A 230,686-nucleotide genomic window follows, 5' to 3' on the forward strand; every position below is an offset into this window, starting at 1 on the left:
CACTGCGTTTTCTTCCACTTGCTTTTGATCGTGCTGCTTTTATAGGTCATGGCGAAAGAGCCCCACCTCTCTTTTTTGCTAGCATATGAAAAGCTACGGAAGCTAGTCACTGCTTATACCCATGAGAGGGGGGCCCTTCTTAAATGTGATATGAATTAACTACGTGAAGAGAACAACTTTTTATCGAAAAACAAAATAATGATAAATAAAGTTACGGCTACGAGTAAAATACATGCCGGAATAATGAAGGAGAGCAGTGTCGCTGTACTTTCCATTTTGTAATACAGTAGCATACCGAATGGCATGAGTCCGCCGCCGATGAGACTCGTCCAGACATGTAACTTGGCGGTTTTTTTCATACTAATATCTTTAAATACATAGTAGAACATACCGTATGCAAATAAAGTGAGCCAGCCAACAACGAGGATATGAGCGTGTGCAGGTGTTAGTGAATAATCTTGTCGTCCGGCCATATCCGCACCAATCAGAGCTCCGATCAGTGAATAGATGGCGGCAATGCGAATTAACCATTTGCTATAATGGATCATTTTCCACCTTTCCCCTCCAAAAATATATTTGAAAGGGTTCATTTTACATGAGAAATGTGAATGGAATATGAACAGCATGTGACAAATTCAATCTCTAAAGCTATATAAAAATATACAATAGATGTACTGATTATTTAGAAGAGTTAGTATATATTGGTTAAAGTAACAGAACTCATAAAAAAAGAAGGTATCTCTATCGTGAAATTATTTGTACGTGAGAAGCAGTTTTACAAGAGTTTCTTCTGGCTGACCTTAATCATCGGACTGCAGAACATTATTTCTCTCGGTGTGAACTTATCGGACAATGTCATGCTAGGGGGCTATAGTGAACCTGCGCTTTCGGGCGTTGCTCTCGCTAATCAGATTCAGTTTTTGCTCCATATGCTCGTGATGGGCGCTGGTGAAGGACTTGTGATTATGGCTTCGAGATATTGGGGTGCGAAGGACATATTGTCCATTCGAAGGGTTGCAAGTATTGGAATGCGTATGGCTGTAGTGTTAAGTGCGGTACTGTGGGCGATTGTATTCTTCTTTCCCCATGGAGTTCTCTCTATTTTTACAAGCGGACAAAGTGTCATTGACGAGGGTGTTAAGTATTTGCAGATCATCTGCTTCTCGTACGTCTTTTTCGCTGTAACGAATATTCTTCTGGCCTCGCTGCGCAGTGTGGAAACGGTGAAGATCGGATTTATCGTGTCTTTGTCTACACTCATCATTAACGTGGCGCTGAACTATGTGCTCATTTATGGGCATTTAGGTTTTCCGGAGTTAGGCGTAAGAGGTTCCGCTATCGCAACACTACTAGCCAGGATGATTGAAACGGTCATCGTTATTAGCTACATCAAGCGTTATGATCGCAAAATATTACTGAAACTAAAGGATTTCTTCCAGCTCGATCTGAGCTTGTTCAAACAGTATATTAAGGTTGGTTCACCGATTTTATTGTCCAATACCATCTGGGGGCTCGCTATGGGAGCGCAGACAGCTATTCTTGGGCATATGGGGGAAGCAGCTATTGCGGCTAACAGCATAGCCACGACGATATTCCAGCTCGTCACAGTTGTAATTTATGCGTCAGCAAGTGCAACGGCGGTTCTTATCGGGAAGACAATCGGGGAAGGATTCTCAGATAAGATCAAAGCATATGCCAAGACACTGCAGATCCTTTATCTCCTTCTTGGATTAGGTACGGGGCTTATCCTATTTATTCTTAAAGACTATGTGCTTGGTTTCTACACCATATCGGGTGAAGCGAAGGCACTTGCGCTGCAATTTATGACAATCCTTTCGATTACGGTGGTGGGTACGGCTTATCAGATGCCAGCTCTCACAGGGATTGTACGCAGTGGTGGAGATACGAAGTTTGTACTGTATAACGACTTTATCTTTATGTGGCTTATCGTTCTTCCCTCTTCATTCCTATGTGCGTTCGTGTTCGATTTATCTCCAATCGTAACGTTCATATGCCTAAAGTCAGATCAGATTCTAAAATGCTTTGTAGCCATCGTGAAGGTCAACCGATATCGGTGGATACGTTCATTCGAATCTTAAGTATAGAAAAATGAGTCGTAAGAAGCACCGAAAGGTGCTTTTCTTTTTGCCTGTTTAACAAGTTGAATCTTTGGAAATCTAGTAAATCACGAACATTAAGTTATTTTTATAGCGGTAATGTACTGCGAAAAATAGAAAAATGCTTATTTTTATGTCATAAAATGTCATAAAACGACACGATTCGCTAAAATTACTTTGACATATTTCATTTTATCTAATAGGATAATAGTATCACTAGCAAGACAAGCACATTTGAGGGGGATAAGAGCACGATATGAAAAAGACATGGTCAATTTTACTAACGATGGTGCTGTTCGTTGGATTGTTAGCAGGTTGCGGAAGCGATGAAGGTAAATCCGGGAGCGATGCATCAGCTAAGGGCGATTCTAAAGAGAAAAAACGTATCGCGCTTGTTATTCCTGAGAAAATCGGAGTTAACCCTTTCTTCGCATTGATGGATGAGGGATTGAAGAAAGCGGGAGAAGAGCTCGGCGTAGAAGTGAAGACGATCGAATCCATGGACCCAGCTTCCATCGAGCAAAACTTACGTACCGCGGTTGCAGAGAAATATGATCTGATTATTACAGCAACTTTCCAAATGGAAGATGCACTGAATAAAGTGGCAGCTGAGAATCCAGACGTGCCATTCGCTATTGTAGATACGGTAGTTGATTTGCCTAATGTTCGTAGTGTTGTATTCCGTGAGCATGAAGCGGCTTACTTGCTTGGAGCAGCAGCGGGCTTGTCCACGAAAACAGGTAAGGTTGGTAATGTTGTAGCTGCTGATATTCCAATTATGCACAAATATACAACAGGCTTTGCAGAAGGCGCGAAATCGGTTCGTTCTGATGTTGAAATCTTCGTTAACTATGTTGGTAGCTTCGAAGATCCAGCGAAAGCGAAAGAATTCGCACTTTTGCAAAACTCAAAGGGTGCTGACTTTATCGCAGGCTTGTCTGCGGTAGGAGACCTTGGTGTTTTTGAAGCAGCGAAAGAAAAAGGCTTCTACACATCAGGACAAGATACGGATAACACAGGTGTTGATCCAGAGCACGTTGTTCTCGCTCAACTAAAACGTACGGACACCGTTACTTATGAAACAGTTAAAGACTTTGTTGAAGGCAAATATTCTTATGAGGTTCTTGACTATGGTCTGAAGGAAGGTGGCGTAGGTCTTACTTATGTCACTCATGAGAGCGAAACTCCGCTAAATGACTTCATTGGACAAGAGAATGTAGACAAGTTAAAAAAGATTGCTGACGATATTATTGCAGGTAAGATTAAGGTTACGAATGCTCTAGAACAATAACTAGTTCTCACTTCGACCGGCTGTCTATGGCAGTCGGTCTTTCATTAAACTCGTGAAAGGACGACAGAACATAAATGCTACTCCAAATGGACCGTATTACCAAGAAGTATGGTGAATTTAGCGCAAACCGGGGCATTGATTTTTCACTGGAAGCAGGAGAGGTTCACGCGATTGTTGGGGAGAATGGTGCCGGAAAAACAACGCTCATGCGGATACTGTACGGAATGGAACAACCAACATCCGGTACGATAAAGCTGAACGGCAAGGAAGTATCCTTTTCCAGCCCATTAGACGCGATTCATAACGGTATCGGTATGGTACACCAACACTTTATGCTCTTTCCTTCTTTTACGATTGCTGAGAATATTGTGATCGGTAACGAACCTGGCTCTGCTATAAAGTTTGATCGTAAACAGGCTGCTCGAATCGTGGAGGATCTCTGCAATCAGTACGGAATGAAGGTTGATCCCCACGCGATTACAGGGACAAGTGCTCCAGGTGTTCAGCAGCGCGTTGAAATTTTGAAAGTATTGTACCAAGGGGCACAGGTCATTATTCTAGATGAACCTACGGGTGTGCTTACACCGATAGAAGTGCAGGAGTTATTGCAGGCTATTAAGCTGCTCGCGAAGCAAGGCAAGAGCTTTATCCTCATTAGTCATAAGCTTAATGAAGTACTTGATGTTGCTGATCGTATTACAGTGCTTCGAGATGGAGAAGTGTCCGGGACGGTGATGAAGGGGGAGACAGATGCGAATGAATTGTCTCGTCTAATGGTTGGCCGTGAGCTTGCCGAGCTGAAGAAGAATCCTTCGATCCCGGGGGATAACGTACTTGAAGTATCTGATGTCACTGTAAAAGGTACGAAGGGCAAGCACGTATTAGATGGAATTAATCTGAAGGTGAAAGCCGGTGAGGTTGTCGGTGTTGCTGGTATTTCCGGTAATGGCCAATCCGAGCTGCTCCAAGTCATTTCGGGTCTGGCTCAGCCAGATGAGGGTCGAATTGCTGTCTCAGGAAACGATGTAACAGGCATGTCTACCCACAAGATCCGTGAGCAAGGGCTTGCGCATATCCCGGAGGATCGCTATGTATGGGGGGCTAACCGTGAAGCTACGGTCATGGATACAGGGCTTATGGGGCATCAGCGTCGTTTTCAGAAGGGCGGTTTCCTTAAACTTAAAGAGATTCGTGAACTCGTATCTGGCTGGGTAAATAAGTTCTCGATTAAGACAGGATCGCTCGAAACGACCACGCAGTATTTATCCGGAGGCAACTTGCAGAAGCTGATTGTTGCAAGAGAGCTCGAGCATGGGACACCGTTCCTGATCGCTGCAGAGCCAACACGAGGTGTGGATATCGGAGCGATGGAAACCATCCACACCGAACTGCTGAAGAGACGTGATGCAGGTACGGGAATCCTGCTTGTATCGTCAGAGCTAACGGAAATATTGAAATTATCAGATCGAATTATTGTGATGTATGAAGGACGGATTGCCGGCGAACTTACGGCGCAGGAAGCGACGGAAGAAAAGCTTGGTCTGCTTATGGCAGGAGGAACAGTGTAATGAACAAAACGATGAAATATATACTTCCGCTCATCCAGCCACTGGTTGCCGTATTGGTTGGACTCCTTGCAGGTGCGATTGCGATTCTTATCGCAGGGGGAGACATTCTGGAGACGTATGTGGAGATGTGGAATGGCGCATTTGGCGGCATGTACTTCTTTACGAATACACTATCGCGCGCGACCCCGATTATTCTGGTCGGCTTAGGTGCTGCCTTTGCATTTCGTGCCGGATTCTTTAACCTCGGCTCACCAGGACAGATGATATTCGGGGCTTTAGCTGCTGCACTTGTTGGACTATATTTACCAGGACCAGGATGGCTCGTCTGCATCTGTGCTTTGCTTGCAGGTACGATTGCCGGTGGCTTCTGGTCGGTCATGGCCGGATATTTTGATACAAAATTTGCTGTGAACTTGCTGATCTCAACGTTACTTCTGAACTATGTAGCTGATTTATTCGCTGGTTATTTGGTTGCTTATCCACTTAAGGATACATCGGGTTCAGCAGCAATGGCACAATCAGCCATGATTGATAAGGGAGTATGGCTACCTAAGTTGATCAGTGGAATGCCACTTCATTTAGGGTTTGTGCTTGCGGTCATTTCGGCGGTTGTGATGTATGTCATGCTGAAGAGATCGGTTGTCGGTTATGAGATTCGTATGCTTGGAGGTAATCCGCTATTTGCTTTATATGGCGGTATCAAGCGAGGATCCATGATGATTGGTGCGATGTTTGTTAGTGGTGGACTGGCTGGTCTTGGCGGTGCTGTTGAAATTCTGGGGTCTCAGTATCGATATATCGATGGCGCTTTAACGACCGCCGACTATGCTTGGACAGGGATTATGGCTGCACTGCTAGCTGGATCTAATCCGATTGGGACATTCGTGGCGGCACTATTCTTGGCAGCACTGCAGACGGGTGGAATGGGTGTTGAACGTAATACAGAGGTTCCACTTGAGGTGGGAGCTATTATCCAAGCTGTGTTAATCCTGTTTATATCCGCGAAGTTCACATACAGCTTCCTGAAGCGTAGAAAGGGGAACAAGTAAGTGGAACAGCTGTTTGATCTTGCTCTACTAAATACAGCCCTTCGAGTGCTTACTCCGATTTTACTTGCAGCGCTCGGGGGAGCCTTGTGCGCGCGGGTTGGATTGTTCAATGTAGGTCTAGAGGGATTTATGTTGCTCGGTGCTTTTGCATCGGTTGTTGGTAACTACTATTTCGGCAATGTGTTGTATGCGATCCTGTTTGCGATCGTTATTGTATCTATATTCTCCCTTATATTCGCATATCTAACGATTAACCTAAGGGCGAATGTGATTGTTGTTGGTATTGCGATGAATGCGTTGGCGGCGGGGTTAACGACTTTTTGTTTAAGAGCGATTTTTAATGTAAAGGGTGCGTTTTACGATAATACCATGGTCGGTCTACCGAAGTGGGAAATTCCACTGATTAAGGATATACCTGTACTAGGTCCGATCTTCTCTGGTCATACACCTCTGGTATACTTATCTTTCGTCATTGCAGGACTCATGTGGTATTATTTCTACCGAACGAAGAATGGTTTCCGGTTTCTGGCTGCGGGTGAGAATCCACTTGCGGCAAGTAGTATTGGAATTCGGGTACCCCGGTATCAATATGGTGCCGTGTTAGTCAGCGGGGTATTGTGTGCATTAGCAGGTGCTCAGATTTCGTTAGGACAGTTAACCATGTTTACAGAAGGCATGACAGCGGGGCGTGGATTTATTGCGCTCGTGGCCACGATGCTTGGACAATCTGGACCACTGGGCGTAACGGCAGCTAGCTTGTTGTTTGGATTCATGGAGGCTGTGAGCATTCGTTTTCAAGGCTTGGCACTCCCTTCGCATTTCACGGCTATGCTTCCGTATGTTGTAACGATTGTGGCTATGTTCTTCTTCAAAGATAAGAGCTTCCTTAAGGATGCCCAGAAGCAAGGTACAAGCTCCAGATAACACAACAAGAAGGAGATGAGCTCGGTGCATAAAAAAGCAGAACGGTTAAAAAAAATGAAGCCGATGCCTGTTTCGAATCTTACGGATGAGCAGCAAGCCAAGCTGCCGCCAGGACAAGCATTAACGGAGAAATTCCCTATTCTTCATGAAGGTGAAGTTCCTCATTACGACATGTCAGCTTGGACACTTGAGGTGTTTGGTGAGGTAGAAGAAAGACGTGTATTCACCTATGAAGAGTTAATGGCTCTACCGACCGTAACGGTCGATTGTGATATCCACTGTGTGACACGCTGGTCGAAGTTTGATACACACTGGGAAGGGATTCTGTTTCGGGATTTCCTGAAGTTGTTAAAGGTAAAGCCGGAGGCGAAGTATGTTATGTTCCATGCTGATCCGGATTATGACACAAATGTGCCGATCGAGGATCTTCTCAAGGATGATGTATTGATGGCATATCGTTTTAATGGTGAGCCACTTACAGAGAAGCATGGATGGCCACTGCGGACGGTTGTGCCGCATCGTTATTTCTGGAAGAGTGCCAAATGGCTGCGTAAGATTGAATTTATGAAAGAAGACCGTCCGGGCTTCTGGGAGCGCAATGGTTTTCATAACGAGGCAGATCCTTTTGAAGAACAGCGGTTTAGTGGTGAAGCACTTCCGATACCGGAAGATGAATGGACACGTAAGGAGTATGATTAATATGTTAATGCCAATATTGCAAGTGAACTCGGAAGATATACCTGAATTTGTAGTGGTCTGCGGTGACCCGAATCGTGCAGAGATCATCTCACGCAAGCTGGAAGGCGCACGTGAGCTGGCTTTCAGCCGCGAATATCGCACATTCGTTGGAACGTATGAAGGCGTTGAGCTAGCCGTAACAAGTCATGGCGTAGGTTCACCAGGAGCAGCGGTCTGCTTCGAGGAACTCATTCGCGCAGGTGCGAAGACGCTGATTCGGGTTGGAACAGCAGGTTCATATCATGCTGATATCCCTGCAGGCAGTCTAGTCGTAAGTACAGCGGCGGTAAGAACCGATGGCCTGACGAAGCAGCTCGTACCGGATGGTTTCCCTGCGGTGGCTGACAGCGAGGTTGCTGAAGCGTTGTATGATTCCGCCCTCTCCTTGGGTGAAGGTGTCGTGCGCAAGGGAATTACCGTGACACTGGATGTATTCTTTAATGGTGTGGAAGAATTCCCGCATCAGAAGTATAAAGCAGCGGGTGCTCTCGGCGTGGAGATGGAGATTTCCGCACTTTACGTTGTTGCGGCTCTTCGCGGCGTTCGTGCAGGTGCTATTGTTGCGATGGATGGTTTCGCGGATGCCGACCTCGCAGCAGAATATGATCCGAATACGAATGTGGTTGCAGATGCTGTCGAACGTGAGATTAACGCTGCCTTAAAGGCCGTTGTAGCACTGGCAGATTAGAATGAATTTATATGGAATAGCGATTCTCTATCGGTGATTTGCCGATGGGGGTCGCTTTTTTTATGTAGAGGATATCCAACGAGCGAGAGAATGCGCTTAAAAGAATGAAAAACAGGATGGAGCTGATTTTAGCCAGCAACTTTCTATGCTTGGAATCACAATTCGTGATGAAAATCAGAGTAATATTGGAGTATTCATGAGCAGCGGCCATAGGAGCTGTTCTATTATTTTCCCTAAAAGTCTTTGAGCACGTAGCAGCGGAGCGGACGAATCGATTCTGTAAAAGCGATAGCGTTCGCCTTTGTCTCTGAATTTTAACCGCATAGCAATCATTCAGGAAATTCAGAGACAACAGCGATTGAAAGAACGATACGTACGTGTAGCGGTTTTCAAAGAACATCCCCAAACATATTGACATTAAAAAATAGAACGTGTTAAATAAAAGAAGTGTTGGCACTCTCGACAGGGGAGTGCTAAAAGTAAATTAATGTTTGAAGGGAGATTCATCCATGGCTAAAAAAGAGTTTAAAGCAGAATCGAAACGATTGCTTGAAATGATGATCAACTCCATTTATACGCAGCGAGAGATTTTTCTCAGAGAGCTGATTTCTAACGCAAGTGACGCGATCGACAAAATTTATTACAGAGCACTTACAGACGATAATCTCGTATTTAATAAAGAAGACTATTACATCAAGGTGACCGCTGACAAGGCGAACCGTACACTGACGATCACTGATTCCGGGATCGGGATGACGCAGGAAGATCTGGAGAACAATCTAGGGGTAATTGCGAAGAGTGGCTCCCTTGCCTTCAAGAGTGAGAATGAAGCGAAGGACGGGCACAACATTATTGGTCAGTTCGGTGTCGGCTTCTATTCTGCCTTTATGGTAGCGGATGTCGTAACCGTAACAAGTAAAGCGCTGGGCAGCGACCAAGCGTTCAAGTGGGAGTCCACGGGAACGGAAGGCTACACGATCGAGCCGTGTGAGAAGGATTCGGTAGGTACGGAAATCGTGCTGAAGATTAAAGAGAATACCGAAGACGATCAGTATGATGAATACCTTGAGGAGTACCGCCTCAAATCGATCATTAAGAAATATTCAGATTTTATTCGTTACCCTATTAAGATGGATATCAAGGGTCAGCGTCCTAAAGAAGGTACGGAGAATGAATTTGAGGAATATGTGGAAGAACAAACGGTTAACAGTATGGTTCCAATCTGGCGCAAAAATAAGGACGAGCTGACAGATGAGGATTACAACAATTTCTATACGGAGAAACGCTACGGATTTGATAAACCGCTGAAACATATCCACATCAAAGCGGATGGCGCAGTGGTATACAATGCGATCTTGTTCATTCCAGAGAATACGCCGTTTGACTATTACACGAAGGAATTTGAAAAAGGTCTTGAACTGTACTCTAATGGTGTACTCATCATGGACAAATGCGGAGACCTTCTTCCGGACTACTTCAGCTTCGTGAAGGGTATGGTAGATTCCGAGGATCTGTCACTGAACATTTCCCGTGAGATGCTGCAGCATGACCGTCAGCTCACGATGATTGCGAAGAACATTAAGAGCAAGATTAAGAGCGCGCTCCAAAGCTTGTTGAAAGATGAAAGAGAGAAGTATGAGCAGTTCTACAATGCGTTTGGTAGACAGCTTAAGTTCGGTGTATACAACGATTACGGAACACACAAGGACGTTCTGCAAGACCTGCTGATGTTCTATTCTTCCACCGAGAAGAAGTTGGTTACGCTGGATGAGTATGTATCGAGAATGCCTGAAGATCAGAAGTATATCTACTATGCGGCTGGTGAATCGATCGATCGCATTGAGAAGCTTCCACAGACAGAGATGGTAGCGGATAAAGGATATGAAATTCTATACTTCACGGATGACGTGGATGAGTTCGCAATCAAAATGCTGATGACTTATAAAGAAAAAGAGTTTAAGTCTGTATCTAGCGGCGACCTTGGCATTGAGCCAGATGCAGAGGATAAGCCATCGGAAGCAGAAGAAGGCGAGAACAAGGAATTGTTCGAGTCGATGAGCGGAATTTTGGGTGGAAAAGTGAAGAGTGTTCGCGCATCGAAGCGTCTGAAATCCCATCCGGTATGCCTCACAGCTGAAGGTGATTTAACGATTGAGATGGAGAAAATTTTGAAAGCTATGCCGAATGGTCAGGATGTTAAAGCAGACAAGGTGCTGGAGATCAACATCAACCATGAAGTATTTAAGTCTCTGAAAGATGCTCATAAGGGCGACCAAGAGAAGTTAGCGCTTTACACGAACCTTCTGTATAATCAAGCATTGTTGATTGAAGGCCTGACAATCTCTGATCCCGTAGAGTTTACGAACGATATTTGCAAGATTATGGTGTAGTTAAGAGCCAGAATGAATCCTGACTCACATCACTAACAATAACCCGCAGCTTTGGAATTTGATCCATTGCTGCGGGTTATTTGTTATTTATTCAAGCCATATCCGCTGACAGCGTCATAAGTGGTCCATCCTCTGTTGCGACGCTTTGGAGGGAATATACCGAGATGGGAAACATCGGGAACCCCACGTATCCGGGAGTAATCGCATACAGTGGATAAAAGATAACCAGCGACTTGTCAGCCAGATAAAAGTCTTGGTTAGGCTGTACAGTTACGCTTCCTTCGAGCGTAGGAATATTGCGTTCTTTAATCTGCCGATTCACCTCGGCACTTAGAACAGCTAAGTAATTGGAACCTGGACGGAACAGATCTGAAAGACGATAGGATTGCCCCGTTTGTGTTGAGAAGGTCAGGCCTTTAGCTACGGTATAACCGTGAGCCATGGGGACCGAGTATGTGTAATTACTAAGCATCAGACTTAACAGACCACGTTCGTTTGTTTTGATCTCAAAATGCCCGATGGTTTCCGGATTCCTTCCGGTCTGTACCCCTTGCTGGATACGCTGCATTTCTTGAATTTGCGCAGTAATCGCTCTGTTGATCTTCGCTTCGGCTTGCTGGTTAGCCAGCCCAGTTACTTGCGGGTATTGAATAACAATACCGGGAGCCTTGTAGGTCTGTGTCCGGATTTCAACCGGCGCATAATAGGCCATGTATCTTCGCCCCATTTCACATCAGATACAATAGCCTATTCAGGTACCTTAGATTCGGTTCGACGATTTAGCGGAAGTGAGAACGATAAGTTAGTTTCAAAATCTCCGACAGGAATTAACGGAAACACAGAGAAGTTAATCATAACAACTAAAGTCATGAAAAGAGGGATTGGATTGAAACAACAAGAAAGACCGAATCTGCTGCTGATTACGGTTGACCAAATGCGTGCAGATTGCTTAAGTGCAGCAGGGCATCCCATTGTGGAGACACCGAACCTGGACAGATTAGCGAACAGTGGAGTCTATTTCAAAAATGCTTATTCCGCTACCCCAAGCTGTTTACCAGCACGGGCTTCTATCTTTACGGGAATGAGCCAGCAATCCCATGGACGCGTGGGGTACATGGATCAGGTGCCTTGGAAATACCCTCATACACTTCCTGGGGAACTCGCGGCAGCGGGATACCATACCCAATGCATAGGTAAAATGCATGTATATCCTACCCGCAATTTATGCGGATTTCATAACGTAGTGCTGCATGATGGCTACATGCATTACAACCGTGACAAGAGTCGTGTGAAGGCATCGGAACACTTCGATCAATGTGACGACTACTTGCACTGGCTGCGAAGCCAAGCTGGAGCGGATCAGGATCTGATCGATCACGGATTGGACTGTAATGCATCTACCGTCGCAAGACCATGGCATATGGAGGAGAAATATCATCCGACCAATTGGGCCGTAAGTGAGTCGATCGATTTTCTACGTCGTCGTGATCCATCCAAGCCGTTTTTCCTATGGTCTTCTTTCGTTAGGCCGCATCCGCCCTTTGATCCACCACAAGTATACTTTGATATGTATAAGGATCTGGATATACCACTTCCTCCTGTCGGAGATTGGGTAGATGAAGTGGCTGCAATGAATGGGGACACGAGCCCCGAGACTGCCTTCGGCAAGTTAAAAGGTAGACGTCTACAGCGAGCATTGGCTGCTTATTATGCATTAATTACACATCTCGATGATCAGATTGGAAGGCTCATGAATGCTCTATTCGAGCAAGGTGTGCTGAACAATACCATTATTCTGTTTACCTCAGATCACGGGGAGATGATGGGGGATCATCATTTATTCCGAAAATCGCTGCCGTATGAAGGAAGTGCTAAGGTTCCATTCATGGTCTACGATCCCGGAAACCATCTATCTTTGAAACGAGGCAAGCAAGTGGATCAAGTCGTGGAAATGCGAGATATTATGCCGACCCTTCTTGAGGCTGCTGGTGTACCCATTCCGGATTCTGTAGATGGCTCTAGCGTATTACCTTTGTGTAGGGGGGAAGAGACGCAGTGGAGAGAATATCTCCATGGCGAACATTCTTTAGGAAATCTCTCTAATCAATACATCACGGACGGACAAATGAAGTACATATGGTTCACACAGTCCGGCCGCGAACAATTGTTTAATCTGACGGATGATCCGCAGGAATTGACGGATTTGGCACCATCTCCATCGATGGCCACAGAACTTGCGAAGTGGAGAGATATTCTCGTTCAGGAGCTGAATGGAAGAGAAGAAGGATACTCAGATGGGACAGCATTAATAACGGGGCGAAAGCCACTAGCCTGCCTGAGTCATCTCTTGAATCAGTCGTAAAAGAAATGGACGTTATGGTATGATAGCCGAAAGCGGATAATCCGTAACATTTCCAACTTGAGGAGTGGATTTACATATGACCAAAAGTGGGAAGCTGTTAGCGAGTGCCCGGCTTATGGAACAGAATGAATCGTTGTTTAGATGTCCGGTATGTCATGGTGAAATCAAGATAGACGATGGGAAAAGCCTGCTCTGCACGAACGCCCATCGATTTGATCTAGCGAAGCAGGGCTATGTTAATATGCTGACGACGCCATCCAAGACCAAATACGATAAACGAATGTTTGATGGCCGAAAAATGATGAATGAGGCTGCTTTTTTTGAACCCATGCTAGCCCGGTTAAGTGAGATCATAGGGCGGTCGCTAAAGCCTGCAGAGGATAAGAGAATATTCCTTCTGGACGCCGGAAGTGGAGAAGGCTCACATCTAATGACCTTACGAGAGATGGTAAGCCGCCAGATTCAAATGGATGTACTGGGAGTCGGGATCGATATTTCCAAAGAAGGCGTCTTAATGGCCGCAAAGAATGATAGTTCTAATCTGTGGTGTGTTGCCGATCTGGCGAAGTGTCCGTTTGCAGACAAGTCTTTTAACGTAATTCTGAATATACTCTCGCCTTCTAATTATTCGGAATTTGATAGACTTCTAGCAGATGACGGTGTATTAATAAAGGTTATTCCAGATAGTGAATATTTAAAAGAATTACGTTCGGTATTCTATGAACAGGATGACCGCCGTGAGTATTCAAATGAACAGACGATCCAATTGTTTGATCGTAGTTTTGAATTGCTGGATCAAGAGCGGATTCGCTATTCCGTTCCATTGAATCCAGTCGAGCTTGAACACCTGGTGTATATGACTCCGTTATCTTGGAGTGCAGCGGAAGAGCAGGTTCAGCAGGTTCTGGATCATAATCTTCATGAAATCACCTGTGACTTTACGATCTTGGTTGGACGGAAGAAGAACAAATAAGTTTTCGTAGATTCCTCGTAATACGTATGATTTAGCAAAATAAAAAGAAATCGCCCTTGTTCGATGGTTGTGCCAATCACATCCATGTTACTTTAAGGGCGATTTCTTTATTTGGATTAGACGAGTGGGATTTGGCCTTACGATTATGATTCATTCATATTTGGCCATAATCTTAGATAACATGTCTTTCATACGGTGAATCAGTTCCGGCGGTTCTTCAACCGTTACCTCTGTCCCCAGTCCAATGAAGAATTTCGCGAAGTATTGAATCTCTGTGCTCGGAATGTTGTGTTCAATTCTTCCTGTGCCATCTGGGCGCAATTGTATCTTAGGTACCGGGCACAGTTCATTCTCACAGCGCTGTACACCTTCCCGTCCAAGCTCTACAACGAGGGGAATATACGTGGGTCTTTCCTTCGTTAATGACTCCCAATTGCCAAGGTCAATATGCCGATGATCCAGTGGTGTTATGCCGCTTGTGTCATATTCTGCGGACTGAATTCGGTCACAGCGGAACAGACGAAAGTCCTCTCGTATGAAGCAGTAAGCGGGACAGTACCAGAAGCCGTTGCTGGCATAAATGCCGACAGGCTGGATTTTTCGCTCGGAGTAACCTTGTTTGGATTCATACTGAATCGTAAGGATTCGCTGTTCTACGGCTGCTTCTAGCAGTATGGTTAAATAGAGCGCTTTTTGCTGACGGATAGGTATGGATATATCTACACGATTCTTAATCTGATCGATCCGATCGCGAACATCGCCAGGCATATAATAGTAAAATTTGCTCAGGGCTGAAGAAGATTCCTCATCAAATGGCATGAATAGGTAGTGGCGCAGGGCATGACTGGCAAAAAACATCGCAACTGCCTCATCCTCGCTGAATGCGATCGGAGGGAGGATGCGTTCATTTAGCACCTGGTAGCCGCCATGCGGCCCGACTTCTGAATAGAGAGGAACCCCTAGCTCACTTAGTTCTTGTAGATCTCTTAGTATGGTTCTCGGGGATACCTCGAATTGGTTAGCAAGTTCCTTGACCGTAAACTTCCGCATCCGATTGACGGTCATCATCAGTTCCATAAGTCTTTTGGATTTAGACATGCCCGTTCACCCCTAGAATCAATTATTTTCTTGCTCTTCACTTTGATTTTCATAATGATGACAATAGTTGTCACTATTATAGACTAGAATAAGGAATAAGCCCAGAAAAAGGGATAACAAATTGAAAATAATGGAGTGAATGGTATGAGCGCTGTTAATGAAGTAAAGCATTTGTTGTTTGAGGAATTAGAGCATATTGTAAGAACTTCATCGAACCTAATCCGCAAAATATCTCCAGAACACTTTGAGTACAAGCCTGCGGAGAACATGAGGACACTAAAAGAACTTGTCCAGCATCTCGTCTCTGTACCGAGTGTGGATCTACTCATTCTACAGGAGAAGGGTGAGCCGGACATCCGCACGCTTGAAGGGGAAATCAACGCAGATACAGACCATGAAGCACTCGTCCGCTGGATGACATCGGGTATGGAAGATGTAAAGCGTTACATGGAAGAACTCCCAGAAGAGCAATTTTTACATAAGGCGACCAAGCCCTTTTATCTAGAACACGGTTCAGTTCAAGCCAAGTGGTTGATTGAAATCGTGACCCATGCTCAGCATCACCGAGCACAAATGTTCACGTACATGAAGATGCTGGGCTATGAAATAAATATGTTCGATCTGTACTAGAGAGGTGTTGAATTTTGACGGGTTACTCTCGCATTGAACCGACAGGCATAACTTTTGATTACCCAAATGTTGATTTAGACAGTAAATTAGTTACAGCAAGAGTGCTATTCCAAGATGAATTAATAATGGAAGTTGTTATTGATGTTAAGCATGACACAGTACAACAAAGGGGAAGTCTTGAAGAAATAGCACATATAACAACATACAATGGAATCAACAGAATGACAGAAGATATGTATATTAATAGTCTAAAGCGTACGGCTAAGTTCTTCGTAGATAATAAGATTTCAAATCCAAAATCATATTATGATGAGTTGGAGAATCAATAAAATTCATTTAGCTAGTTAGAGATAAATAGTGTCCCAAGGATGAATAGTTGGAGTAGATCAAAGACGTTTTAACAAAAAGACGAAGCCAATTTAAAGTGTACCCTTTGTAAAGGACATTTTAAATTATGGCTCCGTCTTTTGTAAGTTGGCATACTTTTTAATTCTAGATAATAAGGTCCTTTTTACAGATGAACTATTGTACCGAAAATACAGTCTCTAGCTCAGGGATATATTCCTTGTCTATATTTTTTACTTCTACTAGTCCTGTAGCCCCAGCTGGGGTTTCACCCGGAGATACAATTAAGTACGGTTTGATGGTTACGGTACGCGGTAGAGTCTTGAAGGGTTCATAGAGAATATTATAGGATTCACTTACGGGATGACCTTCCACAGGCTTCAGTTGAACGCCATTTTCATCCTCAATATCAAACCCAAGAGCGATGACGCCCCCGTTAGCACCCTTGTATTTCGATGGGATAGAAGCGAGCATTTCTTCTACGCTCTGGCCCGGTTTGGTTTTGTATTCAACGGATAACTGCGTTGTGATTGGGCTGATTACCAGCTTACTGATCTGCAGGTTAATGTTATCGTGATGCTTGGTCTCCTCTGAAGTTAGTGCGGTAATAGGAGTTGATCTTGTAACAGGCACAACGAATTGGAATGGTTCATCATAACCCTTTAACGTTACATTTACAGTCAATTCAAAATGCTCAGGGAATTGGATAGTCTGGTCTATGCTAATTCTGCTGTTCACATTAACGATCATGCTCGAAGCAGTCTCTCCATCCATGTATTCGTAACCCGAGCTCAGATTTTGACCTTCATAGAGAACCTCTAACGTATCCACCGCCCCTTTATTGGCATCGGAAGGCGGCGAGTTGGGCTCCGAAGCCAGACGGTTTCCAGGAGTGGTTATGTTCATAAGAATTCGGTTGCCGTCAAATAACAACGTTGGAATATTCATCGTCACATTGCCATGGGTCACGCTTTGGTTTACGTTTGTGATGAATTCCTCGGATTGTTGAACACCGGGATCTAAGTTCTTTTCGCCCCATAATGAATAGATTTGTCCCAGAACCGGAATTTGTTTGAGTGCATCAGCCATTACGGGAGATACAAACCCGGAAGCAATGATGGTGACTCCAAGGATGGCAGCGGCTACAGTGGAAACCCACCATTTATTAATAGTTCTCGTCTTCTTTATTTTTCTCTGAATGGGGGAAATGGAATTATCGGTTTCTCTGATGATGTGGTAAGTCTCATTCAGCTTGGAGCGTGTAATATCCGATAACTGATCGGGAAGTAAGCTTTGGCAGTTCTTTAATTGTTCTTCTAACTTCGTATTCACCATGTCGTAACTCCTTTTTCATGATTGATTTGAGTGGAATGTTTTAGCTTTTTGCGGGCGCGATGCAGCCGGGTCTTCACGGCTACTGTAGAAATTTCGAGAATGTCGGATATTTGACGGATCGGCATGTCATGTAAATAATGAAGGAGAATGACAATCCGTAGGTTCTCCTCAAGTTGTTGAACGGCATCCCATAACTCGATTTTTTCATAATCCTTGGAAGTGGAAGGGACGTCCGGAAGATCTCCATAAGGGAGGGCTCGTGAGTTTTTTTTGACCATTGTATTGCATTCATTAATCAGAATCCGGAAGATCCACGTTTTGAAAAATGCGGGCTCTTTGAGTGTATGAATGGACTTAAAAGCTTTAAGCATCGTCTCCTGCAGGGCATCTGCACAATCTTCGTCTTTATTGACGATGGACTTTGCGGTTCTATATAAAGGTAACTCTATCTCTTGGATCAACTGGATGAATGCTTCAGGGTCCCCAGCTTTGGCTTTGATGATATTAGGATCTATATGCAATGCTTCACCTGCTTTCTTGACTAGAAGTTTTATATTGTTCGTAACGTTACATATATTAGATCGCGTAGGTAGCTAGAAGGTTACATGGACAACCAATGTATTCAAGAACTGCCCCCTGTTAATAGAAAATCTTGTACAAACAAAAATGAGAAGAGGTTGATCATTGATGGCTACGCATGAACAGATTTATCAAAATCAAACGGATACATATGAATTCATGGTTAGTAAACAACCCGATCTATCTGGGGTTATTAATGAGATACGTCCATTTAAGGATTTGAATATCCTTGATCTAGGGGCAGGGTCTGGTAGATTATCAAGTGTTCTTGCAAAAGATGCAATGTCACTGATATGTACAGATATTTCTTCTTCGATGCTGGAATTATTAGAAAACAAGTTAACAAAACAAGAAGTGTCTCAAAATTGGACTACTGTTGTGGCAGATCACAAAAGCCTCCCTGTTGCCGATCAATCAATTGACTTGGTGGTTTCTGGTTGGAGCATAAGTTATATAGCCAATACAGGGAATGAGAAATGGGATGAAAATCTGAAACTTGTTATGTCAGAACTTAATCGTGTTTTAAAGCCAAATGGTACGATAATCATTTTTGAGACTATGGGTACAGGAACGGAAACCCCAAATCCGCCTGAATTTTTAACGAAGTATTATAAGTCTCTTGAAGAGGATTATGGCTTCCATCACAAATGGATCCGCATGGATTATAAATTTAAAAATGTAGAAGAAGCAAGAAAATGCACAGAGTTTTTCTTTGGAGAAGAGTTAGTAGAGAAGATTATTGATAATCAATGGTCAACTATACCAGAATGTGCAGGGATTTGGTGGAGGAATTTATAAGGTGCTAGGAACGAGGAGGCAGATGTTTCATGGGAGGAACGAATGTATGGGATGCGGAGTGGGAGGTTAACGAAGAGCAAGCGCGGACGCTGATTGGTAGACAATTCCCTCAGCTGTCATCGAAGCAAGTGAAGCGATTGGGCTGGGGCTGGGACAATACGGTTTTTCTCATCGGTGACGAGTACGCGTTCCGGTTTCCAAGAAGAACGATTGCAGTTGGCTCGATTCGTATGGAAGGGAAGCTGCTACCGAAGCTGGAGGCATATATGACCATCCCCTATCCGAAACCGTTGTTTTATGGCGAAGCAAGTAACGAATACCCGGCACCATTTCTTGGCTATGCCTACGTACCAGGAAATTTCCCCATTGGTTTGACGGAAGAACGCCGGGCTTTATCGGCAGAGACACTGGCGAAATTTTTGCGGAGATTGCATGAGTTTCCGGTGCAGGCGGCGCTGAAGTGCGGAGTTCAGCAAGATCATCGAAGCTTGACGGAGATAGCATCGCGCAAAGTGAAATTGGAGGGCTTTCTATCGAAGGTGGTTGAACACTTGTCGCCGGAGGAGTCCTGTGTGATCGAAACGTATATTAGCAGGCTGCAAACGGACCGTGTAGAGGCGGTGAATGCACTGCTACATGGCGATCTTCATTTCAAAAATATGCTTGTGAATGAGAATGGGATCGTTTCTGGCATCATTGATTGGGGCGATCTGAGCGTAGGCCATCCGGCTTGCGATTTGAGCGTTGCTTACAGCTTTTTACCACCTTACGCTCGCGGCGTGTTTTTCGAAACTTACGGAGGAGCGGACGAGGAAACGAAGCTGCTGGCGCGGCTGATCGCGGTATACATCCCCGTACTGATCTTGATGCAAGCGGTCGATGACGGGAATGAAGCGATTGCGGCAGAGGCGAAATCCAACATCATGCGTGCACTGTCAGATTAGGCTCATTATTTCGTTGCAGCTATGCGGCTGTGGCTATCGGCACCATTTTGTCGTTTAAAGGTCGCCGATAAGGTATGATTCGCCTTCTCTGATGCCGCTTTATGTTGAGGAACACGAAAATTGATGTTGAAGGAACAAAAGCTTTTTACCATGCATACCATCAAATTACCCAAGGCTGTGACTGTATCTACTGCAAAAATTATGTAATAGCTACTGAACTGCTACCTAATGCAGTTAAAGTTTTTTATCAAAGTCTAGGCATAGACCCAACTAAAGAAGGCGAAGTCTCGGAATATTGTAAAAATGAGGACGGTTCACATTTATATGGCGGTTTTTATCATGTAAAGGGACGGATAATCAGTGGTCCTGATTGTTGGATTAAAACAAGCGAAAAAGTAAGTCATCTAGAAACGAATAACTTAGTCGAGATTAGTGGGATTAAATTCGGATTTACGCACGGAGTCAGCTTACTTCTCGATGGCTTCCCTAATCCTGCAGTGCAATTAGAGTTTGAAGGTAATATTCCTTGGGTTCTTGAAGAAAAGGCATAAGATATGTTCTACGATTAAGCTAAAAAAATAAGAAGGCAGCCGATCATTGTGATCGGCTGCCTTTGTTCAACTAAAGGGCAGGATAGTTTGAAAGTTTTCGCGAATACCCTACATATGGAATTGTTTTCAAGAATTATGAATAAGAGGCTTCGTCAAATTACCTTAAACCTATTTTGTGAGGGGGCTTATTGATGATTTACATTAAGGAATTAGGACTAGAGGAATCAGAAGATATCTATTATATGATTCAAGAAATTGGTGTAGGGCAAAATGGATTTGTTAACAGTTTATTCTCTAATGATTTGAATGAGTTTAATGATAAATTAACAAGATATCATGAAATGTCAAAGGGAATTGGTTTATCTGAAGGTTTAGTACCACAAACGATATATTGGTTTTATGATGAGAATCGTCTAATTGGCTACGGTAAGCTTAGACATTATCTAAATGAGAAATTATTAGAACATGGTGGTCACATCGGATATATTATTCGTCCTACAGAAAGAAGAAAAAGCTATGGAAAGATGGTATTAAGAGAATTATTAATAAAAGCGAATCAAAAAGACATAGATAAAATATTACTTACTTGTAATGAAGATAATATGGCTTCACGGAAAGTTATTGAGTCAAATAACGGAATATTAAGTGAGACGAATGATGGGATCTGTAAATACTGGATAAAGTCATCAAGTTTTTCAAGAACGAGTTAGAAGCGCATAAACAACGGATCTACGCGCTTAGTCCTTTGCGTTTGATGCGCGGGGCAGCGTAGTTTCCGCTAGTGGTGCAGTTATGTAAAACAGTGAAATGGAGTCCTTGGGTATGTCTTTTAAAAAAGTAACACTCTATTGATTTTTTTTGGTGTAATACCAGTAGTCTTTGCTTATCCATATAGCGCAGGTCCCAATTCAGGTCCATCAAACCTTTGGGAACTAATTCTTCTGATTTCTTACGAGGGTTGGTTATTGTTTTTAATTATGGGACTTGTTTTGTTAGTACTCTCGGTTATTAAACTGCGAATGAAAAAGGAAAAGAATGTTCACTAGAATAAGGTACAACATTAAGCTAACTTGATACGTAATAAGATTTCTCGTTGCTGTACTTGAATTTCTAGACAAAATGAAGCATTTCTAGACAAGAAGATATTTAACGGTTCTTTTACACTGTAGGAGAAAGGAGATGAGAGATCCTGGAGATGCTTAAGCTGCTTCGCCAATCCATTGATTATGTGGAACAACATCTGCTCCAGCCGATTGAGATTGAGGACATTGCTAGGTCAGCGATGAGTTCAAAATATCATTTTCAGCGAATGTTTCATGCTGTAACCGGTGTTACCGTGACTCAGTACGTGAGGAATAGGCGGTTAACGCTTGCGGCGCAGGAGTTAGCGGGAACGGATTGTAAAGTCATTGATGTCGCTCTTAAGTACGGTTACGACAGCCCGGCGGCATTTACGAAAGCTTTTCAGCGGATGCATGGGGTAACACCTCTAGCGGCTAAGAAAATGAATGTGAAACTTAAAGCATTTCCTCGAATCTCCTTTCAAATTCAGATTAAAGGGGAAACCGAGATGAATTATCGAATCGTGGAGGAAATGGAATCAACAGTAATTGGTAAGAGCGTTATTATCCATAAGGATGCTTACAAAGAGATACCCGTGTTCGTGGAGAAAATTTGGAGGAATGGTATTCATGATCAGATTAACGAGTTGGTAGGGAGACCCGTTGGATCACTGCTGTACGGTTATCATTTCGACTTTGACGAGGATGGGTCAAAACGCTATTTGTTGGGAGCCGAACTGCCGGAAGGAAAACAAGTTCCAGATGAATTTACTGTCCTTTATGTTCCTACTCAAACTTATGCAGTATTCGATAGTCGCGAGACGATTCCGGATGATGTAGAAATCGGATTGGGTATTCTAAATATCTGGAAACGTATTTACACGGAATGGTTCCCCTCGGTGAGTTTTGAACAAGTAGAAGGGCCATGCATAGAGAAGTATTACTGGGTTGATGATAAGCATAAAGATTCAATCTGTGAGGTATGGATTCCGGTTAGTAAAAAGTAGTGATGGCTTAGGGGTTATAAGGCGACACTAGATAGACAATCAATAGTGTACTGTTGAGCTAGGGAGACCATGACAAAACCACCTTTTAGAAGGTGGTTTTGTCATGGTCAAATATCATTATTAAAGTTTAACATATCCTGGACTTTAAATATTGCACCCACATCGCGTGTAGCTCAGCTTCCGATACCTGAAATGCGCCTTGAAAATCAGTGGCATCGCGTATGAATTTGTTAAGCTCATCTGAACTGTAAGAATGGAGGAGAAATTCAACGATCAAATATGAGAATCCATATCCCCCTATCTTCTCGAATTCCCACGTATCGTTAGTTAGTGCTTGAAAGCTAGGGACGGCCTCATTTTGAATCGATTCGGAGGTGCTGTGTTTGATATATTCTTGCGACATTTGTTTGGCTTCATGTCCGCCAAGCCCATGTGTAAGCCATTTCGGTGCCGACGGATTAATATCAGTCACTAACCACATCGTAAACAAACTTATCGTGTGTCGTAGTATCGATTGGTACGTATGTTCAGGGCCTGGGTTCAGTGGGGATACGATTCTTATTTTGTTGTGTTCGTAGGTACCCATGAACCAGTCAGGCGCATCCGGTTCGCCTACTGCTTGGTGAAAAGTCGACAGATCCGGATAGATTTCGATAGTAATTTTCTGAGATGGTCGATGACGATAGGTTGCTAAAATTCGCTCTACATTAGATTTTAATTCCTCAAATAAGTCGTGGTATACCTTATTCATACCATCATTCTTGGTGGAAGACTCGTTCTTATCCACAATCGATATCAATTCTTTGATAGACATGATTGTAATGTCACCCCATTCTTTTAATGCAATTTTTAGTTTTTTCAATGCGCGGTAAAGTCTATTCTTAACAGCGCTTTCAGGCATCCCTATGATTTTGGATATGTCCAATAGAGTGCAGTCGACGAAAAACCGCAATGATATGATTTGCTGATCTAACTCATTCAATTGGGCTAATGCAGCACTAATATCAAGGCGAATATCAACATCTTTAACGATATCGAGGGAAATCGATTGGGACTGAAAATCGATAACTTCGTGCACTATTTCTTTATTTCGTGACGTCTTGCGATACTCATTTTTCACGATATTCTGCGCAATTTTGAATAGCCAAGTAAATATACTGGAGTTATGCTTAAACAAATGAAAGTTTTCCATTGCTTTTAAAAAAGCTTGTTGAGTTAAGTCATCAGCAACTGCTGAATTTGTTTTTACTGCAATATATTTTCGAATTCTCTCCTGATATTGATTATAAATTTCTTCGAAATGCTGAATGTTTTCCTGCTCCTCCGGAAGAACAGGAATTTTCGTTTTGTCTTGAGCTCGTGACACTAGTGATACCTCCTCCAGAACTTACAATTCATTAGACACCGAAGGGAGGTAAAAAGCCACATCATTTTTAAAAATAAATAACTTTTCATGATGCCATCCTTCATCAAACGGATAAATGATAACAAGACCAGTGACAAAACGAAAACAATGAAAAGGTAACAGGAGTTAATCATGAAATTTGAAGAACATGATTAGGGAGTGAATGCACTAACGGAGATACTTTAGCTAAGTTATGATACAGCGGTAGAAGGCTAACGGTTGCAGTTTTATCAACTAACGGGCAGGATTGAGTGGTGACAACAGTGTGCTGATGTAAAACTTATGGTCAGGAAAACCTGGAAATCCGAATGGTGTGTTATGATTAACTTCTTTGCAGGTAGTATTAATAAATTCAAGATGATTGAGGGTACAACATTATGAGACAATTACAAAAAGTAAAAATAGAGGCTCCGTACTACAAACTTTTGAACTATGACCCTCTTTATGTATTGGGTAAACTAATACAAGCCAAAATTGTATTGATTTTTCTAGAAGCTTATTATGAAGAAGATATTGATGACTTTCTAAAAAATAATCGGTTTACAATAATGGACGAAATAATTCAAATCAAAAAACCGAATAATGTAATCTCGTATTACCCTTATATTAGGTCCGAAATTCAACTTAAAAATGTGCTTCAAAATGAAGACTGGGGATTTTCTTGTGTGGCACTGACTCCAAACTTACAACACTTATTTGACATAAGGGGAATTGAAGAAGAAGGTGAAATGGGTATCAAGATTAAGGAAATACAAGATGGATTATACGATAGATTCATTAATTTACATTAAAAGTTTGAATTCACTTTTGTCCAAAATGAATGAAGCGTTAGTTATCATTCAGCTAACGGGACACGATAGCTCAATAAAAGACAAGAAGCCATCCGGTCAAAGGTGATCGGATGGCTTTATTTCAATTAAAGGGCAGGATAGTCTAATGTAAAATAAAAAAGCAACACGTAGTAGTATGCACTCGTGTTGCTTCCAGTGTTCTAAGATCTAAGTTTTTTTAACGATAGGGATCCAAATTTCAGTTTCATACATGTTGTTTCCTCTATCGTAAACCATTTCAAACTCGGGGGCATTTACGAGCTCGTAATTACAGGTTGGAAACCATTCCTCCCAAATACGTTTCCATAATTCAAGAATGCCGCTTTGTCCGTCTGGGTTGATGCCAGTTGTGAAGATTGCGTAGGTTTGAGGTGCGATATGAAGTTTTTCAAACCCACTCGGGAGTCCGCTCTGGGGTATAAAATAACCGATCATGTAGGAATAATTCTTGCCTTTGTTGTAATTTACTCCATGAATTTGGTCATTTTCATTTAAGTTCGCAGCAGCACGGATTCTATCAACGGTTCCATCAGAGACACACTTATTCCAAAAAGCAGGTATTTCAACAAACCCGTCTGTACTGATTACTTTGGATACACCAAACACTTCAAAAGCTTCTTTTTCTTCGATTCTGTAATTCATTTCCACATCTCCTCGTATCGAAATATGAAAGGATAACCGAGGATAGGCTTTTAGTGTGATGCCTTTCTCACGCGCTGATTTGGGCATCACACCGTGCATTTTTTTAAACGCTCTAGAAAATGCCTCTGGAGATTCGTAACCATAATTCAAAGCGATATCGATAACCTTTACATCACTGTTTTGTAGTTCGAATGCGGCAAGAGTAAGGCGTCTACGCCTAATATACTCTGAAAGTGGCACACTTGCTATGAACGAAAACATCCGCTGGAAATGGTAGGTTGAACAACAGGCAATTCTAGCTATTTGGTCGTAATCGATTGTTTCAGACAGGTGTGTTTCTAGATATTCCATTGCGCTATTCATGCGATCCAACCAGTCCATACAACTCATCCTTTCAAGAACAATTATAGGAAATAAAGAAACTTGAAACCTTGCAATCCATGCACCGAAAGATCATGTTCGAGAGTGTATTAGTAAATCCTCTATTTTGGATTATCAACTGAAATCTACTTAGATACTGAACTAAGGGAGTGCAATTTTAAATATCCTCACTTCCTAAAAAGGAAGAAAAAAGGATCAACTCGTAAGTTCCTACTGTCAATTCCATAATAGATATAAGAAGATTCTTTATAGAACGAACGCATAACAAAAGGCCCATGTTGGGTTTTGTCCAACACGAGCCTTTTGTTATGCAAAAAATGAATAGAGCAAAACTCTGCCTATAAAGGGTGCAAGTGTTCACTATATACTGACGCTAGGAAGAAGAATTGAACATCACTGATGTACGTTGATTGAGAGTATCGAAAGTGGAGGAGTTGCGTAATGGACAGCACTAAGCATGAAGTAAATAAGTTAAAAGTTGCCGTTAAACTGTGCGATGTGGAGGAGAAGTTTATTATCAATAATATTTATCCTCTTTATCTGCATGATTTGTCTGAGGTGTGGGAACACCAGATCAATCGCTATGGGGTGTTTGAGAATGATGACACACGAACCTTGGCTGAACAGAATCGTGTATTTGATATCTGGTGGGAACACCCGAACGTGCTATTCCCGTTTCTGATCACAGTGAATGATATACCTGCAGGTCTTGCTTTTGTGGCGACAGCCCCATTCGTAACATGTCCTGATTATATCGATTATTACATGAATGAGTTCTTCCTATTACGCAGTTATCGAGGAAAGGGCGTTGGAGAAGAAGCCGTGCGGCAGATTATTAATAAGATGCCAGGTCAATGGGAAGTGCAAACTAATCCTACTGAACGTAATGAACGTGCGAAACGTTTCTGGCGCAGGACACTTAACGCATGCACGAACGGGAATTACTCCGAAGAGCTTGGTTATCATTCTGAAGATGGAGAGAAGCTAGTTTTTCGATTCATCACTAGCCCTACAGCAATCACTTCACTTGATTTGAATTAGAATCATATCAATCTACCTTTGGAGTGTGATCTAAGAATAATATGGATAAGAAAATTAAACAGCTATTCAATAAAGATATATTGAGACAAGCAGCGGAACATTACGGGATACGCGAAGATTCAATGATTGAATTGAATGGGTTTCAAAACTTCGTTTATTCTGGGGTGGTCGGAGATCATGAAGTTATTTTAAGAATTGCTCATATCACACATCGGGATGAATCGTTAACGAAGGGGGAATTAGACTTTATCATGTTTTTGGCAGAGTCCTGTGTTAAAGTAGCCAAACCGATTCAGTCTTTATCAGGTGATTTTCTCCATATAATTGATGGTGCTTTCATTGTGACTGCCTTTGAGAAGGTCTCAGGCAGAAATGCAAAAATTGCAGAAGAGAGCAATATTTTTTATGAGAATATAGGTCGATTTGTTGGGAAGATTCACAAATCTTCATATCACTATACTCCAAAAAACTTACGTTATGAATGGAGTGATAATGCCTTACTAGCATCATTTAAAAAATATTGTCCTTCAGAATTACATAACAGTTTTGACCGTATTATCGGGGAGGTTAACTCTCTTACTAAGGATAAAGATACATACGGACTTATTCATGGGGATATTAGCTGTGGCAATTATCTAAACGATGGAGAGAAAGCTCATATTATCGATTTTGACGAGGCGGAATATAGCTGGTTTGTATCTGATATAGCTACACCATTATTTTACGAAATACCGATCCCTTGGGTTGTGGATGGAGAGGCAAGGAAGGAGATTACAAAACGATTTTTCTCCAACTTCTTGAACGGCTATTGTAAAGAAAATAAGATTAGTCCAGTATGCTTGAAGAATATACCTTTATTTATAGATTTAAGACAAGCCAGAGTTTTATCAGCGTTATATAGAAGCAGAGATTTTAATGCTCCTGATTGGAGTGAATGGGATGAACAAGCTCGACGCTTCTATTATTCCAACTTACTAAATAACACACCATATATAGATGTGGATTTTTCACGACTGTAGAATTTTTAAAGCAGCTTGTTAATGTTGTTGCTATAGAACAGGGGGGACAAAATGTACAAATATCAGAAAGCTGAGAGTCTGTTGCACGACATATTAACCGATTTTTTTGAAAATGGACCTTTTCCGGCATTAGCCGTTGGTATAGTGAAGGATAACAATATAATCTTCAATGGTGAATATGGAAAAGCCAATCTATCGACTGGTGATCCGGTTGATCGTAGTACGTTGTTTCACCAAGCCTCCGTCTCAAAAACATTTGTTGTTACTGCCATAATGCAATTAGTTGAGAATGGAAAGGTAGATTTGGATTCACCTGTCACGAAATACCTTCCGTACTTTAAGTTGGAGGATGAGCGGTATCTACTTATTACGATAAGGCAGCTTTTGAACCATACATCGGGCATACCAGATGAAGATGATTATGCCTGGGATCGACCCGAATATGATGAACTAAGTCTCGAAAGATATGTCAAAAGTAACAGTCACCACAAACTTTTGAGCGAGCCTGGTTTTAAGTTTGCATATAGTAATATAGCTTACGAGATATTGGGAGACATCATAGCCAAAGTTAGCGGAATGAGCTTCGAGCAGTATATGAAAAAGAATATTCTGGAACCGGCAGGCATGCAGTCAAGTTCCTTTTTGAAACAAGAGGTGGAAGCTCATCTTTCTGCACCTCATGTTCTCAAAACTTCCAATGGATATGGCGGCTATATCAGCGATGTTTTTCCGTATCACAGAGCTCATGGACCTAGTTCTACTTTATATACCAATGTTAAAGACATGAGCCAATATATGCTGATGCATCTTAACCAGGGAATTGCAAAGAATGGATATAATACCTTGCAGTCCGGGAGCTATGATGAGATGTGGAAGCCTCATGCAGCTACTGGATATGGACAAGAAAATGCACAGATCGGTCTAGGCTGGTTTTTGGGAGAATATAAAGGGTCCAAGATCGTCTCACATTCCGGATGGGATACTGGATTTCTGAGTGATCTCATTCTGATTCCCGAGGAAAAAATCGCGATTTCTGTGATGACCAATTGTGACTACGTCTGGCTGGGTAGTGTAACCTATCCAATACTTGATCTATTGCTCGGCTCGAACATTCACCGAATCAAGAAATCCATGGCACACATAGTTGCAGATTTAGCTGTATCTATTGGAGTTGAGAAGGCGATAGAAGAGTACCACCGTATCAATAGAATGGAACAAGACGAGTATTATCTAGTGGATTTTGAATTTATGCGCATTACGGAAGCATTAACGTGGAATGGTCACAAAGAGGAAGCTTTCCGCATTCTGACCTGTGCAGCTGCAATATACCCTGACAACAAATCAATTTCTAGCAGGTTACAGGAGCTCCAGGTGAAAGAGTAGGTTCTTTAAATTAAGCTAAACGGGGGGCGTTTGTTGAAGTGACGGGCAGGTTAAATCAGTGTTCTTATAGAATTTACTACGAAGATCGATTCAATAGGAGCAGGAGTGTTGGGTTTTGAAAACTTTAAACTCGCAATGGAAATCACCAAGATTGATCATAGAGGATTTAATGTATGAAGAAATTGAGGTAGTCCAGGAACTCTATGAAACCAGTTTGCATTCAATCGCTTGGGAAGGGCGTGATCCTGACCCGGATTTTATTAATCATTGCTATTCTAATGGGGACTTGCCACCAGAAGGCAAAAAAGAAAATTATAGAATACAAACCGTTAAAGCGAATAGTGGGCAAGAATTGATCGGGGTATTAGGGACATACCATGGATATCCAAGTGATAATGTTATATATATTTCCTCTATATGTATTGGAGACCAATTTAAGAAACAAGGATATGGACAAGAAATCATTAATCAATTGATAATAGAATCAAGGGAATTTGAACAAATTCGAATAAATGTGGCTTTAAAGAATTGGTCTGCCTTGAGATTCTGGATTAGGATGGGTTTCGAAAACATTAGTGGAATATACGGGGATAAAGAGTATTCAGAAAACAGTTATGGGCAAATTGAATTATCTAGATTTTTATAAGTACATCTTACCCATTCTTAAGAAAAAACGGGTAACGAGCACAGCGGTGGATCCGATCCATCGCTTGTTTGCATAATTGGAAATCTGCTCATTAACGGGCAGGATAGTTCCAATATCTACAGAATTATTATTTATAATTAGAGTAGAATTTCTGGGGGGAGACTGGTTAGTGGAATTTAGAGAAATAACTTGGGACAACTTTATTGAATGTATTGAGCTGCAAGTTACAGAGGAACAAAAACGCTTTATTTCCTCTAATCAACATGCTCTCGCAGAAGCTTATATTGCTTCAAAAGAGGGACAGGTCATTATTACTTTTGCGATTTATAAAAACGAGAAGATGATCGGCTTTATAAGTATGTATTATGACGATGGAAATGGAAATTTTGCTTACAGCAGTTATGGAGTTTTTAAAATCATGATTGATGAGCGATATCAGGGTAAAGGGTATGGCAAAGAAGCGATGTTAAAAGCTATAGAATTTTCTAAGGCATCTCCTTTTGGAGAAGCGAGGGTCGTTGAACTTACATATAATCCAGAAAACCTAGTTGCGAAAAATTTATATTCATCACTAGGTTTTGTTGAACCTGGGAATACCCATCCTTCTGGTGAAGTATATGCTGAGTTTGTCCTATAGCGTATTGAACTAACGGGACACGATATTTCAATAAAGACAAGAAGGCAATAGGTCAGTATAATCGGTTGTCTTTACTCAACTAGAGTTCAGGAAGTACAAAGAGGGATTGGAATGAATTTCTTTGTTACATAAGGAGGTCGTAATATGCCATTTCCAACGCACATCGTAGCTGCAGGTGGATTTGTGGAAGATATGAAAGGAAATATCCTTTTAGTAAAGACTCGTGACGGTGGTTGGGTTTACCCTGGTGGACAAGTGGAAGTTGGGGAAAATCTAATGGATGCTTTGGTTCGTGAAATTAAAGAAGAAAGCGGAATAGACACCACAGTTAGCTATTTAGTTGGTGTCTATTCGAATACAGGGATATTTAAATGGTATGATGGCGTGACGGATGTTCCTACGCAAATTGTGTTTGATTTTGTATGTAAACCTATTGGTGGGGAATTAGCTGTTTCAGAAGAAACAACGGATAGTCGCTGGGTGGAAAAAGATAGAGTTCTTGGTTTTATTACACATCCAGCTATTCGTACTCGCTATCAGGCTTATTTGGAGTTTAACGGAGTTGTAAACTACATGGAGTATGTAACGAACCCCGAGTTCTTAATCAAACACCAAACAAGCATATCGAAATAAATTATTTCTCGTTGTTGAACTAACGGGACACTATAGTAGACAAAGCACAGATTCCTGGAGGTTACGATGAAAACTAATAAAGCAATGGCCGAGTTGCTATTGAGGACCAGTCCTTCAGGGACAATTGTAGACGATGAGTACACTCACTTTGTTGAATGGAATGACTCCATTTTAATCAGCAGTTTTGTTCGTAATCTTCCCATGAGTTTGGATAAGACATATTATTCTGATAGGACTGAATGTGAAGCATCAATAAATCACTTGCACTTGAAAAATCTCTCGATTGCACTTGATATTATCTACGAGTGGAAAAAATCATTGATCAATAAATATCCAGAGAAATCATTTATCATTGTAGTGAGTTGTGATGTTGATGGTTCGGAAGCTGTAGTTCGTTTTTATCAATTAAGAACAGATGAGCCTTTGTGGCTTAATGAAAACAACCCTGATAACTATAAACATGAAGCAGTACTCTTTCTAAAGGTGTCCCAAGAGCATTAAAGTACCAGGCAGGATACTGAATAAGAAGGGGACTTTAATAGACTATCGAATTGGTGTAAGTGTAATAAAGAGTTTTGAACGGGGGCTTTTTATATTGAAACAAGATAAGAAAATTGGGTTAGGTTCGATTTCATTATTTCTTTTTATATTCGGAATATTATTTTCTATTTCATTCGGTAATCGAGTGTCCTTCGGAGATAGTATTTTAAGATATTTAGGGTTGAATCCTTGGTCAAACGGTGACACAGGTTTGCATTATACAATAATTTATTCACTTATATTCTATATATTAGCATTGATTTTAGGTTATAAATTCAAAAATGACTTGGGCGCAAAATTAGGGAGAACCTTAGCATTGGTTACGATTATATTGTTAATAACGATGTTGTTTGCATTTACTTCGTTTAGTGGCACCGACTCAGGAAGGTAACGTCAGTGAAATTACAGTACCGACAACGAAGGTTCTTCTTAATAATTGATTGCACTAACGGGACATGAAAGCACTATGACAAAAGGCAGCCGAGGTCATCGGCTGCCTTTTCAGCTAACGGGCAGAATAACGAAACTTTATATAAGTATAGACGTCTTGTTATGAAGGAGTTGAAATGAGGATGAATATGAGAAAGAAAATTAACACCTACTCCATTTTTTTCTCAATGTTATGTTGGGGTGGTTTTTATCTAACGGGATTTACCTCCGTTTTACCTGTTAATGCTCATATAATTATACTTTTCATGGCTACGTTTTCCTTATTGATGAGCATCTTCGGACTTGGTGGCATTAATAATTGGAAATCTGTTTCAAAATCCCTTATCTCGATTCTCATAAGTGGATTATTGGTAGTTGTTGAAATACTTCTGTGGGCAGGTTCAAAGTTTTTATCATTAAGCTAACGGGCAGTTTAGTTTAGGTTTAAAAATGCTATAATAGTCGTGAATTATGGGAAAGTTGGTGTTTTAATGAGTGATACAAGAGTGTTACCTCAATCTCATAAATATGCTGTTTGTGCACCCGAAGATACGCCTATAAAGGATTTTTACAAGGGAATATATGATGAAGTATTTGTTTTTTTTCATCCATTCATTAAACCAATATCAATTGGCTATGATTTATTTGAGCCAGGAACGTATCCAGGTAAAAATGACATTATAAAAAAGTGCGAAATGATTACATGGAAACAGTTTTTATCAATATCAGAAACCGAAAGTTACAACCAGTTAGACATTGGATTAAGAACCCGAATCATGGGATTGAGAAAACAATATGCAAACGAAGAGATCTCTAAAAGAATTCAAAATGCTTGTGAGCAGTTTCAGTTAATTGCACCAATGGAAGGTTTTTTTCCAGAGTTTCTAATGAATAAGGTGCTTTTGTCAATAAAACAAGAAGGACATGACTGGGTATGGTCTGGAGATGAATTTTGCACAGAGCGAAAGTTAGAATATATTGATGATTTAATCAAAGATAACACAGCTTTTAGAAATCAACGCTTGAATCTATTTACCCACAATAATGAAATTTTACTTACAACCCATTGGGATAGCCACTTTTCATTACTTTGTTCAGACAAAAATACAATCAATAAAATTGTTGACTTTGCTGATTTGGAAGGGTTTTTCTGTAACGACGAAACTAAAATCTATTGGAGTTTACAAAACACATCATTGAACTAACGGGACACGATAGCTCAATCAAAATAAGAAGACAGCTGATCATTAATCGGCTGGTTTTGTTCAGCTAATGTGCAGGATATTTAATCCTTGTTTACCTTGCAAGGCTAGAGCTATTATTAACATAATACTGATAAATTGGGGAGGGAGATAAGAATGTTCAATCTGGTTTTGAATCAATCCTACCATCATAAGAAGCGTTAACACATTCCTATAACTTGGGATGGGTTAACGCTTTTCGCGCTAGCCATCCTGTGAGATACAACGCGCAGGACTAAGTGTCCAGCGCGTTTTTTTTGTTTAGGCAATTGATTTTCCATTTTTCTAAGGGTGATGAGAGCACACCAACTATAAAAGAGAACCGAGGAGGGTATTCCATGATTGCAGATAAACTGAATTATGGTGATGAAATCAGAGTAATTGCACCTTCAAGAAGCCTAAGTATTATTCGGCAAGAGGTGTATGATAATGCTCTAGAATTTCTCACGAATCAGGGGTTTGAAATTTCGTTTTCAAAAAATTGTCGTGAGCTCGATGAATCTGATTCTTCGAGTATTGAATCTCGTATTGAAGACTTACATGACGCGTTTCTTGATAAAAATGTTAAAGCGATACTAACTTGTATCGGCGGATTTAATGTGAACCAGATTTTAGAATATATAGACTATTCATTAATACAAAGGAATCCCAAAATATTATGTGGTTTCTCTGATATTACTGCTTTGCTGAATTCGATCTACGCTAAGACAGGATTAATTACTTATCATGGACCACATTTCTCGTCCTTTGGATTTAACAAAGAAATGGAGTATACCAATACATATTTTGAAAAATGCCTTTTACAGAATGAAACTTATCTAATTGAACCATCTAAACTGGCACACGAATACTTTGTAATCCAAGAAGGCTTCGCTCAGGGAGAAATTGTTGGAGGTAATCTTTGTACTTTAAATCTTTTGCAAGGAACAGAATTCATGCCAGACCTCAGGAATAAGATATTATTCCTTGAGGATGACAACCTTGTAGGCGACTATTTCAGATATGAATTCGAAAGGAATCTCCAGTCACTCATTCAAACATCAGGCTTTGAAGGTGTAAAGGGTATTGTACTAGGGCGCTTTGAGGATTGTTGCAAAATGAACATAGATGTCATTAGAAGAATGGTTTCAACGAAAAGTCAGTTGAAGAACATTCCAATCATTTCGAATGTAGATTTCGGTCATGAGTTTCCGTTTGCCACTTTTCCTATTGGTGGAGTTGTAAACATTAAAGCCAATGCATCCAGAGTAGCCCTAGAAGTGATAGAACATTGAGCTAGGTGGTTGTCGATGAATAATGCAATTCTGAATCTTGAAAATGAAATGAAATCTTTTAAGAAATGGGCAGATGGAGTATCTGATACTTATGGAGAATGGGAAACTGATTATCTTCACTGGGATAAGATTTACAGTGCTGTATACGAAGTCTTAAAACATGAACGTATTGATGAATGGGATGCTGATGTTTATGAGTTGATACTCTACATATTGGCAAGAGATAACGAGTGTGAAAATGTAATGCAGACACTTATTGAACATCCAAGAGTATTAAAATGCCTAGCCCCTAAAGCCTTGGTGAATGAAGATTATGAAGCATGATGGCAGGTAGCCTACGCTCTTGGAGAAATTGCTGATTCAGATACTAATTTAGATGGGATTTTAAGAATGTTTTTACAAGACAAGCACGAATATGCTCGAAGGAGAGCTTCGTTGGCGTTAGAGAAAAGAATACTTATGGACTTATAAACGGTTTCCTATTTTCAACTGGATGGATATGATAGCGTATTGTCGGCTATTGGCTTCACCTTAGGGATACGATTTCTTTGGAGGATAATATGAAATGTAATGAATGTGGATATGTATATAATTTAAACGCTGAGAATTGGGTGTACCACGGAGATGCATGTTATGAAATCAAGTCCCATATAATTAATGGACACATGCTTAACGAAATAGCAGTACATGCGTTATCTATAGACTCCCAGCTTGAAGAAATTAATATAGATACTTGGCTAATTGATTGCCTTCCTTGCAGTTCGTGCTCTCTTCTAAATATAAGAAACCAAATTAACAGGTTAGAGCTTGGCCAAAAATATGATAACAGAGTATTAGATTTTTATTATTATTTTTAAAAGGATCTAGTTATTCTAACGGGGAATTAAATGTTGTGATGAATCCGTTATATTGAGGAGTGATAATTTGAGGCAAGCAAGATTTGTTTTGTTCATGCTAGTAATAATCTCCTTAGTGTCGGCATGCAGCAGTGGCAACACAGATAAGACCATAAGGTCCGAAGCGCCCGTGAAAGTCCTTGAAAAAGTCCAAGTGAATAAATCTTCTAATCATGATATAAACACGAGTCCTGTTGAGGAATACGTTGAAAAGTTCTCTTATCTTAAACAGCTATCTTTAGAGAAGCAGGAGGCTTTTACTCGCTTTAAATCGGATAGGAACTTACAAGACCTATACAACTTCACCCCTGAGGACATGGTGCTGGTTTATCTTTACTGTCTTTCAATAGGCGATCCAGACTTGATATATAAGATTACCTATAATGGCGGTCAACTTCCTGACCAAGATAAATTTCGGAAAGATTATTTCGAGAATACAATGAATGATGATTCCGAAACGGCATTACATTACAGATATTATGATTCTTTAAAAGTGGATGAGAGTACGGCTGAGGAGAATAAGGTGACTGTACTTATTACGATTAGTTTAGAAACAATGACTCATTCCATGGCTTTAGGTCTACAGAAAGAAGATCAAGTATGGAAATTGGATATCTACTAATGAATGATTAAATTTGGATAAGTTATGACAGGGGGAAGCCGTATGGAGAATGGAAGGATTTTAGGAATAGCGTATAATGTTATTCCAGTTAAAAATGTTAAAAAATCTGCAGAATGGTTTGTGAGACACTTTGGTTTTAACACCAGGAACGATAGAGGGAATTATATAAGTTTATTCAGGGATAACCGTCCAATAATAGATTTGATTGAATCTGATAATGACACAAGAGCCGTTTTTGAAGTAAACGGACGCTCAAGGTGGGTTATAACATTTTTCACAGATGATATTGAATCATTACATATGAGACTATCATCTGATGGAGTTACTACTAGACAAATCAGTAATGAAGGGATTTACGGTAAGTTTTTCGTTTTTGAGGATCTGGATGGAAACTTATTTGATGTATGGGAGCATAAAGATTGTGAGTTACTCTTTTAAGAATAGGGACAAGCCCCTCTCGATCAATTCGGGAGGGGCTTGTCCCTATTCAGGCGGCTACTTAAAATATCCTCTTCTATACTTCTATCGCAAGGGAGCTGAGATTATTTCTTTCAAGTTGTCTTCCTGTTCCTGGTCCATGCCAGAGAAAACAGCGGTATAATAAACATCATCTTGCTTCCATAAATAGATAGGCCATTTTCTTTTTTTATCGGGTATTACGTAGATATGTTTCTGGTCTTCATAAGCCGAAATTTCGACGCCATCTATCTCTAGCTTCCGTGTGAACGATAGCTTGGAGGCATCGAAAAGGGGTTCCTTACTCTGATAAAGCGATAAATAATTGCTTACACCATACATTGAGGAATCACGCGTTGGGCTGTAAACTGTCAACATCGTGTCCTTTACTTGTCTGAATCCATAGTCAGTATTCTGATCGTCAGCTTTAAGTAGAATGGAATAATCCAGATTAAGTTTAGACAATTTAGTTGGGATTCTTACCTTTAGGCCAAGAATATTCTTGGCTGCAAGCAGATCCTTTTCATTATAAAGAACAAATGAATTTCCATCTCCGTCGTAGCGGATATGCTTCACTTGCTGTGGAAAAACAAAGGATTGGACCATTTTGGTGAGATCTTCTTGGGATAAATGCTCGTTGAAATAATTGATTGCGTACCATACACTGTCATCCTGCCAGTAAAAGCTTTTGCTTGTTTCTGGTTTTTTCTTTAGGGTTCTCTTATCCGTGAATAGAGTGCCTTCGGTATTGCCAATCATTACGGCTTTCTGTCGGTATTTCGGGGTCTCCTTAGCATTGTGGTAGGGATAGTTAGCCCCCCATAGTTGATTGTGCTCCAATAAATTACCCTGGCCCTTGGAAGCGATCATTTCTATTGTTTGTTCACGATCCGTGCCAAAATTAGCTACAAAACGAATGGTTGCTACATCAATAAGATCAGTCCGGTCGGCATTGGAGAAATTTATAGAATAAGTTATATTCTCAAGCTGATAACCTTCAGGAAGATAGTCAGGTACTTTAAAGTCATACTTCGGAAAATCGAGTGCCCGATCAAGGCTACTAAACCAGCTAAACGTATTGTCGTACGCAGGGGACAGCTCCCTATTAGGGCTGGCAGCTTGGTCAGTCGTGCCCAGCTCGGCACTCTTTCCGTCATCAGATGCCATGCTGAGAAAGATGGCACCCAAGGCAACAATCAAGAGAACTGCAGCGGCAGATAGCTTGTACGAACTTTTCTTAAACGTATGGATCATCATGGTTCTCCGTTTCACTTCATATTTGTTGTCTCTATACTCACCATTATACAAACAAACGCAACCATTTATAAACATAATCGTATCATATTGTAAATAAAATGCGTTGAGGTGAAATATGAAAACCTTTGATTATTTAAGGAGAGCCTACTATAGGCTTAGTTATTATTATCAGAAATTTCAATTCATTGTGATGTCTTGTGTCGTTGCTGGAATCGTTGATTACTTCTTCATTTATGAGATTTTCGTTTCATTATCAGCATTCGTTCCTATGTTTATGTTAGAATTTGCTCCAATCCTAATTATCATTTTATCTATAATTATAATTCGAGGAATTGTTAAGTTAATAAAGAAGATGAGAGAAAACAAACATTTACTATTTTTATTCTAACAAGAAAGTTTCTTATAACAACGATTAAAAAAGAGGGGGCGGTGCAGAATGGAATTCAGTTTTGGGAACGCTGCTATTGTTCTACCGCCTTTACATATTACGATAATTGGGATTATTATCATTTTCTTATTAGTAAGGTGGAGCAAGCAATTAGAAACGAGACGTTTTACCGTTTTTATTTACTTTTTGATCTGTACAACGATTATGCCCGTTTTTTCCTACGCTACAACGGAAGGTATCTTTCAGTTATTTATTCCCATAGGATTTATGGCGGTTTTTCCTTATTTGTATCGCAGCGAAAGTTATCATTCTTCTAAAATGAAAGCGAGTATTTTAGGATTTCTTATAGCATTGTATCAGCTGTTTCATCAATATATGGGGTAGTTTGATATGTCACGAGATAGTGTAGTAGGGTTACGATTAATTATGGAAGGAAGGATGTATGGGAATGCGTGGATATTATGTAGCGATGAATGACAATCTGGTGAAGCAGATTGAAGCAGGAGAAGTTGCACTTAAGAGTCTAACCATAGGCGATTACCCGGGACTGAACATTGATCGTACCTGGGAGGCGATTCATTATTTGCTTTGTGGAATGATTTCCGATGGAGAGCCCCCTCTTGGCCATGTGGTTCCACTAAAGTCAGACAAAGGCATCGATTTTGGCTCGTTTGGGGCGTTCGCTTTACACGCCGAGCAAGTTGCAGCAGCATCTCAAGCTATGTCTGAGCTAGATGAGGCGCAGCTACGCTCGCGGTATGATTTCACGGCCATGGTCAGGGAGGAAGTATATCCTCTTGATCCGGATACGGTTTCAGACGAGGATGCGGATGCATTCTTTTCCTATATGCTGGAGTACTTTCATGAAATAAGGCGTTTCTACAGCCAAACTGCAGCACAGAGCCAAGGTCTCATCTTTTATATTGCTTAGGAGGAAGCCGATATGGGTGAAAGACGATGGGGCATTGTGAAATGGTATAAAGAAGACAAAGGTTATGGGCGGATCATGCTAGATGGTCAGGATGGTAACCATGTATTTGTTCACTTTAGCGAGATTTTACCAGACCCGATTCGATTGTCGGACGGGTTTCGTCTTCTTGTTGAGGGGCAAAAAGTTGAATTCGATTTAATCGAAAATCCGAGCCTAGACGATTCCCAGCGTAGAACAGCTAAGAATGTACAGATTATAGAGGACTAACAGTACCGTGGCGCAGAGGAGGAAGATTAACGTTGTTCATGATACTGCGAGTATTATTTTCTACAGTCACCATAGCAGTAGCGTTTTATGGGCTTATAACGGATAATTTTGAGTACCAACCCGTTATGATGCTATCTATGGGTTTAACTATATTTGTGATGGGATTAGATGAATTTAAGCAAAATAAGAAGTACAAAGGCTGGTTATTGATGACCTTATCTGCATTCACACTATTCGTATCTATCCAAGGTTTTATATTGTAGTTAAGCATTTTAGCTAATGGAATACATATAGCACCTAATAGTCTGTAATATACAAAGGATGCCGGAGATTCATTCCGGCATCCTTTATATCGTTACACGACCCTGTCCACATGAAAGTCAGACTTTACCGAAGGGAAGGAGAGGGTGACCTCGGTCCCTCTACCTTGCTCACTTCGTAGGCTTAATCCATAGGGATCGCCGTATTTCACATGAATTCGGTGATGGACATTAGCCACACCAATATGTTCTTTCAGTACCTTGTCTTTATCTCCAGAATCCAGCATGTTGTGCAGCTCCTCCAGACGAGCTGGGGCTATGCCACTGCCGTTATCCGATATGGTGACGGTGAGCACACCTTGGTCGTCCTGCTGTACATGAATGCTCACGATTCCGCCTGTCGCTAACGTCTCAAGTCCATGCGTCAGCGCATTTTCAACAACGGGCTGAATGATCATCTTCGGAATACGAAGCTGCATAAGTTCTTCCGGACAATGTTGTTTATACGTAAACCGATCAGAGAACCTTAACTGATGAATTCGGATGTAGGCCTCGACAATCTGCAGCTCGTCGCCAAGACTCACCTCGTCTCCTCCCTTAATGCTGTATCTAAGCATTCGGCTTAAAGCCCCAGCCATTTCATAGGTTTCCTTACTCCCCTGCGCAATGGCGATTCCCTTGATGGTATCCAGCGTGTTACTTAGAAAATGAGGGTTAATCTGACTCTGTAGAAATGCATATTGCAGACGCTGCTTCTCAAGCTCTGATTGATATAGCTCTGTATCCGATTGTATCAATTGATTCGTTAAATTATTGATCCGCTGGAGCATGGTATTGAACTCACTTGAGATCATCTCAATCTCCGCGTAGCCTTCCAATCGGACCTTGGATTGCAGGATATTGAGACTGCCGGTCTTCAATTGCTTCATGAAGGTCATGAGCTTGGAAAGCGGTTTTAATATGTTCATCATTAAGATGCTGTATGGGATGGAGATGAGTAGCAGCATAATTAAGACTAAGGCAAAGCTTTTCGTTTTTAAAGGCTGGAGTCCTTTCATTAAGATACTGATCGGCGTTGCCGTTACAATCTTTCCCTCAATCTCGGGCAGCACATGGGATTGAAGAATATATCGTTTCCCTGCGCTTGTCTTAATAACGGACTGATCTTGGTCTTTCTCAATGTGCAGACTGTTAATCTGCTCAATAAGATCCTTATCCTGACTGCTGTTCGAGAACACGAGATGATTATTCTCAAATAGATAGAAATTCGTCCCAGCTAGTCTTGGGTATTTCTCAATCTCCTTATTAATGGAATGCGAATCCAGACTAATCATCAAATAGCCGGCATTCTCTCCGTATGTAGCTTTATTGCCCAGTGAAAAAATATTCATGTTGAATAGGAACTTGTCCCGATCGTTGTAATGACTAGCGGTTCGAAAGCCCGCATAATGAACGGCCCCACCTTGCTCAGGTCTGCTCGCTAGATTATAGATATCAGGGATACTTCCCTTTAATGATATGAGCTTTCCTGCATTGTTTACGATGGAGATGTCCAATATATCAGGATTCGTATTCTTAAAAACATCCATGAGACTATCTATTTTTTTGGATATTTCATAGATTTTTAGATTGTCGCTTTCCGCAAGAAAATTCTGAACGGTTGCGTCATAACCAAGGTTCACCATGAGCTTGGAAACTTCTGCGTAGTTCGAAGAGACGCGCTCTTTCATAATCTCTATAAGCTCTTTGTTATATTGAGTATTCTGATCAATGATCAACTCGCTCATCTGTTTATATACATTCCATACAATAATAGGCACCATGGCGATGATGATGAGCCCGATAATCATCACCTGGATGCGGATCGATAATTTTTTGAACCACTTCATTTCGTATGCTCTCGGTACTGGGTAGGGGTCTGCCCTTGGATTCGCTTGAAGATTCTTGTGAAATAGAAGTAATCATGGATGCCACATTTCTCACCGATTTGCTTAATAGGCAGATCCGTCTCCGTCAGTAGTTTGCAAGCGTATTGAATCCGAAGTCGAGATATATATTCGATAAAATTATCTCCCACTTCTTTTTTGAACAAATGACATAGATAGTTGGGGCTCAGATAAAATTTCTCCGATAAAGATTGGATCGAAATTTCGGTTGTAAAATGATCATGGATAAACTCTAATATCTTCTTGATTGTTTTATGGGAAACCTCTGTCACCATAGAGGGGGGTTCCTCGGATAGGTATTCCAGTGTATGCTCTACCAAATAGTCGATCATTCTGTCCGCGTCTCCATAGTGATAGGAGAGCTGTTCATAACCCTCGAATACTTTGGCAGAACTCGTTGCTCCCTCTCGGTAGAATAAAGTCATGAGTGCGGTGAATATCAGATAGGCATCTTTGATGCTAAATTGTCCGTTATGAAATTGACTTCTAGCTGTGTTCATACAAGTCATAAACTGAATTCTGTCTTTCTTGACCAAAGACTCCGAGAGATTCCGCAGCATTTCTTCAATCAGCGGATTCAGATGCGGGGGAGCATGGAATACGCCAGATTTGCCTGTTGTGAACATGCCGTAAGATGCAAGAGAGGCAGCCTCTAGGGATGAGCTAAGCTCAGTAAGGTCAGAGAGGGGATGGCCTATTCCGATACTATATACGGATGCATCATAGCGAGATAATATATCTGCTATAAAAGCCTTCGATGCATCCTCATATACTAGGCAGCCTAATCGCCTAGCGCTCATCTGAAAGCTTAAATGCTGTATTTCCCCAGAAATCACAGGCAATTTATTGCTTTGAATGACAATAGGTTGCAAGTTCACTTGACCATTCGGTTCCATTCCATGTGTCCGTAGAATCTTTCTGACCATCTCCGTTTCGTTAGCACAGATCGATTCGTACAGCTCAGGAGAAGAACTAGGGTGTATAGTTGAGTGCTGGCGGTCTGCTAATGTGGCTGACAGTTTCTTCAGCGTGCTGTGGATTTCTTCAATCTCAAACGGCTTGAGACAATAACCAAACGTACCATAGTTTAACGCTTTCTGAGCATATGCGAATTCAGCGTGTGCGCTGAGAACAACAAATAATGTATCTGGGGACATCTCTCGTCCCATCTTAATCAATTCAAGTCCATTCATGAGAGGCATCTTAATATCGGTTAAGACGACATCTGGATGAAGCTCTTGAATCAGTTTCAAGGCCTCTTGCCCATTCTCCGCACTGCCGACAACCTCAAAACCGAATTGCTCCCAATCTACTCCTACTTTAATGCCCTCTACGATCCATTTCTCGTCATCCACTACTATAGCTTTGTACATATGGACCTCCTATGCCGCACTGAAAGCGTATTCACTTTATATGGAAAGAATACAACACTTTTTGGTTTCGGTAAACGGTAGAAGTGTGGTTTGAATATGTACAATTTTACGATGTTTATATACAAAACTATGATATGGCGCGAAAAGTAACAATCTTAATTAATTCCAAATAGAACCCGAATTATGTCTATATGCGTCAGAACAGAAGCTTTATATAATGACTACATGAACTCGACATGAGCCGTTAGGATATTCCGAGGAATGTAAACGCATTCAGCGAGGCGGCACACGATCTTGAAAATACAAAAGTAAGGCGGCGAGAGTGGATGAAAACAGAGAGAAGATCGGAGGGGCGCAGCTCTAAAGGCGCTTTATGGAGTACGGTTCGTCAATATAAGTATCACTATTTAATGTTGCTTCCTGTCGTTATATGGTACTTGGTATTTAGTTATTTACCGATGTATGGGGTCACGCTGGCGTTGAAAACATTCGATTTCAGCAAAGGGATTCTTGGAAGCCCTTGGATCGGATTTGATCATTTCAAGACGCTAGTGGATGATATGGAATTTTGGAATGCATTTCAAAATACAGTCATCATCAGCTTGGCTAAGCTTGTTATTCATTTTCCGCTTCCTATCATTTTGGCCATTGTGATGAATGAGTTTTCCCGGAACAAGGCGAGAAAGTTCTTTCAGACGTTGTTTACGTTTCCGCACTTTATCTCATGGGTTGTTCTCGCAGGAATTTTAACCAATATCCTCAGTAATGATGGGGTATACAATCAGATTCTCTCACTGTTCGGCATGGATTCATCCTCTCCGCTGGTCAATGAGAACGAATTCCGGCCTATGCTTTACATAAGCCATGTGTGGAAAGAGATTGGATGGGACTCCATCATATATATGGCAGCGCTTGCGGGGATCAATCCAGATCTGTATGAAGCTGCTGAGATTGATGGGGCAAGTCGTTTCCAGCGCTTAAGATTCATCGCTTGGCCAGGTATAAAGAGCACGGTAGCTATTCTGTTCGTACTGACCGTTGGAGGACTGATGAGTCTTGGCGGTAGCTTTGATCAAATCTTCAACTTGTATAGTTCACCGGTATATTCCGTAGCGGATACCATCGATACCTATATTTATCGAACGACATTTACAGTCGGTGCAGATTTTGGTTATATGACCGCGGTCGGGCTTCTGAAGTCAGTGATCAACCTCGTGCTTCTGGTAATCGCGAACATCACAGTGAAGAAGATGGGAGAACAAGGATTGTATTAACCTGAGAGGAGCTGACAAGCGACATGGAACAGACCGTTACGAAGAAGAAAATGAGTACCTTCGATGTAGTAACCTATATCGTTCTCGGGATACTCGCAATCATTACTTTTTACCCTTTTTATAATGTTCTTATAATATCGATTGCTAAGTTTGATGTGATAAGTAAGAGCGACTTGTACTGGCTGCCACTATCTTTTGACCTTACAGCTTATAAGGTAGTTCTAGCGGATTCGAAATTCTGGAATGCATTCGTAGTTTCAATTCTAGTGACCGTAGGCGGAGTGATCTTTAGTATGATTATCTCTGTGGCAGGTGCGTATGCTCTCTCCAAAAAAGGAATGCCAGGTAGAAATCTTGCCTTAACGCTCATCCTCTTCACGATGTTCTTTAACGGAGGATTGATTCCATTCTATCTGATCGTTAAGGAAGTGGGACTGATCAATAACATTCTCGTTATGATCATTCCAGCAGGTATTAATACGATGTACCTGATTATTATGAAGAACTATTTCAGTACGATTCCAGATGGACTTGAAGAGTCCGCTAAGCTGGACGGTGCGAATGATATGTATATTTTGCTCAAAATCATTATTCCGATCTCCATGCCGTTCATGGCAACCTTTGGACTGTTCTACGCCGTTGAACGTTGGAATGAATGGTGGCATGCCCTGATCTTTATCAGTGATTCGGACAAGGCACCACTACAGATTTACCTCAGGAATGTTCTGATTACGGCTAGCTCATCACTCAATAGTATGGCGATGACGATGGCAGAGCAGAAAAATCTGTCCAAGGTATACACGCCGAGTCTGCAGATGGCAAGTATCGTAATCTCCTGTCTACCAATCATGCTTGTGTATCCATTCTTGCAGAAGCACTTCGCCAAGGGCATCCTTGTCGGATCCATGAAAGAATAACACTTTCACATACAGACATCTGCTATACAAAAAAAGGGAGGGTTTTATATGCAAAAGCTACGCAAATTCAGCATGCTCACCATCGTCCTTGTGATGATGGCCAGCTTGTTCGCTGGATGCGGTACAAAGGAAGCAGTAAATGAAGGCAACAATAGCGATGGGGGAACGAGCACAACGACTTCTAGCGATGATCCATTTAAGGATCACCTTGAAATATCGCTAGCCTATTGGGATATCGATAATGTTGCCGCTAAGTTTGAACATGATAAAATTTTTCAGGATCTGATGAAGAAATTCAACGTCACACTGAAGCCTGTAAACGTGACATGGGATGACTATGTACAGAAATATCAAATGTGGGCTGCTTCTGGTCAGCTTCCAGATATCTTTGCGACAGACGCAATTGGAACGCAGTACTATAGAAACTGGGTAAACCAGGGGATAGTTAAAGCTCTTCCAGAAGATATGACCGCTTACCCGAACTTGGCTAAGTATTTTGAAACGCCTGATATTAAAGGACTTAGTGAAGACGGTAAGTTCTATAACGTACCTAGACGTATGTTCCCTACGGTTCAATGGAGTGTACTTGACCGTCCTGTATTGTACAGATGGGACCTTGCTCAACAAGCGGGTATTACGAAAGAGCCTGAAACATGGGATGAGTTTAAAGCCATGCTGCAAGCTATCGTAGACAAAGACCCAGAAGGCAAGAAAGTAACGGGTCTGACTTCTTCAACGACTAAAATGCTAGGTGGATTCTTCTGGTTGTATGGAAACGCAGCAGCGACAAGCGATGGCAGCGGCAGCGATTTCAAATGGGTTAAAGAAGATGGTCAATTCGTTCCAGCTGTATTCAGCAAGAACTCATTACCTGCTCTTCAAAATATGAGAGAAATGTTTGATAACAAGCTGGTAGACCCGGATATCGCTTTGACGAAGCCAGACACAGCTTATGATAAATTTGTATCTGGTAAATCAGCAGCACTTTTGATGGGTGGCGGATTCACAGGTATTGATCAGAACGTCTATGAGAAACGTTGGAAGACAGCGTATCCAGATGTAGACTTCACTGAGAATGTAAAAGTACTAAAACCATTAAAAGGTCTAGATGGTGAGCGTTATCACCCTGTATTTAAGACATATTGGTCAGAAAGCTACTTTAATGCGAAGCTGGACGACAAGAAGATGGATCGTATCATGAGAATTTATGATTATGTTCTTTCCCAAGAAGGTCTTGATTTGCTCACATACGGTATCGAAGGTGAAGATTATAAGGTAGAAGGAGATAAGAAGGTTCCTCTTCACGAAGAGAATCTTAACGAGAAATATCCAGCGAAGAGCCTCTTGCTAAATCTGGTTACTTATAATACTTCTGCTGCTTATGATATGGATAGCCCAACGATCGCGAACAAAAAGATTAGACAAGAAGCGGTTGATTTTATTAACTGGAGTATGGAAAACTCAAAAGTGGCAGATTATGATATTCGTTTGACTTACATGTCTACACCAAGTAAGGACAAGTTCAGTGTTCTTGATCATGATGATCTCTTAAAAGTGATGCTAAGCAAAGAGCCAGTTGATCAAGTATGGAATGATATTGTGAATAATTACAAATCCAAAGGGCTCGATAAAATGATCGAAGAAGTTAATACCAAGGCAAAAGAGTCCGGAATTGAATAGAACGTAAACATGAGAAATTAGGTTTCACCGTAATAGCGTCTCTTCCGATTAACAGGAAATGTTCAGGTGTTAGGTTAAGAACAGATTCTATTAAGTAGAGGCGCTTTTGCGTATTAAAATATATAGGAGGCAGATGCATGAATCGAAAAGGAGTTAGGAAGGTCATGATGTTGGTGGTGGTCATGTTATGTATGGTCATGGTAGGAGCATTCTCGGAAAAGGCTTCAAGTGTGCTTGCAAATGATAGCGCTTACTATATAGACTCGGTAAGCGGGAATGATGCAAATGATGGTTTAAGTCCAACCACCGCTTGGAAGACCCTAACGAAGGTGAACAGCACTACGTTTATGCCGGGAGATAGCATTCTATTTAAAGCAGGTGGCGTGTGGAGCGGAGAACTCTGGCCAAAGGGATCAGGAGCAAGCGGCAAACCGATCAAGATTGATATGTATGGCACGGGGAACAAGCCGGCGTTTACAGGCAGTGCTACTTCCAAGCAAACCTTACATCTGTTTAATCAGGAATACTGGGAGATTAGTAACCTCGATATCTCGGCGAACTATACAGATTCTTTTACAAGAAGAGGGATCTACGTTCATGCGGAAGATTACGGAACAGTGAATCACCTTTATTTCCGGAACTTGGTCATTCATGATGTATGGCCTAATATCCCGCATACGAACAATAACACGGCGAAAGATACGGGCGGCATGTTCTTTCAAATTACGGGGAGCAGCACGATCACCAAATTTAATGATATTCTCATTGAGAACTCAACGATACGCGATCTTGACCGAGAAGGCATTACGCTGACGTGGACGTCTTGGTCTAACCGGACGGGGGAGACTGGGGGAGCGGGTCCATGGACTGGAAGCACCAATGTTGTCATCCGCAACAACTATTTTAGTAACATCGGCGGTGATGGTATTGTAGCGCAAGGGGTACAGTCCCCATTAATTGAATACAACACAATAGACGGGTTCAACCTCAGAAACAACAATATTAGTTACAATGCAGGAATGTGGGCATATTCGGCGGATGATGCTGTCTTCCAATATAACGAGGCGTTTAACGGCAAGGATACAAGAGACGGTATGGCATGGGATGCGGATGCCCGGACGAACCGGACGATCTTTCAATACAACTACAGCCATGACAACGAAGGGGGAGCTATGCTCTTTATCAGTTATGGTACGGAATACTCTAGAGACGCTATTTACCGATACAACATAAGTCAGAACGATAAGAACTACCTAATCACAGCAACGAATCCAATTAATGCGAGTGTATACAACAATGTGTTCTATACTCGGAGTGGTCTGAAAGCTAACGTATTTAATACGAATAGCGGAACGGCATCCTTTAAGAATAATATTTTCTACAACCAAGGAACGACATCTACGAGCGGCTGGGGAGCGAATTACACTTACAATAATAATATTTTCTACGGTAATTATGCTTCTACGCCAAATGACCCGAACAAGATTACGGCGGACCCTCAGTTCGTGAATCCGGGAACGGGACAGATTGGAAGAAACACATTGGCTGGGTATCAGTTGAAGAACACATCCCCGGCGCTCAATAGTGGTGTCAGCATTCCAAATAATGGTGGCAAGGATTTCTGGGGCAATTCCCTTTATTATGGAAATCCGGATCGTGGCGTGTACGAACATCAGGCCAATGTTAGTGTTCCATCGAACTTAGCGCTTGGCAAATCCGTTACTTCGGGTAGCTTCGTGAATAATTCGGCTTATGTAACAGATGGTTCCGTCAACAATAAGGAGCTGTATGCAGGACTGGATTCCGGTTTACAGTGGATGAAAATAGACCTTGGCACTTCCTATCTCGTGGATCGGATAAAGTTGTGGCATTACTTCGATGGCAGACAATATAAAGATGTTATTGTTCAATTGTCTAATACCGCTGATTTCTCAACCGGTGTAACTACGGTATTTAATAACGACACTAATAACAGCGCCGGTCAGGGAGTAGGTACGAATGCAGAGTATGCCGAGACAGCAGCGGGGAAAGAGATAACCTTTACTCCTGTACAAGCCAGATACGTTAGATTCTGGTCTGCTGGAAGCAACGTGAACATCTGGAACCACTATGTGGAGGCTGAAGTATATGGGACAAACTCACCGTAAGGGGAGGGTTACGAAAGGATGCTTCTTAAACATAAATACATGTTGACTGTAATTATTGGATTCGTTAGCCTTTGTTTCGCCGCTGGGGGTTACTGGATCATGAAAAGCGATCTAAATGCTGACCAGTATGTGTTAAAGATTAATGGTGCTGATGTATCCGTTCGGGAATTTGAAGCGGCCATGTCATTTGAAAGAGTGGGCGTCATTCATGAATTCCAAAACAAATATGAAGTAGAATATGATCAAGAATTTTGGGACAAGAGTTTCGATGGAGGCACTCCAATGGAGCTGCTTCGGGAGAGAGCCTTGGAGCGGTGTATTTCGATCAAATTGCAGCAAGTAGCTGCGGTTGAAACGGGAGTCATAGCTGAATCCGATATTTCATACGAAGGATTTCTTCAACTGCTGAAGAAGGAGAACGAGCGTAGGAAGCAGGCAGTGGAACATGGCGAAGTGATTTATGGTCCGCAAAGTTATGGCGAAGAAGAGTTTTTTCAATATTCATTTAATAACATGGTCATACGACTCAAGGAGAATTTGGCGAAGAGCGAGCTCGACCTTTCTCCGCATCAAGTGTTTACATTCTATAGTGAACATAAGAATTCACTGTACAAAAAACCACTCTATATCCGAACAAAAAAGCTGGTGGTAAACAATACAACAGAGATTAAAGAGAAGGCTTGGAACATTGCAAAACAAGTCAAGCTTGAGGCCGAACGTTCACACTCGTTAGATCAAGCCGCCGACCATAATAAAGAGATGGTCGAACTTTCAGAACAGGTATTTGACGAAACGACGGAACGGGGAGATCATAAATATGCGACTGAATTGTTAGAAGCGGCTAGAGAACTATCCCCTGGAGAGATTAGCAATGTCATAACGATTGAAGGTGGATTCGCTGTGTTGCAAGGATTAGAACGCAGAGATGAAGGTTTCTATCCGGTAGCTGAGGTACAAGAGGATATTATGAATCGGTTACTTGATAATCAGTATAAGATCTGGTTGAAGAAACAGAGAGAGTCAGCAGAGGTTGAAATAAACCATAAGCAATACAACAAGACTCGTGTGGATCAAAGTGTGTAATTTTGTAGGGGAAAACAAACAGAGCTATTCCGCAAAGATCTTAGATCTTTTGGGACAGCTCTGTTTTTCTTTAATTTGAAAAACTAACACCTGTTTTATAATTTTGTTATTGAAAACACAATATTATTATGATAATTTTATTGAGTCGTTATTATTTTGTTAGTGTTCTATTTATTGTTTATTGGCAATAGATTTCTCAGAGTTGTCTTCGTGAATGATAGATATTCATCGTCAGGATAAATGAAAAGGCTTTCCTGGAGGGTGTATATTCTCTTGATCTGGTACAGCTCTAATAAACCTCAAGGAGACGAATATGAAACCACAACTTTTAGGTAACTGGACATTTAAAGCTTGTGATGAACAAGAATGGCTACCTGCTAAAGTACCTGGATGTGTACATACGGATTTACTTCGAAACGGTATTATTGCTGATCCATTCTATGGAACGAATGAGCACGATCTGCAGTGGATTGATAAGAAGGATTGGGAGTATGAAGCGAGCTTTGACATTTCAGAGGAGCAGTTAGCAGCATCTCATCTGGAGCTTGTATTTGATGGACTTGATACATATGCCGATGTATACGTTAATGGAAAGGTCGTTCTGTCCGCAGACAATATGTTTCGCTCTTGGCGGGTTGATATTAAGGATCGGGTTACTGAAGGTAAGAATCAGATCCGGGTTCTGTTCCGTTCTCCAATTCAGGAAGATCTGCCGAAGCTAGAGAAACTCGGGTATGCACTTCCGGCATCGAATGATCAATCCGAAGTAGGTGGCATGGGAGATAAGCGAGTGAGTATTTTTGCACGTAAAGCTCCTTACCATTATGGCTGGGACTGGGGCCCGCGTTTTGTAACGAGTGGCATCTGGCGTGAATGCCGGATTGAGGCTTGGTCGGAAGTGGAAATTCGCAATCTGTTTATTCGTCAGGACGAAGTGAATGAATCTGTTGCACGAGTTACAGCTGTTGTGACCGTTGAAGCAGATGATGAACTGAATGGTAACCTCATCGTTACGGCGGCAGGGCAAGAGTGGAAGTCGGAGCTTAAGCTGGATAGCGGAACTAATATAGCTCAGCTTGAAATGGAAATACAAAATCCGAAGTTATGGTGGAGTAGAGGACTTGGAGACCCGAATTTATATGATTTTCGTGCAGAGATTCGAAGTGGAGATCGCGTTATAGCGGATGCTGAGGTCCGCACGGGTCTACGGAGTGTAAAGCTTATTCAGAAGGCAGATCAAGCGGGAACTTCATTCTACATCGAACTCAACGGAACGCCTGTATTCGCTAAGGGTGCGAATCATATTCCTAATGATAGTTTCCTGACGGAAGTAACCGAAGAGCGTTATCGCCACGAGATAGCATCCGCGGCCGAATCCAACATGAACATGCTTCGTGTATGGGGTGGCGGTATTTACGAAGAGAAAATATTTTATGATCTGTGTGATGAATACGGGTTGATGGTGTGGCAGGACTTTATGTTTGCTTGCAGCATGTATCCAGGCGATGAGGCTTTCCTTGAGAGCGTTCGTCTGGAAGCGGAGGAGAACATCACTCGTCTGCGAAACCACCCAAGTATTGTTCTCTGGTGCGGGAACAATGAGATCGACTCTGCATGGGCCCATTATGACGAAAAAGCAGGCTGGGGATGGAAGAAAGATTATAGCCACGAGATTCGTGAAAAGATATGGGCTGATTATGAGGCTATTTTCCACCGAGTTTTGCCGGAAGCCGTTAGTCTTTGTGCACCTGGAGCAGAGTACTGGCCATCTTCTCCGATCGTCTCTCTCAGCAGAGATAAGAATCAACATTCGAATCCTAGCACAACGAGTGGAGATATTCACTACTGGGGAGTATGGCATAATACCGAACCGTTTGATAACTATAACGTCTATGTTGGTCGCTTCATGAGTGAATATGGGTTCCAGTCGTTCCCTGAACCGAGAACGGTAAGAACGTATGCTGAGGAGACCGATATGGAATTGGAATCCAAAGTCATGCTGGCGCATCAGAAGAATGGAGCGGGCAACCGTCTGATTAAGAATTATATGGACCAGTATATGAATGAGCCGAAGGACTTCCCATCGTTCCTCTATATGAGCCAAATGCTGCAGGCCGAAGCGATGAAGACTGCAATAGAGGCTCATCGTCGTAACAAGCCTTATTGTATGGGAACGCTGTATTGGCAGATGAATGATTGCTGGCCTGTTGCTTCTTGGGCAGGAATGGACTACTTGGGTCGCTGGAAGGCAATGCAGTATGTTGCCAAGCGGAGTCTTCGAGATGTATGTCTTGCGATCGAACAAAAGGATGACACGTTGTCAGTTCACTTGATATCCGATATATCTGAGTCGGTGACAGGGGAGTTACACTTAGCGCTTTATAACTTCGATGGAGAAGAACTTCAGGGTCTTTCCCTACCTGTGCATGCTGATCCACAAGCAGCACTCGTTGTGTACCAAGTACAAGTGGATGAGCTGCTAGGTACGCACGATCCGTCTTCGGTTGTGTTATGCGCTGAATTGAAGCTTGGAGCAGAACTCGTGGATCATAAAGAACATTATTTTGTAAACGATAAGGAACTACAGTTGCAACAAGCAGATATTAAGGTAACAGAAGTGGCAGGAAGCGGTGGAACATCCTTTAAGGTAGAGAGTAGTCGATTTGCTCGTTATGTGTGGCTGTCGGCAGAAGTTGAGGGAATATTCAGTGACAACTTCTTCGATCTCATTCCAGGTAAAGCGAAGATCGTAACTTTTAGTGCTCGTCATGCTGGTGGTGACACAGCATTTATTCCAGCGTCTCCAGGCGATGTGTCGGTATTCTCGATGGCAGATTGCATTACTGCCGAATCTGTAGCCGTACAGTAAATGTATGGAATTGGTTTCAGGCATCGCTAAGTAGACACGTCAATGTACATTTGATAGAACGAGCCCTCCATGGATGATCCTTTGGAGGGCTCATTTGTGCATCTATATAAAGACTTTCATGAAATTCTGTCAGAATTCGAATCAACTATAACAATTCCTACTGGATAAGTATGATATAATCGGATACATTAGCATATTGCGTAATTTGATTTTATCACTCTATGGATTTATGCAAAATGCTTACATTCACACATTAAAAATTCATGAGAAGAGGGATTGTAATGCCGGTAGAAACTTTTAGAGCGACAGCACATCTACAACAGGGAATGGTTGTTAAAGCGAAATCAAGAAGTTTTGAGATTACAATTGATGAGCCAACATCTTTAGGCGGGACAGACGAAGGAATGAATCCGGTGGAGTTGGTGTTGTGTGCTCTAGGAGCCTGTCAGTCCATTGTAGCACGCGTCTATTCTCGGAAATTTGATGTCAATCTGGAAGACTTCTGGGTTGAAGTTGAGGGAGAACTCGATACGGATGGATTTATGAATAAATCGGATGTTCGTCGTGGATATTCCGATATCAGATATAATATACATATAAAGACGGATGCGCCAAAAGAACGAGTTGAAGAGTTTGTGGCATTCATCGAACGTACCTGCCCGGTAGGAGATACGATTGAAAATCCTGTGAAGCTGAAGTTGAATGAAATTATTATCGAATCTTAAAATAGCGGACACTTCGTTCATGAAGATGTCTTATATATAGAGAAGAGGCCTCGTACAGTTCATGGACTGTACGAGGCCTCTTTTAATAGCTAATTATTATTTAGAAGCTTGATATTTAGTCAAGTATTCTTTCACTTTTGCTGGGTCTGCCTGTAGTTCGTTACCGGTCTTAACCAGTGGGCTAACAGTGGAGAAGGCTTTAATCTTATTGCCGCCATAGAAAGCGAGAATCTCGTCCTGATTGATGGAGTACAGAACTGCTTTTCTCAAGTCTTCGCTCTTCGTCACATCGCGGTTCTTGGTATTGAAGAGTAGGTATGAAACGGCGTTGCTCTCGATCGATTGCAGCTTCAGCTTGCTGTCGCCTTTAACGACATCATACTTGGTTTCTGGAACGCCGTAGTATAGATGAATCTCGTTACTACGCAAAGCAGACAGCGTGCTGTCAGCATCTTTAATGAAGCGAACTTTCACTTGATTGATCTTAGGCTCATTCTCAGTGCCCTTCATGTAACCAGGGTTCTTGTAGAAAATAGCTTCATAGTCGTTCTTGTAAGACAGAATGTACGGACCGCTTGCAAACAATGTGTTGTTGTATTTGTCGCCTTCAGTTACCGTATTCTGGTCTCCGTAAGGAACGTCTTTGTTTACATCAAATTTAGCTACATCATAAGTGTTAATGCTCTCAACCTGTTTCTTGGATACAATACCAGCAGACTGATGAGCTAGATAATTCAGTACTTGTGGGAAAGGCTCTGTTGTTGTCAATTTGATGACCTGATATTTTCCGTCTTTCGAGCTAGCTTGGTTTTTGTCTGTTACGAGGGCAGAAATTTTGCTGTCCAGACCTTTTTCCAGCGATTGTCTTACGGTTTCATCGCTTCCAGCTACCTTAACGCCATCTAATGCGCTCAGATCTTTAACAACTTCAACGTCTTTGATGTGCTCGTGCAAAGTATAAGTCCGGTGATCTGGAACGGAGTCTTTATCTTTAGCACGGTTCAAAGAGAATACAACGTCATCTGCACCAACGCGCTCACCGGAATCCACGGCAAGTTTGTCTTTAATTTGAGCGAAATTGATGTCATCTCTGAGAATGAAGTAATACTCGGAGTTCCCTTCAGCAATGCTGTGGTTGTATGACAGGGAACCTTCGGAAGTGATTTTGTCATCATCCGTTAGATTAATCAGACGAACATTCATGTTCGTGTTAATGATATTGATCGATCCATCGTTACCTTTGATCGGATCAAGGGATGTCAGCGTAGAAGACGATTGAGCTAGAATCAATGGATCTTTATCACGCTTCGATTGGTCTACGAAATCAACAGCTTCCCAAGGAAGAGAGCGCGATTTAGACAAGCGAACGGAGTTCTCATCCAAAATATCTTTGTTGATGGCTTGGCTTTTCAGTGAAATGTACAGTGGCGCAATATAAGCCTTATCGGTTACTAGACGCTGTTCAAGCTGTTTGTAAGTTTCTTTGGCGTCCTCAGGCGATTGTGTAGCAGCCTTGTCGATCAATTTATCAACTTCCTCATCGGAAAGTTTGCTGTAGTCTCCACCCGTCTTGAACACGGAACGAACCGCGTAGTCGGGGTTACCCGTTACAGTTGTCCAGCCCGAGAGGGAAATATCATAGTTTCCAGCATCTTCTTGAGCTTTGAAGCTACCGTAGTCAGGCTGCAAGTTGAGCTTCACATTGAAGCCGTTTTTGGTAAGTTGGTCACGGATGATGTTCACATCCGATTCATTGGAACTCATACCGAGAAGTTCGATAGTTACAGCTGATGGATTTGCTGGTTGTTCACCAGCGGTGTCAGTCGGTTTTGAAGCAGCCTCGTCTTTGGTTTTGACGGTGCAACCGCTAATTACCATAACCAGCGTAAGCAGCAGTAGCAAGATCGATCTTTTTTTCATGATGCGTGTTCCCCCTGATCATTTTATGTTGTGAAAATGTAGTACACATAATGACGACTAATCCATCTTGGGATCAAGTGCATCCCGTAATCCATCCCCTAGGAAGTTGAAGGACAGTACCAGCGCAATAATGGCAAGTCCCGGATAAATCGCAAGGTATGAGTTCGTTTCGAGATAGGTACTTCCAATTTTCAGAATATTTCCCCACTCTGGAATATGAGGCTCAACCCCAAGCCCCAGATAGCTCAAGCTGCTGGTGGAAATAACGGCTCCGCCAATAGTTAAGGTAGATTTGACGATCATCGGAGCAAGTGAGTTAGGAACAATATGTTTAAAAATAATGGATAAGTTACTGGATCCGAATGCTCTTGCAGCATCCACATATTCAAAGGTAGATACGAGCAGTACATTGGCTCTCATCGTTCTAGCATAGGTTGGAATTGCTCCAACGCTCAGCGCTAGGATCAGGTTTACTGTATTCGCTCCGAATGCAGCGATAATAGCGATTGCGAGGAGAATACCTGGAATAGCATATAGCACATCTAATAGACGCATGATGATATTGTCGGTATGACGACCATAGTATCCCGAAATCGCGCCGAGTATTCCTCCAATGACGAGTGGAATAACGGTCGACATGAAGCCAACGATAAGGGAGATACGAGCACCGAACACAATTCTAGAGAATAAATCTCTACCGAAATTATCCGTCCCAAGCGGATACTCAAGACTTGGTGGCTGTAAAATGGCCGAGTAATTGTTGTCTACGGCAAATCCATAATCAAACGTAAGAAGACTGCACACGGATACAGAGAACAAGAAAATAATGAAGAAGAGTCCTAGCATCGCTGTTGTGTTACTCGTAATACGCACCCATACATCTGACCATCGGGTAACCGAGGGGTTCCCGTGCTTTCGAATTTTGGATAGGAGATTGATACCGAGCACCAAGGCAAATACATTCCCCGTAGCCACGGTAAGGATGAGTGGCAATGCCAGCCAGATCAGCTTTGGATGTGCGGTATGTCGATCAACGTATTTAGCAACAAGTAGCAGTGCACTGAGTTGAAAGATAGCGACAACGATCAGAATCACCATTCCAATCAGGAATGTATCTGCCACATAAGGCTTAAACATGTTAATCGCAGAGAGCACAATGACGAACAACTGTGTTAAAAGCATATATACAGCAATCGTATATTCCGGATTCTTCTGCTTCTTAATGAGGTTGAACGCAAAGGTTACGATAAATATGTTTCCGGTGAGAATACTAAAGAGTTGTACATAGCCGAGAGCTCGGGTAGAGTTCCGAATATGTCCGTGTCGTAGAAGATCCTTCCGAATCAAGATGGTAATGACAACTTGTAATATTGAAAATAAAGCATAAGCGGCAAAAGCGGCAAAAATATACGGCTTAATCGTCTTTTCAGCGAAATCATAACTGTTCAGTAGCAAGATCACGGTTAAAGTCAGGGAGACAACGCCTGTGAAGCTAGCCTGGCTATACTCTTGCGATGATTTCAGATGGTGCTGCGTTTGGTGCTTATTAAGTAGATTCTTGATCATGAGTACACCTGCTTTAGTATTGTTTCATCTTGGATCGTATTCTAGGATCAAAGAATGCGTATAAAATATCAATGATGACGTTCACGAGCGAGATGGTGATTGCCGTATAGACGACACCGCCCATAATGGCTGGAATATCGGGAATGAACTGTTTATCAACGATATAACTCCCGATACCACTGATATTGAATACCTTCTCGGTTACCGCAGATCCGCCGAGCATGCCGCCGAATTGAAGACCAATGACTGTTATGATCGGAATAAGAGCATTACGAACCGCGTGTTTGTGCAGAATTTGACGCTTGTTCAGACCCTTCGCTCTGGCTGTAATAATATAATCTTCATTAATAACCTCTAATGTTGAGGAACGAGTCATTCTTGCTACAGCAGCTGTCAGCCCTGTACCTAGAACGATGACCGGCATAATAATCGAAAGCCAGTTCTCCGGATTGAATGTAGCAGGTAGCCATTGCAGTTTAATTGAGAAATTAAGTATAAATATAAGTCCTTGCCAAAAGTTCGGAATCGACAAGCCGAGCAGGGCAATAAACATAAATGTATAGTCAAAGAATGAGTTTCGCTTCGTAGCCGAGATGATACCAATCGGAATAGCGATCATGAGTGCAAAAATAAGTGAGATGACCGTTAAGGTCAGTGTAATCGGGAACTTTCTTGCAATTGAGGATGTGATTTCTTCATTTCCGGCAAAAGATTTACCGAGATCGAAGGTCGCAATTCCCTTGATATTGTTCCACAATTGGGTCAAATATGGCTGGTCCAGCCCATGCATGTGATTGAAGGCTGCAATCTGCTCTTTCGTAGCCGTTTCTCCCAGAATGTTCGCAGCTGGGTTAAATGGAGATAAGTGCAGAATGGTGAAGACCAGAACCGCTACACCGAAAATGACAAATACACTCATCACAATACGTTCTACTATATATTTCAGATAAGGTCTACTATATAAAAAGATTAGGATATACATCAGTAATCCGGGTATTACGGATATAGCTAAGAAAATCGGGTTCTGAATGAGAGCGGCGAATGTGTCGGCATAGGTGAGCCGGTTTCGACCTTCAAGAAGAAGTTCTCTTCGGGTCTGTTCGTCGACAGCACTTTGGAACTGTGCCTTTGTCATCGCTTCAGCTTCTCGCCTCAGCTTATCCTCGCTTACATTCTGCTTAAAGAACGTATGCTTTCGAAGCAGCTGCTCTTTATTGTCTGCGAGCAATTGATCTCGGTAACCTGACGCAAGCAGGCGATCTTCAATCTTTGTCCGGAGCGTAGAGTAAGCATCCTTCTTACTCTGAACCATATAAATAAGGAACACCACCAGATTCACAGGCGCCCCTAATAATAGAAGAAAATATTTATATGAAGGATTCAGAAGGATCTTTCTGTAAGTCGTGCTAATTGTGTTAGCTAACCGGTTCGTGCCGGCTGCTTCTGTCCCCCCCATAAGATGTCGTGCCTCCTTCTTTTGAAATTGCATTATTCCGAGTGATATAGTATATTTTATTTTAGCATATTTTAAAAGTCAATAGATTAAGAGGTTAACTCCATTAATGATATTTTATATATAGGATAAGGCAGGCGAAGTTAAATGGAACCGATACTACAAGTGAAAAACCTGAGCGTATCCTTTCAATCCCGCGATTCGGAATTTCATGCAGTTCGTGGAGTCAGCTTTGAACTGAATAAAGGAGAAACACTAGGAATTGTAGGTGAATCCGGTAGCGGTAAGAGTGTTACAGCACGTTCAATTATGAAGCTGCTTCCTTCACCACCTTCTTTTATGAAGGAAGGAGAGATTACTTTCCTAGGAGAGAATCTCGCGGATAAGACCGAGAAGGAAATGGAAAGTATCCGTGGACGTGACATGGGAATGATCTTTCAAGATCCAATGACCTCTCTAAACCCGACAATTAAAATCGGAGAACAAATATCCGAAAGTCTCATTAAGCACCAGAAGCTTTCACAGAAGGAAGCTAAGCAGCAGGCTATAGAGATGCTGAAGCTTGTTGGAATTCCGAACAGTGAAGCTCGTTACAATCAATATCCACATGAGTTCTCAGGTGGTATGCGTCAACGGGTCATGATCGGGATCGCTCTCGCCTGCAGGCCTTCCTTGCTTATTGCGGACGAGCCTACAACGGCGCTTGATGTCACCATTCAGGCTCAAATCCTGAACCTCATGAAGAACATGCAAGAGCGTTTCGGTACATCCATCATCCTGATTACGCATGATTTAGGCGTTGTTGCAGGTATGTGTGATCGCGTTGCCGTAATGAAGGATGGAGTTATCGTAGAGACAGGGACGACCGAGGAGATATTCGAGAACCCTCAGCATCCTTACACGCTTAAGCTTCTTAACGCATTGCCTCGTCTGGATGAGAAGAAGAAGCCCAAACAAGCACCGCTTATTTTAACAGGAGCAGACTTGGAGCGCCCTCTGCTCGAAGTGAAATCTCTAAAGCAATATTTTGATATGGGTAAAGGCAAAGTCTTAAAGGCTGTTAATGATATTAGCTTTCATATAAATGCTGGTGAAACACTAGGTGTTGTCGGCGAGTCGGGCTGTGGTAAATCGACAACGGGAAGAGCCATCCTCAGACTTCATCAACCAACAGGTGGCGATGTGTTGTATCAAGGCATGGCCGTGAATCGTCTCACCACCTCTGAGATGAAGACAATGAGACGCTACATGCAAATGATCTTCCAGGATCCCTATGCTTCATTAAATCCTCGTCTAAAAGTGCTTGATATTATCGGTGAAGCGCTTGATGTGCATAAGTTGTCAGGAAGTAAACAGGAACGCCGGAAGCGGGTGGAAGAGCTGCTGGACATGGTTGGACTGGATCCTGCCTTTGCACTACGGTACCCACATGAATTCTCCGGTGGACAGCGTCAGCGTATTGGTATTGCTCGAGCGCTTGCAGTCGAACCGAAGTTCATCGTCTGTGACGAACCATTATCCGCGCTGGATGTCTCGATACAATCACAGATCGTGAAGCTCTTGGAAGAGCTTCAGCATCGCCTGGGTCTGACATATCTATTCATTGCGCATGATCTTTCCATGGTGAAACACATTAGTGATCGTGTAGCTGTTATGTATATGGGAAAAATCGTTGAGCTGGCGGAGAGTGAAGAACTGTACTCTAACCCGCAGCATGATTATACGAAATCATTACTATCTGCCATTCCGGTTCCCGATCCGAAGGTGGAATCGAAGAAGAAGAGAGTCTTGATGGAAGAACGCACCGGTGAAGACAAGTATAACTTAGAGCATTCGGAGCTGGTCGAAGTGTCGAAAGGACACTGGGTTGCTCAGCCTATCAGCACTTCTGCATAAATTCATCTTATTATAAAAGAAGTTTTTCTACTAGATCCAATTAAACTGGTGTCTGGTAGTGAGGCTTCTTTTTTATATGGTGATTAACATAGAAATATAAAGTGAGAATCACTCGTATTTGATTATGTGTGTGATTCCAAAGAAAATATTGACAAATATTTTCGTGGTGATTACATAGTTAATGATGAGGAACCCATTAAGAGTATTCTTAGGAGGATATGAAATGAATCGATTGCGTAAAGATGATATTGTGCTATTTCAAGGAGACAGCATTACTGACGCGGGAAGAGATCGCAGCAATCCGAATGATCTGGGTACAGGGTATCCATTGATGACAGCAGGACTCATCGGTATGAGTCATCCTGAGATGAATATCAAATTTGTGAACCGGGGCATCAGTGGTCATCGCGTGAAAGATTTGCAGGAGAGATGGCAGGAAGATTGTCTCGATCTGAAGCCAACTTGGGTATCCGTCTATATTGGAATTAATGATTGCTGGCGACGTTATGATGCTCAGGATCCGACAAGTGTGGAGCAATTTAAGGCAGGCTATCGAGAGTTACTGAAACAGACGAAGGAAACCCTTGATGCCAATCTGATCCTACTTGAACCATTTGTACTGCCTTATCCGGAGGACCGTAAAGCTTGGCGTGAGGATCTGGACCCGAAGATTCATGCTGTTAGAGAGCTTGCTGCGGAGTTTAATGCTTTGCTCGTTCCACTAGATGGTCTATTTGCTGCTGCGGCTACGCGCCGTGAGCCTGCTTACTGGGCACCTGACGGTGTGCACCCTTCACCTGCTGGTCATGCGCTTATCGCACGTGCATGGATGGAGACGATGGGACTTGGCTTGAAATAATTTATTCAATTTTAAAAATATATGCTGACATATCGTCAACATGTTGTAATATGAAATGAAATGGAAATACCAGTAATTCTACAGAACTCTTCATTTTTCAGCAAGAAATGTATTGACTACCCTAATTAAATCCGATAGGATTACTTGTAATATAACGACATACATATTTTAGGGGGAAGAGAAATGAAGGGGAGTAAATCGTGGTACAAGCTAACTAGCTTGCTGTTATCTGTTGTTATTTTGACAGCGGGATGTGCACAGTCTGGTAAAGATAGCGGAAGTGCACCGAAGCCGGATAACTTGCCGGCTGGAATTGCTGAGAAGAACGAAATTAAATTGATGGCTATCCGTAAAATCGGAGGCGATGATCATACAGCACAATTTTTAGCGGGAGCGAAGCAAGAAGGTGAAGCCTTAGGATTCAAAGTGGATACTTTCTCTGCTAATAATGATACTGCTAAATTCCATGATGCTATCGCTCAAGCTACAAATAACGGGTATGACGGTATTATTCTGTCGCACGGAGATGATCCGGCTACAGTAGAAGACGTGAAGAAGCTGACAGAGAAAGGGATTCCGGTTGTTGCTTACGACTCTGTTCCTGAGCTTGCAGACATTAAAGGTGTAACCCTTACTTCTCAAGATGACGAGGCGTTAGCGAAGTTTGCTCTCGACAAGTTAATTGAGGAGCAAGGCGCGGAGGCGAATATCGTATACCTATGGGTAGATGGTTTCCCGCCGATGATTCGTCGTAACAAAGTGTATCAAGAGACATTGAAGAACAACCCAGGCATTAAAGAGATTGAGCGTTTCGGCGTAGCTAGCGCAGACACTTCCGTAGAAACGCAGAATGCAGTAGCTGCTATGTTGACGAAGCATCCAAAGGGAGAAATCGATGCCATCTATGCAAGCTGGGATGCTTTTGCTATCGGTGCAGCAAGAGCCTTGATCGAAGCGGGCCGGACTGAGATCAAAATTTATGGTATCGATGTATCAAATTCTGACCTTGAAATTATGCAGAAGGATGGAAGTCCTTGGGTTGCTACTGCTGCTGTAGATCCGAAGATGATTGGTGCAGTAAACGTTAGACTTTTGGCGAAGAAAATCGCAGGTGAGGAAACGCCTGATACACACAATCTGGAAGCGACACTTATTGATCGCGCAAGCCTTGAGAAATCCAGCGAAGCAGTGAATATGGTCAATCTCAGCAATATTATTCCGGGCTGGGGCACCAGTGCTGACTTTGAAGAGGATTGGATGAAAGCCTTGAAGCAAGCGAACGGTAAATAATATGCCGCAGGCGCTCTTATCGTCCTAAGATAAGGGCGTCCTATTTTTTTTTGAAAGGGAAGGTGGTCTTCACTTGGAACATTCAAATTCAGCTTTTACATCTGTGACGGCAGACCACGCCGCTCCATTGCTATGTATGAACCAGATTTCGATCGCTTTCCCAGGTGTGAGGGCTTTAACTGACGTTGATTTTGAACTGAAGAAGGGTAGCGCTCATGCATTGATCGGTGCGAATGGAGCAGGGAAGTCAACGCTAATGAAGATCCTTGCAGGTACATATGACCATTACGAGGGTCAGATATGGCTTGAAGGTGAGATGGTTAAGATCGCTTCACCTAAGGATGCTAAAGATCTTGGTATTCAAGTGGTGTATCAAGAAGTGGACACAGCACTCATTCACAATTTGACGGTAGCTGAGAACATTATGCTAGATCTCATGGTTCATAATATGGGCAAGCGTCATGTGATTCAGTGGAAGGCGCTTCATCAGGAGGCGCAAGCTATACTGGATCGAATGAACATTCGCATCTCTACACGTAAGCTCGTTCAAGAGTTAACACTGGCAGAGAAGCAGATGGTACTTATCGCTAGATCAATCTCGAAGCAGTGCCGCATCCTTGTGTTGGACGAGCCGACAGCACCTCTAAGCCACAGTGAAACAGAGCAGCTGTTCACTATTGTACGAAAGCTGAAGTCTGATGGCGTCGGGGTAATATTCATATCTCACCGGCTTCCAGAACTGTACGAGATTTGTGATGAAATTACGATCCTTCGTGATGGTAAGCGGGTCGCTAGCGATAGCATTATCCATATCAACCAGACTCAGGTTGTAGAACATATGTTGGATGCTAAGATGGAGCAGCAGTTCCCTTTTAAGAAAAGTAAGATTGGGGAGACCTTGTTCGAAGCGCGTAGCATCCATGACCGAGGCAAGGTTCACGATGTGAATTTACATATTCGACAAGGTGAAATTGTTGGCCTTGCAGGTCTAGTTGGCGCAGGGAAGACGGAACTGTGCCGCGCCTTATTCGGTGCCTCGAAGACCTCTTCAGGGGATCTGAGCTTTCGAGGGAAGAAACTTCGGATTACGTCTCCGCATGATGCTGTCCGTGAAGGAATAGCGCTCGTTCCAGAAGAACGGCGCCGTGAAGGTATATTTGTTGAAGAATCGGTTGCAGTTAATTTGACGGCAGCCATGTTGTCTCGTTTCTGTAGATGGGGATGGTGGCTCAGTCCAACGAAAGAGAAGAATACCTCTGCTATGATCATCGATAACTTGGGTATCAAAACTCCTGATGAGCGGACGAAGGTAAGCAGCTTGTCGGGAGGGAATCAGCAGAAGATTGCTATTGGTAAATGGCTGCTGGTTGATGCAGATGTATATATTTTTGATGAGCCAACGAAGGGCGTGGACGTCGGAGCTAAGCGAGATATTTTCGAACTGGTGGAGGATCTGGCGCAGCGGGGGAAGTGCGTGTTATATGCGTCGAGCGAATTGTCCGAAATTGTGGGTATTTCCGATCGCGTTTATGTCATGTATGACGGCAGCATCATTAAGGAATTACAGACACGGGACAGTAATGAAGAGGAGATACTGTTGTACTGCACAGGAGGCGGATTGACATGAACACAGCAAGAGCGATGCAGGAGAAGACGACGCGTAGTGCGTTTGATTTTCTATATAAATACGGCACGATCATTACGGTCGTGGTGTTGATTGCGGTATTCGGTATCTTAAATGATAATTTCTTGAGTAGTAATAATATTATTAATATTTTACGTTCGATCTCCATCGTAACGATCATTGCGGTCGGTCTTACCGTATCGCTGGCCGTTGGCGGGTTCGATCTATCCGTTGGTTCCACAGCCTCACTTGCTAATGCCCTGGTGATCTCGATGTTCGTCTGGCATGGACATAATATTGGTGTTGGCTTGATGATTACGCTCGTGTTCTGTCTAGCTGTGGGACTTGTGAATGCATTTCTGGTCATCAATTTCAAAATTCAGGATATGCTTATGACGCTGGCGACGATGTTTGTTTTCCAGGGCGTTGCCCTTACGTATACACGGGGTGCGACTGTCTCTCAGAACATGATTATGCCGAGTGGTGAGTTCGCAGAAGGTAAAATCCCGGCGGTATTTGAGAAGCTTGGACAGGTTCCTTGGATTATTATTATCATGTTGGTTGTGGTAATCCTTGTTCACTTGTTCCTTACATATACGAAGCATGGGCGCTATATGTATATGATTGGCGGGAATCGTGAAGCAGCTGAATTATCAGGTATTGCAGTTAGCAAGTACCGACTTGCGGCATACGTGATTTCAGCACTTTTTGCAGCAGTAGGTGGTATTATTCTGGGAGCGCGCGTTATGAATGCTGAGGTGAATGCAGGCGGTCCTTACCTGATGGATGCTGTGGCGGCAGCCTTTATCGGATACTCGGTGCTTGGTGCTGGGAAGCCGAATGCGCTTGGAACCTTTGTTGGAGCGGTATTGATCGGGATTTTGCAGAATGGCCTTATCATGTTGTCCGTTCCGTACTATGCAATGGATATTGTAAAAGGCTCTGTCCTTGCGCTGGCCCTGGCGATTACTTATTATAAGAAAAAGTTTTAAATTCCATCCAAGTAGCAGATGAAAGTCCTCTAAGACTTTGTCTGCTTTTTTTTATACTCAAATTGTTAATGAAATACATATTCCAGAAGGAAAATGAGGATACCTATCGAATCATAGGAAATAGAAGGAATGGGTCGATTTATGGCGAGGAATAGCGAATCCGCAATTCATGTCGTTGTTGACGAGAAGAACTTATATTCTTTATTCTTGTAGGAGTGCTTTACACACCGCGAAAGGGGATTCACCATGAAAAAGGAAACTTTTATACAACCAGATCCTCAGAGTTGGTTGGATTCATTCCATTTCTCCATTCCGATCAAAATTCGCTATTGTGAGACGGATATGCTGGGTCATGTGAATAATGTAAGTTATTTTATGTATTTCGAACAAGGACGTATTGAATACTTCGAGAATCTGGGCTTAACGGATGAGCTTTTTAGTGAGAAACAGGTTTCTGTAGTCGCAGATTTAGAGTGTCAGTATTTGGCGCAGATGTATTTAAAGGATCCGCTTGTTCTGCATGTGAAGGTAGCTAGGATTGGCCGATCTTCGATGGATGTGCAATACGCCATCGTGGTGAACAATCAGTTGAAGGCTGCGGGGCGCGGGACTATCGTGCTCATGGATACGAAGAGCGGGAAGAGCACGCCGATTCCGGATGAAGCACGTAAGAAGATTTCATCTTTTGAAGGCTGGGAATAATCCAGACGGCGAGGCGCCTGCATATTACAGGAAGGAAGGCGAAGAAATCATGAAAGTACGCTTTGGAATTATCGGTACCAATTGGATTACAGAACGTTTCATACAGGCGGCCATGGAGACTGAGCAATTCGTTCTAACGGCGGTTTATTCTCGTTCTGAAGAGAAGGGAACAGCGTTTGCTTCGAAATATGATGATCCACCAATTGTATTTACTGATCTGCAGCAAATGGCATCATGTGATGAGGTGGACGCCGTTTACATTGCAAGTCCGAACTCATTCCATGCAGAACAAGCCATTCTGTGTATGAATCATGGGAAGCACGTTTTGTGTGAAAAACCGATTGCATCGAATGTCGTTGAAGTGAAAAGAATGATCTCTGCTGCACGAGAGAATGATGTCTTACTTATGGAAGCACTTAAATCAACGCTGATGCCGAACTTCAAAGCGATCAAAGACAACCTGTATAAGCTAGGCTTAGTACGTCGATATTTTGCAAGTTATTGTCAGTATTCATCACGTTATGACGCTTATAAACAGGGCACGATTCTCAACGCCTTTAATCCTGAATTCTCTAACGGATCACTTATGGATCTAGGGGTCTATTGTATTTACCCGATGGTGACATTGTTCGGTAAGCCGGATTCAGTTCAAGCTGTTGGGGTGATGCTATCCTCCGGGGTGGATGGAGAAGGAAGCATGCTGCTTAAATATCCGATGATGGATGCCGTGATCAGTCACTCGAAGATCAGTCATTCCTACGTCCCTGCTGAAATTCAAGGCGAGAATGGCACAATGGTTATTGATAAGATCAATCAACCTTATGATGTGAAGATTTATTATAGGGATGGAACAATTGAGGATATCACTCAAACGCAAACCCATGAATCGATGTATTATGAAGTTCAGGAGTTTATCGAGCTGCTACAGACGGGTAAGAGAGATAGTGCAATTAATTCATTAGAGAATTCCATCATTACGGCAGAGATTGCTGAAGAAGCAAGGCGGCAGATCGGTCTTCGTTATCCTGCGGATGATAAAATATGATCTCCCTCAGGTACATATTCATAACCGATAACAACGACTATGGTACAACTCAAGCTGCAGGAAGCTTGGGTTTTTCTTTTTGTTATATAGGATAAAATACAAGGTTTTCCTTCATCGCTATATGACATTTGTCATACTCTGTACTTGACGTTTATGACTACTTCGTATGACATCATGGACTTATAATGAAGTTAGATTCGTGCCTATTAGGCATCAACGCATATTCATGTGTCATATCGAGGAGGAAACCTGCAATGGCCCAGTCCAACAACCTGTCCAGCTTGAAGAAAAATGTTGCCCCTTATGAGAAAATTGAGACAAAATCGAGTATCCGGCAGCTGTTGAATACGTTAATACCGCTTGCATTGCTGTGGTATGCTGCGTATTTAAGCTTATCGGTATCTTATTGGTTGACGATTCCTATTGCGATTGTTACATCCGGATTTGTGATTCGGACATTTATTATATTTCATGATTGTTGTCATCAGTCGTTCTTTAAGAGTCGCAGGGCGAATGCGATTATTGGTCACATTACGGGTGTAATTACACTTGTACCTTATCAAAAATGGAAAATCAGTCATTCGATCCACCACGCGACGAGTAGCAATCTGGATAAACGTGGAACAGGTGATATGTGGATTCTCACGGTCGAAGAATATCAAGCCGCTTCAATCTGGACGCGATTGGCATATCGATTCTATAGAAACCCGCTTGTAACGTTTGGTCTGGGTCCGATTTTTATATTTCTAATCAATTATCGTTTTAATCGGAGAGGCGCGAAGCGCAAAGAGAAAATCAGTACCTATATCACGAACGTGTCTCTGGTGGCATTGTACGCGCTACTGAGCTGGGCGATTGGTTGGCAGGCTTTTGTTCTGGTTCAGGCTCCAATTTTCTTCTTCTCTGGTGTGATGGGGATTTGGTTGTTCTATGTACAGCATCAGTTTGAAGATACGTATTTTGAACATGATGAAGAGTGGTCTTATATCAATGCCGCTGTAGATGGAAGTTCGTATTATAAGCTCCCTAAGTTATTGCAATGGATTACGGGTAACATCGGTTTTCATCATGTACATCACTTGAGTCCGAAAGTTCCGAATTATAATCTTGAGAAAGCCCATAATGCAACACCACCGCTTCAAAAGGCCACAACGATCACGATTCGTACCAGCCTGAAGGCGTTGAACTTTCGTTTATGGGATGAAGCGAATAAGTCGTTTATCAGCTTTAAAGATATGAAACGTCTGAAGCATATGAAACAAAAACCGGATTCAGCGACACCTGTTGCGGAGGCTATGCATATACCTAAACCGGGCCTTCAAGGAAAGTAACGATTAGTTAGGAACGTTTATGATAGAATACAGGTAACAAAGATGAACAGAGGTGGACGGCCCATGCAGAAATGGCATCAGATTTTTCAGAGGAATACGGGATTAAATCCGTATGTATGGGTCGTCTTTTATATTCTTCCGTTCTACTTTATCTTTCGTTCCTCATCGACTTATCAGGTCGTTATAGGAATCATTATGATTCTGGTCTTCTTCGTATGTTATGTGCTCTCCTTCGTATCGAAGGGATGGCTGGTTTATTTCTGGACGAGTGTTCAAATATTAATATCAATTATGATGTCTTTAGTATTTGGATATGTATATTTCTCGCTTTTCCTAGCGTTTTTTATCGGGAATATTAAAAGCCGAGTTGGATTTTTTACATTGTACTCCATTCATTTAATAACGACGGTCATTACGATTAATTACGGTTTCATATCCAAGACACCGTGGTTTATTACTCAGCTTCCTTTCGTGATGCTCAGTGTGGTCGCTGTGATCCTGCTGCCCGTAACGACATACAACCGAAATAAGAATGATAAACTTCAGGTACAGCTTGAGGATGCGAATAAAAAAATATCAGAGCTGGTGAAGTTAGAGGAACGGCAACGTATTGCTCGTGATCTTCATGATACATTGGGACAGAAGTTGTCCCTCATCGGCTTGAAGAGTGATCTCGCGAGCAAGCTGATTACGAGTAATCCTGCTAAAGCTCAAGCTGAGATCGATGATGTAAGGCAGACGGCCAGAACTGCACTGAAAGAAGTGCGGGAGATGGTCACTCAAATGCGAGGTACACGATTAGAGGATGAAATATTCCGGATTACTCAGATTTTAAAGGCTGCTCAGATTGAATTTACACTAGAAGGAAACCCTGAGCTTAGCAATGTTTCTCTAATGAACGAGAATGTACTAAGTATGTGCCTGAAGGAAGCGGTCAATAACATTGTGAAGCATAGCAGTGCGACCTCCTGCTCCATCACCATTGAACCTAGCCGAAGCGGTCTTATTGTTACGGTCAAAGACAACGGAGTAGGTATACCGACTGAATCAGCGTACACCCGTGGTAACGGTCTTAGAGGAATGTGGGAACGACTTGATTTCGTGAATGGAAGCATGGAACTGAGGTCAGATCAGGGAACGATTCTAGTGATAAAAGTGCCGAATGTACTTAAGCAACTGGAGGAGGAGACAGGGGTATGATATCAGTAGTCATAGCGGAAGATCAACGAATGCTGCTTGGAGCACTGGCCTCCCTGCTCGATCTAGAGGAAGACATGCAGGTGGTGGGTACGGCGAACAATGGTGAGGACGCTGTAAAGCTTGTGCATTCCCACAAACCGGACGTATGCATTATGGATATTGAAATGCCGATCAAGAGTGGATTGGAAGCCGCAGAGGAGCTCAGGGGGCTCGGCTGCAAGATCATGATTCTTACAACATTTGCGCGGCCAGGGTATTTTGAAAGGGCTTTGAAGGCGGGTGCACATGGTTACTTGTTGAAAGATAGTCCGAGTGAAGAACTGGCCACTTCCATTCGTAGTGTGATGGCTGGACGCCGAATTTATGCGCCAGAGCTTGTGGATGAGGCATATGGTGAGGAGAATCCCTTAACCGAACGGGAAAAGGCGGTCCTAAACCTCATCGCTGATGGTAAGAATACGAAGGAAATTGCGAGTGAGCTTTTTATAACCACAGGAACGGTTCGAAATTACATATCTGTGATTCTAGATAAGCTTGGGGTTAGTAACCGAATTGAGGCAATTACGAGGTTCAAGGAAAAAGGATGGTTTCGGTAGCCGATTGATCATATCTGCATTAAAGCACCTGGGTTGGAAAACTTAAGGTGTTTTTTTATGCATAAAATGAATAATTATACATAAAATTGTATGTGGGAGAGAGGTCAGTCTTAGGAGAGTAACAATAAAGGTGTTTGGACAACCTATTATGTAAATTGTTAAATATAAGAAAAATAAAGGTTTTTTGAAGATGATTTATTTTATTTATAATAATTTTAAATAAATAATTGCTGATTGCTCTGTATTTGTATGCATTTATGCATTTTTTATGTATAATATATATTGATTGCCTAAAAGTCATCAAAAGGAGGAGGACGAACGTTGTATGGACCATATGATATTTGAAGTTGGTACGGCCCTCATGTTAATTGCCCTTGCTTCTGTTCTAGCAGGTAAGTTGAAATTCTCAATTATTCCATTTCTTATTGTTCTTGGAATGTTGGTGGGCCCCCATGCCCCGACGATTGGAATCTTTGACTTTAAGTTTATTGAAAGTCAAAGTATTATCGATTTTCTAGGAAGAATCGGGGTGTTGTTCTTACTATTCTATCTGGGACTTGAGTTCTCAGTTCAGAAGTTAATCAAGTCAGGTAAGAACATTGTATTCGGCGGTACAGTTTATGTCGTACTTAATTTCGCTCTTGGAGTAGGGTACGGATTCTTATTCGGCCTACCGTTATATGAAACTTTAATCATCGCGGGGATGTTATCCGTTTCATCGAGTGCGATTGTGGCAAAAGTTTTGGTTGATCTCAGACGTACGGGTAACTCAGAAACCGAGCTTATTCTAGGTATGATTTTATTTGATGATATTTTTCTAGCCGTGTTCTTGTCCGTGATGTCGGGACTACTGCTCGGAGGAGCCACTTCCGTAGGTGCAACGATTGTATCTGTATCTATTTCCATTGGATACATGCTATTGTTCTTCTTAATTGCAAGAAAAGGTACGCCGATTTTGAATAAGCTTCTTAATATTGCGTCTAGTGAAATTTTCATCATTGTTGTATTTGCTTCCTTATTCTTCATTGCTGGGTTCTCTGAGACGCTGCATGTTGCAGAAGCTATTGGTGCATTATTGTTCGGACTTGCTCTTTCAGAGACGGAACATAGCAAAAAAATCGAGCATCTCGTTGTACCTTTTCGTGATTTCTTCGGTGCCATATTCTTCTTCAGCTTCGGGCTGAGTATAGATCCGTTGGCACTCGGAGATGCATTGTGGATGGCACTTGGAGCAATAGCCTTGACGATCATCTGTAACTTTGTAGCAGGAATGATAGCGGGTCGAAATGCCGGATTATCTCATAAAGCTTCAGCTAATATTGGATTGACTATTATGGCTAGAGGGGAATTTACGATTATCGTAGCAAATTTAGGGATCGCAGGGGGCTTGGCTCCTATTCTGAAGCCGTTCTCTGCCCTGTATGTTTTGGTTCTGGCTATACTAGGTCCGTTACTAACTAAGGAATCAAAGCACATATACAAAGTGATGAACAAAGTGTTTAAATGGAGCGAACCTAAAATTAAAGTTAAAGAAAAGGCTAATAAGTGATACGATGCTACTAAAGTATGTTATCTTCATGTTAGGAGTTTAGATGAAGGCACAGAATATGCTGTTGAACGGGAGGATTCAAAGAATGAGTATGATCAGAGAATCCGATCTGCCTGGGATCGGGAAAAAGTTTCAAGTGAATACGAGATCCGGTGACAAGCTGGTGATTGTTATACATGATGATGGTCGTAGAGAATTGTATCATTTTGAAGATGATGATCCAGATGAAAGCATCTCCATGGTTTCTTTGGAAGATGATGAGGCACGTCAGATCGCAGGAATTATTGGTGGAATGACTTATAAGCCGAAGGCGCTTGAGACGATTGAGGTGTCCCTCGATGATCTGATCATCGAATGGTTCCGAATCGAGCCACATTACCCAACTGTCGATAAGACGATTGAAGAGTTGCAGATTCGTCAGCGTACGGGAGCTAATGTGCTAGCGATTGTGAAGAAGAATGATCAGAAGATCAATCCTGGACCGGATGCACGTTTAACTGCGGGCTCCACACTGGTCATCGCTGGTGAGCGTAAGCAGATCAAGCAGTTGAAAGAGCTGTTGGAACAAGGTTAATGTAGCCTTTTATACTACAAATAAGCCCGTCCATTTATGGATGGGCTTATTTGTAGTTTCGTTATTTTAACGTGAATATACTTCGTTCTGTTTGTTCGTTATAATCTTGGAAGATAATAAGAAAAGAATGCTAATTCTTAAGAGAATGTTAAGAACTTAGGAAGGTTGGCGTTAAGAACTCTCCTGTATATTAGGTAACGATCGATTCACTTCGAAGCGGTCATTCATCTAAATCATACAGGAGGTTAAGCCATGCTGAACAAATCGACGATCCAGAAGAAGCGCGAGAATCTTCCTGAATTGCAGTTGGTGCGTGCATTCGCTATTCTTGGTGTGTTATCTGTTCACTCTACTTCTTATGCAGCAACGGCTATGGTGGAGTCGAATTACTTCTTCTTATACAATTTCATGAACATTTTTATGAAGTACGGGACACCAACGTTCATTTTCTTAAGCAGCTTCGTATTGTTCTATAACTATTATGAAAGACCATTGTCTAAAGAATTGATTGGTGGGTTCTACAAGAAAAGATTGTTATATATCATTATTCCTTATACGGTATTTTCGATCTTTTATTTTACTTTGCTTCATGTTCTCTATTATCCCGACCGCTCCTTACAGGACACAATCCTAAGTTTTATTAGTAAGCTATTGACGGGGAAAGCTTATACTCATCTCTATTTCGTATTTATTAGTATTCAATTTTATTTGTTGTTTCCAATCATTTTGTGGGTATTCAAAAAAGTTCCACAACTGACCAAATGGGCCATGCCGATCGGTCTTGCAGTGCAGTGGGCTTTTATCCTGCTGAACAAGTATTACTTGCAAGTGCCCAACAAGGGAAGCTGGTCACTTTCATACATGGCTTATTTCATGCTGGGTGCCTTTATCGGCATATATTATCCGAAGCTTAAAGACTGGTTTGTCATGAGCCGGGCCAACGCAACTTCAGCTCGAATGGCTGGCTGGATCGTATTATGGATCAGTTGGGCGACAGCTGGACTTGCTCACGTATACATTTATTACAATAGTCGTTTATACGGAACGCAATATAATTCAACACTATATGAGTTCCTATGGAATGTGCACACGTATTTGGGAACAATCGTATTATTACAGTTAGCTTTTGTTGTATACCGTAAAGCACCTCGAAAACTGTCGGGGATGTTTGAGAAGTTAGGTGCTCTTTCATTCGGAGTGTACCTGATACATCCGTTTTTCTTGCTTGTATATAGGCAGTTTCCCCCACAGACCGGAAGTTCGATCATTACACATATGTGGTACGCTGGCGGCTTCCTGACAGCTTTGTTCTGTTCCTGTATTGTCGTAGCATTAACAGTACGATACGTTCCATTCTCCTGGATCCTCTTCGGTAACATTTCAAGCAGGAAGAAAGTTAAACCGTATATCGACAAGACATCAGTCGCCGTGAATAAACATTAATTAGGGCGATTTTAATCAGAGGAGGAGCCATGGCTGAAGTAACGATACTAATGGTAGATGATGAGACCGAAATTATTAAATTAATGGATATTTACGTGAAAAATGAAGGTTATACGCTGCTTAAAGCATCTAATGGCCTGGAAGCACTAGAAATCTTGAAGAATCATAAGGTGGATCTCATTATCCTGGATGTCATGATGCCGAAGATGGATGGAATTCAGGCGTGTATGAAAATTCGGGAGGAGAATAATACACCTATCATTATGTTGTCTGCCAAAAGCCAAGAGATTGATAAGATCGCTGGTCTCAGTATCGGAGCGGATGATTATGTAACAAAGCCGTTCAGCCCGCTGGAGTTAATCGCACGTATTAAATCACAACTTCGGAGGTATAATCAGCTCGGTACAAAGACGACTCAGAACGAAAATGAGATCCAAATCAATGATCTAATCATCAATGTAGCATCTCACAGGGTTACCGTAGGCGGTCAAGAAGTGAAGTTAACACCAAGGGAGTTCGCTCTGCTTCATACGCTGGCAGTCAATCGAGGTCTGGTGCTCAGCATGGACAAGCTTTATGTTGAAGTGTGGAATGAGCCGTTTATGGAATCGAAGAATACGGTTATGGTTCATATAAGGAAGCTGAGGGAGAAGATAGAAAAGGACCCGCAGCGACCGGAATATATTAAAACGGTATGGGGAATTGGCTACAAAATAGAGTAAAACCTATAGCAGAGGTGAAGGATCATGAGAACGAAATTACTCCATACGATTCGCTGGAAGCTTATCCTTCTGCTATTGTCCAGCATGGGTACGACTGCTATATCGCTACTTATCTGTTATGCGGTGGGTACACTTCTTGTGGATGTTAGACCGATTAATCTGCCTATCCGGTGGATCATTCATCATATCGGGTCCGCTCCGGTGATGATCACCGTAGGTATCGTTGTATTTTTTGTGAGCTTCTTCATGATCAGTAAGACTTTCGTACGTCAACTGAACGAGATCAATACAGGCATGAAGAAGATATCGAATGGCAGATTTGATCACCATATTAATGTGACGTCCAGTGATGAGATTGGTGAAGTTGCGGAAAGCATCAATCAGATGACAGCGCAGCTGAGCCAGTATCTAGAGGAAATAACAGAGGGCTTGCGTGAGATTGCGAATGGGAACTTTGATACGACCATACCGGTTCGACCGGGCAGTAAGCTAGGGGAAGTGGCAGACAGTATTAATCAGATGAGCAGACAGTTAAGTCACTCCATTCAAGAAGAGCGTAATGCTGAGAAGACGAAGAACGACCTCATCACGGGAGTATCCCACGATCTACGGACGCCGCTAACTTCTATTCTTGGGTTTCTGGAGGTCATAGAGGAAGATCGATATCAAGATGAGGTCGAGTTACGATATTATGTGAACATTGCTTATGAGAAATCCCTTGCTTTGAAAAAGTTAATCGATGATCTGTTTGAATACACTCGTATCAATAACGGTCTCCCTTTAGAAATGGGAGAGCTTGATATGGTCGATTTTATCGGACAGCTAACCGAGGAATTCGTACCAAGCTTTGAAAAGGCTGGAATGGAATGTGTAATGACGGCTGCTGAAAGACCCCTTAAGATTATGGCCGATGGGGATCAGCTCGTTCGAGCATATGAGAACCTGATGACGAATGCCCTGAGGTACGGGAGATCCGGAAAGGTAGTGGATATCGTAGTTCGCAAAGATCATGATCAGGTTGTTGTGAGCTTTACCAATTACGGTGATCCCATACCGGAGAGAGATCTACCTTTCATCTTTGATCGATTCTATCGTGTGGAGAGTTCGCGTTCAAAAGAAACGGGGGGAACCGGGCTCGGACTAGCGATTACGAAGAGCATCATTGAGACGCAAGGCGGCGAAATTTCCGTGCGTAGTAATCGTCAGAAGACGACCTTTGAGACACGTTTTAACATATATTGAACCTAGATATTGAATAGACAGCGGCAAGAACGGAAGGGGATGAAAATGTGGGAGAACAATATGCATCTTCCAGCAATAATAAAGGCTATATGCTTTTGCTTGTGCCTGTTATTGCTTTAAATCTCTGGGGTGGTTTGTATGCCGTCAGTGCAGCGACAAGTGAGATGAGTGTTCAGTTTGATCTGAGTAACGATACAGCTCTCTCTATGCAAGGTACTACAACGATTGGATCTGCACTCGAACCTCCGGTTTCAAGTACTGCCCATCAACTTATTGTATCTACCTCTTCAACTACATTTACCTATGACGGTCAGCCGGTTGAAGCAGTCCAGCCCGTGGTATACAAGAAAGGCTACTATTATGTACCGGTTGTTACGATGGCTAAGTTGGTTGGATTGGATTCATCCTATGATTCTAATACCAAGGAAATGATTGTGTCAGACAACAGTACGATGGTGCGATTTAAATCAGGGAGCAGAATGTATACTGCAGATGACTCATCTAACATGATGGAAGCTCCTGCAATAACCCATCAAGGAAGTACGATGATTACGATCGGTAGTTGGGCTTGTCTTACGGGAAGTACCGTGGTTAAAGAGGGAAAGTCTTTTTCACTGACGTGGAATAGGCCATCTGTTAAGTAAGACTTCGTTCGTACAACGGAGTCTTTTTTTTTTCGAATTAGTCCATCTCAACAGAACTATTGCTCCGATTCAGACGTTAAATCTATATGTGGCTTATTTCCGGAAGGGTGAATTGATTGAGCAGACAAAGCTCTTTTCACAAATTGCTGATGTATGGATGTATGACGGCAGTTAGTTTATCTCTCTTATTGAGTTCAGTCGCTGACGCCAATAATGTGGCGAGTTCTGAGGCTCGTTTAACAGGGATATACAAGGTAGGCGATAAGGTTACTTTAAAGCTTAACACGGTATATTTTTCGGACCAACTCACCAAGAACAGCGACTTACATCATCTTAAAACGGAATATTACGGCACACAGGGTGAGTCGTTTCAAATAGATGCTCTATCAGGTGAAATGGTTCGAATGAAGGACTCCTCTCGAGGAATCTTATGGATTCCTTCGTGGTATTTGACAAAAGAATCTGCTTCCACCAAAGTGATTGCACCCAAGACGATAAGCATGAAATCGAAGAGGAATATATTCCTGGCACCTGAGGGTGCCCTGAAGTGGTCCGAAGCTGGTCTTCAGAACAAGATGGTTGCGGTCACGCAGTGGAAAGATTGGTATGGAGTTCTTGTAGGGCCGGACGATTGGTATAGGGATGATATGATGATTTACCGTCCGGCACTGTTCTGGGTGCGGGCTAAGGATGTTGAAGCTGAGAAGACACTTCCAGATGGGTTATGGAATAAGGATTTAGATGTTTCAAGTGACCTGATAAGGGAACTTACATCATACAAGCTTAGAGCCGGAGATTCTACATCCTCTGTTCAGAAGCTGCTCGGCACTCCTAAGGTGAAAGAAACGTCAAGCAATCTACAGATGGAAGATAACGGGCCGATGCAGTTAGGAGAGTCATGGAGGTATGAGAGAGCGGATGCGCAGTTCATCGTTACCTTTGGCATGTCAGGGAAGCTGGAACATACGCAGTGGATCTTACCGTCTATTCATTCATATCGAGAGAAATATAGTGCCGGAGATGATTATTTCTCCACTTATAATTTCGTTACACAACCCCTGACCAGTACACTAGCATTCGATCCGGTATGGAGAAACCAAGGCGACCTTAACTTTACTTATCTGCTTGGTGGTAATGAGGATATTCTTCTGCTCCGAGGGGATGACGGCGGGTTCAGTGGTATGCATCATAACTCTTCACTCTATGCTCTAGAGCGATCATCCGGCGAGAAGCTATGGCAGCAAAATGCAGGGTTCGGATGGTTCACTTCTCACTTGGATCTAGATAAACAACATGTCACGATGTATTCGGCTTATAACCCGGATAAGAAGGAGTATGAAGACCGGGTAAGACATATCCGTCTGTCAGATGGGAAGACGATGTGGGAGATGAAACTGAAACAAACGAATGGTACATACAGAATGTCAGCAGCGAATAAGTCGATCATTATAGAAGATTCACCATCTTCACTTGAATCCAGAAAGGGTGGAGTGATCGTACTAGATAGCGAAACGGGTAAGATTCGATGGAAGAAGACGTTACCAAGAGACGTTCGGATTTTAAACCAAGGGATGGAAGATCCTTATGTGCTTATTCAGGAGGGGAAAACGCTTAAAGGATATGATCCGTTGACAGGGAAAGTGGCATGGACCTTTAAGGTGAAGGGTATTCAGTTAGAGGATCCAGCTATGAATCCATACTTCACAGGAGGGGCACGTCAGAATCCATTAGGGGAGGCAGGTAACAACAAGAGATGGACTCTTCTTGGTGAAGAATGGGTGCTGCTAAATACGAATAACGGTAAGTCAGAAGCTGTATACTCAGCTAAATCTTCGGAACAGTTTGAAGTGTTAAATGATTCGAGGTATCTTCTCGTGCGGCGCGGTATTGGGGGCGCTGAATATAGTTCTGCTCAACGATACGAGAGTGCACTCTATGATGCGGTGAAAGAACGCGAGGTTTGGAGGATTCAAGGAAGAGCAACGAAGGCCGTATTGGAGGACGATACGATCTATTTGGCTATCGATGGCACTCCCACTGCGATGGATAAAGAGACGGGTAAAGTGCTCTGGAAGATGAAGATGATTTCAAATAGGAAAGAGGATTTGTCGCATTTAGTCATCAGTAGCTTCGCTGTATTGGATCAATACTTGCTTCTTGAATATGGCTCTGACCTTGTCGTCTTGGGTAAAGAGGATGGGAGTCTGCTCGGGCGATTGCATAATGTACGCGCCGGTAGCGCCGAACTTCGTGAGCAGCAGTCGAGAAACGGTGCTTTAAATGTATTCCAAAAAGAGATTTATGTTGGGACGGCGAATGGAGGATTTGTACGTTATGATGCAGAGGCGTTGGAAGAATGGATGGAACAGATCGAGCGGGGGGAGTAAGTAGCTGGACTTCTGAATAAAGAGAAGCTGCCGAGCATTGAAGTGACCCCCAAAAGTTAGACACGGTGATTTCATCAGGCAGCTTTCTCAAAATGAGTTCGGTACTGTACCGGACTCATTTTTAATTTTGCCTTCAACCGTTTGGTATTGTAGTATTTTACATATTTTTTCAGTTCTTCTTTAAAATGCTCCACATTTTCAAACTCTTTATAGTACAGAAACTCCGACTTGAGAATACCGAAGAAATTCTCTATGACGGCGTTGTCGTAACAATTCCCTTTTCGCGACATGCTTTGGAGAATGCCTCTTGACTTAAGTGCATGGCAATACGGCTTCATTTCGGTAATGCCATCCTTGATCTGAATGAAGAAGAAGATGATGTTCTTCCGGCAGATGCTTCAGCCCTTTATCCAGCATCTCGGATACCAGAGAATATGTTGGCCGCGAACCAATGGTATAGGTGATAATCTCCCCATTGAACAAGTCCAAAATAGGCGATAGATATAGCTTTTCACCAAATAATTTAAACTCCGTGATGTCCGTCACCCACTTCTCATTTGGTGCCTCCGCCGTGAACTGGCGATCCAGATGATTCGGTGCAGTCTTGCCGACGGTCCCTTTATACGATTTATACTTTTTCATACGGACTAGGCATTTTAGACCCATCTTCTTCATGAGCCGCTGAACCTTCTTGTGGTTCACATTCCACCCACAGATTGTCAATTCATCACGAATACGGCGATATCCGTAGCGCCCCTCATGTTCTGCGTAGATAGACTGGATCTCAGCTTCCAAATCGGCATTGGGATCTGGTTGGTTCATACGCTTTATGAGGTTGTAATAGGTGCTGCGCGGGATACCAGCCAGCTGCACAAGTGCTATCACCGGATATTTATGCCTCAGTTCCCAGATGGCTTGCGCTTTGTCTTGTTTGGTGATTTTTCCTTGTTTCGAACTAAGGCATTCAACTTTTTTAGATACTCATTTTCCATTTCAAGCTGCTTAATACGCTCTTCGAGTGCTTCGACAGACCCTTCAACTACGGATCGTTTGGTAGACGAATTGGAATCTTTCTTCATGGAAGGACGCCCCTTCTTTTTTGACTCAAGAGCTTCTAGGCCGCCTGTCTCCATTTTTTTCTGCCAGGAATGCAAGACAGAGTAATTCGAAAGTTTGAACAGAGCAGCGGTATCCATGAGAGAAGCTTCTGATTGAGCCATATGATTGAGTACGTCCAGTTTAAAGCTTGCCGGAAAATTTGTATAGCCGTTAGTAAATGCAGACTCACCATGCATCTCATAGAGCTTCAACCAATATTGGAATTGGGACCTAGTAACATCCATTTGATTTGCGTATTCCGTCTGCGATATAAGTTCAGGGTCATACGCTTGAATTATCGCCAATTTCTTACCCCTAGTAAATTTAGTCATAAAAAAACTGCACCTCCAACTGTTAGTGTGTGTCTAACAATTGGGGTGCAGTTCAGCATTCGGCAGCTTTTTTCGTACATCAAGTGTAATTTACATCATGCCTGATAAGACGACAGCACCATATACAAATGCTGCAAGGATGACGAGTGCAGGATGAATTTTACGAATGTTCATGGCCCAGAAGGCCACGGCTGCAATGGCCAGCGTCTGAATCGTACCTACAGAATCCATGGAGCTTTTACCCATCTGCCAAGTCAATGTCAGCATCATGATCGCGATCACAGGCTGTACGAGCAATGTCATACCTTTGACGACCATAGATGTCCGGTATTTCTGTAGCAGCTTCAACAGCAAGATGAGCGCAACAGCAGATGGCACAACCGTTGCGGTAAGTGCTGACACCAATCCAATCCAGCCGGATACTCCATATCCAACAAAGGCAGCGATCTTCGTTGCGATGGGTCCTGGCAGTGCATTAGCTAAGGCAAGCATATTGGAGAAATCCATATCACTAAGCCAAGCGCGGCGTGTAACGACTTCTTCATACATGAGCGGGATCGACGCAGGGCCTCCTCCGTATCCAAGCACATTAGCGACAAAAAAACTAATGAATAGTTCAATCCATTCCATTATTCAGCGCCCTCCTTGTCCCGTCGTTCCTTCTTTAATTTCGCCACAACTTTAAAATGCACGGCTCCATAGGCAAGGAAGAGGATAATGACAAGTGCAGGGTGAACTTCAATCATTTCGAGTAGGAGAAAGGCTAGCAGGAAAAAACCAACGCCAGCATATTTGCCCAGTCCTTTCACTGCTTTTTCACCGAATTCATAAGCCATCGTACCAAGCATGACAGCAATAACTGGAGTAACCCCGGCGATCATACCTGCGATGATCTTGGAGCTGCTCAAATATTGAACTGCGGATAGCAGGAAGATCATCGCGATACAAGTCGGAAGAATGTGGGCTAATATAGCAACGATGGCACCAAGACTCTTTTTTTGCTGATAACCAAGATAGGCGGCCATTTTAGTTGCAATCGGACCCGGAAGCGCATTAGCAAGGGCGAGGACCTCTCCGAATTCGTCGTTACTTAGCCATTGGTATCGTATCACCGCTTCGTGACGGATCAGTGGGATAACGGAGGGACCTCCTCCATAACCAAGAATTCCGGTTCTGAACATGGCGAATGTAAGATCTAAATATGTATTTCCCTTTTTATTCAAGATAAGGATCCTTTCTTAAGTGAGATCTTGCTTATAACGGTATGTGTCTGTAAATATATAGTATCAAAAGTTTTCAATGAATGAGGTGCAAGCATCTTTTATTCATATCTCCTTATCTATTCCTTTTTATCCCTATCCTACGAGATTGAATTTGAAATACCTGCATAAAAAAACAAAATAAAATTTTAAAAAACTATTGAAAATTGAAATAAAATTTCAATATGATAAGTATACATCTAGTAATCAGCTTCTTGAGATTCACAAAAACCTAAATGGAGGTGAGAGAATCTTCTTTATTTCGTCAGGTCAAGAAGGTCCTGCAATAAAGTAGTCTCATTATTTTAAAGGGAGTGAATTTGTGAATGATTCGTAATGAGGAAGCTCGGCGACGTAGAACGGTATTTTGCTGGATGATGGCCTTGGTTATGACGGTGGGTATGCCGCTGTCAGGCTTCGGTAGTATAATCCCTAAAGTTTCAGCAGAGTCTCTGGCTGAAGTTAGGGCGGATGTCCCGACCGATTCTTCTACGGAGAATGTTGAAGGAGGTAACAACTCTGGTTCATCGGTGGAGGATTCTACAGATGGCTTAACAGAGATTCAGCCTGACACGATGGATCTGACAGAGGTTTCGAGTGATTTGCAAGCAGTGAATTCTTCGTCCTTAATCGTTGAGGAGTTCGAGAATCTTAATGATCTGCAAGTCTCTGTAGCTCGGGCTACAGCTGAGCTGGGTATTGTAGACAGACCTGTAACGATTCCTTATGGATATCATGCTGTTAAGCTTACTTATGATTTTAGGAATTTCCCCAAGGACACTTCCGCAGCATATCTTAACTTTAAAGATCGAGATGGATCTGTAGGGAGAACAATTCCTGGGAGCCCGAAGAGCTTGGGATTGTGGGTTTATGGAGATGGGGGAAATCACTGGTTGAGAGGTGTGGTCCTGGGGGCTGATGGTAAAAAAGAAACGGTGGATTTCACATCATCAACAGGACTGAGCTGGAAGGGCTGGAAATACATCACGGTTAATATTCCTTCAACTTTATCTGCCCCTGTAAAGCTATCACAAATTTATGTGGCAGAAACGAAGGAAACGAACAAGAACAGTGGAGCGCTCTATTTTGACCGGTTGACTGCCCTCTACAGTAACTCTAAAGTATATACGCTGGACATCACTGGACTGACCCCGATGAAGACGGGCGAATCTCAGCGTCCGGTAATGTATGGAACTTCTGCGAACATGACAGAACCTGCACTGGTTACGGGTGAAGTGCAACTTACAAGTAGTGATGAAAGCGTTATCAGTGTGACAGGGACTACATATGATACTTTACAGGCTTTAGCTCCAGGTGAGGCTATTATTACAGCGCAATATGATAATGCACCACCTGCAATATTTAACTTAAAGGTAACGGATGAAGAGATAGCACCTCAGCAGCTGCTCTTATCAGGCCCAGAAGATCTCGAAACCAGTGTTGCTGGAAAAATAAAGGCACATGCCATATATAGCGAATATGATCACCCACTTCCACTTGCAGATGGAATGACGTTCAATAGCAGTCATCCTGATATCGTCAGTGTGAGTGATGATGGATTGCTTACGGCCATATCTCCAGGATCGGCTACACTCACAGTGACTTATAAAGGGGTTTCCGCTGAGCATACGATCACGATAAAGAAACCGGTGCCTGTTCTACAAAGTGTTGAATTACGCGGTATTTCGGGCATAAGTGTGGGAGACTCTTTTGAAACGATCGCCATAGGGTTATATTCCTGGCTGGAAGATCCCGTAGAGCTGACGGAAGATGTGAAGTATGCCAGCAGCAACCCAGAAGTAGCATCCATAGATGAGAATGGAAAGGTGATCGGATTGAAGGTTGGAGGCACAAGGATAACGGCCACACATGGTGGCAAAACAGGCTCCCTCTATGTTACCGTAAGCCAGCCAGTAGCCATGCCGAAATCAGAGATGAGAGCAGCGTGGATTGCTACGGTGGAGAACATCGATTGGCCTGTGAAAGGAGCGAGCCCGGCAGCACAGAAGCAGCAGTACATTGATCTGCTGGATCAGCTTCAGTCTGTAGGTATGAATGCTGTTATTATGCAGGTTAAACCAACAGCTGATGCCTTTTATCCTTCAGAGTACGGTCCATGGTCAGAATGGTTAACAGGTACGCAGGGGAAGGACCCTGGATACAATCCACTTGAATTTCTGATTGAGGAAACCCATAAGCGGAATATGGAATTCCATGCTTGGTTTAACCCTTATCGTATCAGTATGCAGAGCGATATTAACAAGCTGACCGAGAATCATCCAGCAAGACAGCATCCGGACTGGGTAGAGTCTTATGGTGGCAAGCTGCTCTTTAATCCTGGAATTCCGGCTGCACAGCAGTTTATTCTGGATAGCGTGATGGAAGTGGTGAAGAATTATGATATTGATGCCGTTCATTTTGACGACTACTTCTATCCATATCCAGCAACGGGAGTAGACTTCCCAGATCAGGATACCTACCTAGAGTATGGATCAGGTTTCACGAACAAGTCCGATTGGCGTAGAAATAATGTGAACCAGTTCGTAAAAGCTGTGAGTGAAGCAATCAAAGCAGAGAAGAGTTATGTGAAATTTGGCATCAGTCCATTTGGCATTTGGAAGAACAAAAGTGTAAGCGCACCTGATGGGTCAGAAACGAATGGACTCAGCAGCTATGAAGCTATCTATGCAGATTCCAAGAAGTGGGTGGATGAAGAGTGGATTGATTATATTACCCCTCAAATTTATTGGTATAGAGGATATTCCCCTGCAGCTTACGATAAGCTCATCGAGTGGTGGAGTCATGTTACGGCTGGTAAGAATGTTCAACTGTATAGCGGTCAGGCTATTTATCGGATTAATACCGTGGACAGCTGGCTCGACCCAGAGGAAATGCCGAGCCAGGTTAAATACAACCGGAGCTTTGAAGAGGTTGCTGGAAGTATGTACTTCAGTGCAAAGTGGTTTGCAGACAATCCGCTGAATTTCTCAGATCGTCTTCGTCATGATTTGTATCGTACGCAGGCCTTGGTTCCGACCATGCCATGGCTTGATCATATAGCACCAGCGGCTCCAGCTAGTTTGGCAGCTGTGAACGGACAACATGGTGTTAAGCTGAGCTGGGCTTCCAAAGGCGATGAAACATATTATGTTATTTACCGTTTTGACGGCGAAAAGTCTTTTGATCTCCAGAATCCAGAGCACATACTGACGACACTCCGCAAACCAAACAGTGCGGCAGTTCAAAGTTACATTGATCTAACCGCGGTTGAGAATAAGACATACACTTATATTGTTACCGCCGTAGACCGGCTGCATAACGAAAGTGGTGCGAGTGAATCCGCAACGATTCTTTTCAAAAAAGTTATTGTCCCACCTACAGACCCGGGTTCACCAGTATCACCAGGTACGCCTGGGGCACCTGTAGTGCCACCGGTAACACCACCCGTGGTGACGCCGCCGGTAGCTCCTACACCTCCAGTAAAACCACCGGTGAATCCGCCCACACCGCCGCTGTTTAAAGATGTAACGCAAGTAGCTTCTTGGGCGAAGGAAGCGATTGAAGGCTTAGCAGCCATTGGGATTGTGAAGGGTGTGGGGAATGACAACTTCCAGCCGATGAAGCCGGTAACGCGTGCCGAATTTGCAGCTATGCTAGTCCGGGCTTTTAAATTAACAGGAGGAAGTGTGCCTGCATCGATGAAGGATGTTACAGCATCTGATTGGTATTATGACACCGTGGCTGCAGCGCTAAAGGCAGGATTAGTCCAAGGGATGAGTAGCGGTAAGTTTGAGCCGAATCGTCCGATTACTCGTGAAGAAATGGCAGTCATGAGTGCTAACGCTTTGAAACTACAGAACAATAATATGTCAGATAACTTAGAGGCTGCCCTCTCGAAGTTCAAAGACAAGGAGAAGATCGCTTCGTACGCGAAATCTGCAGTTGCACTACTCACGAAAGAGGGCATTATTAATGGAACTGGTGCAGAACTTTTCACTCCCAAAGGGATCGCTAATCGTGCACAAGCAGCGACGATCATCTGGAATCTGTTGAGTGTTAAATAATACTTGGAGTTATAAGTAGGTATAAGAGGTGCCTGGGGTTATTCTCCTGGGGCCTTTTTTTATCATTCCATTCACCTTAGTACACTTCCTGATTAAGAGCATTTTCAAAGTTGTTTCGATTATTCGTGAATGAAGTGGTAGAATCGGAGAGGAGGATAAGGCATACGATCCTTCAACCATCATAATGCCTAACGACTACTAGAGGAGTGCTATATGTACAAGAAGCTAGGGCTGATGCTGCTGTATGCAGGATTTGGTTATCTTATTTATGTTTATGGAATGGACATGCTAGGTTGGGTTGAGGCTTCAAATTCCATTCCGCTCGTTATCCTGATCGCCATTACGGTGGCTTTATTTCCTGTTTTTCCGTATCCATTAGTTGGCGGCATGATTGGTGCGGTGTTCGGACCACTCCTTGGTGGAGTCATAACTTGGATCGGATCTACAGCCGCTTCCATTATAATGTTCTTGTTCGTACGTTACGGTTATCAGGAGTGGGGGAATCGATTTCTTCACCGGCAGAACCGTCTTGGGCAAGTGACCGCTTTATTTGAAAATAATGCATTTCTAACGATCCTCTTTTCAAGATTCATTCCGTTTATTCCCTCTTTCGTAATCAATGTGTATTCGGCGGTAAGCCGGGTTTCGTTCTTATCGTACACACTGGCCTCTGCACTTGGCAAAATCCCTGCGATGCTGCTCTACGCTGTCGTGGGTGATCATCTCATGACTGAGCCGCGCAATATTGTATTGACGACGGGTGTCTATGGCGTATTTATAAGCCTAACGTTGTTGATCTATCGTTATTGGAAAAGAAAACAGCTATTGCAGCAAGCTGCTTTAGATACAGCTTAACCATACAGAGCGCATTAAAAAAGGTGAACAGTCCAATGACATGTTCACCTTTCTTGTTATTCCGGATTTGAATTACTTAGGAATCTCCTCTGCTGTGCTGATTGTATTCGAGCTTGTTCCTTTCGAGCGGCGATACCAGTTCCATATACGTTCTACGGCAGACTGCTCTAAACAGAACATTTTTCCGTCATACTGGCTTGAGATCAGGTTTACCTCAAAGGAGAGCAGATTCTTCCGTCTTTGCATTCTAGTACCAGATACTTTAAGACTAATGACTTGTGGGCGCCGGATATATTTGGTGGTACGTGAGATCCTGCGGTTCCGAATGGTCAACTGCTTACCCTGAAGATGAATACCTGCGTCCTTGTGTGTCAGAATTGCCCATAAGAGCGAGATGGGAACCAGGAGTAGCGACCATAACCCTGGCGTTTTAAAATACCAGATACACGCCGCGCATATAGCGATACTAATGAATGCCTCTAGTCGCATGTACAACCATAGTGATCTAGGCGGAGGCGGGGTATCTACCGTATCCGCACTGTACTGAGGAACGATACGTTCAAGTAACGCTCCAACTTCTTTCATTGGAATCATAGGGTGCAGCATTAAACTTTTCTCCGATTCGGAAGTCAGCACATGAAGTTTAACCTCACTGTAACAGAAGGGTTGACGCAGGAGCCCCTCTTTCACAGAGACAGCTTGAACTCGCTGCGGAGAGAAGAACATTTGCTTGCGGTCAAGCAGACCGCACGTCACAGCAATCTGTTTGCCAACACGCTCTACTGTAAATCCAGCATATTTAATCGTATAGAGTACCGCTGATAACAACCACGCCAGAATGAGTGCGAGCGCGATGACCGTAATCCATCCCCCAGCAAGAATATGATCGGCCTCCTGAAAGAGTCTCGAATAGAGCTTGTCGGGCAGAATATCATCGGCTAAAGAGAATACACCAGCAATAAAAGCAAGTGCAAGCGATATATTGAGTGACGTGAGTGCTGCAAGCATGAGGTGGCCTGCAGAGAGTTGCAATAGTACCGTGCGCTTTTCGGGTACGCTAGATGCTTCCGGCGTAGTTACGGTTAGCGGAGTGTCATTGGAATCATTTATGAGGTATCTTTCACGAGTCTGCAGGGTACCCTGTGTCTTTTCAACATCGGTTAAGTGCTCAGTTTGTTCATTATGGCTTCTTAAGTTAGTTCGGTCTGAAGACACGTACTCTTCAGTTTCTGAATGTTGCTTCGCTGTATCCATGCTGCCCACGTTACGGGGTTCAGTCTGATCTGATAGAGCCGACCCGGCTGCTGTACGTTCCCTAAGCCAGCGCTGTAGCCGTTCTGCTTCCGCACCAGAAACGGCAGGTAGCTTACCCCCATCATCCGATTTACCTGGCGTATCTATCTTGACTTGGGTCAATCCAAGAATACGCTGCACGAGTGGTTGCTCCATGTTCATGGAGTGTATTCGTCCAGTGTATATTGAAAGCTCCTCTCGAAAAAAAACACCACGACGGATAACAATCTTATGATCCTCAAGCACGTACACGAACCGTCTCCATTGCAGCCACCCGTAACCAATCAGTAATAATATGGCTGCGGTTATTCCTGTAATTATCCAGTACCATGTCGTACGCTCTAGAGATCCATTGAATAGATTAAAGCCAAAGATGATGATGGCTGGGATGAGCCCCCTGATCGTACTTACGAGAGGGAACAGGATGTACAGCCTATGCTGATGTAACTCTTCTCGTTCATTCATCGTACTCCACCACTTTCGCTAGCTCACCAATCTGCTGTTTTAGTTGCTCCGCTTCATCTGACGCAAGTGCCATGATGATATGTGTTTTAGCAGCCGTTACGACTTTCACCTCAGCAAGGCCATATTTCCGAAGTAGCGGGCCTCTTTCTAACTCGACATGCTGGACACGTGTCATCGGAACAACGATGTCGGATAACCATATGAAGCCTGAGCGAATCTCTAACTCCTCTTCGGACACTTTAAAGCCGAACGTTCTATAGGAAAGTTCGGGTAAGATCCAAGTGAACCAGACCAACGTGACTAGAAACAATCCTATCCCTATCCAGCCGGGAATAAGGGTCCAATCGTTCATAGCTGCTATCACTATATAAGCGATGTCAATGGCAAGTAATATGGCACTGAACGCAAGACCCGTAAACCGTGAAGCTTTGACTGAATCCGTATGACATCGGCGCATGGAAGCAAGCCGTTCGTTCATTTCGTACTCCCCCTTATGTAATTAAGAAAAACGTGCGATTCTATATATTTTATCATGAATGGATACGTAACGATGAAAGAGAATAACCAGGTGTCCTTAACATCTTTCGTAAGTGTTTAGCTATAGTTAAGATATATAATTAAAGTGACTAGTGAAGAACGGAAGGACATGATGTTGTTTATGAAAATAGATCGTTTGCTAGCGATTACGGTACTTCTACTGAATCGTGGACGGGTTAGCGCGAAGGAATTATCAGAACGATTTGAGGTTTCAAGCAAAACCATTTATCGGGATATGGATGCCTTAAGTCAAGCCGGGATTCCCGTAGTGGCTTATCAGGGAATCTCTGGCGGTTTTGAGATTATGGAACAGTTTATGATCGATAGGTACTGGCTTTCGATTGAGGAGATGGGGGCGTTAGTTACAGCAGTGAAAGGGATCAACCTAGCCCTAGAGGATAAGGAGACCGACGCATTGCTCCAGAAAGTCAACAGCCTATTACAGAAGGCGCAGCGTGGTTCCATGTGTGATAAGCGTGAAGAGCAATTGATTATGGATATGAATCCTTGGGGACAGCGAAGCGGGATTAAAGATGTAATGAAGCTTCTAAGAAAGGGGATCGAGGAGAGATGCCGCGTGGCAATCGAATATATTTCTTCGGATGGGAGAAGCCAGCATAGAATCATCGAGCCTGTATCCCTAATCCTCAAGAGTTCCATTTGGTATGTGCAGGCATACTGTACGATGCGCAAAGATTTCAGAGTGTTTCGCTTATCTCGTATTCAACATGCGGAGCTCACGCAAGAGACATTTGATCCCGTAACAGCCCCCGTGCTTGACCATTATCAGTGGGATGTATCTTGGTCTGAAACTTCCGAGGTAGCTCTCATCCTTACGTTTGATCTTGCAGCAAGGCAGCGGATCGCAGATATGTTTCACCCCGATGAGGTGAAAATGTTACCGGACGGTTCTTTTCAGATTGAGGTTATGATGAAGCCGGATGAGTGGTTTTATGGCATGATTCTAAGCTTCGGAGGTCTAGTAAAGGTTGAGAGTCCAGACGATGTGGCTCAGGAAGTTGTACGCCGGGCTGAACAAATAATGGGACGTTATAGGAACTGAGACAGACAGGTGTCCACTTTTCAAAGGTAGACTAGAAACATAACCAGATGAAAAGAGGATGACATATGAATATCGAACGTGTTAGCAGACCAGCGGTACAGATTCGTGGGATCGCAGAAAGAACATCCAACCGGGCAGAAATGGGACCGGAAGGAAAGATTTCAGGCTTGTGGGAACGTTTTTTTCAGCTTGGAGTATTGCAGCAGCCTGGACTGAAGTCTGAGTTTATTTACGGTATGTATACGGAATATGAGAGTGATGTGAATGGGGAATATACCGTCTTGCTCGGATGTGAGACGAATGGGGAAGAACCAGCTAATTGTCTGGAGAACATGAAGACGGTGCATATTCCTGCCTCAGACTACCTCGTATTTACTAGTCAGCGGGGAGCTTTCGAGTCTGTCGTGCCGGAATTATGGCAGCAGATCTGGTCGTACTTCCACGATAGCTCCGAAAGTAGAACATACACAGGAGACTTCGAACTATACGATGTAGCTGGGTTCGATCCATCGAATGCTATGGTAAAGGTTTATATGGCCGTAAATTAATACGAGTGGAATAAAGAAAGGAGCTGTTTCGAAAAGTAGATGGATCTACTAGGAAACACGCTCCTTCTTCTATATTTAGCGAGTATTATTTTTAAGCTCAGACAATGCATTGTGCAGCTCAGCATATTGAAACTTGAATCCATGCTCTAACGCCTTAGCTGGGAGGATTCGCTGTCCTTTCAGTAGAATGAGCGAGAGTTCACCGAGCACACGCTGAAGAAGAAAGGCCGGAACAGGGAACCAGTGAGGACGATGATAGACCTTAGCAACGGTGCGACCGAATTGATCATTCGTAACCGGATGCGGTGAAGCTGCATTAACAGGGCCACTTATCTCAGGATGTTGGATACAGAAATCGATAAGACTTACGATATCGTCAATGTGAATCCAAGACATCCACTGCTGACCGCTGCCTATTTTGCCGCCGATTCCTAGTTTATAGGGGAGAAGCATTTTTGGAAAAGCCCCACCCTCATTGCCCAGCACTACACTGATTCGTAGTTTAACAACGCGCTCCACATCAATACGATCCGCTGCATCCTCCCACTGCGAGACGACCTCGGACGGAAAGTCCATTACTCTTGAAGGACTCTGCTCATCAAAAGTTAGATCCTCTGATGTTCCGTAAATGGCCATGGCTGACGCTTGAATAACGACGGAAGGTTTCTGATTAAGCGTATGCATGAGATCGGCCACGGCAGATACGGTCTTTTGCCTAGAATTGCGAATGCTTTCTTTACCTTTGACAGTCCAACGCTGACTAAGCGAAGCGCCTGCTAGGTTGACAAGTGCATCTAATCCCTCGAAAACTTGGGGACTCGACTTCATATCATCCCAGGTTACATATTGAACAGACTTATTTTTTGCAGGGCTATCAGGCTGCTTACGAGTGACAATCATAACATGATGGCCCTCAGCCACCCAACGCTTGCACAACGCTTGACCGATAAATCCAGTACCTCCACAAATGGCAATCTTCATAAGAAATCTCCTTTACGATTCATCCATATATGAACATCATAGAGCATGGTCTAGTGTAGATCAAACGGTGGTGAGCTCACAGCGTTACTTCTTATTCTATAACATGTACACTACTTCTTTAACCATGAGTTGTAGGCGATGTTATATCTAGCTGAGGGTATTCGACAACCTTTTTAAGGAATCAGGTTCGAAGGTCATAGAGAAAGGGCTGTAGTCCTGAAAAATCTAAGTTATAACTGGTCAATTTGATGCTTTATTCGAGGTTTAAGGTTCGATATAGTACTTTGTGTAAGCGCTTTATTTTAGTTCGGGAGGTCGATCGTTTCAATTAACAAAAGATTAACACATTCGGGGGGTGGAGTTTACAACGTATCGATATACTGTCCGGGAGGGTGACTGGTCATGGAGGCCACCCGCATGAGAATTCGTTTTTTAACTAGAAATGGAGGTCATGATGGAATGGCAGGAAGCAAGCGAAAATCAGTGATATCTTCTCTACTTAGTGGTGTGATGTTATTGTCTCTTATTATGCCTGAAGAGCGAGTGATGGCAGAGGAAGTGACTTCAGACACTGGAGTGATTCTGGATCAGCAGAAGATGGAGATTGGACCGGGAGCGACGTACACATGGAAGAACATGAAGCTGGATCGGGGATTGGAAAAGCTTCATTATGTTGAGTTTAATCCGAAAGAACAAGTGCTCGAACTTCAGCCAGGAAAGACGGACGGGAAAATTTATGGTATGCAGGGAGTTACCCAAATGGCATCGGATGCCGATCAAGAAGGTAATCGGGTCATCGCAGCGATCAATGGGGACTTTTACGATATGTCTAATGGCTTGCCGCTCGGTCTGTTCATGGGCGATGGAGAACTATTGAATAACCCTCCGAATGATTGGCTTGCCTTTGGTATGAGAGCAGATGGTTCGACCATATATGGTCCAAGTCCGAAGCTAACCCGAACGGTAAATATCGGTGGAAAAGAGAGTAGCCTTACAGCAATCAACCGATTGCGTAGTAGTGATGCCTTGGTTCTCTACACCCCTTCATTTTACACTTCAACCGTAACCAATGCTCTTGGGGATGAGGTTGTGCTTGATATATTGTCAGGCGAGGTGAAAAGTGGACAAACCTTGAAATTGAAAGTACACGAGATACATAAGGACAAGGGCAATACTCCAATTACAGAGGGTAAGGTTATCTTATCTGCATCCGGCAAACATCGCGAGATTTTAGCGGGGCTTAAAGTTGGTGATGAAATTAAGGTATCTTTAGAGCTTGAAGCGGAGTGGAAGGACGTTAAAATGGCCATCGGCGGGCAATCCCGGTTAATTGCGAATGGGGAAATTGTGCCTACCAGTGATCCGGCAGTATATCCACGTACAGCGATTGGTACAAAAGCGGATGGCTCTATAATTATGCTTGTCATCGACGGACGTCAGCCTGGCTTCAGTGAAGGCGTGACTTTGACGGAGCTCAGTCAGATTATGAAGGAGATGGGGGCTGTCGACGCTCTTAATTTGGATGGCGGCGGCTCTGCGACTTTTGTTGCGAGAATGCCAGGAGAGACCACTCGTAAAGTGATGAATTCCCCGTCTGACGGTGGGGAGAGAAGGACGGCGAATGGTATTTTGCTAGTCAACAAAGCGCCTGAGGGGACAGCGGACAAGCTAGTAGTGAAGCCGCCGATGGAGCGGGTGCTTGCAGGGTCTACAGCGGTATTTAAGGCAGGAGCAGTAGATAGCAACATGCATCCAGCACGCTTATCGAGCAACGTCGAGTGGAGTGTTACACCAGATCTGGGTACGTTCGACGGAACGGGCGTATTCTCAGCTGGTTCAGGTGCAGGCATGGCGGAAGTGAAGGCTGTGTCTGGCAGTTTGAGTGGAACGGGAACGGTGGAAGTTGTGGATGAACTGACGGAGTTAAATTTTGGTGATACGGTCAAAAGTTTTGCTCCGGGACAGTCCGAAACGCTGGAAGTTACAGCTTTACGTAACGGTCAGATTATCCAAGCTGATAACAATCAATTGGAATGGCGAACGGAGGGAGATATCGGTACGATCGATGACCGAGGTACATTCACAGCAGTGAATGAGACGGAGAAGAATGGAAAGATCATTGTAGGCTACAAAGGCATTGAAGCGTCTGTAGACGTAAACATTGGTCTTCCTCCAGTAATTCTAGAGGATTTTGAGAATGGCCTGGATGCCTACCAAGAAATTGCAGGTGCACAATACAACTCCGTTAGAGTGAGTATTGAGAATGACGAAGATCTAGTTCGATTCGGTAATAACGCATTGAAGCTTGAGTATGATTTTACTGGAAAGCCAGGAACCTCGGGAGCTTATCTGCAGACCAAGAGCGCGGCGAATAACATTGTCATTCCAGGTTATCCCGAGAAAATAAGCATGTGGGTGTATGGGGATGGGAAGAAGCACTGGCTGCGTGCGCAAATGCGTGATAGTAAGGGGGCGATTCCTCTTAATTTTGTTGATGAGAGTACGGGTGTAGACTTTGAAGGATGGAAGTACTTAGAGGCAGACGTTCCTAAGGGGCGCGTTATGCCACTGACGATGGACATGCCTGTGCGATACATGGAGACTTCGGCAGCGAAGAAGGACGCGGGTGTTCTCTATGTGGACCAGATCCGTGCACTATATGGTCCGAATCAGGATGATATGAATCCACCGGTGCTTAAGGAATTATCACCTGTAGATGGAACAACGGTTCCCAGCAACCAACCCAAAATTTCAGTAATAGCAGAAGATGCTGATTACGATCCGAACAAGCACCCAGGCACAACATTAATCGATCCAGACAAGATCCGATTCTATCTGGATGGGAAGCTGGTGGAGCATACACTGTACCCACCTAAAGGAGAAATTCACTACACACCATTAACACCGTTAGCAGATGGTGTTCATCAGGTGAAGGTTTCCGTTAAAGACCTTTCTGGCAATCAGACGATCAAAGTATGGACCTTTAGTGTAGACACTGGCTCTTCTAAGGTTGTATACAGCACACCGAAGGATATTTATGCGGGTGGTACGTACACGTTAGATTTGTCGGCTGTAAAACCATCGGATATCCGCAGCGGGGAGATTGAATTCGCTTATGATCCAGCTAAGCTGGAGAATCTAGAACTTGTTCGTGGCGAGAAGTTGAGTGAAACTCAGCTACAGGCTGAAATTGACAGTCAAGCAGGCCGTGTGATTTTGAAGCTAAATGATATCCATACAGCTGGTTTGACGGACAAGGACTCGATTGGACAAATTCAATACCGTGTGAAAAAAGATGCAGTTGGAACGCATACGTTTGAATTCACGTCTGGATCGATCTCTTTTGTCAGCACAGGGGATATCTCTTATCCGTTCTTTGGGCTTCCTCAGACCTCAGAAATCCGAACGCATTTGTCGCTAGAGTGGAATGAAGAGGGCCAAGTTGAAGGCTATGAAACGACATTTCAAGTTAAGGATGAGAGTGGTGCACCACTCGAAGGAGCAGAAATAACGGCAGACGGTGTGCCGATTGGCGTAACGAATTCGGATGGAATTCTGAGAGACAACACACTTACCTCGGCAGTTAAAACGTACAAACTGCAGGCTGTAAAAGGAACATTCTACAGTCCTATCGTACCCTTTACGGTATCGAAGCTGTTCGGAACGAAGACACCCTACAATATCAATGTAAGCATGGGTGAGGAGCCAACGAAGTCCAGAGGTTTTACGTGGCATACGAACCCGGGTGTGGATCAGTCGGTGGTTGAGCTGGTAGAGGCATCTGAATTCACAGACTTTAATGGACCGAACGTGACACGTATCCAGGGTGAGAATAGTCTTTATCAGACGCTGGATATCGGTACGATTCGGGTGCATAAAGCGATGGCAAATGGATTGAAGCCAGGAACGGATTATATTTACCGTGTAGGTGACGGACATGAGCATTATAGCGCTCAAGGGACGTTCAAGACTGCAGAGGTTGAAGGGGATCATACGAAGTTTTTGTATTTTGCAGATTCGCAAGGGAGTACAGAAGCTGACTTTAAGCTCTGGGGGAATACGGTTCGAAAAGCGATAGGCGAACACCCGGATTCTGAGTTTATCTACCAAGCAGGAGATATGGTGGATAAGGGGTTTAACGAGAATCAATGGAATTTATGGTTCAGGGAAGCGCAGGATGCATTCTTAAATACGACACTCGTTGGAGCTATCGGTAATCATGAAGTCATGGGGACCAAAGGGAACAGTGATTTCCTAGCACACTTTAATCAGCCTGGTAATGGTGTGCCGAGTCTACAAGGAACGAACTTCTCCTTCGACTACAAGGATGCTCATTTCATCGTTCTAAACAGCGAGTACCAGTACGAGGAGCAGAAGGAATGGTTAGAGCAAGACCTGGCCAAGACCACGAAAAAGTGGAAGATTGCGATGTTCCACCGCGGGCCTTACGGAAGTATTTACGATACGGTGGAAGTAAGAAATCTGTGGGCACCTGTGTTAGAGAAGTATAATGTTGACCTTGTCTTAAATGGGCATGATCATATGTATTTACGGACTCATCTTATGAAAGACAAGCTGGTTTCAACAGATGGTCAAGGGACAACCTATGTGATTGCAGGATCGTCAGGCTCCAAGTTCTATTCGCTGACCGCAAGAGATTGGCAGAAGGTGACAGATGAAGAACAAACGCAGATGTATGCTTCCGTTGAAATTATGGGTGATGAATTGAGAATGTTAACAAAGACTGTAAGCGGACGGGTGGTAGATGAATTTACTTTATCCAAAAACACCGATCAGCCCGAATCCATTGAAATTGAGCAGCAGGATGTCATCCTAGCTCTCGGTGAGAGCAAGGAGTTAACCGCTGCGGTTAAGCCAGATCATGCAGCGGATAAAACAGTCACATGGTCGGTATACAGTTCTGACCCTGAAGAGGTGGTTACCATCTCTGCAGAAGGTATGGTTACGGCCAAAGGACTTGGTACCGCTGTTGTCCGGGCTACGAGTAATGCCGTACCGGAACTGTATGCAGAAACTACGATCACAGTAGATCGAGTTCCAGAGGGAGAGATCGAATCTCTGGAGCTGCAAGGTAAGTCTTCTCTTAAAGTAGGAGAGACGAATCAGACCGTGACAGAGGCCGTATATGAAGATGGTACTCGGATAAGGCTGCTAGAAGGTGTTGTGTATGATAGCAGCGCACAGAGTGTTGCATCCATTGACGATGCAGGATTAATAAGAGCGTTGTCAGAGGGTACAACGTTGATATCTGCAACTTATGGGGAGTTTAGCGCTAGTTATGATCTGACCGTCTTATCTTCGGGAACACCGGATCCAGATCCAGGGGATGGCGGAGGAAATACAGACGGAGAGAATCCCGGAAGCGGCGGTGGTGGGGGATCAACGTCTCCAGCTCAGCCACCAACTGTGCCTGTTCCGGCTCCTGAGGCTACGGGCAAGATTACAGTAAGTTCTTCTGAACTTGCAGCCATGATAGCCAAAGGTGAAGTGGTACTTACCACGAAGGAGTCATTGGAAGAGGTGTTATTGCCGGGCAACGCTGCATCACTGTTAAAGGAAATACCCGTAACGGTGAATGCGGGAAATGTGGCACTTACTATTCCAGCAGAGGTGCTTCGTGCACTGAGTGAGCTAATTCCCGCTGATCAGCGAGAGGGAAGCACGATTAGGCTTAGCGCGAAGAGAATAATGGGTGAAGATGCGCTTCGCTTGATAGCTGAAGCAGCAGATAAATCAGGTGCTGTGATTGGTGCAGCAAGTGATCTATTATCCTTTAGCTTAAGTATTACGACAAAGGACGGTAAGACGACCGAGCTTTCAACGTTCACCAAACCGATTACCATTCATCTCCCTGTGAAGGGTGTTGTGGACCGTAAATTGACCGGAATCTATTCTATTGCAGCTGATGGAGGTCTGGAATTCGTTGGTGGTACATGGAATGGAGAGAAGCTTACCACGGAAATTCACCATTTCAGCACGTATGCTGCACTTCATTTCAATAAGAAATTTACAGATGTACCGGAAGGGCATTGGGCTGCTCACGTTATTCAAGAGCTGTCAGCTAAGCAATTCATTAAAGGCATCAATGATGATCAATTTGCGCCAGCCAAGGCGGTAACAAGAGCTGAGTTCACGGCTATGCTCGTTCGTGTGCTAGGTCTTCAGCTAGAAGGGAATTCACACTTTGAAGATGTGGCTTCTGATGCATGGTATGCAGGAGCCGTAGCTGCTGCAGCGAAGGCGGGGATCGCTAACGGTGTAAGCTCAAAGGAGTTTTCTCCTAACGCTGTGATTAAACGCCAGGAAATGGCCGCTATGGCTGTAAGAGCATATCAATCTGTAGCGGTACAGCAAAGACTGCTAGGCAAGGAGATTCAATTTAAGGATGTAAAGGGCTCACCGATCTGGGTTCAAGAAGCTGTCCAATCGGCATATGTCCTTGGTCTAGTGAAAGGAATCTCAGATGATATTTTTAGACCTCAAGGTATAACCACACGGGCGGAAAGTGCCCAAGTTATTTATAACCTGCTGAAGAAACTACCCGGTTATGTGATGTAAGTTGAATGGATGAAAACAGCCTCCACCCAGTGAGTTATGGGGTGGAGGCTGTTTGGTATTAGTTATTAATTGAGGTAGGACTAGGTTCGTATTATTTCTTAGCTTTGGCTGCTACCAGAACAAGTCCTTTGGATGGATTGGATACAGCGACAGTCTTCGCTGCTTTATCAGCCTCAACAACGAGACTGAGTACAACAGCTTTATATTCTTTTCCTGCTTGAATGTCTGCTCCATATCCATCTTTAGTCGGTATTTCTAGGGAGAACTTCTTGATCGCATCAGCGTTGGTTCCTGCTCCGGTGCCACCAGTACCGCCGTTATCCGATTGAGATGGATTGATGTCAGTCGTTTTTAGTAGGGTCTTGGATGCAGTGGCTTTCTTCAAGTTGAAGCTACTAGCGCTGTCAGCTGGAAGAAATACAACTTGATAGGAAGTGATTTCACTATCCTTCGATGCAATTTTAAAGCTTACATTTAGGCTGTTCGTATCTTTTACTGGCTCAACGGTTACATTGCTTGCAGCGGCTTCATTAGGCTGTGGAAGCTTGAGTTCGCCTGATGGAGCTGACAAAGCATGTTTAGCTGAGCTTGATTTATTTACGGCAAGAACATATGCCTTATAAGTTGTATCTTTGCTTAATGGTGCATTGTTAATATCTTTTTCCAACAGTGCACTAAAGTTGTTACTATTAGGCGCAACGGTCATGAAAGTTGTTGCATTCTCCAAATTGTCTGTTGGGGAGGAGTCAGGTACAAGCATTACTTTATAAACTTCTACATTCTTCGAGTTCGGTCCTGGAGAGAATGTAACCTCGAAGCCGTAATCATTCGCTGTCGTCTTCACGATCGTTGGAGCTGATATTTCAGGTCCTTCGAGTGTGATAACTGCAGATGGAGCAGACAGTGTATTGTTGCTGGCATTGCCGTCTTTACTCACCGAGACAACGAATACTTTGTAAGGCTGGTTGTTAACAATTGCTCCACCGTTGCTGTCCGTTGTACTAGATTGCAAGCTGGTACGGATATTTGAACCCGTTTTATTTACAGTTGTAAATCCTGAATTACCAGGTGTAAATCCTTCAGAAGCTGATTCTTTAACTACATACACTTGATACTGAAGGATCTTATCCTCATTCGCAGCTTTATTAAAGGATACGAATAAGTCTCTACCGTCACCATTATCACCGTTATCTTCTGCTGTTACATTCGTAACGGCATCTACCTTTGTATTGGCTGTTAGGGTAATGTCAGCTGATGCAATGGAAATAGCACTTTTTCCAGCAAGATTGCCCTTACCAATGGCTAAAACGAATACGCGATAGGTAGTACTATCTTTAATATCGTCACCGTCTGTATCTTTTGCATTCGGTGCGAGTGCCTTCGTAATCGTTCCACTACGGCTGATCTCCGATGTGTAATGATTTCTTACGGCATTTGCAGCCGTTAGATCAAAGCCACTTGCTTTATCTTTCTTAACCACAAGAATGCGATATTCACTAATGTTGTTGTAATCTGAGGAGCTATCGAACTTCACCTGCAAATCACTGCCGTTATTATTATCGCTTATATCTTTAGCCTCTACAGCTGTTGCAGGATTCAAAGTAAGTGTTTTGCCCAATGTAATGGCTGAAGAGTAGTAAGAAAGTGCGTTGCTATTGGAATAGTTGCCGCTGCCTACTGACATGATGAACACGCGATAGCTAATTCCCTCACGGATAAACTCTCCATCCGTATCTTTACTTCCAGACCCTAAGATCTGGCTAATATTACTTCCCGTCTTATAGATCTGCGTATAGTATGAGTTGTTGGTAGCTGTATTCAAGTTGAAATTACTTGCTTTGCTATCCTTCACCACGAATGCTCGGTAACTACCGATGTTGTACTCATCAGAAGCTTTCGTGAAAGATACTCTCAAGTCACGACCATCGCCATAGTCACTCACATCGCTTGCTGCTACATTCGTTACGGCAGTTACATAACGATTGTTACTAAGTGTGATGGTTGAGGAGTAGGATGACAGTGCGTTGTTGCTGGAATTGTTGTTACCTTGCGACAGAATGAACACACGGTAGCTGGTACCATTACGGATATAATCCCCGTCCGTATCACGGCTCGAAGAGTTCAGATTCTGAGTGATGTTGTATCCCGTCTTATTAATTTGAGTGTAATAATAGCTGGACAACGAATTGGCATCGTTCAGGTCAAAATAATTCGCTTTGCTTGTTTTGACCACAAATGCGCGGTAATGACTAATATTATATTCATCGGATGCACGCGTGAACGAAACTTGCAAGTCACGGCCATCGTTGTAATCACTCACATCGCTGACATAAAGATTCGAGATCGATCCAACATATGAGTTGTTATTGTACAAAATAATGTCGCTCGAAGGTGACGATAGTTTGTTGTTACCCGAGTTGTTACCTGTAGCAACAGACATGACGAATATACGATAGTAAACACCGCTTCGAATAGCCGCTCCATCTACATCTCTGGCTCCAGAGGATAAAGTCTGAATGATGTTACTTCCAGTCTTGTTCACTTGTGTGTAGTTATAGCTGGATACATTGTTAGCTCGAGTTAAATTGAAATTCTGATAATCACTCGATTTTACGACGAAAATCCGATACGATCCAATACCAGATTCGTCAGACAACTTAGTAAAGCTTACCCGTAGGTCTCGGCCATCGCCATAATCATTCACATCTGTTACTTGTGTAATGACTGGAGCGGTGGAAGAACCTGTCGCAAGCGTAATCGATGAGGATGCAGTCGAGAGTTTGCTCGCTACGGAATTCTCATTGCTGCTTACGGACAGTACGTAAAGGGTGTAAGGTATTCCATTCCGAATGTATTCGCCTGAAGAATCACGCGAAGAGGAATTAAGTACCGTTGTAAGTGTTGTACTGCTACTGCTGGTCTTGTTTATGGTCGTATAGTTCTGGCTTGCTACAGCTTTAGCTGCTGCAAGATCAAACTTGCTAATATCTTTGGTTTTTACAGCAATGACGCGGTAATTTGAGATATTATTTTCTGTCTTTGCACGTGTAAAGCTTACGGAAAGGTCACGTCCGTCATTATAGTCGTTGACATCGGTTCCCTTCACATTGGTTGCTGCGTCAACAGCATTTGTATTAGCAAGCGTGAGCGCTGGCGAAGGTGAGGATAGTGCTACATCACCATTTACCTTGCCAACACTTAATACGTAAGCTACGTAAGATTGATTGTCGCGGATATATTCTCCATCTACATCACGTGAAGCAGAGTTCAGTGTAATGGAAGGATCTGATCCGTTCGGGAATATCACCGCATAATTATAGTTTGAGACCATTTGTGCTGATGATAGGTTGAAGCTGCCTGATTTAGATGCTTTAACGACCATAATCCGGTACTGGGAAGCACGGGATTCATTCGATGATTTAGAGAAATTAACTTGAAGATCCCTACCATCTCCGTAATTCGCCACATCTCTTAAGGTTACATAAGAGGCAGGATTTAAACTATCTGGAACAGAAACACCACCAGATGTCGTAATGGAAACCGTCTTGGTCTTGGAATTCCAACCAACTTTCTCTCCTAAGGATTCACTGACGAAGCGCACGGGTACCATTGTCGTACCTCTCAAATTCTTAGCTGGAACGTCAAGATTAACACTTTGTCTGTTAATGGTTGCTGTCTTAGAGTTGATCTTCAATACGATCGTTGTTCCGTCCTTAACTGCAGTAACGGTCTGAGCTTTCTGGTTCCAAGTCACCTTGGCGTCCAGTGCCTCGAAGATGGCCCTCATAGGTAGCATGACGCGGCCTTGGATCATAACCGGTGCTTGACTTGTTGCGAGTCTTACCCCATCGATTAAGATGGTGAAATTTACTGCCGCCTGTGCCTGTGACTGGAACAGCAAAGGGATGATGAGTAGTCCTGCTAGCAAAGCAGTCCAAAACTTCCTCACGCGATTGACCTCCTTCAAACGATTGTTATTATTTTCCTCAACTATATGACGCTGTGGGCTAGGGTAAAGTTTCAGCTATTCGGCAGGCTAAGGAAAATTTTGTTGTCATGGATTCTATTTTAACGTGATAGGGGATAGAAATCCTTGAATATATAGAAACAAAAGGATTAAAATGGTAATAATTATTAAAAGTACGCGATAGATGATACAGCATTCTTATAGGAAAGGGGTTGAAGAGAGGTTGTTCACAAAAGAAGGAAGTGCGGAATGGCCACTTCTGTTATGTCATAATCAGGATGACTGGGAAGCGTGGCTTGCACAGAACCACCATTGTTCAAGTGGGGTTAAGCTTCAAATAGCTAAGAAGAATTCAACACTTCAAACCGTGAGTTATGCTGAAGCACTGGATAGCGCTTTATGCTACGGATGGATTGATAGTCGCAAGGAATCTCTTGACGGAGATAGCTGGATTCAGCGGTTTGGACCGCGAGGGAAGAATAGCATCTGGTCACAGGTGAACAAGGAAAAGGTTCAGAGGCTGATCGAGGAAGGAAGGATGAAGCCGTCTGGACTTCAGGCAATTGAAACGGCCAAGATCAATGGGCGCTGGGAAGCAGCTTACGCGCCACAGAGCCGGGCTACGGTACCCGCTGAGATGGAAGCGGCGTTCGCAGAGCATCCGCGCGCCAAGGAATTTTATGACACCTTAAATAATCAGAACAAATTCGCGATTCATTTTCGTATACAGAATGCGAAGAAGGCTGAGACCCGTGCAAGAAAGGTCAAGGAGTTAATACGTATGATGGAAAATGGAGAGAAGATACATCCGTAACGCCTAAGGTTTCTATCCCTTTTGCAAACCAAGTCATAAACGGCTAGAATAACTATGAAATGGTGTGTGTTGTGATAAAGATCATATCGTTATTTTCGAATGATAAGGGGATAGAGAACAATGGAAAGAATTCAAACGGAGAAACAATACGAGGATTTAATCAACCGAGACGGATTGACCGTCATCAAATACGATGCCACTTGGTGTCCAGATTGCAGAACGCTGGAAAAATTCCTGCCAGATATCATGGCAAAGCACCCAGACAAGGAGTTTTATGCGCTGGATGTGGAACAGCTTGAGGAGATTACAAGCAAGAACGAAGTGCGTGGTATTCCGAGCTTGCTGGTTTATAAGAATGGAGAGAAGCTAGCACACCTTCATAGCAAATTTGCGAAGACGCCTAAAGAAATTTCAGAGTATTTGGAGACATTGGAATCTAAGAAGTAAGACAACGGGGTCTATCCATTTAGAAGCGTAGAGCACCGATCATACTCAGGCAACAAGCTGAGTATGATCGGTGCTCTTTTTCTGCTGTTATTATTTCGAAACGGAACTTCCTTCCACGGCGGTCTCCTGCTTTTTTAGGGCCATGCCTTTTCCAGAGCGAAGTGGAATTTCTTTGAGAAACAGTGCGATTAAGAATGCAACGGATGCTACAATAGCACCGGTCAAGAAAGTCGTCGTGATCGCGTAACTTAGAGCTTCTCGAATGATATCAAGCATTTTTGTAAATGCCGACTGCAATTCTGGTGATAAGCTGTTTAGGGTAGCTTCGATTTTCGGTTGATCCAAAAGATTTTGCGGGTTTTGAAAAAGAGCAAGCTTCTCAGCTAATTCCGGGTTCATTGCCGCATTCGTCTGATTCCCTAAATTTGAAGATAACTCGGTCATTTTTTTTGTAATACTAGCACTCATCAAGCTTCCCATAATAGCGATTCCTATCGTTCCCCCAAGATTTCGGAATAAGGTCGAGGTTGCGGTAGCAACTCCAATCTGCTGAGGTGCTACGGCATTCTGAACGGTAAGTGAGAATACGGGCATGGCTACGCCAATTCCGAGTCCAAGGATGATCATATATATTATGAGTATGTAGATTGGTGTGGAAGGGACCATGAAATACATCAAGACCATAGCGATGGTCATGACCATTAGCCCGATGATCGCCATATTTTTATATTTACCGGTTTTGGACATCAGCTGTCCAGATACAGAGGTGGTGATGAGCATGGCGATGGACATCGGCATTGCTACATAACCAGCCATTGTTGGAGAAATCCCCTTCACCCCTTGAACGAAGAAAGGAACATAGATAATAGCTCCCATCATGGCAGCATTTAAGAAGAAACTCACCAGGTTGGATACGGTAAATACACTATTTTTGAACAAGCCGAGTGGAAGAACTGGACTCTTTACTTTGGTCTGGATAGCGATAAAAATGATCAATGAGACGATCGTTGCTGTGAACAAACCGAGAATTTGCCACGAACCCCAAGCATATTTCTCAGGTCCGTCCCCTGCCCAAGAAAAGGCGAGAAGCATAGGAACAATCGTGAGCGTGAGGAAGAGGGAACCCAGGTAATCCACGGATTCTCCTTGGCGTCTTGGAACCTTCGGGAAGTTAACCCAGATTAATATAAAGGCGATGACCCCAAGAGGAAGGAAAATCCAAAATACCCAGCGCCAGTCGAGATGATCGACGATATAGCCTCCCATCAGTGGTCCAGCGACACTGGATAAGCCGAATACGGCACTCATGACACCCGTCCATTTCGCACGCTCTCTGGGTTCATAGAGGTCACCGATTGCGGTGAAAACCGTGGACATAATAATACCTGCGCCGGCACCTTGAATTGCCCGATATGTTATTAATTCAAAGATATCGGTTGAAAATCCGGATAAGATGGCACCTATCGTAAATAACCCGATACCGGACAAGATGAATGGCTTTCGGCCATAAATATCGGAGAGCTTACCGACAAGGACCGATGCAACCGTTGAAGTAAGCAGGTAGATCGTAATAGCCCATGAATAATAGTCCATACCGCCGAGCTTGGCGATAATACGAGGCATAGCAATTCCGATGATCGTCTGATTAATGGCAGCGAAAAATAAAGATGTAATAATAGCGATCATGATTGTCATTTTTCGCTTGTCCGATAAATGCACCATTAATGTTCCACCTCTTTCTCTTTGTCGATATTCCGTAAGACCTGCTCATAGATGCGGATCAAATGATGAATATCCTCTTCGGAGATCCCATTAAAAAATTGTTCCATAATACTCTTCGTCTCGACCCTGAATTGTCTTAGTAGCTCCCTTCCTTGATTCGTAATTTCCAGATAGACCACCCTACGATCATCCGCATCTCTTGTTCGAACTGCATAACCACTGGATATTAACTTATCGGAAAGACTTGTGATTGCACCAGGCGTAATGTCCATACGTGCTGCCAGCGTAGATGCCTTTTGCGGGCCACCATACTCAAGCTTCCATAAAATCGTAGCCTGTGATCCAGACACAAGACGGTCCATACGCTTATGCCATTCAGCCGATACTTTCCGCTGGAAATCAAGATATAACTCTTCAAATGCTGTTAAGCTGCTTGAAGTAGGCACGATATTACACCTCCAATTATTTTAAAATTATTACACCCTTTAAAATATTTACCCCCTAAAGTAATTACGAGTATAAATCCTACAAGTTCGTAAAGTCAATTGCTTTTCTAGAAAAATATAGGCGAATATATACATATACGTGGATGACGTACTATAATATACCAATCGGTCATAGATTCTGAACTCATTTTTTTGAATGCGTTTACATATGGTTTTGTTTCACCTTTATGTATTTCATGTACAGATATTTATATAGGAGGAGCAATGAAGAAAAAATCATGGTTTTATCGGCAGTTGTTAATGTATATGCCCGCCTTTTTCATCGTCGTGTCTTTTATATTCTTTGTGTTTTTTCAAATGCTTAGTGAGCAGAGCCGGAAAGAAGCGACCAAAGCAAATGAGACATTATTGTTGCAAGCGATAAGTTCTATAGATTCTTCTATGAAGACCATTGAACAGATGCTTCTGAGCGATATGTTAAACAATCCGGATCTTTCGGTTTTTTTTAACGACGGAAAGCAGAGCGATTATTATTTAAACGTTAAAGTGGTAAAGTTCATGAAGAACTTTAAGATCTCCTATCCCTTGGTAGATTCTATGTACCTTGTCAGGTTAAATGATCAATTTATACTTAGCGATTCAACGAATGCTGATTTGCAGGAGTACCCTGATTATGCGTTTATTAAGCCTTATTTGTCAGGTTCGTATTATGAGACGAAATGGATAGGCGTTCGAAGTTTTCAGGAGTTTTCGTTTAAGGAACGGGAACAGGTTATTTCGCTTGTATTAAAGGCCCCCTATATACGAAGTGGTGAAGGGTTTGTTGTCGTTAATGTGAAGACGGAGTCACTGTATGCGATGATTGAGAGCATGTACAGTCAGGATGTGAGTTATATTGATATTTGGGATCGCGAGGGGAATCCGATCCTTCCTAATCAAACCGATTCTTCATATAAAAAATTGATCTCATCTGCAACCTCTCCTTTAACGGGCTGGAGCTATGAAAGTGGTCTAGTCAATGGGGGATGGGTGAATTTAGCCAATCAATTGTTTAATGTCTGGTTTATTGTAGGTTTGCTGATGATGGGGGCAGGAGTTTGGTGGATTGTCTTTGTTGCTCGGCGGAATTATCGTCCTATTGAACAGATTGTGTCCCAAATCCAGAAGTTCTCACAGGATAAGACTAGTGTCTTATTGCAGGAAAAACGGCAGGATGAGTTTACCTTTATACAATCTGCCCTTAGCAGCATGTTAGAGCAGTCGAATTCTTATCAACAGCAGTATCGTGAAGATTTGTTATTACGAAAAACCTATTTATTTCAACAGCTTCTGGAGGGGCAATATCCTGCAAATCTTGGTCAATGGGAAACACAGCGTGAAACCATTCAATTAAATGACTTAAGTAAGCCTCAGAGTGTGTGCGTAATTGAAATCGATAAATTCAATCAATTTGTTGCCCAGTATACACAGCAAGATCAATACTTAATGAAATTTGCACTGAAGAGTGTCATACAGGAAACGGCACAGAAGCATGGAACTGTCGTATGGGCAGAGTGGATTTCGAGTTCGAAGCTAGGGCTGCTTGTACAAATTAACGATTTACACAATGCTGAAGAAGAACTATTAAATGTACTAGAGAACTCCCGAGTGTGGGTCGAGGAACATTTAAAACTGACGATTACTGTTGGCGTCGGAGGAGCGGCTGAGGCATTTACATCTATCCCGGAATCTTACAACCAAGCGGTGCAAACGTTGAAGTACAAAATGATTATGGGTGAGAATAAAATCATTTTTTATACTTCGATCAGAACAGAAGAGCAAGGGAAGTCATTTGATTATTTTCAGCGGATCCAAGCGATGGCTCAGTCTTTCCGTTTAGTAAGGGAGGATTGGCGGGAGCAGTACAAGAGCATTCTTGAAAATATAGAGCAGGATATGTTAAATCAAGATCACATTGTTAGCTTGACGGACTATATGATTTATTCTCTAGGGCGCGAGATGAATAAGATGGCTAAGGAGTTTCGGGAGCACTGGAGCCTAGTTGGCGAGCCAGCTTTAAATGAAGCTTTAACGAATTCTGAAACGCTAGAACAAATGGAGAGACAAGTTGAACAGGTGCTTGAACGTATTTTTGAGAATCTTGTATTACTGCAAGAGAATCGAAATCACTCCGAAATCATTCGAAGTGTTCGAGCATATATGGAGAAGGAATCTACGAATCCGAATTTGTCTCTGGACCTTCTAAGTGAACAGTTCCAGATGAATTCCAAAACACTCAGCAAACTGTTTAAGGAAGAGACCGGTCAGAAGTTCGTTGATTATTTAATTGAGCTTCGTATCAATCATGCAAGGCATCTACTCGAAGATACACATCACTCGATACAAGAAATTGCCGAAGAGGTTGGGTACACGAATGCGATATCATTTGGCCGTATGTTCAAAAAAGTAGTGAGTGTGTCTCCAGGTGAGTACCGTGAACAAGTCAGTAAGAAGAATGCCTAATATGATTGGAACGCTCCTGGTGTCTATTAGACGCCGGGGGCGTTTCTTTTTAGCTATTACCGAATATAGTTGGTCCGGAGAAAAAAGTTTATCGTAGTACTGACGCGAGAAAAGACCTGTTATCAAGGGTTTTGCGGAAAATGGTTGTGCCGAGATTCTTGTTTATTGATGCAAGCCCGCCTGCCTTTTAACATGAGATTAACAGAAAGAGCAAAGGAGAGTGGCTTGATGGCTAGTATAAGCAGTAAACCCGTTCCGAAGCGGGAACTCATGATGCATCCGAACAAACGTGGTAAGCATGCACTACAGCAAATGAAAAGGCACTGGCAATTTTATTTGCTGGTCGCTTTACCGCTTCTCTACCTTATTATTTTTAAATACATTCCTATGTTCGGTGTCGTGATTGCCTTTAAGGACTATAACCTTGTTGAAGGAATCCTGGGGAGCCCGTGGGCAGGATTTAAGTACTTTGAGCAGTTGTTAGATGCGCCATACTTTTGGGATTATTTCCGGAATACACTACTCATTTCACTATATGGGCTGCTGATCGGATTTCCTGCTCCTATTATATTGGCACTTGCTCTTAACGAAATTCGAAACGGGATATTCAAAAAGTCAGTTCAGATGGTGACATATGCACCGTACTTCATCTCAACCGTTATTATTGTGTCTATTCTGATCGTAAACCTCTCTCCAAACGTAGGACTTCTGAGCAATATCTATAGAGCTTTAGGACTGGAGCCAGTCGATTTCCTCGGTAGGTCGGAGCTGTTTAAGTCGATCTATGTATGGTCGGACGTGTGGCAGAATATGGGCTATGGGGCGATTATCTACATTGCTGCGTTATCTGGTGTGAACCCGGAATTGTATGAGGCGGCAAAAGTAGACGGAGCGACAAGGTTCCAGAAAATTTGGAATATTGATATTCCGAGCTTGATTCCAGTTATCGTGATCATGCTGATCTTAAGCCTTGGGCAAATCATGAGCCTGGGATTTGAGAAGATTTATTTGATGCAAAATCCGCTCAATCAAAACACATCGGAAGTCATTTCGACCTATGTATATAAAGTCGGTCTGCTCGGAGCGAACTTTAGTTTCTCGACGGCTATCGGATTGTTTAATTCCGTAATCAACTTTACGCTGCTCATTATCGTGAACTTCGTAGCGAAAAAAATATCTTCCAATAGTTTGTGGTAGGAGGCGATGACCTTGGGTGGTACCAGTATAAAAGAATCGGTAACAGATCGTATATTTATAGGTTTGGTATATCTGTTTTTGGCAGTAGTCTTTATTATTATTTTGTTCCCGCTCTTACATATTGTGAGCGCTTCATTTAGTTCACCGGCAGCAGTTACGTCCGGTAAAGTATGGTTATGGCCGGTTGATTTTACGCTTATTGGTTATAAGGCTGTATTTCAGAACTCGGACATTTGGGTTGGTTTCGGAAACTCCCTCTTTTATACCGTGTTCGGTACTTTGCTAAACGTTTCATTCACCATTATGCTGGCGTACCCGCTGGCACGAAGAACATTTTATGGTCGTAACATCATGATGCTGCTTCTTGTATTTACGATGTTTTTCGATGGCGGATTGATTCCGAATTACCTGCTCGTGAAGTCGCTTGGTATTTTGGATACAAGATGGGCGATGATCCTGCCAGGAGCATTTGCCGTGTTCCAAGTCATTATAGCCAGAACGTTCTTTCAATCGCTCCCCGATGAACTTCATGAAGCTGCGCAAATTGATGGATGCAGTGATATAAAGTTTTTTCTACAGATGGTTATTCCTTTATCCAAGCCGATCATCGCCGTATTGTTCCTAATGTACGCGGTCGGTCACTGGAATGCCTACTTTAATGCTTTGATTTATTTAAAAGACAGTCATATGTTCCCGCTGCAGATATTCCTGCGGAATCTACTTATTCTGAACTCGGAGAATTCCGATATGTACAAGGATGTTAACAATGTTTTGATGCAGCAGGGATTGAAGGATCTATTGAAATACTCATTGATTGTTGTATCCAGCGCTCCTGTACTTATAATCTACCCGTTTGTTCAGAAACACTTTGTTAAAGGGGTTATGATCGGGTCTTTGAAAGGATAAAAGGTTCACCTGTAAGGGAGGTGATGTTCAGCAATCGGTTTATGAATAAATCCATATCGAGAAGTATTTAAATATAAGGAGGCTGTTCAATTGAAAACAAAATTGCTCAAAGTAATGAGTCTTATGTTGGTTCTTACCATGGTATTATCAGCGTGTGGTGGTTCTAAAGGTAAAGACGATAGCTCCGCAGATGCTCCTCAAGATCCGAATAAGCCGGTTGAACTGAGTGTGTTTGCTCCACAAACGGTCGGTATTGAGAATTTGGATGTGAACAAATTTTCGAAACATTTGGAAGAAACGCTGAACATTAAATTCAACTGGAGTACTTCGCCAGATGCTGCTTTTAACGATAAGAAGTTATTGCTGTTAGCAAGTGGAGATTACCCGGCAGTCATTCTTAGTGCGGGAATGTCAAAGGCGGATCAGGTGAAGTATGGTCAGCAAGGTGCTTTTATACCATTGAATGACTTAATCGATCAGTATGCGCCAAATATTAAAAAAGCGATGACCGATTTACCTTATTTAAAAGCAGGAATGGTTGCTCCGGATGGAAATATCTATGCACTTCCAAAAATCAATGAATGTCTACACTGTACATATTATCAAAGACTATGGATTAATACAGAATGGCTTGAAGAGCTGAACTTGGATATGCCAACAACGACTGAAGAATTTTATCAAGTGATGAAGGCTTTCAAAGAGAAAGACCCGAATGGGAATGGTAAAGCAGATGAGGTTCCTTTCACAACCTCCAATAATGATTGGGGCGGTGGGGTAGAGACGTTCTTAATGAATGCCTTTATCTACAATGATGGAACTGGTTTAATGATCAAAGATGGGAAGGTCATCTATGCGCCTATGCAACCGGAATGGAAGGAAGGCGTGAAGTATTTACGGAAGTTATTTGAAGAAGGTTTGATGGATAAAGCCGCATTCACGCAAAACGTTGATGCTGTTAAACAACTAGCCAACAAGCCTGATGTTGTAGTAGGCAGTGTAGGTACTGCGAATATTGGGGGTATGTTTGAAGTTAATGATGAGAACAACACACGTCACAAAGCTTACGATGTTGTTCCACCACTTAAAGGGCCAGAAGGTGTTCAATTAGCAGGTTATACGGTCGGGGCTGGTGCTGGTCAGTTTGTTATTACGAATAAAGCGACCAAGGAAGAACAAATTGCTGCCATTCGTCTAGCTGATTATCTCTTCTCCGAAGAAGGGACGGTTCATACAACATGGGGCTTTGAAGGAGAAGGTTATAAAAAAGCGGAAAGCGGCGAGCTTGACTATAACGGAAATCCTGCGAAGTATGATGTTGTTACGTCAGAGCAGTCCGCAAGTGGACAAACACCGCTGGCAAATACGTGGTGGCAATTAGGAACGATGCAGATGCTCAACTCCATCCGTGAATCGTTCGTAGCGCCAGCTGATCCACTCGGTAAAGGTGCGATTGATTACCGTCTATGGCTGGCTGCGAAAAAGTATGAGCCATTTGCGAAGCCGGAAATTGCATATCCGACCGATGTATTTATTGATCCAGCGGATGCGTTAATCGTTACACAAATGTCGAAGACATTATCTGATTATGTGGCATCGAATCTTGCGCAATTTGTAACCGGTAACAAGGATATCGATAAGGATTGGGAGAATTACGTAAATGGATTTAAAGGAATGCAGCTGGATGCTTACCTGGCAGCTTATCAGAAAGCGCTACCAACCAAATAGCAACTGCATTCCTTCTACCATAGAGTGACGGAGGAGATATGACATGGTTGATTTGATTCAATACGCTGCGCAAGTGAAGCCTTCAGAAAGACAGGTGGCTGTGCAGGAAATGGAGTTCTATTCATTCATTCACTTTACGATCAACACGTACACGGATAAAGAGTGGGGGCATGGCGATGAAGATCCAGCTATCTTTAACCCTGTAGAATTTGATGCTGATCAGTGGGTTGACTCATGCCGGGATGCTGGAATGAAGGGACTTATTCTTACTTGTAAGCACCATGACGGATTTTGTTTATGGCCAAGCCAGTATACAGAGCACTCCGTGAAGAACAGCCCTTGGAAGAATGGACAGGGCGATATCGTTCAGGAAGTTGCGGATGCCTGCCGCAAAGGTGGTATTAAGTTCGGAGTCTATTTATCCCCATGGGATCGTCATGAACAGACTTATGGTGATTCTCCTAAATACAATGAGTACTTTATGAACCAGTTAAGAGAGTTGTTAACGAACTACGGAGATATTTTCTGTGTATGGTTCGACGGTGCTTGTGGTGAAGGCCCGAATGGGAAAAGACAAGTGTATGACTGGGACGCTTATTATTCTCTTATTCGAGAGTTACAACCAAATGCGGTTACCAACGTGTGTGGACCGGATATTCGGTGGTGTGGAAATGAAGCGGGCGTATGCCGTGAGTCAGAGTGGAGTGTCGTGCCAGTATCTCTCCGCTCGAATGAGAGCATTCAGGAGAAATCTCAACAAGTGGATGATGGCGAATTCGCTAAACGATATGATTCCACCGATCGCGATCTGGGAAGTAGAGAGATCATTCGACATGAGCGGGAGCTAGTCTGGTATCCAGCTGAAGTAAATACGTCCATTCGCCCAGGCTGGTTCTATCATGCTTCGGAAGATGATAAAGTTAAATCACTTGAAGAACTGCTTCATGTGTATTATGGTTCAGTCGGCGGAAACGCGACTTTCCTGCTGAATTTACCACCGGATCAACGGGGACTTATTCATGAGAATGATCGTGCTCGGCTGCGTGAGCTGGGAGATTACATTCGTAACACGTTCAGAACAAATCTGGCTGAGGGTGCTACTGCCCAGGCTTCACAGACGATGGATGGACATGATGTGAACTGTATTTTTGATGGCAATCCTGACAACTATTGGTGTCCAGAGGAAGGGACGGAGCAGGTTACTATTGAAGTGGATCTGCATGCAGAGATCGAATTCAACCATGTTGTTCTGCAAGAACATCGTTATAGTCAACGAATCGAGAAATTCGAGCTGGAGTATGAACAAGACGGCGAATGGAAGCCGCTCTGGAGCGGTACGGTTGTTGGTTATAAGCGTATATGCCGATTCGACAATGTAACTTCACGGTTTATTCGATTGAAGATTACGGAGTCCAGATGGTGCCCGACGATTTCAGCTTTTGAAGTGTATCGAGGCTAAATACAGCGCTTGAGAATACGATAGGGATATCCTAAGAAGGTCTATGATCTTTAAGGGATGTCCCTTTTGTGTGAAGGCCGAATGTGGTAAAAAGTACTCGTTGAAATTTATGTAGTAACTAATGTATATTTGCTGTATAATTCTCAGTGAGGTTTTGTTCTGAGAAATTAACATCATTTTCTGTAAAAAAATTGTATTTACATGAAACTATTCGTGTTATAATTTCATTGTGATTTTTTTATCAGCTTATTGTCTTAATTTTTAGTATTATGGATTTAGGTTATTCGTGAAATACAAAATAAAAATAAATGAATATGGATCTTCGGGGTAAGGTGAAATTCCTAACCGGCGGTGATGGTTCGTTCTATTGTGAATGAACTTCAGCCCGCGACTCGCTATTTTGTAGTTTAAGGTAGCGACTGACTTGGTGGAAATCCAAGGCCGACGGTAAAGTCCGGATGGGAGAAGATCAAACGTAGGTTTGCTGTGGAATTTTTAGTTCTACAGTAGGCTTATTTGGTCAGCCCCCGTATGTTCGACATTTGTCGATAACGGGGGCTTTCTGCTGGTAAGACTCCGTATTCAAGGATAGGAGACAGCATTATGGAAAACATCAACACAGGTTTGAAGGTACAGTCCAAACGCAAGGGTAAAGCTAGCAGTAATCCGAAATACGGTTTTTGGTTAGTTGTACTGGGAGCAGCACTATGGGGAGTTGATCCCTTATTTCGGGTCATACTTCTGAATAATTTAACCTCGTCGCAGATCGTTCTTCTAGAACATGTTATCATCTCGTTAATTGCGATTCCGGTTATTTGGAAGAACCGTCAGGAACTTAAACAAGTTGGTTGGCGTCAAGTTGGTGCATTGCTCTTTATTTCATGGGGTGGATCGGGGATTGCCACGATACTGTTTACGATGGGGCTCTCGAGCGGGAACTTGAACGCAGTTCTTCTTCTGCAAAAGCTCCAACCGTTATTCGCCATTCTTCTAGCAAGTCTGCTGCTTAAAGAAAAGCTACCTCGTCATTTTGGATATCTGATGCTTTTCGCATTGGCAGGAACGTATTTGCTCACATTCGGATTTGCCATTCCGATTGGACATTGGAGCGACTTTGTTCAGATGGGAAGCCTTTTGTCACTCGGCGCTGCAGCTCTTTGGGGTGGATCTACTGTCATGGGTCGCTTGATGGTTGGACAGATGAAGGTGGAGACGGTAACGTCACTGCGTTTTGTATTAGCACTTCCTCTTCTTGGCTTGATTACGTTGAATGAAGGTGCAGGCTGGAATTTGCCAGAGTTCGGAACATCTGCCTTTGCTCTGGTATCCCTGAATCTAATTGGTCAAGCGCTTCTACCGGGACTGCTCAGCCTGCTTGTTTATTATAAAGGACTTACTACAACAAAGGCTTCTGTTGCTACGCTCGCGGAACTTAGCTTTCCAACGGCCGGGGTATTGATTAACTGGGTTGTCTTTAATGAGGTCGTGACATCTGCCCAAATTCTTGGATTTTTGATGATCTGGATCGTATTGTTTATCATCTCCAGACAATCGGATTCTGTGGCTAAGGCGGGGACGCTGGGTTAAGTGTTCCGAAGGTGTTAGATAGAAATATATTGAAAAACTGCTGGGTATGCCGGCAGTTTTTTTTGTACTATTCCGCTAAACATTTAGACTATTATGGTAAAAAAAGAGGATTTACACATTAAAAGGTCGAAATAAGTCGAAAAAGAATATTGAGATGGTGAGAATTTAAAAGATGAATGTAGAGCTGGATATGCGGACCGCTTTTGTATTTCTTGTTGTTGGGCATGTATTCACGGTCATTCTAATAACAGCTTATAGACATGGACAGAATAAAGATCGTGCGGTAAATGCGTTTTATGGAGCAAAATGTTTGCAAGCAACCGGGTGGGGGCTAGCCATGTTTCGGGGAGGAATTCCCGATCTATTCACGGTGTCTCTAGCTAATACGGTTTTATTCCTAGGAGCTGCTCTTGAAGCCATTGCGCTGTTAAGAGTCATGAATGTCTTTCACCGAAACACACGTCGCTTTTATATAGGTTTAACAGTTTCTTGTATTCTTTTATTTCATATTATCATCGCGCTAGCCAATACAGAAACGAATCGAATTGCTATGGGATCTTTAGGCATGTCACTCCTGCTGATCCTACCTGCCATTCGTATGGTCTGCCGAAAGAAAGGCTCTACACTGATGAGAGTGACTGGGTTAATGTATAGCTTGGTGGCTGCAGGTTCGCTGATCCGAGCGATTATTGCATGGATTCCTCGTATAAACGTAACGTTCTTTGAACCAAGCATCTATCAGACATTATCCTTTTTATCATTATTCTTGTTGATGTTTGTAGGGAATACAGGTTTTGTTCTCTTATCCAAAGAGAAGGGGGATCGGGAACTTCATAAGCTAGCGAGTTATGATGACCTGACAGGAGTGTGGAATCGCAGAACGTTTATCCTCGAAGCGAAGGAATCGATTGCGGATTGCAGGAAAAAAGGTCAACCGGTTTCTTTTCTGCTCATGGACATTGATCACTTTAAGACCATTAATGATACCTATGGTCATGATACAGGAGATATGGTGCTACAAGAGTATGCCGCTAAAGTGAAAGGGGCTCTGACACCTGGAGATTTGCTAGGCAGATATGGGGGAGATGAGTTTGCCGTTGTCCTTCCCGGTGCGGATGAGAAACAATCAGGGGAGGTGGCAGAAGCGATTCGTCTTTCGATGTTACAATGTTCCGGTAAGTTACCGATTTCCTTTACGCTAAGTATTGGTATGGTTACCGTAACGGCAGCTCAAATGCTGCCACTGGATAAACTCTATAAACTGAGTGATGAAGCTTTGTATAAAGCCAAGCATGAGGGGCGAAATCGGGCGTCACGAGGCAATATGGAGGTTATCGCGGGGGAGGATGAGCCGCCAGGTAGTGCGAAGGTGGTGTAGGACGGCGGCCTAGCGGACTAGTGGGCCAACGGATCAACGGGATAACTAACTTACTAACTTACTAACTTACTAACTAACTGACTAACGGACAGAGAGGCCGTTATATTTGTGAATATGACTAATATTAATCGTTAGCGGACAGAGAATCCGCTATTAGCTCTGAACCTATTAAATCAGAGCCTTTCTGTAAGAATAGCGGAATCTGAGTCCGCATAACTCACAAAAAGGATGTTTTCTAACAAATAGCGGATTTCCAGTCCGCTAGCTATTATCAAGCTGAAGAATCGAGCTTCGTCACTTATTATTCTAAGGTGATAACCGTTCATTAATCATTACATCTTAGAGAAGGCGAAAAGGAACAATCCGAGGTCATTTAAACGGGTACCCATACACTGGACACTTTAAAAAAGGTGTTTAGAGTATGGGTATCTTTTTGCGTTGCATTTGGATACTTACCTCTATTCGATCCGTTTGATTTCATCTGGCGAAACCAAATATTTATAGATGGTCTCCATCTGTGGCCCTTCTCCGTCAACAGGCTCACAATTTTGTGTGACCGTAAAGGTATAGCCTTGATCATTTTGTTCTGCTTTTGCAATGGAATTGAAAGATTCGAGGTCATTAGCACATGGAGGAATAAGGTCGTATAATCTAGCTTCCGCTGTACCTTGAGTGAATGCTTGTTCCGAAGTACATCCATTTAATATAAGGGAAGTCATCAACACCAACATATAAACAATGAAATGCTTCATGATTCATCCCCTTCATCTAGTGTGAATAATAGGTGTTGAACGTTCCGCATTGCATGGCCTAAATCAGTTTTTGAATCATAGGATGAATATAGAGTCATTCAATGGGTGCCTTTGAAGCTGTAAACGAGATGGATGATCCTTTGGACCGAGCCTATGTTTGAGAGGTTTTACTTATCATCAATTTGAACTACCCATTCATCGTCACCTTGTTTAATTGTAATACTCCATTGATCCGATGTTTCGTCGTAGGTCGCAGCTTTAATAACAAGAACTCCCGGGAGATCTGTTCTGGGTTCTTCTAGCGCTCTGCGTATGGCTTCGGCCTCGTTCATGTTAGCTTCAGCTGGTTTTGGAGCAGACAAGATCCGCAATTTCTCAGCGGTTGATTGACCGGGATACGATTCCAACACTTCATTAAACCAGACCTGAACCTTCTGACCAATGGCAACGTCCTTCTGGTCATAAGAGAACCAAATAGCATTATAAAATTCTTCGACCCCGCCTGTAGCGCCGTAATTCTTCGGCACATTGTCAACTACAAGAATGCCTCCGTCTCTTTGATCCACAACATATCCTTCCATTCCTGGCGCTGTATCTTCCGTCGTTCTCGGAACTTGGTCATTCCCTGATCCTGATTTCGATGTGCTTGAGCTACATCCGAATAGCGACAGGCTCAAGAATATACTGAATACAGTAAGTAATACAGTCCGCATCGTCTACCTCCTTGCAAAATGAAATGATTTATAGTTCTTGACGTTTCCTTTTTCCAGAATGTTGCTAATCAAAAAAAACACATGAAAAGGGTGTCAATCCTTCGGTAAATTACTTTCTAAATTTCCGGATATTTAGAAAAATATTTTCCTGAAAGCATTTACATTATCGATTTGCTTTGGTAATCTAAGGTCAAGAAATCACTATAATATCATGACCCAAAAGGAGTGAAGACGCAGATGGAGGGTATGCCGAAGTATGACGTTATCGTAATGGGTGGGGGCATTTCCGGGGCGATGGCCGCGGTTGCGGCAGCAAGCTCAGGAGCGAGAACACTGATTGTGGAGTCCCACGGATTTTTGGGAGGGACGCTTACCGCAAATGGTGTAGGTCCAATGATGACCTTTCATGCTGGCGAGAAGCTGGCTATTCAGGGGTTTACAGATCAACTCATTGAGCGGTTGAAGAAATTAGGGAAATCGCCGGGACATATTTTTGACACCGTCGGTTTTACATATTCAGTGACACCGTTTGATGCCGAGGCGATGAAGCACGAGCTTGAGCTCATGGTGACAGAAAGTGGAGGAGAGCTTCTATACCACACGATGCTCGCGGGTGTGAAGACAGAGAATGGGCGGATCGTAAGCATAACGGTGTGCAACAAGTCAGGACTTAGTGAGATTGAAGGTTCTGTATTTATTGATGGCACGGGTGACGGTGATCTGTCCGTCTTAGCTGGAGCAGAGTTTACGAAGGGAAGAGAAACTGACGGGGCCATGCAGCCCATGACCCTGAAGATGAAAATGTACAACGTGGACATTCCGAAGGTGAAGGAATATATCCACGCACATCCGGAGGATTTCCCACTGTATAACGGGGATACATCTATCATCGAGAAATCCCCGCGCCTTTCAGTTGGCGGATTCGATAGTCTATTTAAGGAAGCGAAGGCCAAAGGTGAGATTTCGATTCCGCGAGAGAATATTCTATTCTTCGAGACCAATAATCCGGGTGAGGTCATCTTGAACACGACTCGTATCTTGGGGCACGATGCAACGGATGCAATGAGTCTGAGTCGGGCTGAAATGGTAGGTCGCAAACAATGCCGTGAGCTAGAGTTATTCGTACGAAAATATATTCCAGGTTTTGAACATGCGGTTGTAGAATCAACAGGGCCTAATATTGGAGTAAGGGGCTCTAGACAAATCAAAGGATTGTATACGCTTACAGCGGAGGACTTGCTTGAGCAGCGTCTGTTCGAGGATGCGATTGCGCATTCAGGATACCCCATTGACATTCATAGTCCGGATGGAGAAGGGACCAAGCATCAGAAGCTGGAGTGGGGTGGCATGTATAGCATTCCGTACTCCTGCATGATTACAGATTCGGTAAGGAATCTCATTGTGATTGGACGATGTATATCAGCGACATTTGAAGCGCAAGCGGCTATGCGTACAACACCGACAACAGGCGCTATTGGGCATGCGGGAGGTGTTGCGGCTGCAATAGCTGTGAAAGGGGGAATCGACGTCCGGGATATCAATATCAAGGAAGTACAGCATCTACTTAAAGAGCAGGGCGCGTATCTGGAAGTGTAAAACTTAGTAGTAACCATTGTGAGAGGGGAAATTAAAGTGACAACTTTAATGTGGTTTCAAGCCATCGGTATTTTACTCGTCTTCCTGATCTTTGTTGGATTAATGATGACTCGGAAGCTTCCGACGATTCTAGCTTTGCCTTTAATGGCTGTATTATTTGCAATTATTGCAGGTGTTCCTTGGATGTCCAGTGATCCTGAAACAGCGACCATCGCCAAGACCATTCTGTCAGCTGGCTCTATGAGGTTGTCTGGTGCCATTGCTGGTCTTGTGTTCGGTGCTTGGTTCGGACAGATTCTAAATAAAGTTGGAATTACGAAATCTATTATACGAAAAGCGGCCGAATTGGCTGGTGACAAACCGGTGCTGATCGCTGTCTTATTCTTTGTTACAGCGTCGATTATTTTCTCCGCAGCCGGCGGACTTGGTATGGTCATCCTCGTAGGTACGATTGTCATTCCGATTATGCTTACCGCAGGAATTTCACAATTCGTGGCTTCCATCGTTGTCGTCTCAGCGGTTGGTGTAGGTGCACTATTCAATGTCTCTAACTGGGCTGTATATGTGGACGTTCTCGGTCTTTCTGTTGCGGAAATTGCGGATTATACCCTCGTAGCTGCTCTGCCGCTGATTGCCTTATCGCTTGCGATGATTATTTTCTATATCCAAAAAGACGGCAGAGGCCGTAAAGCATGGGCGATGCCTAATGCCACCGGGGCGGATGGGAAGAAGGTTCCTGCCATAGCACTCATCAGCCCTCTCGTACCGGTTATTCTCGTGTTTGCTTTTAAACTGGATATTGTACCAGCCGTTGTGATCGGCGCCTTGGTTACAGTTCTGCTAACACTCCCAAAACGTCCAATACATGTGCTCTCCAGTGCCCTGATTGAAGGGATTCAGGATATCGCGGGGGCGATGGCACTAATGATCGGTATCGGTATTCTCCTGAATTCCGTTATGGCGCCACAGGTGTCGTCACTGATCTCACCGCTGATTGAAGCGGTCCTGCCAACAAATCCACTGATGTATATCATCTTCTTTACGCTATTGTCACCGCTTGCTATTTATCGTGGACCTCTGAACGTATGGGGTCTTGGAAGTGGTATTGCTGCATTGTTCGTCACGGCGGGGATGACCCCGGTCGCTGCAATGCTGGCGCTGCGTGTTGTAAGTAACGTGCAAGCCGTATCGGATCCAACGAACTCACATAACGTATGGGTTGCCGATTTTACGAAGAGTGATATTAACGAAATTTTGAAGAAGACATTGCCTTGGATGATGGTTTCTGTACTTATTTCGATGCTGATCGGGGCCTTCATGGTCTTTTAATCCGGGCAGCTGAACTCGGGCGGGAAGTGGTATTTTATACTACGAATATCCCGCCTGTACCTTCAGGAGGAGAATGATGGAGAGAAGAAAAGTAAGGGTAGGGATTGATGTTGGAGGGACGTTTACAGACGCGGCTGTCATTGATAATGAAACTTACGAAGTCATAGAGAAGATGAAGATTCCTACGACCCACCACGATGAAGATGGTGTGGCAAAAGGGATTGTTCAGATTTTAAACAAAATTCTAGCAAGTCGAGGCATTCTACCGGATGATGTTACCTTTATTGCTCACGGAACAACACAAGCCACAAATGCTCTCCTTGAAGGTGACGTTGCATCTGTTGGTATTATCGGCATGGGTTCAGGTCTTGATGGTCTCAGTGCACGTTCCGAATCGAATCCAGGTGATATTGAACTTGCACCGGGAAAGTATTTGAAGACATTTCACACGTATCTGGATTCCAAGGATTTAAGGGATCAGCAGATCGAGACGGCTATTGATGATCTTGTGAAGCAAGGTGCTGAAGTCATTGTAGCTTCGGAAGCCTATAGTGTAGATGATCCGACGAACGAGCTACGAGTGGTGGAGATTGCGAATCGCAAAGGCATTTATGCAACTGGTGGACATGAGATATCACAACTATATGGACTTAAGACGCGGACAAGAACCGCAGTCGTGAATGCATCACTCATCCCGAAAATGATGGAGACGGCTAATATGACGGAGAAGTCCGTCAAGAATGCCAATATCAAATCCCAGCTCATGATCATGCGTTGTGATGGTGGGGTTATGAGCATCGATGAAGTGCGCAAGCGGCCAATCCTAACGATGCTGTCTGGTCTCGCAGCAGGCGTCGCTGGAGCGCTGATGTATGAGAAAATCTCAGACGGCATTTTTTTCGAAGTTGGGGGTACGAGTGTCGATATATCTGTCATTAAGAATGGTAAAGTTATGATCAAGAATGCACAGGTGGGAGGCCACCGAACATATCTTCAATCACTTGATGTGCGTACACTTGGTATTGCAGGTGGAAGTATGATCAAGGTGGCTGGCGGTAAGATCACGGATGTTGGACCACGGAGCGCACATATTGCCGGTAAAGCATATGAGGCATTCGCGAAGACAGAAGATATTGTGAACCCCAAGGTGAAGTTTGTAAGTCCTAGACAGGGTGACCCGGCCGAGTACGTCATTCTTGAGAGTGAGAATGGAGAGGAGTATTCGTATACCTTGGCCGGAGCAGCGAACATTCTTGGGTATATTCCGGAAGGCGATTATGCTCAGGGAAATAAGGAGGCAGCTGTTAAGGCATGGGAAGCTCTTGCGGCGCATGTCGGACTAAGTGTGGAAGAGGCCGCTAGAGCAGTCATGAATATCGCGATTGACAAGACCATGAAGACAGTCAATGAAATGATTGAGGATTATGAACTGGACCGCTCGTTTGTCACCCTGGTAGGCGGAGGGGGAAGTGGAGCAGTTCTTGTACCAGCGATGGCAGAGCGAGAGAATCTAAAGAGCAAGATCGCGAACAATGCCCCATATGTGTCCACGATCGGTGTGGCTCTGGCGATGGTGAAGGAGCAGATGGAACGGACGGTTGTGAATCCGACAGAAGAGGACATTAAGCGGATACGTTCGGAAATTGTAGAACGGATCGTCAAATCAGGTGCCAGTGAAGAGACGGTTGAGGTTACGATCGAAATCGACAGTCAGAAAAATATTTTGCGAGCCGTAGCTACCGGCTCTACCGAGCTTCGTTCGAAGGATTTAGGACAAGAAGCGATGTCAGATCAAGAGATGGTAGCCATTGCCGCGAAGTCGGTGGATCAGCCGCTGGAATTAACAAAGCTTGCGGCAAGAAGCGGTCGCTGGAGTCTTTTTGCAAGTGAGCATGTGAAGAAATCATTCTTTGGGCTCATTAAGAAAAAGTCTAACAGTGTAAGTGTTCTGGACCGGGAAGGCGTTGTGCGCTTCAAGAAAGCGAATGTGCAGTATACGAAGCTAACCAAATCCCAGCATGAGAGCAGGCTTGGTGAGTTCCTGGATGACAATACGATATACTCGGATGCGAATGCGACCATTCCGAAGGTGTTTGTATTCTATAAAGAGAAGATGCTGGATCTAACAGGGATGCAGACGAAAGAGCAGTTGATGTCGATCCTAGAGATTGAAACGGAAATGATGCGCGCAGAAGATGAAATGATTGTTATTGCGTATCAGTAGGAAGGAGCGAAGGCGGATCATGATCGCGACTCGTGAAGAAGTGCAGTCTTTATCAGACGAGACAATGGCTTGTGCAGAGCTTGAACAGGACCCTTTGTTTCATAAAATACCTGTAGAACAGATCCCGTACTATGTTAGCACATCACTTGCAAGAGGCCGGGAAACCGCATTCTCTTATATCGGAAGGGATATCCGGGAGCTGTGCCAAGAGGAAGGCCTGCACTATGAAATCACGAGTCGGTCCGGTACGTTTCATAAGGTTCAATTTCGCGCACAGATTGATTTTGCTAAGAATCCACCGGAAATTATTGTGTACGCCGAGTCTTTAGCCGGGATGAAGCAATCCTATCAAGAGGTGGTTGGATCGGACGCAGAGGGAACTGAGCTGGATCGCTTGATAGATATCCATCTGGCGCATGAATTCTATCACTATCTTGAATATAAATCAGGAAAATTCACCAATGAAGAGTTGGAGCCGATTGAAGTGTTCAAGCTTGGAAAATGGCTGAAGAAGCGCTCGACTGTGGTGAAGACCAGTGAGATTGCGGCACATGCCTTTTGCAAGGAGCTTATGGGACTACCATGCTTACCGAATGTGCTTGATTACGTCTATCTAATGCAGAACAAAGAACTTTCCAAGGAGCAGTTCTCAACACAGCTAGAGCGCTGGAAGTCTTGGGTTTAAGTTTTAGAGGCTCCCTTAGGCAGCGTGCTAAACATTGCTTAGAGGGAGCTTTCTATGACAGATATGTGGTAGGTTATTTTAGGCTATCAAGATCTACATCCTCGATTGGATCTGGGAGGTAGTTATCTATATTAAAAACTGGATCGGGAAGATAATGATCTACCCTGATAATTTCGTCGATGACATCGTTGATCTTTAGAGACACCTTATGAGTGGCGGATTCTTCGTCGATGATTTGTTTTGCTGCTAGTGGTTCTGTAAGAGCCACAGAAGGAAGAAGTTTTACAATATCACCTTCCACAGGAATGATGACCTCTTCCGTAGTACCGACGAATGTATATGGCTCTTCGGGGATGCCTAATTTATCGTAAGTATATAAGAAAAATAAATATGTTTTTCCTTCTTCTACAATTGGTTCGTAGATCTTGTATTCTTTACCGTTGTATACTCCACCTGGCTCTTTTATCGTAAACATATCTCTCGTTCCTTGATTGATATTTCCTAAAATTATTTTATCTACTTTAATATCAGAGTCAGTGTAAACAGCGTTATATACAGGGGCGTTTTCTGACTTATCCGCGTTCATATTCCTTAAACTCGCTGGGTGTACCTTTTCGACTGTACCGATAACAACAAGATTCGAGTGACGTACTAACTCTTCAAAACTTTCTATGAGGAAGCCTCTATCTGGTGCTGAAACAATATTACTAGCTTCATTCATTTTTTTGTCTTCTGAACATGCTGACAAACCAATAATTCCTAATAAAAGACTTAAAGTTAATATGATTAATTTCATGGTTTACCCCCGATTGTTTCATTTACATATAATGTATAACAATAATAAAGAGGGTTTGTTGTTCTTTTTAGTGAAATTCATGGGCAGGTAAACCGCTGGAAGTCTTGGATGTAAGCTTTATCAATACCTTACTTCAGTGTGATATAATGGGTTGTGCTAGTGTCCATTGGTAGATCAGGAGGAGGTATCATGTCTTCACAGGTTCCGGCTGTCATTGCAAAAATCGTATCGCAAACACAGAAATTAACATATGGGGAAAATCAAATTGCTAATTATGTCATCCATAACCCCGAATTTATTACGCGAAATACCATTACGGCTATCGCTAATGAGATTGGTGTGTCAGAGACAAGCATCAATCGTTTTTGTAAAAAGGTAGGGTTCAAGGGATTTAATGATTTCAAAATCGCCTTTGCACAAGATGCCTTCTATCGTGACATGCAGGCGAAGAAGAAAGAAAGACGGGAAATCAATGCCATTGATGCTCTCGCGCTGGATTATAATGAACTGATCGTGAATACCTCGGCACTGATCACGGAAGAACAGCTACATGAAGTGGTCCATCTGCTGAAGGGCGCGAGAAGGATTGTTCTGATCGGATTGTTCGATTCTTTCTTGGCCGCCATTGCTTTAAAGAACCGATTGGCGATCATCGGGATTATGGCAGAAGCAATCAGTGATAGTCGTGCGATGAAGATTGCGGCTTCTCAGTGTAACTCGGAGGATGTTGTGATCGCCTTCTCGCGTTCAGGCTCTACGAAGGAAATTGTCGATGCGGTATCGATTGCTCAGGTGAATCAAGCGAAGACCATCGCGATCACTTGCTATGACTCATCACCGATTACAGAGAATGCGGTCGTTGATATGATCGTGCCAGACAAAATCTCGGTTAGCAACAGCGCCTTGATGTCCAACCACATCACATTTCTGTTCGTCGTGGATCTGATTATGAATATATTCATTTCCTCGGACAAGAAGTATTTGAAGAAGAAGCTCGATAGTGAAGCGATTCTCGCGAGTGATCAATCGATTACGAATTATTTCTTATAATGTATGAAGAAATGGTCCCTCGCCAGGCATGATAACAATGCTTGGTGAGGGACCATTTGTCTTTTTTCTAGTTTTGTTATGAAATCTAAATCTCTTATCTATAGATAATCCCCAGGCTCGATCAATGCCTCGATCCAAAGTCCGTTGAGAATAATCACGAGCCCCAACAAGGCATGAACACGCATCTTACTTAGTTTGGTTAATTCAAACACAAGTACGAGTAAGCCCAAGACCAGTGGGAAAGTTAATTGTTGCAGCCAATCGTTCGAAGTGATCATATTAACCCATTGGGAGGCCCGCAAAGACAAGCCAATGGATAATATGAACAGTGGAACTCCTAGCTCAATATACATCCAATTGTATTTGGGAGTCATTATGATTCCTCCTTCGTTGTTCAGTTCACACCTTAATATGGATTTATCGAAACACCATATATATTCGGTTTTATGAGCATTCCCAGACGTTCTGCTATGACACGTACAGGGACGAAAACAATATCATCCTGAACAACAGGAGCGGTATCCATCTTTATGATTTGACCATTCGATCTCATATCTGTGGATCCTACTTTCATGACGATAGATACTCCCTCATCCTTGATCGTAATAGTGTGAGATTTCTTATCGATGTATACTTTGGCTCCTAGAAGGTCGCTGACCACGTAAAGTGGTACGAACATTCTGCCATTGCGTTCATATGGAGCGGCTGGAAGTTTTACATATTTACCAAAAGCGTAAGCTTTCTTTGTCTTGCCTACTAGGAAAACATCCGGAAACGGATCAAATTCCGTATAACTAATTTGGGTTCCTTGTTGCTTTAGCTGAGCTAAAATGGTGGCTGATGAGTTGTCTCTAACATCAATCATATTATAATGCAGCGTGACGGATTTTAATTGTTTCTTGTTCTCTAGACCTTGCATAGATACAAGGCGGTTGTCATTAAATTCGGCCTGCTTTAGATATTTCATATGGGTTAATGGAGCGAGTGATTCAATCTGATTGTTATTTGCCTTAATCATTCTTAATTCTTTTAAGTTCTCTAGTGGTTTCAAGGAACTCACTCGGTTCTCCGATATATTTAGGACTTGAAGCTGTTTAATATTGGCAAGTGGAGTTAAGTCCTGAACCTGGTTGTACTCCACGGATAATTCCTGCAGCTTGCTGAGTCCCGTCAGGGGTTTAAGACTTGTAGCATCAAAAGAATCGATATTGAGCTTTCGGAGATTAATCAGTGTGCTTAAAGCTTTTAGATTTCCATTACCTGAACCACTCAGCGATAATTCCTGTAGTTCAGTGAGGCCGCTTAACGGAGAAATATCTTGTATTGAATTCATATTCAGATTTAATATTTTCAACTTTTTTAGATTTTTTAAAGGGGCTAGTCCGCTGGTTCCTTGATTCAGTTGATTCCAAGACAGATTAAGCTGCTCTAGCTTAGTTAAGTTCTGAAGGGGGTCCAGATTCTGAATGGCGTTGGAACTCACATCGAGTGAGTACAGTTCAGTTACGCCTTCTAATCCCCGAAGAGATTCTAAGGATACACCACGGAGTGTTAATTGTTTTAGTTTTTTCAAATCTTTAAGCTCGGACAGATCCTTAATCGTATGCAAGACGGTTGCTTGTTTGTGTATTGTCTGGATACGGAGAGATTTCAGATTGCGAAGCTGGGAAAGTCCTTTCAGATTCCTAATTCCTACTCGGTGAGTGCTGGCGCCGGGCTTCTTCAATTTACTTACGAGCATGGTATGAACCTCGTTTGTATCCAGAACGGTGATCTTGTCGACATCGCTTTGTGTGATAGTACCCGTTGGTTTTTTGACATAGTGCCGGATAATCATCTCAAGAACGGGATCAGGGAAAGATAATCCAGCGGATGCACCAGATTTTGCAGAAAAAACGGAGTTTGGTATAAGGAATAGGACGAGAAGCAGAAGCGGTAAGGTGTAGCCTAGTTTTTTCATGAATTGGTCTCCTTCTTAGTTTCATCAGATAAACCCTTATAAACGTCTATTTATATAACGTTAAATTTTACAAAATGTTGCTATAAAGGTATTACATGTATCAAAAACTGTGAGAATAGGAACGTTGTGTGACGATGTCTGTTTTGAGGGTTTAGCATTTTTATTGGCAGATTTTTTTGTGATACACTTGTTAATAAATTGTAGTTATAAGAAATGTCAGCAAGGGAGCGGATAGAGTGGCATTTGTATCGATAAAAAATGAATACAAGCGCTATCAGATGGGGGAGACCACCATCGTGGCGAATGATGGCATTGATTTTGATATTGAAAAAGGTGAGTTCGCCATTATAGTAGGTCCCAGCGGTGCAGGGAAATCAACCGTTTTGAACATTTTAGGCGGTATGGATACGGCGGACGAAGGACAAGTTCTTGTAGATGGAACGGATATTGCTAAATTCAATAACAAAGAGCTTACTGGATACCGCCGGACGGATGTCGGATTTGTATTCCAGTTCTATAATCTAGTGCCCAATTTAACAACGATTGAAAATGTAGAGCTGGCATCGCAGATCTCTCCTCGAGCTCTAGATGCAGAGAAGGTACTTCGAGATGTGGGTCTAGGTGAACGATTGAACAACTTCCCAGCTCAGCTCTCCGGTGGTGAACAGCAGCGAGTAGCGATAGCGAGAGCACTTGCGAAGCAGCCGAAACTGCTCTTATGTGATGAGCCAACAGGCGCACTCGACTATAATACGGGCAAGCAGGTGCTGAAGCTCCTTCAGGATACATGCAGGAATACCGGAACAACCGTAATCGTCATTACACACAACTCGGCAATCGCGCCTATGGCTGACCGGGTTATCGAGATTAATAACGCCAAGGTCCGGAAAGTCGTGCAAAACCCAAATCCGGTCTCTGTCGATAGCATCGAATGGTAAGGGGTTAATATTTTGAAGAAAAAGGCCTTATGGAGTGATATTTTCCGGGAAATATGGCGGACCAAGGCGCGGTTTCTGTCCATTTTTGCCATCATCATGTTGGGGGTTGGGTTTTTCGCGGGGATCAAGGCTACGGGTCCTGACATGTTGAATACCGCAGACCACTATTACAAGGAACTTCGATTAATGGATCTCAAAGTTCAATCGACCTTGGGTTTGAGACAAAAGGATATTGAAACGATTAATAAGGTCCCAGATGTTTTAGATGTACAACCAGCTTATAGCTCGGACGTGTTTCTGGGTGATACCGGACTCATTGCCAAAGTTCTCTCCTATCATAAGGATAACCAACTGAACCAATACAAGCTTACGTCAGGCAGATTACCACAGTCTTCTGGGGAGATTGCCATTGATGATAATGGCGAGATGGGGAGCAAATATAAGCTTGGAGACACAATTACCTTTACGAATCCAGACTCAGAGGCTTTAAAAGATACGTTCAAGAAGGTTAGTTACAAGGTCGTTGGAACTGTGAAAAGCCCGATGTTCATTAGTAATCTGGGGCGGGGAAGCAGCAGTATTGGTAAGGGGACGGCCGATGTATTTGTGGTTGTTCCACAGGAGGATTTTAATCTAGAAGTATATACGGAAGCCTATTTAAGCTTTAAAGATACGGCGTCGCTAGCGCCATATACCGCAGAGTATGATGATCGTATTGAACAACATAAGGAGCAGATAGAGCAGGCGCTTAAACTTCAACCGGAGGAGCGGTTGAAAGAGATTCAGAAGGAAGGTCAAGCTAAGCTGGATGATGCCCGGCTCAAGATTGTTGAAGCAAAACAAGAGTTAGCCGAAGCTCAGCAAGAGCTTGCAGATGCTAAGGTAATCTTGGACGATGGACGACGCAGTTATCAGCAAGGCGTGGACAAGCTTCAGTCGGAGCTTGCGAATGGACAGCGGAAGTTAGATTTGGCCGAAAGAGAGCTTGAGCGCGGAAAGGCTGAGTTGGAGCGTAACCGAACACGCTTAAGGGAAGGTCAGGCTCAGCTAAAGGCAGGTCAAGCAGAGCTGGACGGGCAGAAGAAAGCTTTAGAGCCGAAGCTGGCTCAAGGACAAGAACTAGTGAAATCGCTGAAGCAGATTGCGAAGCTGCCGCCAGGAGCTATCCCGCAGGAGCAGAAATCGCAGCTGATTAGCGCAGCGGGAGCAGCAGATAAGGGATTAGGACAGGTGGTTTCGGGTTATCTAAATGGTTCTGTGGATACTTCGGTATTAAAGGGTGCTGTGAGCTCTTTCGAACAGGGACTAAGTAAGGCTTCGGCGACACTTATTTCCGCACAGAAGGAGCTGGATGCGAAGAAACAGCAACTACAAGAAGGTCAGACTCAGCTTCTTGCTGGTGAAAGCAAGTTGATACAAGGACAAACTGAGCTGGATAAGGGGAAATCCGAGCTTGCTGAGGCAAGACAGAAAGGCGAAGCTGAACTTGCATCTGCTAAGGCGAAGCTGGAAGAAGGCCAGGCTGAATACGATAAGGGCCTAGCTACTTATAATGAAGAGAAGAAGAAGGCGGACCGGAAAATCGCTGATGCGGAGAAGGATATCGCTAAAGGACAGAAAGAATTGGATGAGCTTGAACTGCCGAAGACGTATGTTCTGGATCGCAGTATCAATCCGGGATATACCGAATTTAGTGATAATGCGTATCGCCTGGCATCCATTGCAACTGCGTTTCCCGTTTTCTTTTTCCTCATTGCTGCCTTGGTCAGTCTGACCACGATGACACGGATGGTTGAAGAACAGCGACTCCAGATCGGAACCTTAAAAGCACTTGGGTACAGCAACGGGGATATTATGAAGAAGTTTCTGGTGTATGCAACACTCGCAAGTGTCACGGCTTCGGCAGCAGGCCTGGCTGTAGGATATACACTATTCCCCAATATTATCTTCGATGCATACGGTTCGCTGTATAATCTACCTAGCATTCGAATCAGCTTCTATCTAAGCTATAGTGTGATATCGATTGTAGTTGCACTCTTATGTACTACAATGACTGCGTTCATTGCGTCAAGGGTAGAACTACGAAGCAATGCTTCCGTGCTTATGCGGCCAAGGGCGCCCAAGAGTGGACAACGTATTTTACTCGAAAGGGTAAGCTTTATCTGGAAGCGGCTCGGATTTACGGGGAAGGTTACCGCGAGAAATCTGTTCCGTTATAAACAACGCATGTTTATGACGGTGTGTGGCGTTGCAGGGTGTACTGCACTGATCCTTACAGGATTCGGTTTAAAGGATTCGATCGGGGATATCGCTCCTCTGCAGTTCGGCAAAATCATGAAGTACAATGCACTGGTTGCTTTCCATGACGATAGCAGTGAACAGATCAAGAAGGATTACGATAAGCTGATTGCGAATACACCGGGACTGACAGGTGTGTTGAATGTGACACAGGATGCAGTGACGGCAACCACTAAAGGAGTCAATAATCAGGATGTGAATATATTCGTTCCTGAATTCTCAGATCAGCTCAGTCATTTCGTCATGCTCAACGATCGCAAGTCGGATATGAGCGTTCCACTTACCGATCAAGGGGCTGTTATTACAGAGAAGCTGGCTAGACTTTATGATATAGGTGTCGGAGACTCTTTAACGATTCAGAACAACGATAATGATACATTTGAAGTAAAGATCACAGGCATTACAGAGAACTATACGATGCATTATCTGTACATGACACCAGCTTATTATGAATCGATCTTCGGCAAGCAGCCGGAAGTTAACACACAACTCCTCAAGTACAAAGATACAAGTTCACAGTGGGAGGATACCTTTGGTGAACAGCTGACGAATAACAAACGGGTTGCGATGGTAAGCTTCACGAGCGGAGTGAGTACCGCTTTCGACGATACAATGGGAAGTATGAATGTCGTTGTTGTTGTGCTCATTGTTTCTGCAGCAGCGTTGGCGTTTGTTGTATTGTACAATTTGACCAATATCAATGTGTCGGAGCGGATCAGGGAGCTGTCTACGATTAAAGTACTCGGCTTTTACGACAAGGAAGTCACGATGTACATTTACAGGGAAAATATGATCTTGACTATCCTAGGGATTATCGTTGGTAATTTCCTAGGGATTTGGCTGCACGGGTTCGTGCTTCAAACCGCGGAAGTGGATGCCATGATGTTCAGTCAGAATATCAATTGGATGAGCTACGGATATGCGGCGTTGTTAACCTTGCTGTTCTCCGGTATTGTGATGCTGTCCATGCATTTCAAGCTGAAGCGGATCGATATGATTGAGGCGTTGAAGTCTGTGGAGTAGGCGTAGTGATAGAGAACGTATAAAAAGATATAGGTTTAACAACAAAGGGCCCCGCATGATGTGAGGGGCCCTTTGTTTATGTAATCAACTGACGGAATGCTCGATTCAAAATATGCGACATCTGCATCATGTCTTTTTTGTTGTTGTAAATGCCGTGTGTCACCATTTCTCTTTCGGTCTGCTGCTTGAATTCGAGGAACATATTTTGAGCTTGGATTAAGGTGTCCATAGTCCCGGCCTGATCGCGATTGTCATCGGATTTAAGATAGTGAATCAGATTAATATTCTTAACGATGCTAAGTGCTACAGCCTCTTGGGGGATCTGGCTCAGCATTTTGCCCACAGCACCACCTGCAACGGTTCCAAGCACGCTGCTCCCGCCAACAAGTACCGTCATGCCGCCCATTATGCCGAGTCCACCGGCTGCAATGGAGCCGCCACCAAGCATAGCTAATCTTGCGGAAGTGGCCGCTGCACCAGATAGGCCCAGTATTCCTCCAACAGCGGGGGCAATAACAGGAAGGGCGAGTACCGTGGCAACCGATCCGATCCCCACAAGACCAGTGATGCCCCATTTCGGCAGTTTTCCACCTTCATCTTTAATGTCTTTGAAGAATTTTTCTGTATTCTTATAAATTTTCTTCCCCCAGGGACCGAACCCACACATGAGTGAGATTTTATCAATATGAGCTTCGAAATAGGTTTCTTCCAAAGCATTGCTGAAGGGTTCCATATCACAATAGATCGGAGTATGGATAACTTCTTGCATAATGAGAAATAACTGTACACGTCCATCGGACGTTTCGTTACATTGGCTAATCAATCGATCGATTGGGGTGTTTCTGAGATTTTCCGGTAGCACGAGCAGGTATTTTGCTTCCCAGTAAGCTTTCCATTCCTCTTTCTTACGAATCCGCTCCATAACTTTGGAGGCAGCATGATCTTTATGAGCCTTGTTAAGCGAGTGAATAAATCCGCTCTTTTGTGCGATACTTTGCTGCTTCTCTTCAATAAGTCTCAAGGTATGATGTTCATACGACAGATCTTCTTCGATTCGGAAAAGCACCAGCTTCTGGATTAGGGTGTATCCTTCTTCATTTAATGTAAACGTCTGTAGTAGATTCATTGCATCCTCTTCTTTCTACATTGCTATATATTATATCGAGAAAAGTGTGATAACAATTTAGCGAGAAACGGTTCCAATTTCCTTTTTTAAACGATCTTGTTGAAAAAATACGTTATAATATACATATATATCAAGGAACGTTATCATTTGTTGGCCTTCGCATAACGTGCAGTTGCGACATCAGGGCCCGGAAGTCGGAGGAATGTGAATGGGAATTGTGTTTACTTTTTTGAAAAAATATCGAGTAGCAGCACTCGCGGCTCTTGCCATGATGCTGATCGAGCTGTCACTGGAATTAGTTCAACCACTCATCATGTCCAAGATCATTGATGACGGAATTCAGCATCATGATCTATCGGTTGTATGGATGTGGGGAGGTATACTGACCGCCAGCTCCCTCGTTGCTTTTGCAGCCGGGATAGCTAGCTCATTCTTCGCAGCGCATACAAGCCAAGGCCTTGGGTATGATCTGCGGGACAAGTTGTACGACAAAGTGCAATCGTTTTCTTACTCGGTGTTTAATCGGTTTGCAACATCTTCATTGATCACGAGATTGACAGGAGATGTGACGCAAATTCAGGACACCGTATTCATGGGATTGCGTTTTATGACACGGGTTCCGCTTGTTGTATCGGGAAGTATTATCATGGCCCTAGTTGTTAATGTGAAGCTTGGACTCTGGCTGGTATTAACTGTACCGGCATTATTTATTTTTATAGCTTGGATTATGAAAAAAGCCGCAACTTCTTTCCGCCAAGTGCAGCAGCAGCTTGATTCGGTGAATGGTGTCATTCAGGAAAACTTAACGGGTATTCGGTTGATCCGTGTATTTGTACGCATGGGCCATGAGATCGAGAGATTCGCTCGAACCTCCGGTAAACTTATGAAGAATACGGTATCTACGTTACGTATGACGGAACGAACGATGCCTTTTATTCTGATTGTGATGAATGCAGCGATTCTGGCGGTTTTATGGTTCGGTCGTCATGATATAGCTACGGGTAGTGGCGCTTCGATGGGGGAAGTAGTTGCGGTCCTTAACTATACCCTGCGCTGTATCGGTGCGATGTCCGCGTTGTCAGGTCTAGTTATGGTATTATCTAGAGCTCGTGCGTCAGCGCAGCGGGTTGAGGAAGTGCTGAATACGGAGAATGATGCTTATGAGGCGCAATCAACTTCCGGAAGCAAATCCCTGAAAGGCGCCGTTGAGTTTGAGGGGGTTAATTTCAGCTATCCAGGCAGTGATATTGCTGTTCTTACGGATATATCATTCGCAGCGCGCCCTGGGGAGCGCATAGCAATCATGGGTGCTACGGGTTCTGGTAAATCTTCATTGGTTCAGCTCATTCCCCGCTTGTATGAAGAGAATTCAGGTAAAATCCTCGTGGACGGAGTGAAGGCCAGTAAGATAGATCCCGAGCATTTACGGAGAAAAATTGGTTATGTTCCACAGGAAGTGTTACTGTTCTCGGGTACGGTGCGTGACAATATCGCTTGGGGGCAAGAACAGGCAACGATGGATGAGATCAAGGAAGCAGCTAGACGAGCGCAAATTCATGAAACCATTGAAAGCCTGCCTAACGGTTACGATACAATGCTCGGACAGCGTGGTGTGAATCTGTCTGGTGGTCAGAAGCAGCGGTTATCTATTGCAAGGGCGCTGGTACGTAAACCTGCGATCTTGATTCTGGACGATAGCACAAGTGCGCTGGATGTTCGGACTGAGGCTGCACTGCTAGATGCTCTGAAGGATCTATCATGTACAACATTTTTGATTACACAGAAGATTAGCTCCACGACATCGGCGGATCTTATCCTGCTACTTGACGATGGCCGTTTGATTGAAAAGGGAGATCATGAGGCTTTAATGGAAAGCTCCTCACTGTATCGCCGTATTTATGAATCACAGTATGGGGAGGAGGCGCAGCATGTTCAAAGCATTCACTGAACCGTTCCGTCACCCTAAGCCAAAGTTTGAACTAGGAAAGGGCAAAGGCATATTTAGTCGTAAATCAAATGTTAAGGCAAAGAATTGGTCGGCTACACTTCAACGAATTTGGTCGTATTTGGCACGTAGAAAGGGCAAGCTATCCCTTGTCTTGTTTATGGTCATGCTAAGCTCGGGATTAGCGCTGCTAGGCCCGTATTTGCTTGGAATTGCAGTAGATGACTTTTTGGAGACTGCAAGTATATCCGGTGGTACCGGTGGATCAGCTTGGATCTATTTTTTAATTGGCTTGGCTGTTGTGTACATTCTTCAAGCACTGACCACATGGCTACATAATGTATGGATGATCGGTATCGCTCAAGAGACCGTATATCGAATGCGGATGGACTTGTTCACACACTTACACCGACTACCTATTCCATTCTATGGTAAAAGGCAACAAGGTGAGATCATGAGCCGACTAACGAACGATATTGAGAATGTAAGTTCAACGTTAAACAGTTCGGCCATTCAGATTTTTTCCAGTGTTCTAACGCTCGTAGGGACATTGTCGGTGATGTTGTGGCTTAGTCCACTTCTAACACTCCTGACATTCATAGTGGTTCCTCTCATGGCACTTGGTATGCGTTGGATTACCCGGCGCACAGGTCCGCTATTTAAAGAGCGGCAACGAAATCTTGGGGAACTCAATGGATACATTGAAGAAACGCTCTCCGGTCAGCGCATTATTAAGGCTTTCTCTCAAGAGGATCGGGTCATTCGTGAGTTCGGTGAGCGTAATGCTAAGATTCGCTTGTCCGGCTTCTGGGCACAGACGATATCAGGATTCATACCGAAGCTGATGAACGGTCTTAACAACCTGAGCTTTGCAATTGTTGCCGGCATCGGTGGAGTTATGGTCATCAAGGGATATATTTCGATAGGCGTTATTGTGATTTTTGAAAGTTATGCAAGACAGTTCACACGTCCGCTGAACGATCTGGCGAATCAGTGGAACACACTTCTCTCTGCTATTGCTGGTGCGGAGCGGGTGTTTGAGGTGCTGGATGAAGAAGTGGAAGCGAAGGATGAAGGCGCAGCTGTTAAACTGCAACAAGTCGAAGGCGCGGTAACCTTTAAGGACGTATCCTTTGCATATGAACAAGGTGGAGATACGCTGGAAGGTATCAGTTTTGAGGCCAAGCCAGGTGAGATGATTGCTTTGGTCGGCCCAACCGGGGCTGGTAAGACAACGCTCATTCAGCTGCTGTCCCGCTTCTACGATCCGAATGGCGGCACGATTACACTGGATGGTCGGGATATTACAACGATTCAACGGGAGAGCCTGCGTAGTCATATGGCATTTGTACTGCAAGACTCGTTTCTGTTCGAAGGAACCATTCGGGAGAATATCAGGTTCGGTCGTCTGGATGCAAGTGATGAAGAGGTTGAGGAAGCAGCGAAGCTTGCGAATGCACACTCCTTTATCATGCGACTGAATGACGGTTACGATAAGGTACTTAAGCAGGGGGGAAGTGGAATCAGTCAGGGACAGAAGCAGTTACTTGCTATTGCCCGGGCAATTCTTGCGAATCCTGCGATGCTGGTGCTGGATGAAGCGACAAGCAGCATAGATACCGTAACTGAGATTAAAATTCAAGAAGGACTACAGCGCCTGATGAAGGGGCGTACGAGCTTTGTAATAGCGCACCGCTTGAATACGATTCGGCAGGCTGACCGCATCCTAGTTCTGAAGGATGGCCGGCTTCTAGAGCAGGGCTCACATGATGAGCTGCTTGAAGAAGAAGGGTTCTACAGTGACTTGTACCATGGGCAGTTAAAGCGAGCCGCATTGAAGTAAACATTTGTAGGTAATATCGTTGTTACTTTTCGGAATGTCGAAGACAAATGGTATGATATTAAGGAATTATAAAAGGCAATCTGGAAGTTTTTGAGGTGTGTTAAATGGAGGAAGATGTTATGCAGCAGTTGAAATCACTTGAGGATATTCAACAGGTAATAGCGGAACAACAACTTGTACTACTAGTGATTAAGACTGGACAATGTGGTGTATGTGAATCGGTTCAGGCCAAGGTGTCAACTATGCTAAAAACACGTTCTGACGTGACGGGTATATATGCATACATGGAAGATGCTCCTGAGGCAGCATCGGCTTACTTGGCATTCTCTGCACCGACGGTGCTGGTGTTTTTTGAAGGGAAGGAAGTATTCCGCATTGCCCGCTTTGTACGCTTTGACGAGCTAGACCATGTATTGTCGCAGTATGAGGAAGTACTCAAGGAGCAAAGCTAATCATATGGAAACGCCGAATTACAGGGGCTGCCTGTATTCGGCGTTTTTTTGTCCCCAAAAAATCTCTTGCCTCTATTGGAACGTTTTGGTATGCTATTGTCCTTCTCTCAATTTTCGCCTTGTCTGAAGTGGACGGATAGCCGTCAACAACTACTTATCGGAGGTGTTCCATGCTTTATTTCACTCTGGCTTCCAAAGCCTATGCCCGAAACTTGCAGTATCGGGGAGCGCACATGGTCCATAATATCGCGAGCGCGATGTTCGGTTTCATGTACGCATGTATCTGGATCGGTCTAGGTGCGGATTATGCACTTGGAGAGTACGGAACGCAAGGGATGGTGAATTATATTGCCTTTACCCAGTCTGCGTTATGGGTCGCTAGCTTTGTCACGAATGGTCTTGGTATTCCTCAAGCGGTCAGGACGGGCCATATTTCACTTGATTTAATGCGACCCGTGCATCTGTTCAGCCATTTGATGGCTAAGGAATGGGGGCAAATCGGTTACCAGTTCGTGTACAAATCCATTCCGATCTACCTGGTTTATTACTTCGCCTTTTCTCTTTCTCTCCCGGAACAAAAATCATCTCTTCTTTACGCAGCTTTTGCTTTAATTGGCGCAGCCTATCTGTCCATCTGTATGAATTATCTGATTGGTGCATCAGCGTTATGGACAACCGAATCTTCGTGGCTTTACTGGGGCAACCACGCCATGATTAATTTGCTTGCCGGATTTTTTATTCCGATTGAGTGGCTACCTGGTTGGCTAGAGCGTATCGCATGGTGGTCGCCTTATCCTTACTTGCTGTATGTACCCACACGTTTCTATCTCGGTTTAGGTAACGTCTCTGCATTATGGGGAACGTTGTTCTGGTGTGTTCTGCTCACACTGATCTGCATATTCGTTACTGGCTTTCTGCGCCGAAAAGTGGAGGTGCAGGGAGGATGACGATGAAATCATGGATTTCTTTATACGGGTTACTTATCCGAACGAGCATCAAAAGCCGTATGCAGTATAAATTCAACTTCTTTCTGGCATCGATTCTAGCTGCGCTCATTCAAATCTCAGAATTTCTGATGGTAGCGATCGTACTTCACAAATTTGGTGCCATTCAAGGCTGGTCTCTGTATGAGATCGGGTATTTGTTTGCCGTGATGACACTTTCGAAGACGCTGTACCGAACTTTTGCTGATGAAGTGCATCATCTGGAAAAATATCTTGTCACCGGAGAACTTGATCAGCTGCTGACAAGGCCCATGCCGGTGCTACTCGCACTGATGCCCCAACACATCCGCATTATGCTTGGCGAGGTACTTCAGGGAAGCTTTCTGCTGATCTGGTCACTTGGCGCCATGATAAGCAGCGGTAAAGTAGACTTCATCGCTGTGCCTCAGACGTTGTTCATTATCGGTACAGGAGCTGTCATTCTGTTCTCCATTGGCCTTGCTACCGCAACGCTCGGTTTCTGGACGACCCGAATTAATGAACTCCAGACCATTACTGAAGATGCTGCCCGTACCGCGGCACAGTATCCCTTGTCGCTGTATCCCAAGTGGATGTCGTCCTTATTACTTATTGTTGTGCCTGTTGGTTTCGTGAATTACGTTCCATCATTATACATACTGCGCGGAGAACTCGGGCCTTGGGTGCTTGCTGCTGTAGCGATGGTTGCGGTGATCTGTCTCACCTTATCCTTGCGATTCTGGCGGTTTGGCATTACCAAATACCAGAGCGCTGGGAGCTAAGGAGGAGAAGAAGATGATTGAGGTTCATAACATACACAAGGAATTCAAGACACCTGTAGTACGTGAAGGACGCTTCGCGGGGCTAAGAACATTATTTTCAAGGGATTACAAGACCAAAGAAGCAGTGAGAGACATTAGCTTTCACATCCAAGAGGGAGAGTTTGTTGGTTATATCGGACCTAACGGAGCGGGAAAATCGACGACGATCAAGATGCTGACAGGCATTCTGCATCCCACTTCTGGCGAGGTGTACATCGGTGGCATGAATCCTCATAGGGAGCGGCGCCGGGTCGTTCAGAACCTGGGGGTCGTGTTCGGTCAGCGCAGTCAGTTGTGGTGGGATTTGCCGGTGAAGGATTCGTATGATATTTTGGCAAAAATGTATTCGGTGGATCGTAGAGATAAGCAGCGAAGACTCGATCAGTTTACAGAACTTCTGGATTTGCACACGTTCTGGGAAACGCCTGTGCGGAAGCTATCGCTCGGACAGCGCATGCGCGCAGACCTCGCAGCGGCGATGCTGCATGATCCGGATGTGTTGTTCTTGGATGAGCCAACAATTGGTCTTGATGTGAACGCGAAGCGGAATATTCGTCAGTTTCTTACGCTTCTGAACAAGGATTTCGGTAAAACCATTCTCTTGACCACGCATGATATGGACGATATTGAGCAGTTATGCAGCCGAGTGATGGTTATTAATGATGGTAAGCTGACCTATGACGGTACGACCCGTTCCCTTCGTGATACGATTGGATTGCCAACGCGAATTACGGTTACTTATAAAGGTTCTTTTCAGGTTCCAGATGTATATCAGTCTCTGAGCCCTGGAGATTCCAGCATTAGTGGTTGTGGTGGATCGATCGTGGCAGCTAAGCCATCTCTTATCCGTGTAACAGCAGTAACGCAGAACATCGTTACCATTGAGGTGAATCGCCAAGAGATGAACACGATGGCTGTACTTAAGGAGCTTGGGCGTTGGGGGGAATTGGATGATATCGATATGGAGAACCCTGACTTTGAGGATGTCATCCATAAAGTGTATTGAATGAGAGACACTGGACATTTATCGCCTTTTTATACAATATAATAGATATATGAGAATAGGGAAGCCGATGGGTTTCCCTATTTCAAGTATTTAGGGGTATTGTGACATGGATAGTGACTTACATACAAACTTAAAGGGTGAGAGAAATGCTGTTACTGGATAGAATCTGGCTTAAGCTCGGTAGCTACTATCGTGGTCGTCAAGATTTGGAGAAAGCACTCAAATATATCAGAAAGGGCCAAAAAGCTCTAAAGTCATTAAATGATCAGATCATTTATGCAGAGCTGCTGCATCATACGGCTCATTCGGATGAGGCAATAGCGTATCTTGGACAGGTTATAGATCGGACGGGGGCAGCAAGAGCCTATGAAAGGCGGGCACATATTTTACGTGAACTGAACCGTGAAGAAGAAGCCATATTGGACCTGAATGAAGCGATTGAGCTGAATAGCGATAACTTTATGAATTGGTACACAAGAGGGATAACCTATAAAGATATGGGTAGATACGAGGAGGCAATTCGGGACCTGAAAGAATCCATAAAGCGAGAGGATGCGAGTACAGTCATCTCGACTCATTATGAGTTGGGTGTGACGTATTATGAGAATGGTAACCCGGCCGATGCCGTTCACTGTTTCAAAGAAAGTGTGAAAAATCCAGATCGGGCAATCCCCATGTATTACTTCATGCTTGCTCGGTGCTTAGATTTAGTTGACTCCATGGAAGAAGCAGTCACTGTATTAAGGAAAGGCGTAGCGTTGTCTAATCGGTATGAAGCGGAATCAGATCAAGGTTACGCCATATTCGATGGCGCTACCAATTACAGCTATGGTGCATTTATGACGTTTCAAAGGCAGACGAAGGAGAATTTCTCATTCCGGCGATTACTGGCAGATCTGTACCTGCAGCTAGGGCAATACGAAAAAGGCGTTGAAGCGGCAACGGAAGGGCTGCAAATCTATACAGGAGCTGTGGATCTGTACCTGAAGCGTGCGGAGATTTATGCAGCTTGGGGTAAGAAGGCTGAAGCGATAGAGGACTTTGGTCTCGCCATTCACCAGGATGAGAACGACTTCCGTGCTTATTTCGAGCTTGCGAGATTGTATAGAGAGGATGGAGAGGAAGCAGCAGCAGCTGAAGTGATAACGAAATTGTATCGACTGCATCCCGGATCTCCACTCGTATGCTACTGGATGGCAGATTGTTTGTATCGCCTAGGCAAGAATCAAGAGGCTATTAAGATGAACGATAAGCTACTGGAGATGGAAAAAGACGACGCGGCTAATTTTACGCAGCGTGCAGATATTTTCATTGAAATGGCTGATTTGCCAGCGGCTGAAGAGGCGCTGAGTGAAGCGCTGAAGCTAAGTGATACTTCGGAAATTCACAATAAACAAAGTTACGTGATGTATTTGCAAGGGAAGAATGAGGAAGCATTGATTGAGTTGCAGAAAGCTGTTGCACTAGACCCCGATTATGAAGACCATCCGACTTATTTAACTGCAAGTGGTCACATTTATAAAGAGATGGGTCTGTGGGATTTAGCGATTGATGCATATACCAAGGCTATTCATATGACATCTGGAAATTCGAGGTTATATGAGTTCCGGGCTGGTTGTTTTTTTGAGACGGGACAGCTGGATCGAGGATTATCAGATTGTACGCAAGGGATAGAACTCGATAACAATTATGCGGCGCTATATAGTCTTCGAAGTGCTATTTATTTATCCATGATGGACTACGCCAGAGCTAGAGTAGATATCATGAAATTCCTTGAACTTCAGCCAGGCCATCCGGGGGCATATTTCAGGTTAGGACAGATACATTATAAAGATCATGAAGAAGATGCTGCGTTAGAAGCTTTTGATGAAGTGCTGAGCATTTTGCCGGAGCATGCAGAAAGTTATTTGTACAAAGCGCATATCTATTTCCGTCAGTTTGAGACAGAGGAAACCATTCAGAATATTGTGAACTGGAGTCTTCACCTGAACAAGGAAAGTTCACCCGCCGATAAGATTAGAGCTATTGAAGGGCTAGACGGGTTTGATGAAATGATACTGGAACGTGCTGCCGAAAAATTGACTGAAATGTACGGTAATCAGTTGTATTTATCTTAAATTATTAAATTATTTGAGGTTAAGATACCAAAATTTGATTTATTTTTAAAAGAGACAACATTCTTTCATTATGTGATATGATTCGAATAGTTGGATTCACATCGAAACGGTCATTGTACCCTAAAGGGTTCGAGCCGTTTCTTCTTATGTTTATATGCAAAATGAAAGAATGGAAAGTGGGGGTGCGCAGCTTAGATTATGATTGCTTTACAACAGGTGAGTAAGAGTTTCGGTCCCCCGAAGAGCCGGTTTCTTGCGATAGATTCTGTCTCCCTATGTATTAAAGAGGGTGATATTCACGGCATAATTGGGGCAAGTGGAGCAGGTAAATCTACGCTTTTGCGAATGATGAACGCTCTTGAACGACCTGATCTTGGTGAGGTGAAGGTGGCTGGTAGAAGCCTGACTGCGATGAGGAATTCACAGCTTCGAGAGGCAAGAAGATCGATCGGAATGATCTTTCAGCACTTTAATCTGATCGGTAATCGGAATGTTGCTGGTAATGTAGGGCTTCCCCTTGAGCTTGCGGGGATACCCAAGAGAGAGCGACTGAAGCGGATAGAAGAGTATTTAACTTTTGTCGGACTCAGCGACAAAATCCACCAATATCCAGCAGAACTCAGTGGAGGGCAGAAGCAGCGGGTAGCGATTGCAAGAGCTTTAGTGAATCAGCCTAAAGTACTATTATGTGATGAACCGACTTCCGCGCTGGATTCACAGACGACTGCAGATATTCTCGATGTGCTTAGCCGCATTAATGAGAAGTTCGGGGTTACGATTGTGATCGTTACGCATGAGGTGGATGTGGTAAACCGGATTTGCAAGCATGTCTCAGTTATGGATCAGGGTCGTCTGATCGATACCTATCCGGTGGAGGCAGATATATGATGGATTGGTTAAGCAGCATCGTCCATTATTTGAGCGATTATTTCACTTATGTAGGACAGTATCAGTCGGAGATTTGGAAAGCGATTGGTGAGACATTCGTTATGGTCGGCATCTCTATTGCTGCGGCTGTCATCCTTGGTCTGCCGGTAGGAACACTGTTGTACCTTTGCCGTAAAGGTCAGATATACGAGAATCGTATCGTCTTCTCAGTGCTGAACGGGCTCGTGAATGTCATTCGTTCATTTCCGTTCTTGCTCCTAGTGGTCATTATGATTCCGGTTACTCGTATGCTAGTGGGGACCTCCTTGGGTACACTGGCGGCTGCTGTACCATTATCCGTGGTAGCTATAGCTTATTACTCCAGGCTAGTAGAACAAGCATTGCTCGACGTTCCGCGAGAAGTGACAGTGACGGCTTCCTCGATGGGAGCCTCGACACTGCAATTGATCTTCAAATTTCTCTATGTGGAAGCCCGATCTGGTCTTGTACTAGGACTGACAACTTCGACGATCAGCTTTATTTCCTACTCAACCGTGATGGGAATCGTAGGCGGTGGCGGCGTAGGGGATTTTGCTATTCGATATGGGTATCAGCGGTTTGAAACGGAGATTATGGTATTTACGATTATCATCATGATTATATTGGTTCAGTCTATTCAATTCACGGGGAACTTGTTGTCAAGGTTGTTAGATAAGAGGTAAAGTGCTTGTTTCGATCATGAAGTAATAACATCTAAGATGGGGGTAAGATGGTAATGAATTTTAAGTCAAAACATTCAAGAAGTATGCTCGCAGGTCTATTAGCTGTAATGATGATAATCGTCGCAGGTTGCGGTCAGAAGGAAACAGGTGACCAAACCGGTAGTGGTGAAAAAGAGACAAAGGGTCAAGAAGTTACGCTCAAGGTAGCCAGCCTGATTCCACCAATGACCGAAGTTTTGGAGCTAGTTAAGCCACAACTTAAAGCGGAAGGAATTAACCTAGATATCCAGATTCTATCGGATAATGTGCAGCCGAACAATGCGCTTGCGAACAAAGAAGTGGACGCTAACTTTTTTCAACATGTTCCTTATATGGAGGAATACAATGCGAACAACGGAAGCGAGCTTGTAGCCGTTCAGCCGATTTATCACGCCATTTTCGGTGCTTACTCCAAGCGATATAAATCTATTGAAGAGCTTCCAGAGGGAGCAACGATCGCCGTAGCGAATGATCCTTCCAATCTTGGTCGATCGCTCGTGATGCTAGAGAAGCACGGATTGATCAAGCTGAAGGATGGAGTAGGCATTAAATCGACAACATCTGATATCGTTGAGAACGCTAAAAACTATAAATTCCAAGAAGTAGATCTGCTCATGCTTGCTCGTACATTGGATGATGTAGATATGGTTGTCATGACACCTGCCTACGCGAAGCCCCTTGGACTCACTCCAAAGAAGGACGCGTTGATTACGGAAGGTACAGATTCAGAATTCGCAATCACACTGGTTGCTCGTAAAAATAATGCTGATTCTGAAGCCATTCGTAAGCTTGCTAAAGCGATGACTGGACCTGAAGTTAAGAAATTTTTTGAAGATAATTATGACGAGATCGCTATTCCTGCATTTTAATAATGAAATTGATAAGGAGTCCTTCATCATGAAGGGCTCTTTTTTACATAGAAATCTGTATTTTGTATAAAATTATACAATTTTATCCTATCTTTGTAAGAATGTATCCCTTCTCATTTACTGAGCCAAGTTTCATTATAGTACTAGTTACAATTATTGTATTATTTTGAAGAATGGAGGTAATATTTCAGAAAACATCACTAGAGCCTCATAAAGACGAATGTTGCACTCACCGAAATGTAACCGCTTTTATGCATGCCTGACCCCGAAATATAAAACTTAATAGAGGTGAAATTAATGAATCTAAGGATACATAACAGGTATTCCAAATGGATGGTAATCTTTCTTGTATTTGTTCTATCTTTTACTCCGTTATTGAACGCTCCCGTCTCTTACGCAGCTGAGACAGATACTCCACTAGTCACGGACTCCGAGACTCCACCAACGAACGTAGCACCCGAAACGCCACCTACTGAAGTAACTCCTGAAACACCAACAGATGTAACACCTGAAACACCACCAACCGATGAAAAATCTCCTACGGATGAAACAACTGCGGTTCCACCTGCTGAGGGTGAAAAGACTCCAGCCACTGAGCTAAAGGACGCTGCAATTGCTGGGGAGCAAGATCCGCTGGCACCGCAGAATCTGAGAGTGAAAGAAATTTACCATAACCGCGCTTTGCTGGAATGGGATTTCAAGTCAGGACCCAATGGAACAGAAGATCCGAATGATATTCAGATTTGGAACTTGGATACAGATCGTGATATCACTTGGGGGAATAGATGGACTCGTTACGCTATCAACCTAACACCAGAGACTACATATCGTGTTTATATCACTTGGAATAGTGATACTGCGAAAGTGCATAAGAGTAATGTCGTTGAGTTTACAACTTTAAAAGATACAAGTGAATACAAGGAATCCCCGTTAACACCTCCAAGCAACTTGAAAGTTAGTAGTGTGACTGAGGATTCGGTGACCTTAAATTGGGGTTCAAGTCCCAATGCTACAGGATATGATTTTTACGTTAACGGAGCCTGGAAAGGCGGGACTTGGAATAATGCTGCGACTAGTTTTACGTACTCAGATCTAGAGGTGGGAAAAAAATATACCTTTATGGTTGGAGCGCAGCATCCTGAAAACCCTGATAATTCTAAATCCAAAAACAGTAACAAAGTAACACTTACATGGGGAGAGTTAAGTACTCCTGAAGCACTGCAGGTCATCACAGCAACACGAACAGCAGTATCACTGGGCTGGGCCCCGGTTCCAGGAGCTACATCCTACACTATTTTTCAAGATGATGTAAGTATTGGAACAACTAATGACAATCGTTTTGTGGCTGAAGGCCTTAAGGAAGGTACTACCTATAAATTTGCTGTTTTCGCCATGAATAGCCTTGGGACATCTCCAGAAAGTATGCCTGTCTCTGTCATCCCGGGTAGCGATTATACTAATGTTACTTATTACACTGCATGGTCTAACACCATCGAAAGAAAGTATACCCCTTTCGATGTTGATGCTTCACACATAACACATATTAACTATGCGTTTGCAGATGTTTGCTGGAAAAAGTATGGAACCGGTGCTAGGGCATGCGAGGATCCGAATATTGCGTTGCAAAAGGATTATGTTCATGATGGAGAGATCGTCATAGGGGATCCGGAGCGTGATTTTGATAACATGAGTTCATGGGTAGCGATTCGAGAACAGAATCCCCACCTTAAACTGATGGTTTCAGTTGGAGGATGGAATTGGTCTAAGAATTTCTCCAACGTCGCGAGAACTGAAGTCACACGGCGTACGTTTGCAAACTCAGCTGTAGATTTCCTGAGGGAGTACCAGTTGGATGGACTGGATGTGGACTGGGAGTATCCAGTTGAGGGTGGAGTGGATAGCAACTCACGAGGACCTGAGGATAAAGAAAACTTTGTTTTGTTAATGAAGACTGTACGCGAAGCGTTGGATGCGGCTGGCTCCGAAGATGGCAAGTATTATCTTCTGACGATTGCGTCTGGCCAAGGAGATAATTTTGTGGTCAATGCAGACTTAGCTAACTCATCAAAGTATTTGGATTTTATTAACATTATGAGCTACGATTATAGTGGGAAAGAGAGTTTACTTGCACACCATAATTCCCCTCTCTACTATGACAAAAAACATCCAAGAACAAGCGCTCCACGTAATAATGTATTAGGGGGCCTTAACGGTCATTTAAAAGGTGGAGTTCCGACATATAAGTTAGTTGCAGGAGTCCCTTATTACGGTAAAGGTTGGGGCGGTTGTCCTACAACTGGAGAGTATCAGAATTGCAAGATGATTCTACCCGGAACTTGGGAACCTAATTTATTCGATTTTCAAGACATCGAAAACAACTACCTGAACAAAAACGGCTATAAGTACTACTGGAATAACGCAGCCAAAGTAGCCTACGTGTATAACGAAGAGAACGGCAATTTCATCACGTTCAATGACAAGACAACAATGATGTATACCGCTTCCTTGGTGAAGACACTGGATATTGCGGGCGTCATGAGCTGGGATATAAGCGGTGACCGCAATAAGACGCTGACTACACAGCTCGTGAAAGATCTACCGATTCATGGCGAGGTGAATACATCTGCCCTGCCGGCTCCTCATAATCTGCAATTGGCATCCAAATCAGCAAATGCTCTTTCTCTGAAGTGGGATGCTGCACCGGGAGCAACAGAGTACGAGATTTACGTCGATAAAGCCATGGTGGGAACGACCAAGGAGACAACGTACACCATTACTTCTCTGAAACCAGAACAAACTTACCAATTACATCTACTTGCTATCACGAAATCAGGAGAGGAAGTTCAAGCGGTGTCCGTCGCTTCAGAAGAACTGAGTGCGACGACTGCATCTGCACCTACGGAACCGGGTAGCGGCAATGGCGGCGGAAGCTCCAGTGGCGGAAGCTCCAGCGGAACACCAACAACACCAGCTCCAGCCCCGACACCTCCAAAAGGTAAAGATGAGCTAGGTGTGCAGATTAATAAACAAGCCGATAAATCGGTTGTAAGTGTACCAGAAGCAGCAGCGATTCAATTAATTAATGCTTCATCTTCCTCGAACTTTCAGATTGCACTTGGGGATATAACGAATCAGGCAGAGATCGAAATTCCGCAAGGTGTTATCGCAGCGATCGCCAAGAAAGATCCAAAGGGTACCTTGTCGATGATGATGAATGGAGCTGAGCACCGAATTCCTGTTGCATTAATATCTAAGGGCAGCATGAAAGTTACCATTGGCGCTCCGTCTGAGAAAGACGCAGAGACTGCGAATGGATTGCTCAAAGGAATGAAAGGTCTCTCGAAACCAGTCTTGTTCAAGATCGAACAAGTGAATGCGGATAAGAGTGTTACAGAGATGAAGCAGTTTGGATCATTATATGTGAGTCAGTTTATTACTTTGGATCCGAAGCAGATTGATCAGAAACGTGCAGCAGGAATGGTGTTTGTACCGGGTACAAGTGAGCTTCGTTCTGTGCCTACACTGTTTAAGCTTCTACCTGACGGTAAGGTTAGAGCAGAACTTAAAATGACAGCCGGAGGTATTTATGTGCTGGCTGAGAACGTGGTTACTTTTGGAGATGTTATCCCTGCTTGGGCGAAACAAGATGTAGCAAGAGCCGCTGCTATGCTGATCGCACAAGGAGAGCGGGCGAATGTCTTTGGAGGAAACTTGGATATTACGCGTGCCGAGATGACATCGATTATCGTTAGAGGTCTTGGTGTTATGCCTAACAGCAATGAGACCAACTTTAAAGATGTAGATGCGAATTCGAAATATGCGAAGGAAATTGCGGCAGCAAAAGCAGCAGGACTTGTTCAAGGTAAATCCGGAGATCGCTTTGATCCGAATGGATTACTAACAAGAGAAGAACTAGCTGTGATTCTAGCAAATGCAATGAATTATGCAGGGAAGTCTAGTGATGCTAATTCCGCATCGCTGGCCAAATTTAAGGATCAGAAGGATATTTCTGCATATGCTAAATCATCGCTGGCGCTGCTTGTAGAGCATAAAATCATTCAAGGGGTATCCAAGGATCAGATCGCTCCGCAGATGAATGTAACGAAAGCGCAAACCGTAGTTACGGTGATGAGAATGCTTCGAGTGTTAGGATTATCGGATTAATTAAAGAAGGCCGCTCAAGGGGAATAACCTTGAGCGGCCTTCTATCATTTGGTTCTATTCTAAACATCAGGCAAGCGGCAGAGATATCGTGAAGATTGTTCCGGAGCGTGGCTCGCTTTCTACTGTGACTGTACCATTCATGGAACGGATGGCTTGGTAGGAGTAAGTTAGACCAAGTCCGGTTCCTGTGCTTTTCGTAGAGTAATAGATAGAGCCAAGACGGCTAAGCTGGTCATGATCCATTCCCACTCCGTTATCCTCGATCAGAAGCTGAACCCGCTGTAATTGAACATGGAAAGTAATACCGACACGCGCTTTTGGGATATCCGTACATGCTTCAATCGCATTTTTGATGAAGTTAACGAGCACTTGCTTTATTTCTGTGGGACTGCCGAAGATGAGTATAGGCGAAGAGGGAATTTCCGATTCAAGGGAAACGTTATTCATATTTGCATAAGGAGTCATCACTTCTACGACGGTTGTTAATTGGCGGACCAAATCAATCTGCTGCTGAATCGAGATAGGAGGTTTACTGATTGAGAGGTAATCGGACAGGATTTGCTCTGTTCGATGGATTTCTTCAATACTGATATCGATGAAACGCTCGGTCTTTTCCCGTTCAAAACGGTTGGCTCTTATTAGTTTCAGGAAGCCTAGAACCGTTGTTAACGGATTTCTAACTTCGTGAGCTAGGGAAGCGGCGACTTGATTGATGGCCTCTACCTTTTCATTCTGAATATGCTTAAGATAAAATTCCTTGTCAGATACGGATTTGTTAAACAGTGTGATAAGTAGCCATATACCCAGGCTGTTCTGAACGGGCATAACGAGAATATTGAATGAAAAATAGCTGACAACATAGTTCGGTTGGCTTATGTATAGCGCAATAAGTGGGATGAAGGAGAAGCTGATTCCTGCGATAAACGTAATGATATGTTTCTTTCTCATCTTGTGATAGAGAGAGCCTAAAAGTAAGGATAGAGGAAAGGTAATGGCTTGGATAATCAAGGCATCAAGGGTACCAGCACCGCCGATGTACATCCGGAAAGCAATAAACTCCCCTAATAAAATAAATCCTGATAGGACTCCTCCAAATAAAATACCGAAGAAGATGATGACATACCTGACATCAAATATGAAGCCTGCCGCTGTACTTGAGGCAAAGATCATAGATAGTATTAGACAAAAGGAGCAGGTAATCAGGATAAATCGCCTAGAATAGTTAATTTCGAGGTTGCGGTAGAAAATGTTGTATACCACAAATGGTGAAAGTGCAAATAGTAACTGTAACAGAATATTTTTGATTTCCGACAAAATGTTTCACCCTCTGATTCAATAATACATCTTCATTGCACTAATCTTTCGACATGGAATGTGGAAATCCCTTGGAATGTATACGAAATTTAAAAATTTACATTTTAGTATGATGCTATTTTATAAATTGATGAAGAAAATCGCCATATTTAGACAAGTTTTGGTACAATGGGATAATAATTCTGTAAATAGCCATTCCTGAAGGATAGGCGACAGGATATCTATTATAGAACGAAGGAAGGCTCATCGTGAGAAAGCGTAAAGGTTTAAAGCTTCGTATGATACTTGGTTTGTTAGTGGTTGGCTCTGTAGTGCTAACTGCTGTTGTCGGAGGGTATTTAGCAATAACCGCTAATCTTAAATCTTTAACCTCCAATTATTTGGAGAGCAATTATCAATACGCTAAGAAATTAGCTTCGAATACAACTGACTTATTGAACATGATGCAGAATAACATGAATAGTATCGCTGGCTTGGCAGGTGAAAATTCCTTTAGTAAGCGTGATTTAGATATCTGGTTTAAAGCTAATGAACAGTACTTCAACTCGGTTGTCATTGTGGATTCAAAACGGAATATCCAATCGGTTACGCCGGATCAGTCGTATAGTTTGATAGGGAGTCAGTTAACTTCTGATGCATCCATTCAAGCTGTTGAGTTAAGGACTCCTCTCATATCAGAGCCTTATATAGCGGCAACTGGGCGTCTAATCTTACTGGTATCATCCCCCATATACGATACTGAAGGGCAGTACAAAGGCTTTGTTGGTGGTACGATTTATCTGCAGGAGGATAATGTTCTAAGTCGGCTGTTGAGTGAGCATTTTTATGGTAACGGCTCTTATGTCTACGTTGTAGATAAGCACTCCCACCTTATATTTCATCCGGATGCTGAGCGGATCAATGAGAAGATTGAAGGTAACTCAGTCATTAATAACGCAATTCGTGGAATAAGCGGGTCAACGGAGATAACAAACTCTCAAGGACATGACTTTTTTGCAGGATATGCGTATGAACCAAATGGTGGATGGGGAATTGTCTCTCAGACCCCTGTAACCGTTCTCAATGAACCGCTTAAGAAGCTTGCATTGCATATTATACTGCAGGCGCTTCCAGTGTGTATTATCATTCTGTTCGTGGCGTGGCGCGTATCGCGTTATATCTCTTCACCACTGTACGAATTGGCAAGGTTCTCGGAAGAAGCAGTGATGTCTAAGAATTCTATTCCACCAGAAATGCCGAAGATTGCCTCTCTCATCTATGAAGTGAAGCAGTTACATCAAAGCATAGGCAATCATCTGAATCTTCTTAATGATGAGATACAGATCGATGGTTTAACGGGGCTTGCGAATCGAAAGAAATTGGACATATCTCTTGAGGAATGGACGGAGGCAAAAGAGTCATTTGCAATTATTTTGCTCGATATCGATTATTTTAAATGTGTGAATGATAGGTACGGCCATGCGATTGGGGATGAAGTTCTGAAACACCTAGCTTCTGAGATGCTCTTATGCGCTAGACAGCAAGATGTATGCTTCCGCTATGGTGGAGAAGAGTTTGGAATTCTCGTCCGAGAGGAAGGCCTTCAGAAACCTTCAGCGATAGCGGAGAATCTGAGACTAAGGATGGCAGCAGGTCCAGATTCAAATGGAGTGGCGATCACGATATCAGTAGGCATTGCGCTCTATACCCCTTCCGAGGCCATAACTGCTAAAGAGCTTTTGGAGCGGGCTGACATGGCTTTGTACAGATCAAAGCAAGAAGGAAGAAATCGGATCACGGTATTCTCAACGAATAACGGATGATTTATCTATTAATATAGTAAGCAATATAAAGAAACCTTATGTTGATTGTTATCGGAGGATATTTAGACCGATGCAGGACAGAGGTTTCTTTTTTTGTTTGTTATTAAGATAGTACTTCTATTTAAAATTTTAAAAAAACATTCGCATTTGCGCAAAAAACGCCGATAATAATCATAGTTAGTCTAAATGAATGATAAAAGGGGATTCCGATCAAGTTTGAATATATACGTTCTGCTGTCGTTACTTGAATTGATTGTAAGTGTTGCAATGGTTTATATGATATATCGTTGCAAGCAGGATGCCGTAGATATGCACTACAGGAATTGCAGATACTCTCAGGATAAGAACGTAAATGTTGACCCTAGTTGTAAGCCGTATTTAGTTGATAGTTTTAAAGAGAGTTATGAACGATATGGGAGACTAATCGACCTTTATACTCAGCCGATGATTGTTCAGCGTGATGAGAAGTTTATATTTGTTAATGCAGCGGGGGTGAAGTGGTTTGGAGCCGACTCACTTGAGGACCTCATTGGTCGGTCAATATTCGACGTTCTTCCTCCGTATGAAATGGCTAAAGCTCGTAGTCGAATTGAGTACATCGTCACACATCAATATGGCCATGCGATTGAATATGAGATTCTAACACTCAAGGGGCAAGTCATTGTAGGGGAAGTTACTGGCATATATGATGAGCAGACCAGAGCTACTATACATGTATTTCATGATATTACAGAGCGCAAAAAAATGGAAAGAGCTTTAAAAGAGAGTGTAGAGCGTTACCGTAAACTTGTAGAGTTATCACCGGTCGCTATTGCGGTCTCAAAAGATGGGGTTCTAACCTACCTCAATCCGAGTGGTTTGAAGGTGCTCGGAGCCAAAAGCCTGGAGGGCATTATCGGAACAAGTCCATGGGAATGGGTTGCTGCAGGAGAGCCTAACTGGGCGGGTATGATTAGACTGGAGATGCAAGAGAGTGGCTATCTGTCACCTAAAGAACTTAGGATTAATCGAATGGATGGTCAAACCATTGATGTCTTGGTAAGTGCAATATACGATAATCAATCTGAAATGATCGAAATTGTATTTGAAGATATCACAGAACGTAAACGAGTGGCAAAAGCTCTGATGGAAAGTGAGCAGTTGAACCGTCAAATAATTGAAATTTCACCCGTAGCCATGTTGCTACACAAAAATTATAAATATACATATCTGAATTCTGAAGCTTTGGCTTTAAATGGCGCAACAGAGCTCGATGAGTTCGTTGGCCGTCCAATTCTGGACATCATACATGAGGATTCGAAAAGTATGGTTCAGGAATATTTACAAGAGGTATACCGCGAGCGTGGGACCATTCGTCTTGGAGAACACCGGATTGTGCAAAAAGATGGTACCGTTATCGATGTGGAAGCCATTACTGCTTCCATTCCTTTTGCAGGCTCTGATACAGAATCTGTTACCATTTTAAGAGATATCACAGAACAAAAGCGTGAAGAAAAAGACCGGCAATATGCTGATGAGATGATTCGAGAGAGTGAGGATCGATATTTCAGACTACAAATGAGTCTGGATCAGTTCTCTTCAGATTTGTTTGGTATGGTTAAGATTGAGGATTTAAACATTCGCTTTGTTCGAGAGGTCTGTCAGGTCCTAGAGACAGATCATATCAGTTTCATTGATATTGATTGCCATTCAAACATAACGTTAAAGCATGGAAATCCTCGAATTCCCGTGGATATATTGTTGATGATTCGTGAACTGGGTGCCGAGAATTTGCCAATCTGTCAAATCATGAATACACCGACCGGACATTTTGTGAAGATCGGAGAGATACATGGAAAGAGTTGTATCCTATGCGTAGGAGAAAAAACATCCTATTTACACGTGAAAGCTGTAAAAGTATGGCTTGATACGATATCACGTTATGTCAACGTTCTGTATGATAATTTTCGTGTAATTGAGGATTTGACACGAGGGTTAGAACGACTTGCTCCTCAGTCGTGTGCCCCTGTGTGGCTGCTACGGCTTATGTTCCAACTGTCAGAGAATGAGCGAAAGAACTTGGCACAGGATTTACATGATGCAGCTCTGCAGGAGCAGATAATATGGTACCGAAGATTGGATCAACTTATATCTGATCCTCATATTGAGATGTCTAATGAATCACGTGAAGAACTGGAACGGATCAAGCAAGGGCTGCTGGATGTCACGTACCAGATACGTATTACTTGCAATGAATTACGGCCGCCGCTACTAACTGAAGTGGGGCTGAAAAGATCGCTTGAAGCGCTCTTTGAATTTACACAACTTCGTTCTGATTATGCGATCTCGTTCGAATGTTTAGATGAGGGGAAGGTTCTTAGTGATGATCTATTGATCGGACTTTATCGTATTGTGCAAGAGATGCTCGCTAATGCCACCAAGCATTCAAACGCAACCGAGGTTTTTATAAAGTTGTTCTGTGATATGGAGCGTATATATCTGGAGTATGAAGACAATGGAGTCGGTATGAAGATAGTAGATACGAGTCCGCAATTCGGAAGTATGGGGATTTACGGAATAAAAGAACGGGTTCGGAGTATGGATGGGGAGATTGAATTTGTGTCATCTCCAGACAACGGATTATGTATTTATATTTCGATGCCCTTAGATTAAGACGATGCTGCATACTATAAAACGGGGGTAAGAGATAATGCATCACATCTTATTGGTAGACGATCATCCTTCAGTTATGGAAGGAACCAAGATGCTACTCGAACAAGAAGGAGACTTTAAGGTTGTACTAGCGAATACGGGTGATAGAGCACTAGATTTGGTTAAAGAACAACGCTTTGATGTCATGCTGATTGATCTACATATGCCTGATATTAATGGTATTGATCTTGCTAAGAAGATTCTTGCTATTGTACCTGATGCTATAATCCTAACCTATACTGGATATGATTTTACGAATCATTTTAATCTAATGATCGAAACAGGAATTGCAGGACTTGTTCATAAAACATCTAACAAGGAGCAGCTAGTGACTGCTGTCCGTTGTGCATTGCGTGGAGAGGTGGTGCTCCCTCTATCCTTAGTGAAACAGATGCGAAGAATGACAGGGCATGTTCGTAATGTGGCTCAGGTCACTGAGTCAAGCTCAATTACGGGAAGGGAATATGAAATACTAAAATATATTGCAAACGGTAGAAGCAATAAGGAAATAGCAGAACTGGTCATCATGAGCCAGCGCTCCTTAGAATACTGCTTGACCAATCTGTTTCAAAAGTTGAATGTGAAATCCCGTATAGAAGCAGCCATTAAGGCAAAAAATCTTGGGCTGCTGTCTGACTTAGACTTTTGTAGTTCGTCCTCATAAGAATACATATCCTTTTCTTTTTATCAAAGATGACTGATGTCCAAACGGATATCGGTCCTTTTTTTTGTTAATCGACAAAAAACTGCAAATATCCGCAATATTTTTGCGTGGCAGCGCAATTATTTTTCGGTTACCTCTGCAGCTGTGGGGTGTATGATTATTTTCAAACATAAATATAGGTCTATTTTCTTATAAAAGGGTGAATTTAGTGCAAATGAACGAAATGGATTTAGTGATATTAGATAGTACCATCGAAGCTATGAAGCAGGTAATTATGCATCCCTTGGAGGTGTCTCCACCTGATCTAATAAAGCAAGGATTCGCACAGCAAGGAATTGCGGTGTTGATTGGCATTGTAGGCAGCGTACAGGGTCGATTGGTATTCCACGCTGAGCCCGAGATTTTTAGCAGACTAGGTGAAACGATGTTCGGTATGCCGCTCGAGGGTGAAATGTTGCATAGCTTTATTGGCGAAGTGGCGAATATGATCGCGGGTAACACATCGACCATTTTGTCTGCAAAAGGTAAGCATGTTGATATTACCCCTCCGACCATATTGAAAGGAGATTTGAAAATATTTGGTTTCGAATCAGGTGTTCAAATATCTGTTCAAGTCCAGGGAATCGGAGCCATCCATATCGCGATGTTGTTTCATAACAAAGGGGGAGCACAATAATGAAGAAGATTTTGATTGTAGATGATGCGGCATTTATGAGGCTCGTATTAAAAACGATGCTGGAGAAAAACGGATTCGAAGTCGTGGGGGAAGCAGCGAACGGATTGGAAGCGATAGAGAAGTATAAGACGCTTACGCCGGATCTGGTTACGATGGATATCACGATGCCGGTCATGGAAGGAATTGAGGCAGTTAAACGAATTAAAGAGGTAGACGGCGGGGCCAAGATTATTATGTGCTCCGCTATGGGGCAGCAGACTATGGTTGTGCAGTCACTACAGGCAGGGGCCAGAGATTTTATTGTGAAGCCATTTCAAGAAGAGAGGGTATTAGAATCCATTCGTAGAGTCATTTAAATGTAAGGCGAAATCATAGAATAAGGGGTTATTATAATGAAACGTTTAAAAGGAATGTTCGGGATGAGACTCCGATCTAGAATGCTGTTTTTTATACTTGGCTCTATTATTATTTTACTAGCAGGAATGATATACACCATTATTGTATTTTCGGGTAGTCAAACGATGGATTCAGCCATGTCTCTGACTGAGACGGCGGGAGAGAAAATCGGTGTATCGGTTCAGAATGAGTTGGATACCACGATGGGGATCGCTCGTACGTTGGCACATAACTTTGAAATCATGAAGGATACTGGAGAAACGAACCGTGCAACGGTCGATGCCATTTTGAAAGATGTATTGGAAGACAACGAGCATTATTTAGCTGCCTGGACGATTTGGGAAGCGAATGAGTTTGATGGTAAGGACCAGGATTATCGAAATACAGCAGGCACGAATCAGAGCGGTAGATTAATTCCATATTGGAAAAGGACGGACCAAGGGATAGAGCTGAGTGCGCTGCAAAGTTATGACAAAGAGGGCGTAGGTGACTACTATCTTTTGACCAAGAAAAGTGGGAAAGAGACAATTTTAGATCCATATAAAGAGATCATTAACGATAGAGAAGTCATGATGACCTCTCTTGTTGTTCCGATTAAAGAGAATGATAAGGTCATAGGAGCTGTTGGTATCGATATTGATCTGGAGAAGCTGCAAGCTATGATGGATCAATTCAAGCTGTTTAAGACAGGGTATGCTCACCTCTATTCCAATGAAGGAACAATTGTTACTTTGCCCGATAAAAGTAAGATTGGAAAAAATCTAAAAGAAGTATTTCCTAGTGAACGAGTCTCTGATATATTGGCAGCTATTCATGAAGGAAAAACGCTGAACTATAACGTTGATGGCACCTATCTGATGTACACGCCTATTCAAGTTGGACATACGGGTACACCGTGGTCTGTTACGATAGTTATTCCAATGAAGGAAATAGCAGCTGATACACTGGAGCTTTTATTTTATATCATTGGTGCGGGTGTCATTACACTAATCCTACTTGGAATCATCATTGTAGTGTTAACAAACACGATTGTGAGACCTTTGAACCGGGCGGTTGTGATCGGGGAAAGTATGGCCTTGGGTGATTTTACACAAGAGCTTCCGGAAAAATATCGGCTGCGTAAGGACGAGATTGGAACTTTAGCAAACGTGTTTCATAATATAACGCAAAGTATGACCCTTATGATTGGGCAAGTAAATATGAATGCCTCACAGGTTGCGGCAGCATCGCAGCAAATATCAGCCAGTGCAGAAGAACTGGCGATGGGAAGCAGCCAGCAGGCTGAAGCTGCACAAACGATGAATGAGTTATTTAAAGAGCTCTCACATGCGATCAATGCTGTGGCCAGCAGTGCCACATCCGCTGCTGAGCTAGTGAGTCAAACTTCAGATGTTGCTTCTCAAGGTGGCACCGTCGTTCAGCAGTCCATTGAAGGCATGAATCGTGTGAGCAAGCAGGTATCGATGCTTGAGGAAGATTCAGTACGTATCGGTGAGATCATTAAAGTGATTAACGAGATCGCAGGACAGACGAATCTGCTCGCTTTGAATGCAGCGATTGAAGCCGCCCGAGCAGGAGATCAGGGAAGAGGATTTGCTGTTGTTGCGGATGAAGTGCGTAAACTCGCGGAACGAAGCGGGGAAGCGACCAAGCAGATTTCGGTGATTATCAAGGGGATGCAGGATAATACGAATGAAAGTGTGAAGGCTGTGGAATCTGGTGTTATGACTACGGAAGAAACAGGGAATTCTTTTGATCATATAATTACGATGGTAAATGAATCTTCCAACACAGTAACGGAAATCGCTGCTGCTAGTGAAGAACAAGCGGCTCAAGCCGCTGAAGTCGTTACGGCAATCGAGAGCATTTCTGCCACTGCGGAAGAAACGGCAGCCAGCAGTCAGGAGACCGCTGCGACTGCACAATCACTGGCTCAATTGGCAGAAGAGTTGAACAATATGGTGGCAGCGTTCAAAATTAAGTAGCGTCACCGAGATATTTGTTCCTGAATAGTGGCCCGGTCCGGTGCATTCCTTTCGTTAATATAATGGTAGAAGATCTACTGAAGTTGGGTAAAATGCTGTAGAGAGTACTCATACTTCATGTTAAGGAGAGCTGAAAGCCATGATTATAGGAGTTCCGAAGGAAGTAAAGAATAATGAGAACCGCGTTGGGATGACACCGGGGACGGTAGTTAGCTATAGAAATGCAGGTCATGAAGTTAGGGTGCAAACCGGAGCGGGAGAGGGGATCGGATTCACTGACGAAGATTATACCGTCGCGGGTGCTTTGATCGTTCCGACTGCCAGAGAAGTGTGGTCTGCAGACATGGTAGTTAAGGTGAAGGAACCCCTTCCTGAGGAATACCCGTATTTCCGTGAAGGACTAATTCTGTATACTTATCTTCACTTAGCACCAGAAGCGGATCTGACAAAAGCACTGGTGGATTCAAAAGTAACGGCTATCGCGTATGAAACGATACAGCTGGATGATGGAAGTCTGCCACTGCTCACACCCATGAGTGAAGTAGCGGGGCGGATGTCCATTCAGATTGGGGCTCATTTTCTAGAGAAAGCTCACGGCGGCAAAGGTGTATTGCTTAGTGGAGTGCCTGGTGTGGCGCCGGGGAAGGTTGCTGTGATCGGAGGCGGCATTGTAGGAACGAATGCGGCTAGAATTGCACTTGGTATGGGAGCGGAGGTAAGTATACTTGATATTAACCCGAATCGATTGCGTCAGCTTGATGATATGTTCCATGGGCGAATCAAGACAATCATGTCAGACCCCTTCCATATAGCAGAGACGGTCAAGGGAGCAGACCTTGTCGTGGGTGCGGTTCTTATCCCTGGGGCGCGAGCTCCTCGGTTAGTAACGGAAGAGATGGTAAAAGGTATGAGTCCTGGATCCGTGATTATCGATGTAGCTATTGATCAGGGAGGTTCCATTGAAACCATTGACCGCATCACCACACACGATAACCCTACCTATCTTAAGCACGGCGTGATTCACTATGCTGTTGCCAATATGCCAGGAGCGGTAGCGCGCACCTCTACACTGGCACTTACGAATGCCACTACACCCTATGGGTTAAAAATAGCAAAACTCGGAGTGCGTGAGGCTTCGATGACGAATCGGGCTTTGGCCAAAGGAATCAATGTTATTGGTGGCAAAGTTACCTATCAGGCTGTAGCGGAAGCTCATGGTTATGCTTATACGAGTTTAGATGCATATTGGACCAGTCCTTGATGAAGCGAAGATAATGCGGTTCATCGGTAGCTGTATTCCAGATTTAGTATAATAAATAGCCGTCCCGTGAAGGGACGGCTATTTGTGTTATTTAGTTATTGTCATAACCGTCGTAGAAGTCAGATCCACCATGATCTTCATCTGCAACGGCCTGAATCTCCTCCGAGCCAATACTGATGTAATGGTATCCCTCTTCCATATGTTTTTTTAGTGCACGTTCCTTCACGAATTTCGGACTGGCTTCACCTGAGTCCTCATCATACACAAGTAAAATTCCCTCTGTCTTACGGAATAGAAGTTCATCTCTGGCTTTAAATTGCCAACTTCCATGATAAGAATCTTTACTGACAGCTGCATAATAGTCGATTCCGCTTAGGATCTGTCGGTAGTATTCTTTTTTCTCATCGCTCCATTTTTCTTCTGGATGGTTATAAGCTGTAATAATAGAGCATTTTAGATGAGGGTACTTCGCTTTTAACGAAATGGCTGCTTCACAGGCCCACAGATCGACTCCATATTGACCAGGTGTAATGACCCATTCCAGCCCTTCCTCAATGAGGGGGATCAGTCTTGCCTCAATCGCTTTTCGGATATAGGGGATTCCTTTATGTTTATTGTTGTATATGCCAAGCTCATGAGCCCTGTAGCCTGTAATAAGGAGATTTTTCAATTGAAGCACTTCCCTTGATGATATTTCTTACTTCTTTTTGATGATAACACATTTATGTTGTTACGATCTCTGGAGATGTGGGTAAATAGAGTAGAATACATATTTTAGGAGGAAATGATTTTGAAAAAGTGGACAGTGGCGTTACTCAGCGTGATTTTGGTGATGGGGATCACAGCATGCAGCAAAGATGAGGGAGCGGATGGAGGTACAGCGACCCCTCCAACGACAGAGCAGCCAGGAAGCAATAATGAGACACCTGGGGAATCTCCAAAGGAAGACGCTCTTCCAACCGTAGATGAACTGATTCAGAAATCGGCAGAGGCGAGTCAGAATATGAAGAGTTTCGCCATGGATGCTGATATCAAGCAGATGATTACTATGAGTGATGGTAAAAACAAACAGGAGCAGAACGTCGATATGTCGATGAAAATGGAAACTACATTGAATCCGATGGAGATGGTTCAAGAGATTATTATGGATGTACCTGGTGAGGGCAAGCAGAACATCAAGCAGTACATCACTCAGAATGGTGTATATTCTTCTGTAGATGGTCAATGGTTCCAACTGCCGGAAGAAAGCGTTAAAGAAATTATGTCTAGCATGGAGATGACAACCGAAGGTCCTGAGAAGCAGCTTGAGCAGTTTAAATCGATCGCCAAAGATACGAAAGTGAGTGAAGAAGGCGATGCATATATTTTGACAGCTGATGTTTCTGGTGACAGCCTGAAGGAGCTAGCGAAATCGTATATGAATCAAGCTGGTGGTTCCAATGATCAAACCGCTGCCATGATGGAGCAAATGGATATCAAGAGTATGAAGATTATTTATGGAGTGAAAAAAGACACCTATCTGCCAACCAAATCCGATGTGGATATGGTAATGTCGATGGATCAAGAAGGACAAAGTATATCGCTGGATATGAAGATGAAGAGCACGTATTCGAAGCATAATGAGATCAAGAAGATCGAAGTTCCACAAGAAGCGTTAGATGGTGCAAAAAGCCCCGATAATGTGAAGTAGATGATGAAGTTTAACTAAACTATAAAAACGGATGCCCTAGGGCATCCGTTTTTATAGTTTATTGGACGGTGACAATCACACTTCCGAAGAGCTGACCGTCAATGGATACCATAAGTCTCCATAGGCCCGGAGTAGGGAGACTCATTTTAGTAGGAATGGCAGCATCGGCTCCATTGAGCTTGCTAGGGTGCAACTTCGTTTTAAATACATCTATGATTTCTAGTGAATTTTGTTCCACTGCCGTAATACGAAGCTCACCAGTAAGATCCGCGTCTGATCCCCAGAAATGCCACATGTATTTATTAGGCTGGCCCGCTATAAACCCGGGATTAATGAAGCCCAGACGGTTCGTTACACCTGTCATCTCATAATTCCCTGATCTGAATACAGGGCTTGGTTCCCATCTGCTATCCGGTACATCAATCACAACATCTCCGAACTTTTCTTTCCCTATAAATACATCAAATCTCCATAATCCGCTGAGTGGGAGGGAGAAAGTTGATGAGACACGAGTGAAATCTTCATACGTCATATCAGATGTGATCGTAGTAGCAGGTAGCTCCTCTATCTGCATGCCAGTATCCTTATGAACCGCCGTGATGTGAATACTCTCCCCAGTAAGTGTCTCTATAGGAACGTATAGATTCCACCAGCTTCCTGCTGGAGTTCCTGCCTGAAATTCACCGCCCGGAAAGACTTGAAGTATCGGACTTCCGTCCTTAGCCAGGTATTCCACATGAGGTGTCCAGTTCCCAGGAATAGTCATGGGCTCGTTCTCTGGCTGGACCTTCTGGCTATCCAATAGATTAGGGAGGAAGATAAAGAGCATTCCGAGGATGGCGAACGTGCCTAATCCTGCTACAGTAGCACGAAAAACACTTTTTTTTCTTGTCTTAGCTGACCGAGTACTCTTACTCGAACGATCTAGCACATCGTTCTTCATATCTTGTGTAAAGTATGGCTTCTTAAACGGAGAGGTACGTAGCTCTTTAGTCCAATCTTGTTCTTTTTCGTTCTCAAGGTGGTTCATTTATGCTTCATCTCCTTTTAGCAGCACTTCCATGCGAACACGGGCACGATGAAGTCGTGATTTAACTGTGCCTTCAGAAATATCAAGGAGAGCTGCAATTTCACGCCTCGGTATCTGGTAATGAAATTCGAGGAGCAATACCTCTCTGAGTTTGAAGGGTAAACTGAGTACATACTGCCATATTCGAGATACTTCCATACTCCCGATGGCTTCCATTTCAGCGGATCGTTGATGACTCTTTGGTGATACCCAGTCGACAAGCGTGACCTTACGGATGAATGCGGATTTAAGGTGGTTTAAGGTCAGATTGCGAGCAATGGCGAACAACCAAGTCTTCACGGAGCTGCGACCTTCGAAATGCTGAATATGTTGAAGTGCTCTCAGAAAGACTTCTTGGCTGATGTCATCTGCTACATCACGACGCTTTGTGAGGAAATATACATAATTCCACACATCCTGCCCATAGGCCTCCATCATCTCGGTTAATACAGTGCCGGGATTATCAGCGCCGACCATATTATTCAAATATTCCAAGCCCAATCGCCTCACCTCTCTATTCATTAGACAAAAGAGTTATCGTTTGGTTCCAGAAATTCGATGGGGAATCGATAAAAAGTATCGCAGAAAATTAACTTATATGAAATTAATTGGTTTTAAGATGTATAATGCATTTACATGTAATGGATAAGGAAGAGTGATCATGATGGGGTTATAAAAGCTTTATTACGGAGGGATGTAATGGAAGTTTATAAAGAATGGAATCAGATTAGAGCTGTAAACAAATCGACGTCAAAACAAAAGGTTTATTCTATAGTATATGCAATTATTATCGGAGTAGTTTTGGGGTTAGCAGCAAAAATTGTAGATAATCCGAATGTTAACCCGATCTTTGATAATATTGGTGGACGCCTTGGTATATGGGTATTTGTTGCCACACTTTTATCCGTTTTCAGCTATTCGCCTAAATTAGCAGCTGTAAAAGTATTCGCTTTTTTTGGAGCAATGCTTAGCGTTTATTACTTGTACACGATATTTTTCCTTCACTTTTTACCAGAGAGAGAAATTATTTTTTGGAGTATATGTGCAGTGGGCTCTGCAGTTTGTGCTTATATTATGTGGTATTCGCGTGGAAGCGGAATGATTTCGAATGTTATTTCAGTACTCCCAATTACGGTATTGCTTTCAGAAGGGTTTGAATTACGTAATGCTTACTTACCTATTCACCATCATTATTATTTAATACCATGGCTTATGGGAATTTATCTAATAATGATCGTTCTTTTATTAATTATTCTTCCCAAAAATAAGATACAACTTTTAGTTATTATACCATTAGCTATTATCTTATCTTTAGTTATTCTTCATTTTAATATTATTGGTCGGATATTTGGTGATATGTAAGACGTAATTACTCTGCAATGAAATGATAGGAATGAACACCTCATACCATAGCGATTACCAAATTCTATAAAATTACCATAATTTACTTGTAAAATACTAGGAGATATAATACAATATTGGTATATTCCTAAAGGAGGTTTTATAGTGAAAACTAAATTTGCTACTGTGTTGTTGTCTACGTGTTTATTGGCTTCATTCTCAGGGAGTGCGTTTGCTCAATCATCACCAGCTCCAGAGTTACCTGCTGCGGCTAATGATGCAGTAATTTTAACCTCGCCAGGCCTTGGATTTCCGCTTGCTGACGGTGTGGACGAGCTTGCTTCGACGAATACGAGAATTGAGACCTATTCTATAGACGCAGAAGGAAGAGCAGTTACGCGTTCTAATCAATCCTATAGCAGTTCGGGTTTCTCCTCTGGTGTGTATATAGGTGGGTCAAGTAAACCAACAATATTCTCTTTGAATTCTGTCGGATATGCTGAGTACAGCAGTATTTACCAGGATAATGTGAATCCTGGAGAAAGTGTACAAATTACATATCAGACTCTAGACGCTAATAATGGAAGTGTTTTAGCGGGTAAAAATTTGTCTGGAGTACAAAGTACTGGCAAAGTCGTTCTTACAACTAAAGTACAAAAGAACACTGCGGTAAATGCATATTTGAACAATTTTACTGGTAATAAGACAGCTGTTTCCGGTACTTTTAACTGGTGATTTGGAAATAATTATAAATAATCTCCAATTGAACAATAACTGAATTATAGTGAGGGGGCATCTGTCATATCCTTTTGTTGTTTTTTTAAAATTACAACATACAGGATGTGCAGATGTCTTTCACTTTTCAAGAACTACGAGATATTAGATGAATCCGCTATTTAGGAAAGGAATATTTCTAACATGAAGCTTTTTAAATCAAAAAAGTCACTTTATATGACACTTTTCTTGTTTTTTTTAACTGTTTTTTTGGTAGTTTATCTTTCGTTTTCTAATGAAATTAGCAAAAAGGACATTATGATTTCGATAGGATTACCAAATATAAGGGATGAGGGTTACAATTATTTGCAATTAAAAAGTGATTTAGAAGAAAAATTTAATATCAAAGTTAACTTAGTCGAACTGTATCCAGCCTCTCAGAATGGTGCTCTAACAGAACAAGATGTTATTGATAATACATATAAAAAAGTAAAAGATAGGCAATTGGATTTAATTATAGGAATAACTCCAAATAAGTTAGCCCCTCTTGTTCAAGATCATTTATTACTTGATATTACGAATCATATAGAGAATAAGAATAATATACATAAAGGTGTTCTTCAAAGCAGTAAAAAAGGCGGTAATGGTAGAATATATTATATTTCTCCAGTTATAAAAACAATGTATTTTATATTGCAGAACGAAGAGGTTTTTAATGATTTAGGTGTTGATTTATTACCTAATTATCCTGATTATAGAGAGTTTCTAAATACATTGAATCTGTTGGAAGCTTCTGCGAAAGAACAAGAATTTCCATATCGTCCAATCGCACTTGCGGTAAAGAATGTTGGCGAAGACGAGCTATTTATCGGAAATCAGTTACGGATGTTTGGTTATAATTTAGAAACGCCTTTTTATAAAGATGGGAAACTCTTGAATGATGAATGGAAAGAACTATATAGATTTTTTGCTACGATGGTTAGAGATTATGGAAAAGGTTATGAAGAGTATGAGAACGGTTCCTATCCTTCGGATAATATTTTTACGAATGGTGACTATGGAATCATGATTTCTAACTTATACAACATGGAATTATATTTGAATCAGCAATATAATAGGGAACTGAATGCACAATCCCCAACGAAAATAGAGGCGGATTTTCCTATTAAAGTTTCCTTTTTGCCTAGTAAAGATGGGGATGAGGTACAAAATATTAGACAGTCTACTCTGGCATTGGTTAAAGACAGTGATGAAAAAGAAATGATATTAAGAATAATGAATTATATACTTAGTGAAGAGTATACTTTAAAAATGATTGAATCTAGAGGTAAATATAATCACTTTAGTGACTATCCTTTTTCATATCCAACATTCTATAGTGAAAAAACAATAGCTGCCTTAAACGAGTCTTATACTGGAAAATTTGATGTATCCATGATATATGATGTTCAAAATGGATCAGCAGTTGAGACATATCCGATTCCGGAGAAATACAATGATTTTGATAACGCTGTTAATAAGGCTCTTACAGATGTTTACAATAACGATAAAACGATAAACGAGTCGTATGAAGATATATTTAAATTGTTTAAACCATAACTTTGGTAGCTGAGGGAGACGTCTTTCGAGGGAGGGAGCAAACATGCACGAGATTATGGATCATCTGGACCACGGGCTCTCCATCCTCTTTATTGGCTTTAATCCAAGTCTGCGTTCTGGTGAAGTGGGACATCATTATGCGAATCCTCGGAATAATTTCTGGCGCATATTGCACCGATCGGGGTTAACTCCTCGTCTATATGACACTTCGGAGGATGCTGAACTACTGAAACTAGGATACGGGTTTACGAATATTGTCGCCAGGCCTACGCGCGGCGCGGAAGATATTACCCGTGAAGAGTACGAAGAGGGGCGTGAAATACTGAGAGTGAAGCTAGAACAGTATCGACCGCGCATCGCCTGTTTTGTAGGTAAAGGGGTGTATACTGAATACAGCCGTAAGTCTCAAGTGAAATGGGGCTTTCAGCGGGAGTCCGTTGTAGATGGAGTACTGGAATTTGTAGCCCCTTCCTCAAGTGGCTTGGTTCGTATGAAAATGGATGACATTATCGGAATTTATCAGCAGCTCAGTGACTTCATTCAAAATGAAGGGGAATTTGGTTGTTGATTCGATAGCGTAATGGGAAGAAACAAAGGAGTGCCGATGTTCATCTGAACGTTGGCACTCCTTTGTCGTTAATTTCTGGCGATTTATGAATCGAATATTCTAGCTCTTTAAGTTATCGAAGCTTTGCAGGATCAATTCTAGGAACAAGTCCTTCATCTGCTGCACGGGTCAACAGTGCAGATACAGCCGCAAACCCATCATCTCCAAGATCTCCAGTAAATGAATTCACATATAAGCTGATGTGTGCATCCACCACTTCTACATCCATCTCCTGGGCATGGCTCAATACATACTCACGGGAAGCTTCCAGATGAGCCCATGCGTATTCGACGGACGCCCGAGTCCATGCGGTGATCTGATCTAGGTCTAAACTGCGACGCGCGATGATCGCACCCAGCGGGATGGGGAGTCCTGTATCGGATTCCCACCAGCTTCCAAGATCGGTCATGAGTTTGAGGCCATAAGAAGGATAGGTGAATCGGGCTTCATGGATGACAAGCCCTGCGTCAACTTCTCCATCTCGGACAGCAGGCATGATCCGGTCGAACGGCATAACAATAATCTCACCGAAACCGCCAGGAACGTTCTGTGCAGCCCAGAGTCGGAAGAGAAGGTATGCGGTAGAGCGTTCACTCGGGACAGCGACCTTGCGACCTGACAGGAAGGTAGGATCAGCTGAGTTCACAGATGGATCCCAAGATGATCCATTAGTCAGCAGAAGCGGACCGCATCCACGTCCAAGCGCTCCCCCACATGGAATTAATGCATATTCATCGAGAACCCACGGCAATGCAGCATATGAAATTTTGAGTACATCATGATCCGTTGGATTCTTTCCAGAGGCCCAGTTGTTCGTAATATCGATGTCAGCATAGGTCACTTCCAATTCAGGTGCACCAGGAATAAGGTTATGTGCCCATGCGTGAAAGACAAATGTGTCATTCGGACACGGAGAAAAGGCGATTTTCATGTCAGCACCTCCGGTAGTTTTGAACTTGCAACTTCTAATACTTGCAGTGCTTCAGGTATTCGCCAGGCTTCACGGTCACGGGGACCTACCAGATTAGATATGGCACGGATTTCAAAGACAGGAAGTTCGAAATCCTGTGCAGCCTGTGCTACACCGAATCCTTCCATAGCCTCTCCAGCAGCTCCAGGGACACGGGATGCTAGTGCCGCGGCGGTCTCGCTAGTTCCGGTTGTTGTTGATACGGAAAGGATTGGAGCATATGTTGCAGTCAGTCCTGCCGCTTGCAGCGTACGGCTAAGCTGTTCTGCAAGTTCTGATGATGGCTGGATATGGGACGAACCGAAACCGAGCTCGTCCACACTAATGAATCCTTCAGGTGTTTCAGAGCCGAGATCTCCGGCAATGATCGCACTAGCTATGACAAGCGATCCGATAGGAGCTTGTCCTGGGAAGCCGCCGCCAATACCTGCGCTGATGACGAATTTATAATGACCTGACGCGAGCGTCATGGCTGTTCGAGATGCTGCAGCTGCGGGTCCCACGCCTGCGGCGATAACCTCATACTGAGTATTGCCAGCAAGTCCACGAAGCACGGCATCTCTTTCTGCGGCAACGGCCGTGACGATTAATATTTTTGGTGAAGATTCATTCATAAGTTTTCCCCCTCATCAAGCAGTTACACCTTCTTATTGTAACTTAACGTTAAAAGGTTTTCGGATCAATGTAAAGTCGGGCAGGAGATATATTGAAATGGAGGTGTCCTTCAGCGTGCTGCTATACAGGACTATTGTACCTTTTTATAAAAATACATATAATGGAACACTAGAGAAGTACTTACTATTAAGGAAGGGATACCAATGGTTAGAAAATTTGGTTTATTGTTATTGGGACTGATTGTAGCTAGCACAATGATACTTTATTTGGAGGGAAGTCCAACAGCTAATCGTTGGATGGAAGTTGTAGAGAGGAAGCTAAGAGAGCCAAAGATTGATAGTCTTATCATGTCACAACCTAAGATAACAGAGAAAGAGACGATTAGCTTTCTTGGTAAACCGACTGAAATTGATCGGAGTGGAGAGATATTAATTAGCTATGAGGCGATTGAAAAGATCAATTCACGAATGCTGAAGCAGCTTATTAGTGACAAAGACAAAGAGAAAGGTTTGGAGATTTATGGTTCTTCCCAGTATAGCGGCAGATTTCTAGCCGTGTATGATGTGATTGATTCGCTTCCGGCCACCGTTAATCGGCATTTGAAGAATCATGTACTTGAGAATCGGTGGGGGCCAGATCATGATAACATTCAAATTGATTTAGAGGGGTACTCTATATTTTTGTATTATTTTAAAAATGATGACGGAAGCTACCAAAAGATCTCTAACGTCCTCTGGATCCCATCCGAGTTAAAGGACCAAGAGCTTCAGTATGAACGATATGAGGAGCAGTTGGATCTTGAAATAGGGCCTGATTATTCGGTTAACAACGAGTTTTTGGATGTTTTTTCTCGCTCAGACATGGAGATGCAGAACAGAGAACAAAGACGAGAGCGAATTTATAAATTGCGAGATCGCTACATAACGAAAGACACTCTCGGAGCAAGCGCAATCCTTCCTTTCAAAGAAAATTAACCGCTTTCAATCGTTCTAGCATCCACAGCAAGCATGATTGGTATATAATGATTACACAACTAGATAAAGACGGAGGTTTGATAGCTTTGCGAAAAAAAGGTGCAAACGGACAAGAAAGTAGAGCGAGACTGCTCACAGTTGCGGCAAGTGAATTTGCGCGGTCTGGTTATCACAAAACAAAGATCAGCACCATTGTTTCTCGGGCCGGACTAACCCAGCCGTCGTTTTACCTTTATTTTGAAAGTAAAGAGGCTGTGTTTAATGAACTAATGGATAAATTTCGCTCACAGCTAAAGGAACTAGTAATAGATAGTAGGTTGGAGGCGGGAATTAGCCGAGAAGATATTCCTTCTCGAATTAGAGCCATACTTAGCAACTTATTTGGATTTTTAGAGCAAGACCCGGATTTGACCCAGATCGGGTTTTTCATAGGTGAAGATGCAGAAGAGATTAAGGAAGAACTCACTAGCATACTTGCGCATAATTTGAGGGCTGAACAGGCAGAAGGATATTTTCAACAGGACCTTGATATGACGATTGTTGCAGAATGTCTAGTGGGAGCAATTGAAAGATTGACGTTACAGGAGCTGCTTAGCGGTAAGCGGACGGCAGATGAACTGGCACATCAGGTAGTGAATTTATATTTGTTCGGCATTCGTGCACATCGAGAATCATAAACAAGAGGGGACCTTCATGTAACAGGTCCCCTCTTGTTTATCGTCCGCTCTATTGCTCTGCCTCCAACGATTCATGTGAATCCACAGGAGGGCGTTTCCCCCTCTTTAACTCTCGCAAAGACAGACCGAAGTCCATCTGAAGGTGTGGATAGTCGGGGAAGTTCGTCCAATCGCCGCCCCACTCGAAGCCGAGATCCTTAGCAATAGCTACGACCTCTAACCAGTCGGATTTACCATTTCCATTACCGTCATACTCCATATCCCAGATCACACTCCCATCCTTCAAGCGGAGGGCGAAGTCGATAGCAAGACCGTAATTATGCAGCGATTCACCTGCTCTGGCGTTCGTTACAATATTTCCTTCGCTGCTTCTTCCTTTGCTATACAGGCGGTTCTGCTCATCATCACTTCGATAACCATCCGTAATCATTATTCGAATACCGATTTCCCGAGCGTGTGCCACAAGTTTATTCTTCTGGGCGAGCACTACAGGATGGATATCGGTAACAGGAGTGGGATCCTCCTCATTTATATCGGGCAAAATATCTGGTAAAGACGTTGATAACTGCATATATAAAATAGCAAGCAAAATAGCAATAAAGATAAATAATGTCGATCTCGATCTTCTGCGTTTGACTTGTGCCATATCGTCTCTAAGTTACCTACTTTCATCGTTGATACGTTTATAACGATTATATCGGTTATTTAGTCTTCATTCCAATAGAGTGATTTTCCATGTTTATTCTCAGAATCTACGATCAGTTAGCCTTTTTACATAGAGATGCTATATTGTACAGACCGTTTCTATATGCAAGCATAAGATAGATTAAGCCACCACAAGATATACATCCTCCCGCTCTTCTGATCCTGTTAGCCAGTGCCCGCTTCAAACGGGTGCTGGCATTTTTCTTATGTATAGTCTGTAAGGAATATACGGATATAGAAATCGTATGAAAGCTCGATAGAATTTCATGCATAATGAAGCAATAATTTTTGCATGCTAATGGTAATTACACGTTATCTGGATTTGAAAGGGGAGACTTAAATGACTAGTATTCAATCCATAGCAAACAGATTGGGTCAAGTATCCGGAATGCTATCAGAGATACAGCAGAGTGGAAGTGCAGAGCAGCTGGAGGCAGTGCTGAATGATTTGGGGCAGATGGATGCAGAATTGAAGAGTGCTCAGGCAGAATTCACGCCCGAAACATCAGAAACGATGAGGCAAGATTTGGTTCATTGCCGAATGGCACTTCACGGTATGCTAAGCCTCGTATCAGATATTCGTTCGGAGACGGCTGAGCGATATCGTCAAGTATTGGGGGAGCAAAAAACTTCTTTCGAGCAGATGGATGAGTCTACGCAGCAGGGTGCTCATCCTGAGGCTTATCAACACAGACAGATGTTTAAACAGATGGATGTAGTCAGCAGTCAGCTTCATCAGCTGAATGTTGCCATGATGGATGCAGGGTTTCAGGCCGGACGTGGCCAGCAGAGCGACATCGAGATAAGTTACGGGGACAGCGTGATGAATGATCCAACAGCTGGAACAGATTCCACGAGTTACTCCTAAGGACGGAGTATTAGTCAAGTGGTACTCTGGATAATGGATCTAGAAGATAAACTTAATATGATACCAAAACAAAGGAAGAGGGTGCTAGGTTAATAAACCTAACGCACCCTCTTATACATTAACCTTCTTTACGCCACTGCTGAACAGCTGTGTGAAGACGAGACATCGCTTCTTGCGCCGTAGCACGTGTACAAGCGACATTCATACGCATGAATCCTTCCGCGTTCTTCCCGAAAGTGATACCGTTATTCATGCCGATTTTAGCTTTCTGAACTAGAAAACGGTTCAAGTCTTCTTGGGCCATCCCGAGACCCCTGAAATCGATAAAGAGGAGGTATGTGGCTTCGGGCAGCGTAACTTTCACTTCAGGAATATGCTGCTCTAAATAGTCTTTGATATACTCCATGTTTCCACGCAAGTAGGTCAGCAAACCATCAAGCCACTCTCCACCTTCACGGTAGGCAGCTTCCGTAGCGGCCGCACCCATGGGTGTGATGGACCCGAGCGCATATTTTTGGAGTGCTTTCTCGAATCGGCGGCGAAGCTTATCATTCGGAATAATGATGTTCGCTGTATTCAGCCCAGCGATATTGAATGTTTTGCTTGGGGCTGTGCAGATGAAAGAGCGATTCATAGCATCCTCAGAAAGAGCGGCGAATGGTGTGTGAGATCCTGCTTGATAAATCAGATCAGCGTGAATTTCATCCGATACCACGAGCACATCATATTGTTCACAGAGTGCAGCCAGACGAGAAAGTTCCTCCCGCGTCCATACTCGACCTACCGGATTATGAGGACTACATAGGATGATCATTTTTACGCGGCCACCGGAAAGGCTTCGCTCAAGATCTTCAAAATCCATCTCATAATCACCCTGATCATTCACCTGTAGTGGATTCAGTACAAGCTCTCGTCCATGATCCTTAACGACACTGTAGAAAGGCGGATATACCGGGGTCTGGATAATCACCTGATCATCAGGCTCTGTAAAGGATTCAACGATCAGGCTCAGTGCCGGTACGACACCGGGACAGAATTGAATCCACTGTGGTTGAATACTCCAGTTATGACGTACATTCATCCAGTTGGATATCGCTTCGCGGTACGAATCAGTTTGAAGCGTATAACCGAAAACACCATGTTCCACGCGGTTATGCATTGCCCGAACAACGGCCGGAGGTGCTGCGAAATCCATATCTGCCACCCACATGGGAAGTGCATCTTCAACGCCGAATATGGCGGGGATGTGATCCCATTTCAGTGAAGCGGTACGGCTGCGGTCAATAGTTAAGTCAAAATCAAATTTCATTCAATCTCCTCCAAGCGATGACAAGTGTGATTAAGCTACAAGTTTGGCAATAGATATTAAGCCGGTAATTGTAATAACGTTCAGAATGGTTGACAGAAGTACAGTCTGTGCTGCAAAGTCGGGTTCATTCTGATATTCTTCCGCAAGAATGGATGTATTTACTCCTACTGGCATACCTGATGCAATAATGAGGGCTTGAGCTGGAATTCCTTTGAGTCCAAGTGCAAATACAATAAGTACACCGATTGCAGGTGCAACAAGCAGCCGCAGAGCTACGCTTAAGTATACATCAAGTCGACGCAGTCGCAGTGGATACTTGATAATCTGAGCCCCAAGCGTTAGTAGAGCGATGGCGACCAGAGATTGATCGGCATAGATCAGTGGCCGAGAAACAAAGACCGGAAGTGGAACGGCAAGGGCATGCAGTAATAACCCTAGAATGAGAGCGTAGGGAACCGGCATTTTTAGAAATCCGATAATAGCATGTCGATATAATCCTTGTGTTTTGGCCCCTTGAATAGAAATAACCCCAAAGGTAAAGGTAAGCAGACTTTGCAGGGACATGATCAGCGCTTGTACAGAGCTGGCGAGAGGGTCCCCTTTAAACGCAAGGTCATTGATTGGTAGTCCGTAGTTTCCTGCATTGTCGAGAATAAGGCTGTTCGTAAAGGCGGCTCTCATGCCAGGACTAAATTTGCGGCGTGCAGCCGTCAGGCGCCCAATGAGATAGAGAGCAAATACATATATCGCATAGAACAGTGTGACCGTTCCAAGCAGCTTTGGCGACATTTCAGATTCATACATGCTCATGAATACAGCGGCCGGGGTGATGTAATAAAAATTGATCTTGGCCAGTGTGTATAGATCTAGTTGAAACGCCCGCTGCATGAGGATGCCGAAACCGATCAGGACAAAAATGGGTAGAACCACTTCAAGAAGGATGTCGGTGATCATAAAGGTGTTGTTCATCTTCTTTCTATTAACATAAGGCTATGTAAGCACCCAGTCATTATATCACGGTAATTCTGTTTGCACACCGTAAGAAGTGCATAATTCTGCATGATTGAAGATAAGAAAATGGCATATAAAAACCGCCTGATACCCTTAGAAGAGTATAGACGGTTAATCGATTTAAGAATTAAATCAGGTATAGAATCTTACTGTGGATTGGTTGTCCAAATCCCAGCCGTTTTAACGAATACACGAGAAGGGAGTTTTAGGGTAGCTAGCGCCAATTCAGCAACATCCTCTGGCTGCATCATATGGTCCTCACTACCAATCTTCAGCCCTGCATTAACAGCGAGGTCTGTATTAACGGTACTAGGCGTCAATGCAGTAACTCGGATGTTATGTTTACGAACCTCTTGCAGTACTGCTTCAGTCAGACCCATAACAGCAAATTTGGAGGCATTGTATGCTGAACCTGTAGCAAATCCACGCTCTCCGGCTGTGGAAGAAATATTGATGACATCACCTTTTTGGTGCTCGATCATACCAGGAAGCACGGCACGAAGCATATGATAAGTACCCATCAGGTTAACATCCACGATACGCTTCCATTGTTCAGGCTCCATATCGAGCAAATTGCCGAACTGCGCAATACCTGCATTGTTTATAAGAATGTCGATAGCGCCGAGTTCTTGACTGATCGTAGCAAAAGCGGCTTCCGCTTCGCTCTGTATCGAAATATCAGCAATGGTGGCGACTGCCTTGACGCCATATTGTTCTGTAACGAGCTTTCCTAGGGATTCAAGATCAGATGCAGTCCGGGCAACGAGACCGAGATGTACCCCTTCCTTCGCAAGGGCGAGCGCTAGTGCACGTCCAATTCCTTTACCTGCTCCGGTGATGATAGCTGTTTTATTTTTTAAGCTCATATCCGTTCACTCCTTAATTAACATACTATGGTTTCAGTTACAGTATAACTCGGAGAATACCCTGATACCAAATCAGCGGTTATTCATCTATTCTATTCTGTTATAATCAGAATCGACATGAATTGGGAGTGGGTCTTATTATGTTGATTCAAGGAGTGTGGATATCAGATGTTAGATTCACTTGGCGCAATATCTGCTTACAGGCAGGGAGATTTATCCGTTACTGAGAAATATGAATGGCTTAAATATATCGTTTCAGCAGAAGAACAAATTGTGAACCTGGAGCGTATCACATCAATCAGTGAGCTGGCTGGCGCGAATCCAGTACTTGATTATGTGGAGAGGACACTACGAATTCTGGATGATCTCTCGGTTTCGTTTTGGATCAGAGAGCTGCTGGAGGAAGTGCTTGTCTGGTCTGAGACGGCTAAGGGCGGCACGATGCGAGAGAGGATGAAGTGGCAGGCATCGGGTGTGAATCTGTTTGTTCATAATCAAGGCTCGGGGGAGCTATATGCCAGATATATTCAGGATCATCATGGGGATATGAACTTACGGCACAAGGTCATTCATACCCTTATTACAACCCATGGACTTGTGGGTCAGTATATTCGGGGTGAAATTGTTTTTAGCGAGAATCATAGCTTAACACAGCTTGTTAAGGCAGGGTATCTAACTGCAGACGAGCTTATCAGGCTACTAATCCCTCTTAATCGCTGTATTCTGAGCGGGGTATCTGAAGAGTTGTGGCATACCGTAGAGAGCGAGACAAGTCAGATTGTTATAGCGATTGCTGAGGGAAGAGAACCGGAGGAGCGTACATATATCAAGCGATTGGAGCGACTGAGGTCAGGAAGTATCCGGCAAGGTGAAGCTTTTTCTTCAGAAATATCTCAAATTGAGGCGAAGATAGATTTACCTGCTATTTTGTTACCACTTGGTAATCTGACCTTATGGTTCGTGGAAGCGGCATTACAGGACTACTCTGTAGAGGAGTTTATGAAGGTGATGCTCATTAGTTTAAATGGTGAGATTGAGCAGCACCCAAAGAATCTGGATATGTTGTCAGCATCCATCACGGATCGTATGAAGCAAGAGCAAGGCAAGTCTGTCCGTCATCTAAGCTTTGAACCCTTGATGAATGAGATGTATTACGATTATAAAGGGTTTAAGAAGCTGAATGTGTACAAAAAGAGGATGATTGAGCAGTATTTGCGTCAGATGAGTTGGGATTCATGTCTTAAGGGCATTCCGGGTGATAACCCGCATCTGCGTTACCGAATGGAGCAGAAAGAAGGTCTTGAGGACACTATCTTTTTTACCTTTGAATTTTCACGTGCAGCAGAGAAATTAATTGAGTTCTGTATTGAAGCCGAGAAATCTCCGCTTTATGAAAAGGCAGTTCTGATGCTCTTTGACCTGTTTGGTCTTCGGAGAGATGCTTATGATCGTTTTCATAACGAGGATACTTATTTGCAGGATATGAATAGCTCAGGCGATTATAAAAAAGTTATTCTGGACTATATTGCCGGCACCCGTGTGGTCGATATCGGTCCGGGTGGAGGTATTCTGCTGGATCTCATTGAAGAGGAGATGCCTCATGTTCATGCGGTTGGAATTGATATTTCATCCAATGTGATTGAGACGCTTGAGAAAAGAAAGCGACTGGAAGCACGTAGATGGGATGTTGTAAAAGGTGATGCTTTGAATCTTAGGGAGGATTTAGAGCCGGGAAGCGTGGATACGGTCATTTTTTCGTCTATACTACATGAGTTATATTCGTATATTGAGTATGAAGGTTGCCGGTTCAATCCCGATACAGTTATAGCGGCGCTGAGAAGCGCTTACGAAATCCTATCGCCAGGTGGCCGGATCATCATCCGTGATGGGATCAAGACAGAGCCCGAAGAGATCGTTCGTCGTATCCGTTTCCTCGAAGAGGATGGGATGCAGTGGCTGCTGCGTTATGTCGAAGATTTTAAAGGCAGAACGATTAGATATGAGGCACTTTCCGACAATGAGGTTCAAATGCCTATAAATGATGCGATGGAGTTCTTGTATACATATACATGGGGGGAAGAGGCCTATGTTCATGAGGTACAGGAGCAGTTTGGGTATTTTACACCGTCACAGTACGAATCTGTCATAAGAGAAGCAATCGGACATGAAGCGAAGATCGTGGTATGTGAACACTTCCTACAAGCAGGTTATACAGAGGCCCTACTTGGGCGTATTGAATTTATGGATGTATCCGGTCATCCCGTATCTCTTCCAGATAGCACATGCCTGATTGTGATCGAAAAGCCTGAATAGAACCTATCTCATAAAAAAAAGAGGACAATGCTGCACCGATGCAGGCTTGTCCTCTTTGTGATGTGTAGCAACTGAATTATTTCTTTTCAGGTTCTGGATACTCTTTACCAAGGGTATCGACTGTTACTTTCTTCATGGTTGGTAGTGGATCAGGACGGTCATTAGCATCTGTAGGAAGAGCAGCAATTTCATCTACGACTTCAATGCCTTCGATTACTTTACCAAACGCAGCATATTGAGTATCCAAGGACGGGGAGTCAGCGTGCATAATAAAGAACTGAGAGCCAGCAGAGTCTGGTTCTCCGGTTCTAGCCATCGAGAGAACCCCGCGAGTATGCTTCAGATCATTCTGGAATCCGTTCGAGGTGAACTCGCCCGCAATACTATAGTCAGGACCGCCTGCACCCGTTCCATCTGGATCGCCACCTTGGATCATAAAGCCTGGAATAACACGGTGGAAGATTACCCCATCATAAAAGCCTTTCTTCACTAAAGAAATAAAGTTGTTAACGGTATTTGGGGCTACTTCTGGATAAAGTTCAAGCTTGATGGTCTTGCCGCTATCCATTTCGATCGTTACGATGGGGTGGCTTGCTTCAGGATCAGGTACGACCTTCTTCGCAGCAGGTTCTTCTGTTGAAGGTGTTTCGGTCGTAGACGTTCCGCTTGCATTACTGTTATTATCGCTTGCATTTCGATTTTCGTCTTGACCACAGCCACTCAAGATCAAGAGCAGGGTCATCATAGACACGAGAACGAGCATTAACTTATTCTTTTGTTTCATTTCGTTAGTTCCCCCTAAGAGTATGGTTCATGTTTGTTATCTTATCACATGTAAAGCTTTACCGAAAATGCCACAGAGGGACTATATCTGCATTTGCATGAAAAAATTCCCGATCCTAATTCAGGACCGGGAATATGGAGTATCACCTGCATTCATGTCATATTCATCATTTTGATTCGTTGGTCGTTATTGTACAAGATAAATCCCTTCAACTTTGTTTAGTGGAAATAGGATTCGGGAAGGAGTCTTTCCCTTTCCTTGCAGTTCGATGAAATCGGAGCCGATTCGAACAAGCCGAATCCGGTTGAAGGCTTTTCCACTTGAAAATGTTGTTCGTACACCAACCAGAATGCTGCGGTGGGGAGGCTTAGTATCGAATACACGGATTGAATTAAGGCTAGACGGAACAAATAGTTCACCCTGAACCTGAATGAAATTAGTTTTATATACAGCTTCCAGCCGTCCAGGTTCAAGTCCTGTATTCGGTGCGTTAATCTCAACAAGATGCCCTTTAAGCATGGCAAGCCGCTGTTGAAGCGTGAGAAGGCGTTTGCCCTGTAATGCCAGGATTCTATTCATGCATATCATCCTTCCATGGTCATATGCATTATTGTATGATGCCGGCATCTGCTTGGGTGACAGACCCTGGCTTTTCTTTATTCGAATAGATGTTGAAATGCTGTCTATACTGGGTACTAACGAACGAATGTAAGAGGGGGAGCAACCGATGGAGAAGCAGGGGAATATTTGGACCGGATTGATGTGGGGAACCTTAATTGGTGTTTTATTATGGATTGCGATTCTCGGATTGCTCAGCTTTATATGGTAGACAAGCGTTATTCAGCAAAAAGAGCAAAGAACTACCCACATTGAAGGGGTTGTTCTTTGCTCTTTTTGCTTTTTCTAGAAATCATCAGGTAACTTGCGTTCATTCTCGTCATCTACGCCACCTACACCATTGAGCAGGTCAATCCCATGTTGATCTATACCGCCCGGAACAGCGGGATCTACAGGGCTACCGGCATGAAGCTCATCTGCATCGGGTACATCTTCTAGTGTCGTTTCAGTCGGCTCTACGTCTAAGGATTGAGTGGATTTATCTGCGAACACCTCATCATGGCGGATGCCATTATCCTGCTCAAATGCTGTATTATTAACAGGGGTTCGACGCGGATAAGTCTCATTCGCTTCTGAACCAAGTGAGAAGGAGGTATCTGCAGGTCCAGCGACATTCTGACTAAACCCGCTATGGTCCGCATCCTCTCGACTTAGGCTCTGACTTGTAGTAGTTCCTACATGTTTAGATTCATCTTCAGGAATGTCAGTCATGGGTTCAAGAGGATTCATGCTTTCGTTCTGCTTATATACTAAGTCTGCATAGGTACTCCGATTTAACTCATCTCGCATGATGTACATCTCCCTTCTGAATATCATTCCAATTTCGTATAGTAGGATTTTACCCTGTAATGCGGATTTGAATCCTTCGTTTTCCATATTTCCTCTATTAATCTATGTCATTTTTTCTGAAATTCTGTATAATCGAAAAAGTGTCTATCCGGCCCCGACAATCCTGAGAGTGGAGCGTCAATAACAACATATACAGAAGGAGTGAGCTTTACTTTGTTTCAAGCTATTCAACAAGGTTTTTTTAGCAATACACGCAAGGATCTTCTCTCTGGATTAACGGTAGCTTTTGCCCTAATTCCAGAAGCAATTGCGTTTTCTATTATGGCTGGTGTGGACCCAATGGTAGGATTATACGCCTCATTTGTCATTGCTGTGACGATTTCGTTCGTTGGAGGCCGTCCCGGAATGATCTCAGCTGCGACTGGAGCGATGGCTTCTCTGATGGGACCGCTAGTCGCTAAGCACGGGATCGAGTATCTTTTTGCTGCAACTGTACTCACCGGGATCATCCAATGGTTACTCGGTATTTTAAAATTCGGGCGCGTGATTACGTTTGTTCCTCAGTCTGTTATTACGGGGTTCGTTAACTCGCTTGCTATTATAGTATTTATGGCTCAGCTTCCGAACTTTCAAGGTGAATCCTTGCCGATGTATGTTATGGTGGCGGGAACGCTACTCATCATTTATTTATTTCCACGCTTTACAAAAGCAGTGCCTTCGGCTCTGGTTGCTATTATTGTTATGACAATAATTTCGGTGGCATTCAAAGTACCGGTAGCAACGGTAGGAGATATGGGGAATCTCACACAGTCGCTTCCGTTCTTTCATCTACCCCAGGTTCCTCTCCATTGGGATATGTTGATGACGGTATTACCCATCTCCCTAGCACTAGCTGTAGTTGGGATTACGGAATCATTACTGACAGCGTCACTAGTAGATGAACTAACTGAAACAAGCAGTGACAAGAATCGTGAAATTCGTGGGCAAGGGATTGCTAATATTTTCACTGGATTCTTTGGAGGAATGGCGGGATGTGCAATGATTGGACAGACAGTTATTAATGTTAAATCAGGTGGGCGTACCCGACTATCCACATTCGTATCCGGTGTATTTCTTCTATTTCTGATTATTGTGCTGGGAGGGGTTGTACAGCAGATCCCTATGGCTGCGCTTGTAGGTGTCATGTTCATGGTATCGTTCGGTACGTTTGATTGGAGTTCGATTCGCAACCTTCATAGAATCCCGAGAAGTGATGCGGTTGTTATGATCACTACAGTGGTGATTGTGGTAGCAACCTCAAATCTAGCTATTGGTGTTGTTATTGGGATAATTCTTAGTGCAGTTAACTTTGGATGGAGAATCTCTCGTCTGGATGCAACTTACCATGAGGGTTCGAATGGGGCAAAAGTGTATGAAATTAAGGGGCAACTGTTCTTTGGAACCATGAGTTATTTTGTTAGTCTATTTCGAGTTCATGAAGACCCGGATGAAGTGATTATTGATTTCTCTCATTCCCATGTGTGGGATCATTCAGCCACTAGCGCTATTGCTAAGGTTATAGATAAATATAATAGTGCAGGAAAGCGAGTTAGGCTGATTGGTTTGAATCAAGAAAGCGAGGAACTAGTCGATAAGGCTGGATTGAAGCCGGGCGAAGTACATGTATAAACGGCTAACTTAGACATAAGTCATAATAAAGAGCACCTCTCACTTAACCGAGAGGTGCTCTTTATTATGACTGCCGTTATTTAACGGAAGCTATATTTTTACCGGATAATGAAATAGATTGATTGACGAGAACTTCCATTGCATCAATAGAACATTCTTTATAGAAATCACTCAGTTCAATACAAGAAAGTTCTGTGCATGCAAGGATAACACACTGGCAATGCTCTTCATACACTAGGTGATGGATAAGTGCTTCGAGTTTACCAGGGTCCACGTTTTTGTGACCTTTTACATCGTTATAAATAATATCCATGACTTTCTGTTGAAGGGAAGCATCAGGCTCATAGAGAGACATATTATAGCGTTCACAGGTATCCCGATAGATTCCAGTACGAACCGTTCCATTTGTGGCCAAGAGTCCGATCTTGCTACCATCACCATATCGTCTGTGGATTTCTTGCACTGTCTCATCCACCATATTAATGATATTGATCGAGGTCATCTGCTGCATTTCGTTATAGAAATAATGGGATGTATTGCATGGAATAGCGATGTTCGCGACGCCAGCTAGTTCAAGTAGCTTGAAATCTTTCTCTACCGCGTCTAGGAAACGTTCACTACGTCCTTCTAAGATGACTTGGGTTCGATCGGGTAGGGTAGCATGATTCAGTATGATCATATCAATATGATCCTGGTCACGCTCGGCCTCCGTACTCTCTATCAACTTCTCAAAAAAAACTGAGGTTGCCTGAGGTCCCATACCCCCGATGATGCCTAATTTTTTATTATCCATTATTCAACAACTGCCTCTTTTTGAATTCATTCACTATCTCTGCCTCGTTAAAAGGAATTTCTGTTGTACCAATCACCTGAGTCGTTTCATGACCTTTCCCGCTAATCAGGACGATGTCATCTTTTTGACTGATGGAGAGCGCATACTCGATGGCTTCTTTGCGGTCAACAATGGCTTTATATGAGCCGCCTGTCTCATCTATGGAAGCCGCAATCTCAGCAATGATCGCATCTGGATCCTGATCCTTAGGGTTGTCCGATGTGATGATAGAGAGATCTGCATGTTTAGCAGCCACTTTCCCCATAGAACTGCGTTTATCATGTCCAAGCTCACCTGCTGCAGCATAGACACCGAATACGAGTATGATACGACCTTTAGCATAAGGACGAAGTGTTTGTAAGGCTTTTTCTAGACTGTCCTCGGTATGTGCAAAGTCAACAATGACCAAGCTGTCGTCGTCTTTATAGACAACCTCCATACGACCCTTAATGCTTTCAACGGCTTGAATACCATCCTTAATTACTTCAAGGTCGATGTTGTTGCAATAAGCGCAAGCGATGGCTGCAAGGGCGTTCAGAACATAGATTTTGCCTGGAAGATTCACTTTGATTTCGATAACTCCGGTTGGTGTATGTGCTGTGAACATCGTAGAATCAATGAAATAGCGGATATCTGTGGCGTATATATCAGCTTTGTTATCGACTCCATACGTTATTAGCTTGGTATCGTAGTTCTTGACCTTATCGATTAGTCTTCTACCATAGGGGTCATCGATATTAATGATGTTATAATCAGTCGTTAAGTCAAATAACATGGCTTTTGCTTCAAAATATTCTTCCATACTGTTATGAAGTTCCAGATGGTCTGGAGTTAGATTGGTGAATATACCCGTATGAAAGCGGCTATAAGCCACACGTTTCAGACTTAGTGCATGGGAAGATACCTCCATAACACAATGACTGACATTCGAACTTACCATCTCAGCAAAAATTTGTTGCAAATAAAGAGATTCTGGAGTCGTGTTTTTGTTTTTCTTCAGCTGATCGTTAATGATCGTCCCAATCGTACCAATGATACCTACGTTTTTGTCAGCCTGTTCAAGGATCGATTTCATGAAATAACTAATCGAAGTTTTTCCGTTCGTACCGGTAATTCCGATCATGTTCAGTTTATTTGTAGGTGTTTCATAAAAATTAGAGGATAGGAGTGCAAGAGCGTCACGTGTATCCCGTACTTTAAGTACGGTAATTGCTTCGTCTACCTGAATGTCTTTCTCAACAACGAGGACGGTTGCTCCTTGATTGATGGCTTTGGGAATAAAGTTATGGCCATCGACAGTGAAACCTGACACAGCAACAAAAACACTGTTCTGCTTCACTTCCCGGGAATCGAAGGCGACCGCCTCCACTTCAATATTCAGATCACCTTTAACGAGTTCAAATTCAAGATCTTTCACTATGGAAGTCAACCGCAAGGGGGACAGCTCCTTTCCTTATTTATTATCTTCTATAAGTTCTCTTGAGTATATTAATAAGACGATATCAACTAATAATAATACTTCTTCATAACTTAGATTACAAATAGATTTGAATGACTGGGAGAATTTAAATAACAGCTTGCTGATTTCATGATATATTTATAGAAGCTAGGCCAATGAAGGAATGCAGATTTGAATGATTGATGTTTTAGGACTACGAACGGGGGTAGAGGTGCTAACCGAATGAAGGCTGTGCCTAAATATTTCGTCGTATTGATTATGATTGTTCTTCCAGCACTACTCTTGCAGTTGTTCATGCCACCGATCGTCGAAGGGAAAGCTTCTTCCTATACTTTCGTTCCGGACTGGCAAGTGAAGTGGGAGACAGTAATTCCAGAAATAATGACTCCAGCAGCGGTGAGAAACTCACAGGATTGGTTGAATGTAAAGGAACAAGGTGATTCCTCTAAGCCGGAGGATGCCGTATCCGCTTGGTTCCGATTTACTCTTCCGAGAGAGCTGTTGATTCAACCTGCGATTTTACTCGGACGAATAAATGGAAAAGACGTTTTGGCTTTTATTGAGGATGAGCCTGTGTTTCAATCTAAACGCGATTATATGTATACGAATCATCGTTTACTTCTTCCGCTTTCCAATGAGGATATGGGAAAGACATTATACATATGGGTCGAGACACCGAGAGGTTCGACTGGCGTCGAAGGCCGTATGACGATTGGGGAATATGAGGATCTGCGGGGCGAGTTTATCCAGAAGGATCTGGGCGACTTTGTCATGGGCAGCACTTTTTTGTTTGTTGCTCTTGTGATGTTCTTTTGTTGTTTCTTTTTGCCAAGGCAGACATTATCCACATGGATGTCACTTAGTCTGGTCATATGTGCATGCGGCATTCAGCTCATTACGTATTCACCGTTTTTGTATACCTTTTACGGAGAATACGGAAAGATATGGGTCATACTGTTTGATATTTCTATTTTTGTGCTTATTCCAGCTTTAACGTTCTACTTTGAGAAAATATATGGCGTAGGTCCATATCATCTGATTCGATACATGAAAATATTTCACTTGGTCTATTCCATAGTTTGCTTCACGCTTATGTTCATCAATCAGATTACTGGAGATTTGTTCTATGGCACGTACTACTTAATTACCGTTAAGCTTCTAGGTATTATTATGATGATCCAGATGATCATACTCGTTGGAATCACGATTGCGTATACGGTTAAACGCAGCAAGGATGCCTACATCTTTACCATTGGATTCAGTTTACTAACCGCGGCAACTTTGGCTGATATGATTACCTTTTATGCGAGAAATGGAAATTATCTGTTCTATTTCTGGAAGTGGGGGGTACTCGCACTCATTATTTCGCTTATTGTTATGCTAGGTCGTAAGTTTGTTCGAAGTCATGAGCAAGTAGTCAGATATTCAAAGGAATTGGAGATGTTCAATAATGAACTTCAACGATCGGAGAAAATGGAGATCATTAGCGAGCTAGCCGCCTCTGTTGCTCATGAGGTCCGTAACCCTTTGCAGGTTACAAGAGGATTCATGCAGCTGCTCGGGGAACGATCGAATCAGTCTCAACAGGAGTACTTGAATTTGGCTCTGAAGGAACTCGATCGTGCTTCGGCGATCATTACGGATTTTCTTACCTTTGCAAAGCCTGAGCTTGAGCAGGTCTCGAAGCTGAATCTGTCAGAGGAACTACGACACGTGACAGGAATTCTGATGCCACTAGCGAACATCGGTGGCGGTACTATTAAACTGGATGTACCTGCAACGATACACATTATGGGGAACTCTTCTAAGTTGAAGCAGGCGATGGTCAACCTTGTTAAGAATAGTATTGAAGCTCTAAGTGGAGAAGGAATGATTAAAATCTGGGCCTATATTGAAAAAGGACAGGCGGTCATACATGTTCGAGATAATGGGATAGGTATGGACGTCGATGAACTTGCTAGGCTTGGAGAACCTTATTTCTCTAATAAGACGAAGGGAACAGGACTCGGGTTGATGGTTACCTTTCGGATTATTGAAGCCATGAAGGGGAAAATTCATTTTACAAGTCATAAAGGTATAGGGACTGAAGCTGTCATTCGTATTCCTATAGTTCCACATGATGAGGAGAAGTCGGATTTATTAGAGAATGATGCATAGATGAAGCGGGTCGCTTAAGGAATTATCTCTTGGGTGGCCTGCTTCATTTTTATGGTATCTCGTACATATTAGGAATAATTTCTCAAATTATTAGAAATTAGAAGGTGGACCGAGCCTTCATATCGAATTAATGTCAGAAATACATAGATGTTCATTCAAAAACGAATATAAACGATGGTCGAGGTGTATGATGAAATTTGCATTGAAGATTAGGGTGCTTGTATGGTGTCTGGTTACAGCTGCTCTATTCTGTGAATTTTCTAGCATGGCATACGGAGCACCGACAGAAATAAAGAGCATTCAAGATTGGGAAATGATTTGGAGTGATTCCTCTGAAGAAAACCCGGAACGTTTATCCTCTATTGTGGAGACAGGTGAGTGGTTTAAAGCAAATTCTGTTGTACACAAACCAACATCTAAGGATTCATTATGGATCAGGATAGATACTTCAGATATCAGCACCACGACCCCTGGCATTTTGCTTGATAACATTTCTGGCAAGCGTATTTCTATTTTTGCTGATGAAGACAAAATATTTGAATCTAGTCGGTCTTACAAATATCAAATGAACCAAATTTTACTCCCTCTGCACAAGGATTTATCCTCAAGTTATTTATACATATGGCTCGAACCAGCTAAGGAAGTCGTTAACATGCAGGATAAGATCTACGTGGGCGAATTCCATACGCTACTCACCCGATTTGTCAAAAACAATCTACTGGATATTATACTCGGAAGTATTTTTGTTTTAATAGCAATTGTGATGCTGATCTGGTCGTTTTTCCTGAATAAGCGATATAATGAAGCTGTTTTATCCCTCTCACTTGTAATTATGTCTGTAGGTATTCTCGTCTTTACATATTCCCCTTTCCTCTACACGCTTTTTGAGAATCATGGTAGAGCATTTACTCAATTCTATGATGTATCTTTATTAATTTTGTTGCCTAGCTTCAGCTTGTTCTTTGAGAATATATTTGGACCGGGATGTAAGGGAATACTTCGGAAATTCCGAAAATTCCAGATGGGGTATTCATTTTTTTGTCTATTGTTTCTATTCGTAAACTTTTTGTCCTCTGATCAGCTTTACGAAATGTATTACTTTTTTTCCGTTAAGGTACTTGGGATTATGATGATTGTTCAGTTCGTGCTACTCCTTGGAAGTTCGATGGTCTATGCTTTTAAAGGGAATAAGTCAGCTGTGATCTTTAACATTGGATTTGCGGTACTTGTAGGCATTGTTCTAGGCGAGTTATTCCGATTTTTTATAAGCGGCCGGGATTATCAGCTCTTCTTGTGGAAGTGGGGCGTTGCTGGGTTTGCTGGGGCATTGATCATTATTCTTGGTAGAGTGTTTGCGCAAAACCATGAACAGATTATCCGGTATTCAAAGGAATTAAAAATGTTTAATCATGAGCTTGAACGATCGGAAAAAATGGAGATTATTAGCGAGCTGGCAGCTTCCGTGGCGCATGAAGTTCGAAATCCACTTCAAGTAACAAGGGGTTTCCTACAGTTACTTCGTAATAAATCGATAGATTTAGAACGTGAATATTTAGATATGGCTATGGTTGAGTTAGACAGAGCTTCAGGTATTATTACAGACTTCCTGACCTTTGCTAAACCGGAATACGGAAAAGCATCTGTGCTCCAGGTGTCGGATGAGTTCAAGCATATTGAAGGGATTCTAACTCCATTAGCCCAAGTGCATGGGGGGAGGATTTCAATAGATATCCCTAGTGATATTTGCATCTATGGAAATTCATCCAAGTTTAAGCAAGCTCTAATTAACATTATTAAGAATAGTATTGAAGCGTTGGAACGAGAAGGACATATTCATATCCGTGCTTATTATAGACAGGAACAGGTATTCATTCATGTGAATGATGATGGAGAAGGCATGGATCCTGAAGTACTGATTAGACTTGGAGAACCGTATTTCTCTAACAAAACAAAGGGGACAGGCCTTGGTCTGATGGTCACTTTCCGGATTATCGAGGCAATGCGTGGGAAAATTCATTACAGCAGCAAAAAAGGAGTGGGGACGGAAGCCGTTATTTCACTTCCCGCAGCAGGTCGTTAATACCTGATCTGCGGGAAGTGGACGGCTCGTCCCCACTCCTTGTGTGTAGTGTAGATTATTATGTGAATACGATTTCGTTAATGCTTATGTAATTACTACCAGATGGCTTTCTCCTTAGCTTCTGATTTGATCACACCAGCTGGATTCGGTGGGATGACCAAGTAGAGCTCGTTCGAGTTTTCCTCAACTGTTCTTACTTGGATGTGATCTGGAATCATCACGCCAAGAACTTCCTTAATGGCGGATTTAGGATCGCTAAGCAATTTTGCCTTAAAGCTTGGATCCTCCCATGCTTTTTGAATCAATTGTGTTTGAAAGATGGCTTCTGTCGTCATTAGAATCACCCTTTCAAAATGGTTATTATTTACTCTAAAAGGATAACATGTAATTAATATAAAATCTATTATAATTTACTTAAAATAGACAGGTAATATTGTAATCCGCCATGTTCTAGCATTTTACGCCCATTCTTGATGTTGCTTGCTTCTGATATAAGTTCGTCCACCAAGGTTTTATGAAATGATATAACGTGTGGTGTATTAAGGCAGGAGTCGAGAAGTCGCTGATGAGTGGCAGATGCGATATTAGCATAATGATGAAGTATTTCGTGAAGAAAGATAGCTGAGTGTGCTTCTTCTGTGGTTAACAAGTGTGTACGTGGAAGATTGTTCTCTGATTTGATGAGTGATAGAAGACAGTTATAACTTCCATCGGTTAAATCTTGTTCATAGTCAGCCCAATCATCCATCATCTGAAGTGTGAGTAGGACATTATTCATAAGATCAGACGCTGCTGGAATGAGATCGGGGCGATTTCCAAGTAGTAAAGCGGCAGTGCTTCCAAGCTTAACGGGTGCAGCTTTTTTGGCAATTAGGAGAGGATTATCCCTAAAGTAATCATCAAGACTCTCGTGTATAACACCCTCGGACCATTCCTCTATATAATCTTTGAAATAGTTCCAAAATGGAGAATCAGCCGGAAATAAATTCAAGTAAGTATGGATGAATTCTGTGTGTAAGAGGTTTGCTAGTGCTAGCTGATGTTTCCACATACCTGCAGTGTAGTCGCTTGGGTGGGTGTCCATAATATCGTCTTGGATAAAAAAATAGAGCATTCCAAAGATATTGGCTGTTGAAAGAGTTCGATAGATATCAGGAGATAGCTGAGTCATGTCTTTCATCCAAAAGGGAAGTAGATAACAAATATAGTTCTTCGCGCTTCCTTCCTGAAATACATCGAATTTCTGCATATACCTTCTCCCTATTTCGTTAAGCGGAGGAGGAAATTCAGCAATTTTGGCAGTGCATATTGCAAAGACTTCCGACAAATCATGCTCATACGGTTTAAACCATTCCATGGCATCACAGCCTCTCCAGATTTGGTCTGAATATGCTAACTTGTTAGCTTAATAGTAGCACATATCCCATATATAGTTAAATATTTACAGAATGTAATGTTTGAATGATCTGATGTTTGATCGTTCCGGTATACGTTTAAGTTAGAGATGAGCAAGGGATATAAATAATTAAAAAAATGAAAATGAAAGATAATCTAGGGAGGTAATCATTATGACTCAGAGAATTGTTGGTGCATTCAGTACAGAACAGGAAGCTACTCGTGCAATTGAAGATTTGAAGCAACAAGGTTTCGGGACAGAAGACATCTCCGTTATAGCTAAAGATCATAAGGAAGTATCATCTATTAATGACGAGACAGGAACAAAAGCTCCAGAGGGGCTCGCATCTGGCGCAGCTACGGGCGGTGTATTAGGAGGGGTAACTGGATTACTCGCTGGTCTTGGCGCTTTGGCTATTCCAGGTATCGGACCTATTGTTGCGGCAGGTCCTATTGCGGCGACCCTAACGGGTGCAGCAGTTGGAGCGGGTGCAGGTGGTCTCGTTGGTGGTCTTATCGGACTCGGAATTCCAGAGGAAGAAGCTGAGGAGTATGACGAGTTCGTAGAGGAAGGTCGTATTCTAGTTCTGGTAGAGACGGATGATGATCGTTCAAATCACGTATATGAAACGTTCCGTCGAAACAACACATTGAATGAACATCATTATAACCATGGCAGAGAGTACACGGGAGTAGGAAAGAATATGGATTCTCGTGTTGATCCTGACATAGCTCAAGAGACTGCTCACGACCCCAACCTCTATCAAGGTCATGGTGCAGGGGCTGGCGGTGCGGCTCCCAAAGAACGTAATGTCTCAGATACTTCACATATGAATAACCTGAATAACCTGAATAATAAAAACTACTAGTCTATTAATAATGTACGATAAACGGTGTATTAAATTACAACAGTATCTGCTCGCTAAAAGAACAGCCCTCTTCGGAGAGCTGTTCTTTTTAGTTTCGATAATTCTATTTTTTGTTCAGGCCATACTGGCGATGACCGCCAGGACCATGCCCGGGACCACCCGGACCGCCAGGACCATGCCCGGGACCACCCGGACCGCCAGGACCATGCCCGGGACCACCCGGACCGCCAGGTCCATGCCCGGGACCACCCGGACCGCCAGGTCCATGCCCAGGACCACCCGGACCGCCAGGTCCCCAGTATCCAGGTCCCCAATGACCTCCTCCATGATATGGGTAATACGGATAAGGGTAGTATGGATAAGGATATGGGTAAGGATAGTAATTGTATGGAGGGTAAGGATAACTAACCGGATAGCCCACAAGACTCTGGATACTTCTCGGCTTCTGTTCTTGACTCATGTAAGTTTCCCCTTCCTTATAATAGGCTACTGTATCCTATGCTAAAGTGGAAAATAGGGGTGCTTGTTTTAATAAAATGGGCGTGTGTTAATGCATGAAAGATGACAAATAAATGAGAGAAATTTAATCTTAATGTCATGTTACTTTATCTGTTTTTTTCCGTTTATAAAGGTGAAGTATATATTCAAGGAGGCTTGTAATGAATCTGAAAAAATGGATGGTTGGTGTAACGGTGGTTTTATGTTTAACGATAGGGACAACAGCGTTTGCCAATAATAACCCAGAATCCGTGAACACAGCAAAAGGGGATTCTCAAACATCTCAGTCGCAACAGATTTATATGCTGGAACAAGCTTTGGCCGCTTCTTCCCCACAAGCAGTAGCTGCAACATGGGCAAAAGGCGTGAAAGATCGAAATGGAGCTGTGCAGTATGCGGTAATGACAGAATCCTTACGAAAGGCAACAAAGCAACAATTCGAGGAATTAAACTGGGTGACGGGAACTTCGAGCCCGTGGGTGAAATCATATTCGGTAAGTAAAGGCAAGAAGGTTCGCTCAGGTGTCTGGTCTTTCAAAGTGGATATGATCTATACAGACTCAACGAAATTAACTTATAAACAGCGATGGTCAATTCAGGCCGCACAACAGCAGAATAACTGGTACGTATCGAACATTGTTAATAAGGGCGAGGCAATTAGTAGTGTCCCTGGGGAGGCACGAATCACTTATGTAAGCCAAAAGTTCGGGTTCACGTTGGAGCTTCCATCGGACTGGGCTGGGAAGTATATCGCCCGTGAAAAGAAAGACAAAGTGGAGTTACTGTTTAAGTCAAAGACCGGGGATCATGCACCTATCATCAGTTTTTATAAAGTTCCTGTGCAGAAGTGGGAACAGGATCCTTATGGCCAGCTTCATAAATTAGCGGAGAAGAATGGGGATGTATACTTCTACGTGTTGCCACTTGATAATCCATTTAGCGAAAATGAAGTGGTTGAATACGCTGGAATGGTGGATGATGTTAAGCTTGCAATGCGTACGTTTAAGTTTTTACAATAGTTCGATTTGAAAGAAAGCGTCCGATGGTTCGCATCGGAGGCTTCTTCGAATGTTATATGTGGAGTAAAGAATTAAATATATTGCAGTCCCGCTGTATAAGGTAGTGGAATAACGCGGAGTGAATAACTATGCTCTTCCGAACCGTCAGTCACTGTCACAGGCTTGCGATAAGGAGATTCTGGATCGAATAAAAGTGATAGCAGACCTTCATCATCTAGTGTAATCGTTTCTTTATTATTATGATAAAGATAAGGTCCGTGATCTCCTTGAGCTTGTAACATACCTGCTGCCTCTTCCGGTAACAGTGGAGCAATTTGGCGTAGCAGTTCACGGCCATTAACCAGATATATCGTTCCTGAATTCTGAATGTTATCCACATCGCATCCAGCAGATTGCAACAAGCCAGATAGTTCTTGATCCTGCCAAGGTAGCGTTATAATAAGTTCCTCTAGATCATAGAGGGAGAGCGACTGAGCTAAAATACAGGCAGCCGCTTCCGCATCCCCACCCCATTCAATGAGTGTGGGAGGTCTTGATGGTGTCATTTTGGTTCCGGGTACACCCATGATCACAAATGCCACAATAGACCCATCCTGTTCAGCCATCAGAACCCTCTGTTCAAGTCGAATTACATTTGCAAAGGCACTTGCTTCCAGAAGTTTATCTAGCTCAGATACCGTGCTGACATAGGTCGCCGTGCGTTTCTCCATTAATTCATGGATGGAGAAGCTATCTTCTGGAGACATTTCACGGATAAGATAGGACTGTTGAAGATTGTCAGTAATTTGTGCGGCTTCTTTAGAGGTGAGTTTTAACTCCATGGCACGACCGAAATGACGACAGTTGGCACGTGTATAGAGTGAGCGACCTCCAGAGATGAAGATCAGAGAAGCACCTGAGTGCTCGGCATGGGCCTTACACTGGTTGAGCAATTCACCTGCGAGTCCTTTTCCACGATTGTCTTCATCGGTACAAACGGAACCGATGGAGTAAACTTTTAAATTAGCAGCTTCTGCTCGAACGGTGAAGGGAACCAAGCCCATGAATGAAGCCAAATTCCCTTTGTCATCAAATGCTCCATAGGAATGACTAAACCCAGGATCAAATATCAACGGGAAGGAAGTTTCCATAGACGGCTGTTCAGGTTGTTTCAAAAAGATACGGTCCGATAATTCTACGGCTTGTTGCAATGAATTGGAATCCATTAGTTTAATATTCACAGTATCCAAGAGCCTCCAATGCTCGATCTTTTTTTATAAAAACCTTATGTCACTAGTATAAAGTTCAATCACCAACAATACTAGTAAGCGCTCACAAACATGTTCTTGAAAGTTTCAATGTGCTTACACCGACTTGACCGACTTGCTCAGACAATTTTAGGGTAATAATATAGCAAGTCTTCAAGTCGGAGGGATGAACTTGTTAAGTTTTGTTGATTTGGTCATATTGGTGTCTGCACTCCTTTTGTTAACGGGTGTACTGACAACCAAATTTTCGGCCCGGTTTGGGATGCCGGCACTAGTATTATTTATTGCTTTAGGTATGATTCTAAGCCGATATATTTATTATGATGATGCGGAGATTACGCAGCTTGTCGGGATTTTCGCGCTGATTGTTATTTTGTTTCAAGGGGGAATGCAGACGGAGTTCAAAGAGATTAAGCCTGTGCTTGGACCTGCTCTGTCACTTGCAACGGTAGGAGTTCTTGCTACCACGATCGTCGTGGGACTATGTGCGACCTTTATCTTGGATATACCGATTGAAAAAGGTTTGCTCATCGGTGCAATTGTTGGCTCAACCGATGCAGCTGCCGTATTTTCTGTCCTTGGTGGACTAAATGTGAAACAAAAGATAACTACCACACTTGAAGCAGAGTCCGGGAGCAATGATCCAATGGCTGTATTCCTGACGGTATCTCTCATTGAATGGATTCAAATGCCGGATATTAGTGTCTTCGGAATGATTCTATCCTTTTTTATGGAAATGGGATTAGGACTTGTTGTCGGAGTTCTCGTTGGGTTTATAGCTATCTATATCATTAATCGTATTAATTTCGACTCATCCGGTCTTTATCCTGTAATGGCATTAGGGTTTGCGATTATGACCTACGGCGTAGCAGCCTTACTCCAATGCAGCGGACTTTTGGCTGTGTATGTGATGGCTTTGGTACTAGGAAATGCAGAGTTAACCTATAGACGAACTATTCTTGCTTTTAATCAAGGGTTCGCTTGGATGATGCAGATTGCGATGTTTGTACTGCTTGGTCTACTCGTATTTCCGAATCAACTTTCGGGCATTGCTTGGCAAGGATTATTATTATCGCTTTTGCTCATGTTTGTTGCCCGTCCCATTGGTGTACTTCTTAGTCTAATGTTCACCAAGTTTGCGTTTCGTGAGAAGATCATGATTGCTTGGGCTGGTCTACGTGGAGCAGTTCCGATTGTGCTTGCTACATATCCTCTCATTGCAGGGGTCGAGGGCGGACAGATGTTTTTCAATGTGGTTTTTTTCGTTGTTCTTACCTCAGCAATTATTCAAGGGACAACCATCTCGCCCCTTGCAGTAAAGCTAAAGTTAGTGGAGAAAGATAGGCCGGAGGCACCTTCCTTATTAGAATTGTTCGCTCTTGGAAAAGCCAATTCAGAAATAACGCATGTCCGTGTTCAGAAGAATATGCCAGTCATTGGTCAAGAAATTCAGAATTTGAATTTACCGGATGATATTTTGTTTACGGCGATCATTCGTGAAGATCGGATTATTACTCCGAAGGGCAATACTATTATTGAACAGGGGGATACCTTATATGTGATGAGTCCTAAGACAAAACGTAAGCAGATGAAATCAATACTGGGGCTGGTTCCACAGGGTACAGTTCAAAAATAGGAGTGTATGAGAATGTTCACAGCTTTTTTTGAATTCTCAACATAAGATTTGGGTATAAAAAAGGTTTGAAATCTTCATGCTAACTTCATCAAAAACAACAAGAACTCTTTTGCCAATAGAGTGACCATATGCTATACTTAGTACAAGGAATTAGAATAAGTCTAAATACAATATTGGAAAAGGGGACATAATGATGAGTAGCGTAACCAAAGACACCCGAATTACAAATGAACTGAATACGATCTTGAATACACAACTGGCTAACTGGAGCTTGCTTGGTGTAAAGCTTCATAATTATCACTGGTTTGTAAAAGGCCCACATTTTTTCACATTACATGAAAAGTTCGAAGAATTATATAATACCGCAGCAGAATATGTTGATGAGATTGCTGAACGCTTGCTTGCTATCGGTGGGAAACCAGCAGCAACAATGTCTGAATACTTGAAGTTGGCGACGATTCAAGAAGCTGCGGGAGAGAACAGTGCTGAGCAGATGGTCGAAGCATTAATTGCTGACTTTAAGGCTCTTGTAGAGAACATGAAATCAGGTATTGAAATTGCCGGTGAAATTGGCGACGATCCAAGCGCTGACTTACTAATTGGGATGCGTACTGAAGTGGAGAAGCAGAGCTGGATGCTAAGCGCATATTTAGGTAAATAATATATGAAGGAGCTGTTCCGAAGTAGATTTATTCTACTTTGGGATGGCTTTTTTTGTATCGAGGAATAAATTCGCGTCCTTCCCCAGATTTATGCGTATAATCTTCTTAGAAGATAAGGGGGAAAGAGAGAATGAGTAATCTGGAATCAAAGCAGCATCTGGAATCCCAGCTAGAGACAATTTTGAAATGGGAGAAGGAGCAGAAGGACGTATTTTTCTGGGAAAAAATTGGGCGCATACCATTTATGCTTCTGGATCGATTAACGCCTAAGATTGTACGTGATAAGGTCGGTGAAGCGCTGAATGAAGTTGGTTCCTTCATTCAATCTGGAGGAAAGTACTTAGTGAGCAAGAAATCCGTCATGAAGGTGCTAGCGGAGACCGAAGCGCGTGGAATTAGAGGATTAAAGGATTCTCTTGAAGCTGAAGGCGTTGCTGGTAATGAAGAAGAAATCGATAACGAGAAGGGTAGTCCTGAGGGAGAAGTTGATGAAGTTCTGACACTCGATGAGGCTTCAAAGCTTCCTATTGATGTTATGGATACAGCAGCAGACGGTATCACGGCGAAACGGGTTAAATTCGCAGCTGCTCAGGGGGCTGCCACAGGGATTGGTGGGATTTTTACAATTGCCGCTGATATTCCATTGGTACTAGGACAATCATTGAAGGTGCTTCAGGAAATGGCACTCTGTTATGGGTATGATCCTTATGATCCAAGGGAGCGGGTATTTATTGTGAAATGTCTGCAGTTCTCATCTGCTGATATCGTGGGTAAGAAGGCGGTACTAGAGGAACTGGCTGCATTTGATGATGAACAGAATTCTGATCAGGTATTCTCCCAACTACAAGGCTGGCGTGAAGTAGTTACATCTTATACGGACAGCTTTGGTATGAAAAAGCTGTTTCAGTTGATACCGATCGCTGGTATTGTCTTTGGGTCCATCAGCAATAAAGGAACCATTGGAGATGTAGCGGAGACAGGCAAGATGCTATATAAGAAGCGTAGAATTAATCAGCGACTGAGGAATATGGAATAGTCTCTTTATCCTAAATAAACCGGAGCTGCCGATGTGGCTGACTCCGGTTTTTTGGTTCTAGCGGTTATCTACTTTTTCTGGATACATATCATGGTTCATCAGGCGATGTGCGGCCATTTCTTCATATTTTGTACCAGGTCGGCCATAGTTACAATAAGGATCAATGGAGATTCCTCCACGTGGTGTGAATTTACCCCAAACTTCAATGTAACGTGGATCCATCAACTTAATCAGATCGTTCATAATAATGTTAACGCAGTCCTCATGGAAATCGCCGTGGTTTCTAAAGCTGAACAGGTAAAGTTTTAGCGCCTTGCTTTCAACCATTTTAATATCTGGAACATAGCTAATATAGATGGTTGCATAGTCAGGCTGACCCGTAATCGGGCATAGGCTTGTAAACTCCGGACAGTTGAATTTCACGAAATAGTCGCGGTAAGGGTGCTTGTTATCAAAGCTTTCAAGAATACTTGGGTCGTATTCGAATTGATATTTGGTCCCTTGGTTACCTAGTAGCGTAATGTCTTCCATTTCCTCACGTTGTCTTCCGGCCATAATCAAAAACTCCTTTGTATTGTTATCGTTATCTTGAAGGGTTAGACGCCCCGTTTATTACTCCACACTAAGGTATGGAGCTGTGGAAGCACCCGAACATCGTTCAATCGATCAGATTTCATAACCGCATCCACCAGATGCTCATAGCGCTCAATTAAATGAGAAATATGTGAAGAAGAATCAGAGGTTGTTACATCCGGATTCCCAGTCTGTACATAGAAAGGTACATTTGGATAGCGCTCATGCACGGTCTCTGCATAGGCTAGATCGGCATCGTCAAAGACGACAACTTTCAGACTGAAAGAGCGCCCAGGTGCACGTCCAGACAACCGGGAGATGATATCATCAAGCTTACTCCAATCCGTATTCATTCCCGAACTAGGCGGTTTCGGTGATAGGGTCACTTCATCAATATCAATCAACCAGTCTTGCCAGCGTGATCCTTGTGTTTCCACAGCTACAGTAATCCCGTGGCAGTGCAGTACATCAACTAAACCACCGAGTTGAGATAAGAGGGCTGGATTTCCCCCAGAAAGTGTAACGTGGTCGAACCGATCACCACCTAGGCGCAGCAATTCTTCCCAGATTTCATTCGGACTCATACGGGAAATGGAATCGGCTCCACTTCCGTCCCACGTGAATGCAGAGTCACACCAGGAGCAGCGATAGTCACAACCGGCCGTACGGACGAACATTGTCTTGCGACCAATGACCATCCCTTCACCCTGGACCGTTGGTCCGAATATTTCCATGACGGGTATGGGGCGATCTATAACACCTGCACTTACTGAATTCCCTGAAGAATTCATAACTGTGGAATAACTTTCTACGTTACTCATGTTCCATCCACTCCCGTCTAACCTCTGCATAGCTCGTAGGTGTCTCAAACAGACGAACGAATTCAGTTCGTGTTTCTTGTTGTATAAAGGCCTCTTGCTGTGATAATGCATGCTCCATTTGTTCATACAGCCATACGACCATGTTCTCGGCTGTTGTATTCATGGGTGGTAACGTTTCATTGAGATAGCGGTGATCGAGAAATGGCTCAATCTCTGACTTCCAGATTTCCTTGATTTGGCCAAAGTCCACTGTGATACCGACCTCATCAGGTTTGCCACTAATTCCGAACACAACCTTGTAGGTATGTCCGTGCAGATTCTTACATTTACCTTCGTATGCGTGTAAGTGATGAGCAGCATCAAAAGTGAACTCTTTAGAGACGAGTACTCGCTTATTGTGATACCGAAGGCTCTTAACATCGATATCTTCACCGAGTTTCTGTAGATGTTCCACGATGTGGAAAGCTCCGGGCTGACGACTCACTACAGATCTCCTCCTTTACTATGTGAAGACCGGCTGTTTAAATATTTATCCAGCCCAGCTTTTCTAAGCTGACAAGCAGGGCATTCTCCGCAACCATCACCTTTAATACCGTTATAGCAAGTCAACGTGTGCTGACGTATATATTCGAGCTCTCCCATTTGGTCAGCTAGCTCCCAAGTTTCGGCTTTATCAAGCCACATAAGAGGCGTATGAATAACGAATGGATAATCCATAGCTAAATTAAGCGTGACATTCAATGATTTTATGAAGTTGTCGCGACAGTCGGGATAGCCACTAAAGTCGGTTTCGCATACACCAGTTACCAGATGACGTGCACCCTTTTGTTTAGCTAACACCGCTGCAAAGCTGAGGAATAGATGATTTCGTCCGTCGACAAAAGTATTAGGTACTCCATTGTCGCCCTCAGCAATATCCATATCGCTGCGTGTAAGTGCATTGGGTGCAAGCTGGTTTAGGAGACTCATATCAAGTATGGTCTGCTGTACTCCTTGTTCTTGTGCAATTTGTGCTGCACATTCAATCTCATATTTATGGCGCTGTCCGTAATCAAAAGTTACCGTTTCGACCTCAGCGAACTGCTTTTTCGCCCAGAAAAGACAGGTAGTACTGTCTTGGCCGCCGCTGAAGACAACAACCGCTTTTTCATTTTTAAGCATATAAAAAACCCCTCATTCTTCTCATGATAGCAGGCAGCATAGAGCTTTCCTGAAGAAAGAGAGGTTCTGAACTGATTCCACAAAAAAACAAGCCTTATCCTATGGAATAAGGGCCGTATAGTTTTTTATAGAGGGAGTTCACGAACCTCTCCCATGCTGCAAAAGCATGGATTGTTTTGAAATTGTCTATTGTTATGGGTTGTAAACAACCGGAGTTGTAACCATATAGGGACCATTATAACACGATGCGCTCATTTGATAAATACACCGCCGAATGGGATCACTTCCCTTAAAAACCGTTTAATGATTCCCTCGTCATTCATTTCTCGCTCTAGCTGCTGATTTTGTCTACCTGCCTGGAAAAGGACAAAGCCTTCGCCAGTTAGTTTCCAGTGGTAGTTCATATGCTGGCTTGCCAGATTGTTACCATATACGGTCAACTCTAGCTTGGCATTCTCCGGATAGGCGATAATACTTCCAGCATCCACATATAAAGGTTCTGTTGGATGAAGTTTAGCTTCACAGACTGGGCCTTGTGTCAGAATACCGATACTTCCGTTACCACTAAATTTGATCTTGACCGCATCTCGGGTGATAAGCATATTTTTGATCTTTAAAATACGGGTTTGCATACTAACACCACGGGTATAAAAAAATACATGCCTGAAATCATACAGCATATCCTGATTGTCCGTTAGCTTAATCTCTCTCATGCTAAAACCATGAGGGAGAGCTGCGGTAAACTGACTTGGGCCGCTAATGTCCGCTCGAATGAGTTTGTTTTTGCGGAAAATACCCTTTACATTCATGAACCGATCGTTACGATTCTGAGACGGTCCACGATAAGCTACGATTTGTTCGGGATGCAATATATGAGCAGTATCTCCTTCTTGAAGTGAGAAAGTGACAGCTTGACCGCTGCCGCTCGCCGAAATATCCTCCAATCGAATGATCAATTAAGTTTCCTCCTTATGACAAGAGCTGTGACAATAAGCATCAGAGTCGATTGGTGCGGCTCATTCCATAGCGGAGAGCCCGTGTTAATACGAAGTATCCAGCTAGAAGTGCTACCCCAGTAATTACGATGGTCTTTATACGTTCTGCTCTACGCTCTCTTGCCGCCTCAGCTGCCTGGAGCTGTTCGACCATTTTTGTAAGCTGTTGATTTTGTTCTGCTAGATCAGCATTTTGTTTTTGATACATTTCTGTACTAAGCCGGGCCCGATCGAGTTCTTGCAGTGTTTGTTGATAACTGTTCTTAATTTCGTTTATTTCGCTCGGTAATTCTGTGAATTCTTTAATATTGTTATACATATCGGTGAAATAACCTGCATGAGCGGTGCGCCCACTATCATAGAGGAGGGTTGTACTCGTTAAGAGAATCAGTATAAGAAAAGGTATTCTTATATATCGAAGCTTGTCCAAAGCGTCACCGCCTTCATATTAATCTATCGCCTTGAAAATAATATACGTGACAAGTTTCGTCAAGTTTCTAAATCATATCTTTGGCGTTTAATAATAGGCTGGGTAGGGTAATGTATATAAAGAAGCAGGCTGCATACACAATTTATTAACCCAAAACACTTACAATTCAAGCAAAATATACGAATAATGAACCGAAATATAAAGGAGAATATCAGAAATGGAACAGAATAATGTTAAGAAAATTATGATTACAGTAAACGGAAAGCCAGTAGGAAATGGACTAGTGATTGACAAAGTTACTTATGCACCAGTTGTAACAACTAGGGATACGTATTTGCATAATGAGAATCGATTAACTGGTAGTGGCATTAACTAACTTTATAATAAGAGAACTAGACGTTAATTAATAAAAACGCTCATTTTCCAGAATGTGTTACATAATACACACTCTAGCAAATGAGCGTTTTTTGTTGTATTTTTGTTGTGTTTTCATATGTGATTATGTAGGGAAGGGCAAAATATACAAAAGGGCAGTTCCGTCGGTGAAGGCGGAACTGCCCTTTTTTTACATTAAATACAGTTATCCATAGATTGGGAACTTTTTATCCAAGGTATTACTTTTTTTGTTGAATTTATGTTGGGAACATATGTTCCATGACAGAAAGCTGTCCGTCCGTATTGGTACATTAATAAAAGAATAGGAAAGAGGTGGATGTTTTGCAGTCGGGCGTGTATACGGAGTTTACATGGAGCAGGAACCATGTAGCCGCAAGCGGCTCCAATCAGGTCTACTTGCTGGTGGAATGGCGAGGATCGAAGGTTAAGCCGAGAAACCATATTGCTAATTCCAGACATATAGCCGAAGAAGTTCAGCTTCATCTTCAGTTGGGAAGTGGAGTAGGATTGAAAGCTTTGTACGGTTGTAAGGTTGAGGTGCTTAATGAGCTGAACTGCACGCTATGGATTGGATCCCTTCCAGAAGGAGAGGATAGACGGATTGTGTTAGAGTTCGAGTTCGCTTCCCGTCCTTCAGGCACTCATCCTATTGTTACAGCTCTATGTACATACAAGGATGGTATGAACAGACAAGTGATATTGCCCTCGCGCACGATTTCTCTTCAGTTTAGCAATCATACGGCAGTACACCTAAAAAAAGTTGATCATCGAGTGGAAAAATGCATGAAGATACTCCAAAATCCAGCTGTGCTAGAAAGTGCTTTATTGGCTTTTGAACGGGGCTACTATGAACGTGGAGAAGAAATTATTCGCCGACGTGCAGACGAGATGCTGTTACAGGCCATACGTTTGGGTGATGCTGATTATTTAGAAGAAGCTGAGATACTATATGCTTTAAGCCATACGTTTATAAACACATATGAGCCTGCTGCCGCTGGATAAATGTGGTCATTAATTCCCATTTTTTGAAAGAGGACTTTTGGCTTATTTCTTCAGCGGTTCAATTAGCCTATAAACTGTGCTAAATAAATAGTCGGTAAAGAAGGAAAAAGGGAATTAGGGTCGAATGTACTAGTATAAAGTCTTGTTATATAAGTCTAATTTACTAGATAGATAGGGAGAAATGCATATGACAGACCGACTAATCCGACTAATGAGAATAATTACACTTGTTCAAGCGAGGCCAGGCATATTAGCTAGGGAACTAGCTGAAAGGTGTGGAACAAGTGAAAGAACCATATATCGAGATATGGATGCTTTAAGTGCTATGCACATACCGATTACCCATCAGGGACGGGGACGGGGATATACGTTTATTGGTCACTTTGCAATGTACCCGTTAGGATTAACAGAGGAAGAAGTTCAGGCTTTATACAAGCTGCTCCCTTTACTGGAGGAACTCAAGCCTATTCTACCAGAGAGTTTCGAGGGCGCATACGAAAAAGTGCTAGCAGCTGTATACAAGCAAAGCGCTGAAAAAGCGGAGATTCAGAGTGGTGACCGTGAAGGTTGCTCGGAAACGTAACATATAACAAGCAGAAAACAGCGATTCCTATCAGGGAATCGCTGTTTTCTTATCTGGAGGGATTTAATGGGATGGCCAGTTTCCTGTGTTAAGCAAATACCGTGCAAAGGCCATTGGCTTACGATACGTTTCCTTCCAAGTTAGATCCATTCCTGCCTCACGAAATCCATATCGCTGGTCACAGCCATTAGCTTCAATGAAGAACAGTTCACCTTTCTGAGTCACAGCAACATCGATCCCAAAATCTGCTGAATAAGGCATATGACGCGTGAGTGAAGTAGCCGTTTGCATTGCGAAGTTTGATGTTCGTTCGACTAGTCTTTCGGGCGGTACGCCGGGGAACGAATGAGAGAATAATTTTTGAACGTTATAAACAGAGCCGCCTTGAGCAATATTCGAGACAAAGGTACGCGCTGGTGAAGTCCTGGCGAACATCCCACTGATCTCCCAGTTACCGCATAAACCACGTTGTACCGTAACGCGAATATCATAGGGGCGCCCGTCATATTCAGCGAGTGGAATTCGTTGCTGAGCGAGAAATGGTTTCGAGCTAATTCTTTTTAAGAGAAGTGATGGAAGTTTCCCTTTCGATATGCGCGCTGTTCTCCATCCATTAGCAGAAGGTGAAGACTTTGAAAACGTAAAATAATCATAGGATTTCCCACGTCGCAGACGCATGATCCCCTGTCCAATACTACCACTGCATGGCTTGAGTACAAGATCCCCATGCTGCCTGAGCATGGATTTAATAGTTGCAGGTTTTGCAGGTAGGCTGTGTGGTAGCGCAGGCTGCATCAGGGGATCCTTTAAAAGCATGAGATGAACGATATCCTTTCCGTACCGCGTGTTGGCATTGAAGACAAAAGTACCAGTTGATAGAAGAGAGCTAATGACTTGTTGAGCGCTTGGATCGTGATGAATAGCCCTGTTATGGATAACACGCGGAATTGGCAATGTTGTAATAACATAGCCGGATGGAGTCCAGACATAACCGTCAACTGTATTCGTGTTCAGAGATATGTCTTGTATTCGAAAGAAGCAGGGAACCAGTTGGAACATTCTTGATGCTTCTTCATACTGCTGTAAAGACTCTGTGCCTGTATTGCTAGTAGGAATCCCGCGGTATTTGCTGTCATTGAGCAGGATGCCGACATATTCCGGTTGCATGGTCATCCCCCTTACTACAACAATGTGTGTTTATATCTCGCTTCTCATAGCGTATGCGAGAGAAAGGGGCCTTGGATGGACGGGTGTCACACGGGATTGGCCTATTATTATTTCTGTCATACGAGTCACCAATAGACCCTCTAACGGTATATGCTGAAGTATGATGTGAGAAGGATGTGGGTTTATGAGTTTGCGGAAGGTTGCGGTAGTGACACCGGGGTCTTTTGTTATTCCATCAGGAAGGAGTAGCTCCGTTGAAAGGGTAGTGGAGCAGACGCTTCCTTTGGTGCAGGAAAAGATGGATATTCGAATATATGGAGTGATGGGAAAAGGCCTTCCATCTAGAGGGGCAATTGATGGAGTACCCGTGTTTCGACTACCATCCGGGGTATCCTATTATTCTTCCTTGCTGCGTAGATTATCTCAGTGGAGACCCGAGGTCGCTGAAGTTCACAACAGGCCAATCTTGGCACAGCGGCTCAAATTGCATCTTCCAGCTGTAAAGGTGGTACTCAGTTTACACTCCAATACGTTTATTAGTTCTCCATATATGAGCAGACAACGCTTTGGTAAAATTGCTAACACTTTGGATCGAATCGTAGTGAATAGTCGCTTTCTTTCTGAAGATATTGTTCTGCACAATCCTGAATTGAAAGAAAAGATAACAGTCAATCATCTCGGTGTGAGCTTCAATCACTTTTATCCTCCATTTAGCCCGATAGCTCAAGCTCTTAAAGAGGCAAAACGAACTCATTACGGGTGGCAAAATAGACGCATTGTATTATTTGTTGGTCGACTAATCCCAGACAAGGGAGTGCACCATTTGATCGAAGCTTTGCCTCAAATCATCGATAAACACCCTGATATACTGCTATTGATCATTGGTAGTGCGTCTTATGGGTCGGATCGAGAAACTTCTTATGTTCAAGAATTGAAGAAAGTAGCTAAACCATATGAATCCTGGATTACTTTCCTCCCCTTTGTTCCATATCCTAACATAGCAGATTGGTATTCGCTTGCTGACGTTGTAGTCGTACCTTCTTCAGCAAGAGAAGCTTTTGGATTGGTGAATGTGGAGGCGATGGCCTCAGGAGTTCCTGTCATTGCATCAAATGCAGGAGGAATTCCTGAGATTGTAAAGAATGGGGTTAATGGATTTTTGATACCTCAGGGTAATCTTGCATCTGGGTTGTCTGAGAGGTTAAACGTATTGTTAGAGGATGAGAATCTGCGAACACATATCGGAATGTCAGCGCGTGAATCCGTACGACAGCATTTCAGGTGGGAACATACAGCAGAGCGATGGGGATTATTAATGCAAAATATATAAGTGAGTGACAGTAGCGGCTCCTTCGGAATAGGATGGCATAACGAATGAAAGCAGAGGAGAGAGCCGCCTGTGAACAAAGCAAGAAGGATCACCCGGAGGAGAGGGAGAGGACCTTTCCGGCGGTATGTTGACTATCTTCAACCATTGGCTGTGAGAGGAACATCGGACAACGGGGAAGGTTCACATTGTGATGCGACCGAACATCTGGCGGATGACATTATTAGTGCTTCCCATCTAAAGCACCGAAGTGTGAGAAGTGAGGCAATCGAAGATTATACGGTCCACAGTATCCATCTGTCAGCAGAATCGGTTACCTCTTCCAAAATCGCTCCGGACTCGGTTGAGCTTGGTCATCTTTCATTTAATCCGGTACAAGGAATTTCTGGACTTCACTTACTTCAACAGTTCGGAAATGAACCCTTTTCTTTTTCAGAAGAACAAAGCGAAATCTTTATAACCATATCACTTCAATCCTCTTATCAAGATGAGCATTATGTATTGATGACAACATGCAGTCATCCGGTATTTCATGCCTATGTTCATACTCGGTCCCAGCAGGAAGCTGTGATCGGAATTCAGCGTACAGAGGGAGCAGGAATATCGGAAGGTTGTCTATCTTGGATTTCTTTTGGTGGCACAGCTAAGTGAATTGATATTCTGATGTAATTGGCAAGTTCAGATGAAAGGCAGTTTATGATCATGAGAAGAGGGAGAATTTATTCAAGAATCGCTACTGCTCATCTGGGTAAGAGGGCAGAAAGAGGCTATTCCTCTGGTTATAAGGCGGGTTATGCTTTAGGCTTTGAACTGGGGAAGGCACAGCGTAACCGAATATTTGATGGAACGAGTATCATTCTACCTGTCGATTCTACAAGAGTGGATACTATACGTACCATAGAACGAATGGAAGCCTTGACTAGACACCCTTACGAATTAATTGTAGCGAGCGCTGAATGTTCAGAGTCGACAAAGAAATATCTAGAAGAGAGATCCGGCTGTATTAGGCACATCACGGCTAAACAAGATGAAGGGATCACTCGAGTGCTAGGCACAGCGATTCAACTATCAGCGGGTAAGAGGATCTTGGTATGGCTAGGTGATATACCTTCTTACGATGGCTGGATTGATGAGCTGATTGTAGAAGTTGATCGGGATGATTCGGTAGAAATCGTAGGTGTTAGTCAAGGTATGGATCATCATACTTTGGCCAAGTGGAATCTTTGTTGTTTCATGTTTCGAAGAGAGCTTTTATCCAGGATAGAACTCTGGAATGATGAGTTACCTACCCTTCAAGAATGCCTTGGTGAATGGATCAGACAACTCCCTGTGGAAAACGTAAATATAGTTGAGAGCAAATGGGGGTAAGTGAATGAAGCAGAGGCGTTACATGATGAAATCCGGACAGCGAAAACTTCACGGCGCTTCAGGTCGTTATCGCAATCGATTAGCAACCTTGGATAACAAGTTGGTGGCTCGGGAGAGCTCTCCTGAAATGAACCTACCCTATGATTCAACTTACAACGACGCGTTCAAAGCCGGTTTTGCACGAGGATACGAAGATGGTTATAGATCTTAATCGGAAACCCGCAATTATGCGGGTTTTTTTGTGTTTATAAAGCGGATTAAAGATATATCGACAACCTATTTGCAAATAAATGAGTCAAGTATACCCTTCAAAATCTAGAAGACAGACATAGTATAAAGCAGACTTTAATAGAAAGAGGGAGGAATATTTTGTGAAAATACTGCTTACAACAATCTATGCGTATCCCCCAAGAGGAGGTCTCGGCACATATATTCAAGAGTTGAAAACAGGGCTCGAAAAACAAGGCCACACCGTAGATGTATTAGCTAGAAATAATGACATGTATTGTTTAACGAAAGGAAATAAACAATATCCCTTAATCAAAAGATCAGGGGGTACCGGCTTATTACACTCTATTCTTCCATCTGCATGGTTAGGAAACCGAGTCTATAAGTATATGGGCTCGATCCAAGATGAAGCATCAAAGTTTTTTGATGCGGTTAAAATGATAGATTTGAAGCAATATCAAGTTATTCACGCTCAAGACATCGTCTCGGCAAGTGTATTGAAGTATTACAAGCCAGTACTTACACCTCTCATTCTAACGATTCATGGTTGTGTAACAGCTGAATACTATTATTACGGATTTATTCAACCAAATTCTATAGGCTGGAAAGTGATATCTACTTTTGAATCCGGGGCAATTACTCGTACGGATGCTGTTATTCTACCCTCGCAGTGGCTCCTTGATGTGTACAAGAAATGTAACATCCCTACGAATAATATGAGTGTAATCAAGAACGGTATTGATACGGAAGCATTTCAACGTAAGATGGTGACTACGAAGACGGGACTAAAGAGTCCTCCAGGGAAAAAAGTGATCATCTGTACCGGACGATTAGAGAAAGTAAAAGGGCAGCATGTATTGATTAATGCACTTGCTAAGTTAAAGGCGAGACGAAGTGACTGGGTGTGCTGGATGGTAGGTCGAGGAAAGAATGAGAGAGCGCTGAAGAAACAGGTAAGCAGATTAGGCTTGAATAACCATGTCAAATTTCTAGGCATGAGAAGAGATGTTCCGGCGTTATTAAATCAAGCAGATATTTTTGTTATACCAAGTCTTCAAGATAATTATCCTTACTCATTGGTAGAAGCATATGTTGCAGGGAAAGCCATTATTGCTTCTCAGGTGGGTGGAATGACAGAGATGGTGCAGCATTCAAGAAACGGACTGCTTGTTCCACCGGATGATAGTCATGCGCTATATATGGAAATGAGAGGTTTGCTAGAGAATCCAGGGAAGATAAAGGCTCTAAGTCAGGAAGCAAAATCATGGGGAATGGCAACATTCGCCCTTGAGAAGATGACGAATGAAGTCCTTCATATTTATAATAACGCGCTGGCATCTAAAGGAGTTGTTAGGAGGTAGGGGTATGTTAGAGAAGGGACTCACCGTTATTAAGCTGGATAAGGCAAATATGCAGCTTTATTTGTCGGATTTGGTTGAGTTAGAGCAGCTCGTTTTTTTGAAGAGAGGGCACTTATATTCGACAGAAGAATGGGGAGAAAGTCATTTCCTTGCAGATTTACCTGGCAAGTTTGATCTAAGCTATGGAATTCTAAAAGGAAGTAAACTTGTAGCCTTCTTAATTGTTTCTGAGCCATTCCCAGGTGTATGTCATGTTCATAGAGTTGCTGTACATCCCAAGCATCCTGGGAATAATATCGGTAGAAAGCTTATGCTGCAAGTGTATGAAAGTTGGAAGAAGATGCCGGAGTACAGGACGATTACAGCTATTATGCGTACAGATCATAAAATATCACTGCCTTTCGCTAAACTGTTAGGTGCCAAGGTAGCAGATAAAGCATATATGACGCGGCAGTTTCAAGCATTGGGAAGAACAGATGTTCAAATATTCGATAACTACTTCATGGACACTTATGGCATAAGCTACGCATTGATTCATATTGACAAATAACCGAGGAGAGGAAGAGATGGACAAGAAAATATGCGTTTATCAACCGAATGTGTTCCCCCCTCTACATTATTTTAACCGAATTATGAACAGTGATGTTTGGGTTGTCCTTGATGATGTCCAGTTAAATAAGAAGGTCGGTCAAACCCGCGTTCCTCTAAAAATAAACGGCATTGAACATCACTTCATCATACCTGTACTCGGTGGTAATCGCGTGAAAATTAATGCAGCATCGATTGCGTATCATCTAGATTGGGTGTCGAAATTTCAGACAATGCTTCACTATGCTTATGGCAAAAGCCCTTATTTTGAAACACTCTGGTCAACGGCTGCTGTGTATGCAACATATCATCAACAGCTGAACTCCAGTTTTATGCACTTTTGTGAACAATTCACCACACAAATGCTACGAACGCTTGGTTGGCAGGGAGAGATCATTAGCTCAAACGGGCTCGCGTCGGATAAGAAATCGTCAGAGCGGATGGCCGAGATTGTTGCCCTATTGCATGGTACTCATTATGTCGGTGGGGGAAAAGGGTTTGAGCAGTACGTGGACATGGAGCATTTCCGTAATCGCAATCTGGGTGTCATTATTCAAAACTGGAAGTGTCCTGAATACGCACAGAGCAAAGGAGCGTTTGCTTCTAACTTATCCATTTTGGATCTGATCGCTAATGTAAGCTTAGATGAGGCCAGAGAGGTATTGGTTGCAGGTGGACGCAATGGATGGAAAGAATATCGTTAAATTGTATCCAATTACACGAGCCTAGGCTCGTGTTTTTGAATTGTGTTCGGAACGAAAGAGCAACACCTAAATATTTTCAAAGTCCAAGAAGAAGATTTAAGAGTTTCATATAAATATAAAAGGATGCAAAAGCAGGTTCACAATGATTAGGAGGAGAAGAGGGGTGAGAATATGCTCGAATTAGGAGGAGAGAGAATTCTCATATTTGTTCCACATGCGGATGATGAGGTTCTGGGATGTGGTGGATTGATTGAAAAAGCTTGTAGGTATAACAATCAAGTTAAAGTTGTCTTAGCTTCCGTAGGAAATTCGTTTTTCTGGCACAGAGATCAGCCGGTAGATGTAAATACACGTAAAAAGGAATTTTTTGATGCGCTTAAATATTTGGGTTGCTCCGACCAAGATATTATGTATGAAGATAAGGAGAGTATTCTGGATACTATTCCAAAAAAAGAAATTGTAACCAAAATTGATAGATATCTGATGGAGTTTAAACCAACGATGGTATTCATACCATACCCAAGCTTTAATCATGATCATCAGGTACTATATGAGGCTTGTATCGCAGGTTTACGTCCGGTTCCGGACCGGAATTATAAGCTCATTGCGATGTATGAGTATCCGCTTATTGTCTGGCAGCATCCCAAGCTTACCGATGTTGGTGAGCTGTATCTAGATATTAGTGAAACGATTGATAAGAAGATAAACGCTTTACGTAAACATAAATCACAAATGCGAGAGCCTAGACACTTAATTTCTCCAAAGTCAGTCAAAGAATGGGCAGCTAAAAGAGGTATGGAGATTGGGTTTGATTATGCGGAGAAATATTATTTGCTCAGATCAACCTTGATATGAATCGATACGTCCCCTGAATTTTTGCTTCATTAATGATTCGGAGGATAAGAGAACGATGCCAAAACCTCTCAGCATACACGCTTCATCCAGTGGTCATCCTATACGGTGTCAGTACACCACCTATTATAGAGATGGAGGATGAATCATGATCAAATCGAAAGCCCTCAGTTTAACTCTGTCGGCAGCAATGATCGTAAGTGTGGCAGGGCTAGCGGGTTGTGGTTACAACAAAGATAGTAACACAACGCGTACGCACAACGTCAGCATGAAGAACAACGGCCGCATTGGTGGAAACATGCTGAATAACTACAGCACCCATAACGGCACACAGCATGATTTGACGAACCTGAAGTACAGCAAAACGCTGTCTGAAAAAATCTCGAAAATTAAGGGAGTACGTGACGCACATGTATTTGTAACCAAAAACAACGCGTATGTGTCATTGGCGCTGGATGGTCAGTCCAAAAACCATGGAACTCATCCGAATGCTACAGGTAACATGAGAAGCATGAATACAGATGGTATGGACGGTAATATGCTTGGCATGAACGGCACGATGCGTCGTCATGACGGTGTTTATGGTAACTCAGCTACGGGTAGTGCTGGTCTGCTGCGTGGGATGAGTAATCCGCGAGGAACCCTAGACAACAACACAGGATTAGGAACAAGCTCTGGTATGGGCGTTCGCGGTTACAGCAATGGTGGCTTTAATGGTTCAGGCTACAACACAGGCGATACAACCACTGGAACTGGACTTATGGGTATGAACGGTGTGCGTACTCTGAAGAACCGTACAGATGGCAGATATGGAATGATGAGCAACACAACAGGAACAGGAAATACGTCGTATGAGAACAGCGTACCGAAGCATATTCGTGATGAGATTAGTATGAAAGTTCAGAAGACTGTTCCTACAGTCAAAGAGGTGTACTGTTCCAGCGACGCAGGCTTTTATCAACATGCTATGAGATACCGTGGTACGACGAACATCAACGGTGCAACTCACAAAGCTGGAAACGTTATGACCAATACGGTGGGAACGCTGGCTCATGATATGGGCGTATGGATTAATCGAATCTTCCCATTGCATGCGGGACGAGATGGGATGAAAATGCATAATAATACGACCAATAAAGATGGACTTTTTGATATGAATCGTTATAACAATCGTTAATATTCCCATTTCTTCATAAAATAAAGCTCTTGCCTATAGGCAAGAGCTTTATTTATTCATGATTTAGTATTTACGATGACCCTGTACCCATACACCGTTGATCTCAAGATCGCTATTGAGCAGCAGAACATCTGCCTGATATCCATCTTTTAAAGATCCGGTACGGTGATCGATACCGAGTTTTTTTGCTGGGTTACGGCTCGCGAGCTGTGATGCTCTTTCGATATCCAATCCGATTTCTTTAATGAGGAATTGGAAGCCCTTAATCATAGTTAGTGTACTGCCTGCAAGGCTGTCACGATTGCTCTTCAGTGTTGCAATTCCATTCTCAACGACAACAGGCAGGTCACCTAATGTATACTCTCCATCTGCCATTCCTGTTGCGGACATTGCATCTGTGATGAGGATCAGGTTGTAGTCTTGCTTCATTCGAGCCAGAATACGTACTCCAGCAGGATGAACGTGAATACCATCAGCAATGATTTCGGCGCTTAGGCGGTCATCACTTAGCATAGCTCCAACAGTGCCTGGCTTCCGATGATGAAGACCTGTCATAGCATTGAATGTATGAACACCATGGCTCAAACCTGCTTCAACGGCATTTAGAACTTCATCATAAGTAGCATCTGTATGTCCGAGAGCTGCTACAATATTATGGTCCTTAAGCCAAGCGATTGCTTCTAGGGCTCCGTCACGTTCTGGAGCAAGTGTTACTTGCTTTACAAGTCCAGGGTATGCCTTTTCCCACTCTTCCAGCCAGTCAATATTGGCATGGACGATATGCTCTGGATTTTGAGCTCCAGGCCATTTTGGGCTAATAAACGGACCTTCGAGATGAACGCCTTCAAGTCGAGTGTATGGCATTTCGTGTTGCGTATATTGGTTTACTTCTTTGAGAACCGAATCAATGGCTGCCTTTGGTGCAGTCATCGTTGTAGCTAGCATGGATGTGGTGCCTTGTGAGCAGTGATAAGAAGTGATGGTATCCAGTACTTCCTTGTTGGAATCCATGAAGTCTTCACCATTACCACCATGAACATGGATATCAATGAATCCAGGGATTATATATCCTTCTGTCTCACGAATCGATTGAGCATTCAATACATCAAGATCTGCAGGAAGTGCAGTAGCTTCACCAGCATAAACGATATGCTCACCTTGCATAGCTAGAACGCCGTTCTCTTGAAGTCCTTCGGGAGTCAGTACTTTACCGTATAGCAGGGTCAGTTGTTCTCTTGAGTTGCTCATTTGAAATATCTCCCTGCGCCTTGGTCTAGAAGGACAATGACGTTCGGATGACATTGCAGTAAGGATGCTGGACAATCAGTAGATACTGGACCTGTCAAAGCACGTTTTGCAATTTCTGCTTTGTCTTCACCGCGAATCAACATCATGATCTGACGAGCTTTCATGATTGAGCCTACACCCATCGTAATGGCGTGTGTTGGAACATCATCGATAGATGGGAAGAATCGTGCGTTAGCTTCACGAGTCTTCGCTTGCAGTGTTGTAATATGCGTGCCACTCGTTAAGCTCTCTGCCGGTTCATTGAAGGCAATATGACCGTTGTGACCAATACCAAGGAGTTGTATATCGATAGGACCATTCTGCTCCAGCATACGATCATATGAACGGCATTCGTCTTCAAGGTCTTCTGCATTCCCGTTCGGAATATGTGTCTGTTCTTTATTGATATCAATATGGTTGAATAACTTTTCATTCATAAATGTACGATAAGATTCGGCATGATCCTTAGGAAGACCAACATATTCATCCAGATTGTAAGTGGTTGCGTTCGCAAAGCTTACTAAACCTTGACGGTGCATTTCGATAAGCTTGTTATAGAGTCCAACGGGTGTACTTCCTGTAGCTAGACCTAGCTTCGCATAGGGATTAGCGTTCAACAAGCTCGTAATTTGATTGGCTGCGGTTTGTACGAAGCCTTCTTCATCTTTAAAAGTATAGATGTTCATTGTGATTATAAACCTCCTCGGCTTTTGCGGTAATTTTGTACATTATGATAAGACTGCTCCAGACGGGGAACATAAGTAGAGAAATCCCTGCTGGCCATTCCCATAAACAAAATATCAATGATATGGAGCTGAGCAATGCGTGAAGCCATATCTCCCCGCCGCATTCCTTCTTCTAGAGAAGAAGAGTACAGAGTGATGTCAGACAGTGATGCAAGGGCGCTGCTACGGTATGAAGTGATACTAATTGCAAATGCACCAGCATTTTTAGCACAGGACAGGGCATCGATCGTCTCTGGTGTTTCGCCTGAATACGAAATGGCGATCGCTACATCATGAGATGTAAGCGTGGAAGCTGATGTGATCTGCATGTGAGAATCGGCAAATGCAGTACAGTTCTTTCCGATTCGAACGAGCTTTTGGTAGAAGTCCTGGGCCACAATGGATGATGTTGCAACACCGTACAGATCAACACGTTTAGCTCGGCATAGTACATCGACTGCGCGTTCTAGCTGGCCTAGATCGAGTAACGAAGTGGTGTCTTGAATAGAAGTTAGATGATTAGCTTCAATCGCTTGTACGATATCTGCTAATGGCTTGCCCGCAACAATATCCTGGTACTTCGTATTGCCAGAGCGGGAGGTCATTTCAGCATGAGCCATTTCAGTCGCTAATTTGACCTTAAAATCAGGATACCCTTTACAATCAAAATGTTTGCAAAATCGAGTTACAGTTGCGGCACTCACATCGCATTTATCTGCGAGTTCTTTGATGCCCATATGAACGATCTCTGAAGGGCCGTCTAGAATAAACTCGGCTAGTCGCCGTTCCTGCCGGGGCAGGCGATCCTTCTCCACGGCGATAATATGCAGGATAGGTGCCATCACAGGCCTCCTTTGAATAGTGGAATCATGCAACTAATCTGGAAGAAGTTGTCGTGAAAATAATTTTGTTATTGTTCCACTAAATAAGAAAATTATTTTTATATCTTCATCATATTAGATGATATCGCAGGAATCAAGGATAAAAAGCACTTGTCTTATTTTTTGCCCAAATTATGGACTCTTCCGCACCTTCAACCCATTCCCGACATACTATGAGTTGACTGTATCCCTTAACCTTGTTAGACCACACATACCCGGGCAAGGAGGGGTGACACCATTGAAGGGGAATGACCATAACAGCAAGTTCTTGTTAACCCACCGTGAACGCGAAGTGTTTGAATTGCTAGTTCAGGATAAGACCACTCGCGACATCGCCGGGCAGTTGTTCATTAGCGAGAAAACGGTTCGAAACCACATCTCGAACGTAATGCAAAAGCTGAACGTCAAAGGCCGTTCTCAAGCCGTTGTAGAATTGATTAAACTGGGAGAACTAAAGATCTGACCGATCTTACAGGTGAAAACTGCACGACGAAAGCCTTCTTCCACCGCGAATGCGGGGGAAAGAAGGCTTTTTGGTGTGATTTAGTATAATTTTGTTCGAACGAACGCTGGTTTGGTATATGTAAGGTGCATGCAATTAAATAGAGTTAATCATATTCGCTACGACTAAAGAGCAAGCGCCGATTACTAGCAAGACTATAACCATGATAATGACAAATATCTTACCGTTCATCTTTTTCACCTCGGGAAGATTATACCAGATTCGCACATAAGAAGAGAACATATAATAGTTTGCACAGGGGAGAGAAGGCTTTTTGTATATGATGAGTTTATTCTATTTTGTCTATCTCTTTATCTAAATTTAGTTCGATAATTTGATCGGTAAGAATATGTTCTTCATCATTTTTATCAAGTATAACAGGGATAATCTTGATCTTGCCGCCTTCTAATGCCACAAAACGATTATAGTTTTCCGTGTGGAATTGTTGTGCCATAAGCGCTTGAACTTCTTCTCCCTGCTCATTTTCTATCTGGAAGTATAGATTCTCAGAAACATTCGTCATATTGTACACAAGTTTTGAGGATATCGGTGTTAGAATGAATGCCTCTACTTCAACTTTTTGACCTGATTCTAAAGTGAAATGATGATGGATAGGAATTCTTTTTGTATTTGCAAACAGGTTTTGTCCTGAAGCTTTGAAATTAAACTTCCATTTCCCTTTTATCATTTTTTCCGAATCACTTCTTTTTAAGTCGTTAAACACGATCCGGATGGCTTTTTCGTTGTGTAAATCCATATTTCCGATATCAGCAGCCCAAAAATAATTAATGTAGGATTCTGTTATGTCTCTTGGACCACCGCCACCCCCCATTTCGATTTTCTGACCGTCAATATACACGTCAATATCTGAGAACCAATTATAGGCTAAATCATCACCCTTTAAATCGGTATGAAATGTGCTACTGATCAGAAGCTGACCATCATCTAAAATGATCTCATTTAAAGTAACATTGACGCCATTGTCTTGAACCGATTCGCCAATCATGGTTTTGAAATCCGAAAGCGTACCCACTTGGGAATAAACAAAAGCCTCTAGTTTTTCTCCAATGATTGGGATATTGGCTAATGCAAAATTTGAATTCAGAGCAATAATGGAGACAAAGGCAAGTGAAGCGATGGTTGAGATCATTTTCATTGAAAGTGAGCGGCGACCTTTTAGTTTCTTCTTTATTCTTGTTTTGATCACTTTTTTCTCTATATCCGTTAAGGGCTGTTCATCAAATTCATCGAAATGGATTGTTTCATGATTCAGCTCTTTGAATAAATCAGTCATTGCTTTTCCCCCTTAGTTGTTAAAACGATTTCGAAATGCTGCACGTATTTTTTTGCGTCCGCGTGATAGTCGATTGTAAAGAGCAGATTTTTGTACGCCATGCTCAATCGCTAGTTCGTCGATACTTTTTTGCTCTCCATAATATTGAGAGAATAATAACTGATCCTCTTTTTTTAGTGATGAAAGGAGCTGCTGGGTGTGATTGCTCAGCGAATCTTCTTCGATTATTTTGGACTCGGCATTATGGGGATCTACTAACATATGATCTTCTAATTCATGTTGAAGTAGAAATTTCGTGTACTGCCGCCTATAATCAATGGCCTTGTATTTCGTAATCGCTGCGATCCAGTTTTTTAATGAATTTTTACTCTTGTCATAAGAACTAATGTTTTGCCAAACCGAGAGAAGTACATCATCAAAACACTCATCTTGAATGATTTCTAGATTGCCTAAGTATTTCTTAATAACTGCCTTGATAAGACCTCCATACTGATCGATTACATAGAAAAGAGCTTTTTCATTTTTTACAGTTAGCTGTTTGACTACATTTTCTTCCGTGATTTTCATGTTTACCTCCAAATTAAGGGCCCTTATATCCTTAATACGTTTGCGATATGCTGAATTCTATCCATATGCAAAAATAGTTTTTTATAAAAAGTAGCATTACAATCATATCGGCATAAAAAAAGCCTTCGTCCACCACGAATGTGGGGAGAAGGCTTCTACGTGTGGGGAATATTGGATAAACCTGACTAGATGTAAGACATGAGCCGTGATACGAATCCGATCAAAATAAGTACTAGGCCAGTACCCATACCCATTGCACCACCAGATTTTGTTTCGGATGCATGGCTAGCGTCAATCGGAGTCCGTTTTAGGAAGCGTAGCCATTTTGAATTCGGGTTTTTGTAGTCATACAGTCCGAAAGCAAACGTAATGACACCTATTATAATCATGAACATTTGAACAGCTCCTTAAATCATGAGTATTATGGGGCAAATGAAAAGTTCATAACGATATATCTAAGTACAAAGAAAGCTAAGATAAAGAGCGCAGCAGTCCCTAAGAGGATGGAAATGATGATTTTATCAGAACGTGTAAATTTGTTCATAAACTCACCTCGAATCAATTTCCTAAATTATACAGTAGTAGGTGGATTATAACAATATTCTTCGAAGTTATCCTCTTTTTTTATAAGTCTTCTAATGACAAGGCAATGGATGTCTGATATGAATGGAAGTATGAGTATGTGTAGGGAGGTGATTGCAATTGAATATTTTTTTGCGGTGATCATCGTCGTAGCTGTCATTCTAGTATTCGCATGGATATCTAGGTCTAAAAAGAAGCAACCCAGCAATGTGATCCCATTACATAAGAGAAGAGGCGTAAAGGCAGGCATACTCCAGGAATGCAGTAGGTGCAAGAAACGTCTACCCCTCACGTTTTATGCTAATGATGCAGGGACGGTTAGAGGATTGTGTAAGGCTTGTGCGAAGCAAATTGGAAAGCGCGAGGAGCTTTATCCGGTATAGAAAAAAGCAACCAGATATCATCCGTTAAGCGGGATAACCTGGTTGCTTTTGTAATATTATACCCAGCCCATAGCCCGAACGACTTGGGCAACGATAAAGGTTACGCCAATCGCAATGGCCGTTGGAATGGCGAAGGACAGAAACGTCCATTTCTTACTCTTGGTTTCCTTGTAAATATTAATAAGTGTTGTTCCACAAGGATAGTGAAGGAGGGAGAACAGCATCATGTTGAGTGCCGTGAGCCACGTCCAGCCTTGATCCAGGAAAATCTGCTTCAAAGCGAACATATCCTCAACTTCGGTTAAAGAGCCTGTTGCCAGATAACCCATGAGTAGAATAGGAAGTACGATTTCGTTAGCTGGAAGTCCAATGATAAATGCCATCAGAATAAATCCATCCAATCCAAGCGCCTGTGCAAAGGGATCAAGGAAGCCGACAAAATGCAGCAAAATACTGGTGTCTCCGATATAGATATTGGCTAATATCCAGGTCAATACCCCTGCAGGTGCAGCCACGATGACAGCTCTGCGTAGAACATACACCGTTTTGTCCAGTGTTGAGCGCAAGATGGTATTTAAGATTTTTGGTTTTCGATAAGGTGGAAGTTCTAGCGTGTAGTGGGAAGGCACTCCCTTTAAAGCAGTCTTAGACAGTACCCATGAAACACTAAGTGTAACAACAACACCGAGTAGAACCATACCGATCACAACAGATGCTGTAACGAGCGTCTGCGCTCCCCCAGTAAAACCTGCAGCCATAAATAGGGAGGACAGCAGAATCAGTGTTGGCCAGCGTCCGTTACAAGGGACGAAGTTGTTCGTTAGGATAGCGAGCATTCTCTCCCTTGGGGATTCAATAATTCTTGTAGACATGATCGCAGCTGCGTTACAGCCAAATCCCATAGCCATCGTTAAGGATTGTTTACCATGTGCCCCGGATTTCTTGAATAGGCGATCCAGATTGAATGCCACCCTTGGCAAATACCCGTAGTTTTCTAGGAGGGCAAATGCGGGGAAGAATATGGCCATCGGGGGCAGCATGACGCTAATTACCCAAGCTGTTCCTCGAAATAACCCTAGAATAAGCACACCGTGAAGCCAAGCAGGTGCATGAATCGCTTCGAATCCAAGCGTTAAGTACCCTTCGATCCATCCGAAAAAACTGGCGAGCATGGAGGAAGGCACGTTAGCCCCCGCAATGGTTAGGTAGAACAAAATACCAAGGAGTCCGAGCATAATGGGAAAGCCCCATATTTTTGAAGTGAAGATGTTATCCAGACGTTCAGACCGATAGAGTTTGTCTTTGTCTGTTACGGTAACGGCATCATTACAGAGCTCTTTTGATTTTTTGAATAGATCTCCAACAATCGTTTCCCGAACGCCATCAATTCGATCATCCGGTATGGTGTCTGTTAGAGCTTGTAAACGCTGTAGCTGTTGTTCCAAGAGGTATACCTCCTTTAACTTGAGACGAGATTTTATCTTGAAGTGTAGCAATCAGTTTTTTGTCACCGTCCAAAAATCGTATTGCAAGCCAGCGAGAAGGATATTCGTCGCCAACAATTTTCAAAAGTTCAGATTCAATTCTTCCGATATCCGCTTCCAACTCTGCGTTGTATGTCATACGATATGGAGTCGTTTTAATTTCCCCTAAGCACATACGAAGCAAGTGATCTGACAGGACGCCGAGCCCTTCGTTATTTCTCGCAGAGATGGGAATAACGGGAACACCGAGTTTTTTAGAGAGTTTATCTACGTTGATCTTGATTCCTTTTTTCTTCGCCTCATCCATCAGATTCAAACATACGATTACCCGATCTGTCATCTCAAGTACCTGCAGTGCTAGATTGAGACTTCTCTCAAGCGCTGTGGAGTCAAGCACGAGCAGTGTGACATCAGGCTTCTCAAATACGATAAAATCACGTGCGACTTCCTCATCAGCAGAGTTAGAGAAGAGGGAATACGTTCCGGGCAGATCAACGAAGGTAAACCGAGCATCTTTATATTCGTAGTTGCCGCTTGCGAGGTTAACCGTTTTGCCTGACCAATTCCCCGTATGCTGCTTAAGACCAGTCAAAGCGTTAAACAGCGTGCTTTTCCCGGTATTCGGATTTCCTGCGAGTGCAACCGTAAACGACCTCATGATGGTATCACCTCTCCGTATATTAACTGGCTTTCTTCTTTACGTAGTGCAATGACTGTACCTGCAACTCTATATGAAATGGGATCCCCAAGAGGGCTAGCTTTGAGCACCTCGATTACGGAATTTTGAACGAATCCAAGATCCAGTAATCGACGTTTTAATTCACCTTGGATATCCACTTTTTTAACCAAAAACTGTTCACCGATCGCGGCCTGGTACAAATTTTGAATATTCTTTGTCTCGTCCATAAGATTTAACCTCTCCCTATTTAATTGGTCCGAGCTCATAATGTTTCCCTAAAGCAACTTTATGGTTATGATATGCTCAACTTGCAATAATGTCAACGGATGACGTAAATATTTATAAAAAAATGATTGCGAATGATGAGTATTACCCATATATTATATATGATCAAACACTCATATAGATGGTGGGGATGAATATGTTATGGGATACGGTTGTGATCGGGGCAGGTCAAGCGGGGTTATCAGCTGGATACTGGTTAAAATCTATGTCTGGGCAAGAAAATTTTCTGATCCTGGATCGCCACTCAGGTGCTGGAGAAGTATGGCATCAGAGGTACGAATCGCTCCGATTGTTCACACCAAGAAGTCACAGTTCTTTACCGGGGTTACATTTGGCAGGAGACCCGAAAGGCTTTCCAGATAAGAATGAGATCTCTTTATATCTACAACAATATGCCGAACATTTTCAGTTACCTATTCGTTTTAATACAGAAGTTACGTCAGTTCGTAAAGAACAAGGGGTATTTATTATCGATAGTAAGCAAGAGACTTTTCAAGCAAGGCGGCTTATTATTGCTACGGGTCCTTTTCAACATCCGAGTGTCCCTGCGTTTTCTCAAGTTGTTCCTAAAGACATTCTGCAATTGCATTCTTCGTTATATAAAGAACCGTCACAGCTTCAAGAAGGGAATGTACTTGTTGTTGGGGGAGGTAATAGCGGGGCACAGATCGCTGTAGAGTTGTCCTCCGTAAAGTTAACGTATCTAGCAACGAGTCAAACACCCAAATATGTACCACTGACGATTGGAGATAGGAGCTTCTTCTGGTGGCTGGATCAATTAGGTATCTTGAAGGCAAGCTCTTCGTCATGGGTTGGCAAGCTCTTGCGGAGTCAGGGCGACCCTATTTTCGGATATGAATTGAAAGAAGCTGTCAGGTACGGTAAAGTGATCTTAAAAAAGAGAGTAGTGAATGTAACCCATTCCGGAGTCCATTTTCAAGATGGCTCAGTGGAATCGGTTCGTAACATCATTTGGGCGACGGGCTTTTACTCTAGCTACGAGTGGCTTCATATTGAAGGAGCTACAGATTCTCTCGGACAGGTGCTCCATTCTCAGGGGGTCAGTCCGGTCAAGGGGCTCTATTTTGCTGGATTACCGTGGCAGACACATCGGGGATCGGCTCTGCTTACAGGAGTCGGACAAGATACCCGCCGAATGGTGCAAGCTATGAATGAAAAGAGGAATTGATCATGGATAGAGATCAGCATGAACTATTGCAGGAGGAACAGGCTCTAGAAGCATCTCGCATTCTTAAAGCCATCTCCGACCCTACTCGGATTCGAATTCTTCATTTATTATCCCAAGAGGAATGTTCGGTGGGGCATATTGCAGAGGTTCTCGGTATGAGTCAATCTGCGGTGTCGCATCAATTAAGCCACCTTCGGAATTTGAGATTGGTGAAATATCGGCGCGATGGTAATACTTATTATTACACCTACGAGGATGAGCATGTGATCGGGATCTTGCAGCAGGTGCTGGAGCATATTTCTCATTAGATATGAATCGTTTTTGCGGAGTTACTTGACATTTGTATTTTTCAATTGTAACGTATTGAAAAATGAAATCCGTGAACAACAACGTTTGAACAAGGACATAAGTGAAGTAGATACGACGTAACAGAGAGAAAGCCCTATTGGCTGGAAGGCTTTCATGTACGGCTGCTCACCTCCTCCCTTATAGTTGCCTTCGCTGCGAATGCGGTGGGGCCGGGTATGGCCCGTTATCGCTTCTTTGAGGATCTTTTCCTGCGATGCATACTTTTTAAGCCGGGGAAGATTGAAACAGGGTGGTACCACGAGCACATTCGTCCCTTATGACGAGTGTGTTTTTTGCTGTTTTCACGGATGAGAAGGAGAATGAAGAGCATGAAACAAAGTCAATTATTTATGTCCACCCTTCGTGAGGTTCCAGCTGAAGCGGAAGCACTAAGTCATCAGCAGCTGCTCCGAGGTGGTTATATTCGGCAGGTTGCTGCTGGTATTTATACCTATTTACCGCTAGGTTGGCGTGTACTTCGTAAAATTGAAAACATTATCCGCCAGGAAATGAATGCCTCTGGTGCTCAGGAGCTTCATATGCCAGCTATTCAGCCCGCTGAGTTATGGAAAGAATCCGGTAGATATGATGTTTATGGGCCTGAGCTAATTCGGCTTTATGATCGTCATGAACGTGAATTTGTACTTGGACCTACACATGAAGAGGTAATTACATCTCTTGTTCGACAAGAGGTATCATCCTACCGAAAATTGCCGGTGAATCTGTATCAGATCCAGACGAAGTACCGAGATGAAAGACGTCCTAGATTTGGTCTTCTTCGAGGAAGAGAGTTTATTATGAAGGACGCGTATTCTTTTGATACAGATTGGGAGGGTCTGGATCATTCCTACCGGAATATGTACAGTACGTACGAGCGTATTTTTAAACGATTCGGTCTTCGTTTCAAAGCGGTGGAAGCTGACGCTGGTGCCATCGGTGGACAAGGTGAGACCCATGAATTTATGGCCTTGGCTGAAATCGGGGAGGACACCATCGTATCTTGCAGCTCATGTGAATATGCGGCCAATTTGGAGCAAGCACAGATGGCGGTTATCGATGAGGCAGATAGAAGAGCGAGCGCAGGAACTGACGAAGGGATCTCAATGGAGAAGATTGCTACACCGAATGTGAAGAGTATTCAAGAGTTGGTGGAGTTCCTTCAAGTGAGCTCACATCAGCTGATAAAGACACTTCTATATAAGGTAGATGACAAGCTCATTGCGGTGCTCGTTCGAGGTGATCGTGAAGTAAATGAGGTTAAAGTGAAGTCCTATTTACAAGCCGAAGCTGTTGAATTAGCTGATGCTGGTGAAGTACAGCGTGCCACAGGTGCTCCAACTGGATTTGCCGGACCTGTAGGACTTCCACTGCAACTTCTTGTTGATCATGAGGTTGCGTCTATGCTGGAAGGAATCACGGGAGCGAATGAGGTAGATATGCATTTGATGCGCGTTCGTCCAGGCATCGACTTTTCGCTTGAACAAACGGGTGACTTCCGAAATGCGGCAGAAGGAGATCGCTGCCCACGCTGTGGTGAGTCTTTATTATTTCATCGTGGCATCGAGCTTGGGCATGTGTTTAAGCTTGGAACCAAGTATAGTGACGCTCTCAGTGCGACGTATGTTGATGCCGATGGTCGAGAGAAACCGTTCGTTATGGGGTGCTATGGCATTGGGGTGTCACGTGTCATGGCGGCGATTGCCGAGCAGAGCATTGAAGGCGAGCGATTAGTATGGCCGATATCCGTCGCTCCGTTTCAAGTTCATATCATTCCTGTTTCCGTGAAGGACGAATCGCAGAGCGCATTAGCAGAACGGTTGTATCGTGATCTGACTGATATGCGACTAGAGGTATTGTTAGATGATCGCGACGAACGAGCAGGAGTGAAGTTTAAAGATGGCGATCTGCTCGGGGCTCCGATTCGGATTATCGTCGGCCGGGGTGCCGTATCGGGTGAAGTTGAGTTTATGGGATCAGATGGCGCCAAGGTGAGTATGTCTGTAGCAGATGCGCTCGAACGTATTCGAGAAGCCTCCCTTGCTAATTAGTAAATATATCGCAAACCAATAATACAAGCATCGGTAGTGGTGGATCCGCTATCGATGCTTTTATTACATATTAAGTCTTTTTTGAAGCATAACTATTTCAAGAGCTCCGAGTTTAAACTATCATTGCTCTGGTTAATTCGTTGAACAAGGGTCTTACGTTTGCTTGGAGTAACCAAGCCTTTGAACTTTGTAGGATTTGATCGCTCTATATCAAATCTTGGAGCATGTCTTAGCAATGAATCGCATAAGGTAGAAACTAATGTCGTTTGCCTTGCGAAATGAGATAAAGACGTTACAATTATCCTGTATCGTTGTTAACCTCTAAATATTGGAAGTGGCAAAAAAGACAGTCAGGAGGATCAGTCAGATGACGGAATGGTATGAAGAAAGTTTTGGAGAAGACTACTTACTCGTGTATAAACACCGAGACATTCAGGGTGCTGTTCATGAAGTGCAAACGATGGCTTCATGGCTTCATCTGCCCGCTCAAGGAAGGGTGCTAGATTTATGTTGTGGGATGGGCCGTCATTCCCTTGTCTTAAGTGAAGAAGGCTATCAAGTGACAGGTGTAGATCTGTCGGATGTTCTTCTAGAAGAGGCGAAGGAGATGGATCAGGAGCAGGCAGTTACCTGGATTTCTGGCGATATGCGGCAGCTGCCGCTACCGAGCAGTGAGTTCGACGCAGTACTGAACTTGTTCACTTCATTTGGTTATTTTAAGAAGGACAAGGAGCATATCAAGGTGCTGCAAGAGATCTATCGTGTCCTAAAACCAAATGGACGCTTTATTATCGACTTTTTAAATCCTGCTTATGTTTCACAGAATCTTGTCCCTGAATCTTCCCGTATATCTGAAGGACAACGTATCCTTGAAAGACGTAAGATTGAGAACGGTTATGTAACAAAAGATATCACAATCACGGATGTCTACGGTGGGGAACCGCGTCATTATCAAGAGCGCGTAAAGCTCTACACCCTTGATGAATTCAAAGAGATGGTGGAAGAAGCTGGGCTGTGCATCGACCAAGTTCATGGAAGCTACGATGAGGATCAATATATTCCTGAGACGTCTCCTCGAATGATATTTGTCGGTCGGCGCCCGATGGAGCATTGATTATGGAACAAGGCATGTTCGGGAAGCTCCCGACAATTACACCACTTCATGAGGATCGTCTTATACAAGTTAAAATCACTCTTGATTCACCATTACGCTGGGTTAATAGTTATCTATTACGGGACGAGCAGGGGATTACGCTTATTGATCCAGGCCCACGAACCGAATCTACTGAGCAGGAATGGAATGATGCTCTAGCAGCACTTCAAATACAGGATGAGGAGATTACATCCATCGTAATAACACATCATCATCCAGACCATTATGGTCTCGCAGGGTGGTTTCAGGAGCGGACGGGCGCGAAGGTATGGATGTCTGAACGTGCTCACAAGGAAGCCCAGCTGATGTGGGGAGATGATGCCCATGCTTCTGATATGAATGATAAGCTCCCTGCTTTCTTCGCGATGCATGGTATGCCGGAATCATGGCTAGTTCAGATGCCAGAACATCTAAACAGCTTCATATCTCAAGTCTCTCCGCAGCCTCAAGTATCGTATTTAAGTGAGGTAATGCAGATAAGTATGGGGGGGCGTGTCTGGATTCCTGTGCAGACAGCTGGACATGCTCCAGGGCATCTTTCCTTTTACCATCCGGATAGCGGGGTAATTCTGTGCGGTGATGCGGTGTTACCGCAGATATCGCCAAATGTCAGCCTAGTGCCTGGTAGCGATACTCAGCCGCTGCACCTGTATTTGGATGGGCTGCGCCGCCTCCGGGAATTACATGTCCGGACTGCATATCCCGGACACCGCCACCCGTTCACGCATTTCCGTGAACGAATTGACGCGCTTCTCCTTCACCATGAGGAGCGGCTCACTGCAATCTCCGGGATGCTATCTGCAGCCGGAGGACTTAACGCCTTTGAAGTCTGTGTAGCCCTCTTCGGCGACAAACTCGGTATTCATCAGATGCGTTTTGCCATGTGCGAAGCACTGGCCCACCTTGACGAGCTTGTCAGACAGAAGCGTGCGGAACTCAAGGAGTCTCAAGTGGGAGCAGCTCTGTTCATTCCAGTTCAGGCATAATTAACGTACACCGAACTTTTTAGTTTTTATCACATAAGCTTCAGCAAAGCAATGAATGAATGCTCTCCTTATTACATATTCCTGTTCCACAGGCTTAAACGGCGACTTAGGTCGTGCCCGTGGAATAGGACATCTATAGCACTCCTCACCTTAAGATCTGACTTCCCTCATCACGTTCACACAAATATTTCACAAAAAAGATTTCCTAGTTCTTTTCTCGTTTAATGATACGTAAGGTAATTGTTCGGAACTTATGTATTATGGGACTTACTCTCCCTCTAACATCTATCAATCTATCCTACCTCGATGTGTATTCGTATTTTCAGGAGTACCCAAAATATCCTTAATTATGAATAAAGGAGATCTCGCGATGAAGAGAAAAGAAGTGGTGGCTATGCTGCTTGCTGGAGGACAGGGGAAACGTCTAAAAGAATTAACCAAGACACTGGCAAAGCCGGCAGTTTATTTTGGAGGTACATATCGAATTATTGATTTCCCATTAAGCAACTGTTCTAATTCAGGAATTGATACGGTTGGAGTATTAACTCAATATGAGCCGCTCGTGCTGCATTCATATATTGGTGTAGGTAGTGATTGGGATATGGATCGTCGAACCGGGGGAGTGTATGTACTGCCGCCACATGAGCGGGAGGATGGAACGAGTTGGTATCGCGGCACAGCTGATGCGATCTACCGGAATTTGATGTTCATCGAACAGTACGATCCTGAGCATGTGCTGATTCTATCAGGCGATCACATCTACAAGATGGATTATGAACAGATGCTGAGTTACCACAAGAAGAATAACGCGGATTGTACCATATCGGTCATTGATGTAACTCTAGATGAAGCTACACGTTTTGGGATTCTGAATACCCATGATGATTACCGCATTTATGAATTTGAAGAGAAGCCAGCTCATCCGAAGAGCACCTTAGCCTCCATGGGGGTGTATTTGTTCAAATGGGATATACTCAAAAAATATTTGCTTCAGAATGTAGAGAATCCAAGTACAAGTCACGATTTTGGCAAAGACATCATTCCGCTAATGTTAGCGGAGGAAAAAACACTTTATGCGTATCCGTTTCAAGGTTATTGGAAAGATGTTGGAACGATAAATAGCTTATGGGAGGCCAACATGGATCTATTGTCCGAGCATCCTGAATTAGATCTGAACGATCCCGATTGGCGAATTTATACACGAAATCCGAATCAGCCTGCTGAGTATATTGCGCCTGGTGCGAAGGTGCGAAATTGTATGATCAATGAAGGCTGCTCTGTTTATGGAGAAGTGAACCATTCCGTTCTTTTTTATGGTGTGGAAGTAGGAGAGGGAAGCGTAATTACAGATTCTGTAATCATGCCACAGGTGAAGATTGGTCGTAATGTACGCATCCACCGTGCGATTATTACGGAGAATATGGTGATTGAAGATGGGACTATCATCGGTGAGAGTAGTAGTAATGATAGCGATATATTGTTAATCACGAATGATAGTGAAGCAGCAACGAAGTTCAAGACATCAGCTCCAGCCGCTATTTTATAAGAGAACAAAGGACGGTGTTTGATCGATGAAGCAACTCATGGGAGTTATTAATTTGGATCATGAGCTTGATGTACTGAATGAACTTACGTATTTTCGCTGCGGCGCAGCGGTACCTTTTGCAGCAAGATACCGCTTGATCGACTTTGTGATGTCCAATATGATGCACGCGGGTGTACTCGATATTGCATTGTTTGTAAGACGTAAATATCGATCGCTGATGGACCATCTCGGTGAAGGACGCCCTTGGGATCTGGATCGTAAAAGAGGAGGGCTGTTTATTCTTCCGCCTGATTGGAATGACCCATCCGATGTTTCAACAGGCGAACTTCAGCATATTCATAATAATCTGGACTTTTTCGAGCGCGGGTCAGCTAAATATGTCGTGTACTCGGGGAGTCAGCATTTAAGTCATGTTGATTTTGGTAAGGCTTATGAATATCACCTAGAACAGAAGGCGGATGTAACCTTAATCTATACGAAGGTTGACCAGCTTCAGCCGGAGCATCAGCCCTGTACTCGGCTCGATGTGGATGACAGTGGTAGGGTAACAGATATCCACCGTGAGCGGGATCATGCCAACGTTTACATGGAAATGTTCATCATGGAGAAAGAATTGTTTCTTCGACTGGTGAATCAATGCATCGCGCATGGTGAGAGTCATATTTTTCGGGACGCGATTCAGAAAAACCGAAATAAGCTGAATATTGCCGGATATGAGTATAAAGGCTATCATGCGGTTATTAATTCACTGGAGAGCTATTATCGCAACAGTCTCGATCTGTTAAAACCGGAGAAGTATAACTCCTTGTTCCGTGAGCATCCCGTTCATACCAAGATTAAATATGAGGTGCCGGCTAAGTACTTAGAGACCGCTGATGTGAGTAATTCACTCGTTGCCAATGGATGTCAGATTGGTGGAACGGTTGAGAACAGTATCTTGTTCCGGGGGGTACAAGTGAAAGAAGGGGCTAGAATTCACAATTCAATAATTATGCAGAAATGTATCATTGAAGAGAACGTTGTGCTTGAAAATGTAATTCTGGATAAAGACGTCATTATATCAAGAGGTCGCAAGCTTCAGGGGGATGTGCGTAAGCCTTTTGTGGTTGCTAAAGATACTGCGATCTAAACTTTATGCGTCAGGAGGACACTTCTTTTGTTTAACAACAAAGAATTATTCAAATCTGCGTTCAAAGAACAGTTGGTGAGTCGTTTAGGAAAAGACATTGAAGAAGCTACGGCAGGAGATATTTACAAAATACTCGGTACGCTCATTCGTGAATTCATAGGTAGGGAATGGGCTGAAACCAACCGCTCCTACATGGATCAGCAAGAGAAGCAGGTATACTATTTTTCCATGGAGTTTCTGATCGGTCGGTTGCTCGGGAATAACCTGCTGAATCTGGGCATGCTCCGGACCGTTCGTGAAGGACTTGCAGATCTCGGATGGAATCTAGAAGAGATCGAGGAACAAGAGCCAGATGCAGGACTTGGTAATGGAGGATTAGGGCGTCTTGCAGCATGCTTCCTAGACTCACTTGCATCGCTAGGCTACGCTGGTCATGGCTGTGGTATTCGGTATAGATTTGGACTGTTTGAGCAAAAAATTATTGACGGTCATCAGGTTGAACTTCCTGATGACTGGCTCCAGAAAAGTAATGTGTGGGAAGAGCGGCGGGCCGACAAGCGAGTTGAAGTACGCTTTTGGGGTCAGGTAGAAGTTGCTGAGAAGGACGGTAAGACACAGTTTAATACGGTCAACTATGAGAAAGTATGGGCTGTTCCTTATGACGTTCCTGTCATCGGATATGGCGATTCGCAAGTAAATACACTTCGACTATGGAGTGCAGAATCAGCTATGGACCCTGCTAGAATGGGTCTCGAGGTTCAGAATAGCTATTATAAATTTTTAGAGTATAACCGTTCGGTTGAATCGATCTCTGAATTTTTATATCCCGATGATTCTGGCTATGAAGGTAAGATTCTTCGGCTAAAACAGCAGTATTTCTTATGCTCTGCAGGGCTTCAAAGTGTGCTGAGGACGTTCGATAAATTAGAACTTCCTTACAGTGAACTACCGAATAAAGTAGCTATTCATATCAATGATACGCATCCAACACTTGTCATTCCAGAATTGATGCGAATTTTGGTTGATGATAAGGGGTTGGGATGGGATGAGGCTTGGGATATTACGACCCAAACGGTGTCGTATACGAATCATACATTGCTGAGTGAGGCGCTTGAAAAGTGGCCTGTCAATATGGTTCGTGAGCTCTTACCAAGAGTGTATATGATCATTGAGGAGATTAATAAGCGCTTCTGTGGAATGCTGCTTGATCGTTTTCCAGACGGGCAGGACCTGGTTTCTAAGGTTGCTATTGTGGAGAGTGATCAGGTGAAGATGGCCCATCTGGCCATTGTGGGCAGCTACAGTGTGAATGGTGTGGCTGAGCTGCATACGGAACTGCTTAAGACGAATGTGATGAAGCCATTCTATGATCTGTTTCCTGATCGTTTTAACAATAAAACCAACGGTATTACGCATCGTCGCTGGTTGATTCATGCCAATCCAGAGCTTAGTAATGTCATTAGTGAGACGATTGGGACGTGGTGGATGAAGCGCCCGCATCAGCTGCTTGGTTTGGAGACATTTAAAGAAGATTCGGCACTTCGTGAGAAAATCATGAAGATTAAACGCAGCAACAAGCTGCGGTTAGCAGAGTTTATTAGACAGAAGCAGGGCGTGATGGTAGATCCGGATTCAATCTTTGATGTTCAGGTAAAGCGGCTTCACGCTTACAAAAGACAGCTGATGAACATTTTACACGTCATGTATTTGTATAATGACATCAAGGACCATCCTTCAGTTGATCGAGTACCGCGTACATTTATTTTTGCTGCCAAAGCGGCGCCGGGTTATTATTTGGCGAAGAGCATCATCAAGCTGATTAATGTGGTCGCAAATACGGTGAACAAGGATCCTCAGGTGAATAGTAAGCTTAAGGTGCTATTTTTGGAGAACTATTCCGTGTCATTAGCGGAGAAGATTATCCCGGCAGCAGACGTAAGCGAACAGATCTCTACAGCAGGTAAGGAAGCCTCTGGTACAGGTAACATGAAATTTATGATGAATGGTGCGCTGACGATAGGTACGCTGGATGGTGCGAATGTGGAGATGCATCAGATGCTTGGGGATGACAACATGTTCCTGTTCGGTCTAACGTCGGAAGAAGTACTGAACTACTACAAAAATGGTGAGTATATTGCAAAAGATGTGTATCAAAAAGATCCGCGAATCAAACGTGTTATGGATCAGTTGGTGTCGCCAGGACCTTTTTGTTGCCACGAACGAGAGTTCAATCTAATCTATCAGTCTATTTTGGAGCATAATGACGAGTTTTTTGTCCTTAAAGACTTCGACAGTTACGCAAATACACACGATACTATCGATCAGGTATACTTGAATACACCTGAGTGGGCAACGAAGACGATCGTAAATATTGCTCACGCTGGCCATTTCTCGAGTGATTGCACCATCAACCGTTACGCGGCGAATATATGGGATATTCGGCCAGTACGACCATCCCTACATGTCTAGTCCTATCCATTAACAGCTGCCCTTCATGGGCGGCTGTTTTTTCTATACTATGCCTCACTTTAGTAATAAAGGATTCATAGCCTCCTTCTAGAATGGTAATGTATGACGAACGAATGAGGAGAATGAAGTGATGATAAAATCTCAGGACCCACAGTTAGATTTTAATATAAATGCTCTCGATTTTCCCGTTGGCGGAGCTGTTGTAGCGATTAAAGATAACAAAGTTGTGTACAGTAAGGGTTTTGGAAAAGCGCGTCTTGGCGCGGATGAGAAGCCTTTTACACCGGATACAATCGTAAGCATTATGAGCATATCCAAAAGTTTTACGGCAGCATCGCTGCTAAAGCTTGTTGATGAAGGATTGCTTGAGCTTGATATGCCCATAGTCCACTATCTGCCTTATTTTCAAACAACCGATGAAGAAGTGAGTAAACGAATTACAGTGAGGCACCTATTATCACATACTGCAGGTTTTGCCGGAGACCTCGGTATTGGTGACTTGGTAAGTCCAATTGCTTTTAATTTGAGAGACTTTGAGAAGATGAAAGAACAATGTGGAGTAACGGATACCATTATTGAAGGGATCCGCACGCGGGAGGATATTACGAGATATCTTCGTTCCGTAGCTTTATCAGATACTCCGGGTTCTAATTGGAGCTATTGCACGGACGCCTATATTATTGCAGCTGATCTGTTTGAGCGGGTTAGCGGCAGCTCGTGGGACGAATTTATGGAGAGTACGTGGTTTAGAGGGCTAGGGTTAAACAGAACTACATTGTACGCCCATAAGGTACAACAAGCGGAAGACCATGCAGCGTATTACACGAGTAACGATAATGTTTTTCGTGATGTAACCAGACCAGATTCTTCGATGATGGCATATGAAATCCCCTTTCTTGTGAACCAGTTAGGTGCTCCTATGGGATTTATATATTCTACTGCTCATGATTTGGGGAGCTATTTGTCTTCTTATATGAATGAGCATCCCTACTTATCTAGCTACGCACTTCATGAGATGTTCGAAACGGTATGGGATTTTGAAGAAGAAGGGGAAGGATACGCTTTAGGCTGGGGAACGAATCGGAAAGAGAATCTCCTTATCCTAGAGCATGGCGGTGGATATACGGGTGTTAGTGCGTATGTATGCATGGTTCCATCACATGGAACAGCGGTAATCGTTGTATCGAACCATGATGAAACACCTTCGCAAAAGATAGCATATGAGATGTTGGATTTGTTACTCCAGGCAAGATAAAAAAGTTATAAGGGCTGTTACCAACGTGGTAACGGTCCTTTTTTGTGGAATGGCTCAAAGAAAGGCAGAAATGTTATAATAACTTTTAAATAACTAATT

The 230,686-nt window shown here is 43.1% G+C and carries 201 protein-coding genes, 1 pseudogene and 2 riboswitches (1 of these 204 only partly in view); of the genes and pseudogenes, 138 read left to right on the forward strand and 64 right to left on the reverse strand.

Annotation, left to right across the window (positions count from 1 at the left end; translation table 11 throughout):
- Positions 1-50, reverse strand: the start of a protein-coding gene (locus ACK8P5_RS05310) for a YheC/YheD family protein (RefSeq protein ID WP_422659938.1). It extends 706 nt beyond the left edge of the window; the window shows 50 of its 756 coding nt (coding positions 1-50); it begins with the start codon at positions 48-50; its stop codon lies off the left edge, out of view.
- A gap of 105 nt (positions 51-155) precedes the next feature.
- Entirely contained in the window at positions 156-548 is a 393-nt protein-coding gene (locus ACK8P5_RS05315) for a hypothetical protein (protein WP_422659939.1), read from the reverse strand.
- Between the two features lie 198 nt (positions 549-746).
- On the opposite strand from ACK8P5_RS05315, the gene ACK8P5_RS05320 reads away from it, so the two are divergent.
- The 8 genes from ACK8P5_RS05320 to htpG all read left to right on the forward strand — a co-directional run bounded on the left by ACK8P5_RS05320 (position 747) and on the right by htpG (position 10,765).
- Positions 747-2,099, forward strand: coding sequence for an MATE family efflux transporter (locus ACK8P5_RS05320; RefSeq protein WP_422659940.1), 1,353 nt, complete (start codon positions 747-749; stop codon positions 2,097-2,099).
- 274 nt (positions 2,100-2,373) lie between these two features.
- On the forward strand, positions 2,374-3,408 hold the full coding sequence (locus ACK8P5_RS05325) for a BMP family protein (RefSeq protein ID WP_422659941.1): 1,035 nt from the start codon (positions 2,374-2,376) through the stop codon (positions 3,406-3,408).
- A gap of 74 nt (positions 3,409-3,482) precedes the next feature.
- On the forward strand, positions 3,483-4,976 hold the full coding sequence (locus ACK8P5_RS05330; RefSeq protein WP_422659942.1) for an ABC transporter ATP-binding protein: 1,494 nt from the start codon (positions 3,483-3,485) through the stop codon (positions 4,974-4,976).
- Positions 4,976-6,025 carry an ABC transporter permease gene (locus ACK8P5_RS05335; protein WP_422659943.1) on the forward strand — a complete coding sequence of 350 codons (1,050 nt, stop codon included), beginning with the start codon at positions 4,976-4,978 and terminating at the stop codon, positions 6,023-6,025. The genes ACK8P5_RS05330 and ACK8P5_RS05335 overlap by 1 nt, the downstream gene beginning before the upstream one ends.
- On the forward strand, positions 6,026-6,949 hold the full coding sequence (locus ACK8P5_RS05340; protein WP_422659944.1) for an ABC transporter permease: 924 nt from the start codon (positions 6,026-6,028) through the stop codon (positions 6,947-6,949).
- A 24-nt stretch (positions 6,950-6,973) separates the two neighbouring features.
- On the forward strand, positions 6,974-7,648 hold the full coding sequence (locus tag ACK8P5_RS05345; RefSeq protein WP_422659945.1) for a sulfite oxidase-like oxidoreductase: 675 nt from the start codon (positions 6,974-6,976) through the stop codon (positions 7,646-7,648).
- 1 nt (position 7,649) lies between these two features.
- A complete protein-coding gene (locus tag ACK8P5_RS05350) occupies positions 7,650-8,375 on the forward strand; it encodes a nucleoside phosphorylase (protein WP_422659946.1) in 726 nt (241 codons plus the stop codon).
- 509 nt (positions 8,376-8,884) lie between these two features.
- Positions 8,885-10,765 (forward strand): molecular chaperone HtpG, encoded by a 1,881-nt coding sequence (gene htpG, locus ACK8P5_RS05355; protein ID WP_422659947.1) that lies wholly within the window; start codon positions 8,885-8,887, stop codon positions 10,763-10,765.
- 91 nt (positions 10,766-10,856) lie between these two features.
- Here the strand turns inward: htpG and ACK8P5_RS05360 are convergent, their stop codons facing one another.
- Positions 10,857-11,477 (reverse strand): DUF3298 domain-containing protein, encoded by a 621-nt coding sequence (locus tag ACK8P5_RS05360; RefSeq protein ID WP_422659948.1) that lies wholly within the window; start codon positions 11,475-11,477, stop codon positions 10,857-10,859.
- 156 nt (positions 11,478-11,633) lie between these two features.
- On the opposite strand from ACK8P5_RS05360, the gene ACK8P5_RS05365 reads away from it, so the two are divergent.
- The gene (locus tag ACK8P5_RS05365; RefSeq protein ID WP_422659949.1) at positions 11,634-13,127 is read left to right on the forward strand and encodes an arylsulfatase; all 1,494 of its coding nucleotides are present in this window, start codon (positions 11,634-11,636) and stop codon (positions 13,125-13,127) included.
- 76 nt (positions 13,128-13,203) lie between these two features.
- Entirely contained in the window at positions 13,204-14,100 is an 897-nt protein-coding gene (locus ACK8P5_RS05370) for a putative RNA methyltransferase (protein WP_422659950.1), read from the forward strand.
- A gap of 150 nt (positions 14,101-14,250) precedes the next feature.
- Here ACK8P5_RS05370 and ACK8P5_RS05375 read toward each other — a convergent pair whose 3' ends face one another.
- Complete coding sequence (locus ACK8P5_RS05375) at positions 14,251-15,198, reverse strand: helix-turn-helix transcriptional regulator (RefSeq protein ID WP_422659951.1); 948 nt, start codon at positions 15,196-15,198, stop codon at positions 14,251-14,253.
- A 144-nt stretch (positions 15,199-15,342) separates the two neighbouring features.
- On the opposite strand from ACK8P5_RS05375, the gene ACK8P5_RS05380 reads away from it, so the two are divergent.
- Together ACK8P5_RS05380 and ACK8P5_RS05385 are read left to right on the forward strand one after the other, a co-directional pair.
- Positions 15,343-15,828 (forward strand): DinB family protein, encoded by a 486-nt coding sequence (locus ACK8P5_RS05380; RefSeq protein ID WP_422659952.1) that lies wholly within the window; start codon positions 15,343-15,345, stop codon positions 15,826-15,828.
- Between the two features lie 14 nt (positions 15,829-15,842).
- Positions 15,843-16,157 (forward strand): hypothetical protein, encoded by a 315-nt coding sequence (locus tag ACK8P5_RS05385; RefSeq protein ID WP_422659953.1) that lies wholly within the window; start codon positions 15,843-15,845, stop codon positions 16,155-16,157.
- Between the two features lie 193 nt (positions 16,158-16,350).
- On the opposite strand, the gene ACK8P5_RS05390 is transcribed toward ACK8P5_RS05385, so the two are convergent.
- Both ACK8P5_RS05390 and ACK8P5_RS05395 read right to left on the reverse strand, forming a co-directional pair.
- Complete coding sequence (locus ACK8P5_RS05390) at positions 16,351-17,505, reverse strand: DUF4179 domain-containing protein (protein WP_422659954.1); 1,155 nt, start codon at positions 17,503-17,505, stop codon at positions 16,351-16,353.
- Entirely contained in the window at positions 17,502-18,029 is a 528-nt protein-coding gene (locus ACK8P5_RS05395) for an RNA polymerase sigma factor (protein WP_422659955.1), read from the reverse strand. Before ACK8P5_RS05395 ends, ACK8P5_RS05390 begins: the two co-directional genes overlap by 4 nt.
- Before the next feature lie 166 nt (positions 18,030-18,195).
- Between ACK8P5_RS05395 and ACK8P5_RS05400 the strand changes: the two genes are divergently transcribed.
- From ACK8P5_RS05400 to ACK8P5_RS05420, 5 genes are all read left to right on the forward strand, one after another.
- Complete coding sequence (locus ACK8P5_RS05400) at positions 18,196-18,885, forward strand: class I SAM-dependent methyltransferase (protein ID WP_422659956.1); 690 nt, start codon at positions 18,196-18,198, stop codon at positions 18,883-18,885.
- A gap of 29 nt (positions 18,886-18,914) precedes the next feature.
- A complete protein-coding gene (locus tag ACK8P5_RS05405; RefSeq protein WP_422659957.1) occupies positions 18,915-19,829 on the forward strand; it encodes a phosphotransferase in 915 nt (304 codons plus the stop codon).
- A gap of 101 nt (positions 19,830-19,930) precedes the next feature.
- Positions 19,931-20,380, forward strand: coding sequence for a hypothetical protein (locus ACK8P5_RS05410; protein WP_422659958.1), 450 nt, complete (start codon positions 19,931-19,933; stop codon positions 20,378-20,380).
- A 191-nt stretch (positions 20,381-20,571) separates the two neighbouring features.
- Positions 20,572-21,090: a GNAT family N-acetyltransferase gene (locus ACK8P5_RS05415; protein WP_422659959.1), complete on the forward strand. Its 519-nt coding sequence runs from the start codon at positions 20,572-20,574 to the stop codon at positions 21,088-21,090.
- A 485-nt stretch (positions 21,091-21,575) separates the two neighbouring features.
- Entirely contained in the window at positions 21,576-22,448 is an 873-nt protein-coding gene (locus tag ACK8P5_RS05420) for an AraC family transcriptional regulator (RefSeq protein WP_422659960.1), read from the forward strand.
- A 127-nt stretch (positions 22,449-22,575) separates the two neighbouring features.
- Here the strand turns inward: ACK8P5_RS05420 and ACK8P5_RS05425 are convergent, their stop codons facing one another.
- Positions 22,576-23,814 (reverse strand): RNA polymerase sigma factor, encoded by a 1,239-nt coding sequence (locus ACK8P5_RS05425; protein ID WP_422659961.1) that lies wholly within the window; start codon positions 23,812-23,814, stop codon positions 22,576-22,578.
- A 416-nt stretch (positions 23,815-24,230) separates the two neighbouring features.
- Between ACK8P5_RS05425 and ACK8P5_RS05430 the strand changes: the two genes are divergently transcribed.
- Complete coding sequence (locus tag ACK8P5_RS05430; protein ID WP_422659962.1) at positions 24,231-24,644, forward strand: hypothetical protein; 414 nt, start codon at positions 24,231-24,233, stop codon at positions 24,642-24,644.
- A 207-nt stretch (positions 24,645-24,851) separates the two neighbouring features.
- Here the strand turns inward: ACK8P5_RS05430 and ACK8P5_RS05435 are convergent, their stop codons facing one another.
- On the reverse strand, positions 24,852-25,706 hold the full coding sequence (locus ACK8P5_RS05435; RefSeq protein WP_422659963.1) for an AraC family transcriptional regulator: 855 nt from the start codon (positions 25,704-25,706) through the stop codon (positions 24,852-24,854).
- A gap of 441 nt (positions 25,707-26,147) precedes the next feature.
- Here ACK8P5_RS05435 and ACK8P5_RS05440 point away from each other — a divergent pair, with 441 nt between their 5' ends.
- The 13 genes from ACK8P5_RS05440 (at position 26,148) to ACK8P5_RS05500 (ending at position 36,505) form a co-directional block, all read left to right on the forward strand.
- A complete protein-coding gene (locus tag ACK8P5_RS05440; protein ID WP_422659964.1) occupies positions 26,148-26,747 on the forward strand; it encodes a GNAT family N-acetyltransferase in 600 nt (199 codons plus the stop codon).
- Between the two features lie 41 nt (positions 26,748-26,788).
- Complete coding sequence (locus tag ACK8P5_RS05445) at positions 26,789-27,766, forward strand: phosphotransferase enzyme family protein (protein WP_422659965.1); 978 nt, start codon at positions 26,789-26,791, stop codon at positions 27,764-27,766.
- Positions 27,767-27,817: 51 nt separating this feature from the next.
- Positions 27,818-29,149 (forward strand): serine hydrolase domain-containing protein, encoded by a 1,332-nt coding sequence (locus tag ACK8P5_RS05450; RefSeq protein ID WP_422659966.1) that lies wholly within the window; start codon positions 27,818-27,820, stop codon positions 29,147-29,149.
- 115 nt (positions 29,150-29,264) lie between these two features.
- Positions 29,265-29,795: a GNAT family N-acetyltransferase gene (locus ACK8P5_RS05455; RefSeq protein WP_422659967.1), complete on the forward strand. Its 531-nt coding sequence runs from the start codon at positions 29,265-29,267 to the stop codon at positions 29,793-29,795.
- Between the two features lie 169 nt (positions 29,796-29,964).
- Positions 29,965-30,432 carry a GNAT family N-acetyltransferase gene (locus ACK8P5_RS05460; RefSeq protein ID WP_422659968.1) on the forward strand — a complete coding sequence of 156 codons (468 nt, stop codon included), beginning with the start codon at positions 29,965-29,967 and terminating at the stop codon, positions 30,430-30,432.
- Positions 30,433-30,576: 144 nt separating this feature from the next.
- Complete coding sequence (locus ACK8P5_RS05465; protein ID WP_422659969.1) at positions 30,577-31,065, forward strand: NUDIX hydrolase; 489 nt, start codon at positions 30,577-30,579, stop codon at positions 31,063-31,065.
- A gap of 66 nt (positions 31,066-31,131) precedes the next feature.
- Positions 31,132-31,566, forward strand: a complete 435-nt coding sequence (locus ACK8P5_RS05470; RefSeq protein ID WP_422659970.1) for a hypothetical protein — start codon at positions 31,132-31,134, stop codon at positions 31,564-31,566.
- A 94-nt stretch (positions 31,567-31,660) separates the two neighbouring features.
- A complete protein-coding gene (locus tag ACK8P5_RS05475; RefSeq protein ID WP_422659971.1) occupies positions 31,661-31,996 on the forward strand; it encodes a hypothetical protein in 336 nt (111 codons plus the stop codon).
- 502 nt (positions 31,997-32,498) lie between these two features.
- Positions 32,499-33,239 (forward strand): DUF2711 family protein, encoded by a 741-nt coding sequence (locus ACK8P5_RS05480; RefSeq protein ID WP_422659972.1) that lies wholly within the window; start codon positions 32,499-32,501, stop codon positions 33,237-33,239.
- 374 nt (positions 33,240-33,613) lie between these two features.
- Positions 33,614-34,549: a S66 peptidase family protein gene (locus tag ACK8P5_RS05485; RefSeq protein WP_422659973.1), complete on the forward strand. Its 936-nt coding sequence runs from the start codon at positions 33,614-33,616 to the stop codon at positions 34,547-34,549.
- Between the two features lie 15 nt (positions 34,550-34,564).
- A complete protein-coding gene (locus ACK8P5_RS05490; protein WP_422659974.1) occupies positions 34,565-34,873 on the forward strand; it encodes a hypothetical protein in 309 nt (102 codons plus the stop codon).
- Positions 34,874-35,500: 627 nt separating this feature from the next.
- Complete coding sequence (locus ACK8P5_RS05495; protein ID WP_422659975.1) at positions 35,501-36,067, forward strand: hypothetical protein; 567 nt, start codon at positions 35,501-35,503, stop codon at positions 36,065-36,067.
- A gap of 42 nt (positions 36,068-36,109) precedes the next feature.
- Positions 36,110-36,505: a VOC family protein gene (locus tag ACK8P5_RS05500; protein WP_422659976.1), complete on the forward strand. Its 396-nt coding sequence runs from the start codon at positions 36,110-36,112 to the stop codon at positions 36,503-36,505.
- 84 nt (positions 36,506-36,589) lie between these two features.
- Here ACK8P5_RS05500 and ACK8P5_RS05505 read toward each other — a convergent pair whose 3' ends face one another.
- Positions 36,590-37,795, reverse strand: coding sequence for a peptidase M56 (locus ACK8P5_RS05505; protein ID WP_422659977.1), 1,206 nt, complete (start codon positions 37,793-37,795; stop codon positions 36,590-36,592).
- A gap of 421 nt (positions 37,796-38,216) precedes the next feature.
- Between ACK8P5_RS05505 and ACK8P5_RS05510 the strand changes: the two genes are divergently transcribed.
- The 4 genes from ACK8P5_RS05510 (at position 38,217) to ACK8P5_RS05525 (ending at position 39,629) form a co-directional block, all read left to right on the forward strand.
- On the forward strand, positions 38,217-38,552 hold the full coding sequence (locus ACK8P5_RS05510) for a hypothetical protein (protein WP_422659978.1): 336 nt from the start codon (positions 38,217-38,219) through the stop codon (positions 38,550-38,552).
- Between the two features lie 64 nt (positions 38,553-38,616).
- A complete protein-coding gene (locus ACK8P5_RS05515) occupies positions 38,617-39,099 on the forward strand; it encodes a YfbM family protein (RefSeq protein WP_422659979.1) in 483 nt (160 codons plus the stop codon).
- Positions 39,100-39,111: 12 nt separating this feature from the next.
- On the forward strand, positions 39,112-39,366 hold the full coding sequence (locus ACK8P5_RS05520) for a cold-shock protein (RefSeq protein WP_422659980.1): 255 nt from the start codon (positions 39,112-39,114) through the stop codon (positions 39,364-39,366).
- A gap of 38 nt (positions 39,367-39,404) precedes the next feature.
- On the forward strand, positions 39,405-39,629 hold the full coding sequence (locus tag ACK8P5_RS05525; RefSeq protein ID WP_422661381.1) for a DUF3953 domain-containing protein: 225 nt from the start codon (positions 39,405-39,407) through the stop codon (positions 39,627-39,629).
- Between the two features lie 92 nt (positions 39,630-39,721).
- On the opposite strand, the gene ACK8P5_RS05530 is transcribed toward ACK8P5_RS05525, so the two are convergent.
- Positions 39,722-41,515, reverse strand: a complete 1,794-nt coding sequence (locus tag ACK8P5_RS05530) for a cache domain-containing sensor histidine kinase (protein ID WP_422659981.1) — start codon at positions 41,513-41,515, stop codon at positions 39,722-39,724.
- Positions 41,512-42,945 (reverse strand): response regulator transcription factor, encoded by a 1,434-nt coding sequence (locus ACK8P5_RS05535; protein ID WP_422659982.1) that lies wholly within the window; start codon positions 42,943-42,945, stop codon positions 41,512-41,514. The genes ACK8P5_RS05530 and ACK8P5_RS05535 overlap by 4 nt, the downstream gene beginning before the upstream one ends.
- A gap of 326 nt (positions 42,946-43,271) precedes the next feature.
- Between ACK8P5_RS05535 and ACK8P5_RS05540 the strand changes: the two genes are divergently transcribed.
- From ACK8P5_RS05540 to ACK8P5_RS05570, 7 genes are all read left to right on the forward strand, one after another.
- Positions 43,272-44,219: an ABC transporter permease gene (locus ACK8P5_RS05540; RefSeq protein ID WP_422659983.1), complete on the forward strand. Its 948-nt coding sequence runs from the start codon at positions 43,272-43,274 to the stop codon at positions 44,217-44,219.
- Between the two features lie 23 nt (positions 44,220-44,242).
- Complete coding sequence (locus tag ACK8P5_RS05545; protein ID WP_422659984.1) at positions 44,243-45,136, forward strand: carbohydrate ABC transporter permease; 894 nt, start codon at positions 44,243-44,245, stop codon at positions 45,134-45,136.
- Between the two features lie 48 nt (positions 45,137-45,184).
- A complete protein-coding gene (locus ACK8P5_RS05550; RefSeq protein ID WP_422659985.1) occupies positions 45,185-46,816 on the forward strand; it encodes an extracellular solute-binding protein in 1,632 nt (543 codons plus the stop codon).
- A 137-nt stretch (positions 46,817-46,953) separates the two neighbouring features.
- On the forward strand, positions 46,954-48,963 hold the full coding sequence (locus tag ACK8P5_RS05555; RefSeq protein ID WP_422659986.1) for a right-handed parallel beta-helix repeat-containing protein: 2,010 nt from the start codon (positions 46,954-46,956) through the stop codon (positions 48,961-48,963).
- A 39-nt stretch (positions 48,964-49,002) separates the two neighbouring features.
- Entirely contained in the window at positions 49,003-50,046 is a 1,044-nt protein-coding gene (locus tag ACK8P5_RS05560; RefSeq protein WP_422659987.1) for a hypothetical protein, read from the forward strand.
- Positions 50,047-50,359: 313 nt separating this feature from the next.
- The gene (locus tag ACK8P5_RS05565; protein ID WP_422659988.1) at positions 50,360-52,915 is read left to right on the forward strand and encodes a beta-mannosidase; all 2,556 of its coding nucleotides are present in this window, start codon (positions 50,360-50,362) and stop codon (positions 52,913-52,915) included.
- Between the two features lie 281 nt (positions 52,916-53,196).
- The gene (locus tag ACK8P5_RS05570; RefSeq protein ID WP_422659989.1) at positions 53,197-53,640 is read left to right on the forward strand and encodes an OsmC family protein; all 444 of its coding nucleotides are present in this window, start codon (positions 53,197-53,199) and stop codon (positions 53,638-53,640) included.
- A gap of 96 nt (positions 53,641-53,736) precedes the next feature.
- Here ACK8P5_RS05570 and ACK8P5_RS05575 read toward each other — a convergent pair whose 3' ends face one another.
- The 3 genes from ACK8P5_RS05575 to ACK8P5_RS05585 are packed head-to-tail and all read right to left on the reverse strand — an operon-like array spanning position 53,737 to position 58,582.
- Positions 53,737-55,560 carry an ABC transporter substrate-binding protein gene (locus tag ACK8P5_RS05575; protein ID WP_422659990.1) on the reverse strand — a complete coding sequence of 608 codons (1,824 nt, stop codon included), beginning with the start codon at positions 55,558-55,560 and terminating at the stop codon, positions 53,737-53,739.
- A 57-nt stretch (positions 55,561-55,617) separates the two neighbouring features.
- Positions 55,618-57,126 carry an ABC transporter permease gene (locus ACK8P5_RS05580; protein WP_422659991.1) on the reverse strand — a complete coding sequence of 503 codons (1,509 nt, stop codon included), beginning with the start codon at positions 57,124-57,126 and terminating at the stop codon, positions 55,618-55,620.
- A 13-nt stretch (positions 57,127-57,139) separates the two neighbouring features.
- The gene (locus ACK8P5_RS05585; protein WP_422659992.1) at positions 57,140-58,582 is read right to left on the reverse strand and encodes an ABC transporter permease; all 1,443 of its coding nucleotides are present in this window, start codon (positions 58,580-58,582) and stop codon (positions 57,140-57,142) included.
- Between the two features lie 144 nt (positions 58,583-58,726).
- Between ACK8P5_RS05585 and ACK8P5_RS05590 the strand changes: the two genes are divergently transcribed.
- From ACK8P5_RS05590 to ACK8P5_RS05670, 17 genes are all read left to right on the forward strand, one after another.
- Complete coding sequence (locus ACK8P5_RS05590; protein ID WP_422659993.1) at positions 58,727-60,475, forward strand: dipeptide ABC transporter ATP-binding protein; 1,749 nt, start codon at positions 58,727-58,729, stop codon at positions 60,473-60,475.
- Positions 60,476-60,698: 223 nt separating this feature from the next.
- Positions 60,699-61,334 carry an SGNH/GDSL hydrolase family protein gene (locus ACK8P5_RS05595; RefSeq protein WP_422659994.1) on the forward strand — a complete coding sequence of 212 codons (636 nt, stop codon included), beginning with the start codon at positions 60,699-60,701 and terminating at the stop codon, positions 61,332-61,334.
- Between the two features lie 183 nt (positions 61,335-61,517).
- Positions 61,518-62,624, forward strand: a complete 1,107-nt coding sequence (locus ACK8P5_RS05600; protein WP_422659995.1) for a sugar ABC transporter substrate-binding protein — start codon at positions 61,518-61,520, stop codon at positions 62,622-62,624.
- A gap of 136 nt (positions 62,625-62,760) precedes the next feature.
- Positions 62,761-64,251 carry a sugar ABC transporter ATP-binding protein gene (locus tag ACK8P5_RS05605; RefSeq protein ID WP_422661382.1) on the forward strand — a complete coding sequence of 497 codons (1,491 nt, stop codon included), beginning with the start codon at positions 62,761-62,763 and terminating at the stop codon, positions 64,249-64,251.
- The gene (locus ACK8P5_RS05610) at positions 64,248-65,240 is read left to right on the forward strand and encodes an ABC transporter permease (RefSeq protein WP_422659996.1); all 993 of its coding nucleotides are present in this window, start codon (positions 64,248-64,250) and stop codon (positions 65,238-65,240) included. Before ACK8P5_RS05605 ends, ACK8P5_RS05610 begins: the two co-directional genes overlap by 4 nt.
- Before the next feature lie 246 nt (positions 65,241-65,486).
- Positions 65,487-65,942, forward strand: a complete 456-nt coding sequence (locus tag ACK8P5_RS05615) for an acyl-CoA thioesterase (RefSeq protein ID WP_422659997.1) — start codon at positions 65,487-65,489, stop codon at positions 65,940-65,942.
- A 49-nt stretch (positions 65,943-65,991) separates the two neighbouring features.
- A complete protein-coding gene (locus ACK8P5_RS05620; RefSeq protein ID WP_422661383.1) occupies positions 65,992-66,987 on the forward strand; it encodes a Gfo/Idh/MocA family protein in 996 nt (331 codons plus the stop codon).
- 254 nt (positions 66,988-67,241) lie between these two features.
- Positions 67,242-68,318: a fatty acid desaturase gene (locus ACK8P5_RS05625; RefSeq protein ID WP_422659998.1), complete on the forward strand. Its 1,077-nt coding sequence runs from the start codon at positions 67,242-67,244 to the stop codon at positions 68,316-68,318.
- 63 nt (positions 68,319-68,381) lie between these two features.
- A complete protein-coding gene (locus ACK8P5_RS05630; protein WP_422659999.1) occupies positions 68,382-69,518 on the forward strand; it encodes a sensor histidine kinase in 1,137 nt (378 codons plus the stop codon).
- Entirely contained in the window at positions 69,515-70,114 is a 600-nt protein-coding gene (locus ACK8P5_RS05635) for a response regulator (RefSeq protein WP_422660000.1), read from the forward strand. The genes ACK8P5_RS05630 and ACK8P5_RS05635 overlap by 4 nt, the downstream gene beginning before the upstream one ends.
- A gap of 325 nt (positions 70,115-70,439) precedes the next feature.
- Entirely contained in the window at positions 70,440-71,663 is a 1,224-nt protein-coding gene (locus tag ACK8P5_RS05640; RefSeq protein ID WP_422660001.1) for a cation:proton antiporter, read from the forward strand.
- Positions 71,664-71,748: 85 nt separating this feature from the next.
- Positions 71,749-72,237, forward strand: a complete 489-nt coding sequence (locus tag ACK8P5_RS05645; protein ID WP_422660002.1) for a cation:proton antiporter regulatory subunit — start codon at positions 71,749-71,751, stop codon at positions 72,235-72,237.
- A 252-nt stretch (positions 72,238-72,489) separates the two neighbouring features.
- A complete protein-coding gene (locus tag ACK8P5_RS05650) occupies positions 72,490-73,680 on the forward strand; it encodes an acyltransferase (RefSeq protein ID WP_422660003.1) in 1,191 nt (396 codons plus the stop codon).
- Positions 73,681-73,709: 29 nt separating this feature from the next.
- Positions 73,710-74,402, forward strand: coding sequence for a response regulator transcription factor (locus ACK8P5_RS05655; protein ID WP_422660004.1), 693 nt, complete (start codon positions 73,710-73,712; stop codon positions 74,400-74,402).
- Between the two features lie 24 nt (positions 74,403-74,426).
- Positions 74,427-75,644 (forward strand): sensor histidine kinase, encoded by a 1,218-nt coding sequence (locus tag ACK8P5_RS05660; protein ID WP_422660005.1) that lies wholly within the window; start codon positions 74,427-74,429, stop codon positions 75,642-75,644.
- Positions 75,645-75,691: 47 nt separating this feature from the next.
- A complete protein-coding gene (locus ACK8P5_RS05665) occupies positions 75,692-76,288 on the forward strand; it encodes a stalk domain-containing protein (protein ID WP_422660006.1) in 597 nt (198 codons plus the stop codon).
- A 116-nt stretch (positions 76,289-76,404) separates the two neighbouring features.
- Positions 76,405-78,675, forward strand: a complete 2,271-nt coding sequence (locus ACK8P5_RS05670; protein WP_422660007.1) for a PQQ-binding-like beta-propeller repeat protein — start codon at positions 76,405-76,407, stop codon at positions 78,673-78,675.
- A 74-nt stretch (positions 78,676-78,749) separates the two neighbouring features.
- Here ACK8P5_RS05670 and ACK8P5_RS05675 read toward each other — a convergent pair.
- From ACK8P5_RS05675 to ACK8P5_RS05685, 3 genes and pseudogenes are all read right to left on the reverse strand, one after another.
- Positions 78,750-80,105, reverse strand: a pseudogene (locus ACK8P5_RS05675) (IS3 family transposase).
- A gap of 90 nt (positions 80,106-80,195) precedes the next feature.
- A complete protein-coding gene (locus ACK8P5_RS05680) occupies positions 80,196-80,735 on the reverse strand; it encodes a chromate transporter (protein ID WP_422660008.1) in 540 nt (179 codons plus the stop codon).
- A complete protein-coding gene (locus tag ACK8P5_RS05685) occupies positions 80,735-81,328 on the reverse strand; it encodes a chromate transporter (RefSeq protein ID WP_422660009.1) in 594 nt (197 codons plus the stop codon). The genes ACK8P5_RS05680 and ACK8P5_RS05685 overlap by 1 nt, the downstream gene beginning before the upstream one ends.
- 362 nt (positions 81,329-81,690) lie before the next feature.
- On the opposite strand from ACK8P5_RS05685, the gene ACK8P5_RS05690 reads away from it, so the two are divergent.
- Positions 81,691-85,428: a family 10 glycosylhydrolase gene (locus tag ACK8P5_RS05690; protein ID WP_422660010.1), complete on the forward strand. Its 3,738-nt coding sequence runs from the start codon at positions 81,691-81,693 to the stop codon at positions 85,426-85,428.
- Between the two features lie 213 nt (positions 85,429-85,641).
- A complete protein-coding gene (locus ACK8P5_RS05695; protein WP_422660011.1) occupies positions 85,642-86,283 on the forward strand; it encodes a TVP38/TMEM64 family protein in 642 nt (213 codons plus the stop codon).
- Between the two features lie 72 nt (positions 86,284-86,355).
- On the opposite strand, the gene ACK8P5_RS05700 is transcribed toward ACK8P5_RS05695, so the two are convergent.
- Positions 86,356-88,041 carry a PH domain-containing protein gene (locus ACK8P5_RS05700; protein WP_422660012.1) on the reverse strand — a complete coding sequence of 562 codons (1,686 nt, stop codon included), beginning with the start codon at positions 88,039-88,041 and terminating at the stop codon, positions 86,356-86,358.
- Positions 88,034-88,519 (reverse strand): PH domain-containing protein, encoded by a 486-nt coding sequence (locus ACK8P5_RS05705; RefSeq protein ID WP_422660013.1) that lies wholly within the window; start codon positions 88,517-88,519, stop codon positions 88,034-88,036. Before ACK8P5_RS05705 ends, ACK8P5_RS05700 begins: the two co-directional genes overlap by 8 nt.
- 180 nt (positions 88,520-88,699) lie before the next feature.
- Here ACK8P5_RS05705 and ACK8P5_RS05710 point away from each other — a divergent pair, with 180 nt between their 5' ends.
- Both ACK8P5_RS05710 and ACK8P5_RS05715 read left to right on the forward strand, forming a co-directional pair.
- Positions 88,700-89,641, forward strand: a complete 942-nt coding sequence (locus ACK8P5_RS05710) for a helix-turn-helix transcriptional regulator (RefSeq protein ID WP_422660014.1) — start codon at positions 88,700-88,702, stop codon at positions 89,639-89,641.
- A 65-nt stretch (positions 89,642-89,706) separates the two neighbouring features.
- Entirely contained in the window at positions 89,707-90,189 is a 483-nt protein-coding gene (locus ACK8P5_RS05715; protein WP_422660015.1) for a GyrI-like domain-containing protein, read from the forward strand.
- Positions 90,190-90,264: 75 nt separating this feature from the next.
- Here the strand turns inward: ACK8P5_RS05715 and ACK8P5_RS05720 are convergent, their stop codons facing one another.
- Positions 90,265-91,170: a TIGR01777 family oxidoreductase gene (locus ACK8P5_RS05720; protein WP_422660016.1), complete on the reverse strand. Its 906-nt coding sequence runs from the start codon at positions 91,168-91,170 to the stop codon at positions 90,265-90,267.
- Between the two features lie 417 nt (positions 91,171-91,587).
- Between ACK8P5_RS05720 and ACK8P5_RS05725 the strand changes: the two genes are divergently transcribed.
- On the forward strand, positions 91,588-97,749 hold the full coding sequence (locus tag ACK8P5_RS05725) for a phosphodiester glycosidase family protein (protein ID WP_422660017.1): 6,162 nt from the start codon (positions 91,588-91,590) through the stop codon (positions 97,747-97,749).
- A 91-nt stretch (positions 97,750-97,840) separates the two neighbouring features.
- Here the strand turns inward: ACK8P5_RS05725 and ACK8P5_RS05730 are convergent, their stop codons facing one another.
- A complete protein-coding gene (locus ACK8P5_RS05730) occupies positions 97,841-101,698 on the reverse strand; it encodes a stalk domain-containing protein (RefSeq protein ID WP_422660018.1) in 3,858 nt (1,285 codons plus the stop codon).
- 241 nt (positions 101,699-101,939) lie between these two features.
- On the opposite strand from ACK8P5_RS05730, the gene ACK8P5_RS05735 reads away from it, so the two are divergent.
- The gene (locus ACK8P5_RS05735) at positions 101,940-102,530 is read left to right on the forward strand and encodes a YdeI/OmpD-associated family protein (protein WP_422660019.1); all 591 of its coding nucleotides are present in this window, start codon (positions 101,940-101,942) and stop codon (positions 102,528-102,530) included.
- A gap of 120 nt (positions 102,531-102,650) precedes the next feature.
- Entirely contained in the window at positions 102,651-102,977 is a 327-nt protein-coding gene (locus ACK8P5_RS05740) for a thioredoxin family protein (protein WP_422660020.1), read from the forward strand.
- Between the two features lie 90 nt (positions 102,978-103,067).
- Here ACK8P5_RS05740 and ACK8P5_RS05745 read toward each other — a convergent pair whose 3' ends face one another.
- Both ACK8P5_RS05745 and ACK8P5_RS05750 read right to left on the reverse strand, forming a co-directional pair.
- Positions 103,068-104,699, reverse strand: coding sequence for an MDR family MFS transporter (locus ACK8P5_RS05745; protein WP_422660021.1), 1,632 nt, complete (start codon positions 104,697-104,699; stop codon positions 103,068-103,070).
- Positions 104,699-105,145: a MarR family winged helix-turn-helix transcriptional regulator gene (locus ACK8P5_RS05750; protein WP_422660022.1), complete on the reverse strand. Its 447-nt coding sequence runs from the start codon at positions 105,143-105,145 to the stop codon at positions 104,699-104,701. The genes ACK8P5_RS05745 and ACK8P5_RS05750 overlap by 1 nt, the downstream gene beginning before the upstream one ends.
- Before the next feature lie 264 nt (positions 105,146-105,409).
- On the opposite strand from ACK8P5_RS05750, the gene ACK8P5_RS05755 reads away from it, so the two are divergent.
- The 7 genes from ACK8P5_RS05755 to ACK8P5_RS05785 all read left to right on the forward strand — a co-directional run bounded on the left by ACK8P5_RS05755 (position 105,410) and on the right by ACK8P5_RS05785 (position 115,899).
- Positions 105,410-107,647, forward strand: coding sequence for a helix-turn-helix domain-containing protein (locus ACK8P5_RS05755; protein ID WP_422660023.1), 2,238 nt, complete (start codon positions 105,410-105,412; stop codon positions 107,645-107,647).
- Between the two features lie 270 nt (positions 107,648-107,917).
- Positions 107,918-108,844: an ABC transporter permease gene (locus ACK8P5_RS05760; protein WP_422661384.1), complete on the forward strand. Its 927-nt coding sequence runs from the start codon at positions 107,918-107,920 to the stop codon at positions 108,842-108,844.
- A 6-nt stretch (positions 108,845-108,850) separates the two neighbouring features.
- Entirely contained in the window at positions 108,851-109,750 is a 900-nt protein-coding gene (locus ACK8P5_RS05765) for a carbohydrate ABC transporter permease (RefSeq protein ID WP_422660024.1), read from the forward strand.
- Positions 109,751-109,873: 123 nt separating this feature from the next.
- Positions 109,874-111,475 carry an ABC transporter substrate-binding protein gene (locus ACK8P5_RS05770; protein ID WP_422661385.1) on the forward strand — a complete coding sequence of 534 codons (1,602 nt, stop codon included), beginning with the start codon at positions 109,874-109,876 and terminating at the stop codon, positions 111,473-111,475.
- Positions 111,476-111,518: 43 nt separating this feature from the next.
- Positions 111,519-112,934 (forward strand): alpha-L-fucosidase, encoded by a 1,416-nt coding sequence (locus ACK8P5_RS05775; protein WP_422660025.1) that lies wholly within the window; start codon positions 111,519-111,521, stop codon positions 112,932-112,934.
- Between the two features lie 314 nt (positions 112,935-113,248).
- Positions 113,249-113,408: riboswitch (FMN riboswitch) on the forward strand.
- Between the two features lie 129 nt (positions 113,409-113,537).
- Complete coding sequence (locus ACK8P5_RS05780) at positions 113,538-114,521, forward strand: DMT family transporter (protein WP_422660026.1); 984 nt, start codon at positions 113,538-113,540, stop codon at positions 114,519-114,521.
- Between the two features lie 172 nt (positions 114,522-114,693).
- Complete coding sequence (locus tag ACK8P5_RS05785) at positions 114,694-115,899, forward strand: diguanylate cyclase (protein WP_422660027.1); 1,206 nt, start codon at positions 114,694-114,696, stop codon at positions 115,897-115,899.
- A gap of 458 nt (positions 115,900-116,357) precedes the next feature.
- On the opposite strand, the gene ACK8P5_RS05790 is transcribed toward ACK8P5_RS05785, so the two are convergent.
- Both ACK8P5_RS05790 and ACK8P5_RS05795 read right to left on the reverse strand, forming a co-directional pair.
- A complete protein-coding gene (locus tag ACK8P5_RS05790; protein WP_422660028.1) occupies positions 116,358-116,651 on the reverse strand; it encodes a hypothetical protein in 294 nt (97 codons plus the stop codon).
- Between the two features lie 167 nt (positions 116,652-116,818).
- Positions 116,819-117,364 carry a YobA family protein gene (locus ACK8P5_RS05795; RefSeq protein WP_422660029.1) on the reverse strand — a complete coding sequence of 182 codons (546 nt, stop codon included), beginning with the start codon at positions 117,362-117,364 and terminating at the stop codon, positions 116,819-116,821.
- Between the two features lie 237 nt (positions 117,365-117,601).
- On the opposite strand from ACK8P5_RS05795, the gene ACK8P5_RS05800 reads away from it, so the two are divergent.
- From ACK8P5_RS05800 to ACK8P5_RS05815, 4 genes are all read left to right on the forward strand, one after another.
- Positions 117,602-118,960: an FAD-dependent oxidoreductase gene (locus tag ACK8P5_RS05800; protein ID WP_422660030.1), complete on the forward strand. Its 1,359-nt coding sequence runs from the start codon at positions 117,602-117,604 to the stop codon at positions 118,958-118,960.
- A gap of 36 nt (positions 118,961-118,996) precedes the next feature.
- A complete protein-coding gene (locus ACK8P5_RS05805) occupies positions 118,997-120,289 on the forward strand; it encodes a citrate transporter (RefSeq protein ID WP_422660031.1) in 1,293 nt (430 codons plus the stop codon).
- Positions 120,290-120,365: 76 nt separating this feature from the next.
- The gene (locus ACK8P5_RS05810) at positions 120,366-122,513 is read left to right on the forward strand and encodes a hydantoinase/oxoprolinase family protein (RefSeq protein ID WP_422660032.1); all 2,148 of its coding nucleotides are present in this window, start codon (positions 120,366-120,368) and stop codon (positions 122,511-122,513) included.
- Positions 122,514-122,532: 19 nt separating this feature from the next.
- The gene (locus ACK8P5_RS05815; RefSeq protein WP_422660033.1) at positions 122,533-123,198 is read left to right on the forward strand and encodes a hypothetical protein; all 666 of its coding nucleotides are present in this window, start codon (positions 122,533-122,535) and stop codon (positions 123,196-123,198) included.
- 73 nt (positions 123,199-123,271) lie between these two features.
- Here ACK8P5_RS05815 and ACK8P5_RS05820 read toward each other — a convergent pair whose 3' ends face one another.
- Positions 123,272-123,994 (reverse strand): hypothetical protein, encoded by a 723-nt coding sequence (locus ACK8P5_RS05820; RefSeq protein WP_422660034.1) that lies wholly within the window; start codon positions 123,992-123,994, stop codon positions 123,272-123,274.
- Positions 123,995-124,183: 189 nt separating this feature from the next.
- On the opposite strand from ACK8P5_RS05820, the gene ACK8P5_RS05825 reads away from it, so the two are divergent.
- Entirely contained in the window at positions 124,184-125,044 is an 861-nt protein-coding gene (locus tag ACK8P5_RS05825; protein ID WP_422660035.1) for a MurR/RpiR family transcriptional regulator, read from the forward strand.
- A gap of 98 nt (positions 125,045-125,142) precedes the next feature.
- Here the strand turns inward: ACK8P5_RS05825 and ACK8P5_RS05830 are convergent, their stop codons facing one another.
- Both ACK8P5_RS05830 and ACK8P5_RS05835 read right to left on the reverse strand, forming a co-directional pair.
- The gene (locus ACK8P5_RS05830; RefSeq protein ID WP_422660036.1) at positions 125,143-125,418 is read right to left on the reverse strand and encodes a hypothetical protein; all 276 of its coding nucleotides are present in this window, start codon (positions 125,416-125,418) and stop codon (positions 125,143-125,145) included.
- Positions 125,419-125,450: 32 nt separating this feature from the next.
- Positions 125,451-127,004 carry a leucine-rich repeat domain-containing protein gene (locus ACK8P5_RS05835; RefSeq protein WP_422660037.1) on the reverse strand — a complete coding sequence of 518 codons (1,554 nt, stop codon included), beginning with the start codon at positions 127,002-127,004 and terminating at the stop codon, positions 125,451-125,453.
- Positions 127,005-127,282: 278 nt separating this feature from the next.
- On the opposite strand from ACK8P5_RS05835, the gene ACK8P5_RS05840 reads away from it, so the two are divergent.
- Together ACK8P5_RS05840 and ACK8P5_RS05845 are read left to right on the forward strand one after the other, a co-directional pair.
- The gene (locus tag ACK8P5_RS05840; protein WP_422661386.1) at positions 127,283-127,942 is read left to right on the forward strand and encodes an ABC transporter ATP-binding protein; all 660 of its coding nucleotides are present in this window, start codon (positions 127,283-127,285) and stop codon (positions 127,940-127,942) included.
- A 12-nt stretch (positions 127,943-127,954) separates the two neighbouring features.
- Complete coding sequence (locus ACK8P5_RS05845) at positions 127,955-131,263, forward strand: FtsX-like permease family protein (RefSeq protein ID WP_422660038.1); 3,309 nt, start codon at positions 127,955-127,957, stop codon at positions 131,261-131,263.
- Positions 131,264-131,339: 76 nt separating this feature from the next.
- On the opposite strand, the gene ACK8P5_RS05850 is transcribed toward ACK8P5_RS05845, so the two are convergent.
- Complete coding sequence (locus ACK8P5_RS05850; RefSeq protein ID WP_422660039.1) at positions 131,340-132,389, reverse strand: interferon alpha-inducible IFI6/IFI27 family protein; 1,050 nt, start codon at positions 132,387-132,389, stop codon at positions 131,340-131,342.
- 208 nt (positions 132,390-132,597) lie between these two features.
- Here ACK8P5_RS05850 and ACK8P5_RS05855 point away from each other — a divergent pair, with 208 nt between their 5' ends.
- The 11 genes from ACK8P5_RS05855 to ACK8P5_RS05905 all read left to right on the forward strand — a co-directional run bounded on the left by ACK8P5_RS05855 (position 132,598) and on the right by ACK8P5_RS05905 (position 148,196).
- A complete protein-coding gene (locus ACK8P5_RS05855) occupies positions 132,598-134,337 on the forward strand; it encodes an ABC transporter ATP-binding protein (RefSeq protein WP_422660040.1) in 1,740 nt (579 codons plus the stop codon).
- Entirely contained in the window at positions 134,318-136,177 is a 1,860-nt protein-coding gene (locus tag ACK8P5_RS05860; RefSeq protein WP_422660041.1) for an ABC transporter ATP-binding protein, read from the forward strand. The genes ACK8P5_RS05855 and ACK8P5_RS05860 overlap by 20 nt, the downstream gene beginning before the upstream one ends.
- 119 nt (positions 136,178-136,296) lie before the next feature.
- Positions 136,297-136,629, forward strand: a complete 333-nt coding sequence (locus ACK8P5_RS05865) for a thioredoxin family protein (protein ID WP_422660042.1) — start codon at positions 136,297-136,299, stop codon at positions 136,627-136,629.
- Positions 136,630-136,799: 170 nt separating this feature from the next.
- Positions 136,800-137,576 (forward strand): ABC transporter permease, encoded by a 777-nt coding sequence (locus ACK8P5_RS05870; RefSeq protein WP_422660043.1) that lies wholly within the window; start codon positions 136,800-136,802, stop codon positions 137,574-137,576.
- Positions 137,573-138,373: an ABC transporter permease gene (locus tag ACK8P5_RS05875; protein ID WP_422660044.1), complete on the forward strand. Its 801-nt coding sequence runs from the start codon at positions 137,573-137,575 to the stop codon at positions 138,371-138,373. Before ACK8P5_RS05870 ends, ACK8P5_RS05875 begins: the two co-directional genes overlap by 4 nt.
- 13 nt (positions 138,374-138,386) lie before the next feature.
- A complete protein-coding gene (locus ACK8P5_RS05880) occupies positions 138,387-139,418 on the forward strand; it encodes an ABC transporter ATP-binding protein (RefSeq protein ID WP_422660045.1) in 1,032 nt (343 codons plus the stop codon).
- A gap of 146 nt (positions 139,419-139,564) precedes the next feature.
- Positions 139,565-141,535 (forward strand): tetratricopeptide repeat protein, encoded by a 1,971-nt coding sequence (locus ACK8P5_RS05885; RefSeq protein ID WP_422661387.1) that lies wholly within the window; start codon positions 139,565-139,567, stop codon positions 141,533-141,535.
- Positions 141,536-141,733: 198 nt separating this feature from the next.
- Complete coding sequence (locus ACK8P5_RS05890; protein WP_422660046.1) at positions 141,734-142,423, forward strand: methionine ABC transporter ATP-binding protein; 690 nt, start codon at positions 141,734-141,736, stop codon at positions 142,421-142,423.
- Positions 142,423-143,124 carry a methionine ABC transporter permease gene (locus ACK8P5_RS05895; RefSeq protein ID WP_422661388.1) on the forward strand — a complete coding sequence of 234 codons (702 nt, stop codon included), beginning with the start codon at positions 142,423-142,425 and terminating at the stop codon, positions 143,122-143,124. The genes ACK8P5_RS05890 and ACK8P5_RS05895 overlap by 1 nt, the downstream gene beginning before the upstream one ends.
- An 83-nt stretch (positions 143,125-143,207) precedes the next feature.
- The gene (locus ACK8P5_RS05900) at positions 143,208-144,032 is read left to right on the forward strand and encodes a MetQ/NlpA family ABC transporter substrate-binding protein (protein ID WP_422661389.1); all 825 of its coding nucleotides are present in this window, start codon (positions 143,208-143,210) and stop codon (positions 144,030-144,032) included.
- A gap of 297 nt (positions 144,033-144,329) precedes the next feature.
- Positions 144,330-148,196, forward strand: a complete 3,867-nt coding sequence (locus ACK8P5_RS05905) for a glycosyl hydrolase family 18 protein (protein WP_422660047.1) — start codon at positions 144,330-144,332, stop codon at positions 148,194-148,196.
- Positions 148,197-148,262: 66 nt separating this feature from the next.
- On the opposite strand, the gene ACK8P5_RS05910 is transcribed toward ACK8P5_RS05905, so the two are convergent.
- Positions 148,263-149,510, reverse strand: a complete 1,248-nt coding sequence (locus ACK8P5_RS05910) for an ATP-binding protein (RefSeq protein WP_422660048.1) — start codon at positions 149,508-149,510, stop codon at positions 148,263-148,265.
- 248 nt (positions 149,511-149,758) lie between these two features.
- Between ACK8P5_RS05910 and ACK8P5_RS05915 the strand changes: the two genes are divergently transcribed.
- From ACK8P5_RS05915 to ald, 7 genes are all read left to right on the forward strand, one after another.
- On the forward strand, positions 149,759-151,312 hold the full coding sequence (locus ACK8P5_RS05915; protein WP_422660049.1) for a sensor domain-containing diguanylate cyclase: 1,554 nt from the start codon (positions 149,759-149,761) through the stop codon (positions 151,310-151,312).
- A 216-nt stretch (positions 151,313-151,528) separates the two neighbouring features.
- Positions 151,529-153,964: a PAS domain S-box protein gene (locus ACK8P5_RS05920; RefSeq protein ID WP_422660050.1), complete on the forward strand. Its 2,436-nt coding sequence runs from the start codon at positions 151,529-151,531 to the stop codon at positions 153,962-153,964.
- 37 nt (positions 153,965-154,001) lie between these two features.
- Entirely contained in the window at positions 154,002-154,667 is a 666-nt protein-coding gene (locus tag ACK8P5_RS05925) for a response regulator transcription factor (protein WP_422660051.1), read from the forward strand.
- A 199-nt stretch (positions 154,668-154,866) separates the two neighbouring features.
- Positions 154,867-155,343, forward strand: coding sequence for a chemotaxis protein CheX (locus tag ACK8P5_RS05930; protein WP_422660052.1), 477 nt, complete (start codon positions 154,867-154,869; stop codon positions 155,341-155,343).
- Complete coding sequence (locus ACK8P5_RS05935) at positions 155,343-155,699, forward strand: response regulator (protein WP_422660053.1); 357 nt, start codon at positions 155,343-155,345, stop codon at positions 155,697-155,699. Before ACK8P5_RS05930 ends, ACK8P5_RS05935 begins: the two co-directional genes overlap by 1 nt.
- A 36-nt stretch (positions 155,700-155,735) precedes the next feature.
- Positions 155,736-157,724, forward strand: a complete 1,989-nt coding sequence (locus ACK8P5_RS05940) for a methyl-accepting chemotaxis protein (RefSeq protein ID WP_422660054.1) — start codon at positions 155,736-155,738, stop codon at positions 157,722-157,724.
- 139 nt (positions 157,725-157,863) lie between these two features.
- Positions 157,864-158,985, forward strand: coding sequence for an alanine dehydrogenase (gene ald / locus ACK8P5_RS05945; RefSeq protein ID WP_422660055.1), 1,122 nt, complete (start codon positions 157,864-157,866; stop codon positions 158,983-158,985).
- A 91-nt stretch (positions 158,986-159,076) separates the two neighbouring features.
- On the opposite strand, the gene ACK8P5_RS05950 is transcribed toward ald, so the two are convergent.
- Complete coding sequence (locus ACK8P5_RS05950; RefSeq protein ID WP_422660056.1) at positions 159,077-159,655, reverse strand: DUF1273 domain-containing protein; 579 nt, start codon at positions 159,653-159,655, stop codon at positions 159,077-159,079.
- 120 nt (positions 159,656-159,775) lie between these two features.
- Here ACK8P5_RS05950 and ACK8P5_RS05955 point away from each other — a divergent pair, with 120 nt between their 5' ends.
- The gene (locus ACK8P5_RS05955; RefSeq protein WP_422660057.1) at positions 159,776-160,675 is read left to right on the forward strand and encodes a DUF6612 family protein; all 900 of its coding nucleotides are present in this window, start codon (positions 159,776-159,778) and stop codon (positions 160,673-160,675) included.
- A 58-nt stretch (positions 160,676-160,733) separates the two neighbouring features.
- Here ACK8P5_RS05955 and ACK8P5_RS05960 read toward each other — a convergent pair whose 3' ends face one another.
- Together ACK8P5_RS05960 and ACK8P5_RS05965 are read right to left on the reverse strand one after the other, a co-directional pair.
- Positions 160,734-161,705: a DUF4871 domain-containing protein gene (locus ACK8P5_RS05960; RefSeq protein ID WP_422660058.1), complete on the reverse strand. Its 972-nt coding sequence runs from the start codon at positions 161,703-161,705 to the stop codon at positions 160,734-160,736.
- Positions 161,706-162,266: an RNA polymerase sigma factor gene (locus tag ACK8P5_RS05965; protein WP_422660059.1), complete on the reverse strand. Its 561-nt coding sequence runs from the start codon at positions 162,264-162,266 to the stop codon at positions 161,706-161,708.
- A 177-nt stretch (positions 162,267-162,443) separates the two neighbouring features.
- On the opposite strand from ACK8P5_RS05965, the gene ACK8P5_RS05970 reads away from it, so the two are divergent.
- From ACK8P5_RS05970 to ACK8P5_RS05985, 4 genes are all read left to right on the forward strand, one after another.
- Complete coding sequence (locus tag ACK8P5_RS05970) at positions 162,444-163,106, forward strand: hypothetical protein (RefSeq protein WP_422660060.1); 663 nt, start codon at positions 162,444-162,446, stop codon at positions 163,104-163,106.
- A gap of 144 nt (positions 163,107-163,250) precedes the next feature.
- Positions 163,251-163,820 (forward strand): hypothetical protein, encoded by a 570-nt coding sequence (locus ACK8P5_RS05975; protein WP_422660061.1) that lies wholly within the window; start codon positions 163,251-163,253, stop codon positions 163,818-163,820.
- 183 nt (positions 163,821-164,003) lie between these two features.
- The gene (locus tag ACK8P5_RS05980; RefSeq protein ID WP_422660062.1) at positions 164,004-165,398 is read left to right on the forward strand and encodes a hypothetical protein; all 1,395 of its coding nucleotides are present in this window, start codon (positions 164,004-164,006) and stop codon (positions 165,396-165,398) included.
- Positions 165,399-165,441: 43 nt separating this feature from the next.
- A complete protein-coding gene (locus tag ACK8P5_RS05985) occupies positions 165,442-165,966 on the forward strand; it encodes a mismatch-specific DNA-glycosylase (protein ID WP_422660063.1) in 525 nt (174 codons plus the stop codon).
- A 112-nt stretch (positions 165,967-166,078) separates the two neighbouring features.
- On the opposite strand, the gene ACK8P5_RS05990 is transcribed toward ACK8P5_RS05985, so the two are convergent.
- Positions 166,079-166,936, reverse strand: coding sequence for a 1,4-dihydroxy-6-naphthoate synthase (locus tag ACK8P5_RS05990; protein WP_422660064.1), 858 nt, complete (start codon positions 166,934-166,936; stop codon positions 166,079-166,081).
- Positions 166,933-167,589: a futalosine hydrolase gene (locus ACK8P5_RS05995; RefSeq protein WP_422660065.1), complete on the reverse strand. Its 657-nt coding sequence runs from the start codon at positions 167,587-167,589 to the stop codon at positions 166,933-166,935. The genes ACK8P5_RS05990 and ACK8P5_RS05995 overlap by 4 nt, the downstream gene beginning before the upstream one ends.
- A 204-nt stretch (positions 167,590-167,793) precedes the next feature.
- Here ACK8P5_RS05995 and ACK8P5_RS06000 point away from each other — a divergent pair, with 204 nt between their 5' ends.
- Entirely contained in the window at positions 167,794-168,564 is a 771-nt protein-coding gene (locus ACK8P5_RS06000) for a hypothetical protein (protein ID WP_422660066.1), read from the forward strand.
- Between the two features lie 86 nt (positions 168,565-168,650).
- On the forward strand, positions 168,651-169,241 hold the full coding sequence (locus tag ACK8P5_RS06005) for a TetR/AcrR family transcriptional regulator (protein ID WP_422660067.1): 591 nt from the start codon (positions 168,651-168,653) through the stop codon (positions 169,239-169,241).
- Between the two features lie 49 nt (positions 169,242-169,290).
- Here the strand turns inward: ACK8P5_RS06005 and ACK8P5_RS06010 are convergent, their stop codons facing one another.
- Positions 169,291-169,887 (reverse strand): M15 family metallopeptidase, encoded by a 597-nt coding sequence (locus ACK8P5_RS06010; protein WP_422660068.1) that lies wholly within the window; start codon positions 169,885-169,887, stop codon positions 169,291-169,293.
- 399 nt (positions 169,888-170,286) lie between these two features.
- Between ACK8P5_RS06010 and ACK8P5_RS06015 the strand changes: the two genes are divergently transcribed.
- Positions 170,287-170,814 carry a hypothetical protein gene (locus ACK8P5_RS06015; protein ID WP_422660069.1) on the forward strand — a complete coding sequence of 176 codons (528 nt, stop codon included), beginning with the start codon at positions 170,287-170,289 and terminating at the stop codon, positions 170,812-170,814.
- A 118-nt stretch (positions 170,815-170,932) separates the two neighbouring features.
- Here ACK8P5_RS06015 and ACK8P5_RS06020 read toward each other — a convergent pair whose 3' ends face one another.
- The 3 genes from ACK8P5_RS06020 to ACK8P5_RS06030 form a co-directional block, all read right to left on the reverse strand.
- Entirely contained in the window at positions 170,933-172,123 is a 1,191-nt protein-coding gene (locus tag ACK8P5_RS06020; protein ID WP_422660070.1) for a MalY/PatB family protein, read from the reverse strand.
- A gap of 30 nt (positions 172,124-172,153) precedes the next feature.
- Positions 172,154-173,077, reverse strand: a complete 924-nt coding sequence (locus tag ACK8P5_RS06025) for an AEC family transporter (RefSeq protein ID WP_422661390.1) — start codon at positions 173,075-173,077, stop codon at positions 172,154-172,156.
- A gap of 203 nt (positions 173,078-173,280) precedes the next feature.
- Positions 173,281-174,000 carry a 3-ketoacyl-ACP reductase gene (locus ACK8P5_RS06030; RefSeq protein ID WP_422660071.1) on the reverse strand — a complete coding sequence of 240 codons (720 nt, stop codon included), beginning with the start codon at positions 173,998-174,000 and terminating at the stop codon, positions 173,281-173,283.
- Between the two features lie 168 nt (positions 174,001-174,168).
- Between ACK8P5_RS06030 and ACK8P5_RS06035 the strand changes: the two genes are divergently transcribed.
- Positions 174,169-176,313, forward strand: coding sequence for a class I SAM-dependent methyltransferase (locus tag ACK8P5_RS06035; RefSeq protein WP_422660072.1), 2,145 nt, complete (start codon positions 174,169-174,171; stop codon positions 176,311-176,313).
- A 76-nt stretch (positions 176,314-176,389) separates the two neighbouring features.
- Here ACK8P5_RS06035 and ACK8P5_RS06040 read toward each other — a convergent pair whose 3' ends face one another.
- The 3 genes from ACK8P5_RS06040 to ACK8P5_RS06050 all read right to left on the reverse strand — a co-directional run bounded on the left by ACK8P5_RS06040 (position 176,390) and on the right by ACK8P5_RS06050 (position 178,504).
- Complete coding sequence (locus tag ACK8P5_RS06040) at positions 176,390-177,097, reverse strand: peptidylprolyl isomerase (protein WP_422660073.1); 708 nt, start codon at positions 177,095-177,097, stop codon at positions 176,390-176,392.
- A 186-nt stretch (positions 177,098-177,283) separates the two neighbouring features.
- Positions 177,284-177,676 carry a hypothetical protein gene (locus ACK8P5_RS06045; RefSeq protein ID WP_422660074.1) on the reverse strand — a complete coding sequence of 131 codons (393 nt, stop codon included), beginning with the start codon at positions 177,674-177,676 and terminating at the stop codon, positions 177,284-177,286.
- A gap of 324 nt (positions 177,677-178,000) precedes the next feature.
- Positions 178,001-178,504 carry a hypothetical protein gene (locus tag ACK8P5_RS06050; RefSeq protein WP_422660075.1) on the reverse strand — a complete coding sequence of 168 codons (504 nt, stop codon included), beginning with the start codon at positions 178,502-178,504 and terminating at the stop codon, positions 178,001-178,003.
- 213 nt (positions 178,505-178,717) lie between these two features.
- Here ACK8P5_RS06050 and ACK8P5_RS06055 point away from each other — a divergent pair, with 213 nt between their 5' ends.
- Positions 178,718-180,172: a SulP family inorganic anion transporter gene (locus ACK8P5_RS06055; RefSeq protein ID WP_422660076.1), complete on the forward strand. Its 1,455-nt coding sequence runs from the start codon at positions 178,718-178,720 to the stop codon at positions 180,170-180,172.
- A gap of 76 nt (positions 180,173-180,248) precedes the next feature.
- Here ACK8P5_RS06055 and ACK8P5_RS06060 read toward each other — a convergent pair whose 3' ends face one another.
- Together ACK8P5_RS06060 and ACK8P5_RS06065 are read right to left on the reverse strand one after the other, a co-directional pair.
- On the reverse strand, positions 180,249-180,965 hold the full coding sequence (locus tag ACK8P5_RS06060; protein WP_422660077.1) for an aspartate/glutamate racemase family protein: 717 nt from the start codon (positions 180,963-180,965) through the stop codon (positions 180,249-180,251).
- Positions 180,958-182,439: a UDP-N-acetylmuramoyl-L-alanyl-D-glutamate--2,6-diaminopimelate ligase gene (locus tag ACK8P5_RS06065; RefSeq protein ID WP_422660078.1), complete on the reverse strand. Its 1,482-nt coding sequence runs from the start codon at positions 182,437-182,439 to the stop codon at positions 180,958-180,960. Before ACK8P5_RS06065 ends, ACK8P5_RS06060 begins: the two co-directional genes overlap by 8 nt.
- Positions 182,440-182,685: 246 nt before the next feature.
- Between ACK8P5_RS06065 and ACK8P5_RS06070 the strand changes: the two genes are divergently transcribed.
- Complete coding sequence (locus tag ACK8P5_RS06070) at positions 182,686-184,620, forward strand: ATP-binding protein (RefSeq protein WP_422660079.1); 1,935 nt, start codon at positions 182,686-182,688, stop codon at positions 184,618-184,620.
- A 187-nt stretch (positions 184,621-184,807) separates the two neighbouring features.
- Complete coding sequence (locus ACK8P5_RS06075) at positions 184,808-186,700, forward strand: ATP-binding protein (RefSeq protein WP_422660080.1); 1,893 nt, start codon at positions 184,808-184,810, stop codon at positions 186,698-186,700.
- A 95-nt stretch (positions 186,701-186,795) separates the two neighbouring features.
- Here ACK8P5_RS06075 and ACK8P5_RS06080 read toward each other — a convergent pair whose 3' ends face one another.
- Both ACK8P5_RS06080 and ACK8P5_RS06085 read right to left on the reverse strand, forming a co-directional pair.
- The gene (locus tag ACK8P5_RS06080) at positions 186,796-187,035 is read right to left on the reverse strand and encodes an NHLP leader peptide family RiPP precursor (protein WP_422660081.1); all 240 of its coding nucleotides are present in this window, start codon (positions 187,033-187,035) and stop codon (positions 186,796-186,798) included.
- 68 nt (positions 187,036-187,103) lie between these two features.
- Positions 187,104-188,057, reverse strand: a complete 954-nt coding sequence (locus ACK8P5_RS06085) for a class 1 isoprenoid biosynthesis enzyme (RefSeq protein ID WP_422660082.1) — start codon at positions 188,055-188,057, stop codon at positions 187,104-187,106.
- A 211-nt stretch (positions 188,058-188,268) separates the two neighbouring features.
- Between ACK8P5_RS06085 and ACK8P5_RS06090 the strand changes: the two genes are divergently transcribed.
- Positions 188,269-188,964, forward strand: coding sequence for a general stress protein (locus ACK8P5_RS06090; protein WP_422660083.1), 696 nt, complete (start codon positions 188,269-188,271; stop codon positions 188,962-188,964).
- Between the two features lie 103 nt (positions 188,965-189,067).
- On the opposite strand, the gene ACK8P5_RS06095 is transcribed toward ACK8P5_RS06090, so the two are convergent.
- Entirely contained in the window at positions 189,068-189,424 is a 357-nt protein-coding gene (locus ACK8P5_RS06095) for a hypothetical protein (RefSeq protein ID WP_422660084.1), read from the reverse strand.
- Between the two features lie 199 nt (positions 189,425-189,623).
- Between ACK8P5_RS06095 and ACK8P5_RS06100 the strand changes: the two genes are divergently transcribed.
- Complete coding sequence (locus ACK8P5_RS06100) at positions 189,624-190,481, forward strand: hypothetical protein (RefSeq protein WP_422660085.1); 858 nt, start codon at positions 189,624-189,626, stop codon at positions 190,479-190,481.
- Positions 190,482-190,552: 71 nt separating this feature from the next.
- Here ACK8P5_RS06100 and ACK8P5_RS06105 read toward each other — a convergent pair whose 3' ends face one another.
- Positions 190,553-191,701: a GNAT family N-acetyltransferase gene (locus tag ACK8P5_RS06105; RefSeq protein ID WP_422660086.1), complete on the reverse strand. Its 1,149-nt coding sequence runs from the start codon at positions 191,699-191,701 to the stop codon at positions 190,553-190,555.
- 193 nt (positions 191,702-191,894) lie between these two features.
- Between ACK8P5_RS06105 and ACK8P5_RS06110 the strand changes: the two genes are divergently transcribed.
- The 3 genes from ACK8P5_RS06110 (at position 191,895) to ACK8P5_RS06120 (ending at position 195,062) form a co-directional block, all read left to right on the forward strand.
- Positions 191,895-193,364: a potassium/proton antiporter gene (locus tag ACK8P5_RS06110; protein ID WP_422660087.1), complete on the forward strand. Its 1,470-nt coding sequence runs from the start codon at positions 191,895-191,897 to the stop codon at positions 193,362-193,364.
- 193 nt (positions 193,365-193,557) lie between these two features.
- Positions 193,558-194,025, forward strand: coding sequence for a Dps family protein (locus tag ACK8P5_RS06115; RefSeq protein WP_422660088.1), 468 nt, complete (start codon positions 193,558-193,560; stop codon positions 194,023-194,025).
- 131 nt (positions 194,026-194,156) lie between these two features.
- Entirely contained in the window at positions 194,157-195,062 is a 906-nt protein-coding gene (locus tag ACK8P5_RS06120; protein ID WP_422660089.1) for an EcsC family protein, read from the forward strand.
- Between the two features lie 57 nt (positions 195,063-195,119).
- On the opposite strand, the gene queF is transcribed toward ACK8P5_RS06120, so the two are convergent.
- The 6 genes from queF to ACK8P5_RS06150 form a co-directional block, all read right to left on the reverse strand.
- Positions 195,120-195,617, reverse strand: coding sequence for a preQ(1) synthase (gene queF / locus ACK8P5_RS06125; RefSeq protein ID WP_422660090.1), 498 nt, complete (start codon positions 195,615-195,617; stop codon positions 195,120-195,122).
- 41 nt (positions 195,618-195,658) lie between these two features.
- Positions 195,659-196,426, reverse strand: coding sequence for a 7-carboxy-7-deazaguanine synthase QueE (gene queE, locus ACK8P5_RS06130; protein ID WP_422661391.1), 768 nt, complete (start codon positions 196,424-196,426; stop codon positions 195,659-195,661).
- Between the two features lie 22 nt (positions 196,427-196,448).
- Entirely contained in the window at positions 196,449-196,940 is a 492-nt protein-coding gene (queD, locus tag ACK8P5_RS06135; protein ID WP_422660091.1) for a 6-carboxytetrahydropterin synthase QueD, read from the reverse strand.
- On the reverse strand, positions 196,940-197,617 hold the full coding sequence (gene queC, locus ACK8P5_RS06140) for a 7-cyano-7-deazaguanine synthase QueC (RefSeq protein WP_422660092.1): 678 nt from the start codon (positions 197,615-197,617) through the stop codon (positions 196,940-196,942). Before queC ends, queD begins: the two co-directional genes overlap by 1 nt.
- Positions 197,618-197,728: 111 nt before the next feature.
- A riboswitch (PreQ1 riboswitch) is annotated at positions 197,729-197,772 on the reverse strand.
- Between the two features lie 96 nt (positions 197,773-197,868).
- Entirely contained in the window at positions 197,869-198,573 is a 705-nt protein-coding gene (locus ACK8P5_RS06145) for an AIM24 family protein (RefSeq protein WP_422660093.1), read from the reverse strand.
- A 40-nt stretch (positions 198,574-198,613) separates the two neighbouring features.
- Positions 198,614-199,042 carry a hypothetical protein gene (locus ACK8P5_RS06150; protein ID WP_422660094.1) on the reverse strand — a complete coding sequence of 143 codons (429 nt, stop codon included), beginning with the start codon at positions 199,040-199,042 and terminating at the stop codon, positions 198,614-198,616.
- A gap of 217 nt (positions 199,043-199,259) precedes the next feature.
- Between ACK8P5_RS06150 and ACK8P5_RS06155 the strand changes: the two genes are divergently transcribed.
- From ACK8P5_RS06155 to ACK8P5_RS06165, 3 genes are all read left to right on the forward strand, one after another.
- Entirely contained in the window at positions 199,260-199,418 is a 159-nt protein-coding gene (locus tag ACK8P5_RS06155; protein ID WP_422660095.1) for a hypothetical protein, read from the forward strand.
- A 332-nt stretch (positions 199,419-199,750) separates the two neighbouring features.
- Positions 199,751-200,440 carry a hypothetical protein gene (locus ACK8P5_RS06160; protein ID WP_422660096.1) on the forward strand — a complete coding sequence of 230 codons (690 nt, stop codon included), beginning with the start codon at positions 199,751-199,753 and terminating at the stop codon, positions 200,438-200,440.
- Positions 200,441-200,627: 187 nt separating this feature from the next.
- On the forward strand, positions 200,628-201,023 hold the full coding sequence (locus ACK8P5_RS06165; RefSeq protein WP_422660097.1) for a helix-turn-helix transcriptional regulator: 396 nt from the start codon (positions 200,628-200,630) through the stop codon (positions 201,021-201,023).
- 63 nt (positions 201,024-201,086) lie between these two features.
- On the opposite strand, the gene ACK8P5_RS06170 is transcribed toward ACK8P5_RS06165, so the two are convergent.
- Entirely contained in the window at positions 201,087-202,190 is a 1,104-nt protein-coding gene (locus ACK8P5_RS06170) for a YheC/YheD family protein (RefSeq protein ID WP_422660098.1), read from the reverse strand.
- A gap of 184 nt (positions 202,191-202,374) precedes the next feature.
- Here ACK8P5_RS06170 and ACK8P5_RS06175 point away from each other — a divergent pair, with 184 nt between their 5' ends.
- The 9 genes from ACK8P5_RS06175 to ACK8P5_RS06215 all read left to right on the forward strand — a co-directional run bounded on the left by ACK8P5_RS06175 (position 202,375) and on the right by ACK8P5_RS06215 (position 209,795).
- A complete protein-coding gene (locus ACK8P5_RS06175; RefSeq protein ID WP_422660099.1) occupies positions 202,375-203,520 on the forward strand; it encodes a glycosyltransferase family 4 protein in 1,146 nt (381 codons plus the stop codon).
- A gap of 69 nt (positions 203,521-203,589) precedes the next feature.
- Positions 203,590-204,168, forward strand: coding sequence for a WIAG-tail domain (locus ACK8P5_RS06180; protein WP_422660100.1), 579 nt, complete (start codon positions 203,590-203,592; stop codon positions 204,166-204,168).
- Between the two features lie 18 nt (positions 204,169-204,186).
- Positions 204,187-204,885 carry a glycosyltransferase family A protein gene (locus ACK8P5_RS06185; RefSeq protein ID WP_422660101.1) on the forward strand — a complete coding sequence of 233 codons (699 nt, stop codon included), beginning with the start codon at positions 204,187-204,189 and terminating at the stop codon, positions 204,883-204,885.
- 4 nt (positions 204,886-204,889) lie between these two features.
- Positions 204,890-205,096: a hypothetical protein gene (locus tag ACK8P5_RS06190; RefSeq protein ID WP_422660102.1), complete on the forward strand. Its 207-nt coding sequence runs from the start codon at positions 204,890-204,892 to the stop codon at positions 205,094-205,096.
- Positions 205,097-205,256: 160 nt separating this feature from the next.
- Entirely contained in the window at positions 205,257-206,474 is a 1,218-nt protein-coding gene (locus ACK8P5_RS06195; RefSeq protein WP_422660103.1) for a glycosyltransferase family 4 protein, read from the forward strand.
- A 4-nt stretch (positions 206,475-206,478) separates the two neighbouring features.
- The gene (locus ACK8P5_RS06200) at positions 206,479-207,024 is read left to right on the forward strand and encodes a GNAT family N-acetyltransferase (RefSeq protein WP_422660104.1); all 546 of its coding nucleotides are present in this window, start codon (positions 206,479-206,481) and stop codon (positions 207,022-207,024) included.
- Between the two features lie 16 nt (positions 207,025-207,040).
- Positions 207,041-207,766, forward strand: coding sequence for a WbqC family protein (locus ACK8P5_RS06205; RefSeq protein WP_422660105.1), 726 nt, complete (start codon positions 207,041-207,043; stop codon positions 207,764-207,766).
- Between the two features lie 171 nt (positions 207,767-207,937).
- Positions 207,938-208,621: a PIG-L deacetylase family protein gene (locus ACK8P5_RS06210; protein WP_422660106.1), complete on the forward strand. Its 684-nt coding sequence runs from the start codon at positions 207,938-207,940 to the stop codon at positions 208,619-208,621.
- 145 nt (positions 208,622-208,766) lie between these two features.
- On the forward strand, positions 208,767-209,795 hold the full coding sequence (locus ACK8P5_RS06215) for a sporulation protein (protein ID WP_422660107.1): 1,029 nt from the start codon (positions 208,767-208,769) through the stop codon (positions 209,793-209,795).
- Between the two features lie 63 nt (positions 209,796-209,858).
- On the opposite strand, the gene nagA is transcribed toward ACK8P5_RS06215, so the two are convergent.
- From nagA to ACK8P5_RS06230, 3 genes are read right to left on the reverse strand one after another with little or no spacing between them, the layout of a single operon-like run.
- Entirely contained in the window at positions 209,859-211,043 is a 1,185-nt protein-coding gene (gene nagA / locus ACK8P5_RS06220) for an N-acetylglucosamine-6-phosphate deacetylase (RefSeq protein WP_422660108.1), read from the reverse strand.
- Positions 211,040-211,768, reverse strand: a complete 729-nt coding sequence (gene nagB, locus ACK8P5_RS06225; protein WP_422660109.1) for a glucosamine-6-phosphate deaminase — start codon at positions 211,766-211,768, stop codon at positions 211,040-211,042. The genes nagA and nagB overlap by 4 nt, the downstream gene beginning before the upstream one ends.
- Positions 211,769-211,773: 5 nt before the next feature.
- Entirely contained in the window at positions 211,774-212,649 is an 876-nt protein-coding gene (locus ACK8P5_RS06230) for a MurR/RpiR family transcriptional regulator (protein WP_422660110.1), read from the reverse strand.
- A gap of 277 nt (positions 212,650-212,926) precedes the next feature.
- Between ACK8P5_RS06230 and ACK8P5_RS06235 the strand changes: the two genes are divergently transcribed.
- Positions 212,927-213,151 (forward strand): helix-turn-helix domain-containing protein, encoded by a 225-nt coding sequence (locus ACK8P5_RS06235; RefSeq protein ID WP_046678368.1) that lies wholly within the window; start codon positions 212,927-212,929, stop codon positions 213,149-213,151.
- Between the two features lie 328 nt (positions 213,152-213,479).
- On the opposite strand, the gene ACK8P5_RS06240 is transcribed toward ACK8P5_RS06235, so the two are convergent.
- The 3 genes from ACK8P5_RS06240 to ACK8P5_RS06250 all read right to left on the reverse strand — a co-directional run bounded on the left by ACK8P5_RS06240 (position 213,480) and on the right by ACK8P5_RS06250 (position 215,446).
- Positions 213,480-214,484: a DUF4179 domain-containing protein gene (locus ACK8P5_RS06240; RefSeq protein WP_422660111.1), complete on the reverse strand. Its 1,005-nt coding sequence runs from the start codon at positions 214,482-214,484 to the stop codon at positions 213,480-213,482.
- 12 nt (positions 214,485-214,496) lie between these two features.
- The gene (locus tag ACK8P5_RS06245; protein ID WP_422660112.1) at positions 214,497-215,051 is read right to left on the reverse strand and encodes a sigma-70 family RNA polymerase sigma factor; all 555 of its coding nucleotides are present in this window, start codon (positions 215,049-215,051) and stop codon (positions 214,497-214,499) included.
- A gap of 185 nt (positions 215,052-215,236) precedes the next feature.
- Positions 215,237-215,446, reverse strand: coding sequence for a hypothetical protein (locus ACK8P5_RS06250; protein WP_422660113.1), 210 nt, complete (start codon positions 215,444-215,446; stop codon positions 215,237-215,239).
- A 297-nt stretch (positions 215,447-215,743) separates the two neighbouring features.
- On the opposite strand from ACK8P5_RS06250, the gene ACK8P5_RS06255 reads away from it, so the two are divergent.
- On the forward strand, positions 215,744-216,016 hold the full coding sequence (locus ACK8P5_RS06255; RefSeq protein WP_422660114.1) for a hypothetical protein: 273 nt from the start codon (positions 215,744-215,746) through the stop codon (positions 216,014-216,016).
- A gap of 56 nt (positions 216,017-216,072) precedes the next feature.
- Here ACK8P5_RS06255 and ACK8P5_RS06260 read toward each other — a convergent pair whose 3' ends face one another.
- Genes ACK8P5_RS06260 through ACK8P5_RS06270 form a run of 3 tightly spaced genes read right to left on the reverse strand, consistent with a single transcriptional unit; the run spans position 216,073 to position 218,406 of the window.
- Positions 216,073-217,461 carry a nucleoside recognition domain-containing protein gene (locus ACK8P5_RS06260; protein ID WP_422660115.1) on the reverse strand — a complete coding sequence of 463 codons (1,389 nt, stop codon included), beginning with the start codon at positions 217,459-217,461 and terminating at the stop codon, positions 216,073-216,075.
- The gene (locus ACK8P5_RS06265) at positions 217,409-218,158 is read right to left on the reverse strand and encodes a FeoB small GTPase domain-containing protein (RefSeq protein ID WP_422660116.1); all 750 of its coding nucleotides are present in this window, start codon (positions 218,156-218,158) and stop codon (positions 217,409-217,411) included. The genes ACK8P5_RS06260 and ACK8P5_RS06265 overlap by 53 nt, the downstream gene beginning before the upstream one ends.
- Positions 218,155-218,406, reverse strand: a complete 252-nt coding sequence (locus ACK8P5_RS06270) for a FeoA family protein (RefSeq protein WP_422660117.1) — start codon at positions 218,404-218,406, stop codon at positions 218,155-218,157. Before ACK8P5_RS06270 ends, ACK8P5_RS06265 begins: the two co-directional genes overlap by 4 nt.
- Positions 218,407-218,600: 194 nt before the next feature.
- On the opposite strand from ACK8P5_RS06270, the gene ACK8P5_RS06275 reads away from it, so the two are divergent.
- The 9 genes from ACK8P5_RS06275 (at position 218,601) to ACK8P5_RS06315 (ending at position 230,587) form a co-directional block, all read left to right on the forward strand.
- Positions 218,601-219,653 carry a flavin-containing monooxygenase gene (locus ACK8P5_RS06275; RefSeq protein WP_422661392.1) on the forward strand — a complete coding sequence of 351 codons (1,053 nt, stop codon included), beginning with the start codon at positions 218,601-218,603 and terminating at the stop codon, positions 219,651-219,653.
- Positions 219,654-219,655: 2 nt separating this feature from the next.
- On the forward strand, positions 219,656-219,961 hold the full coding sequence (locus ACK8P5_RS06280; RefSeq protein WP_422660118.1) for an ArsR/SmtB family transcription factor: 306 nt from the start codon (positions 219,656-219,658) through the stop codon (positions 219,959-219,961).
- A 369-nt stretch (positions 219,962-220,330) separates the two neighbouring features.
- Positions 220,331-222,049: a proline--tRNA ligase gene (locus tag ACK8P5_RS06285; protein ID WP_422660119.1), complete on the forward strand. Its 1,719-nt coding sequence runs from the start codon at positions 220,331-220,333 to the stop codon at positions 222,047-222,049.
- Positions 222,050-222,416: 367 nt separating this feature from the next.
- Entirely contained in the window at positions 222,417-223,163 is a 747-nt protein-coding gene (locus ACK8P5_RS06290; protein WP_422660120.1) for a class I SAM-dependent methyltransferase, read from the forward strand.
- Between the two features lie 2 nt (positions 223,164-223,165).
- Complete coding sequence (locus ACK8P5_RS06295) at positions 223,166-224,188, forward strand: MBL fold metallo-hydrolase (RefSeq protein ID WP_422660121.1); 1,023 nt, start codon at positions 223,166-223,168, stop codon at positions 224,186-224,188.
- A gap of 370 nt (positions 224,189-224,558) precedes the next feature.
- Entirely contained in the window at positions 224,559-225,734 is a 1,176-nt protein-coding gene (locus ACK8P5_RS06300; RefSeq protein WP_422660122.1) for a glucose-1-phosphate adenylyltransferase, read from the forward strand.
- 25 nt (positions 225,735-225,759) lie between these two features.
- On the forward strand, positions 225,760-226,863 hold the full coding sequence (glgD, locus tag ACK8P5_RS06305; protein ID WP_422660123.1) for a glucose-1-phosphate adenylyltransferase subunit GlgD: 1,104 nt from the start codon (positions 225,760-225,762) through the stop codon (positions 226,861-226,863).
- A 27-nt stretch (positions 226,864-226,890) separates the two neighbouring features.
- Positions 226,891-229,332, forward strand: a complete 2,442-nt coding sequence (locus tag ACK8P5_RS06310; protein ID WP_422660124.1) for a glycogen/starch/alpha-glucan phosphorylase — start codon at positions 226,891-226,893, stop codon at positions 229,330-229,332.
- Positions 229,333-229,462: 130 nt separating this feature from the next.
- Positions 229,463-230,587 (forward strand): serine hydrolase domain-containing protein, encoded by a 1,125-nt coding sequence (locus ACK8P5_RS06315; protein WP_422660125.1) that lies wholly within the window; start codon positions 229,463-229,465, stop codon positions 230,585-230,587.
- The last annotated feature ends 99 nt before the right edge of the window (positions 230,588-230,686 follow it).

This window comes from Paenibacillus sp. EC2-1 (genome assembly GCF_049311625.1).
GTDB lineage: Bacteria > Bacillota > Bacilli > Paenibacillales > Paenibacillaceae > Paenibacillus_AQ.

Bases quoted from the DNA above. Each gene is read 5' to 3' on its own strand.
- ACK8P5_RS05315 (WP_422659939.1), bottom strand. From the start codon at position 548: ATGATCCATTATAGCAAATGGTTAATTCGCATTGCCGCCATCTATTCA.
- ACK8P5_RS05325 (WP_422659941.1), top strand. From the start codon at position 2,374: ATGAAAAAGACATGGTCAATTTTACTAACGATGGTGCTGTTCGTTGGA.
- ACK8P5_RS05330 (WP_422659942.1), top strand. From the start codon at position 3,483: ATGCTACTCCAAATGGACCGTATTACCAAGAAGTATGGTGAATTTAGC.
- ACK8P5_RS05335 (WP_422659943.1), top strand. From the start codon at position 4,976: ATGAACAAAACGATGAAATATATACTTCCGCTCATCCAGCCACTGGTT.
- ACK8P5_RS05350 (WP_422659946.1), top strand. From the start codon at position 7,650: ATGTTAATGCCAATATTGCAAGTGAACTCGGAAGATATACCTGAATTT.
- htpG (WP_422659947.1), top strand. From the start codon at position 8,885: ATGGCTAAAAAAGAGTTTAAAGCAGAATCGAAACGATTGCTTGAAATG.
- ACK8P5_RS05360 (WP_422659948.1), bottom strand. From the start codon at position 11,477: ATGGCCTATTATGCGCCGGTTGAAATCCGGACACAGACCTACAAGGCT.
- ACK8P5_RS05365 (WP_422659949.1), top strand. From the start codon at position 11,634: ATGAAAAGAGGGATTGGATTGAAACAACAAGAAAGACCGAATCTGCTG.
- ACK8P5_RS05370 (WP_422659950.1), top strand. From the start codon at position 13,204: ATGACCAAAAGTGGGAAGCTGTTAGCGAGTGCCCGGCTTATGGAACAG.
- ACK8P5_RS05375 (WP_422659951.1), bottom strand. From the start codon at position 15,198: ATGTCTAAATCCAAAAGACTTATGGAACTGATGATGACCGTCAATCGG.
- ACK8P5_RS05380 (WP_422659952.1), top strand. From the start codon at position 15,343: ATGAGCGCTGTTAATGAAGTAAAGCATTTGTTGTTTGAGGAATTAGAG.
- ACK8P5_RS05400 (WP_422659956.1), top strand. From the start codon at position 18,196: ATGGCTACGCATGAACAGATTTATCAAAATCAAACGGATACATATGAA.
- ACK8P5_RS05405 (WP_422659957.1), top strand. From the start codon at position 18,915: ATGGGAGGAACGAATGTATGGGATGCGGAGTGGGAGGTTAACGAAGAG.
- ACK8P5_RS05410 (WP_422659958.1), top strand. From the start codon at position 19,931: ATGTTGAGGAACACGAAAATTGATGTTGAAGGAACAAAAGCTTTTTAC.
- ACK8P5_RS05415 (WP_422659959.1), top strand. From the start codon at position 20,572: ATGATTTACATTAAGGAATTAGGACTAGAGGAATCAGAAGATATCTAT.
- ACK8P5_RS05420 (WP_422659960.1), top strand. From the start codon at position 21,576: ATGCTTAAGCTGCTTCGCCAATCCATTGATTATGTGGAACAACATCTG.
- ACK8P5_RS05430 (WP_422659962.1), top strand. From the start codon at position 24,231: ATGAGACAATTACAAAAAGTAAAAATAGAGGCTCCGTACTACAAACTT.
- ACK8P5_RS05435 (WP_422659963.1), bottom strand. From the start codon at position 25,706: ATGGACTGGTTGGATCGCATGAATAGCGCAATGGAATATCTAGAAACA.
- ACK8P5_RS05440 (WP_422659964.1), top strand. From the start codon at position 26,148: ATGGACAGCACTAAGCATGAAGTAAATAAGTTAAAAGTTGCCGTTAAA.
- ACK8P5_RS05445 (WP_422659965.1), top strand. From the start codon at position 26,789: ATGGATAAGAAAATTAAACAGCTATTCAATAAAGATATATTGAGACAA.
- ACK8P5_RS05450 (WP_422659966.1), top strand. From the start codon at position 27,818: ATGTACAAATATCAGAAAGCTGAGAGTCTGTTGCACGACATATTAACC.
- ACK8P5_RS05465 (WP_422659969.1), top strand. From the start codon at position 30,577: ATGCCATTTCCAACGCACATCGTAGCTGCAGGTGGATTTGTGGAAGAT.
- ACK8P5_RS05470 (WP_422659970.1), top strand. From the start codon at position 31,132: ATGAAAACTAATAAAGCAATGGCCGAGTTGCTATTGAGGACCAGTCCT.
- ACK8P5_RS05485 (WP_422659973.1), top strand. From the start codon at position 33,614: ATGATTGCAGATAAACTGAATTATGGTGATGAAATCAGAGTAATTGCA.
- ACK8P5_RS05490 (WP_422659974.1), top strand. From the start codon at position 34,565: ATGAATAATGCAATTCTGAATCTTGAAAATGAAATGAAATCTTTTAAG.
- ACK8P5_RS05495 (WP_422659975.1), top strand. From the start codon at position 35,501: ATGCTAGTAATAATCTCCTTAGTGTCGGCATGCAGCAGTGGCAACACA.
- ACK8P5_RS05500 (WP_422659976.1), top strand. From the start codon at position 36,110: ATGGAGAATGGAAGGATTTTAGGAATAGCGTATAATGTTATTCCAGTT.
- ACK8P5_RS05510 (WP_422659978.1), top strand. From the start codon at position 38,217: ATGGAATTCAGTTTTGGGAACGCTGCTATTGTTCTACCGCCTTTACAT.
- ACK8P5_RS05515 (WP_422659979.1), top strand. From the start codon at position 38,617: ATGCGTGGATATTATGTAGCGATGAATGACAATCTGGTGAAGCAGATT.
- ACK8P5_RS05520 (WP_422659980.1), top strand. From the start codon at position 39,112: ATGGGTGAAAGACGATGGGGCATTGTGAAATGGTATAAAGAAGACAAA.
- ACK8P5_RS05525 (WP_422661381.1), top strand. From the start codon at position 39,405: ATGATACTGCGAGTATTATTTTCTACAGTCACCATAGCAGTAGCGTTT.
- ACK8P5_RS05530 (WP_422659981.1), bottom strand. From the start codon at position 41,515: ATGAAGTGGTTCAAAAAATTATCGATCCGCATCCAGGTGATGATTATC.
- ACK8P5_RS05535 (WP_422659982.1), bottom strand. From the start codon at position 42,945: ATGTACAAAGCTATAGTAGTGGATGACGAGAAATGGATCGTAGAGGGC.
- ACK8P5_RS05540 (WP_422659983.1), top strand. From the start codon at position 43,272: ATGAAAACAGAGAGAAGATCGGAGGGGCGCAGCTCTAAAGGCGCTTTA.
- ACK8P5_RS05545 (WP_422659984.1), top strand. From the start codon at position 44,243: ATGGAACAGACCGTTACGAAGAAGAAAATGAGTACCTTCGATGTAGTA.
- ACK8P5_RS05550 (WP_422659985.1), top strand. From the start codon at position 45,185: ATGCAAAAGCTACGCAAATTCAGCATGCTCACCATCGTCCTTGTGATG.
- ACK8P5_RS05555 (WP_422659986.1), top strand. From the start codon at position 46,954: ATGAATCGAAAAGGAGTTAGGAAGGTCATGATGTTGGTGGTGGTCATG.
- ACK8P5_RS05560 (WP_422659987.1), top strand. From the start codon at position 49,003: ATGTTGACTGTAATTATTGGATTCGTTAGCCTTTGTTTCGCCGCTGGG.
- ACK8P5_RS05565 (WP_422659988.1), top strand. From the start codon at position 50,360: ATGAAACCACAACTTTTAGGTAACTGGACATTTAAAGCTTGTGATGAA.
- ACK8P5_RS05570 (WP_422659989.1), top strand. From the start codon at position 53,197: ATGCCGGTAGAAACTTTTAGAGCGACAGCACATCTACAACAGGGAATG.
- ACK8P5_RS05575 (WP_422659990.1), bottom strand. From the start codon at position 55,560: ATGAAAAAAAGATCGATCTTGCTACTGCTGCTTACGCTGGTTATGGTA.
- ACK8P5_RS05580 (WP_422659991.1), bottom strand. From the start codon at position 57,126: ATGATCAAGAATCTACTTAATAAGCACCAAACGCAGCACCATCTGAAA.
- ACK8P5_RS05585 (WP_422659992.1), bottom strand. From the start codon at position 58,582: ATGGGGGGGACAGAAGCAGCCGGCACGAACCGGTTAGCTAACACAATT.
- ACK8P5_RS05590 (WP_422659993.1), top strand. From the start codon at position 58,727: ATGGAACCGATACTACAAGTGAAAAACCTGAGCGTATCCTTTCAATCC.
- ACK8P5_RS05595 (WP_422659994.1), top strand. From the start codon at position 60,699: ATGAATCGATTGCGTAAAGATGATATTGTGCTATTTCAAGGAGACAGC.
- ACK8P5_RS05600 (WP_422659995.1), top strand. From the start codon at position 61,518: ATGAAGGGGAGTAAATCGTGGTACAAGCTAACTAGCTTGCTGTTATCT.
- ACK8P5_RS05605 (WP_422661382.1), top strand. From the start codon at position 62,761: ATGAACCAGATTTCGATCGCTTTCCCAGGTGTGAGGGCTTTAACTGAC.
- ACK8P5_RS05610 (WP_422659996.1), top strand. From the start codon at position 64,248: ATGAACACAGCAAGAGCGATGCAGGAGAAGACGACGCGTAGTGCGTTT.
- ACK8P5_RS05615 (WP_422659997.1), top strand. From the start codon at position 65,487: ATGAAAAAGGAAACTTTTATACAACCAGATCCTCAGAGTTGGTTGGAT.
- ACK8P5_RS05620 (WP_422661383.1), top strand. From the start codon at position 65,992: ATGAAAGTACGCTTTGGAATTATCGGTACCAATTGGATTACAGAACGT.
- ACK8P5_RS05625 (WP_422659998.1), top strand. From the start codon at position 67,242: ATGGCCCAGTCCAACAACCTGTCCAGCTTGAAGAAAAATGTTGCCCCT.
- ACK8P5_RS05630 (WP_422659999.1), top strand. From the start codon at position 68,382: ATGCAGAAATGGCATCAGATTTTTCAGAGGAATACGGGATTAAATCCG.
- ACK8P5_RS05635 (WP_422660000.1), top strand. From the start codon at position 69,515: ATGATATCAGTAGTCATAGCGGAAGATCAACGAATGCTGCTTGGAGCA.
- ACK8P5_RS05640 (WP_422660001.1), top strand. From the start codon at position 70,440: ATGGACCATATGATATTTGAAGTTGGTACGGCCCTCATGTTAATTGCC.
- ACK8P5_RS05645 (WP_422660002.1), top strand. From the start codon at position 71,749: ATGAGTATGATCAGAGAATCCGATCTGCCTGGGATCGGGAAAAAGTTT.
- ACK8P5_RS05650 (WP_422660003.1), top strand. From the start codon at position 72,490: ATGCTGAACAAATCGACGATCCAGAAGAAGCGCGAGAATCTTCCTGAA.
- ACK8P5_RS05655 (WP_422660004.1), top strand. From the start codon at position 73,710: ATGGCTGAAGTAACGATACTAATGGTAGATGATGAGACCGAAATTATT.
- ACK8P5_RS05660 (WP_422660005.1), top strand. From the start codon at position 74,427: ATGAGAACGAAATTACTCCATACGATTCGCTGGAAGCTTATCCTTCTG.
- ACK8P5_RS05680 (WP_422660008.1), bottom strand. From the start codon at position 80,735: ATGGAATGGATTGAACTATTCATTAGTTTTTTTGTCGCTAATGTGCTT.
- ACK8P5_RS05690 (WP_422660010.1), top strand. From the start codon at position 81,691: ATGATTCGTAATGAGGAAGCTCGGCGACGTAGAACGGTATTTTGCTGG.
- ACK8P5_RS05695 (WP_422660011.1), top strand. From the start codon at position 85,642: ATGTACAAGAAGCTAGGGCTGATGCTGCTGTATGCAGGATTTGGTTAT.
- ACK8P5_RS05700 (WP_422660012.1), bottom strand. From the start codon at position 88,041: ATGAATGAACGAGAAGAGTTACATCAGCATAGGCTGTACATCCTGTTC.
- ACK8P5_RS05705 (WP_422660013.1), bottom strand. From the start codon at position 88,519: ATGAACGAACGGCTTGCTTCCATGCGCCGATGTCATACGGATTCAGTC.
- ACK8P5_RS05710 (WP_422660014.1), top strand. From the start codon at position 88,700: ATGAAAATAGATCGTTTGCTAGCGATTACGGTACTTCTACTGAATCGT.
- ACK8P5_RS05715 (WP_422660015.1), top strand. From the start codon at position 89,707: ATGAATATCGAACGTGTTAGCAGACCAGCGGTACAGATTCGTGGGATC.
- ACK8P5_RS05720 (WP_422660016.1), bottom strand. From the start codon at position 91,170: ATGAAGATTGCCATTTGTGGAGGTACTGGATTTATCGGTCAAGCGTTG.
- ACK8P5_RS05725 (WP_422660017.1), top strand. From the start codon at position 91,588: ATGAGAATTCGTTTTTTAACTAGAAATGGAGGTCATGATGGAATGGCA.
- ACK8P5_RS05740 (WP_422660020.1), top strand. From the start codon at position 102,651: ATGGAAAGAATTCAAACGGAGAAACAATACGAGGATTTAATCAACCGA.
- ACK8P5_RS05745 (WP_422660021.1), bottom strand. From the start codon at position 104,699: ATGGTGCATTTATCGGACAAGCGAAAAATGACAATCATGATCGCTATT.
- ACK8P5_RS05755 (WP_422660023.1), top strand. From the start codon at position 105,410: ATGAAGAAAAAATCATGGTTTTATCGGCAGTTGTTAATGTATATGCCC.
- ACK8P5_RS05760 (WP_422661384.1), top strand. From the start codon at position 107,918: ATGATGCATCCGAACAAACGTGGTAAGCATGCACTACAGCAAATGAAA.
- ACK8P5_RS05765 (WP_422660024.1), top strand. From the start codon at position 108,851: ATGACCTTGGGTGGTACCAGTATAAAAGAATCGGTAACAGATCGTATA.
- ACK8P5_RS05770 (WP_422661385.1), top strand. From the start codon at position 109,874: ATGTTGGTTCTTACCATGGTATTATCAGCGTGTGGTGGTTCTAAAGGT.
- ACK8P5_RS05775 (WP_422660025.1), top strand. From the start codon at position 111,519: ATGGTTGATTTGATTCAATACGCTGCGCAAGTGAAGCCTTCAGAAAGA.
- ACK8P5_RS05780 (WP_422660026.1), top strand. From the start codon at position 113,538: ATGGAAAACATCAACACAGGTTTGAAGGTACAGTCCAAACGCAAGGGT.
- ACK8P5_RS05785 (WP_422660027.1), top strand. From the start codon at position 114,694: ATGAATGTAGAGCTGGATATGCGGACCGCTTTTGTATTTCTTGTTGTT.
- ACK8P5_RS05790 (WP_422660028.1), bottom strand. From the start codon at position 116,651: ATGAAGCATTTCATTGTTTATATGTTGGTGTTGATGACTTCCCTTATA.
- ACK8P5_RS05795 (WP_422660029.1), bottom strand. From the start codon at position 117,364: ATGCGGACTGTATTACTTACTGTATTCAGTATATTCTTGAGCCTGTCG.
- ACK8P5_RS05800 (WP_422660030.1), top strand. From the start codon at position 117,602: ATGGAGGGTATGCCGAAGTATGACGTTATCGTAATGGGTGGGGGCATT.
- ACK8P5_RS05810 (WP_422660032.1), top strand. From the start codon at position 120,366: ATGGAGAGAAGAAAAGTAAGGGTAGGGATTGATGTTGGAGGGACGTTT.
- ACK8P5_RS05815 (WP_422660033.1), top strand. From the start codon at position 122,533: ATGATCGCGACTCGTGAAGAAGTGCAGTCTTTATCAGACGAGACAATG.
- ACK8P5_RS05820 (WP_422660034.1), bottom strand. From the start codon at position 123,994: ATGAAATTAATCATATTAACTTTAAGTCTTTTATTAGGAATTATTGGT.
- ACK8P5_RS05825 (WP_422660035.1), top strand. From the start codon at position 124,184: ATGTCTTCACAGGTTCCGGCTGTCATTGCAAAAATCGTATCGCAAACA.
- ACK8P5_RS05830 (WP_422660036.1), bottom strand. From the start codon at position 125,418: ATGACTCCCAAATACAATTGGATGTATATTGAGCTAGGAGTTCCACTG.
- ACK8P5_RS05835 (WP_422660037.1), bottom strand. From the start codon at position 127,004: ATGAAAAAACTAGGCTACACCTTACCGCTTCTGCTTCTCGTCCTATTC.
- ACK8P5_RS05840 (WP_422661386.1), top strand. From the start codon at position 127,283: ATGGGGGAGACCACCATCGTGGCGAATGATGGCATTGATTTTGATATT.
- ACK8P5_RS05850 (WP_422660039.1), bottom strand. From the start codon at position 132,389: ATGAATCTACTACAGACGTTTACATTAAATGAAGAAGGATACACCCTA.
- ACK8P5_RS05855 (WP_422660040.1), top strand. From the start codon at position 132,598: ATGGGAATTGTGTTTACTTTTTTGAAAAAATATCGAGTAGCAGCACTC.
- ACK8P5_RS05860 (WP_422660041.1), top strand. From the start codon at position 134,318: ATGTTCAAAGCATTCACTGAACCGTTCCGTCACCCTAAGCCAAAGTTT.
- ACK8P5_RS05865 (WP_422660042.1), top strand. From the start codon at position 136,297: ATGCAGCAGTTGAAATCACTTGAGGATATTCAACAGGTAATAGCGGAA.
- ACK8P5_RS05870 (WP_422660043.1), top strand. From the start codon at position 136,800: ATGCTTTATTTCACTCTGGCTTCCAAAGCCTATGCCCGAAACTTGCAG.
- ACK8P5_RS05875 (WP_422660044.1), top strand. From the start codon at position 137,573: ATGACGATGAAATCATGGATTTCTTTATACGGGTTACTTATCCGAACG.
- ACK8P5_RS05880 (WP_422660045.1), top strand. From the start codon at position 138,387: ATGATTGAGGTTCATAACATACACAAGGAATTCAAGACACCTGTAGTA.
- ACK8P5_RS05885 (WP_422661387.1), top strand. From the start codon at position 139,565: ATGCTGTTACTGGATAGAATCTGGCTTAAGCTCGGTAGCTACTATCGT.
- ACK8P5_RS05890 (WP_422660046.1), top strand. From the start codon at position 141,734: ATGATTGCTTTACAACAGGTGAGTAAGAGTTTCGGTCCCCCGAAGAGC.
- ACK8P5_RS05895 (WP_422661388.1), top strand. From the start codon at position 142,423: ATGGATTGGTTAAGCAGCATCGTCCATTATTTGAGCGATTATTTCACT.
- ACK8P5_RS05900 (WP_422661389.1), top strand. From the start codon at position 143,208: ATGCTCGCAGGTCTATTAGCTGTAATGATGATAATCGTCGCAGGTTGC.
- ACK8P5_RS05905 (WP_422660047.1), top strand. From the start codon at position 144,330: ATGAATCTAAGGATACATAACAGGTATTCCAAATGGATGGTAATCTTT.
- ACK8P5_RS05925 (WP_422660051.1), top strand. From the start codon at position 154,002: ATGCATCACATCTTATTGGTAGACGATCATCCTTCAGTTATGGAAGGA.
- ACK8P5_RS05935 (WP_422660053.1), top strand. From the start codon at position 155,343: ATGAAGAAGATTTTGATTGTAGATGATGCGGCATTTATGAGGCTCGTA.
- ACK8P5_RS05940 (WP_422660054.1), top strand. From the start codon at position 155,736: ATGAAACGTTTAAAAGGAATGTTCGGGATGAGACTCCGATCTAGAATG.
- ald (WP_422660055.1), top strand. From the start codon at position 157,864: ATGATTATAGGAGTTCCGAAGGAAGTAAAGAATAATGAGAACCGCGTT.
- ACK8P5_RS05960 (WP_422660058.1), bottom strand. From the start codon at position 161,705: ATGAACCACCTTGAGAACGAAAAAGAACAAGATTGGACTAAAGAGCTA.
- ACK8P5_RS05965 (WP_422660059.1), bottom strand. From the start codon at position 162,266: ATGAATAGAGAGGTGAGGCGATTGGGCTTGGAATATTTGAATAATATG.
- ACK8P5_RS05970 (WP_422660060.1), top strand. From the start codon at position 162,444: ATGGAAGTTTATAAAGAATGGAATCAGATTAGAGCTGTAAACAAATCG.
- ACK8P5_RS05980 (WP_422660062.1), top strand. From the start codon at position 164,004: ATGAAGCTTTTTAAATCAAAAAAGTCACTTTATATGACACTTTTCTTG.
- ACK8P5_RS05985 (WP_422660063.1), top strand. From the start codon at position 165,442: ATGCACGAGATTATGGATCATCTGGACCACGGGCTCTCCATCCTCTTT.
- ACK8P5_RS05990 (WP_422660064.1), bottom strand. From the start codon at position 166,936: ATGAAAATCGCCTTTTCTCCGTGTCCGAATGACACATTTGTCTTTCAC.
- ACK8P5_RS05995 (WP_422660065.1), bottom strand. From the start codon at position 167,589: ATGAATGAATCTTCACCAAAAATATTAATCGTCACGGCCGTTGCCGCA.
- ACK8P5_RS06000 (WP_422660066.1), top strand. From the start codon at position 167,794: ATGGTTAGAAAATTTGGTTTATTGTTATTGGGACTGATTGTAGCTAGC.
- ACK8P5_RS06010 (WP_422660068.1), bottom strand. From the start codon at position 169,887: ATGGCACAAGTCAAACGCAGAAGATCGAGATCGACATTATTTATCTTT.
- ACK8P5_RS06015 (WP_422660069.1), top strand. From the start codon at position 170,287: ATGACTAGTATTCAATCCATAGCAAACAGATTGGGTCAAGTATCCGGA.
- ACK8P5_RS06020 (WP_422660070.1), bottom strand. From the start codon at position 172,123: ATGAAATTTGATTTTGACTTAACTATTGACCGCAGCCGTACCGCTTCA.
- ACK8P5_RS06025 (WP_422661390.1), bottom strand. From the start codon at position 173,077: ATGATCACCGACATCCTTCTTGAAGTGGTTCTACCCATTTTTGTCCTG.
- ACK8P5_RS06030 (WP_422660071.1), bottom strand. From the start codon at position 174,000: ATGAGCTTAAAAAATAAAACAGCTATCATCACCGGAGCAGGTAAAGGA.
- ACK8P5_RS06035 (WP_422660072.1), top strand. From the start codon at position 174,169: ATGTTAGATTCACTTGGCGCAATATCTGCTTACAGGCAGGGAGATTTA.
- ACK8P5_RS06040 (WP_422660073.1), bottom strand. From the start codon at position 177,097: ATGAAACAAAAGAATAAGTTAATGCTCGTTCTCGTGTCTATGATGACC.
- ACK8P5_RS06045 (WP_422660074.1), bottom strand. From the start codon at position 177,676: ATGAATAGAATCCTGGCATTACAGGGCAAACGCCTTCTCACGCTTCAA.
- ACK8P5_RS06050 (WP_422660075.1), bottom strand. From the start codon at position 178,504: ATGCGAGATGAGTTAAATCGGAGTACCTATGCAGACTTAGTATATAAG.
- ACK8P5_RS06060 (WP_422660077.1), bottom strand. From the start codon at position 180,965: ATGGATAATAAAAAATTAGGCATCATCGGGGGTATGGGACCTCAGGCA.
- ACK8P5_RS06070 (WP_422660079.1), top strand. From the start codon at position 182,686: ATGAAGGCTGTGCCTAAATATTTCGTCGTATTGATTATGATTGTTCTT.
- ACK8P5_RS06075 (WP_422660080.1), top strand. From the start codon at position 184,808: ATGATGAAATTTGCATTGAAGATTAGGGTGCTTGTATGGTGTCTGGTT.
- ACK8P5_RS06080 (WP_422660081.1), bottom strand. From the start codon at position 187,035: ATGACGACAGAAGCCATCTTTCAAACACAATTGATTCAAAAAGCATGG.
- ACK8P5_RS06085 (WP_422660082.1), bottom strand. From the start codon at position 188,057: ATGGAATGGTTTAAACCGTATGAGCATGATTTGTCGGAAGTCTTTGCA.
- ACK8P5_RS06090 (WP_422660083.1), top strand. From the start codon at position 188,269: ATGACTCAGAGAATTGTTGGTGCATTCAGTACAGAACAGGAAGCTACT.
- ACK8P5_RS06095 (WP_422660084.1), bottom strand. From the start codon at position 189,424: ATGAGTCAAGAACAGAAGCCGAGAAGTATCCAGAGTCTTGTGGGCTAT.
- ACK8P5_RS06100 (WP_422660085.1), top strand. From the start codon at position 189,624: ATGAATCTGAAAAAATGGATGGTTGGTGTAACGGTGGTTTTATGTTTA.
- ACK8P5_RS06110 (WP_422660087.1), top strand. From the start codon at position 191,895: ATGAACTTGTTAAGTTTTGTTGATTTGGTCATATTGGTGTCTGCACTC.
- ACK8P5_RS06115 (WP_422660088.1), top strand. From the start codon at position 193,558: ATGAGTAGCGTAACCAAAGACACCCGAATTACAAATGAACTGAATACG.
- ACK8P5_RS06120 (WP_422660089.1), top strand. From the start codon at position 194,157: ATGAGTAATCTGGAATCAAAGCAGCATCTGGAATCCCAGCTAGAGACA.
- queF (WP_422660090.1), bottom strand. From the start codon at position 195,617: ATGGCCGGAAGACAACGTGAGGAAATGGAAGACATTACGCTACTAGGT.
- queE (WP_422661391.1), bottom strand. From the start codon at position 196,426: ATGAATTCTTCAGGGAATTCAGTAAGTGCAGGTGTTATAGATCGCCCC.
- queC (WP_422660092.1), bottom strand. From the start codon at position 197,617: ATGCTTAAAAATGAAAAAGCGGTTGTTGTCTTCAGCGGCGGCCAAGAC.
- ACK8P5_RS06155 (WP_422660095.1), top strand. From the start codon at position 199,260: ATGGAACAGAATAATGTTAAGAAAATTATGATTACAGTAAACGGAAAG.
- ACK8P5_RS06165 (WP_422660097.1), top strand. From the start codon at position 200,628: ATGACAGACCGACTAATCCGACTAATGAGAATAATTACACTTGTTCAA.
- ACK8P5_RS06170 (WP_422660098.1), bottom strand. From the start codon at position 202,190: ATGCAACCGGAATATGTCGGCATCCTGCTCAATGACAGCAAATACCGC.
- ACK8P5_RS06175 (WP_422660099.1), top strand. From the start codon at position 202,375: ATGAGTTTGCGGAAGGTTGCGGTAGTGACACCGGGGTCTTTTGTTATT.
- ACK8P5_RS06190 (WP_422660102.1), top strand. From the start codon at position 204,890: ATGAAGCAGAGGCGTTACATGATGAAATCCGGACAGCGAAAACTTCAC.
- ACK8P5_RS06200 (WP_422660104.1), top strand. From the start codon at position 206,479: ATGTTAGAGAAGGGACTCACCGTTATTAAGCTGGATAAGGCAAATATG.
- ACK8P5_RS06205 (WP_422660105.1), top strand. From the start codon at position 207,041: ATGGACAAGAAAATATGCGTTTATCAACCGAATGTGTTCCCCCCTCTA.
- ACK8P5_RS06210 (WP_422660106.1), top strand. From the start codon at position 207,938: ATGCTCGAATTAGGAGGAGAGAGAATTCTCATATTTGTTCCACATGCG.
- ACK8P5_RS06215 (WP_422660107.1), top strand. From the start codon at position 208,767: ATGATCAAATCGAAAGCCCTCAGTTTAACTCTGTCGGCAGCAATGATC.
- nagA (WP_422660108.1), bottom strand. From the start codon at position 211,043: ATGAGCAACTCAAGAGAACAACTGACCCTGCTATACGGTAAAGTACTG.
- nagB (WP_422660109.1), bottom strand. From the start codon at position 211,768: ATGAACATCTATACTTTTAAAGATGAAGAAGGCTTCGTACAAACCGCA.
- ACK8P5_RS06230 (WP_422660110.1), bottom strand. From the start codon at position 212,649: ATGGCACCTATCCTGCATATTATCGCCGTGGAGAAGGATCGCCTGCCC.
- ACK8P5_RS06240 (WP_422660111.1), bottom strand. From the start codon at position 214,484: ATGACTGATTTATTCAAAGAGCTGAATCATGAAACAATCCATTTCGAT.
- ACK8P5_RS06245 (WP_422660112.1), bottom strand. From the start codon at position 215,051: ATGAAAATCACGGAAGAAAATGTAGTCAAACAGCTAACTGTAAAAAAT.
- ACK8P5_RS06250 (WP_422660113.1), bottom strand. From the start codon at position 215,446: ATGTTCATGATTATAATAGGTGTCATTACGTTTGCTTTCGGACTGTAT.
- ACK8P5_RS06265 (WP_422660116.1), bottom strand. From the start codon at position 218,158: ATGAGGTCGTTTACGGTTGCACTCGCAGGAAATCCGAATACCGGGAAA.
- ACK8P5_RS06270 (WP_422660117.1), bottom strand. From the start codon at position 218,406: ATGGACGAGACAAAGAATATTCAAAATTTGTACCAGGCCGCGATCGGT.
- ACK8P5_RS06275 (WP_422661392.1), top strand. From the start codon at position 218,601: ATGTTATGGGATACGGTTGTGATCGGGGCAGGTCAAGCGGGGTTATCA.
- ACK8P5_RS06280 (WP_422660118.1), top strand. From the start codon at position 219,656: ATGGATAGAGATCAGCATGAACTATTGCAGGAGGAACAGGCTCTAGAA.
- ACK8P5_RS06285 (WP_422660119.1), top strand. From the start codon at position 220,331: ATGAAACAAAGTCAATTATTTATGTCCACCCTTCGTGAGGTTCCAGCT.
- ACK8P5_RS06290 (WP_422660120.1), top strand. From the start codon at position 222,417: ATGACGGAATGGTATGAAGAAAGTTTTGGAGAAGACTACTTACTCGTG.
- ACK8P5_RS06295 (WP_422660121.1), top strand. From the start codon at position 223,166: ATGGAACAAGGCATGTTCGGGAAGCTCCCGACAATTACACCACTTCAT.
- ACK8P5_RS06300 (WP_422660122.1), top strand. From the start codon at position 224,559: ATGAAGAGAAAAGAAGTGGTGGCTATGCTGCTTGCTGGAGGACAGGGG.
- glgD (WP_422660123.1), top strand. From the start codon at position 225,760: ATGAAGCAACTCATGGGAGTTATTAATTTGGATCATGAGCTTGATGTA.
- ACK8P5_RS06315 (WP_422660125.1), top strand. From the start codon at position 229,463: ATGATAAAATCTCAGGACCCACAGTTAGATTTTAATATAAATGCTCTC.